This is a genomic window from Rhizobium oryzihabitans (assembly GCF_010669145.1).
In the GTDB taxonomy this organism is placed as follows: domain Bacteria; phylum Pseudomonadota; class Alphaproteobacteria; order Rhizobiales; family Rhizobiaceae; genus Agrobacterium; species Agrobacterium oryzihabitans.
Genome location: NZ_CP048632.1, coordinates 1,845,660 through 2,074,529, shown reverse-complemented (window position 1 = coordinate 2,074,529; position 228,870 = coordinate 1,845,660). Strand labels below are relative to the sequence as shown.

General features: G+C 59.2%; 205 protein-coding genes, 1 tRNA gene and 16 pseudogenes (2 of these 222 running past the window's edge). 98 read left to right on the top strand and 124 right to left on the bottom strand.

What is annotated here, in order from left to right:
- Window positions 1-1,038, top strand: the 3' portion of a protein-coding gene (deoA, locus tag G3A56_RS10830; protein WP_082183417.1) for a thymidine phosphorylase. It extends 279 nt beyond the left edge of the window; 1,038 of the gene's 1,317 nt are visible here — the last part of the coding sequence; its start codon lies off the left edge, out of view; the stop codon is at window positions 1,036-1,038.
- On the opposite strand, the gene G3A56_RS10825 is transcribed toward deoA, so the two are convergent.
- From G3A56_RS10825 to cyoA, 9 genes are all read right to left on the bottom strand, one after another.
- Window positions 1,031-1,555 carry a TIGR02281 family clan AA aspartic protease gene (locus tag G3A56_RS10825; RefSeq protein WP_082183419.1) on the bottom strand — a complete coding sequence of 175 codons (525 nt, stop codon included), beginning with the start codon at window positions 1,553-1,555 and terminating at the stop codon, window positions 1,031-1,033. The genes deoA and G3A56_RS10825 overlap by 8 nt on opposite strands.
- A gap of 135 nt (window positions 1,556-1,690) precedes the next feature.
- Window positions 1,691-2,320, bottom strand: coding sequence for a uracil phosphoribosyltransferase (upp, locus tag G3A56_RS10820; RefSeq protein WP_082183420.1), 630 nt, complete (start codon window positions 2,318-2,320; stop codon window positions 1,691-1,693).
- A gap of 97 nt (window positions 2,321-2,417) precedes the next feature.
- Entirely contained in the window at window positions 2,418-3,395 is a 978-nt protein-coding gene (locus tag G3A56_RS10815) for an adenosine deaminase (RefSeq protein WP_082183421.1), read from the bottom strand.
- Window positions 3,392-4,612, bottom strand: a complete 1,221-nt coding sequence (locus G3A56_RS10810; RefSeq protein ID WP_082183422.1) for a phosphopentomutase — start codon at window positions 4,610-4,612, stop codon at window positions 3,392-3,394. The genes G3A56_RS10815 and G3A56_RS10810 overlap by 4 nt, the downstream gene beginning before the upstream one ends.
- A gap of 113 nt (window positions 4,613-4,725) precedes the next feature.
- Complete coding sequence (locus G3A56_RS10805) at window positions 4,726-5,496, bottom strand: SURF1 family protein (RefSeq protein WP_082183423.1); 771 nt, start codon at window positions 5,494-5,496, stop codon at window positions 4,726-4,728.
- Window positions 5,497-5,661: 165 nt separating this feature from the next.
- A complete protein-coding gene (gene cyoD, locus G3A56_RS10800) occupies window positions 5,662-6,054 on the bottom strand; it encodes a cytochrome o ubiquinol oxidase subunit IV (protein ID WP_082183424.1) in 393 nt (130 codons plus the stop codon).
- Window positions 6,054-6,680, bottom strand: coding sequence for a cytochrome o ubiquinol oxidase subunit III (gene cyoC / locus G3A56_RS10795; RefSeq protein ID WP_035219604.1), 627 nt, complete (start codon window positions 6,678-6,680; stop codon window positions 6,054-6,056). Before cyoC ends, cyoD begins: the two co-directional genes overlap by 1 nt.
- A gap of 5 nt (window positions 6,681-6,685) precedes the next feature.
- Complete coding sequence (cyoB, locus tag G3A56_RS10790) at window positions 6,686-8,689, bottom strand: cytochrome o ubiquinol oxidase subunit I (protein WP_003493109.1); 2,004 nt, start codon at window positions 8,687-8,689, stop codon at window positions 6,686-6,688.
- 76 nt (window positions 8,690-8,765) lie between these two features.
- On the bottom strand, window positions 8,766-9,839 hold the full coding sequence (gene cyoA, locus G3A56_RS10785) for a ubiquinol oxidase subunit II (protein ID WP_003493111.1): 1,074 nt from the start codon (window positions 9,837-9,839) through the stop codon (window positions 8,766-8,768).
- Between the two features lie 304 nt (window positions 9,840-10,143).
- Between cyoA and G3A56_RS10780 the strand changes: the two genes are divergently transcribed.
- From G3A56_RS10780 to G3A56_RS10770, 3 genes and pseudogenes are all read left to right on the top strand, one after another.
- Complete coding sequence (locus G3A56_RS10780) at window positions 10,144-11,472, top strand: MFS transporter (RefSeq protein WP_082183426.1); 1,329 nt, start codon at window positions 10,144-10,146, stop codon at window positions 11,470-11,472.
- Window positions 11,473-11,879: 407 nt separating this feature from the next.
- Window positions 11,880-17,383, top strand: a pseudogene (locus G3A56_RS10775) (glutamate synthase-related protein).
- Window positions 17,380-19,146 carry a sulfite reductase subunit alpha gene (locus G3A56_RS10770; RefSeq protein ID WP_082183427.1) on the top strand — a complete coding sequence of 589 codons (1,767 nt, stop codon included), beginning with the start codon at window positions 17,380-17,382 and terminating at the stop codon, window positions 19,144-19,146. The pseudogene G3A56_RS10775 and the gene G3A56_RS10770 overlap by 4 nt, the downstream one beginning before the upstream one ends.
- Before the next feature lie 39 nt (window positions 19,147-19,185).
- Here the strand turns inward: G3A56_RS10770 and G3A56_RS10765 are convergent, their stop codons facing one another.
- From G3A56_RS10765 to fabA, 5 genes are all read right to left on the bottom strand, one after another.
- Window positions 19,186-19,779 carry a TadE/TadG family type IV pilus assembly protein gene (locus G3A56_RS10765; RefSeq protein ID WP_409528208.1) on the bottom strand — a complete coding sequence of 198 codons (594 nt, stop codon included), beginning with the start codon at window positions 19,777-19,779 and terminating at the stop codon, window positions 19,186-19,188.
- Window positions 19,776-20,372: a TadE/TadG family type IV pilus assembly protein gene (locus G3A56_RS10760; RefSeq protein ID WP_082183429.1), complete on the bottom strand. Its 597-nt coding sequence runs from the start codon at window positions 20,370-20,372 to the stop codon at window positions 19,776-19,778. Before G3A56_RS10760 ends, G3A56_RS10765 begins: the two co-directional genes overlap by 4 nt.
- Before the next feature lie 191 nt (window positions 20,373-20,563).
- Window positions 20,564-21,370, bottom strand: a complete 807-nt coding sequence (gene fabI, locus G3A56_RS10755) for an enoyl-ACP reductase FabI (RefSeq protein ID WP_003493126.1) — start codon at window positions 21,368-21,370, stop codon at window positions 20,564-20,566.
- Window positions 21,371-21,376: 6 nt separating this feature from the next.
- Window positions 21,377-22,600: a beta-ketoacyl-ACP synthase I gene (fabB, locus tag G3A56_RS10750; protein ID WP_003493128.1), complete on the bottom strand. Its 1,224-nt coding sequence runs from the start codon at window positions 22,598-22,600 to the stop codon at window positions 21,377-21,379.
- A 76-nt stretch (window positions 22,601-22,676) separates the two neighbouring features.
- A complete protein-coding gene (gene fabA / locus G3A56_RS10745; protein ID WP_035241402.1) occupies window positions 22,677-23,192 on the bottom strand; it encodes a 3-hydroxyacyl-[acyl-carrier-protein] dehydratase FabA in 516 nt (171 codons plus the stop codon).
- A gap of 317 nt (window positions 23,193-23,509) precedes the next feature.
- Between fabA and irrA the strand changes: the two genes are divergently transcribed.
- Window positions 23,510-23,929, top strand: a complete 420-nt coding sequence (irrA, locus tag G3A56_RS10740; protein ID WP_003493135.1) for an iron response transcriptional regulator IrrA — start codon at window positions 23,510-23,512, stop codon at window positions 23,927-23,929.
- 86 nt (window positions 23,930-24,015) lie between these two features.
- Here irrA and G3A56_RS10735 read toward each other — a convergent pair whose 3' ends face one another.
- Window positions 24,016-24,654: a trimeric intracellular cation channel family protein gene (locus tag G3A56_RS10735; RefSeq protein WP_003493136.1), complete on the bottom strand. Its 639-nt coding sequence runs from the start codon at window positions 24,652-24,654 to the stop codon at window positions 24,016-24,018.
- 76 nt (window positions 24,655-24,730) lie between these two features.
- On the opposite strand from G3A56_RS10735, the gene G3A56_RS10730 reads away from it, so the two are divergent.
- Window positions 24,731-25,249: a hypothetical protein gene (locus tag G3A56_RS10730; RefSeq protein WP_003493138.1), complete on the top strand. Its 519-nt coding sequence runs from the start codon at window positions 24,731-24,733 to the stop codon at window positions 25,247-25,249.
- A 27-nt stretch (window positions 25,250-25,276) separates the two neighbouring features.
- Here G3A56_RS10730 and G3A56_RS10725 read toward each other — a convergent pair whose 3' ends face one another.
- Entirely contained in the window at window positions 25,277-25,984 is a 708-nt protein-coding gene (locus tag G3A56_RS10725; protein WP_082183430.1) for a YoaK family protein, read from the bottom strand.
- Window positions 25,985-26,189: 205 nt separating this feature from the next.
- On the opposite strand from G3A56_RS10725, the gene G3A56_RS10720 reads away from it, so the two are divergent.
- From G3A56_RS10720 to G3A56_RS10685, 8 genes and pseudogenes are all read left to right on the top strand, one after another.
- Window positions 26,190-27,131, top strand: a complete 942-nt coding sequence (locus G3A56_RS10720) for an ABC transporter substrate-binding protein (RefSeq protein ID WP_082183431.1) — start codon at window positions 26,190-26,192, stop codon at window positions 27,129-27,131.
- Window positions 27,132-27,274: 143 nt separating this feature from the next.
- Complete coding sequence (locus G3A56_RS10715; protein ID WP_082183433.1) at window positions 27,275-28,048, top strand: ABC transporter permease; 774 nt, start codon at window positions 27,275-27,277, stop codon at window positions 28,046-28,048.
- Window positions 28,048-28,832 (top strand): annotated as a pseudogene (locus tag G3A56_RS10710) (ABC transporter ATP-binding protein). Before G3A56_RS10715 ends, G3A56_RS10710 begins: the two are co-directional and overlap by 1 nt.
- A gap of 35 nt (window positions 28,833-28,867) precedes the next feature.
- Window positions 28,868-29,605 carry a histidine utilization transcriptional repressor HutC gene (hutC, locus tag G3A56_RS10705; RefSeq protein WP_003493148.1) on the top strand — a complete coding sequence of 246 codons (738 nt, stop codon included), beginning with the start codon at window positions 28,868-28,870 and terminating at the stop codon, window positions 29,603-29,605.
- A gap of 193 nt (window positions 29,606-29,798) precedes the next feature.
- Window positions 29,799-30,974, top strand: a complete 1,176-nt coding sequence (gene exbB, locus G3A56_RS10700; RefSeq protein ID WP_164056371.1) for a tonB-system energizer ExbB — start codon at window positions 29,799-29,801, stop codon at window positions 30,972-30,974.
- A 6-nt stretch (window positions 30,975-30,980) separates the two neighbouring features.
- Window positions 30,981-31,480, top strand: a pseudogene (exbD, locus tag G3A56_RS10695) (TonB system transport protein ExbD).
- Window positions 31,477-32,402: pseudogene (locus G3A56_RS10690) on the top strand (TonB family protein). Before exbD ends, G3A56_RS10690 begins: the two co-directional pseudogenes overlap by 4 nt.
- Window positions 32,403-32,591: 189 nt before the next feature.
- On the top strand, window positions 32,592-33,581 hold the full coding sequence (locus G3A56_RS10685; RefSeq protein ID WP_082183437.1) for an Ldh family oxidoreductase: 990 nt from the start codon (window positions 32,592-32,594) through the stop codon (window positions 33,579-33,581).
- Here G3A56_RS10685 and G3A56_RS10680 read toward each other — a convergent pair.
- The 17 genes and pseudogenes from G3A56_RS10680 to phnG all read right to left on the bottom strand — a co-directional run bounded on the left by G3A56_RS10680 (window position 33,569) and on the right by phnG (window position 48,243).
- On the bottom strand, window positions 33,569-33,826 hold the full coding sequence (locus G3A56_RS10680) for a hypothetical protein (protein WP_137067566.1): 258 nt from the start codon (window positions 33,824-33,826) through the stop codon (window positions 33,569-33,571). The genes G3A56_RS10685 and G3A56_RS10680 overlap by 13 nt on opposite strands.
- A gap of 39 nt (window positions 33,827-33,865) precedes the next feature.
- On the bottom strand, window positions 33,866-34,111 hold the full coding sequence (locus tag G3A56_RS10675; protein ID WP_003493166.1) for a helix-turn-helix domain-containing protein: 246 nt from the start codon (window positions 34,109-34,111) through the stop codon (window positions 33,866-33,868).
- Window positions 34,112-34,589: 478 nt separating this feature from the next.
- A complete protein-coding gene (locus G3A56_RS10670) occupies window positions 34,590-35,630 on the bottom strand; it encodes an AraC family transcriptional regulator (RefSeq protein WP_082183440.1) in 1,041 nt (346 codons plus the stop codon).
- A gap of 87 nt (window positions 35,631-35,717) precedes the next feature.
- Window positions 35,718-36,319 (bottom strand): annotated as a pseudogene (gene phnN / locus G3A56_RS10665) (phosphonate metabolism protein/1,5-bisphosphokinase (PRPP-forming) PhnN).
- Window positions 36,316-37,452, bottom strand: coding sequence for an alpha-D-ribose 1-methylphosphonate 5-triphosphate diphosphatase (locus G3A56_RS10660; RefSeq protein ID WP_082183443.1), 1,137 nt, complete (start codon window positions 37,450-37,452; stop codon window positions 36,316-36,318). Before G3A56_RS10660 ends, phnN begins: the two are co-directional and overlap by 4 nt.
- On the bottom strand, window positions 37,449-38,138 hold the full coding sequence (locus G3A56_RS10655) for a DUF1045 domain-containing protein (RefSeq protein WP_343044285.1): 690 nt from the start codon (window positions 38,136-38,138) through the stop codon (window positions 37,449-37,451). Before G3A56_RS10655 ends, G3A56_RS10660 begins: the two co-directional genes overlap by 4 nt.
- A gap of 295 nt (window positions 38,139-38,433) precedes the next feature.
- Window positions 38,434-39,783: a phosphonate ABC transporter, permease protein PhnE gene (phnE, locus tag G3A56_RS10650; RefSeq protein WP_082183444.1), complete on the bottom strand. Its 1,350-nt coding sequence runs from the start codon at window positions 39,781-39,783 to the stop codon at window positions 38,434-38,436.
- Window positions 39,783-40,769 carry a phosphonate ABC transporter, permease protein PhnE gene (gene phnE, locus G3A56_RS10645; RefSeq protein WP_035241417.1) on the bottom strand — a complete coding sequence of 329 codons (987 nt, stop codon included), beginning with the start codon at window positions 40,767-40,769 and terminating at the stop codon, window positions 39,783-39,785. Before phnE (G3A56_RS10645) ends, phnE (G3A56_RS10650) begins: the two co-directional genes overlap by 1 nt.
- Window positions 40,770-40,840: 71 nt before the next feature.
- The gene (gene phnD / locus G3A56_RS10640; RefSeq protein ID WP_003493182.1) at window positions 40,841-41,746 is read right to left on the bottom strand and encodes a phosphonate ABC transporter substrate-binding protein; all 906 of its coding nucleotides are present in this window, start codon (window positions 41,744-41,746) and stop codon (window positions 40,841-40,843) included.
- 85 nt (window positions 41,747-41,831) lie between these two features.
- The gene (gene phnC, locus G3A56_RS10635) at window positions 41,832-42,692 is read right to left on the bottom strand and encodes a phosphonate ABC transporter ATP-binding protein (protein WP_003493184.1); all 861 of its coding nucleotides are present in this window, start codon (window positions 42,690-42,692) and stop codon (window positions 41,832-41,834) included.
- 238 nt (window positions 42,693-42,930) lie between these two features.
- Window positions 42,931-43,548 carry a transferase hexapeptide repeat family protein gene (locus G3A56_RS10630; protein WP_082183445.1) on the bottom strand — a complete coding sequence of 206 codons (618 nt, stop codon included), beginning with the start codon at window positions 43,546-43,548 and terminating at the stop codon, window positions 42,931-42,933.
- Window positions 43,545-44,252, bottom strand: coding sequence for a phosphonate C-P lyase system protein PhnL (gene phnL, locus G3A56_RS10625; RefSeq protein ID WP_003493187.1), 708 nt, complete (start codon window positions 44,250-44,252; stop codon window positions 43,545-43,547). The genes G3A56_RS10630 and phnL overlap by 4 nt, the downstream gene beginning before the upstream one ends.
- Before the next feature lie 4 nt (window positions 44,253-44,256).
- Window positions 44,257-45,033 (bottom strand): phosphonate C-P lyase system protein PhnK, encoded by a 777-nt coding sequence (gene phnK, locus G3A56_RS10620; RefSeq protein WP_003493188.1) that lies wholly within the window; start codon window positions 45,031-45,033, stop codon window positions 44,257-44,259.
- Window positions 45,030-45,932: an alpha-D-ribose 1-methylphosphonate 5-phosphate C-P-lyase PhnJ gene (locus G3A56_RS10615; RefSeq protein ID WP_003493189.1), complete on the bottom strand. Its 903-nt coding sequence runs from the start codon at window positions 45,930-45,932 to the stop codon at window positions 45,030-45,032. The genes phnK and G3A56_RS10615 overlap by 4 nt, the downstream gene beginning before the upstream one ends.
- Before the next feature lie 130 nt (window positions 45,933-46,062).
- On the bottom strand, window positions 46,063-47,172 hold the full coding sequence (locus G3A56_RS10610; protein ID WP_082183447.1) for a carbon-phosphorus lyase complex subunit: 1,110 nt from the start codon (window positions 47,170-47,172) through the stop codon (window positions 46,063-46,065).
- A 1-nt stretch (window position 47,173) separates the two neighbouring features.
- Entirely contained in the window at window positions 47,174-47,782 is a 609-nt protein-coding gene (gene phnH, locus G3A56_RS10605) for a phosphonate C-P lyase system protein PhnH (RefSeq protein WP_164056367.1), read from the bottom strand.
- Complete coding sequence (gene phnG / locus G3A56_RS10600) at window positions 47,782-48,243, bottom strand: phosphonate C-P lyase system protein PhnG (RefSeq protein WP_035241421.1); 462 nt, start codon at window positions 48,241-48,243, stop codon at window positions 47,782-47,784. The genes phnH and phnG overlap by 1 nt, the downstream gene beginning before the upstream one ends.
- 83 nt (window positions 48,244-48,326) lie before the next feature.
- Between phnG and phnF the strand changes: the two genes are divergently transcribed.
- Window positions 48,327-49,064 carry a phosphonate metabolism transcriptional regulator PhnF gene (gene phnF / locus G3A56_RS10595; RefSeq protein WP_003493193.1) on the top strand — a complete coding sequence of 246 codons (738 nt, stop codon included), beginning with the start codon at window positions 48,327-48,329 and terminating at the stop codon, window positions 49,062-49,064.
- Window positions 49,065-49,086: 22 nt separating this feature from the next.
- On the opposite strand, the gene dapB is transcribed toward phnF, so the two are convergent.
- The 4 genes from dapB to mepA all read right to left on the bottom strand — a co-directional run bounded on the left by dapB (window position 49,087) and on the right by mepA (window position 52,635).
- Window positions 49,087-49,914: a 4-hydroxy-tetrahydrodipicolinate reductase gene (gene dapB / locus G3A56_RS10590; protein ID WP_082183450.1), complete on the bottom strand. Its 828-nt coding sequence runs from the start codon at window positions 49,912-49,914 to the stop codon at window positions 49,087-49,089.
- Window positions 49,915-50,050: 136 nt separating this feature from the next.
- Window positions 50,051-51,073 (bottom strand): glucokinase, encoded by a 1,023-nt coding sequence (locus G3A56_RS10585; protein WP_035241427.1) that lies wholly within the window; start codon window positions 51,071-51,073, stop codon window positions 50,051-50,053.
- A 21-nt stretch (window positions 51,074-51,094) separates the two neighbouring features.
- On the bottom strand, window positions 51,095-51,478 hold the full coding sequence (locus tag G3A56_RS10580; RefSeq protein ID WP_003493198.1) for a methylglyoxal synthase: 384 nt from the start codon (window positions 51,476-51,478) through the stop codon (window positions 51,095-51,097).
- 101 nt (window positions 51,479-51,579) lie between these two features.
- Window positions 51,580-52,635, bottom strand: a complete 1,056-nt coding sequence (mepA, locus tag G3A56_RS10575) for a penicillin-insensitive murein endopeptidase (RefSeq protein ID WP_082183451.1) — start codon at window positions 52,633-52,635, stop codon at window positions 51,580-51,582.
- 203 nt (window positions 52,636-52,838) lie between these two features.
- On the opposite strand from mepA, the gene G3A56_RS10570 reads away from it, so the two are divergent.
- From G3A56_RS10570 to G3A56_RS10540, 7 genes are all read left to right on the top strand, one after another.
- Window positions 52,839-54,683 carry an extracellular solute-binding protein gene (locus tag G3A56_RS10570; RefSeq protein ID WP_082183453.1) on the top strand — a complete coding sequence of 615 codons (1,845 nt, stop codon included), beginning with the start codon at window positions 52,839-52,841 and terminating at the stop codon, window positions 54,681-54,683.
- 142 nt (window positions 54,684-54,825) lie between these two features.
- Window positions 54,826-55,920, top strand: a complete 1,095-nt coding sequence (locus tag G3A56_RS10565; RefSeq protein ID WP_003493203.1) for a microcin C ABC transporter permease YejB — start codon at window positions 54,826-54,828, stop codon at window positions 55,918-55,920.
- A gap of 32 nt (window positions 55,921-55,952) precedes the next feature.
- Complete coding sequence (locus tag G3A56_RS10560; RefSeq protein ID WP_409528122.1) at window positions 55,953-57,065, top strand: ABC transporter permease; 1,113 nt, start codon at window positions 55,953-55,955, stop codon at window positions 57,063-57,065.
- A 5-nt stretch (window positions 57,066-57,070) separates the two neighbouring features.
- Window positions 57,071-58,711 carry an ABC transporter ATP-binding protein gene (locus G3A56_RS10555; RefSeq protein WP_082184560.1) on the top strand — a complete coding sequence of 547 codons (1,641 nt, stop codon included), beginning with the start codon at window positions 57,071-57,073 and terminating at the stop codon, window positions 58,709-58,711.
- Between the two features lie 99 nt (window positions 58,712-58,810).
- Entirely contained in the window at window positions 58,811-60,058 is a 1,248-nt protein-coding gene (locus G3A56_RS10550; RefSeq protein WP_082183456.1) for an NAD(P)/FAD-dependent oxidoreductase, read from the top strand.
- 171 nt (window positions 60,059-60,229) lie between these two features.
- A complete protein-coding gene (locus G3A56_RS10545; RefSeq protein WP_164056365.1) occupies window positions 60,230-61,591 on the top strand; it encodes a glutamine synthetase family protein in 1,362 nt (453 codons plus the stop codon).
- 1 nt (window position 61,592) lies between these two features.
- Window positions 61,593-62,894 carry an NAD(P)/FAD-dependent oxidoreductase gene (locus tag G3A56_RS10540; RefSeq protein WP_164056364.1) on the top strand — a complete coding sequence of 434 codons (1,302 nt, stop codon included), beginning with the start codon at window positions 61,593-61,595 and terminating at the stop codon, window positions 62,892-62,894.
- Here G3A56_RS10540 and G3A56_RS10535 read toward each other — a convergent pair.
- The 7 genes and pseudogenes from G3A56_RS10535 to rirA form a co-directional block, all read right to left on the bottom strand.
- Window positions 62,891-63,379: a gluconokinase gene (locus tag G3A56_RS10535; RefSeq protein ID WP_164056659.1), complete on the bottom strand. Its 489-nt coding sequence runs from the start codon at window positions 63,377-63,379 to the stop codon at window positions 62,891-62,893. The genes G3A56_RS10540 and G3A56_RS10535 overlap by 4 nt on opposite strands.
- A gap of 108 nt (window positions 63,380-63,487) precedes the next feature.
- Window positions 63,488-64,228 carry an ABC transporter permease gene (locus G3A56_RS10530; RefSeq protein WP_082183459.1) on the bottom strand — a complete coding sequence of 247 codons (741 nt, stop codon included), beginning with the start codon at window positions 64,226-64,228 and terminating at the stop codon, window positions 63,488-63,490.
- Window positions 64,225-65,163 carry an ABC transporter ATP-binding protein gene (locus G3A56_RS10525; protein WP_082183466.1) on the bottom strand — a complete coding sequence of 313 codons (939 nt, stop codon included), beginning with the start codon at window positions 65,161-65,163 and terminating at the stop codon, window positions 64,225-64,227. The genes G3A56_RS10530 and G3A56_RS10525 overlap by 4 nt, the downstream gene beginning before the upstream one ends.
- Window positions 65,160-66,326 carry an ABC transporter permease gene (locus G3A56_RS10520; protein WP_164056363.1) on the bottom strand — a complete coding sequence of 389 codons (1,167 nt, stop codon included), beginning with the start codon at window positions 66,324-66,326 and terminating at the stop codon, window positions 65,160-65,162. The genes G3A56_RS10525 and G3A56_RS10520 overlap by 4 nt, the downstream gene beginning before the upstream one ends.
- A gap of 87 nt (window positions 66,327-66,413) precedes the next feature.
- A pseudogene (gene osmF / locus G3A56_RS10515) lies at window positions 66,414-67,324 on the bottom strand (glycine betaine ABC transporter substrate-binding protein OsmF).
- A gap of 140 nt (window positions 67,325-67,464) precedes the next feature.
- Window positions 67,465-68,511: an AbrB family transcriptional regulator gene (locus G3A56_RS10510; protein ID WP_082183468.1), complete on the bottom strand. Its 1,047-nt coding sequence runs from the start codon at window positions 68,509-68,511 to the stop codon at window positions 67,465-67,467.
- A gap of 170 nt (window positions 68,512-68,681) precedes the next feature.
- Window positions 68,682-69,152: an iron-responsive transcriptional regulator RirA gene (gene rirA, locus G3A56_RS10505; protein ID WP_003493229.1), complete on the bottom strand. Its 471-nt coding sequence runs from the start codon at window positions 69,150-69,152 to the stop codon at window positions 68,682-68,684.
- Window positions 69,153-69,325: 173 nt separating this feature from the next.
- On the opposite strand from rirA, the gene G3A56_RS10500 reads away from it, so the two are divergent.
- Window positions 69,326-70,375, top strand: coding sequence for a Fe(3+) ABC transporter substrate-binding protein (locus G3A56_RS10500; RefSeq protein ID WP_246230975.1), 1,050 nt, complete (start codon window positions 69,326-69,328; stop codon window positions 70,373-70,375).
- Between the two features lie 48 nt (window positions 70,376-70,423).
- Here G3A56_RS10500 and G3A56_RS10495 read toward each other — a convergent pair whose 3' ends face one another.
- From G3A56_RS10495 to G3A56_RS10485, 3 genes are all read right to left on the bottom strand, one after another.
- Entirely contained in the window at window positions 70,424-71,494 is a 1,071-nt protein-coding gene (locus G3A56_RS10495; RefSeq protein WP_137067568.1) for a M48 family metallopeptidase, read from the bottom strand.
- Entirely contained in the window at window positions 71,484-72,554 is a 1,071-nt protein-coding gene (locus G3A56_RS10490) for a YjgN family protein (RefSeq protein ID WP_082183470.1), read from the bottom strand. Before G3A56_RS10490 ends, G3A56_RS10495 begins: the two co-directional genes overlap by 11 nt.
- Window positions 72,555-72,784: 230 nt before the next feature.
- Window positions 72,785-74,281, bottom strand: coding sequence for a CoA-acylating methylmalonate-semialdehyde dehydrogenase (locus G3A56_RS10485; RefSeq protein ID WP_082183471.1), 1,497 nt, complete (start codon window positions 74,279-74,281; stop codon window positions 72,785-72,787).
- A 106-nt stretch (window positions 74,282-74,387) separates the two neighbouring features.
- Here G3A56_RS10485 and G3A56_RS10480 point away from each other — a divergent pair, with 106 nt between their 5' ends.
- The 7 genes from G3A56_RS10480 to pncB all read left to right on the top strand — a co-directional run bounded on the left by G3A56_RS10480 (window position 74,388) and on the right by pncB (window position 81,351).
- Entirely contained in the window at window positions 74,388-75,269 is an 882-nt protein-coding gene (locus G3A56_RS10480) for a LysR family transcriptional regulator (RefSeq protein ID WP_082183473.1), read from the top strand.
- Between the two features lie 116 nt (window positions 75,270-75,385).
- Complete coding sequence (locus tag G3A56_RS10475) at window positions 75,386-76,312, top strand: DMT family transporter (protein ID WP_175414385.1); 927 nt, start codon at window positions 75,386-75,388, stop codon at window positions 76,310-76,312.
- 292 nt (window positions 76,313-76,604) lie between these two features.
- The gene (locus G3A56_RS10470; RefSeq protein WP_082183474.1) at window positions 76,605-77,711 is read left to right on the top strand and encodes a DUF475 domain-containing protein; all 1,107 of its coding nucleotides are present in this window, start codon (window positions 76,605-76,607) and stop codon (window positions 77,709-77,711) included.
- A 509-nt stretch (window positions 77,712-78,220) separates the two neighbouring features.
- Entirely contained in the window at window positions 78,221-78,565 is a 345-nt protein-coding gene (locus G3A56_RS10465) for a MarR family winged helix-turn-helix transcriptional regulator (RefSeq protein WP_082184566.1), read from the top strand.
- Between the two features lie 17 nt (window positions 78,566-78,582).
- On the top strand, window positions 78,583-79,434 hold the full coding sequence (locus G3A56_RS10460; RefSeq protein WP_082183476.1) for a C40 family peptidase: 852 nt from the start codon (window positions 78,583-78,585) through the stop codon (window positions 79,432-79,434).
- Between the two features lie 95 nt (window positions 79,435-79,529).
- Window positions 79,530-79,889, top strand: a complete 360-nt coding sequence (locus tag G3A56_RS10455) for a hypothetical protein (RefSeq protein WP_035241962.1) — start codon at window positions 79,530-79,532, stop codon at window positions 79,887-79,889.
- A gap of 157 nt (window positions 79,890-80,046) precedes the next feature.
- The gene (pncB, locus tag G3A56_RS10450; RefSeq protein WP_003493257.1) at window positions 80,047-81,351 is read left to right on the top strand and encodes a nicotinate phosphoribosyltransferase; all 1,305 of its coding nucleotides are present in this window, start codon (window positions 80,047-80,049) and stop codon (window positions 81,349-81,351) included.
- Window positions 81,352-81,413: 62 nt separating this feature from the next.
- Here pncB and G3A56_RS10445 read toward each other — a convergent pair whose 3' ends face one another.
- A complete protein-coding gene (locus tag G3A56_RS10445; protein WP_082183477.1) occupies window positions 81,414-82,808 on the bottom strand; it encodes a leucyl aminopeptidase family protein in 1,395 nt (464 codons plus the stop codon).
- Window positions 82,809-83,064: 256 nt separating this feature from the next.
- On the opposite strand from G3A56_RS10445, the gene G3A56_RS10440 reads away from it, so the two are divergent.
- On the top strand, window positions 83,065-83,775 hold the full coding sequence (locus G3A56_RS10440) for a tetratricopeptide repeat protein (protein ID WP_003493261.1): 711 nt from the start codon (window positions 83,065-83,067) through the stop codon (window positions 83,773-83,775).
- 78 nt (window positions 83,776-83,853) lie between these two features.
- On the opposite strand, the gene G3A56_RS10435 is transcribed toward G3A56_RS10440, so the two are convergent.
- The 9 genes from G3A56_RS10435 to G3A56_RS10395 form a co-directional block, all read right to left on the bottom strand.
- Window positions 83,854-84,840 carry a type II secretion system F family protein gene (locus tag G3A56_RS10435; RefSeq protein ID WP_003493262.1) on the bottom strand — a complete coding sequence of 329 codons (987 nt, stop codon included), beginning with the start codon at window positions 84,838-84,840 and terminating at the stop codon, window positions 83,854-83,856.
- A gap of 10 nt (window positions 84,841-84,850) precedes the next feature.
- The gene (locus tag G3A56_RS10430) at window positions 84,851-85,855 is read right to left on the bottom strand and encodes a type II secretion system F family protein (protein ID WP_082183479.1); all 1,005 of its coding nucleotides are present in this window, start codon (window positions 85,853-85,855) and stop codon (window positions 84,851-84,853) included.
- A gap of 15 nt (window positions 85,856-85,870) precedes the next feature.
- Window positions 85,871-87,343, bottom strand: a complete 1,473-nt coding sequence (locus tag G3A56_RS10425; RefSeq protein ID WP_082183481.1) for a TadA family conjugal transfer-associated ATPase — start codon at window positions 87,341-87,343, stop codon at window positions 85,871-85,873.
- Window positions 87,344-87,376: 33 nt separating this feature from the next.
- Entirely contained in the window at window positions 87,377-88,657 is a 1,281-nt protein-coding gene (locus G3A56_RS10420; protein WP_082183482.1) for a CpaE/TadZ family protein, read from the bottom strand.
- Window positions 88,658-88,691: 34 nt separating this feature from the next.
- Entirely contained in the window at window positions 88,692-89,384 is a 693-nt protein-coding gene (locus tag G3A56_RS10415) for a CpaD family pilus assembly protein (protein ID WP_082183484.1), read from the bottom strand.
- 56 nt (window positions 89,385-89,440) lie between these two features.
- Window positions 89,441-91,015 carry a type II and III secretion system protein family protein gene (locus G3A56_RS10410; RefSeq protein ID WP_082183485.1) on the bottom strand — a complete coding sequence of 525 codons (1,575 nt, stop codon included), beginning with the start codon at window positions 91,013-91,015 and terminating at the stop codon, window positions 89,441-89,443.
- On the bottom strand, window positions 91,012-91,818 hold the full coding sequence (gene cpaB / locus G3A56_RS10405) for a Flp pilus assembly protein CpaB (protein WP_082183486.1): 807 nt from the start codon (window positions 91,816-91,818) through the stop codon (window positions 91,012-91,014). Before cpaB ends, G3A56_RS10410 begins: the two co-directional genes overlap by 4 nt.
- 126 nt (window positions 91,819-91,944) lie before the next feature.
- Window positions 91,945-92,457 carry an A24 family peptidase gene (locus G3A56_RS10400; protein ID WP_082183487.1) on the bottom strand — a complete coding sequence of 171 codons (513 nt, stop codon included), beginning with the start codon at window positions 92,455-92,457 and terminating at the stop codon, window positions 91,945-91,947.
- Window positions 92,458-92,573: 116 nt separating this feature from the next.
- On the bottom strand, window positions 92,574-92,759 hold the full coding sequence (locus G3A56_RS10395) for a Flp family type IVb pilin (RefSeq protein WP_082183489.1): 186 nt from the start codon (window positions 92,757-92,759) through the stop codon (window positions 92,574-92,576).
- A gap of 418 nt (window positions 92,760-93,177) precedes the next feature.
- Here G3A56_RS10395 and G3A56_RS10390 point away from each other — a divergent pair, with 418 nt between their 5' ends.
- Window positions 93,178-93,588: a pilus assembly protein N-terminal domain-containing protein gene (locus tag G3A56_RS10390; protein WP_164056362.1), complete on the top strand. Its 411-nt coding sequence runs from the start codon at window positions 93,178-93,180 to the stop codon at window positions 93,586-93,588.
- 241 nt (window positions 93,589-93,829) lie between these two features.
- Here G3A56_RS10390 and G3A56_RS10385 read toward each other — a convergent pair.
- Window positions 93,830-93,916: transfer RNA gene (locus tag G3A56_RS10385), tRNA-Leu, on the bottom strand.
- A gap of 120 nt (window positions 93,917-94,036) precedes the next feature.
- Window positions 94,037-94,342, bottom strand: a complete 306-nt coding sequence (locus tag G3A56_RS10380; RefSeq protein WP_035241964.1) for an Rdx family protein — start codon at window positions 94,340-94,342, stop codon at window positions 94,037-94,039.
- Between the two features lie 133 nt (window positions 94,343-94,475).
- Here G3A56_RS10380 and G3A56_RS10375 point away from each other — a divergent pair, with 133 nt between their 5' ends.
- The 4 genes from G3A56_RS10375 (at window position 94,476) to G3A56_RS10360 (ending at window position 97,312) form a co-directional block, all read left to right on the top strand.
- Window positions 94,476-94,961 carry a DoxX family protein gene (locus G3A56_RS10375; protein ID WP_164056361.1) on the top strand — a complete coding sequence of 162 codons (486 nt, stop codon included), beginning with the start codon at window positions 94,476-94,478 and terminating at the stop codon, window positions 94,959-94,961.
- 91 nt (window positions 94,962-95,052) lie between these two features.
- Window positions 95,053-95,751 (top strand): type 1 glutamine amidotransferase, encoded by a 699-nt coding sequence (locus tag G3A56_RS10370; RefSeq protein WP_164056360.1) that lies wholly within the window; start codon window positions 95,053-95,055, stop codon window positions 95,749-95,751.
- An 86-nt stretch (window positions 95,752-95,837) separates the two neighbouring features.
- Complete coding sequence (locus tag G3A56_RS10365) at window positions 95,838-96,026, top strand: YegP family protein (protein WP_082184568.1); 189 nt, start codon at window positions 95,838-95,840, stop codon at window positions 96,024-96,026.
- Between the two features lie 185 nt (window positions 96,027-96,211).
- On the top strand, window positions 96,212-97,312 hold the full coding sequence (locus G3A56_RS10360) for a glycoside hydrolase family 25 protein (protein ID WP_210255075.1): 1,101 nt from the start codon (window positions 96,212-96,214) through the stop codon (window positions 97,310-97,312).
- 11 nt (window positions 97,313-97,323) lie between these two features.
- On the opposite strand, the gene G3A56_RS10355 is transcribed toward G3A56_RS10360, so the two are convergent.
- Window positions 97,324-98,199: a DMT family transporter gene (locus G3A56_RS10355; RefSeq protein WP_082183493.1), complete on the bottom strand. Its 876-nt coding sequence runs from the start codon at window positions 98,197-98,199 to the stop codon at window positions 97,324-97,326.
- Between the two features lie 158 nt (window positions 98,200-98,357).
- On the opposite strand from G3A56_RS10355, the pseudogene G3A56_RS10350 reads away from it, so the two are divergent.
- Together G3A56_RS10350 and G3A56_RS10345 are read left to right on the top strand one after the other, a co-directional pair.
- A pseudogene (locus G3A56_RS10350) lies at window positions 98,358-99,727 on the top strand (aminotransferase-like domain-containing protein).
- A gap of 72 nt (window positions 99,728-99,799) precedes the next feature.
- Complete coding sequence (locus G3A56_RS10345) at window positions 99,800-100,117, top strand: hypothetical protein (RefSeq protein WP_003493304.1); 318 nt, start codon at window positions 99,800-99,802, stop codon at window positions 100,115-100,117.
- A 68-nt stretch (window positions 100,118-100,185) separates the two neighbouring features.
- Here G3A56_RS10345 and G3A56_RS10340 read toward each other — a convergent pair whose 3' ends face one another.
- Complete coding sequence (locus G3A56_RS10340) at window positions 100,186-100,644, bottom strand: Rrf2 family transcriptional regulator (protein WP_035241459.1); 459 nt, start codon at window positions 100,642-100,644, stop codon at window positions 100,186-100,188.
- A gap of 156 nt (window positions 100,645-100,800) precedes the next feature.
- On the opposite strand from G3A56_RS10340, the gene G3A56_RS10335 reads away from it, so the two are divergent.
- Entirely contained in the window at window positions 100,801-101,688 is an 888-nt protein-coding gene (locus tag G3A56_RS10335; protein WP_082183495.1) for an NAD(P)/FAD-dependent oxidoreductase, read from the top strand.
- Here the strand turns inward: G3A56_RS10335 and G3A56_RS10330 are convergent, their stop codons facing one another.
- A complete protein-coding gene (locus G3A56_RS10330) occupies window positions 101,689-102,465 on the bottom strand; it encodes an AraC family transcriptional regulator (protein ID WP_164056359.1) in 777 nt (258 codons plus the stop codon).
- 94 nt (window positions 102,466-102,559) lie between these two features.
- Here G3A56_RS10330 and G3A56_RS10325 point away from each other — a divergent pair, with 94 nt between their 5' ends.
- Window positions 102,560-102,967 carry a DUF2000 family protein gene (locus tag G3A56_RS10325; protein ID WP_082184570.1) on the top strand — a complete coding sequence of 136 codons (408 nt, stop codon included), beginning with the start codon at window positions 102,560-102,562 and terminating at the stop codon, window positions 102,965-102,967.
- A gap of 71 nt (window positions 102,968-103,038) precedes the next feature.
- On the opposite strand, the gene lepA is transcribed toward G3A56_RS10325, so the two are convergent.
- The 3 genes from lepA to G3A56_RS10310 form a co-directional block, all read right to left on the bottom strand.
- Window positions 103,039-104,877, bottom strand: coding sequence for a translation elongation factor 4 (gene lepA / locus G3A56_RS10320; protein ID WP_164056657.1), 1,839 nt, complete (start codon window positions 104,875-104,877; stop codon window positions 103,039-103,041).
- A gap of 61 nt (window positions 104,878-104,938) precedes the next feature.
- Window positions 104,939-105,808, bottom strand: coding sequence for a carbon-nitrogen hydrolase family protein (locus G3A56_RS10315; protein WP_003493316.1), 870 nt, complete (start codon window positions 105,806-105,808; stop codon window positions 104,939-104,941).
- Entirely contained in the window at window positions 105,805-106,425 is a 621-nt protein-coding gene (locus G3A56_RS10310; protein WP_164056358.1) for a GNAT family N-acetyltransferase, read from the bottom strand. Before G3A56_RS10310 ends, G3A56_RS10315 begins: the two co-directional genes overlap by 4 nt.
- 73 nt (window positions 106,426-106,498) lie before the next feature.
- On the opposite strand from G3A56_RS10310, the gene G3A56_RS10305 reads away from it, so the two are divergent.
- The 3 genes from G3A56_RS10305 (at window position 106,499) to G3A56_RS10295 (ending at window position 108,115) form a co-directional block, all read left to right on the top strand.
- Complete coding sequence (locus tag G3A56_RS10305; protein WP_003493319.1) at window positions 106,499-106,900, top strand: ketosteroid isomerase-related protein; 402 nt, start codon at window positions 106,499-106,501, stop codon at window positions 106,898-106,900.
- Window positions 106,901-106,994: 94 nt separating this feature from the next.
- Entirely contained in the window at window positions 106,995-107,576 is a 582-nt protein-coding gene (locus G3A56_RS10300; RefSeq protein WP_082183500.1) for a helix-turn-helix domain-containing protein, read from the top strand.
- 20 nt (window positions 107,577-107,596) lie between these two features.
- The gene (locus G3A56_RS10295; RefSeq protein ID WP_082183502.1) at window positions 107,597-108,115 is read left to right on the top strand and encodes a GNAT family N-acetyltransferase; all 519 of its coding nucleotides are present in this window, start codon (window positions 107,597-107,599) and stop codon (window positions 108,113-108,115) included.
- A 17-nt stretch (window positions 108,116-108,132) separates the two neighbouring features.
- Here the strand turns inward: G3A56_RS10295 and G3A56_RS10290 are convergent, their stop codons facing one another.
- A complete protein-coding gene (locus G3A56_RS10290) occupies window positions 108,133-109,206 on the bottom strand; it encodes an alpha/beta hydrolase family protein (protein ID WP_082183503.1) in 1,074 nt (357 codons plus the stop codon).
- 142 nt (window positions 109,207-109,348) lie between these two features.
- On the opposite strand from G3A56_RS10290, the gene G3A56_RS10285 reads away from it, so the two are divergent.
- Window positions 109,349-110,443, top strand: a complete 1,095-nt coding sequence (locus tag G3A56_RS10285) for a helix-turn-helix domain-containing protein (protein WP_164056357.1) — start codon at window positions 109,349-109,351, stop codon at window positions 110,441-110,443.
- A gap of 6 nt (window positions 110,444-110,449) precedes the next feature.
- Here G3A56_RS10285 and G3A56_RS10280 read toward each other — a convergent pair whose 3' ends face one another.
- Together G3A56_RS10280 and G3A56_RS10275 are read right to left on the bottom strand one after the other, a co-directional pair.
- A complete protein-coding gene (locus G3A56_RS10280; RefSeq protein ID WP_003493330.1) occupies window positions 110,450-111,553 on the bottom strand; it encodes a TRAP transporter substrate-binding protein in 1,104 nt (367 codons plus the stop codon).
- A 188-nt stretch (window positions 111,554-111,741) separates the two neighbouring features.
- Window positions 111,742-112,215, bottom strand: a complete 474-nt coding sequence (locus G3A56_RS10275; protein WP_003493332.1) for a group III truncated hemoglobin — start codon at window positions 112,213-112,215, stop codon at window positions 111,742-111,744.
- 138 nt (window positions 112,216-112,353) lie between these two features.
- On the opposite strand from G3A56_RS10275, the gene mbfA reads away from it, so the two are divergent.
- Window positions 112,354-113,337: an iron exporter MbfA gene (gene mbfA, locus G3A56_RS10270; protein ID WP_082183506.1), complete on the top strand. Its 984-nt coding sequence runs from the start codon at window positions 112,354-112,356 to the stop codon at window positions 113,335-113,337.
- Window positions 113,338-113,499: 162 nt separating this feature from the next.
- Here the strand turns inward: mbfA and G3A56_RS10265 are convergent, their stop codons facing one another.
- Together G3A56_RS10265 and G3A56_RS10260 are read right to left on the bottom strand one after the other, a co-directional pair.
- Window positions 113,500-114,114 carry a transglutaminase-like cysteine peptidase gene (locus G3A56_RS10265; RefSeq protein WP_137067569.1) on the bottom strand — a complete coding sequence of 205 codons (615 nt, stop codon included), beginning with the start codon at window positions 114,112-114,114 and terminating at the stop codon, window positions 113,500-113,502.
- A gap of 119 nt (window positions 114,115-114,233) precedes the next feature.
- Window positions 114,234-115,022 carry an alpha/beta hydrolase gene (locus G3A56_RS10260; RefSeq protein WP_082183508.1) on the bottom strand — a complete coding sequence of 263 codons (789 nt, stop codon included), beginning with the start codon at window positions 115,020-115,022 and terminating at the stop codon, window positions 114,234-114,236.
- A 187-nt stretch (window positions 115,023-115,209) separates the two neighbouring features.
- On the opposite strand from G3A56_RS10260, the gene infC reads away from it, so the two are divergent.
- The 6 genes and pseudogenes from infC to pheT all read left to right on the top strand — a co-directional run bounded on the left by infC (window position 115,210) and on the right by pheT (window position 121,163).
- The gene (gene infC / locus G3A56_RS10255) at window positions 115,210-115,746 is read left to right on the top strand and encodes a translation initiation factor IF-3 (protein ID WP_077224822.1); all 537 of its coding nucleotides are present in this window, start codon (window positions 115,210-115,212) and stop codon (window positions 115,744-115,746) included.
- A gap of 191 nt (window positions 115,747-115,937) precedes the next feature.
- Window positions 115,938-116,141, top strand: a complete 204-nt coding sequence (gene rpmI, locus G3A56_RS10250) for a 50S ribosomal protein L35 (RefSeq protein ID WP_003493355.1) — start codon at window positions 115,938-115,940, stop codon at window positions 116,139-116,141.
- 40 nt (window positions 116,142-116,181) lie between these two features.
- Complete coding sequence (gene rplT, locus G3A56_RS10245) at window positions 116,182-116,586, top strand: 50S ribosomal protein L20 (protein WP_003493358.1); 405 nt, start codon at window positions 116,182-116,184, stop codon at window positions 116,584-116,586.
- Between the two features lie 176 nt (window positions 116,587-116,762).
- A complete protein-coding gene (locus G3A56_RS10240; protein WP_082183509.1) occupies window positions 116,763-117,641 on the top strand; it encodes a BUD32 family EKC/KEOPS complex subunit in 879 nt (292 codons plus the stop codon).
- Window positions 117,634-118,716 (top strand): phenylalanine--tRNA ligase subunit alpha, encoded by a 1,083-nt coding sequence (gene pheS / locus G3A56_RS10235; protein ID WP_003493361.1) that lies wholly within the window; start codon window positions 117,634-117,636, stop codon window positions 118,714-118,716. Before G3A56_RS10240 ends, pheS begins: the two co-directional genes overlap by 8 nt.
- Before the next feature lie 24 nt (window positions 118,717-118,740).
- Window positions 118,741-121,163 (top strand): annotated as a pseudogene (pheT, locus tag G3A56_RS10230) (phenylalanine--tRNA ligase subunit beta).
- Between the two features lie 51 nt (window positions 121,164-121,214).
- Here pheT and G3A56_RS10225 read toward each other — a convergent pair.
- The gene (locus G3A56_RS10225; protein WP_082183512.1) at window positions 121,215-122,216 is read right to left on the bottom strand and encodes an aldo/keto reductase; all 1,002 of its coding nucleotides are present in this window, start codon (window positions 122,214-122,216) and stop codon (window positions 121,215-121,217) included.
- A 116-nt stretch (window positions 122,217-122,332) separates the two neighbouring features.
- Here G3A56_RS10225 and G3A56_RS10220 point away from each other — a divergent pair, with 116 nt between their 5' ends.
- Window positions 122,333-123,223, top strand: coding sequence for a LysR family transcriptional regulator (locus G3A56_RS10220; protein ID WP_082183514.1), 891 nt, complete (start codon window positions 122,333-122,335; stop codon window positions 123,221-123,223).
- On the opposite strand, the gene G3A56_RS10215 is transcribed toward G3A56_RS10220, so the two are convergent.
- The 4 genes and pseudogenes from G3A56_RS10215 to G3A56_RS10200 form a co-directional block, all read right to left on the bottom strand.
- Window positions 123,224-123,667: a GNAT family N-acetyltransferase gene (locus G3A56_RS10215; protein WP_082183515.1), complete on the bottom strand. Its 444-nt coding sequence runs from the start codon at window positions 123,665-123,667 to the stop codon at window positions 123,224-123,226.
- A gap of 1 nt (window position 123,668) precedes the next feature.
- Complete coding sequence (locus tag G3A56_RS10210; RefSeq protein WP_082183516.1) at window positions 123,669-124,619, bottom strand: aldo/keto reductase; 951 nt, start codon at window positions 124,617-124,619, stop codon at window positions 123,669-123,671.
- Window positions 124,620-124,729: 110 nt separating this feature from the next.
- A pseudogene (locus G3A56_RS10205) lies at window positions 124,730-125,712 on the bottom strand (GlxA family transcriptional regulator).
- The gene (locus G3A56_RS10200; protein ID WP_082183519.1) at window positions 125,712-126,272 is read right to left on the bottom strand and encodes a cysteine hydrolase family protein; all 561 of its coding nucleotides are present in this window, start codon (window positions 126,270-126,272) and stop codon (window positions 125,712-125,714) included. The pseudogene G3A56_RS10205 and the gene G3A56_RS10200 overlap by 1 nt, the downstream one beginning before the upstream one ends.
- 182 nt (window positions 126,273-126,454) lie before the next feature.
- Here G3A56_RS10200 and G3A56_RS10195 point away from each other — a divergent pair.
- Window positions 126,455-127,437 (top strand): annotated as a pseudogene (locus G3A56_RS10195) (Gfo/Idh/MocA family protein).
- On the opposite strand, the gene G3A56_RS10190 reads toward G3A56_RS10195, so the two are convergent.
- Both G3A56_RS10190 and G3A56_RS10185 read right to left on the bottom strand, forming a co-directional pair.
- Entirely contained in the window at window positions 127,434-127,805 is a 372-nt protein-coding gene (locus G3A56_RS10190; RefSeq protein WP_082183522.1) for a hypothetical protein, read from the bottom strand. The pseudogene G3A56_RS10195 and the gene G3A56_RS10190 sit on opposite strands and share 4 nt — an antisense overlap.
- A gap of 12 nt (window positions 127,806-127,817) precedes the next feature.
- Window positions 127,818-128,060 carry a hypothetical protein gene (locus G3A56_RS10185; RefSeq protein ID WP_035241478.1) on the bottom strand — a complete coding sequence of 81 codons (243 nt, stop codon included), beginning with the start codon at window positions 128,058-128,060 and terminating at the stop codon, window positions 127,818-127,820.
- Window positions 128,061-128,249: 189 nt separating this feature from the next.
- Here G3A56_RS10185 and xseA point away from each other — a divergent pair, with 189 nt between their 5' ends.
- Window positions 128,250-129,848 carry an exodeoxyribonuclease VII large subunit gene (xseA, locus tag G3A56_RS10180; protein ID WP_082183524.1) on the top strand — a complete coding sequence of 533 codons (1,599 nt, stop codon included), beginning with the start codon at window positions 128,250-128,252 and terminating at the stop codon, window positions 129,846-129,848.
- Here the strand turns inward: xseA and G3A56_RS10175 are convergent, their stop codons facing one another.
- The 3 genes from G3A56_RS10175 to G3A56_RS10165 form a co-directional block, all read right to left on the bottom strand.
- Window positions 129,849-131,051, bottom strand: coding sequence for a mandelate racemase/muconate lactonizing enzyme family protein (locus G3A56_RS10175; RefSeq protein WP_035219350.1), 1,203 nt, complete (start codon window positions 131,049-131,051; stop codon window positions 129,849-129,851).
- Between the two features lie 54 nt (window positions 131,052-131,105).
- Complete coding sequence (locus tag G3A56_RS10170; protein ID WP_003493388.1) at window positions 131,106-131,813, bottom strand: FadR/GntR family transcriptional regulator; 708 nt, start codon at window positions 131,811-131,813, stop codon at window positions 131,106-131,108.
- 96 nt (window positions 131,814-131,909) lie between these two features.
- Complete coding sequence (locus G3A56_RS10165) at window positions 131,910-132,410, bottom strand: MarR family winged helix-turn-helix transcriptional regulator (protein WP_082183525.1); 501 nt, start codon at window positions 132,408-132,410, stop codon at window positions 131,910-131,912.
- A gap of 81 nt (window positions 132,411-132,491) precedes the next feature.
- Here G3A56_RS10165 and pecM point away from each other — a divergent pair, with 81 nt between their 5' ends.
- Window positions 132,492-133,355: a 4-hydroxybenzaldehyde efflux transporter PecM gene (gene pecM, locus G3A56_RS10160; RefSeq protein ID WP_082183527.1), complete on the top strand. Its 864-nt coding sequence runs from the start codon at window positions 132,492-132,494 to the stop codon at window positions 133,353-133,355.
- 7 nt (window positions 133,356-133,362) lie between these two features.
- Here pecM and G3A56_RS10155 read toward each other — a convergent pair whose 3' ends face one another.
- The 3 genes and pseudogenes from G3A56_RS10155 to G3A56_RS10145 form a co-directional block, all read right to left on the bottom strand.
- Complete coding sequence (locus tag G3A56_RS10155) at window positions 133,363-134,601, bottom strand: aminopeptidase (RefSeq protein ID WP_082183528.1); 1,239 nt, start codon at window positions 134,599-134,601, stop codon at window positions 133,363-133,365.
- An 88-nt stretch (window positions 134,602-134,689) separates the two neighbouring features.
- Window positions 134,690-135,165 (bottom strand): annotated as a pseudogene (gene ybaK, locus G3A56_RS10150) (Cys-tRNA(Pro) deacylase).
- Window positions 135,166-135,177: 12 nt separating this feature from the next.
- Window positions 135,178-135,525, bottom strand: coding sequence for an ArsC family reductase (locus tag G3A56_RS10145; RefSeq protein WP_082184571.1), 348 nt, complete (start codon window positions 135,523-135,525; stop codon window positions 135,178-135,180).
- Window positions 135,526-135,736: 211 nt separating this feature from the next.
- Here G3A56_RS10145 and G3A56_RS28425 point away from each other — a divergent pair, with 211 nt between their 5' ends.
- Window positions 135,737-135,904 (top strand): hypothetical protein, encoded by a 168-nt coding sequence (locus G3A56_RS28425; protein ID WP_003503889.1) that lies wholly within the window; start codon window positions 135,737-135,739, stop codon window positions 135,902-135,904.
- A 59-nt stretch (window positions 135,905-135,963) separates the two neighbouring features.
- Here the strand turns inward: G3A56_RS28425 and G3A56_RS10140 are convergent, their stop codons facing one another.
- From G3A56_RS10140 to G3A56_RS10130, 4 genes are all read right to left on the bottom strand, one after another.
- Entirely contained in the window at window positions 135,964-136,680 is a 717-nt protein-coding gene (locus tag G3A56_RS10140; RefSeq protein WP_082183531.1) for a 2'-5' RNA ligase family protein, read from the bottom strand.
- 398 nt (window positions 136,681-137,078) lie between these two features.
- The gene (locus G3A56_RS28875; protein ID WP_246230973.1) at window positions 137,079-137,963 is read right to left on the bottom strand and encodes an argonaute/piwi family protein; all 885 of its coding nucleotides are present in this window, start codon (window positions 137,961-137,963) and stop codon (window positions 137,079-137,081) included.
- Window positions 137,954-138,532, bottom strand: coding sequence for an argonaute/piwi family protein (locus G3A56_RS28870; RefSeq protein ID WP_246230971.1), 579 nt, complete (start codon window positions 138,530-138,532; stop codon window positions 137,954-137,956). The genes G3A56_RS28875 and G3A56_RS28870 overlap by 10 nt, the downstream gene beginning before the upstream one ends.
- On the bottom strand, window positions 138,529-139,848 hold the full coding sequence (locus G3A56_RS10130; protein ID WP_164056356.1) for a DUF4365 domain-containing protein: 1,320 nt from the start codon (window positions 139,846-139,848) through the stop codon (window positions 138,529-138,531). The genes G3A56_RS28870 and G3A56_RS10130 overlap by 4 nt, the downstream gene beginning before the upstream one ends.
- Before the next feature lie 305 nt (window positions 139,849-140,153).
- On the opposite strand from G3A56_RS10130, the gene G3A56_RS10125 reads away from it, so the two are divergent.
- The 9 genes and pseudogenes from G3A56_RS10125 to G3A56_RS10085 all read left to right on the top strand — a co-directional run bounded on the left by G3A56_RS10125 (window position 140,154) and on the right by G3A56_RS10085 (window position 153,942).
- Window positions 140,154-140,981: a type IV toxin-antitoxin system AbiEi family antitoxin domain-containing protein gene (locus G3A56_RS10125; protein ID WP_164056355.1), complete on the top strand. Its 828-nt coding sequence runs from the start codon at window positions 140,154-140,156 to the stop codon at window positions 140,979-140,981.
- Window positions 140,978-141,838 (top strand): nucleotidyl transferase AbiEii/AbiGii toxin family protein, encoded by an 861-nt coding sequence (locus tag G3A56_RS10120; protein ID WP_164056354.1) that lies wholly within the window; start codon window positions 140,978-140,980, stop codon window positions 141,836-141,838. Before G3A56_RS10125 ends, G3A56_RS10120 begins: the two co-directional genes overlap by 4 nt.
- 164 nt (window positions 141,839-142,002) lie before the next feature.
- Window positions 142,003-142,293: a plasmid maintenance system killer gene (locus tag G3A56_RS10115; protein WP_164056353.1), complete on the top strand. Its 291-nt coding sequence runs from the start codon at window positions 142,003-142,005 to the stop codon at window positions 142,291-142,293.
- A gap of 18 nt (window positions 142,294-142,311) precedes the next feature.
- A complete protein-coding gene (locus tag G3A56_RS10110; protein ID WP_164056655.1) occupies window positions 142,312-142,629 on the top strand; it encodes a HigA family addiction module antitoxin in 318 nt (105 codons plus the stop codon).
- A 66-nt stretch (window positions 142,630-142,695) separates the two neighbouring features.
- Window positions 142,696-146,208 carry a helicase-related protein gene (locus G3A56_RS10105; protein WP_164056352.1) on the top strand — a complete coding sequence of 1,171 codons (3,513 nt, stop codon included), beginning with the start codon at window positions 142,696-142,698 and terminating at the stop codon, window positions 146,206-146,208.
- A complete protein-coding gene (locus G3A56_RS10100; RefSeq protein ID WP_164056351.1) occupies window positions 146,205-147,536 on the top strand; it encodes an AAA family ATPase in 1,332 nt (443 codons plus the stop codon). Before G3A56_RS10105 ends, G3A56_RS10100 begins: the two co-directional genes overlap by 4 nt.
- A gap of 1 nt (window position 147,537) precedes the next feature.
- Window positions 147,538-148,164 carry a retron system putative HNH endonuclease gene (locus G3A56_RS10095; protein WP_246230969.1) on the top strand — a complete coding sequence of 209 codons (627 nt, stop codon included), beginning with the start codon at window positions 147,538-147,540 and terminating at the stop codon, window positions 148,162-148,164.
- A gap of 16 nt (window positions 148,165-148,180) precedes the next feature.
- A pseudogene (locus tag G3A56_RS29600) lies at window positions 148,181-148,402 on the top strand (DUF1156 domain-containing protein); the annotation flags it as partial.
- A 2,705-nt stretch (window positions 148,403-151,107) separates the two neighbouring features.
- Window positions 151,108-153,942, top strand: a complete 2,835-nt coding sequence (locus tag G3A56_RS10085) for an ATP-binding protein (protein WP_164056349.1) — start codon at window positions 151,108-151,110, stop codon at window positions 153,940-153,942.
- A 104-nt stretch (window positions 153,943-154,046) separates the two neighbouring features.
- Here the strand turns inward: G3A56_RS10085 and G3A56_RS10080 are convergent, their stop codons facing one another.
- Both G3A56_RS10080 and G3A56_RS10075 read right to left on the bottom strand, forming a co-directional pair.
- On the bottom strand, window positions 154,047-154,313 hold the full coding sequence (locus tag G3A56_RS10080) for a conjugal transfer protein TraD (RefSeq protein WP_164056348.1): 267 nt from the start codon (window positions 154,311-154,313) through the stop codon (window positions 154,047-154,049).
- A gap of 1 nt (window position 154,314) precedes the next feature.
- Window positions 154,315-154,641 carry a conjugal transfer protein TraD gene (locus G3A56_RS10075; protein WP_164056347.1) on the bottom strand — a complete coding sequence of 109 codons (327 nt, stop codon included), beginning with the start codon at window positions 154,639-154,641 and terminating at the stop codon, window positions 154,315-154,317.
- A gap of 181 nt (window positions 154,642-154,822) precedes the next feature.
- Here G3A56_RS10075 and traA point away from each other — a divergent pair, with 181 nt between their 5' ends.
- Window positions 154,823-157,798, top strand: a complete 2,976-nt coding sequence (gene traA / locus G3A56_RS10070) for a Ti-type conjugative transfer relaxase TraA (RefSeq protein WP_164056346.1) — start codon at window positions 154,823-154,825, stop codon at window positions 157,796-157,798.
- 419 nt (window positions 157,799-158,217) lie between these two features.
- Window positions 158,218-158,448 (top strand): helix-turn-helix transcriptional regulator, encoded by a 231-nt coding sequence (locus tag G3A56_RS10065; RefSeq protein WP_164056345.1) that lies wholly within the window; start codon window positions 158,218-158,220, stop codon window positions 158,446-158,448.
- 1 nt (window position 158,449) lies between these two features.
- Here G3A56_RS10065 and G3A56_RS10060 read toward each other — a convergent pair whose 3' ends face one another.
- The 14 genes and pseudogenes from G3A56_RS10060 to G3A56_RS09995 all read right to left on the bottom strand — a co-directional run bounded on the left by G3A56_RS10060 (window position 158,450) and on the right by G3A56_RS09995 (window position 173,514).
- On the bottom strand, window positions 158,450-159,799 hold the full coding sequence (locus tag G3A56_RS10060; RefSeq protein WP_210255062.1) for a tyrosine-type recombinase/integrase: 1,350 nt from the start codon (window positions 159,797-159,799) through the stop codon (window positions 158,450-158,452).
- Window positions 159,800-160,020: 221 nt separating this feature from the next.
- Window positions 160,021-161,598 carry a glutamine-hydrolyzing GMP synthase gene (guaA, locus tag G3A56_RS10055; protein ID WP_082183533.1) on the bottom strand — a complete coding sequence of 526 codons (1,578 nt, stop codon included), beginning with the start codon at window positions 161,596-161,598 and terminating at the stop codon, window positions 160,021-160,023.
- A gap of 83 nt (window positions 161,599-161,681) precedes the next feature.
- Window positions 161,682-162,320: a 5'-methylthioadenosine/S-adenosylhomocysteine nucleosidase gene (locus G3A56_RS10050; protein WP_082183534.1), complete on the bottom strand. Its 639-nt coding sequence runs from the start codon at window positions 162,318-162,320 to the stop codon at window positions 161,682-161,684.
- On the bottom strand, window positions 162,317-162,766 hold the full coding sequence (locus tag G3A56_RS10045) for a PaaI family thioesterase (RefSeq protein ID WP_003493408.1): 450 nt from the start codon (window positions 162,764-162,766) through the stop codon (window positions 162,317-162,319). Before G3A56_RS10045 ends, G3A56_RS10050 begins: the two co-directional genes overlap by 4 nt.
- Window positions 162,767-162,849: 83 nt before the next feature.
- A complete protein-coding gene (locus G3A56_RS10040; protein ID WP_020011110.1) occupies window positions 162,850-163,302 on the bottom strand; it encodes a TspO/MBR family protein in 453 nt (150 codons plus the stop codon).
- A 51-nt stretch (window positions 163,303-163,353) separates the two neighbouring features.
- Entirely contained in the window at window positions 163,354-164,448 is a 1,095-nt protein-coding gene (locus G3A56_RS10035) for a DUF1513 domain-containing protein (protein WP_082183536.1), read from the bottom strand.
- Between the two features lie 3 nt (window positions 164,449-164,451).
- Window positions 164,452-165,572 (bottom strand): annotated as a pseudogene (locus G3A56_RS10030) (imelysin family protein).
- Window positions 165,572-167,094, bottom strand: a pseudogene (locus G3A56_RS10025) (di-heme oxidoreductase family protein). The pseudogenes G3A56_RS10030 and G3A56_RS10025 overlap by 1 nt, the downstream one beginning before the upstream one ends.
- Window positions 167,095-167,135: 41 nt before the next feature.
- On the bottom strand, window positions 167,136-168,413 hold the full coding sequence (locus G3A56_RS10020) for an imelysin family protein (protein WP_082183539.1): 1,278 nt from the start codon (window positions 168,411-168,413) through the stop codon (window positions 167,136-167,138).
- Window positions 168,414-168,569: 156 nt separating this feature from the next.
- Window positions 168,570-169,858 (bottom strand): annotated as a pseudogene (locus G3A56_RS10015) (RsmB/NOP family class I SAM-dependent RNA methyltransferase).
- A gap of 61 nt (window positions 169,859-169,919) precedes the next feature.
- Window positions 169,920-170,288 carry a septal ring lytic transglycosylase RlpA family protein gene (locus G3A56_RS10010; protein WP_003503862.1) on the bottom strand — a complete coding sequence of 123 codons (369 nt, stop codon included), beginning with the start codon at window positions 170,286-170,288 and terminating at the stop codon, window positions 169,920-169,922.
- Between the two features lie 427 nt (window positions 170,289-170,715).
- The gene (locus tag G3A56_RS10005) at window positions 170,716-171,588 is read right to left on the bottom strand and encodes an SDR family oxidoreductase (protein WP_082183543.1); all 873 of its coding nucleotides are present in this window, start codon (window positions 171,586-171,588) and stop codon (window positions 170,716-170,718) included.
- A 3-nt stretch (window positions 171,589-171,591) separates the two neighbouring features.
- Window positions 171,592-172,743 (bottom strand): tRNA epoxyqueuosine(34) reductase QueG, encoded by a 1,152-nt coding sequence (gene queG / locus G3A56_RS10000; RefSeq protein ID WP_082183545.1) that lies wholly within the window; start codon window positions 172,741-172,743, stop codon window positions 171,592-171,594.
- A 78-nt stretch (window positions 172,744-172,821) separates the two neighbouring features.
- On the bottom strand, window positions 172,822-173,514 hold the full coding sequence (locus G3A56_RS09995; protein ID WP_035219312.1) for a glutathione S-transferase family protein: 693 nt from the start codon (window positions 173,512-173,514) through the stop codon (window positions 172,822-172,824).
- Window positions 173,515-173,672: 158 nt separating this feature from the next.
- Here G3A56_RS09995 and G3A56_RS09990 point away from each other — a divergent pair, with 158 nt between their 5' ends.
- On the top strand, window positions 173,673-174,479 hold the full coding sequence (locus tag G3A56_RS09990; RefSeq protein WP_082183546.1) for an undecaprenyl-diphosphate phosphatase: 807 nt from the start codon (window positions 173,673-173,675) through the stop codon (window positions 174,477-174,479).
- A gap of 604 nt (window positions 174,480-175,083) precedes the next feature.
- Here the strand turns inward: G3A56_RS09990 and G3A56_RS09985 are convergent.
- The 6 genes from G3A56_RS09985 to dnaN all read right to left on the bottom strand — a co-directional run bounded on the left by G3A56_RS09985 (window position 175,084) and on the right by dnaN (window position 179,804).
- Window positions 175,084-176,064 carry a complex I NDUFA9 subunit family protein gene (locus tag G3A56_RS09985; protein WP_082183547.1) on the bottom strand — a complete coding sequence of 327 codons (981 nt, stop codon included), beginning with the start codon at window positions 176,062-176,064 and terminating at the stop codon, window positions 175,084-175,086.
- A gap of 121 nt (window positions 176,065-176,185) precedes the next feature.
- Complete coding sequence (locus G3A56_RS09980; RefSeq protein ID WP_082183548.1) at window positions 176,186-176,473, bottom strand: DUF1330 domain-containing protein; 288 nt, start codon at window positions 176,471-176,473, stop codon at window positions 176,186-176,188.
- Window positions 176,474-176,490: 17 nt separating this feature from the next.
- The gene (gene pyrF / locus G3A56_RS09975; RefSeq protein WP_082183550.1) at window positions 176,491-177,198 is read right to left on the bottom strand and encodes an orotidine-5'-phosphate decarboxylase; all 708 of its coding nucleotides are present in this window, start codon (window positions 177,196-177,198) and stop codon (window positions 176,491-176,493) included.
- Between the two features lie 4 nt (window positions 177,199-177,202).
- Window positions 177,203-177,799 (bottom strand): histidine phosphatase family protein, encoded by a 597-nt coding sequence (locus tag G3A56_RS09970; RefSeq protein ID WP_082183551.1) that lies wholly within the window; start codon window positions 177,797-177,799, stop codon window positions 177,203-177,205.
- Window positions 177,800-177,895: 96 nt separating this feature from the next.
- Window positions 177,896-178,489: a phospholipid N-methyltransferase PmtA gene (gene pmtA, locus G3A56_RS09965; protein ID WP_003493433.1), complete on the bottom strand. Its 594-nt coding sequence runs from the start codon at window positions 178,487-178,489 to the stop codon at window positions 177,896-177,898.
- A 196-nt stretch (window positions 178,490-178,685) separates the two neighbouring features.
- Window positions 178,686-179,804 (bottom strand): DNA polymerase III subunit beta, encoded by a 1,119-nt coding sequence (dnaN, locus tag G3A56_RS09960; RefSeq protein WP_035241489.1) that lies wholly within the window; start codon window positions 179,802-179,804, stop codon window positions 178,686-178,688.
- Window positions 179,805-180,069: 265 nt separating this feature from the next.
- On the opposite strand from dnaN, the gene rsmI reads away from it, so the two are divergent.
- The 10 genes from rsmI (at window position 180,070) to G3A56_RS09910 (ending at window position 189,941) form a co-directional block, all read left to right on the top strand.
- Window positions 180,070-181,011, top strand: a complete 942-nt coding sequence (gene rsmI / locus G3A56_RS09955) for a 16S rRNA (cytidine(1402)-2'-O)-methyltransferase (RefSeq protein WP_082183553.1) — start codon at window positions 180,070-180,072, stop codon at window positions 181,009-181,011.
- A complete protein-coding gene (locus G3A56_RS09950) occupies window positions 181,001-181,369 on the top strand; it encodes a YraN family protein (protein ID WP_003493443.1) in 369 nt (122 codons plus the stop codon). Before rsmI ends, G3A56_RS09950 begins: the two co-directional genes overlap by 11 nt.
- Window positions 181,370-181,383: 14 nt before the next feature.
- On the top strand, window positions 181,384-181,944 hold the full coding sequence (locus tag G3A56_RS09945; protein ID WP_082183554.1) for a sugar O-acetyltransferase: 561 nt from the start codon (window positions 181,384-181,386) through the stop codon (window positions 181,942-181,944).
- 132 nt (window positions 181,945-182,076) lie between these two features.
- On the top strand, window positions 182,077-183,375 hold the full coding sequence (locus G3A56_RS09940; RefSeq protein WP_082183556.1) for an extracellular solute-binding protein: 1,299 nt from the start codon (window positions 182,077-182,079) through the stop codon (window positions 183,373-183,375).
- Between the two features lie 83 nt (window positions 183,376-183,458).
- Window positions 183,459-184,433, top strand: coding sequence for an ABC transporter permease subunit (locus G3A56_RS09935; protein ID WP_175414386.1), 975 nt, complete (start codon window positions 183,459-183,461; stop codon window positions 184,431-184,433).
- Window positions 184,434-184,444: 11 nt separating this feature from the next.
- Entirely contained in the window at window positions 184,445-185,287 is an 843-nt protein-coding gene (gene ugpE, locus G3A56_RS09930) for a sn-glycerol-3-phosphate ABC transporter permease UgpE (protein WP_035241493.1), read from the top strand.
- Window positions 185,288-185,297: 10 nt separating this feature from the next.
- Entirely contained in the window at window positions 185,298-186,398 is a 1,101-nt protein-coding gene (locus G3A56_RS09925; protein ID WP_003493454.1) for a sn-glycerol-3-phosphate import ATP-binding protein UgpC, read from the top strand.
- Window positions 186,399-186,508: 110 nt separating this feature from the next.
- A complete protein-coding gene (locus G3A56_RS09920; RefSeq protein ID WP_003493456.1) occupies window positions 186,509-187,021 on the top strand; it encodes a cupin domain-containing protein in 513 nt (170 codons plus the stop codon).
- Window positions 187,022-187,263: 242 nt separating this feature from the next.
- Entirely contained in the window at window positions 187,264-188,223 is a 960-nt protein-coding gene (gene gshB, locus G3A56_RS09915) for a glutathione synthase (RefSeq protein ID WP_035241497.1), read from the top strand.
- 185 nt (window positions 188,224-188,408) lie between these two features.
- Window positions 188,409-189,941 carry a YifB family Mg chelatase-like AAA ATPase gene (locus G3A56_RS09910; protein ID WP_082183557.1) on the top strand — a complete coding sequence of 511 codons (1,533 nt, stop codon included), beginning with the start codon at window positions 188,409-188,411 and terminating at the stop codon, window positions 189,939-189,941.
- Window positions 189,942-190,056: 115 nt separating this feature from the next.
- On the opposite strand, the gene cysK is transcribed toward G3A56_RS09910, so the two are convergent.
- From cysK to dut, 3 genes and pseudogenes are all read right to left on the bottom strand, one after another.
- Window positions 190,057-191,025, bottom strand: a complete 969-nt coding sequence (cysK, locus tag G3A56_RS09905; protein ID WP_082183558.1) for a cysteine synthase A — start codon at window positions 191,023-191,025, stop codon at window positions 190,057-190,059.
- A 155-nt stretch (window positions 191,026-191,180) separates the two neighbouring features.
- A complete protein-coding gene (locus G3A56_RS09900; protein ID WP_003493463.1) occupies window positions 191,181-191,798 on the bottom strand; it encodes a LysE family translocator in 618 nt (205 codons plus the stop codon).
- Between the two features lie 281 nt (window positions 191,799-192,079).
- A pseudogene (gene dut / locus G3A56_RS09895) lies at window positions 192,080-192,549 on the bottom strand (dUTP diphosphatase).
- A 90-nt stretch (window positions 192,550-192,639) separates the two neighbouring features.
- Between dut and G3A56_RS09890 the strand changes: the two are divergent.
- The 3 genes from G3A56_RS09890 (at window position 192,640) to G3A56_RS09880 (ending at window position 195,969) form a co-directional block, all read left to right on the top strand.
- A complete protein-coding gene (locus G3A56_RS09890) occupies window positions 192,640-194,223 on the top strand; it encodes a peptide chain release factor 3 (protein ID WP_082183559.1) in 1,584 nt (527 codons plus the stop codon).
- A gap of 169 nt (window positions 194,224-194,392) precedes the next feature.
- Complete coding sequence (gene coaBC, locus G3A56_RS09885; RefSeq protein ID WP_082183560.1) at window positions 194,393-195,598, top strand: bifunctional phosphopantothenoylcysteine decarboxylase/phosphopantothenate--cysteine ligase CoaBC; 1,206 nt, start codon at window positions 194,393-194,395, stop codon at window positions 195,596-195,598.
- Window positions 195,595-195,969 carry an MmcQ/YjbR family DNA-binding protein gene (locus G3A56_RS09880; protein ID WP_082183562.1) on the top strand — a complete coding sequence of 125 codons (375 nt, stop codon included), beginning with the start codon at window positions 195,595-195,597 and terminating at the stop codon, window positions 195,967-195,969. Before coaBC ends, G3A56_RS09880 begins: the two co-directional genes overlap by 4 nt.
- Before the next feature lie 9 nt (window positions 195,970-195,978).
- On the opposite strand, the gene olsE is transcribed toward G3A56_RS09880, so the two are convergent.
- From olsE to ubiE, 3 genes are all read right to left on the bottom strand, one after another.
- Window positions 195,979-196,893 carry an ornithine lipid hydroxylase OlsE gene (olsE, locus tag G3A56_RS09875; RefSeq protein WP_082184572.1) on the bottom strand — a complete coding sequence of 305 codons (915 nt, stop codon included), beginning with the start codon at window positions 196,891-196,893 and terminating at the stop codon, window positions 195,979-195,981.
- A gap of 476 nt (window positions 196,894-197,369) precedes the next feature.
- A complete protein-coding gene (gene ubiB, locus G3A56_RS09870) occupies window positions 197,370-198,944 on the bottom strand; it encodes a 2-polyprenylphenol 6-hydroxylase (protein ID WP_082183564.1) in 1,575 nt (524 codons plus the stop codon).
- Between the two features lie 36 nt (window positions 198,945-198,980).
- Window positions 198,981-199,757, bottom strand: a complete 777-nt coding sequence (ubiE, locus tag G3A56_RS09865) for a bifunctional demethylmenaquinone methyltransferase/2-methoxy-6-polyprenyl-1,4-benzoquinol methylase UbiE (RefSeq protein ID WP_082183566.1) — start codon at window positions 199,755-199,757, stop codon at window positions 198,981-198,983.
- A gap of 143 nt (window positions 199,758-199,900) precedes the next feature.
- On the opposite strand from ubiE, the gene mutM reads away from it, so the two are divergent.
- From mutM to dnaA, 4 genes are all read left to right on the top strand, one after another.
- Window positions 199,901-200,803, top strand: coding sequence for a bifunctional DNA-formamidopyrimidine glycosylase/DNA-(apurinic or apyrimidinic site) lyase (mutM, locus tag G3A56_RS09860; RefSeq protein WP_082183567.1), 903 nt, complete (start codon window positions 199,901-199,903; stop codon window positions 200,801-200,803).
- A gap of 33 nt (window positions 200,804-200,836) precedes the next feature.
- Window positions 200,837-201,610, top strand: a complete 774-nt coding sequence (locus G3A56_RS09855; protein WP_003493473.1) for an enoyl-CoA hydratase — start codon at window positions 200,837-200,839, stop codon at window positions 201,608-201,610.
- 195 nt (window positions 201,611-201,805) lie between these two features.
- A complete protein-coding gene (rpsT, locus tag G3A56_RS09850) occupies window positions 201,806-202,072 on the top strand; it encodes a 30S ribosomal protein S20 (protein WP_003493474.1) in 267 nt (88 codons plus the stop codon).
- 744 nt (window positions 202,073-202,816) lie between these two features.
- Window positions 202,817-204,403 (top strand): chromosomal replication initiator protein DnaA, encoded by a 1,587-nt coding sequence (gene dnaA / locus G3A56_RS09845; protein ID WP_003493475.1) that lies wholly within the window; start codon window positions 202,817-202,819, stop codon window positions 204,401-204,403.
- Window positions 204,404-204,635: 232 nt separating this feature from the next.
- Here dnaA and hemW read toward each other — a convergent pair whose 3' ends face one another.
- Genes hemW through rph form a run of 3 tightly spaced genes read right to left on the bottom strand, consistent with a single transcriptional unit; the run spans window position 204,636 to window position 207,219 of the window.
- Window positions 204,636-205,835, bottom strand: a complete 1,200-nt coding sequence (gene hemW, locus G3A56_RS09840; protein ID WP_082184573.1) for a radical SAM family heme chaperone HemW — start codon at window positions 205,833-205,835, stop codon at window positions 204,636-204,638.
- 5 nt (window positions 205,836-205,840) lie between these two features.
- Window positions 205,841-206,485: an RdgB/HAM1 family non-canonical purine NTP pyrophosphatase gene (rdgB, locus tag G3A56_RS09835; RefSeq protein WP_082183569.1), complete on the bottom strand. Its 645-nt coding sequence runs from the start codon at window positions 206,483-206,485 to the stop codon at window positions 205,841-205,843.
- Window positions 206,486-206,502: 17 nt separating this feature from the next.
- Window positions 206,503-207,219, bottom strand: coding sequence for a ribonuclease PH (gene rph / locus G3A56_RS09830; protein ID WP_046799315.1), 717 nt, complete (start codon window positions 207,217-207,219; stop codon window positions 206,503-206,505).
- Window positions 207,220-207,355: 136 nt separating this feature from the next.
- Between rph and hrcA the strand changes: the two genes are divergently transcribed.
- Together hrcA and grpE are read left to right on the top strand one after the other, a co-directional pair.
- Window positions 207,356-208,447, top strand: a complete 1,092-nt coding sequence (gene hrcA / locus G3A56_RS09825) for a heat-inducible transcriptional repressor HrcA (protein ID WP_082183570.1) — start codon at window positions 207,356-207,358, stop codon at window positions 208,445-208,447.
- Window positions 208,448-208,560: 113 nt separating this feature from the next.
- On the top strand, window positions 208,561-209,196 hold the full coding sequence (grpE, locus tag G3A56_RS09820) for a nucleotide exchange factor GrpE (RefSeq protein WP_082183572.1): 636 nt from the start codon (window positions 208,561-208,563) through the stop codon (window positions 209,194-209,196).
- An 87-nt stretch (window positions 209,197-209,283) separates the two neighbouring features.
- On the opposite strand, the gene ptsN is transcribed toward grpE, so the two are convergent.
- From ptsN to lptC, 6 genes are all read right to left on the bottom strand, one after another.
- Window positions 209,284-209,745 (bottom strand): PTS IIA-like nitrogen regulatory protein PtsN, encoded by a 462-nt coding sequence (ptsN, locus tag G3A56_RS09815; protein WP_003493488.1) that lies wholly within the window; start codon window positions 209,743-209,745, stop codon window positions 209,284-209,286.
- A gap of 83 nt (window positions 209,746-209,828) precedes the next feature.
- Window positions 209,829-210,401 carry a ribosome hibernation-promoting factor, HPF/YfiA family gene (gene hpf, locus G3A56_RS09810; RefSeq protein WP_082183573.1) on the bottom strand — a complete coding sequence of 191 codons (573 nt, stop codon included), beginning with the start codon at window positions 210,399-210,401 and terminating at the stop codon, window positions 209,829-209,831.
- Between the two features lie 245 nt (window positions 210,402-210,646).
- On the bottom strand, window positions 210,647-212,197 hold the full coding sequence (rpoN, locus tag G3A56_RS09805) for an RNA polymerase factor sigma-54 (protein ID WP_082183574.1): 1,551 nt from the start codon (window positions 212,195-212,197) through the stop codon (window positions 210,647-210,649).
- A gap of 152 nt (window positions 212,198-212,349) precedes the next feature.
- The gene (lptB, locus tag G3A56_RS09800; protein ID WP_003493493.1) at window positions 212,350-213,159 is read right to left on the bottom strand and encodes an LPS export ABC transporter ATP-binding protein; all 810 of its coding nucleotides are present in this window, start codon (window positions 213,157-213,159) and stop codon (window positions 212,350-212,352) included.
- A gap of 9 nt (window positions 213,160-213,168) precedes the next feature.
- Window positions 213,169-213,732 (bottom strand): LptA/OstA family protein, encoded by a 564-nt coding sequence (locus G3A56_RS09795; protein WP_035241518.1) that lies wholly within the window; start codon window positions 213,730-213,732, stop codon window positions 213,169-213,171.
- Window positions 213,733-213,745: 13 nt separating this feature from the next.
- On the bottom strand, window positions 213,746-214,411 hold the full coding sequence (lptC, locus tag G3A56_RS09790) for an LPS export ABC transporter periplasmic protein LptC (RefSeq protein WP_082183576.1): 666 nt from the start codon (window positions 214,409-214,411) through the stop codon (window positions 213,746-213,748).
- Window positions 214,412-214,658: 247 nt separating this feature from the next.
- Between lptC and sppA the strand changes: the two genes are divergently transcribed.
- The 11 genes from sppA to murJ all read left to right on the top strand — a co-directional run.
- Window positions 214,659-215,612, top strand: a complete 954-nt coding sequence (sppA, locus tag G3A56_RS09785) for a signal peptide peptidase SppA (protein ID WP_082183577.1) — start codon at window positions 214,659-214,661, stop codon at window positions 215,610-215,612.
- A gap of 2 nt (window positions 215,613-215,614) precedes the next feature.
- Entirely contained in the window at window positions 215,615-215,941 is a 327-nt protein-coding gene (locus tag G3A56_RS09780; RefSeq protein WP_219256707.1) for an integration host factor subunit beta, read from the top strand.
- A gap of 65 nt (window positions 215,942-216,006) precedes the next feature.
- Entirely contained in the window at window positions 216,007-216,348 is a 342-nt protein-coding gene (locus G3A56_RS09775) for a LapA family protein (RefSeq protein WP_003493507.1), read from the top strand.
- A 92-nt stretch (window positions 216,349-216,440) separates the two neighbouring features.
- Window positions 216,441-217,574 carry a class I SAM-dependent rRNA methyltransferase gene (locus G3A56_RS09770; protein WP_137067517.1) on the top strand — a complete coding sequence of 378 codons (1,134 nt, stop codon included), beginning with the start codon at window positions 216,441-216,443 and terminating at the stop codon, window positions 217,572-217,574.
- Window positions 217,571-218,431 (top strand): TrmH family RNA methyltransferase, encoded by an 861-nt coding sequence (locus G3A56_RS09765; protein ID WP_082183579.1) that lies wholly within the window; start codon window positions 217,571-217,573, stop codon window positions 218,429-218,431. Before G3A56_RS09770 ends, G3A56_RS09765 begins: the two co-directional genes overlap by 4 nt.
- Window positions 218,431-218,919: a signal peptidase II gene (gene lspA / locus G3A56_RS09760; protein WP_082183580.1), complete on the top strand. Its 489-nt coding sequence runs from the start codon at window positions 218,431-218,433 to the stop codon at window positions 218,917-218,919. The genes G3A56_RS09765 and lspA overlap by 1 nt, the downstream gene beginning before the upstream one ends.
- 55 nt (window positions 218,920-218,974) lie before the next feature.
- A complete protein-coding gene (locus G3A56_RS09755; protein WP_082183582.1) occupies window positions 218,975-221,224 on the top strand; it encodes a hybrid sensor histidine kinase/response regulator in 2,250 nt (749 codons plus the stop codon).
- Between the two features lie 94 nt (window positions 221,225-221,318).
- Complete coding sequence (gene olsB, locus G3A56_RS09750) at window positions 221,319-222,200, top strand: l-ornithine N(alpha)-acyltransferase (RefSeq protein WP_003493518.1); 882 nt, start codon at window positions 221,319-221,321, stop codon at window positions 222,198-222,200.
- Window positions 222,201-222,391: 191 nt separating this feature from the next.
- Entirely contained in the window at window positions 222,392-225,043 is a 2,652-nt protein-coding gene (gene mutS, locus G3A56_RS09745) for a DNA mismatch repair protein MutS (RefSeq protein ID WP_082183583.1), read from the top strand.
- Window positions 225,044-225,139: 96 nt separating this feature from the next.
- A complete protein-coding gene (locus G3A56_RS09740; RefSeq protein ID WP_003493521.1) occupies window positions 225,140-227,968 on the top strand; it encodes a [protein-PII] uridylyltransferase in 2,829 nt (942 codons plus the stop codon).
- Window positions 227,969-227,972: 4 nt separating this feature from the next.
- A protein-coding gene (gene murJ, locus G3A56_RS09735; protein WP_003493523.1) for a murein biosynthesis integral membrane protein MurJ crosses the window boundary here: on the top strand, window positions 227,973-228,870 show its 5' portion. Its footprint extends 692 nt past the window's final position; the window shows 898 of its 1,590 coding nt (coding positions 1-898); the start codon lies at window positions 227,973-227,975; its stop codon lies off the right edge, out of view.

Below are 228,870 nucleotides of genomic sequence, written 5' to 3'. Positions count from 1 at the left end.
TCCCTGATGCTCGCTCCGATCGTCACCGCCTGCGGTCTTGCCGTGCCGATGATTTCCGGCAGGGGCCTTGGCCATACCGGTGGCACGCTCGACAAGCTGGAAGCGATCCCCGGTTACAACGTCATGCCGGACGAGACGCTGTTTCGCCGGACGGTGAAGACGGTCGGCTGCGCCATCATCGGCCAGACGGGCGATCTCGCACCCGCAGACAAGCGCCTTTACGCCATTCGCGACGTGACCGCGACGGTGGATTCCATTCCGCTGATCACCGCTTCCATCCTGTCGAAGAAGCTTGCGGCCGGGCTGCAGACGCTGGTTCTGGATGTGAAGGTGGGCAACGGCGCCTTCATGCAGGGTGTGGAGGATGCCCGCAATCTCGCCCGCGCACTGGCCGATGTGGCGAATGGCGCAGGCCTGCCGACAACCGCCCTGATAACCGACATGAACCAGCCGCTTGGCGATGCCGCAGGGAATGCGGTTGAAATCGTCAATTGCCTGGAGTTTCTGGCTGGCCGCAAGGCGGGGACACGTCTTGAAAAAGTGGTCCTTGCCTTTGCTGCGGAAATGCTGGTGCAGGCTGGCAAGGCCGCCACTCTGGATGACGGTCAGGCGCTGGCTGAGGCCGCTCTTTCCTCCGGTCGGGCCATGGAAGTCTTTGCGAAAATGGTGACGGCACTTGGTGGGCCCTCGGATTTCGTCGAGCATCCGTCGCACTACCTGCCGTCCGCACCGGTCATTCTCCCGGTGCTGGCGGAGCGCAGCGGCTGGCTCGCCTCCTGTGCAACGCGCGATCTCGGCATGGTCGTTGTGGAGCTTGGCGGCGGCAGAAGAAAGCCGTCGGACACGATCGATCCTTCCGTCGGTATCTCGGATATCCTGCCGCTTGGCGCAAAGGTGGGAAAAGGCGAGCCCATCGCCAGCGTCCATGCGGCGTCCAGGGACGAAGCCGAACTTGCCGTCAAAAGGATTACGGCCTGCTACGGGATTGCTGACAGAGCCCCAGAGATCGGCGCGCCCATTATCGAGCGAATTACCTGACCAGCCGCATTTCGCTACCCGATACCTTGAAAGACGATAATTGTTTCAGGAAGCTCATGCCAACAAGCATGTTGCTCAGCGCATTGTCCTTCAGCACCATGGCGTCAACATTCTGAACGCGGATCGCGCCGATTTCCACCCGGTCGAGCTTTACATAGGCTGCCATGGTCTGGCCGTTGGCGGTCGAGATCGCATATTTGTAATCGAGGCTGTTGACGCCGTAACCCAGTCGCCGGGCGATTGTCTCGTTGATGGCGACCATGGAGGCGCCGGTATCGATAAGCCCGTCGAAAGATTTGCCGTTGATGCGGAAGGCGGCGTTGAAATGGCCGCGAGCATCCGCCTTCAAATTGACGCCACCGCCGAGCGAAACGGTTTCGGGCTTCGCGGTTTCGGATTTCACTTCAGCTTTTTCAGCTTCAGCGGCCGGACGCGGCTGAAACTTTTCCACCAGCGCCGGAATTTGCGTGGCGCTGACCGAAAGGCCGATAAGCAGAAAAATTGTGCGCGTCAGCAAATCGTCGCTCCTGAAAGGGCAGGGTTATCCTTGGGCAGGATAGACGTAAAACATGCTGAAATCTTAAAAGAAAAAGCCATTCGCCGCTTGTCGGGGCGGCGAATGGCGCAAACGGTTAAACGATGATGAACGGTCTTATTTCGTGCCGTACATGCGGTCGCCCGCATCGCCGAGACCGGGAACGATATAGCCCTTTTCGTTCAGCTTCTTGTCGATCGCGGCGGTGTAGATCGGCACATCGGGATGTGCTTCACGGAAATTCTTGATGCCCTCGGGTGCGGCTAGCAGACACAGGAAGCGGATGTTCTTTGCGCCCCGCTCCTTCAGTTTTTCAACTGCAGCGATGGAGGAATTGCCGGTCGCCAGCATGGGATCGACGACGATGATGAGGCGCGCATCGAGGCTTTCCGGGGCCTTGAAGTAATATTCGACGGCCTCCAGCGTATCGTGGTCGCGATAGACACCGATATGGGCAACACGGGCAGACGGCACGAGCTCGAGCATGCCTTCCAGCAGGCCGTTTCCGGCGCGCAGGATGGAGGCGAAAACCAGCTTCTTGCCCTCAAGCACCGGAGCCTCGATGGTTTCGAGCGGCGTATCGATGGTTTCCATCGTCATTTCAAGGTCGCGCGTCACTTCATAGCAGAGCAGCGTCGAGATTTCCCTGAGCAGGCGGCGGAAGCCGGCCGTCGAGGTTTCCTTCTTGCGCATGATGGTAAGTTTGTGCCGCACCAGCGGATGTTCGATGACTGTGACGCCGTCCATGAAACTGGCCTTCCTTTTTATCTTATGCCCCTGTCATTCACCGAAAGAGCGCTTTTCGCAAGCCTTCTTCGCGGTTTTACCCATGCGAACCGCAGCGTCAGGCGCCATCGAGTTTCGCAAGCAGTCGCGAGCGTGTTTCCTTGTCCACGAAGGCGCATTCCAGTGCGGTCCGTGTCATACGGTTGATCTCGGCATCGCTGAAGCCGAATGCGTCCGTGGCCAGCGCATATTCGCGGGCAAGCGAGGTGAAGAAGAACGGCGGATCGTCGGAATTGATGCAGACGCGTACCCCTAAATCGCTGAGATTTTTCAAAGGATGGCTGGTGAAATCGGGATAGACGCCAAGCGCGATGTTCGAACCCGGGCAAACCTCCAGAACCGTTCCCGTCTCAACCAGCCGGGCAACGAGATCGGCATCTTCGATGGCGCGCACGCCGTGGCCGATCCGCGCCGGCTTGACGAGATCGAGCGCATCGGCAACGCTTTCCGGGCCGCAGACCTCACCCGCATGGATGGTCAGCCCAAGGCCCGCATCGCGGGCAACATCGAAGGCGCGGGCGTAGTCTGCAACCCGGCCCATGCGCTCTTCGCCGGCCATATTGAAGCCGGTCACCAGCGGATGCCGGGCGCGGGCCGCATATTCCGCCGCCGCGATCACCCGTTCAGGACCGAAATGCCGCTCGCCGGTTACGATGATGCGGGTTTCGATGCCGGTTTTTTCTTTCGCAACCCGGATGCCTTCGGCGATACCGGCAAGATAGGCGTCTGCGCCGAGCCCGATGCGGTCACCATGATCTGGCGAGATGATAATTTCGCTATAGATGGTATTGGCCTGCGCAAGCTCGGTCAGATAGGTTTCCGTCAGGACCGCATAATCCTCATCCGTCTTGAACACCTGCGCCACCGCGTCATAACACTGGATGAATTCGGCAAAATCCGACCAGACATATTGGCCGTCACGCAGGAAGCCGCTGGTGTCTATGCCGTATTTCTCCGCCTGTTTCTCAACGAGGGCAGGGGGTGCCGCGCCTTCGATGTGGCAGTGAATTTCCGCTTTCAGCAAATGTGATGTCAAATGAAGCTCCTGCCGTGTGAACCGGCCTCGATGCCAAGATGGTGGGCGATGCTTTCGCCGATATCGGCGTAGCTTGAACGGATGCCGACGTCGCGCGAGCGGATGCCCGGTCCGAATGCCATGATCGGCACTCGCTCGCGTGTATGGTCCGTGCCCCGCCATGTGGGGTCGCAACCGTGGTCAGCGGTAAGAATGGCAATGTCGCCCGGTTTCATCTTGCGATGGATTTCGGGAATACGGGCGTCGAAAGCCTCAAGGGCAGCGGCATAACCGGCAACGTCGCGGCGGTGGCCGTAAAGCATGTCGAAATCGACGAAATTGGTGAAGACGAGATCGCCGTTTTCGGCCTCGTCGATGGCGTGCAGCGTCGCATCCATCAGGGCGGCGTTGCCGTTTGCCTTGATGACACGCGAAACACCCTGATGGGCATAGATATCGCCGATCTTGCCGATCGCGTGCACTTTCCGGCCAGCTTCGACAAGGCGGTCGAGCAACGTCGGTTCGGGCGGCGGAACGGAAAAGTCGCGGCGGTTGCCGGTGCGCTCAAAAGTGGCGATTGTCTCGCCGATGAAGGGGCGGGCAATGACACGGCCGATATTCAGCGGATCGAGCAGTTTGCGCACTATCTCGCAGAGCGCGATAAGCCGCTGCAGCCCGAAATGGGTCTCATGTGCAGCGATCTGGAACACGGAATCGGAAGAGGTGTAGCAGATCGGCTTGCCGGTCCTGATGTGCTCTTCGCCAAACTTGGCGATGATCTCGGTGCCGGAAGCGTGGCAATTGCCGAGGATGCCGGGAATATCGGCCTCTTTGCAGATGGCTTCCACCAGTTCCGGAGAAAAGGCGTCCCCCTCGGTCGGAAAGTATCCCCAGTCGAAAGTGACGGGCGTGCCCGCGATTTCCCAATGTCCGGAGGGCGTATCCTTACCCTTGGAGATTTCACTGGCGGAGCCATGCAGACCGAAAATACGCTCCGGTCGCTCCATGCCGGCGGGAATGTCGCCGCTTGACTGGCTGGCAATCTCGAGCAGGCCAAGCGAGCACATGTTCGGCAGTTTCAGCGGACCTGACCGAAGCCCCGCTTTGTCTGCTGCACCCGCCGCGCAGAATTCGGCGATGTGGCCGAGCGTATTGGCGCCAAGATCGCCATAACGCTCCGCGTCAGGCGCGCCGCCGACGCCGAAGGAATCCAGAACGAGAAGAAATGCTCTTGCCATAACTCACCGAAACAAATTGCGCCGACGGGCAATGTCAGGCCGAACTGTCGTTATAGATCAGCAAAACGTGAAGAAGGAAGTGATTTTATGAACCATCTGGTAAAACCAGATGCTCAATCCTCGTCCCGTTTCGATTTCGGCGCGTTGAGATTGCGCAGGACGTACCAGCCGGCCGCAACCACCATGGCCGCCAGAATATACCAGGTCACGGCATAGGACAGATGGTTGTTGGGGAAGGTGAGCATGGTCTTGCCGCCGACAGGCAGCCCGCCCGGATTGGGCGTCGCATCGGCATCGACATAAAACGGCGCGACATCGGAAAGGCCGGATGCCTGCGATATCTGCGGGATGTTGCGGGAGTACCAGCGCCCATTTGCCGGATCGTTGGTTCGAAGGAAAAGCCCGCCGGTTTCCGGCGCACGCATCAATCCGACGATCTCGACATCTCCGGCGGGTTCGCCTTCCAGCCTCGAGGACGGGTCCCGTTTGTCGGAAGGCACGAAGCCGCGATTGACGATGACGCTTGAACCGTCTTCGCGTCTGAGCGGCGTCATCACCCAGTAGCCGGGGCCGAGATCGCTGACCGTATAGACCTGAACTTGTTTGTCATTAAGGAAGGTGCCGGACAGTTTTACACGGCGATATTCATAGCCCGCGGGATCGGTTAGGGCCGGCCATTCGGCAGCAGCAGGGGCTTCGACGGGGGCGGCATGGGCGCGGGCTTCGATACGCGCGATAAGGTCGAGCTTCCAGGAAAGACGTTTGACCTGCCATGTCCCGAGCGCAAGCAGAGAGCCCGTCAGGACGATGGTTAAAAACAGGACGACGATCGCCGCGGGGCGGATACGGTGCTTTTGCGGGGCGGTTGTCGATGGATCGGTCATGATTTCACAGTCCTTGCAAGGCCATGCGGCTTGCCGCGGCAGCGCTTTCGGCCGCAGGCATCCGGTCTTCCAGCAAATAACCCCATAAATCGCACCACGATTCATGGGGTTATGTGTTGGTGCGTTGGCCGGCCCGCCGGAAACCCGGCAGGCCGTTTATGCTGCTCAGGGCAGGTTCTTCACATCTTCGATGTGCAGCGGCATCATGTTCTTGTTCATGTTGTACATGACCCAGAGCGAGCCGGAGAGCGTGATCAGGAGCACCACGACGGTGAAGATCAGCGCCATGAAGGTCCAGCCGCCTTCGGACCTGGTGTCCATGTGCAGGAAGTAGATCATGTGCACGAAGATCTGGATGACGCCGAGACCCATGATCGCGATGACCAGCAGGGTCTTGTTTTCAAGAACGTCGCCCATAACCAGCCAGAAGGGGATCGCCGTCAGGATAACCGACAGGACGAAGCCGATCATGTAGCTCTTGAAGGTGCCGTGGCTCGCGCCATCATGGTGATGGTCGCCGCCATGCGCGTCGTGGTGTGCGTGTGCTTCGGAACTCATCACAGAACTCCCATGAGATAGACGAAGGAGAAGACGCCGATCCAGATGACGTCAAGGAAGTGCCAGAACATCGACAGGCACATCAGACGGCGCTTGTTGGCCGCGATCAGACCGTGCTTGGAGACCTGGAACATCAGCGTGACGAGCCAGATAATGCCGAAGGTAACGTGCAGACCGTGCGTGCCGACCAGCGCGAAGAAGGCGGAGAGGAAGGCCGAACGCTGCGGGCCTGCGCCTTCCGCGATCAGGTGATGGAACTCGTAAAGTTCCACGGCAAGGAAGGCGAGGCCGAAGAGGCCGGTCACGCCAAGCCACACCAGTGTCGACTTCACCTTCTTCTTTTCCATTTCCAGCATGGCAAAGCCATAGGTGATGGAGGAGAAGAGCAGGAAGCCGGTATTGATCGCCACCAGCTTGAGATCAAACAGGTCGGCGCCCGAAGGACCGGCCGCATAGTTGCGGCCGACAACGGCATAGGTGGCAAACAGGGTCGCGAAGATGAGGCAGTCGCTCATCAGGTAGAGCCAGAAGCCCAGCGAAGTGCCGTTCTCCGGGTGGTGGTCTTCCTTCAGGTAGAAGACCGGTGGTTCAGCGCCGTCGACGCTTTGTGCAGGTGCATGAGCCATATTCGTTACGCCTGTTCAGCAAGCAGCTTCGTACGTTCCGCCTCGACTGTCGAAACATCGGAAGCCGGAATGTAATATTCGCGGTTGTAGTTGAAGGTATGGGCGATCGAGACCGCGATGATGGCGAGCATGGACAGGGCCGCCAGCCACCAGATGTGCCACACCAACGCAAAGCCGAGCACCACGCTGATGGCGCTGATGATCACGCCTGCGCCGGTATTCTTCGGCATATGGATCGGGATGTAACCTTCAAGCGGACGAACATAACCGCGCTTCTTCATATCCGCCCAGGCGTCGACGTCATGGACGACCGGCGTGAAGGCGAAGTTGTAGGCCGGCGGCGGCGACGAGGTCGACCATTCCAGCGTACGCCCGTGATAGGGATCGCCGGTAACGTCGCGGAGCTGGTCGCGCTTGAGGAAGCTGACGATGAGCTGGATGACGAAGGAGGCGATGCCGAGCGCGATCAGGAAGGCGCCGAAGGCCGCGATCACGAACCAGATCTGAAGCGAATTGTCCTCGAACTGGCTGATACGGCGGGTCACGCCCATCAGGCCGAGAATATAGAGCGGCATGAAGGCGAAATAGAAGCCGATGAACCAGAACCAGAAGGACAGTTTGCCCCAGAAAGGATCGAGGCGGTAACCGAAGGCCTTCGGGAACCAGTAGACGATACCCGCGAGCACACCGAACACAACGCCGCCGATGATGGTGTTGTGGAAGTGGGCGATGAGGAACAGCGAGTTGTGCAGCACGAAGTCCGCCGGCGGAACGGCGAGAAGAACGCCGGTCATGCCGCCGATGACGAAGGTGATCATGAAGCCGATCGTCCACAGCATCGGGACATCGAACTTGATGCGGCCCTTATACATGGTGAAGAGCCAGTTGAAGATCTTGGCACCCGTCGGGATCGAGATGATCATCGTGGTGATGCCGAAGAACGCGTTCACGCTTGCGCCGGAACCCATGGTGAAGAAGTGGTGCAGCCACACGACATAAGCGAGGATGGTGATGACGCCCGTGGCGTAGACCATCGAGGCATAACCGAAAAGGCGCTTGTTGGAGAAGGTCGAGACGATTTCCGAGAAGACGCCGAATGCCGGCAGTACCAGAATGTAAACTTCGGGATGGCCCCAGATCCAGATGAGGTTGACATACATCATCGGGTTGCCGCCGAGATCGTTGGTGAAGAAGTTGGTGCCAACGTAGCGGTCGAGGGTGAGAAGCGCGAGCGTGCCGGTCAGGATCGGGAACGAGGCCACGATCAGGATGTTCGAACACAGCGACGTCCAGACGAAGATCGGCAGGCGCATCATGGTCATGCCAGGTGCGCGCATCTTGATGATCGTGACGATCAGGTTGATACCTGAGAGCGTCGTTCCCACACCGGCGATCTGTAGGCCCCAGATGTAATAATCCACGCCCACACCCGGACTGCCGTCAATGCCGGAAAGCGGCGGATAGGCAAGCCAGCCGGTCTGCGCATATTCACCGATGAACAGCGAGATCATGGTGATGACGGCGCCGGCCGTGGTCATCCAGAAGGAGAAGTTGTTGAGGAAGGGGAACGAAACGTCGCGTGCGCCGATCTGCAGCGGCACGACGAAGTTCATCAGACCCGTGATCATCGGCATGGCCATGAAGAAGATCATGATGACGCCATGGGCCGTGAAGATCTGGTCGTAATGGTGTGGCGGAAGGTAACCTTCCGATCCGCCGGAAGCGATCGCCTGCTGGACGCGCATCATGATGGCATCGGCGAAACCGCGCAAAAGCATGACCAGCGCCAGGATGATGTACATGATGCCGATCTTCTTGTGATCGATGCTCGTGAACCATTCATTCCAGAGATAGCCCCAGAGGCGGAAATAGGTAAGCGCGCCGACGACGGCGATACCGCCCAGAGCCACGGCCGCGAAGGTCGCGACGAGAATGGGCTCGTGAAGCGGGATGGACTCCCATGTCAGCTTCCCGAACAGGAACGACGTTTGATCGGAATTGACGATCATTTTTAGCCTCTTGCGATTCTAAGACATAAGATCGGCGCAGCCATTGGCCGCGCCGCATAATGCCGGGACGTATCCGTCAGCCAGCGACTTGTTTCGTTTCCGGCAGCGCCGCAGGCTCGAAAGTCTGACCTTCGATGGCAGCCGGAGTGGATTGAGGACCGCTGGCGACGCCATAAGGCGCAAGCGGCGTGCAGACGACGGAGTTCAGCGCCTTGGCGATGTCGATGCCTTCCTTGCCGCCGCCGCCCTTGGCGTCGATATGCATCATGTCGCGCATGCAGAGCTTGTTCGGCTCGACACAGCGGTTGAGGATGGCGCTGTAGAGTTCCGGATCGACGGAAGCGAAATACTGAACCGGCTCACGCTCCGACGGCTTGGCGAATTCGAGATATTCCTGACGGCCGAAACCCTTGCCGCCTTCCTTCGCCTTGGCCACCCACTGGTCGAAGCCCTGCTGGCTCAGGCCATGGAACTTGAAGCGCATATGGGAGAAGCCGGGACCGGAGAAGTTGGCCGAGAAGCCGTCATAGACGCCTTCCTTGTTGATGACGGCGTGCAGCTTGGTCTGCATGCCGCCCATGGCGTAGATCTGGCCTGCGAGCGCCGGAACGAAGAAGGAGTTCATCGCCGTCGTGCCGGTGATCTTGAAGTTGATCGGAACATCAACAGGAGCGGCAAATTCATTGACGCTGCCGATACCGAGTTCGGGATAGAAGAACAGCCACTTCCAGTCCATCGCCACTACCTCGACCGTGATGGGCTTGGTCTCGGCGGTGACCTGACGGTTTTCGTCGATACGCTCCAGCGGGCGGTAGGGGTCAAGACGGTGGGTGGAAATCCAGGTGACCGTGCCGAGCATCAGGATGATGGCGACCGGGGCCGACCAGATCACCATTTCAAGGCGCGTCGAGTGGTGCCACTCGGGATCGTAATCCTCCGCTTTCGCCGATTCGCGATACTTCCACGCGAAGAACAGCGTAAGCACGATGACCGGAACGATGATAAGCAGCATCAGAACCGTGGACGTGATGATGAGGTCGCGCTGCTGGATGGCGACGTCACCCGAAGGGTTCATCACCACGAGGTTGCAGCCGCTGAGCAACAGCAGTGCCGGGATTGCCAGAAGGGCGGACGGGAGTTTTTTGATCATGCGCACGTTCTTTGGACTCGTACAGTTTGGATTATGCCGCGATTAATTGCCGAACATCATTTTTGAAATGAGGTATATTGTCGCGGTGCAGCGAAACCTTCGCGATGCACCATGTGCGGGCAGAGCTGCGTTTGAAGACGGAGCGGCTGCATTATCGCATAGCGAGCTTCCTGGGCAAGCCTTCTTATCAAACTTCATTTGACCTTACGGAAGGTGCGTGTGACAATCCGTCGCATCGTAACGCAACGGAAGAGGAGCCGGCGCGTTACAGGAAATGGTTCGTCCATGACGCAGGAGGGATATTATGAGTTATAGCAATGCTGCTCCATCTTTTGGGCAGGCGCCGGAAGCCAACGGTCATGGAACCGATCCGGTCAAGGTCGATCCGGATCGCATCACAATTGCGGTCATTCTTGCGAGAATGACGGAGTTTTTCGACTTCTTTATCTACGCCATTGCCTCCGCGCTCGTTTTTCCGCATGTTTTCTTCTCCTTCGTCGATCCGCTGACGGCGACCCTTTATTCTTTTGCGGTCTTCTCTCTGGCCTTTATCGCAAGGCCGATCGGCTCGCTGATCTTCCTCCAGATCGACCGAAAGTTCGGCCGCGCCGTCAAGCTGATGGCCGCGCTGTTCACGCTCTGTGGTTCAACGATGGCGATCAGCTTCCTTCCGTCCTATGCGGAAGCCGGCATGCTCGCTCCCTGTCTTCTGGCGGTATTCCGCATCGGTCAGGGTCTCGGCCTTGGCGGCGCATGGGATGGTCTCGTCTCATTGCTCGCCATGAATGCACCGCCGAAGCAGCGCGGCTGGTACGCCATGATGCCGCAGATCGGCGCGGCGATGGGCTTCGGTCTCGCCAGCGCGTTCTTCATCGTTTTCGTCACACAGCTTTCCAATGCGGAATTCCTCGCCTGGGGCTGGCGTTTCCCGTTCTTTGTGGCGCTGGCGCTCAATGTGCTCGCGCTCTTTGCCCGCCTGCGCATGATCGTGACGCCGGAATTCCAGGCCATGCTGGAGCAGCATGAGCTGGAGCCGCGCCCCATGTTCAAAATGCTGCGCTCGCAGTTTCCAGTCGTGGTCACGGGTGCGTTCGTGCCGCTGGCAAGCTTCGCGCTCTTCCATCTGGTCACGGTTTTCCCGCTGAGCTGGGTTTCCCTCAACACCACCCAGCGCGTTTCAGACTTCCTGTTTGTGCAATTCGTCAGCGCCATCATCGCCGGCGGCATGATCGTGGTGTCTGGTGTTCTCGCTGACAGGATCGGCCGACGGAAGCTTCTAGCTTTCGCCGCAGTGCTGATCGGTCTTTTCAGCCTTGTGGCACCGCTGCTTCTGAGTTCGGGCGATATCGGTCGCTATCTTTTCGTCTTGATCGGCTTTGCGCTGCTTGGTCTGTCCTTCGGTCAGGCGGGCGGTGCGCTAGCTTCCCGCTTCAGCCGCGAGTACCGCTACACCGGCGCATCGCTCACCTCGGATATTTCCTGGCTGATCGGTGCCGGTTTCGCCCCGCTTGTCGCACTTGGATTTTCGTCCAAATTCGGACTGTTTGCGGTCGGAATTTACCTCATGTCCGGTGCGGTCTGCACGCTGGTAGCCCTCTGGTTCAGTCGAACGCTGGACATGCCGTCGGAGTGAACAGGGCAATTTAACAACCCTTGCAGCCATTGCGCCGCGGAATCCTGTCGGATTTCGCGGCGTTTTTGTTTTTTTATTGCGCCGGATCGATTTTAATCTTGACTCGGTCCTTCATGAAATATTATGTAAGCAATACTGACGTAATTCAGTGTGTCTCATTGTCGGAATTGCCGGCCATCAGGGAACGCCATGCGAACGATGACGATCATTATTTGCGAGAAAGCGGCCATTGCCGCCGCGCCGTTTGACGGCCGCAAAACGACCGTTCGCGCCATTAAACGCCGATAAGCAGAAGAATGAGGAGCAGCCAGGTCGCCTGCGGCTCCGCCCGCAGAGTGCCGGCTGATGCGCCGGGTTTCGGGAAAGAGGGCGATGCCGCGCGAAATGCGCAACGAGAGGAGAGTGCCTTGAGTGTGACGGAGCAAAAATTCGGCCTTTACGATGCGGCTTTTGAAAAAAGCAGCTGTGGCGTCGGTTTCATCACCCGCAAGGACGGCGTGCAGACGCATGATGTGCTGAAGCGCGGCCACGAGGCGCTCTGTGCCGTGCCACATCGCGGCGGCATGTCGGCGGAAGGTGTCGGCGATGGTGCCGGCGTGTCGCTGGATTTGTCGCCCTCCTTCTTTCGGGAATTGACCGGTGAGGCCGGCTTGCAGGCCGGTCGCTTCGGCGTCGGCAATTTTTTCCTGCCGCAGAATTCCGCTTTCCACGGTGAGGCGGTCGGTATCATCGCAAACGCCCTCAAGGAGCAGGGGTTTTCGGTCCTGCTTGCCCGCGATGTGCCGGTCAATGACGCGGCTATCCGCCCCGCCGCCATCCCTTACCAGTTGCCGATCCGGCAATGGGTCTTTTCGGCTCCTGCCGAATGCGCAACCCTCGCCGAATTCGACTGGCGCATCCACAAGGCGCTGCTGGCCATCGAGGCGTTTGCCTATACCGTGCCGGAACTTGCCGGCTTTTATCCGCTGTCGCTCAGCGCCCGCACGCAGGTTCTGAAAGGGCGTCTGAACTCGCATGAGGTCATGCCCTATTTCTGTGACCTTACCGATCCGCGCCATGAAGTGCATACGATGTATTTCCACACGCGGTTTTCCACCAATACCGATCCGCACCCCTCCATGGCACAGCCCTTCCGCCTGATGGCGCATAATGGCGAACTCAATACCGACAAGAAGAACCGGCTGTCGGAAGCGGCCGTGGCGCTGGCGAAGAATGCCAGCATCATCCGGCCGAAGGGCCAGTCGGATAGCTGCCGTCTGGATCAGACCCTGCAGGCACGGGTAATGGAAGACGGTCTCGACCTCGTCACCGCCGTGGTCTCGATGATGCCGCCAGCCTGGGAAAATGACGATACCCTGTCACCGGCCGTGAAGGCGATGCTGGAATATTTCTCGCTTTATGAGGAGAAGAATGACGGCCCGGCCGCGCTGATCTTCGGCGATGGCACCATCATCGGTGCGCGGCTCGATCGCCTCGGCCTGCGCCCGCTGCGCACCGTCGAGACGCAAGATTATCTCTGCGTCATGTCGGAGGCCGGGCAGATCGCGTTTCCGGCGGAAAGCGTCATCCGTCGCGGCCGCATCGAGGCGGGCGGCATGCTTTATTACGATCACGCCGAGCGTCGTGCTTTTTCCACGGTCGAGGCGCTAGAGCTTCTGGCCTCGCGCCGGGACTATCCGTCGCTATTGTCTGAAGCGCGCGTAATGCTTGAGGACCTGCCGGAAGTGCCGGCGGAAAAGCAGGGCTCGCCCCTTCGTTACAATGGCGATCTGGAACGGCATCAGCGCTACGTCGCCTATTCGCATAATCAGGAAAGCTTCAAGTTCCTGATGGACCCGATGCTGGCATCAGGCGCGGAAAAAATCTCGGCCATGGGTTATGGCAATGCCATCAACGCGCTCTCCGATCAAGAAGGCGGGGTGGCGAAGTATTTCTCGCAACGCTTCGCGCAGGTTACCAATCCGCCGCTCGACAGCATTCGCGAGGCCGATGGCATGACGTTGCGTGTGGCGCTGGGCGCGAAGCCGAACAGCGGCGCGAAGAAGGCCCGCCAGATCGTCGTGCGCTCTCCGATCCTGACCCATCTCGATATGCTGCGTATTCGCGAACAGTCGGAGACGCCCCTTCGCCGTTTTGAAATGCTCTATTCGCCGGTCTTCGATGTTGCGGAGGCCAATGAAACGGCCCTGCGGCAGGCAATTGATGACCTCTGCGATGAGGTTGTGGCTTTCGCGGCAGAGGAAGGCGGCATCGCAGTCATCACCGACCGGCACGTCTCGGTAGGCCGCGCGGCTCTACCGATGATCATGATCGTCTCCGCCATCAACCAGCGGCTGATCGAAGAAGGCCTGCGGCTGCGCGTTTCCCTGATCGTTGAAAGCGGACAGTTTTCCTCCTCGCATCACATAGCAGCCGGCCTCGGCTTCGGCGCTTCTGCCGTCTATCCGCTTGGCGTGCAGTTCCGCGCTGAGGAGAAATTCGGTGCCGATGCCGACAAGGCCTTCAAGCGTTTTGCCAAGGCGGCGGAAAAGTCGCTGATGAAGACCATGGGCAAGGTCGGCCTGTGCACGGCGGAAAGTTATATCGGCGGCGAGTTCTTCGAACCGAACTTCCTCGATACCAACGATCCGGTGCTGAAGCGCTATTTCCCGAATGTGAAGACCCCGGTCGGTGGCGTCACCTTCGCCGTTATCGCGCAGGCGGTGGCCGACTGGCATCGCAAGGCGCTGTCGGTGAAGGGCGAAAACGACATTCCGCTGCTCGGCCTCTTCAAGGAACGCGCGGAAGGCGCCGGCCATTCCTATGGCACAACGGCGGTGCGCGGTTTCGTGGACATGACGGAAGAAAAGATCGGTTTCGACAAGGGAACCGAAAACGAGGAGATGCTGCGTCTTTTGCCGCTCAACCGGTTGGAGGATGCTTTCGGTCTCAACGATGCGGCCTATTATCACAACAGCTTCGACCGGTTGACGCCTGAGGCGATCGACGCATTCGAGGTAACCCCCGGTTACCGTGCCTTCGCGCGCATGATGGCGGAAGAAAGGTCGCGCCGCCCCGCCGCCCTGCGCGATGTTCTGGAGTTGCCGGCTGATGTGACATTCGCCGGTTCCGCAGAAGAATTCCGCCGGGAAATGGGCCGTTTTTCCCGACAGGGCAATAACAGCTTCATGGTGCGCGGATTGCGTTGCGAAGAGGCGGGAGACGGCGCATTCCGGCTGCAGCTGACCGGCCCGCATGGTCATGAGCTTGCCCGCCTTGCCGCGCTCGGCCAGTCGCTGCTCGACCGTTTCGGTGCGGATATTCCCGGCCACTGGCTGGAAGGCGGCGCGCTCATGGTTCAGGCAAAGGGTGAAGCCTCCGCCTATCTCTCGCTTATCCGCACCGCGCCGGAAAGCATTCCGCTCGATGCCGTTCAGAAGGCGAGCGAGATCACCAGGACCCTAGCATCGGGCGCCATGAGCCATGGCGCGCTGGTTGCCGCGGCCCATGAGGCGGTGGCGCATGGCACCAACATGGTCGGCGGCATGTCGAATTCGGGTGAGGGCGGCGAGCATATTTCCCGTTACGGCACCATCCGCGCCTCGCGCATCAAGCAGTTCGCCTCCGGCCGTTTCGGCGTCTGGGCAGGCTATCTTGCCGATCCGATGCTGGAAGAAATAGAGATCAAGATCGGCCAGGGCGCAAAGCCCGGCGAGGGCGGGCAGTTGCCGTCTCCCAAGGTGACGGTGGAAATCGCGGCGGCACGCGGAGGCACGCCTGGCGTCGAACTCGTCTCGCCGCCACCGCATCACGACACCTATTCCATCGAGGATCTGGCCCAGCTTATCCATGACGCCAAGGCAGCGCGCGTGCGGGTCATCGTCAAGTTGGTCTCGTCGGAAGGCATCGGCACGATTGCGGTTGGCGTTGCCAAGGCGGGTGCGGATGTCATCAATGTCGCCGGCAATACCGGCGGCACGGGTGCGGCGGCCGTCACCAGCCTCAAATATACCGGCCGTGCGGCGGAAATCGGCATCGCCGAGGTGCATCAGGCGCTCTGCGCCACCGGACTTCGCGCCAAGGTACTGCTGCGTTGCTCCGGCGCGCACCAGACGGCGAGCGACGTGGTGAAATCAGCGCTTCTCGGTGGCGACAGTTTCGAGTTCGGCACGACGGCGCTGATGATGCTGAAATGCGTCATGGCGAAGAACTGCAACATCAAGTGCCCGGCCGGTCTCACCACAAACCAGGAGGCCTTCAACGGCGATCCGCGCGCGCTGGCGCAATATCTCATGAACATTGCCCATGAAACGCGCGAGATTTTGGCCGGGCTTGGGGTTGCCTCGCTGCGGGAAGCCCGTGGTCGTTCCGACCTTCTTCATCTCCTCGATCATCCGGCGAGCGTCGGCCAGCTTGACCTCCGGGCAATGCTTGCCGTGGTCGAAGAGGTGAAGATCGACAGCCCCATCTATATGGAAAAGGACTTCGCACTCGACGATGCCTTCATCGAACTCGTGCGCTCGGCTCTGATCGACAGCAAGCGGGAGAACATCGAGCTTGGCGGCAATCGTTTCCTCAACAATTGCAACAAGAGCGTCGGCGGCCAGCTCGCCGTCGATATCGAGCGCATGCTGAACCACGAGCTTTCCGACGAAGAGACCGATGCACTTCCTGCCGTAAAACGCGATAGCCGTGGCCGTCGGTTCCTGGAGGCAGGATCTGTGCGCATCGATACATCAGGTTCGGCCGGGCAGTCTTTCGGCGCCTTCTGCAATGACGGCATGGTCATGGTCCATACTGGCACCTGCAATGACGGCGTCGGCAAAAGCGCATGCGGTGGCACCATCGTCGTGCGCTCCCGGGCGGCGGTTCGGAAGAGGCGGGCGGCAATGTGCTGGTCGGCAATTTCGCGCTGTTCGGCGCCACCGGCGGCCGCACCTTCGTGGAAGGGCAGGCGGGTGACCGTTTCGCAGTGCGTAATTCCGGAGCCACTGCTGTCGTCGAAGGCGTGGGTGATTTCGCCTGCGAATACATGACCAACGGCGCGGTGCTGAACCTCGGCAGCTTCGGCAAGGGTTTCGGCAACGGCATGAGCGGCGGCTTCGTTTATCAGTATGATCCCTATGGCGATTTGCCGAAGAAGGTCAGCCATGATTCCATCCTGCTCGGCGCGATCACGGGAGAGGATGAGCAGGCCGCGATCCACAATCAGGCAGTCCACCAGCTTCTGACCTTGCATGTCGCGGAGACCGGCTCGGCCAAGGCGACATGGCTGTTGGAAAACTGGGAAAGTGAACAGCACAATTTCGTCTATGGCATGCCGCGCGCCCTGCTGCTTTATCAGGACAGCGACGAGATTCTGAAGGCGAAGCCCCGCAAGGAGCTGCTGGAAGAACTGGCATCCGCGCTTGCCGCCCACCAGCTGCGCAAGTTCAAGCTCGCCTATCGCGACCGCAAGGCCGTCCTGAACGGAACGGTGCCGGGTTATGGCGAGACCGATACGGAAGACATGTATGCACTGCTCAATAATTATACCGTGTTGAGCATGGCGCAGGCCATCGCCTTGCAGCGGCTGCCGCTGGCCTCGGGCCCTTCCGATCCCGCCATCGAAAAAGCCGTGCGTAATCTCATCCTCACGGAAGATTATGCGCTGATGCAACGGCTGCTGAAATATGCGCGCGAGGCGCTTTCGGACCATAGCGATGAACAGCTTGCGGTGATGATCGCCGCCAAGCGGCTTGACGACTACAAGCAGGCGCTGGCGCGCCGGAACATCTGGTCGGTGGACAGCCCCGGCACCTATGGCTGGATTATCCAGCAGAACCGGAAAAACATCGAGAAGATCGGCCGTCTGCCGGGCTTCGAAGAGCTTTTCGCAGCGCGCGCCATTCCAGATCTTGCCACCGCATCCAGCCACAACAGGGCAGCATGATGAAGATACCTTATATTCCGCAGGACGCACCCTTTAACGGTGATCAGCGTGCCTGGCTTTCCGGTTTTCTGGCCGGTCTTCACTCCCGTACCGCCATCGGCCTGGAGACATCGGTTGCCGCTGCCGCTCCAAAAGCAGCGGCCAGCGTCCTGAATGTCCTCGTTGGCACCCAGACCGGCAATGCCGAAGCGCTGGCGATGGATATCGCTGCTGCGGCCCGTGCACAGGGCATGCAGCCCGTAGTGACGGCGCTGGATGATGTCTCAATGGACAGTCTCGGCTCCATGAAGCGGGTCATCGTCGTAACCTCCACCTATGGCGAAGGCGAAATGCCTGATAATGCCCAGCTTTTCTGGGAGTCGCTCGCCGCTGAAAACGCCCCGCGGCTGGACGAGATGAATTTCGCCGTCCTCGCGCTGGGCGACACCGGTTATGACGGCTTCTGCCAGGCGGGCAAGCTCATCGACACGCGGTTCGAACAACTCGGCGGCAAGCGCATGAAGACGCGTATCGATTGTGATATCGACTTCGAGGATGCGGCCGCAGCATGGATCGGTGAGACCCTGCCGCTTGCACGCGCCATCGATGGCGGCAGCGCGGCGGCGGCCATGTCTGTCGTCGCCGAGCCGCCGGCACGGGCAAAACAGGGATGGAGCCGCAAGAATCCCTATTCGGCTAAGGTAAGCGTCAATCGCCTTCTTTCCGGACCTGCATCGTCGAAGGAAATTCGCCACTACGAGTTTGATCTCGGCGAAAGTGGCCTCGATTACGAGGCGGGCGATGCTCTTGGCGTCGTTCCCCTCAACGACCCAAAGTTGGTGGGTGCGCTGCTCGAACGCTTCGGAGCTGGTACAGACAGCGAAGTCGCCGGGCTGGACCGGCCGATCGGTGATGCGCTTCTGAACATGTTCGAGATTTCGACGCCCTCACGAGAGCTGGTCGCCGAAATTGGCAAGCGTGCAAGACATGAAGAACTCAGCCACATCCTTGCGAATGGAGACAGGGAACAGCTTTCCGCCTTTCTCTGGAGCAAGGATATTCTCGACCTGCTTGATCTCGGCGGAAAGTTCGTATTCGACCTTGCCGAATTCGTGACGTTCCTGAAGCCATTGCAGCATCGCGCCTATTCCATCTCTTCCAGCCCTCTGGTTGCGAAAAACGGTGTGCATCTGACCATCGCCAGCGTGCGTTATCGCGCAGAAGGCCGTGAGCGTGGTGGTGTATGCTCCACCTATCTCGCTGACCGGGTGGAGGCGGGGCAGAATGCCGGGGTTTTCGTCTCGCCGAACAAGGCGTTTCGTGTGCCGCAGGATAATGATGCGCCTATGATCATGGTGGGACCGGGCACGGGTATCGCGCCGTTCCGGGCATTTTTGCAGGAACGGCAGGCGCGGGGCGCAAAGGGCCGAAACTGGCTGTTTTTCGGCGATCAGCACCGGCAGTCAGATTTCATCTATGAAAACGAGCTCGGCGACATGAGCCGTGATGGCGTGCTCACACGTCTCGATCTCGCCTTTTCGCGCGATCAGGCGGAAAAGATCTACGTTCAGACCCGCATGCGGCAGAACGGCAAGGCGCTCTATCAATGGCTTGAAGAGGGCGGTTATTTCTACGTCTGCGGTGATGCAACCCGCATGGCGAAGGATGTCGACGACGCTCTGCACCGGATCGTTATTGAAGAAGCGGGCATCTCGGCGGAAGCTGCGAGCGACTACTTGAACCGGCTGAAGCGCGAGAAACGCTATCTGCGCGATGTTTATTAGAGATTACCGATAGCACAGGACTGCCCTGCTCCAGAAAGCTCAGCAATTGGAGCAGGTGGTTTCCGCGTCGCGTTGCTTGAAGAAATAGTCGCGCCCGATCGTGATCGACTTAACACCAGTGGAGGAGAGGTCCGTCATGAACATCAGCAATTCATGCGGGATGGAAAGCTCGACATGAATGAGAAAACTTTCCGCTACCAGCAAGCGTGTCGGAACCGCCACTGACGATCCAACGGCATAAGGCCTCTGATCTTTCTCATTCCATGACCAGGCGATTTTAGCCTGTTTCTGCTTGTCGATCGTGATACCGCTGATTGTCAGTTGCAGACCTTTCGTGCTGTAAGGCGCAAAGACAGCTGCCGCGACGTTCTGCATGTTTTTGAGATAGGCCTTGTCGACGGAGCCCGTTTTCGAGATCAGGTCGTTGATCGTGGCGGCGGCGCTCGTTGATCGCTTAAAAGTATTGTAGCCGATCGTAAGTTCGAAAGACGTCACATAAAGCGCGAGCAATATCGGGAAAAGGATTGCGAATTCTACCGCGCCAACGCCGCGGCGATCTTTTGCGAAGCGTGCAATGAGCGCGATGAGACGCAGTTTGCCGTTCATGACGGCGACCAACAACCCTGCCATTATGAGCCCCCGCTTGTGGTGTATTTCTCGTTCATGAAAGCATCGGTCGCGACAATGAGGAAATGCGAGGGCATCGATCCGTCAGCCGGACGTACTTTGGTGAGATACGGCCGGATGATATCGGCAGTAACGCGCCAGCGATAATAGACACGCAGCATGTTGATCGTCTCCGGGCCGCCCGGCTTGAAACCAAATTGTGATGTGTCGAGAACGTAATATTCGCCGGCAGGTCTCAAGGGTATCGTCGTTGGAATATCCTTGAAGGCGGTAAAGGAGCGAAGGTCGATATAGAGCTTCTGTTCCTGTTTGATCTCATCTGCCGAGCAGGTGATCATCACCGAAACTTCATTGCAGAAACTCTTGCGAAAATCCTCTTTTGAGATCGAACTGCTGATCTGCCCAGTGCGCAGACGCCGCGCCATATTCTCCGTGGCATTGGCGACGACCTGTTCCGCCATCATGGCGAGGAAGGTCTCGATGATCGCAAAAACGACGAGGAAATAGGGAATCGCGAGGATCGCGAATTCGATGGCCGCTGTCCCGTCTCGCGAGACGCCGAATTTTTCCAGCAATGGCTTCAGTCTGGCCAGTCGCATGTGGTTGTTTCGATCTCTAGAATATGCGCCAGGCGCAACCGTTGAATTTGTTGCGGACCATAACCAGCCGGTATTTACATTCAGTTACCTCGATATTTTATACTTTAGTGATTCACAAAAGTGGCACAGTCTATAAATGCAAAAGGCCCGACATATTGCCGGGCCTTTATTGAACAGGGATAAATGGCGGCTTATTCAGCGTCCGCTTTCGACAGAACCTCAAGGGTGGGCGTCGAGGTGATGTTGTAGCCGCAATCCACATAATGGCATTCGCCCGTAACGCCGCGTGACATGCCCGACAGCAGGTAAAGCGCGGATCCGCCGATATCGTCGATATCTGCCGTCCGCCGTAGCGGCGCATTTTTCTGGTTCCAGGCGTAGATCGCACGCGCATCCGAGATGCCTGCACCTGCCAGTGTGCGGACCGGGCCGGCCGAGATGGCGTTGACGCGGATGTCGCGTGGACCGTAGTCGGCGGCGAGGTAGCGAACGGACGCCTCAAGTGCCGCCTTGGCGACACCCATGACGTTATAGTTCGGAATGACCCGCTGCGAACCATTATAGGTCAGCGTCAGCATTGATCCGCCATTTGTCATCAGTTCAGCGGCGCGCTTGGCGATTTCCGTGAACGAGAAACAGGAGATGACCATGGTGCGGCTGAAATTCTCGCGGGTGGTATCGGCGTAGAAACCTTTCAACTCGTTCTTGTCGGAAAAGCCGATGGCGTGAACAACGAAATCGAGCGAGCCCCACTTTTCCCGGATCGTCGCAAACAGCGCGTCTACCGAGGCAATATCCTCGACATCGCAAGGCACGATGAAATCGGACCCGAGTTCCGCGGCGAGCGGTTTCACGCGCTTGCCGAGTGCCTCTCCCTGATAGGTGAAGGCGAGTTCCGCGCCCTGTGCTGCGAGCGCCTTGGAGATGCCCCAGGCGATCGAGTGATTGTTTGCGACGCCCATGATGAGGCCGCGTTTACCCTGCATGATGCCGTTCATGGGCAATTATCCGTTATGACGCTGGAAGACGAGCGTGGCGTTGGTGCCGCCGAAGCCGAAGGAATTGGAAAGGATGGTGTCGATCTTGGCGTTGTCGATGCGGCTGCGAACAATCGGAACGCCTGCAAATTCCGGGTCAAGCTCGGAAATATGCGCGCTTTCGCCGATGAAGCGTTCCTGCATCATCAGCAGGCCGTAGATCGATTCCTGAACGCCGGCAGCACCGAGCGAATGGCCGGTGAGCGACTTGGTCGACTGGATATGCGGGATCTTGTCGCCGAAGACTTCCCGGATCGCGCCGATTTCCTTGCTGTCACCAACCGGCGTCGAGGTGCCGTGGGTATTGATGTAGTCGATATCGCCCTTGACGGTGGAAAGGGCCTGACGCATGCAGCGGATTGCGCCCTCGCCGGAAGGAGCGACCATGTCGTAACCGTCCGAGGTCGCGCCGTAGCCGACGATCTCTGCGTAAATCTTCGCACCACGCGCCTTTGCATGTTCCAGTTCCTCGAGAACCAGAACGCCCGCACCGCCGGCGATCACGAAACCGTCGCGGTTGACGTCATAGGCGCGCGAGGCAACGCCGGGTGTTTCGTTGTATTTGGACGACATCGCGCCCATGGCGTCGAAGAGGTTGGACATCGACCAGTCCAGATCCTCATGGCCGCCTGCGAACATCACGTCCTGCTTGCCCCACTGGATCATTTCAGCGGCGTTGCCGATGCAATGCGCCGAGGTCGAGCAGGCCGACGAGATGGAATAGTTGACGCCGTGGATCTTGAACCAGGTCGCAAGCGTGGCCGAGGCGGTCGAGGACATGGCCTTTGGTACGGCGAAGGGTCCGATGCGCTTCGGGCTGTTGTTCTTCAGCGTGATATCGGCGGCTTCAACGATGGTGCGGGTGGAGGGACCACCAGAGCCCATGATGATGCCGGTGCGCTCATTGCCGCTGATGTCGCTTTCTTCCAGACCGGAATCGGCGATCGCCTGCTTCATCGCGACATGGTTCCAGGCGCCGCCCTGCGACAGGAAGCGCATGGCGCGGCGGTCGACCAGTTCTGTCGGGTCGAGAGACGGTTTGCCCCAGACCTGGCATTTGAAACCGTGTTCGGCGAAATCCGGCGAAAATGAAATGCCGGATTTGGCATCGCGCAACGATGCGGTGACTTCAGCGGCATCACCGCCGATGGAAGAAACAATACCGAGGCCGGTGACAACAACTCGTCTCATGAAAGGGACCTTTTCTTAAGATTTCGGCTGGACGACCGAAGCCGCCCGGCTTTTGCCAGGACTTATTCCGTCTGCTTCAGGCGGCCTTTTCCTTCGATAGCCCGACACGAAGGTCAGTCGCCTGATAAATGGTTTCTCCATCCGCCTTCAGCCATCCGTCGGCGGTTCCAAGCACGAGACGACCGCGCATCACGCGCTTGAAGTCAATGCCGTACTGGAGGAGCTTGGTATTCGGGCGGACCATGCCCTTGAATTTGACTTCGCCGGTCGACAGCGCCATGCCGCGGCCTTCTTCACCCAGCCAGCCGAGGAAGAAGCCGGTCAGCTGCCACATGCCGTCAAGGCCGAGGCAACCCGGCATGATCGGGTTGCCCTGGAAGTGGCAGGGGAAATACCAGTCGTCGGGGCTCACATCATATTCGGCGCGGATGAAACCCTTGTCGAACGCGCCGCCGGTTTCGGAAATTTCGGTGATGCGGTGAACCATGAGCATGGGGGGCAATGGAAGCTGGGCATTTCCCGGGCCGAACAATTCGCCGCGACCGCAGGAAAGGATCTCCTCATAATTGTAACTTGATTGCCTCGTTGCCATACCGCTTTCACTTCCCCAATTACTGGTGTTGATTGACTTCACTAGAGCAAGTTAGGTTCAAAATGAAGCGCTGCAAGGGCAGAGGCCGCTCAGCCCCCATATCTTTGTCTTCGAACCTTCTTTGCAGAAGTCATTACCTCAATATGCCGTCCGCATACAGGAACCATCCGGCAGGAACCAGAGGAAATTTGCAGGAATGGCCGGTTTGCGGCCATTTGCAGCACTGGACGGCGCTGAAACTATTGAAAGCATTCGCTGCAAAAGATATATGCTAATGCAATTGGCAAGTTTCACCCCTGTACTTGGAATGGGATTGCATGGCATTTGACGCCACACTGGATATCGGAACGAGGCTGCGGCGCTCGGGGCTGCGCCCCACGCGCCAGCGCGTGGCGCTGGGCGATCTCCTCTTCGCAAAGGGCGATCGCCACCTGACGGTTGAAGAGCTGCATGATGAGGCGGTTACCGCTGGCGTGCCGGTTTCTCTGGCAACGGTTTACAATACGCTGCATCAGTTCACCGAGGCCGGTCTCATCCGCGTTCTCGCCGTGGAGGGTGCCCGCACCTATTTTGACACCAATGTGTCCGATCACCATCACTTCTTCGTTGAGGGAGAGAACGAGGTTCTCGATATTCCCGTCAACAATCTCCAGATCGGCAATTTGCCCGAGGCGCCCGAGGGCATGGAAATCGCCCATGTGGACGTTGTCATCCGCCTTCGCCGCAAACGCGGCTGACGCTTTCGTCTGATACTGGATATGAAAATGGCGCCTGCAGGCGCCATTTCTGTTTTCAGGCGCCCTTGCGCTCATCTATCGACACATCACTTCAATATATCTTCCGGCCGTCTGCCGGGCTTGGCCTTGTAGGGTGGAAAAGTCCATCCGAAGATCAGTGCGCCCGAGCGGACGCCAAAAGCTGTCAGCACGCCAATACCTGATGCGACATAAAGCGGCGCACCGAGGAAATAGGTTCCGATGAAGATGGAAGAGCCCAAAAGGGCGCAGGTGATATAGACTTCAGGGCGCAGCAGCACGGATGGTTCGCCGGCGAGAATATCGCGCAGTACACCGCCGAACGTCGCCGTGAGAACGCCGGTGACGATGGCGACGGTTGCGGAGCCGCTGGCGGCGAGGCCCTTCGCCGCTCCCATGACGCAATACGCGGAAAGGCCAATGGCATCGAGCCAGATCAGCACCCGATAGCGGGATTCGAAAAGATGTGCGGTGAAGAAGAGCAGAACCGCGACCGATACGCAGACGAGAATATAAGTGGGGTTCACCACCCAGAACACCGGCGCCCTGCCCAGCACGAGATCGCGCACCGTGCCGCCACCGATGCCGGTCGCTGCCGCGAAAAACAGGAAGCCGATCAAATCAAGCTGCTTGCGTGAAGCTGCCAGTGCGCCGGTCGCGGCAAAGACGGCGACGCCGGCATAATCGAGAAAACCCAGCAGTGTCATGAAAAGGTTCCCCCGGAAAACTGAATGCAGGCGCGTCAGTGTCGCGCAAGCACTAAACTCTAGGCTGGCCGCCCGGATGATCGCAACATCCATAACCGAAACGGATGCAAAGGAAAATGCCGTGCGAATCGCTATCGTTGTCGCTCTTCAGGCGCTGGTCCTCTTGATGTTTCCGGCGGCGCTGTCAGCACAGCAGCAACTGGTGAACGATCCCGAGATCTATGAAAAGGATCATTTCCGCAACGAGTGCAAGGTAGCGGCCTTCGGCGATGATTTCGTCACCAGGCTGGATATCAACAATGACGGCCTGATGGATGCTGTCGTCAATCATGGTGTTCTGGATTGCGACGGCGAAAAGGGCCGCAGCTGCGATGAGGAAGGTTGCCCTTATAATTTTTACGTCCAGGTGAAAGAGGGCGGATATCTGATGATCGCGACGGCCCGGATATATGGCTACGATTTCATCAAGCGTTTCGGCAACATGGTCTTTGTACTGAAGATGCACCCGCGTTATTGCGAGCGCACCGACAAGGAACCCTGCCTGATGACGGTCAGGGTGCGCGGCACGAAGTTCGTCACCATTTCGCGCAAGTAACGGCGCAGCCTGTGACGGCAAGGGCGGTCACGGCACGATACGCCTGATTTTGACCCTCTGATTGTAGCGATGGCGTAGCGAACGCGGAATGACGAGGGTGGCAATGGCGACGGCAAAAACCGTTGCCGCCACCACCCACAGGGCATCCGACTGGAGTGTGGCACCGAGCACCGCGCCGCAGATCGCCCCGCATATCATGCCAAGCCACGGTACGATTTGAATACCCCAATCGAGGCTCCGCTCGCCCAGGAGAAAGCGGCCGATGCCGCGGCCGAAGCGGGAAAGAGCACCGGTCACATAGGTAAGGCCGATCGGTAGCCCCTCAATATGCTCGACCGCGGCATTGACCATGCCCATGGCAAAAACGACGAGATAAAACTGCGCGAGACCTGCCTCGTTCCGCAACAGTGCTGCAATTGCCATCAGCGCCCCCACGCCCGTGAGAACGGCAAAGATGCGCCGGTCGAATTTGTGTGCGACCACAATGCCCCCGGCATTGCCCGCCACGAAGGCAACGATTGCGAAAAGCAGTTTTAGCGCATGGGAATAGATGCCCGCCTCCATCGATACGGCGGCGCGGGTGGTGTTGCCGGTCATGAAGGAGACGAAATCTCCGGAAATATAAAGACCCACCGCATCCGTCATCCCGGCAATGAAGGAAATGGCGGCGACGAGCGCAATGCCGGTTCCGGTGCGCCTTGCCCTGATGATGTTTCGACGTCTTTGTCTGGTCATGAAAAGCTCGATATGAAAAACATCGGCCGATGCGCCGGGCCGTGCTATCCTATGTCTAGAATGCCGGAAGGCCCGTTTGCAATCTTTCCCGATGCGTTACCAGCCATTCCATTTTGTCTAGACAAATAGAAAATCCCTGCCTACGATGCCTCAAATAAAGCGATAAAAAATGTCGCACAAAAATAAATCAAAAGGGGTTCCGATCATGAAAAAAACGTGGGTTCTCGCCACAATCGCAGCGCTTGCTTCATCCGCTTCCGCCTATGCAGAAACATCTGTAACCATCGGCATGTCCGGCTGGACCGGCTTTGCGCCGCTGACACTTGCCAAGCAGGCGGGCATTTTCGAAAAAAATGGCCTGAAGGTCGATATCAAGAAAATTCCGCAGGCAAGCCGGCATCTGGCGCTTGCTTCCGGTGATATCCAGTGTGCCGCCACCACGGTCGAAACCTGGATCGCGTGGAATGCCAATGGTGTGAAATCCACCCAGATTTTCCAGATGGACAAGTCGCACGGTGCCGACGGCATTGCGGTGCGCAGTGACGTTTCAAAGGTCGCGGACCTCAGGGGCAAGACGGTTGCCGCTTCTGCACCGGGCACGTCCCCCTATTTCTTCCTTGCCTGGATACTCAAGGAAAACGGCCTCACCCTGAAGGACGTCAAGGTCGTCAACCTTGAGCCGGGACCGGCCGCGCAAGCATTTGTCGCCGGCCAGAACGATGCGGCCATGACCTATGAGCCCTATCTGTCCACCGTGCGCGCCGCGCCAGACAAGGGAAAAATCCTCGCCACGACGCTAGATTATCCCGCCGTCATGGATACGTTCGGCTGCACACCGGATTTCCTGAAGGACAATCCGCAGGCGGCGAAAGCCTTGGCGGACAGCTATTTCCAGGCTCTCGACCTCATCAAGTCCGACCCCGAAAAGTCCTATGAGACGATGGGAGCGGATGTGAAGCAGGCAGGAGAGGCATTCGCAGCCTCGGCAAAATTCCTGGAATGGCAGGACAAGGCCGCCAACCAGAAATTCTTCGAGGGCGAATTCAAGACATTCTCCGAAAAATCGGCTGATCTGCTTCTGGAAATCGGCGTGATAAAGGCGAAGCCCGATCTTTCGACACTCGCGGACACCTCCTTCATCAAGTAGCAGAAGCAGGCGGCTGCATTTTCCTTCGGGGATATTGCGGCCGGTCAGAAGCGTTACAGCGTCTTGTGCGTCATGGACGACGCACGGCGCTTTGATGGCGCGGCGTCAGAAGTGCCGCGCCGGTTCTCCAGACAGGCGACAGGATGCAACCTCTTCAACCCATAAAGAACAGCACGAGGATTTTTCTCGGCATTCTGTTCTTCGTGCTTTTTTTCTCCGCCTGGGGTTTTGCCACGCTGGGCGGTTTCGTATCGCCAACCTTTCTGGCCGACCCCATCACCATGCTCAAGGACGGCATCTATCTGCTGACCGATCAGGGATTTGCCGGCGATATAGGCATGACGATCTGGCGCGTGGTGGGCGGCTTCGTGCTGGCATCGCTCGTTGCCGTGCCGGTCGGCATCGCCATGGGGGCTTACAAGCCTGTCGAGGCGCTGCTTGAGCCCTTCGTATCTTTTGCGCGCTATCTTCCGGCTTCCGCCTTCGTGCCGCTGCTCATTCTATGGGCCGGCATTGGCGAGATGCAGAAATTGCTGGTGATCTTCATTGGCGCGGTTTTCCAGATCATTCTGATGGTAGCCGTGGCGGTTGCGGGGACAAGACGCGATCTGGTGGAGGCGGCCTATACGCTGGGCGCGAAGGACCGGGGCGTGGTGCGCCGCGTTCTCATTCCCGCCAATGCACCCGATATTGCTGAAATCCTCCGTCTCGTCCTCGGCTGGGCCTGGACCTACGTCATCGTTGCGGAGCTGATCGGCGCTTCCTCAGGCATTGGCTATATGATCATCAACAGCCAGGCGCTGATGGCGACCGGGCAGATCATCTTCGGCATCATCGTCATCGGTGTTATCGGACTTATTTCTGACTTCGCGTTCAAATCGCTGAACCGGAAGCTTTTCTCCTGGAGGCTTGCCTGATGAGCGAACTCGTTATCAAGGGCGTCAGCCGCACCTTTCCGGGTGTACAGGGCGGGCAGCCGACACTGGCCTTGCAGCCGACTGATCTGGATATCCCCCGCAATGATTTCGTGACCATTCTCGGCCCTTCGGGATGCGGAAAATCGACCCTGCTGCGCATTATCGCCGGTCTTGATCGCCCGACGACGGGCGAGGTCCTGCTATCCGGCAGTGCGGTTACGGGACCGGGGCGGATCGCGGCATGGTGTTCCAGTCCTACACGCTGTTTCCCTGGCTGACGATCCGCGAAAACGTCGCCTTCGGCCTGCGCGAACGCGGCGTGGCCGAGAAGGAGAAGTGGGAGATCGTCGATAGCTATATCGACAAGGTCGGCCTGCGGGGCTTCGAGAACCATTGGCCGAAACAACTGTCGGGCGGTATGCAGCAGAGAACGGCGATTGCCCGCGCCCTGGCGAACGGCCCGAAAATCCTGCTGCTCGACGAGCCTTTCGGCGCTCTCGACAACCAGACGCGCGGGCTGATGCAGGAATTGCTGCTGGGAATATGGGAGCGGGAGCAGAAGACGGTCATTTTCGTCACCCATGACATCGAGGAGGCGGTGTTCATGGCGTCGCGCGTGGTGACCATGTCCGCAAGGCCGGGGCGCATCAAGTCGATCACACCGGTCGACCTGCCGCATCCGCGCCACTACACGGTCAAGGCCAGCCCGGAATTTTCTGAGCTGCGCGCCAAGCTGACGGAGGAAATCCGCAGTGAGGCGATTGCCGCCGCTGCCCATGGATAGTTGATCCAGCGAAACGGGAGGATGGAAGCATCGGGATGAGGAGCACAGGCGCCGATCTTCAGGAAAAATCGCTGCACGAACGCATCCGCAATGATGTCGAGCGCCACATCATGTCGGGTGAGTGGCCGCCGGGGTATCGTATTCCCTTCGAACACGAGATGACCCGGCAATATGCCTGCTCGCGCATGACGGTGAACAAGGCTCTCAGCGAATTGGTGCAGCGTGGCCTGATTGAACGACGCCGCCGTCTCGGCACCTTCGTTCGCCAGCCCCATGCGCAATCGGCCGTGCTGGAAATCCACGACATCGAACGGGAAGTGCAGGCGCTCGGCCTGGTTTACAGCTACCGTCTCGACAAGCGACGCCTGCGCCCCGCGGGTGAAAAAGACGGCGCGGCCATGGCGCTTGCCGCCGGTGCCCGGGTTCTGGAACTTACCTGCACGCATTTTGCCGGCGGTGTTCCTTTTTGCCTTGAGGAACGCATCATTAATGTCACCTCTGTTCCCGATGCGGAATTTACGGATTTTTCGCAGATCGGGCCGGGAACGTGGCTGCTGAAAATGGTGCCCTGGAGTGCCGCCGAACACCGCATCAGCGCCGTTTCCGCCGACCGCAAAAATGCGGCGGCGCTGGGGATAACTTCCGGTGCGGCGTGTCTGGTCATTGACCGCCGGACCTGGCATGGAACGGACTATGTCACCCGTGTCCGCGTGACCTATCCCGGCGACCGCCACGCCCTGGTGGCGCAATTTTCGCCTTCGCAGACCAGTTAAAGGCCTTAGGCCGGTCAATTTTTTGTAAAGAAGAGTTTACGGGTCGTCTTTTGACAATATAATAGTTGTCAAAAGAACTCAGGTTTATTATCGGAACGTCAAGCTTTCACGACGGTATCCGTTAGGGCCCCGGTTTTCGTAAAACCGGTCAATCTGCGGGTGAGTTCATCGACGGAAATCCGGGATAAAAATTATGTCAGCTGTGACCTCAACTTCTTCCGCGTCCTTCACCAAGGCAAACAAAACACGGCATATCTCACTTGCCATGACGGCCGCCTTGCTGGCCGGCTTGAGTGCCGGAGCGGTTTTTGCTCAGTCGGCATCTGACACCCAGTCAGCCCCCGCAACGGAAACGGTTCAGCCCGCGCAGCAGCCGGCGGAAGCCCCGGCGACGCCGAGCGCCCCGGCGATCCAGCCGGCACCACCTTCCGCTGCCGCACCGGAACAACCGGCCGCCGCGCAGCCCGCCCCGGCCCAGTCTGCGCCTGCCGCAGGTAACCCCGCGCCGGCGGCTGAAGGTGTTGCGCCGCAGCCGACACAGATTGAACAGCCCGCGCCAACGAACACTACGGCCGCGCCGAACGAAGTCTCCACCCCGATTGAACCCGTAAGCACCGAGCCTGCTAGTGCCGAACATCGTGCGGACATTCCGCACAACCTGTCCCCCTGGGGCATGTTCATGGCGGCAGACTGGGTCGTAAAGGGTGTGATGATCGGTCTCGCCTTCGCATCGCTCGTCACTTGGACGGTCTGGGTTGCGAAATCGATCGAACTTGCCGGTGCGCGCGTGCGCGCCGGTGCGACGCTCAAGGTCATCCGCCGGGCAAAAACCCTGAACGAGGCGACCGAGGCTGTCGAGAAAAAGGGCGGACCGGTAGCCTTGATGCTGCGTATGGCAACCCACGAAATGCAGCTTTCCGATGCGGTGATCGAACACACGGACGGTGGCGGCATAAAGGAGCGTGTGTCTTCGGCCCTGTCGCGCATCGAGACCCATGCAGGTCGCCGCATGTCGCGCGGAACGGGTGTTCTGGCGACCATCGGTTCCACCGCTCCCTTCGTCGGCCTGTTTGGTACCGTCTGGGGCATCATGAACTCCTTTATCAGCATTTCGGAATCGCAGACCACCAACCTCGCCGTCGTGGCTCCCGGCATTGCCGAAGCGCTGCTTGCCACCGCCATCGGTCTCGTTGCCGCTATTCCGGCGGTGGTGATCTACAACGTCTTTGCCCGCTCCATTACCGGCTACCGCCATCTGCTGGCGGACGCAGCTGCAGGCGTGGAACGCCTCGTCAGCCGCGATCTCGATTTCCGCCGCATTCCGCCGGGCAGCACCAGCAAGCCCGCAGTGTCACTCGTCGGACGGTGATCGGTCATGGCTGGCGGTATTCGCGAAAATAGCGGAGACGATCTCTCCGAAAACCACGAGATCAACGTCACACCTTTTATCGACGTGATGCTGGTTTTGCTGATCATCTTCATGGTCGCCGCGCCATTGGCGACGGTGGATGTGAATGTCGATCTTCCCGCATCCACGGCCAAGCCGGCGGAGCGTCCGGAAGAGCCGCTTTATCTGACGGTGAAGGACGATCTGTCTCTCAATCTCGGCAATGATACGGTTTCCCGGGAGGCACTTGCAGCCTCGATCGACAGGCAGACGGGCGGCAAGAAGGATACGCGTATCTTCCTGCGCGCAGACAAGGCCGTCGACTATGGCCACTTCATGGAAATCATGAACCTGCTCAGGGACGCCGGATATCTGAAGATCGCCCTGGTGGGTCTGGAAAATGCGGCTGCGACATCGCAGCCCGCAGGTTCGGTACAGCCCTTGGCCAACCCGTAAGCCAGCCTGCAGCGCCGGGAACGGCGCCATGACTGAAAACGGCTACCCGCAGTCCCGACATTCCCGTCTGGGGAAGTGACGCTGTGGTCCGCCGCGGCGCTGCTCATGCTGGGCGTTCATGCCGGGTTTGCCTATTACCTGATGCAGGAGCCCGAGGAGCTGGATGCCGGCGGGCCGCCGCCTGCCGCGATCATGATCGAAATGGCGGCGATACCGGAAGCGGTGAACACCGAGGAAACCACGCCGGCGCAGGATGTTGAAGACGCCGAAGAGGTAAAGAGCGACAACAGCCAGCCGGTGGAGGAAGTCACCCCGGAGGAGCCGCCGCCACCTGAGCCGGTTGTGGAAACGCCGCCGCCGGAACCCGTGCAGCCGCCGGAACCTCCGGTCGAGGAGATCGTCGAACCGCAGGAAATTCCTGAACCGGTGGAGCCGATCGATCCCGTGCAGGAACAGATGATGGCGGAACTCGAAAATGTCGAGGTTCCCTTGCCCGTCATCCGGCCACCGCCGCCGCCGGTCGAAAAGAAGGTGGAAAAGAAAGAACCGGAAGACAAGAAGAAGGTCGAGCGCCAGCGCCCCAAACCGCAGCAGGCATCGGAACTGCGCGAAACGGCGAAGGCCGAGACACAGCAGTCCGATCGGACCGCGGCATCGCGCAACAATGCCGGTTTCTTCTCGTCGTCTTCCGCCTCGCCTGCAAAATGGGGATCGAAGGTTCGCTCGCATATCCAGCGGCGTAAACCCCGTTCGCTTCGCAGCGACGCGATGACAGCGACCGTCAGGTTCCGGGTTAACGATGCAGGCGCCATCAGCGGGGTCAGTGTGGTGCAGTCCACGGGTGATTCCTCGATCGACCAGCAGATCGCGGCCTGGATTCAGAGCGCATCACCGGTGCCCGCGCCGCCGCCGGACGCAAACAAGACAATCACCTTGCCGATCAGCATCCGCTAGATCGATTCCAGCAAAACCACATCACAGTTTTGCTGGAATAAGCTCCGGCCTTAAATGCCGCATTCCTGACGAGAGTGTGCATGCTTGGCCGATCTTCTCGAGAAGATATCTGTTTGGGTCTGAATTGCATTTCGCGAATGTTTTCGATGGTGTAGGTCTTGTCGACTTAACACGCAGAGGCATTCCGGAATGAAATTCTCAATCGCAGAGGCGGAGGATCTCGTATCCTCTATCTTTGAACGCAACGGCGTTCTGCCGCAAAACGCCCGCTCCGTGGCAAAAGCGCTCGTCGCATCCGAGGCGGCAGGCCAGAGCGGCCACGGTTTTCGCCGCATCCCCGTTTATGTCCGCCAGGCGCGGGTCGGAAAGGTCAATGGCAATGCCCGGCCGGTCGTGACGCGCGTCAAGCCGGGTGTTCTGTCGATCGATGCCAATCACGGCTACGCTTATCCGGCGATCGACTGCGCCCTGCAGGAACTGCCTGATATGGTTCGGCAGCAGGGCATCGCGCTCGCTGCGATCCATCGCTCCCATCATGCCGGCGTCATGGCGCTCACCGTCGAACGTCTTGCGGACATGGGTCTTGTGGCGCTGATGTTCGCCAATGCGCCGGCATCCATGGCGCCCTGGGGCGGCAGCAAACCGCTCTATGGCACCAATCCGATTGCATTCGCCACCCCGGTTGGCGGTGCCGATCCGCTGGTGATCGATCTGGCTCTGTCCAAGGTGGCGCGTGGAAAGATCATGGCAGCACGCCAGAAGGGTGAAACCATTCCGGGTGACTGGGCGCTCGATAGAAACGGCCGGCCGACGACCGATCCCGAAGAAGCCATTGAGGGAACGATGGTGCCTGCGGGCGAAGCCAAGGGCGCAGCTCTTGCGCTGATGGTGGAGATCATGGCAGCCGCAGTGACCGGCGGAAACTTCGCATTTGAAGCCTCCTCCCTTCTGGATGACAAGGGCGCTCCGCCCTCGCTGGGCCACACGATCATCGCCATAGACCCGGTGTCGTCGGGCGGCGCCGGCTTTGTCGAGCGGCTGGCGCTCATCGCCGGCGAGATAGAGAAGCAGGAGAATGTACGTTTGCCCGGCCGACGCAGCCAGGGTATCCGCCGGCAGGCGCTGGAAAGCGGCATTGTCGTCGAGAGCGATATTCTCGCCGAAATTCAGTCGCTTTGACGAATTGAAAAATAAAAACCCGGCGGATCGGATGATCCGCCGGGCAAACCGTTCATGGCTGCTTTAAACCTGCGCCGATGCAGATCGAAAATCATTTCCGACCCGCTTTTGGTCCGCCATCCTTCCATCGAAAGGGAAGGATCCTGACGCAGAAAGCCGCTCATTCGGTTTTGGCTTACGGGAAGGGGACGATTTCGCGTAAGCTTCTGGAGCAGCGTCAGCAAAAGCCTTTCTTGGTTTTGCATTCGAAGCTGCCCGGGAGAACGAATTGTTACGGGTGACGATCAGACATCCTGTTCAATCAGACCGCGCAGCAGGGCGATGCTGACGGCATTCAGCAGATTGGCGGCACCCAGCCTGTGGCGCACCCGCTCCAGCGTATCCTTCACATCGGCTTCATCCGCGCCGGTCATCAAGGCGACATGCGAGGGGTGTTTGCCCCGCGCCACCAGCCCCAGATAGTGCCGTTCACGATCCGAAAGGACGATTTCACGGGTTTGGCGATGTTCATGCGGCATTTTCGAAGACATGTTCTTTTAGCCTCAAAAGAGATCGACCTTCCCGGAGCGCGATCAGGGTCCATTATAAATTTTGATCCCTTAAACCGGCTCGCAAACCGCTGCGTTTGCTTGTGAGCAGGAACGCCAATCTCGGCCAAGAGGTTTCGTCAGGCATCAGGAATTCTGCAATAAACGGCCGCTTTCGCAGCCAGCCGGCCCCTACATGGACGTCATCCTCGGCAATGGAAGAATTGCTGCATCATCGTCTGCAGGAACCGGAATTGGTTTCTGTAGAGAACGATGCGAAAATTCAAAGCTTTGGAATGTTTGTCGTCATACCCGAAGGGACACGCGGCGCTCTATTAGGCGATATCCCGTATCAGGAGAATAACATCTCGCGCCAAGTTCTGCGTCTTTATTGTTATGTTTTGACACAGAAATGCATTGGCGCTGATATATTTTACAAATTTATTTTGTAATTGCGAAATATTGATGCCGGAAATGCGCCTTATCCGGCGGAATGATGCGCATGTTTCCTGCGAATATCGGTGGGCGTTGCCCCGAACCAGCGGGAAACGGAGCGCGAAAACGCCCCCGGTGTCGAATAGCCGAGCCTGTAACTGATGTCGGAGACGGGGAGATCGCTCTCCACCAGTAGCTTGAAGCCGGCATTCTTGCGAATGGCGTCCTTTATCTCGTTGAGATTGGTTCCAAGCTCGGCAAGCCGTCGTTGAAAACTGCGTTCCGAGAGGTTGAAATAGGGGGCGATTTCACTGAGCGAAAGTTCCGCATCCGAGAGCCGTACCTGCATGTAGCGTTTCACCTGATCGATGAAATGTGTCGCATCCGCCGATGTTTCCGGTCGCAGCATCCGGCACTGCAAATTCATCAATTCAAACAGCCGCTCATCCGCATTCGGATTGACCACATCGAGAAGCGATGCCGGCAGACGCATGGTATGGATGGGCTGGGAAAAACTGACGCGCTTGCTCATTCTTTCCTTAAATAGCTGAATATTATGCGGTTTCTGTCGCTCCAGACCTATCTCGATCTGGTTGATCCGTTCCCCGAGGATATCGCGAAGGCGCTGAATCAGAACCGCGAGCGATAGATCCACATATTGATCGCGTTTGGCGATCACCGGTGCAAAGGACCATGAAAGCGTCACCTGCGCATCATCAGCCACCATGGTGAAATTGCTGTTATTGGTCGCGTAATAAACGTGATCCTGAAGAAACCGCAGGAAAGCCCGCACCGTCGGCGCGCTGATCAGGCCATATCCGAATGCGCCGGAAGCGCCGGCTGGAAAGGTGGAAGCGCATTGCAGGCCGAAGGTATCGTCCCCGGAAATCAGCGCGCAGGTTTCGAGCAGGCGGCATAATCTGTCGAGGCTGATCCGCTCCGTCAGGCTGTCAAATGTGGCGGGATCGATGTCGAGAGCCTTGCAGATGGGGGCGATATCGATGCCCCGCGACCTCGCATAATTGCCGACGCCGGCGGCCAGACCGGCTACCACAGTTATCTCGTCGCTGAGCCTCTTGTCGGGCATCCCTCGCCTTGGCGTACCATGTTTGGAAATTGTCGCCTGATGGTAAGCCTTGCAAGACCTTTTGTCGAGCGGTCCGGCTGGGGGATTTTAGACGCGGCCGAGGCAGGCGCTCTGTTCCAGCACCTGCATGATGGTTTGGCCCGCATCCTCGATGGCGCCGCTATTATCTACCGTCGTCACGTCGAAATCTCCGGTCACCGCAAGCGAGCTACGCTCCAGCCGCCGGAGGATATCCTCCCGGCTTTCCCGCCCACGCTGCTCCAGCCGCCGTGCCAGCACCTCCGGCCGCGCAACGATATTCACGACCTTGAGACGCGAAAAGGCGGTGCCGAAATGGGGCAGGGCCGAGCGGGAACCGTTGGCGATGACCACGTCTCCCGCATCGAGATGGCGGTGGACTGCGGCAGGGATACCATATTTCAGCCCGTGCGCCTGCCAGGAGACAGCGAAAGCACCCTCGTCCTGCAGCCGGTTGAACTCGGCCATGGAGACGGCATCATGATTTTCGCCCCAGCATCACCGCTGCGGGTGATGACCCGGCGGGTGAAGTGGAAGCCCGGTCGTCCGGACAATTGCGTTGCCGCGTACTCCATAAGCGTATCCTTGCCGGCCCCGCTCGGGCCGACAATCACGATCATGGTTCCGGGTGATACGCTCTCACCCGAATTATCCCGCCCGCCATTCGTCATGCGACACGTTTGCCCTGACGCCAGACGGCACGCGCAACGGGCACGCCATCTTCGCGGTGAACCCTGACGAGGTCGGCTCGCAATCCCGCTGCGATGCGACCGCGATCAAGAAGACCCACCGTTCGTGCCGGCGTGGCGCTGACCATGCGCAGTGCTTCCGGCAGGGTGATGGCCTCCACCTGGTCGGCGAGCAGGAACGGCGCGTAAAGCAGGCTGAACGGCACGTAGTCGGAAGAAAGAACGTCCAGCACACCCAGCTCGGCAAGATCGCGGGCGGCGATATTGCCGGAGTGGGACTTGCCGCGGACGATGTTCGGCGCGCCCATCAACACGCTCATGCCGGCGCTGTGCGAGGCTTTTGCGGCTTCGACGCTGGTCGGAAACTCCGCCAGCTTCACACCATGTCCGATCGCTTCGCCCACATGCGCTTCGGTCGCGTCGTCATGGCTTGCAACGGTGATGCCACGCTCGGCGCAGCGAGCGGCAAGATAATCCCGGTGCTTGGCGGAAAACTCGGCCGACGCGGTTTGCCGCCGTCTGACGAACTCCGCGAAGGCCTCGTCGCTCAGTCCGCGCTTCTTCTGATAATAGAAGATATACTGATCCATCGACTGGAACTGACGCTGCCCCGGGGAGTGATCCATCATCGAAATCAGCCGCACGCGGGGATCGGTTTCGAAGTCTTCGAAATGCTCCAGAACATCTGATGAGGCCACTTCACAGCGCAGATGCAGCATGTGGTCTGCCCGCAGACGGTTCTGATCGGCCGCAGCTTCGATGGCATCTGCCATTTCCCGCATTTCGCCCTTCTTGAAGCCGCCATCTTCGTCGGAGCCGAGACGCAGGCAGTCGAAAACAGTGGTAATGCCTGAGGATGCGACCTGCGCGTCATGGGCCTGGATGGCCGCGATCTTGTCCCAGAGTACGCCCGGGCGCGGCGAATAATGCTGCTCCAGATGGTCGGTGTGCAGCTCTACGAGACCGGGAATGAGAAAATCGCCTTCGAGATCCTCTCCGGTCTTTGAAGCGCCTTCGCTGATATCGGCGATCTTGCCGTCACGGATCAGAACGGATCCCAGAATAATATCGTCTTCTAAAACGATGCGGGCATTGGAAAGGGCGTGCTCGGTCATGGGTCGGCATCTTTCTTTGGCTGCTGGCCAAGCGGGTGCCAGCGATGAACGGTAAAGGGTGCGCCGCGCGTTTCTTCAATGAACAATGCGAGGCCGGAAATGGTCAGAGGCTTGTCGACGAACTCGAAAAACCGCGCCGAAAGCACGTCCTGCATGGCGGGCGCGTCACTTTCGTCGATGCGGCCCGTCAGCGTCATATGAAAGCGGAAATCATCCATGACATGCGGATAACCCCAAAGCGACAGATTTTGCCGCTGGCTTTCCGTCAGGTTCTGCGGCCGGCGTCGGGCAATATCGGTCTCGGATAAAGGCGCGCGGAACCGATCGAAATGATCGACGATCTCGGCGGCAAAATCCTGCAGCGGCTGATAGGTGCGATCCGGGACGAGCGCGAAAAACGGACCAAGCGCGCCGACGACGATACGCGGAATCTCGAAGGCGGACTGGCTGGCGGCAAAGTCTTCGACGGCTGCGACAAGCTCTGCTTCGCTGTATTTTTCGGCAAGCTCGAAGGGTGCCTTCAGGGTCGCATGAAAACCGTAACGGCGAGGTTCCGCGGTCATTTCAGCATAGCCGTCGTGGTCATCATGCTGCGTGCCGGAAAATGCATTGCGCCCGAGCCAGCGCGACGCCGCTTCGGTTAGCGGATGATCTTTAGCCGGAGAAAAATAGATGGCGTAGCGCACGGCAAGCACTCTTCAGTGTCAAGGGAAACCAGGGATGAAACGCTATTTGGCGTGACTCGCCCGCTTCCCGCAAGGTCAGGAGTGCGAGGTAATGGCTTTCCGTGACAGAATGATGATGCCCGTGGAAAAAAGCGCGGTGAAATGCTGCCCTCGTCTGGAATGTGCCGAAAACGGATGCTGGCACATTGGATGTCGGCGGCAGGCTTCGCAGTAAATCCGGTTTTACGCCTGCGCCCCGAGCAGAACAGCGAACCGGGAGCGGCTTTTGGGTCAAAGCCACCCCCGGTTTTTTGACTTAATGTTGGGTTTTTCCGATCAGGCGCGAGCGCAGCGAGTTCGAGATGTGGTCGAACAGGAAGACGACGAACAGGATGAGCAGGACCATATAGGCAACCTTGTCCCAGTCGGCATTGGTGCCCATCGCCTCCAGGAGTTTTAGGCCGATACCGCCGGCGCCGACCGCACCGATGATAGTGGCGGAGCGGGTGTTGCTTTCCCAGAAATAAAGCGACTGGGAAATGAAGACCGGCAGGACCTGCGGCAACACGCCGAAACGATTGACCGCAATCGGAGACGCGCCGACCGACTTGACGCCTTCGCGCTGCTTGTCGTCCACATTCTCCAGAGCCTCGGCATAAACCTTGCCGAGCGCACCGGTATCGGTGAAAAAGATCGCGGCAATGCCGGGGATCGGCCCGGGGCCGAAGCTGCGGGTGAAGAACAGTGCCCAGATCAGCATGTCGATCGAGCGCAGGAAGTCGAACAGTCGCTTCATGCCCCAGTTGGCTGCCTTGTTGGCGGTGATATTGCGTGCAGCGATGAAGGCGAGCGGCAGGGCAACGAGCGTACCGAACAGCGTGCCCACAAAGGCCATGACCAGCGTCTGCATCAGCTTGGAGAAAATATCGGCATGCTGCCAGACGCTGTTGTCGAGGAAATCATCGGCCATATTGCCGATATTGGAGCGCTCCGGATCGAGCCTCTCCCCCCACAATGCCAGAGCGGCCAGTTCGCCGTAACCCTTGCCCCAGAATTCCGACTTGGTATCAAACAGGAAGTTGGCCCATCCGAGGAATCGCCGCTGGACATAGACCTGGCTGGTGCGGATTTCCGCCTGACCGGCGAAACCGTAATGCACGAGAACCTTGTTGCCGTCCTGCCGGATTTCTTCCGGAAGACCCTCAGGCGCACGAGCGGCGTCGCCATTGATGATGACGGGATAGTTCTTGCCGTCGACATAGACGTCCACCCGGGTCGGGGTCACATCGAGGCGATTTTCCGTACCCGCATAAATGACGCTGTAGCCGCCATCTGGCAGCGGCTGCAACCAGTCGATCTTTGCATCGGTGGGGTACTGTCCACGGCTCGACCATTGCGGATCGACCTTGCCGTCTTCAAAACGCAGACGGGGCTGCGCGCGCCAGGAATACCAGTCCTGAATATAGCTCGAAGCGCGATCCCACCGGCCCTGCATGAAGGTCGGCCCGACATTGAAGAAGAAGAAGCAGGCAGTAAGATAGACGAGGACGGCGGCAATGCCCGTCAGCAGGCCGTATCGCTGCATGAAACCGCGATTGAAAATGGCAGGATGCGCGGCCGTCAGCCTCTCGCGGTCGGCGGTGTTGAGAATGAAGCTGGACGACATCAGGCCGCTCCCCGTCCGAATTCAAAGGATTGATGGCCGATCAGCCTGCGGCGCAGCCAGCTTGAAAACTGGTCGACGGCAATGATTGTGATCAGCAGCAGGATGATGATGGCATAGGTCTTGGAGGCATGGTCGTTACCGATCGAGAGCCGGAAGACCTCGCCGATACCGCCGCCGCCGACGGCGCCGATGATGGTCGAGGCGCGCACGTTGATTTCGGCGCGCAGCAGCGCGTAGGAAACGAAATTGGGCAGAACCTGCGGCACGATGGCGAAGCGCACCCGCTCCAGCCAGTTTGCGCCGGATGCGCGAAGGCCTTCATCCGGCTTCATGTCAGCATTCTCCACCACTTCGAAGAACAGTTTGCCGAGAGCCCCGATCGTATGAATGGAAATCGCGATGATCGCCGCAATCGGCCCGATCGAGAGAATGGCCGTGAGCAAGCCGGCGACGACGATTTCGGGAAAGGCGCGCAGCACTTCCATCACCCGACGCACGATCCAGCGCACAACGCCTGAACCGACAAGATTGGTGGAGGCGAAGAAGCAGAGCACGAAGGCAAAGCTAGTGCCGATGATCGTCGAAACCAGTGCGATATTGAGGGTGATGATCAGCTGGTAGATGAAATGCGGTATGTAGAAGCTGTCGGTGACGTAAACGCGATCCGCGACATAGTTGTATTTCATCGACCCGTTGTCGTAGGGAGACGGCAGGTCGAACATCGCCCGGAAGATTTCCAGCGGACTATCCGGCACGAATGTCTTCAGGAAGTCGAAGAAATACGGCAGCCGCTCGAAGAACTTGCCCGAATTCGCCTCGTTGGCGAAATTCAGCGACGCTGCGAGAATGATCAGAAAGACCACGAGCGAGATGACGGTATAGATCCGCCGTGTCGCAAGCTGCTGTTGATAGTGACGCATGACCGTTCGGGACGATGCGCTTAATCCCTCGGGCGTGAGGGTACCAGGTTGCAGTGTGGTCGCCATGCCGCTCTTCCTTTATTGGCAAAAGCGGCGATGCCGCAAGGCACCGCCGCTTCCGGAACATGATGTCAGGATCAGCCGCCGATAACGGACTTACGGGCGTCGATGATCGTCTGGTAGAAGGACGGATCAACCTTGACGTAGCCGGTGTTCTTGCCCTGGCTGAAGCCCTGGAAGCAAGCGAGGTCCTTCTTCGGCAGTTCCATGAAGAAGGTCTCGACCTTCTGCTTCATGCTGTCGCCGATCTTGTTTGCGACCATGAGCGGACCGTTCGGGATCAGCGGGGACTTCCAGACTTCGACGATATCGTCCATGTCGAGATTGCCCTTCTTGACCATCTGGTAGAGGTTGCCGGCCGTGTAGCCTTCTTCCCACTTGCCGACGCCCGAACCGAAGGTCGTGCCAACGTCGAACTTCTTGTCGAGAACGGCGAGAACGAGGTTCTCATGACCGCCGCCGAAACCGGTTTCGGCGAAGTATTCCTTGACCGGAACGCCGGTTTCCTTCGGGATAGCAACGTTCGGGACGAGGAAGCCGGAGGTGGAGTCAGGATCGGCGAAGCCGATCTTCTTGCCCTTGGCGTCGGCCAGCGTCTTGATGCCGCTGTCCTTGCGGGCGACCATGATGGTGTAATAACCGGTCGAACCGTCAGAGCCAGCCGTGGTCAGGATCGGATCGACAGCCTTCGGATCGGCAAGAGCGATCTTGGCGTAGGAGGAAGCGCCCATGGAGGCGATGTCGATGGTGCCGCCGAGCAGGCCCTGGATAACGCCGTTATAATCCGGCGACGGGAAAACCTGAACTTCGGAAACGCCGGTCGCGGCCTTCAGGCCATCGGCAACGCACTTCGTGTTGCGGATCTGATCGGCTTCGTTTTCGGAACCGTCGAGACCGATACGCAGGACCTTGACGTCCTGAGCCATGGCGGAACCGGCCAGAACGCCAAGGGCGACTGCCGAAAGAAGGATTTTCTTCAACATGGACTTTCTCCTGTTTCCCGGCGAGCCGGAGTTTGTTGTGAAGTATCGGCCCTTGACGCGGGCACAAACGATGCTGAGCGGTTCCTCAGAGCCCGGCGAGAGCCAGCGGTTCGGGACCGGCAGATTGCTGAACCGGCCGCGAAGCAAGCTGCGCGCCGGGAATATTGATGCTGGTTGAGGTCATCGTCTCGTCGATGCCGGCGCCGTGCGAATCCGTGCCGTAGATTTCCGTGACCGCCGCCGCCGTCAGTTCGGCGGGCGTTCCGTCGAAGACGACGCGGCCCTGCGACATGCCGATGATGCGTTCGCAATAATTGCGCGCCGTATCCAGCGTGTGCAGGTTGGTCATGACGGTGATGCCTTCACGTTCGTTGATGTCGCGCAGCGCGTCCATCACGATCTTGGCGTTCAGTGGGTCGAGCGAGGCGATCGGCTCGTCGGCCAGAACCATCTTCGGCGACTGCATCAGCGCCCGGGCGATGGCGACGCGCTGCTGTTGGCCGCCGGAAAGCGTACCCGCCGCCTGCATGGCCACATGTTCGATGCCGAGCCGCTCGAGAGCGGCGATCGCCATCAGACGCTCTTCATCCGTGAAGATGTTAAAGAGGCTGAGCACCGTCGAACGGTGATTGAGGCGACCGAGCATGACATTGGTGAGCACGTCGAGGCGCGGCACCAGATTGAACTGCTGGAAGATCATGGCGCAGTCACGCTGCCAGTTGCGCAGCGCCGCACCCTTCAGCGCCGAGACTTCCGTATCGTTGAAATGGATGGAACCCGAGGAAGGGTCGACGAGGCGGTTGATCATGCGCAGCAGCGTCGATTTTCCAGCGCCCGAACGCCCGATCACGCCAACCATCTGGCCCTGCGGTATCTCGACATTCACGGAATCAACCGCAGTGTGGTTGCCGAAACGGCGCGTGACTTGCTTCAGGTGAAAGCTCATTTCCCCGTCCAATCTTCTTGTTACGGGGTTCGACCTAACAGCGGTCCGTGAAGTGTGGATGTCAGTTTCATGAATAAAATATTACAGAATTCGCCGATTGCGCGTCCGTGTATTCGCCGACAAACCTTCTGTCTGGCATTACAAGGAGTTGAAACCCCGGCCCGACAGCTTTTTTCCTTACCATTCCAGTGGCGCGGATCCCGGGATATGATGCCGGGATCCGCAATTCAGGTGGAGTTTAGCCGGCGTATTTTGTCACGAAATCTTCGGCGGCGAGGTTCCGGAAATCGTCCAATGCGATGCGTAGCGTTGCGTGATCCCAGTCCCACCATTTCAGAGCGTCCATCCGGCTTCCGAGTTCCGCCGGGAAACGTTCCCGGATCAGCCGGGCGGGTACGCCGCCGACGATGGTATAGGGCGCCACATCTTTCGAGACGACCGCACCGGCCCCGATCACCGCACCGTTTCCGACGGTGACGCCGGGCAGGATGGTCGAGCCATGGCCGATCCACACATCGTTTCCGATCACCACGCGCTTGGCGCGCCGGGCGGCGAAAAAGTCCGTTTCATCCTCCGCATCGTCCCAGTAGCTGCGGGCGCGATAGGTGAAATGATGCAGCGTTGCCCGCGACATCGGATGATTGGTGGCGTTGATACGGACGGAGGCAGCAATATTGACGAATTTGCCGATGCTCGCGCACCAGATCGCGCCATCCTGCATGACGTAGGAATAGTCGCCCATCTCGACTTCCTCGATGCGGCAGCGTTCCGAAATTTCGGTGTAGCGGCCGATCGATGAATTGGTGACGCGGGCGCTTTCATGAATGACGGGTTCGAGACCGACCTTGACGCTCATGCCGCCACCTTGCGCGGTGAAAATTGCGAGACGTCCAGAATGCGGTCGGCCACGGCTTCGCGCACTTCCTCATCATGGAAAATGCCGAGCAACGCCGTGCCCTTCGCCTTTTTCTCGAGGATCATGTCAACGACCACGCGGCGGTTGACAGCGTCCAGCGAGGCGGTCGGTTCGTCGAGGAGCAGGATAGCATGATCGGTGATGAAGCCGCGCGCGATGTTGACACGCTGCTGCTCCCCGCCCGAAAATGTTGCCGGCGGAAGCGACCACAATTCCCGTGGCAGGTTGAGTTTCGAAAGCAGCATGGCTGCCTGCTCGCGAGCCTCTTCCGCGGCAACCTTGCGGGCGAAAAGCGGCTCGGCGACGACATCGATGGCCGGAACACGCGGCACGGTGCGCAGGAACTGACTGACATAGCCAATGGTGCGGTGCCGGATTTCAAGGATCGTGCGCGGCGAGGCGTTGCCGATGTCGATGACCTGGTCCTCGTGGCGGATGAGAATCTGTCCACTGTCGATGGCATAGTTGCCATAGAGCATTTTCAGGATCGAGCTTTTGCCGATGCCGGACGGGCCGCCAAGCACGACACATTCGCCACCGGAAACGGAAAAACTGACATCGCGGACAACAGGCAGTTCGATGCCGTCGCGAAGATGCATGGTGAAGCTTTTGAAGACTTCCGAAACGATAAGAGGCGTCGGCATGGCGTCAAACCTGCAAGATGGAGGAAACAAGCAATTGCGTATAGGGCTCGCGCGGATCGTCCAGCACGCGGTCCGTCAGACCGTGTTCGATGACGTCGCCGCCCTTCATCACCATCATGCGATGGGAAAGCAGCCGTGCTACCGCGAGATCATGGGTAACGACGATGACGGCAAGGCCGAGATCGTTGACGAGGCCGCGCACGAGATCGAGCAGACGTGCCTGCACGGAGACATCAAGGCCGCCGGTCGGTTCGTCCATGAAGACAAGGCGCGGTGAGGTTACCAGGTTACGGGCGATCTGCAGACGCTGGCGCATGCCGCCTGAAAAGGCGCGCGGCTGGTCATCGATACGGTCGGTGCCGATTTCCACCCGCTCCAGCCATTCGCTGGCGGATTGCCGGATGTTGCCGTAATGCCGGTTACCAACGGCCATAAGCCGCTCGCCGACATTGGCGCCGGCCGAAACCGCCATGCGCAGGCCATCCGCCGGGTTCTGGTGCACGAAACCCCAGTCGGTCCGCATCAGGAAACGCCGTTCGGCCTCGCCCATATGATAGAGATCGCGCACCGAGCCGTCGCGCATGCGATATTCCACGCTGCCGGCCGTCGGCACGAGCCGGGTGGAAATGCAGTTGAGAAGCGTGGTCTTGCCGGAGCCGGATTCACCGACGATCGCCAGAACCTCGCCGGGAAAGAGCTCGAAGGAGACGTTGCGGCAACCGGCGCGGTCACCGTAATATTTGGAAACGTCCCTGACTTTCAAAAGCGGTGCGTCGCTCATTCTGCGGCCTCCTTCACATCCGCAAGCAGATGGCCCTTGTGGCCATGGGCGCGGCGGTCCTCGCAATGGTCGGTATCGGAGCAGACGAACATCCGCCCGCCCTTGTCGTCCAGTACCACCTCGTCCAGATAGACATTCTCGCCGCCACACAGCGCGCAGGGCTTGTCAAAGCGCTGGATCTCGAACGGATGGTCTTCGAAATCGAGGCTGACGACATCCGTATAGGGCGGCACGGCATAGATGCGCTTTTCACGCCCGGCCCCGAACAATTGCAGGGCGTCCGACAGGTGCATTTTCGGGTTGTCGAATTTCGGTGTCGGAGAGGGGTCCATCACGTAACGACCGGCAACCTTCACCGGATAGGCATAGGTGGTGGAAATCCGGCCGTTGCGGGCGATGTCCTCATATAGCTTGACGTGCATCAGGCCATATTCCTCCAGCGCGTGCATGACACGGGTCTCGGTCTCGCGCGGCTCAAGGAAACGCAAAGGCTCCGGGATCGGAACCTGATAGACGAGAACCTGCCCCGAATGCAGCTCCTCTTCGGGAATGCGGTGCCGCGTCTGGATGATGGTGGCATCCTTGGTGCGGGTGGTCACGGCCACATTCGCCACCTTCTGGAAGAAGGCGCGGATGGATACGGCGTTGGTGGTGTCGTCGGCACCCTGGTCGATAACCTTCAGCACATCGTCGGGACCGAGGATGGATGCCGTCACCTGCACGCCGCCGGTGCCCCAGCCATAGGGCATGGGCATTTCGCGGGACGCGAAGGGAACCTGATAACCGGGAATGGCGATGGCCTTCAGGATCGCCCGGCGGATCATCCGCTTGGTCTGTTCGTCCAGATAGGCGAAGTTGTAGGCAGCCAGCCCGTCGTCGAATGAAACTTCTTTAAGCATTGCGCGTTAACCTTGCGAAAAAAGGAGTACAAGCTCATGGAGATTGGAATTCTTGCAGCCGTGTTCTTTGCTGTATTCGCAGCATCGACCGTCTTTTGCGCCTATTGGTTTGGCGAGCACAGTCGCTGAGCTATTCGGCCGCATCGCCCATCCATTCCGCGCCGTTGGAATTGATCGCGTCGAAATCGGTGCGCATTTTTCTGACCAGACCGAGTTCGGCCTGAAAATCCACGTAGTGCGGTAATTTCAGATGTTCGACGAAGCCAGTCGCCTGCACGTTGTCGGCGTGTGAGATAACGAATTCCTCGTCCTGAGCAGGGGCAACCACATCCTCGCCGAACTCGCCCGCACGCAGTGCGCGGTCCACGAGAGACATGGCCATTGCCTTGCGCTCGCTCTGGCCGAATACCAGACCATAGCCGCGGGTGAATTGCGGTGGTGCCTTGGCCGAGCCCTTGAACTGGTTGACCATCTGGCATTCGGTCACCTGAATATCGCCAAGCGAGACAGCAAAACCAAGTTCGGGAACGTCGAGTTCGACTTCCACCTCGCCGATGCGGATTTCGCCGACAAAGGGATGCGTGCGGCCGTAACCGCGCTGCGTCGAATAGGCGAGCGCCAGAAGGAAGCCCTCGTCACCGCGCGCCAGCGATTGCAGGCGCAGATCACGCGGCATCGGAAATTCCATCGGTTCCCGTGTCAGATCGCCGGCAATATGATCGTCCGGCATGTCGCCGTCGCTTTCGATGAGCCCCTCTTCGGCCAGAATGTCGGAGACGCGCATGACATATTCCGGCTCTCCTTCACGTCGGACAGCGGTCTCGACAGTCTCGTCTTCAAGAAGCGAGGGATCGAGCAGGCGGTGGGTGTAATCGAAGGTTGGCCCCAGCAATTGTCCGCCCGGCAAGTCCTTGTAGGTTGCGGAAACGCGGCGCTGCACCGTCATCTTTGCGGTATCCACCGGCAGCGAATAACCGAAACGGGGCAGGGTCGTGCGGTAGGCACGCAGCAGGAATATGGCTTCGATCATGTCGCCGCGGGACTGTTTGACGGCAAGGGCCGCAAGCGACTTATCGTAAAGCGAAGCCTCCGCCATCACCCGGTCGACGGCAAGCGAAAGCTGCGAGACGATCTGCGCCACCGTCATGGCGGGCAGGTCGCGGTCTCCGCGCCGCTTATCGGCCAGAAGCCGGTGGGCGTTGGCAATGGCGGTTTCCCCGCCTTTCACGGCAACATACATCTTACGCCTCCATCTGTTGAATGCGGGTGGTGCGTGGCAGGCACACGAATTTGTCACCGGCCGTCAGAATGACGTCGACGCCGCGCGGGAAAATGGCGTTGTTCTCTGCCCATAACATCGGGAATATATCTGGCAGGCCTGAGGGGCTGATGATGTTGACGTGACGGATGCCGGGACCGGAAAGCAGCAACTCGCGCCCGCCGTCGAGATCCGGCAATTCGATGATAAGTGTCGTCGAACGGTCGGGATATTCCTGGCTTCCCTGCGCGAAAAGACCGAAGGTCGCAATTGCACTTCCCGCCTCGATGACGGCGAAATGCGCCTCGCCCTTCTCCTCTGTGGTAACCGCTCCGGTATGAAATCCGATCCAGCCCGGCACCGTCGTTTTCCGCAGCGCGCTGCTCAGCCAGACGGGCGTGTCGTGGTCGCAGAGCGCGAGAAGAACGGCGCCGGTTGCCGCGCAAAGCGGCAGGGGCGGGGCAACCGCCGTTTCGATGGCCTGCGGTGTGCCTGGCCGGGCCATGCCATCCATGAGTTTCTTGAAAACCCGTTGTGAATCGAAAACGGCGTCGGAAAAGCCGCCCGTCAATGCTTCAGCCTTGACACCCATCAATCTTCTCCTCGCACCATGGTGAAGAAATCGACCCTCGTTGCGGCGGTTTCTTTCGTTTTCCGGTCCGTCTCCTCGGTCAGCCTTTTTTCAACGGGTGAAAGAAGCTCGGTTTCGATGAAGCCGCGCGTCGGGCTTTCCTGCCAGAGCGCGTCGAAAACCGCAGCATACCAGGCCTTCTTGCGGCCGGTGCCGAGCACATGCGCATGGCCGACTGTTCCGGAGGCAAGCTTGACGGTTGCCCTTGTCACGGTCGTTTCCCCGAGATTGAAGGGCGCACCGCCGCCGCCGATACGGCCCTTGACCATGACGAGGCCGGTTTCAGGCCCCCGCACGTTTTCCGTCTGCGGGCTGGCATCCTGCCGGTTCCAGACCGCCTCAAGTTCCTGAACGGTGGCGCGGGCAAGAAGTGCTGCCACCCGTTTCCTTTCCGTATGTAAATTCGCAGCTTCGTTATTCATCGCTTGACCTCTAATGTCTATTGATATAGACAACTATACAATATAAAGCTACAATTAACGTCGATGAATGACAAGCGTGTGACATGAGCCCTTCGGCAGCAATGAAAAGAAAGAACGGCGTGGCGCTCTGGCGGCAGATCGCCGACCGGATCAGAGGCGAGATCGCAGCGGGCGATCACGACGAAACCGGCATGTTGCCGCCGGAAATGGCGCTGGCCGAAAAATTCGGCGTCAACCGTCACACCGTCAGAAGCGCTATAGCCGCCCTTGCAAGCGAAGGCATTCTTGAGCCGATGCAGGGGCGCGGCACAATGATTGCCCGCAAGGAACGCCTGAGCTTTCCGATTTCACGGCGCACGCGGTTCACGGCGGGCATCGGCGATCAGGTGAAGGAAATGGAGGCGCTGCTTCTTTCCCATATGACCGAGCCGGCAAATGCGGATCTCGCAGCGCGGCTCAAAGTGCAGCCCGGTGCGCCGCTCGTGCGTCTGGAAACCCTGCGCAAGGCCGACAACCGGCCGGTTTCCCGTTCCACCACATGGTTCCCGGCGGATCGTTTCGATGGGATCGGCGAGGCCTACCAAAAAAGCGGGTCGATCACCGCTGCCTTCGAAATGCTGGGCGTGGCGGATTATGTACGCATCTCCACCGTCATTTCCGCAAGCCATGCGGATACGCAGGATCTGTCCGATCTCGAATTGTCGCCCGGCGCAATCCTGCTCGTCACCCAGGCGCTGAACGCTGATATGGATGGCATCCCGGTGCAATACGCCATCAGCCGGTTCTCGGCCGATACGGTTGAGTTCACGGTGGAGAATTAACGCGCAAGCGTAGCCGGAAACTTTATTCCGTCTGCGAAAGTCCGAGCACATCCAGCATCGAATAGAAGCCCGGCTTCTTGTCGAGCGCCCAGACAGCCGCCGCGATCGCGCCGCGTGCGAAGATGGAGCGGTCGCCGGCATAGTGGGAAAGCTCGACGCGCTCGCCCTCTCCGGCGAAGATCACCGAATGTTCACCGATCACCGAACCGCCGCGCAGCGTGGCAAAACCGATTGTGCCCACTTCGCGCGCCCCCGTATGCCCGTCACGCACGCGAACGGAGGAGGTGGCGAGATCGACCTTGCGACCCGCTGCTGCCGCTTCGCCAAGCAAAAGCGCTGTTCCTGACGGCGCATCCACCTTGTGTTTGTGGTGCATTTCAAGGATTTCGATATCCCAGTTCTGCGCATCGAGAGCCTGGGCGGCCTGCTGCGTCAGGACGCTGAGCAGATTGACGCCGAGGCTCATATTGCCCGACTTGACGATGCGGGCATGGCGCGACGCCGCCTTGAATTTTTCCTCGTCGCCCAGTGAGCAACCCGTGGTGCCGATGACATGCACGATGCGGGCCTGCGCGGCCAACCCCGCGAAAGTGACGCTGGTTGCGGGGGAGGTGAAGTCGATCACCCCTTCCGCATGCAGGAAGGCCTGCAACGGATCGCTGGTGATTTCGACGCCAATCGGCCCGAGCCCTGCGATCTCGCCGGCATCGCGGCCGACGAAGGCTGAGCCTTCACGCGCGACGGCGGCATGCAGCGTGACACCCGGCGTCTGGTGAATGAGGCGGATCAGCGCCTGTCCCATGCGCCCGGCCGCGCCGACCACCACCAGTTTCATACCGCTGCTGCTCATGCTTTCACTCACTTTTTTATATCGGGCGGATCGAAACCCGCAGGTATCGGACGACTAACCTTTGCAGCGGCGACGTTAAAGCCCGCCTGCCTGCTGCGCAAGCATCACATGGAACATGTCGATCGCAGGAGAACGATCACGCCCTCCAGCGCCGTCCGTCAAGCGAGAGACCGAAATCGGAAGGCGTTCTCGAATAAGTTGCGAGCCCGGAAAGGGCCGCCTGCGGATGGGTGACGACGAAGGTGGGAATGGTCCGCATCAGGGCGCTGTGCGGCGCCTTGTCCTCGAACGCGGCCCGGAATTCCGGGGCCTTCAGCGCCGGAATGATCTTCTGCGAAATGCCGCCGGCCAGATAGACGCCGCCCTTGGCCATGAAGATCAGGGCAAGATCACCGGCCAGACGGCCGAGATAGGTGCTGAAAAGCGAAAGCGTTTCTTTCGCCTGTGCATTTTGGCCGGAAAGCCCCTGCGAGGTGATATCGGCAGGATCGGAAAAGATCGGCTCTATACCATCGGCAGCACAGATGGCCCGATAAAGATTGACCAGTCCGCGCCCGCACAGGATCTGCTCGCCGGCGACGCGGCCCTCGATGGTTTCGATATGCGGAAAGACCGCATAGTCGCGCGCGCTTCTGGGGCCGATATCGACATGGCCACCTTCACCCGGAACGGGGAACCACATATGGCGGGCGTAAACCAGGCCGGCGACGCCAAGGCCGGTGCCTGGCCCGAGAACCACGCGCGATGCCAGCATGTCTTTTTTGCCGGCGCCTATAGGCTCGCGATTATCGTCGTCAAGCGCGGCGATTGCCAAGGCCTGCGCCTCGAAGTCGTTGATGACGATGACATCCTTCAGGCCGAGTTTCGCCAGCATATCCTTCGGTTTGACGACCCAATGGCAGTTGGTCAGCGGAATTTCGTCGCCTTCGATGGGGCCGGCGATCGCAAGGATGGTCGAGACCGGCTGAAGCGAGGTCTTGTCCAGAACCGCCTGCTGGATGGCGTCGTCAATTGTCGGATATTCCGCTGTTTTCACGGTGGTGAGGTGCACCGGTTCCGCAAAGGAATCGATCAGAATGGAAAAGCGGGCATTGGTGCCGCCGATGTCGCCAAGAAGGATCGGAAAGGAAAGATATTCGGTATCGGACGTCTTCGGCATTACCTGTTCCATGTTGGCGCGTCATTCGGCGAGGTTGAAGTCGATCAGGTTTTCTGCGGTGGCGCGATTGAGCGCCATGGGAATATCGTAAACCGTGGCAAGCCGGGTCAGGGCCTTCACATCCACATCATGCGGCATTGCCGTCAGCGGGTCGGTGAAGAAGATCAGCATATCCACTTCGCCGGTCGCAATCATCGCGCCGATCTGCTGGTCACCGCCAAGCGGGCCGCTCTTGAGGCGAATGACATCAAGCCCCGGACAGGCTTCCTGAACACGTCCGCCGGTCGTGCCGGTGGCGACGATCTTGAATCCGGATAGCGCCTTTTGATGGTGACGCGCGAAATCCGCCATATCGTCTTTTTTCTCGTCGTGAGCGATGAGCGCGATACAGCGTTGTCCTGCCATGTCCCCAGCCTGTCCCGGTAAAGAATTAAATCGATTTGAAGCCTTCTATAACAGCTTGCCGCCATTTGAAAAGGGAAGCTGTTGAATGCCGCATTTCTGTATCAGTTCAATGTCGGACGCTGGGTCGGAAGCGGAATATCCGAAGGCGGCTGTAGGGTCGGAGCGTTCTGAATGACCTGTTCGACGCTTTGCTGGCGCACGGCCTGAACCGGCGCGGGAGAATAGGCCTGCGCAGCAATACCCTCGGGGTTGGCGGAAGGGGCGGCAGCCACGGCGGCGCAGGCGGATGGCAGGTCGGAAACCATGACGGGGCGGGGTTTCACCGGTTTGGCATTGGGGTCCTTTTTCGGCGGCGCCCATGGTTCTTTCGTAAACCACCAGGCGAGCGACTTGTCGCAGCCATCGCCCTTGCCCACGGCCGCCTGCGGTTTGCAGTTCGGCGCGCCGGGCGGGCATTCGAGGCGAATGTGGAAATGTTCGTCATGCCCATAGATCGGCCTGATCTTGCCCATGAAGGTGCGGTCGCCGGTCCATGTCTGGCAAAGCTTCTGCTTGATGGCTGGGTTGACGAAGACGCGTTCCACCTGCGGATAGCTCGCCGCCATCATCACCAGCCGGGCATTGAGCGGCGACCATTTGCGATCATCGACCGTCAAAAATTTGCTCTTGTCCAGCATGGAGATGAACGGCACCGTTTCGCGTTGCTCCACGCTCAGCCGGGGGTTAGGCATCGGCCGCCACCAGACATCCACATCGAGACCGATCTGGTGGGAGGCATGGCCGGTCAGCATCGGCCCGCCGCGCGGCTGGGAAATATCGCCGAGCAGCAATCCCGGCCAGCCGATTTTCTGGGCGTCCTGCGAAAATTGTTCGAGGAAGGAAATCAGCTGCGGCTGGCCCCAGCGCCGGTTGCGCGAAAGCCGCATTGCCTGCCAGCCGGGACCATCGGTCGGCATGGCGATCGCGCCGGACTGGCAGCCCTTGGCATAGGAGCCGATCGGCTGCGAGGTTGCGGCGGAAGGCAGAGCCATGTGGCCAAACACTTCTTTCGCGGGCCTGTCTTCGGCCGAGGCGGTTTCCGCCTGCAATTGCACCGCAGAAACGACTGAAATCGCCAGCATGGCCGCCTTGAAAACTCTGGATGATCCCGCCGTCATATCGTCGTGCCCGTCCGATCAGATGATTCTCTTCCCCTTAAGATAAACTGGAACGGGATTTTGTTGAAACCATGTTTCACCTACTGACGCCAAAGCATGCGGATAAGGACGCCGATAAAGAGCTTGTGAGGCGGAACATCTGTTTTTTGACAATCTTTGTTTTATGCTCTCTCCAACAAACACGAAAACAGGGAACTTCCCGAATGATATTGGCACCATTGAAATCCCGCCTCCTCATCGCTCTTGCGGCATCTGCCGTGCTGATACCGGTGGTGGCATCCGCCCAGTCTGCAGATGTCTGGCGAAAGGGGATTTCGACGGTCGGGGAATTGAAGCATCCCGACGGCTTTGAGCATTTCGACTATGTGAACACCAGGGCGCCGAAGGGCGGAACGCTGCGCCTGTCGACGACTGGAACCTTCGATACGCTCAATCCGCTTCTCGCCAAGGGTGAGGCTGCCACGGGTCTTTCCTTGGTTTTCGATACTTTGATGAAATCCACCGAAGAGGAACTCTCTGCTTCCTACGGTCTTCTCGCCGAGGGCGTGAGCTATCCGGACGATATCTCCAAAGCCACGTTCCGGCTGCGGGCAGAGGCCAAATGGGCAGACGGCAAGCCGGTGACGCCGGAGGATGTCGTCTTCAGCTTCGAAAAGGCCAAGGATCTCAGCCCGCAGCTTGCGACCTATTACACCCATGTCACCAAGGCGGAGGTGACGGGTGAAAGGGACATCACCTTCACTTTCGACGAAAAGAACAATCGCGAATTGCCGCAGATCGTCGGGCAATTGCTGATTGTTCCGAAGCACTGGTGGGAAGCCGCCGGTCCGGATGGCAAGCCGCGCAACATTTCACGCGGCACGCTGGAACCAGTGATGGGGTCAGGCCCTTATAAAATCGCATCCCTGTCTGCCGGCTCGACGATGACCTATGAGCGACGCGACGATTATTGGGGCAAGGACATCAATGTGAATGTCGGGCTCAATAACTTCAAAACCATCGCCTACACCTTCTTCTCCGATCAGGATGTTGAATTCCAGGCCTTCAAGTCCGGCACCGTCGATTTCCGGCAGGAAGCCTCTTCCAGCCGCTGGGTAACGGGTTACGATTTCCCGGCCGTCAAGGAAGGCCGTGTCAAGAAAGAGGAATTGCCGAACATCTATCGCTCCGTCGGCATCATGCAGGCCTTCGTGCCGAACATGCGGCGGGAAAAGTTTCAGAGTCCGAAACTGCGCAAGGCGCTCAACTACGCCTTCGATTTCGAGGAGCTGAACCGGACGCTGGCTTACGGCCAGTTCCAGCGCATCAACAGCTTTTTCATGGGCAGCGAGCTGGCTTCTTCCGGCCTGCCGACCGGTCGCGAGCTGGAACTGCTTCAGGAGCTGAAGGACCAGGTTCCGCCAGAGGTCTTCACCACCGAGTACCGCAACCCGGTCGCGGGTGAACCCGCCAAGCAGCGTGACAATCTGCGCGAGGCGGTCAAGCTCATGAAGGAGGCCGGTTACGAGCTGCGCGGCAACCGCATGGTCAATGCGGCGAGCGGGCAACCGCTTGATATGGAGTTTCTGATCGATTCCGCCGGCATGGAAAGAACCATCCTGCCCTATGTCCAGAACCTGAAGAAGATCGGCATCAACGCGACCATCCGCACGGTCGACGCCTCGCAATACACCAACCGCACCCGCAGCTTCGATTATGACGTAATCGTCAAGCTCTGGGCGACCTCGGCCAATCCCGGAAACGAGCAGGCGGATTTCTGGGGTTCGGCGGCAGCCGACCGGCAGGGGTCCAACAATCTCGCCGGCATCAAGAACCCCGCCGTCGATGCTTTGGTCAGAAAGGTCATATTTGCGCCCAACCGGGATGAGCAGGTGGCCGCCGCGCGGGCGCTCGACCGGGTGCTTCTGGCAAACAGCTATGTCATACCGCAATTTTACCGCGGCGAGATGTTCATCGCTTACTGGAACACGCTCATCCGTCCGGAAAACCTGCCGCAATATGGTGTCGGTTTTCCGGAAGCATGGTGGTCCAGCCAGGCGGCGAACTGACGCCACCCTTGCTTTCGCGCCGAAGGCTTGATTCACATAGGGCGAGACGAATCGCTCAAAGCGCGCAGGCAAGCGCTTTCAGGAAAGGACCGGGTTTGACAGAAACGAAGACCGCTGACGTATCGGCCGGGAGCAAGGGCTGATGGGCGCCTATATCCTCAGACGTCTGGCGCTGATGATCCCGACCATCATCGGCATTATGGGCATTTCGTTTCTCGTCATCCAGTTCGCGCCGGGCGGGCCGGTGGAACAGGTCGTGGCCCAGCTGACAGGGCAGGGCGACAGTGCGTCTGACCGGCTCTCTGGCGGCGGCGATCTTATGGGACAGTCGGGTGGTTTCGATGAAAGCGGCTCGAAATATCGCGGCGCTCAGGGTCTCGATCCTGAGCTGATCGCCAAGCTTGAGAAACAATTCGGTTTCGACAAGCCGCCTTTGACCCGCTTTCTCGAAATGATGTGGAATTATATCCGCTTTGATTTCGGCGACAGCTTCTTCCGCAATTCCTCGGTGATCGATCTCATCATCGACAAGCTGCCGGTTTCGGCGTCGCTCGGTTTCTGGATTTTGATCATTTCCTACATCATCTCCATTCCGCTCGGCATCAAGAAAGCCGTTTCCGACGGCTCGACCTTTGATATCTGGACATCCGGCATCATCATCATCGGTTATGCCGTGCCGAGCTTCCTGTTCGGCATTCTTCTCATCGTTCTCTTCGCTGGCGGATCGTTCTTCGACTGGTTCCCGCTGCGCGGTCTTGTGTCCGACAATTTTGCCGATCTGAACTGGTGGCAGAAGATCATCGACTATTTCTGGCACCTGACCCTGCCGCTCATCGCGCTCTCGCTTTCGGCTTTCGCAACGACGACGCTTTTGACGAAGAATTCCTTCATCGATGAGATCAAGAAGCAATATGTCATCACTGCCCGCGCCAAGGGTCTTACTGAGCGCAAGGTGCTGTATGGCCATGTCTTCCGCAACGCGATGCTTATCGTGATCGCCGGTTTCCCGGGCGCCTTCATCTCGGCCTTCTTCACCGGGTCGCTGCTGATCGAGAATATCTTCTCGCTGGATGGCCTTGGCCGCCTCGGTTACCTCTCGGTTGTCAATCGTGACTATCCGATCGTGTTCGGCACGCTCTTCATCTTCTCGCTGATGGGCCTCGTGGTCAGCCTCCTATCCGACCTCATCTACACATGGATCGATCCGCGCATCGATTTCGAGCGGAGGGACGTGTGATGACGCTCGCCCATACCGCCGCAACGGAAACAATGGTAAAGCCGAAGCGCCCATGGTTTTCGCCGACCACCAAGCGCCGCTGGCAGAATTTCAAGGCAAACCGGCGCGGTTACTGGTCGTTCTGGCTGTTCCTGATCCTGTTTTTCCTGAGCCTGATTGCAGAATTCATCGCCAATGACAAACCCATTTTCGCTTCCTACAAGGGCGAATTTCTGGTGCCGGTCATGGTCGATTATCCAGAGGAAAAATTCGGCGGCTTTCTTGCCCAGACCGACTACAAATCCTCCTTCATTCAGGACGAGATCAACGCCAATGGCTGGATGATCTGGCCGCCGATCCGTTATTCCTACCAGACGGTCAATTCCAATATTCCGCATTCCGCGCCGACTGCGCCTTTCTGGCTGATGGATGAAAAAGACCGCTGCTCCGCCTACCCGCAGGGCAATGCCGATCCCGGCTGCACGCTCGGCAATCTCAACTGGCTCGGAACCGACAATCAGGCACGCGATGTCACGGCGCGGATGATCTATGGTTTCCGTATCTCCGTTCTGTTCGGCCTGACGCTGACGATCGCGTCGGCTCTCGTCGGGGTGACTGCGGGCGCAATCCAGGGCTATTTCGGCGGCTGGACAGACCTTTTGTTGCAGCGTTTTATCGAAATCTGGTCGTCCATGCCGGTGCTTTACATCCTCCTCATCATCGCAGCCATTCTGCCGCCGGGCTTCTTCGTTCTGCTCGGCATCATGCTGCTGTTCTCATGGGTCGGCTTCGTCGGCATCGTGCGGGCGGAATTCCTGCGCGCCAGAAACTTCGAATACGTCCGTGCCGCCCGCGCCCTTGGCGTCGGCAACTGGACGATCATGTTCCGGCACCTCCTGCCCAACGCCATGGTGGCAACGCTGACTTTCCTTCCGTTCATCCTTTCCGGTTCGATCACCACCTTGACCTCGCTCGATTTCCTCGGCTTCGGCATGCCACCGGGCTCGCCGTCGCTGGGCGAGATGATCGCGCAGGGCAAGAACAATCTTCAGGCGCCCTGGCTTGGCCTCACGGCCTTCTTCACCATGTCCATCATGCTGTCTTTGCTGATCTTCGTCGGCGAGGCGGTGCGAGACGCCTTCGACCCACGCAAGACGTTCCGGTGATCGCCATGATGGAAACCAAGACCCAGCCGCTTCTCTCCGTCCGGGATCTCTCCGTCGCCTTCCATCAGGGCGGCGCGACCAGCGTCGCCGTCGATCAGGTCTCCTTCGATCTGATGCCGGGCGAGGTCGTCGCCCTTGTCGGGGAATCGGGCTCCGGCAAATCGGTGACGGCGAACTCGATCCTCAAATTGCTGCCCTATCCGGCGGCGAGCCATCCTTCGGGCAAAATCCTGTTCGACGGCAAGGATATGCTGACCCTGCCGGAACGCGCTCTGCGCGCCGTTCGCGGCAACGACATCACCATGATTTTCCAGGAGCCGATGACGTCGCTCAACCCGCTCCACACCATCGAGCGGCAGATCGGCGAAATCCTCGAGCTGCATCAGGCGATCACCGGCGCGGAGGCGCGGGCGCGCACTTTGGAACTGTTGCTGCAGGTGGGTATCCGCGAGCCGGAAAAGCGCCTGAAGGCCTATCCGCATGAATTGTCCGGCGGCCAGCGGCAGCGCGTGATGATCGCCATGGCGCTCGCCAACCGGCCAAAACTGCTGATCGCCGATGAGCCGACGACCGCGCTGGATGTGACCGTTCAGGCGCAGATCCTCGAGCTGTTGAGTGATCTCAAGACCCGTCACGGCATGTCCATGCTGTTCATCACCCACGACCTCGGCATCGTGCGCAAGTTTGCCGATCGTGTCTGCGTCATGACCAAGGGCAAGATCGTCGAGACAGGCACAGTGGAACAGGTGTTTACCGATCCGCAACACGCCTATACGCGCCATCTTCTGGCAGCCGAACCCAAGGGCGAGCCGCCGCTTTCCGACACCAGCAAACCCGTGGTCTTGCAGGGCGACGACATAAAGGTCTGGTTCCCGATCAAGGCGGGGCTGATGCGCAGGGTGGTGGACCATGTGAAGGCGGTCGACGGTATCGATATCACACTGCGCGCCGGACAGACGGTTGGCGTGGTGGGCGAATCCGGCTCCGGCAAGACGACGCTCGGTCTCGCCCTTTCGCGGCTGATCGCCTCTGAGGGACGTATCAGCTTCATCGGCCAGTCAATCGACAGCTATTCCTATGAGATGATGAAGCCGCTCAGAAACCGGCTTCAGGTGGTGTTTCAGGACCCTTACGGTTCGCTCAGCCCGCGCATGTCTGTGGGCGAAATCGTCGCCGAGGGCTTGAAGGTGCATGAGCGCTCGCTTTCCGCCGATGAGCGCGATACCCGTGTCGCCCAGGCATTGGACGAGGTTGGCCTCGACCCGGCAACGCGCTGGCGGTATCCGCATGAATTTTCCGGCGGCCAGCGCCAGCGTATCGCCATTGCCCGCGCCATGGTGTTGAAACCCCGTTTCGTCATGCTGGACGAGCCGACATCGGCGCTCGACATGAGCGTGCAGGCGCAGGTGGTCGATCTGTTGCGCGATCTTCAGGCCAAGCATGAGCTCGCCTATCTCTTCATCAGCCACGACCTGAAGGTGGTGAAGGCGCTTGCAAACGACGTGATTGTCATGCGCAACGGCAAGGTGGTGGAGAGCGGCCCGGCAGCGGAGATATTCGCTGATCCGCAACAGGAATATACCAGGGCTCTCCTGGCGGCAGCCTTCAATATCGAGGCCGTTGAGACAAAAGCGGTGAGCCAGTAGGCGTATCGCTGTTTCTATTAAGGCGATGATTTTTCTGTTGCTTTGCGCAAAATGCCGACCCATGTTGCGGGGACGAGATACGCAAACGGATTGAATGCCATGGCAGCGGATGTGATCGTTTTAGGGGCGGGGATCATCGGGGTCTCCGTCGCTTTGCAACTGGCCCGCAGGGGTAAATCGGTCGTACTGGTGGACCGGCGGGGCCCGGGTGAGGAAACCTCCTTCGGCAATGCCGGACTGATCCAGAGAGAGGGTGTCGTCCCTTACGCCTTTCCGCAGGAGGTCAGCCGGCTGCTGCGCTATTCCCTGAACAACAGCATCGATGCCCGTTATCATCTCTCGGCTTTGCCGAAGATCGCGCCTTTTCTTGGCCGCTACTGGTATAATTCTGCCGCCACGCGCCACGCAGCAATTGCCCGCGCCTATGCGCCACTGATCGAGCATTCGGTCTCCGAACACGGCATTCTTATCGATGAAGCCAAGGCCGGCGATCTGATCGTGAAAAACGGCTGGATGGAGGCCTATAGGACCGCCGAAAGGCGGGATGCAGACTTTGCTTTCGCCGAACGTCTGGCGCGCGACCACGGCATCTCCCACACGAAACTCGATGAGACGGAACTCGCCGCGGCGGAACCGCATCTCAGCCGGGATTTCGTCGGCGGCCTGAAATGGGACGATCCGTGGTCGGTGCGCGACCCGCATGCGCTGACGCTCGCCTATGTCAAACTCTTCGAAAGTCTTGGCGGAACCTTTGTGCGGGGCGATGCATCCACGCTCAGCCAGACGACAAGTGGTTGGACGGTACGTACCGAAACCGGCGCGGTGGAGGCTGAACATGCCGTTGTCGCACTGGGCCCCTGGGCGGATACGGTGACGGAAAGGCTCGGTTATCGCTTTCCGCTCGGCGTCAAACGCGGCTATCACATGCATTATGCGCCGCAGGAGGGAACGAAGCTTAACAACTGGCTGATCGATGCCGAGCGCGGTTACTTCCTCGCGCCAATGCGCAAAGGCATCCGCCTGACGACCGGCGCGGAATTCGCCGAACGCGATGCGCCGAAATCCCCCGTGCAGATCGAGCGGGCGGAACGGGTCGCCCGTACGGTCTTTCCCCTTGGCGGCAGGCTGGATGCGGAACCCTGGATGGGCGCGCGCCCCTGCACGCCGGATATGATGCCGATCATCGGCAAGGCACCGCGCCACAGGACCCTATGGTTTGCCTTCGGTCATGCCCATCACGGCCTCACACTCGGGCCCATCACCGGCCGTGTGCTGGCGGAAACCATGCTGGGAGAAACGCCTGTTATCGCGATTGATGCCTATCGCCCGGAAAGGTTCAATCCCTGATAGCCGAATCCGCTGGCCTTCCTGCAGCGGGCCACGTAACATGGGCTTATCCAAGGGGAAAAGGGCAAGCGTCATCATGACGGCGAGGTTTCTCATCTATCAGCAGCAGGACGATTTTCGTTAGCGAAGCGCTTCCGCGCGCGAAACAGAAGAGAAACGGCCTGCTGGTGCATGATGGATGATATTGAAAAAGCAAAGAAATTTTTCGACGATAACCCCGATATCGAAATTCTCGAAGCCTTTGTCATAGATGCGAACGGCGTGCCGCGCGGCAAATGGATTCCGCGCGAAAGGGCGATCGACGTTCTTGAAAAGGGAATGGCGATCCCGCGTTCGGTCTATGCGCTGGATATCTGGGGCCGCGATGTACACGCCGCAGGCCTTGCTGAAGGTACGGGCGATCCGGACGGGTTCTGCTTTCCTGTTCCCGGCACCCTGTCGCGGGTGACATGGCTTGGCCGACCGACCGCGCAAGTCCTGCTCGCGATGAAAAATCCGGACGGAACAGGGTTTTATGGCGATCCGCGCAATGTCTTGGCACGGGTGCTGGAAGCCTACAAAAAGGCTGGCCTCACACCGGTTGTGGCGACCGAACTCGAATTTTACCTGATCGACCCGGTTCGCTCTGCGCTTGATCCCGTCCGTCCGCCGCACAGCCGCGAGGGGCGATGGCACACGGGCCAGACACAGGTTCTGTCGATTTCAGAATTGCAGGATTTCGAGGATGTCTTCCATGATATCGCGACCGCCTGCCGGGCGCAGGGCGTTCTTGCCGATACGACGCTGCGGGAAAACGGACCGGGACAATATGAGATCAACCTCAATCACGTGCCGGACGCCTTGCAGGCCGCGGATTTCGCCGTCTTCCTAAAACGTATCGTCAAGGGCGTAGCGCGGCGGCATGAACTCGACGCCACCTTCATGGCCAAGCCCTACGGATTGCAGGCTGGGAACGGCATGCATGTGCATTTCTCGGTTCTCGACAGGGACGGCACCAACATCTACGCCGGGGAAAACGGTCCATCGGATGCGCTAATGCATTCGGTCGGCGGCCTTCTGGAAAACATGGGGGAAAGCATGGCGATCTTCGCGCCCCATGCCAATTCCTACCGCCGCCTGACGCCCAGCGAACATGCGCCCACCTACGCCTCCTGGGGCATCGACAACCGCTCGGCGGCAGTGCGCGTCATCACCGCCAGCAAGGCCGCAACGCGTATCGAACATCGCGTCGCCGGTGCCGACACTAATCCTTATCTCGTCGTGGCGATGATCCTGAGTGCCGCACTCGCCGGCATGAAGGAAAAACGCCAGCCCGGCGGCGCGATTTCCGGTGACAGCCACGCCATCAATCACGAACCCCTGCCCACCAACTGGGATTATGCTTTGCAGCGCTTCACGCGTTCCAGCTTCGCTTATGCGACGCTCGGCCAGCGCTATCGCACGCTGTTTTCCGCCTGCAAACAGCAGGAGCTTTCCGAATTTTCCCTGCGTGTAACCGACGTCGAATATGACGCCTATATCAGGACGGTGTGAGATGGCTGAGGTGACGACTATTCCCAATCCCGGCCACACATCCTCCTGGTACGCGGCCTCCGCCAATGTCAAATCCGTGCGGCCATCGCTTGAAGGTGCACTGGAAGCCGATGTCTGTGTCATCGGCGGCGGGTTTACCGGCATCTCCGCCGCGCTCGAACTGTCTGAGCGCGGTTATTCCGTCATTGTGCTGGAGGGCGTGCGGGTCGGCTTCGGCGCTTCGGGGCGCAATGGCGGCCAGATCGTCAATGGTTACAGCCGCGACCTTGAAACGATCGCCAGCCGTTATGGCCATGACAAAGCGGTGAAACTCGGCGAAATGTCGCTGGAAGGCAGCGCGATCATCCGCAGCCGCATCGCCAAATATGCCATCGATTGCGATCTCGTCGACGGCGGCTTCTTCGCCGCCTTCACGCCGAAACAGATCCGCGAAATGGAGGCCCACAAGGCCCATTGGGAAAAACACGGCCATGGCGGACTTGAAATGGTCGCCAAGGCCGATGTCGGAGCGTATGTGAAGACCGATCGCTATGCCGGCGGCATGATCGACCGCTTCGGTGGCCACATCCACCCGCTTAATCTGGTGCAGGGGGAAGCGGCGGCCGCCGAAAGCCTTGGTGCGCGCATATTCGAAAATTCGAGGGTCATTTCGCTGGAGCAGGGCGTAAACCCTGTCGTGCGCACGGCGACTGGCAGCGTGAGGGCGAAATATGTACTCGTTTGCGGCAACGCCTATCTCGGCAAGCTGCTGCCGGAAATCGGTGACCGCATGATGCCGGTCTCAAGCCAGGTCATGGCGACGGAGCCGCTTGATTCAGGCCTGATCGAGGAACTCCTGCCCGCCAATTATTGCGTCGAAGATGCCAATTACATTCTCGATTATTATCGCCGCACCTCCGACAACCGCCTGCTTTATGGCGGCGGTATCGGTTATGGCGGCAGCGATCCGGCGGATCTGACCGGCGTTATCCGTCCAAATATGCTGAAGACCTTCCCGCAACTGGAAAAGACGAGGATCGACTTTGCCTGGAGCGGCAATTTCGCGCTGACGCTGACGCGCATTCCGCATATGGGAAAATTGTCGGACAATGTCTATTTTTCGCATGGCGACAGCGGCCACGGCGTCACCACAACCCATCTGTTGGGCAAGATATTGGGCGAGGCCGTTGCAGGCCACGCCGAGCGTTTCGATGTCTGGAGTTCCCTGCCGAACTATCCGTTCCCGGGCGGCAAGACGTTCCGCGTGCCGCTGACCGTGCTTGGCGCATGGTGGTACGGCATGCGCGACAGGCTCGGATTTTAAAACGTCACCGCTTTCAGACCGGCAAGTGCGTTTTTCGCAATATCTTCCGGCGTGGCATCGATGCTGACGGTTACGACACCGGGTTCGCCGGTCGGCACTTCCAGCGTGGCAAGCTGGGTCTGGAGCAGCGAGAGCGGCATGAAATGGCCTTTTCGTTCGCCCATGCGCCGGCTGAGAAGCTCCAGGCTGCCGTCCAGATAGACGAAGGCGAGCGAGCCACCGGCGGCTTTGCGAAGTCGGTCACGATAGATTTTCTTGAGCGCCGAGCAGGAAACGACGACACCGTTATTTTCACGGCCCTTGTGCAATTCCGCGCCGATGAGATCGAGCCACGGCCAGCGGTCCTCGTCGGTCAGTGGAATGCCTTCCGACATTTTGTCGACATTGGATTTAGGGTGAAGCTTGTCGCCTTCAATGAAGGCAATACCCAGTTTTTCCGCCAGTTCCTCTGCGACCGTGGACTTGCCAGAGCCGCTCACTCCCATCACGACGATTGCCTGTGTCACCCGAACCTCGAATGTTTCTGTTTCGACGGTCAGCCCCTAACATGTGCGGCGAATGTCGGGAACATAAAAATGATGAGCCTGCATATGTCAGTGCCCGGTTTTGCGAGCTGCCGCCTTTTCCAGAGTGGAAAAGCCAGCGTGGATCAGGATCGCGAGCACGGCGACGATCAACCCGCCTTGAAGGATGAAGGCGAGATTGTTGGATTGCAGGCCGGCAATGATGACTTCCCCCAGCGTTCGCGCGGCGACCGTGGAACCGATGGTCGCCGTCGACAGGCTGATGACGGCCGATAGCCGGATGCCAGCGAGGATCGCCGGAAGGGCAAGGGGTAGCTCCACTTTGACAAGCCTTTGCCAGCCCGTCATGCCGCTGCCTCTGGCGGCATCCATCACGGTTGCGGGCAGGGTGGTAAGTCCAGTCAGCGTATTTTCAAAGACCGGCAAAAGCGCATAGAGAAACAGCGCGATGAGCGTGGGTTTCTCGCCAAAACCGATCATCGGCACCGCAAGCGCCAGAACCGCCACCGGCGGAAAGGTCTGGCCAATGTTGACGATGCTGCGCGATAACGGCAGAAAATCCGCTCCGAAGGGGCGGGTGACGAGAACCGCAAGCGCCCCCGCCACCAGCGTCGCCATCCCCGTCGCGATCCCGACAATGGCGAGATGCGCCAGTGTCAGCGAAAGCAGGTTGGCCTGGGTGTAGATTGCTGGCGCATTGGCCTGCACGAGAGGGCGGAACACCGGCGCGAAGACCTGCGGCGCCGCGAGGAAGACGATCAGCGCCAGCACCAGAAGGCCGGGAACGAAAAACGAGGCGGCATTTTTCATGGGGTTCCGGTGGCACGCTGGAGGAGAACATCGCGCCGCACCCGGCCCGCCGGCTGGCCATCGTCTTTCAGCACCGGCAATGCATCGCGGCCCGCCCATAACATCGCCGACAGGGCGTCGCGCTGGCTGGTGTGCTCGCTCAGCGGTTCGCCATCAGCACTTCCCGGCTCCACGGCGTCTGCAACGGACAGGACGGACAGCAGTTTCAGGGCGCGCTCATTTTCGCCGATCATGGTTCGCACGAAATCCGTCGCCGGCTTCAGCACCAGTTCGGCCGGCGGGCAGTCCTGCACGATGCGGCCCTTGTCCATGACGGCAATACGGTCCGCCAGATGGAAGGCTTCGTCCATATCATGGGTGACGAGAACGATCGTGACGCCGAGCTTCTTCTGAATATCGAGAAGATCGTTCTGGGCCTTGGCGCGGATCACCGGGTCCAGGGCGCCGAAAGGTTCGTCCATCAGGAGAATGTTCGGCTCGGCCGCAAGCGCGCGCGCCACGCCGACGCGCTGTTGCTGGCCGCCGGAAAGCTCATGCGGAAAGCGGTCGGCATAAAGCGCCGGGTCGAGCTGGAAGAGATGCATCAGCGCGTCGATTTTCGCATCGATACGCTTGCGGTCCCAGCCTATGAGCTGCGGAACCGTCGCGATATTCTCCGCCACGGTGCGATGCGGAAACAGCCCATGGCCCTGAATGGCATAGCCAATCTGACGGCGCAGCTTGTAGCCCGGCATGGTGCTCACATCGTCTCCGTCGATGCGGATCGTGCCGGAGGTCGGCTCCACCAGCCGGTTGATCATGCGCAGAAGGGTGGTTTTTCCCGACCCGGAAGTGCCGACGATGACGGTGACGGTGCGCGGCGCCACGGTCAGGGAGACCTGGTCGACCACGGCTGCATCGCCATATCGTTTCGTGATGGTGTCGATCTCGATCATGCTTTTTGCCTTCCGCCTGCGCTGAAGAGATTGCTGTCGATAAGGGCGTCGAGCGTAATCGCGGCGGCGAAGCCGAGTAGAACGGTCGGCACGGTGCCGAGCAGCACGAGGTCCATCGCGGTCTGTCCGATGCCCTGAAACACGAAAACGCCAAATCCACCGCCGCCGATCAGTGCTGCGATGGTCGCAAGACCGATATTCTGCACCAGGACAATGCGAATGCCGGTGAGAATGACCGGCATGGCCAGCGGAAATTCAACCCGCAACAGCCTTTGCAGCGGCGTCATGCCAAGCCCGCGCGCGGCTTCCCGCACGGCCTGCGAGACGCCGGAAAGACCGACAACCGTATTGGAAACGACAGGCAGCAGCGAATAGAGAAACAGCGCCACGAAGGCGGGGGCCATGCCGATGCCCGCGATGCCGATCTTCGCCGCGCCCGGCACATTGGCTGCCATCCATCCGAGCGGTGCAATCAGAAGACCGAAAAGGGCGATGGAGGGAATGGTCTGGACGATGTTGAGAGCGTTCAGCACACCGGGGCGCAAGCGCTCGACCTTGTAACAGAGAATGCCGAGCGGGATACCGGCCACGGTCGCCGCGACCAGAGAGCCGATGGCAAGCTCTACATGCCGCAGGGCTTCGGTCCAGAAAATATCGGCCCGGCCGGTATATTCCTTGATGATGGAGAGGTTATTCCAGAGGCCGCTTGTCAGCACCGCCGCAAGCGTCGCCATTGCCGCCAGCAACAGCAAAATCCGCACGGCCGGTTTCGGCTGGAGACGTGCAATGCAATCGGTTGCGAGCAGGGCAAGTGCGGCAAACATCAACCAGAAACCGCTGGCGGGCGAAACGCGGGCAAAACTGTTGCCTTCAGGCGTCAACGCGGAGGCCGCCTGCCCGACGAAGATCGCCAACGACGCAAGGCCAACCAACGCGGCTGCGAGTTTCAGGCGCGCTGGAAAGCGGAAAAAGGCGATGAAAGCGGCGACAAGAATGATGGCGGCGAGAAGGATTGCAGCAGAAACCGGAAGGGCTTCGAAGATCGTCCGCGTTTCGCCCTGAATGATCCGGTTGGCGCGGAATGTCATGAAGGGAGACGCAAAAAGCGCGTAGAGAAGCAGGCACGAAATCAACACGCCCACCTTGTCAGGCCATTTCGTCAAATTCCGCTCCCCCGGATCATAGGTTCGAGCGGGATGGCAAAAACCGCATATGGTTTCCGCTATCCCGCCCCAGCGTTTCACAGGTGATTATTTGAGGAAACCGTTCTTCGTCAGGAAGTCGGTCGCAACTGCCTTGGCCTGCTCACCACCCACCTGCACACGGGCGTTCAGCTCCTGCAGGGTCGCCAGATCCAGCTTTTCGAAAACGGGTTTCAGCAATGCCTCGATATTGGGGTTCTTTTTCAGAACCTCTTCGCGGATGATCGGCGCGGGCTGGTAGACGGGCTGCACATGCTTGTCATCCTCAAGCACCACCAGCCCGGAGGGGCAATGCCGCCATCGGTGCCATAGACCATGGCCGCATTGGCATTGTTCGTCTGGTTGGCGGCAGCCGCGATGGTGGCGGCGGTATCGCCGCCCGAAAGCGTGATCAGCTGGTCCGGTTTCATGGTGAAGCCGTAGGTGGTCTGAAACGCAGGCAGGGCGGCGGCGGAGTTGACGAATTCCGAGGATGCGGCGAGAACCACCTCACCGCCACCGGCAATGTATTTGCCGAAATCTGAAAGCGTCTTCAGATTGTTCTTGTCGGCGACATCCTTGCGCAGCGCAATCGCCCAGGTGTTGTTTGCGGGCGATGGTGTCAGCCAGACGATCTTGTTGGCGTCATAATCGAGTGTCTTGGCTTCCTGATAAGCCTTGGCGGCATCCTTCCAGAGCGGATCGTCCGCCTTGGAGAAAAAGAAGGCGGCGTTGCCGGTATATTCCGGATAGATGTCGATCTCGCCCGCCGTGATCGCCTTTCTGACAACCGGTGTGGCTCCGAGCTGGATGCGGTCCGTTGTCTCGATATTGTTCTTGTTCAGGACGGCGAGGATGATGTTGCCGAGAACGCCACCCTCCGTGTCGATTTTCGACGATACCACCACCTGTGCCTGAGCGATGGAACCATAAAGTGCAAGCGCCAGTCCGGCGCCCGTCAACATCATCAAGCGTTTCATGAAAATTCCTCCGGTGGGTCAGCCTGTCGAACACGCGAAAAATCGTCGCCGCAATTGCGGAGAAACAAGAACGGCCGGGAGAACAAATGGTTGCAACGCCATTGGCGTTTTTTGCGTGAATGCGAGGGCGCTGGTCCCGCTTAGGGTTTGTCGTCCCGCTTGCGAGCATCCTTGCCCATGACGAGCGGCATGAGAACCGACAGGAACAGAAGTCTGAGAACGTGATGCGAGCCGACATAGGCGGTATCGGCGTGCATCATCACGGCCATGGCCGCCATGGTTTCAAGGCCGCCCGGCGAATAGGCGATCATGACGGCATTGAGCGGAACGCCGGTGATGCCCGAAATCATCCAGGCGATACTTCCGGCGATCACCATCACGGCGATGGTGACGACGAAACCCGCCAGAAACCCTTTCCGCACGTCCATCAAGGATACATTCGAAAAGCGCGTGCCGATGAGACAGCCGATCAGCACATAGACCGGCAGGCTGAGCCAGGTCGGAACGCCACCCTCGGTGAGGCCGGTAATATGGGTGCCGATGGAAACGGCAACGCCGCCGAGTAGCAGGGCTGCGGGAAATTTCCATCGCAGGAAGAGCCACCCCATCGCAAGAGACGCGCCGATGGTCAGCCCAAGTGTGAATAGGCCCATCGGCGGGTTGACGATGAGCGGCTCCGTGCTGACGAGGTCGAAATATTCGACGATCAGCGGCACGGAAAGGGTTAGCGCCAACACCCGCACGCTTTGCACGATGCTGACGGTCGCAAGATCGCTTTTTGTCTCGGCGCCAAGACTGATGATGTAGCTGAGGTGTCCGGGCGAAGCGCCGAGCATCGCCGTCGTGCGGTCGTATCCGAAACCGTAATGCAGGATCCAGTAGGCGACATAAAGCATGATGACGACGGCGACGAGCACGACGACGAAGCTCAGGGGCCACGTTTTTGCGGCATCGATGACCGAAGGCGTCACGCTCGTTCCCATCGAAATGCCGACGACGACGAAACAGGCATTGCGGATGAAGGCGGGAATTCCGAGCCTCACGCCGGCCAGTCCCGTGATCGTCACGGCGAGTGCCGGGCCGGAAAGAAAGGGAGCTGGGATATTGAGGAGGCTGGCGATGAGCGCACCCATGCTGCCGACAAGCGCGGTAAGCGCAAATGTATGGAATTCAGGCTTGATGATCATTGCGACGCTGATTGGTTGCTTCAAAAAAGCTCGCGACCAAATGCGCCGCTTCGTCTTGCGACGTCAACACGCGGGATAAAAAATATTATATTTCATGCGCGTTTTATAAAAGAAAAGCCCGTGGCCTTTGGACACGGGCTATGGCGATTGCCGATTGGGCAATGGGACGATCAGGCGGCCGGAAGAGCGGCAACCTTCGGCATTTCCGTATCGATCCCGAGCAGGAAGTTGATCTGCGGCCGGGCCTTGACGAGATCGTCGATGGAATATTCCGTCAGAACATCGAAGAACGCATTGAGCGCCTTGCGAAGCGCGGAGTTCAGCCCGCAGCTGTCCACAAGCGGACATTCGACAGCGCCGTCCTCGAAGCATTCCGCCATGGCGAAGCTGTCTTCGGTAACCTTCACCACGTCGAACAGGCTGATCTTCTCGGCAGGCTTGCCAAGCCGTACACCGCCGTTGCGGCCACGCACGGTTTCCACGAGGCCAGCCTTGTTGAGCGGCTGCAGGATTTTGAAAAGGAACAGCTCGGACACGCCATAAGCCCTGGCAATCTCCGGAATGCGGCTCAGCTTGCCTTCATTCGCGGCGCAATACATCAACATGCGAACGGCATAGTTGGTCTGTTTGGTCAAACGCATGCTGGTCTCCTAACTCTCAATGTGGAGTTATATAGTCTCTTTTTCAGTTTAGAACAATTCCAGAAACTGAAAAAACTCGAACCCATCGGATATTTCTCGAACGACCTTGTTGACCGCCCCGATGATTCATGAACAAACAAGTCAAGAATCTGAATGTAATGGAGGCATTCGTAATGGCAAGCTTGAAATCGTGTTTTTCCGCTGCCGTTGTTTCGGGACTGACAATGGTTTTGGCTGCGCCTGCCGCTTTTGCGGATGGCGAGGTGAACGTCTATTCGTACCGGCAGCCTGAGTTGATCCAGCCGCTGCTCGATGCCTTCACGAAAGAAACGGGCATAGAGGCAAACGTTCTTTTCCTCGACAAAGGTCTGGTGGAACGTATTCAGGCCGAGGGCGTCAATTCGCCGGCCGATATCCTGCTGACCGTTGATATCGCCCGTCTCGTCGAGGCGAAAGAAGGCGGCGTCACGCAGCCGGTGCTGAACGATCCCATCATTGAAAAAGATATTCCGGCTAACCTTCGTGACCCTCAAGGGGAGTGGTTCGGTCTGACGACGCGCGGCCGGGTGGTTTATGCCTCGAAGGAGCGGGTGACCCAGAAGGACATCACCTATGAGGAGCTTGCCGAACCGAAATGGAAGGGCAAGATCTGCATTCGCGACGGCCAGCATTCCTACAATATCGCGCTGATCGCCTCGATGATCGCCCATCATGGTGTCGATTATACGCGCACATGGCTGACCGGCCTGAAGAACAACCTGGCGCGCAAGCCTGACGGAACCGACCGCAGCCAGGCAAAATCGATCTTTTCCGGCGAGTGCGATATTGCGCTCGGTAACACCTATTATGTCGGCCTGATGCTGACCAACGACCGCGAGCCGGAAGAAAAGGAATGGGCGGGATCGGTGCGGGTGATCTTTCCCAATGCGGATGACCGTGGCACACATGTGAATATTTCCGGCATGGCGCTTACGAAATACGCACCCAACAGGGACAATGCGCTGAAGCTTATGGAATTCCTCGCATCGCGCGAAGCACAGGAAATCTACGCCAAGCAGGTCTTCGAATATCCGGTCCTGCCCGGCGCGGAGCCTTCCGATGTGGTGAAGGGCTTCGGCCCCATTAATCCGGACAAGCTGCCGCTGACGGATATCGCCGCCCATCGCAAACAGGCATCCGAGCTGGTGGATCAGGTCGGTTTCAACGACGGCCCAACCAATTGATGTCGCTGCCAATGCCCGCGATCGGTTGTGCGTTGGGCTACCGGCGGATCAATTACCCGCCGGCTTTTCGTCCAGAGACGCATTGTAGTCGAGGATAGCCTTGCGCCTCTCCGGCGTTCCGGGATGGGTGGACACGATGCTGGTGCCGCCCTTGTCGCCCAGCTTGTCCTCAAGCAGTGCAAAGAAACGTTCGATTGCGGTGGGATCCAGCCCGGCCTTGCGCATCAGTTCCACGGAGCGCTGGTCGGCCTGACGTTCGGCATCGCGCGAATGCGACAAAGCCAGAAGACCGCCGCCCTGGGTGAGAATGTCTTCCATTGCCGAACCGACATCGCCGGCAATCAGCATGACGAGACCGGCGACCCCGGCAGCGCGGTAGAGTTGCCGCAGGCTGTGTTCATGTTCGACATGGCCGATTTCATGCGCGAGAACGCCAATGATCATCTGCCTGTCGTCGCCGGCCAGCTCCACCAACTCGTCGGTCAGCACGAGCGTCCCGTCCGGAAGCGCGAAAGCGTTGGGGCCGATATAACCGCCATTGCGAAAATTCAGCTTGTAATCTTCGGGCGAGCCCTTCGCATGGGTGACTATTCTGGCGAAGTCCGAACGGATCGCGTCCTGTTCCGCCTGTGGCAGGGTGCTCGCAGAAAACACCGTTTTGTCGAAGGCCTGCAGCGTGCTGGCCGACATGACCTGCGGCACGATCGGCGGGGTCACGGCAACCGCCACTTCCACCAGCGCCGGAAGCGCCAGTTTGTAGGTGCCGTAGGCCAGAAGAACGGCTGCTGCCGTGATGCCGACCAGCCGCGGGCGAAACTGTTCCATCCAATGCACAAAGCCGGCACGTTTCGTGATGTGCTGGCCAAGCAGCCGGTCCACACCGTCATTGTCGCGCGTTTCGAACAGCGAGCCGTCAGGAAAATGCAGTTCGCGGGGAATGGTCCCGACCCGATGGCTGATCTCGACGGTTTTTATCTCGGCCTGGGTTCTGACGTGGTTGTCCTTCGCGTCGAGCACGAGAAGGACCGTGCCGCCAAGTTTTAACCTGGCGGCGCTCGAAAGGTTGGAGCGAGCGGCATGCCACTCGCCCGAAACGGTTTCTCCGATATCAGAAACCAAATTCGAAACCTTCCATATCCATATATTCGGCGCTGACGGCAGCGCCCGTCGCCTCCATCGAGGAGAGAACCTCGCCCACATCGCCGTTGAAACGGATTGCCGTGCGCTCGACGGTGTAACGCGCTTCGCGAACCGCCGCCCATGGCCGCATCAGGCCAAAGGTGAAAACGGTGACGATCAGGTTGGAGATGACGATCCACAGATATCGGCCGCGATGAAGGTCGCTGCGCAATTCGTGCTTTCCGTCAAGCAGCATGGACGAGATGACGACGTTGCGCACGCCGGTGCGATAGACCACGCCTGCAAGGCCATAGACCAGAAACGCGCCGAAAAGGCCGATATAGAGGGAGGCAAGCGCGGTCACCATGGCAGCCGTCTCATCTTCGAGCATCGCGCTGTTGGCGGCAAAGGCGGCAATGCCGAAAAAGCCGACCACGACGCTGCCGATCACGACCATGATGGCGGGAATGATCCAGACCCGGTAAAGCGCGCCAATCTTGGGATCGGCAGTGAACGGGCGATCACCATAACGCAGATTGCTGAAAATGTATCGGTTCGCCCAGCGGCTGGCCAGAGGCGCCAGAATACCGAAGGAAAAGAGCGCAACGAGGCCGCCGAGCAGAATGGAGACGAAAGCGCCACCGGCTGTGCCGACAAAATCAAAACGCACGTTACGATAGCTCGTCACACGCGCATTGAATCGGATGCTGCGTGTAATGAGCCAGGGAAAGAAGATCATAAGCAGGATCGCCGGCACGAAGACCAGGAACGGGTGGATGAGGCCGACAAGCTGCGAGATGACGATGAAGGCAAAGGCAATAAGCCGGCCCTTGAAGATTTGTCCGCCGGTGGCGTGATAACCGAAAGCGCGGCCGGCGAGTACAGTATTTCCGTTGAAGTAACGCTTGCGGCGCACCTTTGCCCAGGCGGAATAGATGCCGATGGTGATGATCGTCAGAAGAATATTGACGATCCAGATGCCGAAATATTCCTTCGCGTTTCCGGTGAAGGAACCGCGTTCGATCGCGCGCTGATCCGCGCTGACAGAGATGTCACTCATAAATAGTCCCTCATGGCATGCCCCTCTCCGGGCAGATTGAGTTTGCAAGCTTCCCCGTTATTCATCGGTTTGGCAGCGTCCCCACGCCGCATCGGGACTCTTACGCGATAACAGCTTTAAGTGGAATTATTTTGACAGAAGAAAACTTGATTTTTCTGGTTATCTTTTAACCAAAAAGGCCCCGCCGTAAAATTGGCGGGGCCTTCTGCAAGATCGCGGGTTGTTCCGGCTTATTTCATCGTCGGCATGACGAATTCAGCGCCCGACTTGATACCGGATGGCCAGCGCGAGGTGATCGTCTTGGTCTTCGTCCAGAACTTGATCGAATCCGTGCCGTGCTGGTTGAGGTCGCCGAAGCTCGAGGCCTTCCAGCCGCCGAAGGAATGGTAGGCGAGCGGAACCGGGATCGGAACGTTGATGCCGATCATGCCGATGTTGATGCGGCTTGCGAAGTCGCGGGCGGCGTCGCCGTCACGGGTGTAGATCGCAACGCCGTTGCCATATTCATGCTTCATCGGCAGTTCGAGCGCGTCTTCGTAATTCTTGGCGCGAACGACGGAGAGAACCGGTCCGAAGATTTCCGTCTTGTAGATGTCCATATCAGGCGTCACGTGGTCGAACAGGCAGCCGCCGACGAAATAACCGTCTTCATAGCCCTGCAGCTTGAAGTCGCGGCCGTCGACTAGCAGCTTTGCGCCCTGTTCGACGCCGCTGTCGATCAGGCCCCTGACGCGCGTCTGCGCTTCCTTGGTAACCAGCGGGCCCATATCGGCCTTGTCGTCGGTATAGGGACCGATTCTCAGGCTTTCGATCTGCGGGATAAGCTTTTCAACGAGACGGTTCGCCGTCTCTTCGCCAACCGGAACCGCAACGGAAACGGCCATGCAGCGCTCGCCGGCCGAACCGTAACCCGCGCCCATCAATGCGTTCACAGCTTGGTCGAGATCGGCGTCCGGCATGATGATCATGTGGTTCTTCGCGCCGCCGAAGCACTGCGCGCGCTTGCCGTTCATGGCGGCGGTGCCGTAGACGTAGCGGGCGATCGGCGTCGAGCCGACGAAGGACACCGCGCCGATATCCGGATCGGTCAGGATGGCGTCGACAGCGCCCTTGTCGCCGTTGACGACGTTGAGGATACCAGCCGGAAGACCGGCTTCGATCATCAGTTCGGCAAGACGGATCGGCAGCGACGGGTCGCGCTCGGAAGGCTTGAGGATGAAGGCGTTGCCGCAGGCAATCGCCGGCGCAAACATCCACATCGGGATCATGCCGGGGAAGTTGAACGGCGTAATGCCTGCGCCAATGCCGACCGGCTGGCGGATCGAATACATGTCGATGGCCGGGCCGGCACCTTCGGTGAACTCACCCTTCTGCAGATGCGGAATGCCGCAGACGAATTCGCAGACTTCGAGGCCGCGCACGATATCGCCCTTGGAATCCTCGACGGTCTTGCCGTGCTCGCTGGAGAGCAGCACCGCCAGCTCGTTCATGTCGCGGTTCAGAAGTTCGACGAACTTGAAGAAAACGCGGGCGCGGCGCTGCGGGTTGGTGGCGGCCCATTTCGGCTGTGCCGCTTTGGCGCTTTCCACGGCGGCGCGCAGCTCGGCTTCGCTGGCAAGCGCAACGGTCGCCTGAACTTCGCCCGTGGCCGGGTTGTAGACATTCGATGTGCGGCCGCTGGTGCCGGGCACATGCTTGCCGTTAATGAAATGACCGATTTCCTTCATGGGTTTTCCTCCAGAATGTGATGGCGCAGCATTACCTTTCGATTTGCACAAATCAATCGCCTGAAATAAGCATCCATTGTGCAAAAATAGACATAAGGAGGGTGCCGTGAACTGGGATGATGTGCGTTTGTTTCTAAGCGTCGCGCGAAGCGGCCAGTTTCTTTCGGCAGCGAGAAAGCTCGGCGTCAACCATGCCACCCTCAGCCGGCGCATTTCCGCACTGGAAGCGGCCATCGGCACGCAGCTATTTTTGCGAAGCACCAATGGCTGCGAGCTGACGGAAGAAGGCCAGCGCCTTCTTGCCGGGGCCGAACGCATGGAAACCGAAATGCTGAACGCCCAGGCAAATCTTGGCCGCGTCGATACGGCGGTGGCGGGAACGGTGCGTATCGGCGCGCCGGATGGTCTCGGCGTGTCCTTTCTCGCGCCTCGGCTTGGCAGGCTCACGGCACGGTATCCCGATCTGAAGATCCAGCTCGTTCCGGTGCCGCGCTCATTTTCCCTGTCGCAGCGCGAGGCCGATATCGCCATCACCATCGAAAGGCCGGAGCAGGGCAGGCTGATGTTTTCGAAGCTCACCGACTATTCGCTGGGGCTGTACGCATCGGAGGCCTATCTCGCTGAGTACGGAACGCCGGCGGATGTCGACGCACTGAAGCGCCATCGCCGCATCGGTTATGTGGAGGACCTGATCTTCTCGCCCTCGCTGAACTACACCGGCGAGATCATGCGCGACTGGGATGCCGCCTTTGAAATCTCAAGCGCCACCGGCCAGACGGAGGCGGTGCGCTCCGGCGCCGGCATCGGCATCCTGCATAATTACATCGCTGGACAATATCCCGAACTTCTGCGGATCATGCCGCATCTCGGTATCGGCCGGTCCTACTGGACGGCCTATCACGAGTCCGCCCGCCAATTGGTCCGCGTCCGCACGGTGGTCGATTTTCTGCAGGAACTCGTGGCCGAAGAGCGGCGAATCTTCATCTAAAAACGACGTCATCGATCTATTAGTAATATTATTGTGCGAGTCCTCCCGCTCCGGGCTTGACAAGGCAGGGTTGGCTGAACGACCAATGCAGCCATTGGGAGAAATCGGAATCTGACATGTCGAATATGATAAGAAAGCTGTCGCCGACCGGCCTTGGCGTCGCGGTCATGCTGCTTGGAATGCTGCTTTTCGCGTTGAACGACGCCATGGGGAAATGGCTCGTCTCCACCTATAGCCAGGGCCAGGTTATCCTGATCCGAAGTGCTGCGGCCCTTGTCATCCTCGTTCCGATCGTCTGGAGAGCCGGTCTTCCCGGCCTGGTAAAAATCGAGCGGCCATTTCTGCAAGTGGCGCGCGTATTTTTCTCGACCGCCGAGCTTTTCTGTTTCTATTTCGCCGTTGCCAGCCTGCCGCTGGCCGATGTCATGACCTACTGGCTTGCAGCCCCGATTTATGTGGCGGCGCTCTCGCCCTTTCTGCTCGGAGAAAAGGTGGGCTGGCGTCGCTGGACGGCCATCGCCATCGGTTTTGTCGGCGTTCTCATCGCGCTGAAACCAAGCTCGGCGAGCCTCACCTCCGCAGCTCTGTTCTCCATTCTCGGCAGCGCCGCATTTGCCTTCATGATGTTGTCCGGACGCCAGCTGCGCAACACGCCCGATACCGTACTTGCCTTCTGGCAGATCATCGGCGCCGCCCTTGCGGGCATCGTTGCGGTGTTCGTCACGCCGTCCGGCTGGTTGCCGGTTCAGTCCGGTTTCGATCTCGCGTTCCTCGGCCTTCTCGGCGTGGTCGCCATGGCGGCGCACGTGCTCGTCAACCGGGCGCTTAAACTTGCCGATGCCGCAACCGTTGCGCCGTTGCAATATACATTGCTGCTCTGGGCGGTGATTTTCGGCTGGCTGTTCTTCGGTGATATGCCGCAGACGAGTATTGTCGTTGGAGCAGGCCTGATTGTTTTGTCCGGCCTTTATATCTTCTTCCGCGAAAATACGCTCAAACGTCGCCGCGAAACCGCCGAAGGACTGGCTGCGGAGCAGGTTTGATCTTCCTTGTCCGCCCCGGTTACAATCACGGGACTTGACGAAGGCGTGATCTTCAGGGAGTAAGAGAAGGTCCTGCGATAATATGTCTCGCAAGGGCAGAGGAAACAAAGGTGCCGGGCCCCTCTGGCGAGAGTTTTACGGCGCTCTCGCGATGTCGGTACCGCCTGCAAAAATTGGCCGGCGGATTAAAAACTATGAAAAACCTGAATGTGCTTCGCGCGCGTGCTTTCTGCGTGCGGCCCGACGTCCTGCGTCGTTCCGCAATCGCTCTCGTTACCGGAGGTAACCGGACATGAGCGCCGCCCAGAAAACCACGCTGTCCTACTTCAAGTGGGCTTTTATCGTAACCGTCGTCGGTCTGATCCTTGGCGGTTATCTCGGCTGGGAAATGACCGGAACGGTCAGCGGCACAGCGACGATCTTCTTCATTTGTGCGGTGCTTGCCGTGCTGGAAATCTCGCTTTCCTTCGACAACGCCATCGTCAACGCCAATAAGCTCAAGGAGATGACGCCGGTCTGGCAGCATCGCTTCCTGACCTGGGGTATCCTGATTGCCGTTTTCGGCATGCGTATCGTCTTCCCGCTGCTGATCGTGGTCGTCGCCGCCAATGTCGGCCCCTGGACGGCGCTCGTCATGGCCGCCACGGAGCCGGAACGTTATTCCGAGATCATGCGTGACGCCCATCTGCCGATCGCTGCTTTCGGCGGCACCTTTCTGATGATGGTTGGCCTCAACTTCTTCTTCGACCATGAAAAGGATGTGCACTGGGTACGCTGGATCGAGGAAAAGGCTGCGGTCTATTCCTCCGTGAAGGGCATCGAGATCGCCTTCGTGCTGGTTGTCATGCTGGTCTTTTCCCGCATCATCGGCGCAAGCGACAATCCGGAGCTTGGCCCGGTTGCGGCCAACACCTTCTTCCATTCGGCGATCTGGGGTCTTCTGACCTTCCTGCTGGTGGAAGTCGTCGGCGGTATTCTCGACCGTAGCCAGGAAGTGCTGGAAGGCGCTGCAAAAGGCGGCTTCGGTGCGTTTCTTTACCTCGAAGTGCTAGACGCGAGCTTCTCCTTCGATGGCGTTATCGGCGCCTTCGCGCTTACCCAGAACCTGTTCATCATCGCCATCGGCCTCGGTATCGGCGCCATGTATGTGCGTTCGATGACGATCATGCTGGTCGAAAAGGGAACGCTTGCCGAATACCGCTATCTGGAACACGGCGCTTTCTACGCGATCCTTATCCTGTCGGTCATCATGTATGTCCAGACCATGTTCCACATACCGGAGGTCATCACCGGCCTTGGTGGTGCGACCCTGATCGGCATCTCACTCTGGTCTTCGATCCGGCATAACCGGCGCGAGAGCGCCGATGCGGTTGAAGCGGCACGCGGCGCTGAAATCTGATCCGCAATGATCCTTGCCTTCCGCTGTCATGGCGGAAGGCGGTTTTTAGGCACTGAATTTCTGGGTGCCTATTTTTGTTGCTTTGTTATCAGCGCGCAAATTTTACTCAGTCTGGGGCGTGCAAGGTCAGATCGCTGATTCCGGGCGATCCGGAAAGATCTTTCCAAAACTCCACGTCATTTCGGGTTTGACCCGAGGACCCATAACCCGTTGAAATCGTGGATCCTCAGGTCAAGCCCGAGAATGACGCAGGGGAGATTGCAATCTTTTGCGATCGCCCACTTTGCTGCCCTTTGTGCGTCGCAGCAAAACTGGCACGCTTCCTGCATCTCATGTTGCAAGTCCAGAGGGGACATTGAAAGCCCGGAAAACGGGAAAATAAACACCGCCGTGCCGCGCGACCTCAGAGGTTTGCGAAGGCACGGCGGTTTTGTTTGTGCGCTAGGGTTCTTGAGTTTTGCTTTCGGTTGAATGAAAACGGTTGGATAACGACTGGAAGGTTGACCGGTTTGCCTGCAGAACTTTCGCCGACGGAAGCCTTGGGGCTTTGGCATCGCGTATCCACGGCGCAGGTAACAGCCGATGCGCCGGATTTGACCTTGCGTCAGACCGCAATCCTGCTGCAGATTTATCTTGTGCCGCCGCCGCACACCGTCCGCGGGCTCGCCGCGATGCTGGGCGTGACCAAGCCGGTCATCACCCGCGCCCTCGACAGTCTCGGGGCACTCGGCCTAGTTGACAGGGTGCGGGACGAACGGGACAAGCGCAATGTTGTGATAAAACGCACGGTGGCAGGTGCGCTCTATCTGGAAAAATTCGGCGATCTGGTTATTGATCAGGCGCGCAAGATCTAACCTCTGGATGTGAAACCATGATGCTCGACCGCCGCCTGAATGTCTTCCGCTCCGATCTGGCCGATGAGAAACTGCAAGGCGTGGTTCAGGCCGAGCGTTTCGTCAGCGGTTCGCCCGCCCAAATCGCGGTCCCGGTGATTGGCCTGCGACCGACGCCGGACCTGGTCGCCGGCATCGACACGGAGCTTCTGTCTGGCGAAACCGTGCGCGTTTTCGACCGCGCGAATGGCTGGGCTTGGGTGCAGGCGGATGCGGATGGTTATGCCGGTTATGTGCCGGAGACGGCAATAGGCGATGTCGTTGCCGTCACCCACCGGGTGGTTGCGCCGCGCACCTTCCTCTATCCGGCTGCAGAATTGCGCAAACCGCCAGTCACGGCCCTTTCCATGGGCAGCCTGATCCGGATCGTCGGTGAGGCGGAGACACGCGGCACCCGCTACCTGCTGACCGAAAAAGGCGAGGGCATCATCGCCGCCCATTGCCAGCCAGCCGATGCCGCTCTTGAAGAAGACTATGTCGCGGTGGCCCTGCGCTTTATCGAAACACCTTATCTCTGGGGCGGACGCTCCGGATTCGGCATCGATTGTTCCGGCCTTGTGCAATTGTCCATGGCCATGACGGGTCGACGGGTCCTGCGCGATACCGACATGCAGGTGAAATCGCTCGGCGTGGAAATCGAGCGTGACGAGTTGCGCCGCGGCGATCTGGTTTTCTGGAAGGGCCATGTCGGCCTCATGGAAAACGAAGATACGCTGCTGCATGCCAATGGCCACACCATGAATGTCGCGCGCGAAAATCTCGATGCGGCCATCGAGCGCATTGGCTGGCTTTATGAGCAGCCGACGGCTTTCCGGCGTCTGGAAAGCTGAGACGGCGGCTTTCACGAAATTGTGCCTGCCCCGCCCTTTGTGCGAAGGCTGCCGACAGCCTACATCGGATGAATGATGGTACGGGACCGGCATCGATGAAGACAAAAACGGCGACACGATTGGCAGCGATCCTCACGGCGATTTTGGTGAGCGCTTCCGCTGGGGCGCAGACCGTTTATCAGAACGGATTTGCCCCGGCGCCCGACGCCTATGCGAACTTGCCCGGGGTCAAGGATCCGCGGACGCTGCAACCCAAGGTCCGTTATACCTGCCACAGCGAACTTGGTACGACGGGCTATTCACGGGGTCCTCACCGGGATGTTTTCGGAAGTCGTGGGCTTCCCGTTCAGGGTTACCGCTGCACCGATGAAAACGGCATTTCCAGCTTTGGCGGCAGAAATCCCGTCTCCAAGGATTGGTATCCTGGCATCAATCCTGTCGACCCGACCTTCTGAAGTAATATGACTTAAAGCGGCGTTTGCGCCGCCCGCACTCTGGACTTGTTGTCGCTTTTTCAGATAAATCTTTGACATGACAGGTTGATAATACTGCCGAGGTGCGGGGTGACGTCGGCCCTGCCGATGTTCTGGGCCGATGCTGGGGAATGCAAGCATGACGAAGACCGATATAGCAACCCGTGTCCACAATCACACCTGGAAACTCGATCCGATCGTCCGCAGCCTGATCGATACGGATTTCTACAAGCTGCTGATGTTGCAGATGATCTGGAAACTCTATCCGGAAGTCGATGCGACATTCTCCCTGATCAACCGCACCAAGACCGTGCGGCTGGCCGAAGAGATCGACGAGATGGAACTGCGCGAGCAGCTCGATCACGCGCGTACCCTGCGTCTCTCCAAGAAGGAGAATATCTGGCTTGCGGGTAACACCTTCTATGGCCGTTCGCAAATCTTCGAGCCGGAGTTCCTCTCCTGGCTTTCCAGCTATCAATTGCCGGAATATGAGCTTTTCAAGCGGGACGGTCAGTATGAGCTGAATTTCCACGGCCGCTGGATGGACACCACGCTGTGGGAGATACCCGCGCTGGCGATCATCAACGAGCTGCGTTCACGCAGCGCCATGCGCTCGCTCGGCTATTTCACGCTTGATGTTCTCTATGCGCGTGCAAAGGCCAAGATGTGGGAAAAGGTAGAGCGGCTGCGGGAACTGCCGGGCCTGCGCATTTCCGATTTCGGCACCCGCCGCCGTCACAGCTTCCTGTGGCAGCGCTGGTGCGTCGAGGCGCTGAAGGAAGGGATCGGGCCTGCCTTTACCGGCACGAGCAATGTCCTTCTTGCGATGGATTCCGACCTCGAGGCGGTCGGCACCAATGCGCATGAACTGCCAATGGTGGTTGCGGCGCTTGCCCAGACGAACGAGGAACTGGCCGCCGCGCCCTATCAGGTCCTGAAGGACTGGAACCGGCTTTACGGCGGCAACCTGCTGATCGTGCTGCCCGATGCTTTCGGCACCGCTGCTTTTCTGCGCAATGCCCCGGAATGGGTGGCGGACTGGACGGGTTTCCGTCCCGACAGCGCGCCGCCCATCGAGGGCGGGGAAAAGATCATCGACTGGTGGCAGAAGATGGGCCGCGACCCCCGCAAGAAGATGCTGATCTTTTCCGACGGTCTCGATGTCGATGCCATCATCGACACCTACAGGCATTTCGAAGGCCGGGTCCGTATGAGCTTTGGTTGGGGCACCAATCTGACCAATGATTTTGCCGGTTGCGCACCGAAGACCATCGCCAGCCTCAAGCCGATCTCCATCGTCTGCAAGGTCAGCGATGCCAATGGCCGTCCGGCGGTGAAGCTCTCCGACAATCCGCAGAAAGCGACGGGCGAACCGGCCGAAGTGGAGCGCTACCTGAAGTTCTTCGGCGAGGAAGACCACAAGGAACAGAAGGTTCTTGTCTGATTGAGGCAGGGCGCTCCGGTGAACGAAGCGCCCTTTGGCGTCACATCATCGGTGGCGTCAGTTCACTTCGCAAACTGGTGTGCGATGTAATGGAAGAGTGCTCTGATGCCCTGCGCCTCTCCACCGATCGACGAGTGATGCCGCTCGCTGAGTGACCAGCCGTAAATATCGAAATGTGCCCAGCGCTTCGTATTGGTGACGAAACGCTTGAGGAACAGGGCGGCGGTGATCGATCCGCCCATACCGCCAGACGGTGCGTTGGTGATATCGGCTGCGCGTGAGCGGATATCCTTGTCGTATCCCATGTAAAGCGGCATCCGCCACAGCGGATCGTCAGTATCGATGCTGGCTTCCGCGATATCATGGGCCAGATCGCTGTCATCGGTGTAAAAGGGCGGCAGATCCGGGCCGAGAGCGACGCGGGCCGCACCCGTCAGCGTTGCCATGTCGATCATAAGGTCTGGCGCGTCCTCGTCGGCGAAGGCCAGCGCATCCGCCAGAACGAGGCGGCCTTCGGCATCCGTATTGTCGATCTGGACCGTCAGCCCCTTGCGGCTTTTGTAGATATCGCCGGGGCGGAAGGCGTTGGAAGAGATCGAGTTTTCGACGGCGGGCACGAGGACGCGGAGATCGACCGGCAGCTTGGCGTCCATGATCATCAGTGCGAGACCGAGAACATTGGCAGCACCACCCATGTCCTTCTTCATCAGGGCCATGGAAGCGGCAGGTTTGATATCGAGACCGCCCGTGTCGAAGCAGACGCCCTTGCCGACAAGGGTCAGGCGGGGATTGCCCTTCTTGCCCCAGTTCATCTCCAGAAGACGCGGCGCGCTTTCGCTGGCGCGGCCGACGGCGTGGATCAACGGGAAGTTCTCCTTCAGCAGATCGTCGCCGGTGGTGACATTCACCTTTGCCTTGTAATGGGCGGCAAGCGCACGGAAGGCGATCTCAAGCTCGTCCGGCCCCATGTCGTTGGCTGGAACATTGATGAGATCTCGCGCAAGGAAAACGCCGGCCAGAATGCGCTTGATTTCGCCATCCTCGGCATCCTGCGGAATGAGAAGTTTGGCTCCGCTGGTCTTGGTGGTCTTGTATTTGTCGAAGCGGTAGCTCCCGAGCCCGAAACCGAGCGCCAGGCGATTGGCCGTCAAAGGCGCGGTCTCGACATGCCATTCGCCTTCAGGCAACTCACGGGCGAGCTTTCCGGTGATGAAGGGGACTTCGGACGGATTGCCGCCAAGGCCGAGAAGGACGCCCCCCAGCGAACCATCCGAAGAGGGGACGAGCAGTATGGCGCCTGCTTCCGCCTTGAAACCCGCTTTTTTCGCCCAGTCCAGTGCGACAGGATCGATGGCGCCCTGTTCGATATGGGCGGGCGTAACGGCAAAAACCGGCAGGGTGCTACCGGCTTTTGAGCTGAAAGGGGTCGGGCGTTCGATGAACTGATAGGGCGCCATGGTCTGCTTTCGTAACTGTCGAGAATCGGTGCGATTAACGCTCTGTTAGGGTTAACAGATTATTGCTTAAGCGAAAGTTGCGTCATGTGAGTCTGTCGTATGTCGGGCGCAAGATCGATAATTCTTGGGCGGGGGCGCTGCCATGACTGCATTTTCTTTGGGCGAGACCGGTCGGGCAGGGTTGCTGCGGGGAGCATGTCTCGCAGCGCTCGTTTTAGCCATCTCCGGATGCGCGAGCACAAACAAGCCGGACCGCATGTCGACCGGTTCCATTCCCGCCGCCACACGCTCCTATGACCAGATGAACATGGATCAGCTGCGGCAGGCGGAGGCGACGGCGGGTAAAGCCTATGAGCGCAGCCCCAAGGACAAGTCCACCGGCATGAACTATGCCAATGTGTTGATGATGACCGGCAAGAACACCCAGGCGCTTGCCGTGATGCAGCAGATCACCATCGCCAATCCGTCCGACCGCGAGGTCCTTGCCGCCTACGGAAAGGCGCAGGCGGCCTCGGGCCAGCTCGAACAGGCCCTTTCGACCATCCAGAGAGCCCAGACGCCTGACCGCCCAGACTGGCGGCTTTATTCCGCTGAAGGCGCGGTGCTTGATCAGCTTGGCCGGTCGAACGAGGCCCGCGCCAGATACAGGCAGGCGCTCGATCTCAAGCCCAACGATCCAAGCGTGCTTTCAAACCTCGGCATGTCCTATGTCCTGTCGAGCGATCCCCGTACCGCCGAGACATATCTGCAATCGGCCATCGCCCAGCCGGGTGCCGACAGCCGCGTCCGCCAGAACCTTGCACTTGTGGTCGGTCTTCAGGGACGTTTCGCGGAAGCCGAGCGCATCGCGGTTCAGGAACTCTCGCCGCAGCAGGCGCAGGCAAATCTGACCTATCTGCGTGCAATGCTTTCGCAGCAGAATTCCTGGCAGCAGCTGGCGAAAAAAGACAATAAGCCAGCCGGTTGATCCGCGTTGAGACGCCTTCATCGGTCTCGGGGCCAGCAAAAGATCGCCGCTCAATCTGTTGAGCGGCGTTTTACTTTGTCAGAAGGTGTCGAGCACCCTGATAATGGCCGGGCCGAGAATGACGGCTATAAGTACCGGCAGAAAAAATACGATCATCGGCACGGTCAGTTTTGGCGGCAGAGCCGCTGCTTTCTTCTCAGCTTCATTCATGCGCTCGTCCCGGCCTTCCTGCGCCAGAACGCGCAGCGCCTGAGCTAGCGGCGTGCCGTATCGTTCCGCTTGAATGAGCGCCTGCACCACGCTTTTGACACCGTCCAGCTGCGTGCGCATGCCGAAATTTTCAAGTGCAATTCGTCTGTCCTGAAGGAAGGAAAGCTCCGCTGTCGTCAGCATCATTTCTTCTGCCAGTTCGGGTGACTGCTCGCCCATTTCTTCCGCGACACGACGCATCGCGGCCTCCATCGACACACCGGATTCGATGCAGATCAGCATCAGATCCAACGCATCCGGCCAAGCGCGCTTGATCGAGGCCTGCCGCTTGTTCATGGCGTTCGAAACGTAGATATTGGGCGCGTAAAAACCGATATAACCGAAGATCAGAACAGCCATCAGCCTGACAATAAAAGCTTTATCTGCCAGGTTTCCAAGAACGAAGACCCAGGTAAAGGCTACGGCAAGAAACGCGAATGGTAGCAAGAACCGTGCGGCAAGAAAGGTGTTAAGTGCATTCTGTGAACGAAAACCCGCTGCGCGCAGCTTGGTCATGGTGTTCGCGTCCGCGAGTGCTTCCTGGAGATTGAATTTTTCGACGATGCGGCGCGCGGATTTATTATTGCTGCCGCGCAGGGACGTTTTTCCATCTTTCGAGACGGTCGCAATGCGTTCGCGCTCCCGACTGCGAATAAAATCGCGCTCCGACGACACGGCCTTCATACGCTTGGCGAAGTCCTTCCGCTCGAAGAACGGCATGATGAGCGTGTAGAGGGTGGCGAAAACCGCAAGCATGACCAAAACAGCGATGATTGTTTGCGGATCCGTCAGGCTCGAAAGAAGTTTTCCCGTCATGCCCGCGCCCTCAAATATCGAAATTGATCATTTGGCGCATGATGAAAATCCCGATCAGCATCCAGATACCGGATGCTCCGAGAATGATGTGTCCGCGCAAGTCGGTGAAGAGTACCGACAGATAGTCGGGCGATGTGAAGTGCACCAGCAGCATGACGATGAAAGGCAGCGCGCCGATGATGACCGCCGACGCTTTCGCCTCCATCGAAAGAGCATTCACCTTGGCGCGCATCTTCTTGCGATCACGCAAAACTTTTGAAAGATTGGACAGCGCTTCCGAAAGATTACCGCCTGCCTGCGCCTGAATGTTGATGACGGTGCCAAAGAAGCTCACCTCGAAAAGGGGCATGGTCAGCATCATGCGTTCGATCGCCTGCGGAATGCTGATGCCGACCTGCTGCGCATCGACAACGCGCTGGAACTCTGTTTTCACCGGCTCCTGCCCATCTGACGCGATCAATCGCACGGCGTCGTTCAGCGGCAGGCCGGACTTGATCGAACGGCACATGACGTCCAGTGCATTTGGGAATTCCTCGAGGAATTTTTTCTGTCGGCGCTTGAGAAGAAACGCCAATCCCCATCGTGGCAGCCCTAACGCCACGACGGCCCCTATGAGCAGGCCGATGAGCGGTGACAGGCCGTAAAGAATGGCCATTAAACAGGCAAAGACCGCCGCGCCTACGCTCAGCAGGTGGAATTTCCGAACTGAAATCTGTAGGCCGGCCTGAACGAGCTTGTCGCGCAAACTGACATTCTTTGCCTTTTTTGCCTTTTCATTTTGTTTCTTTTCCATATCCCGCAGGCTGTCCTGCATGGATTTGCGGCGCTTGCCGAGCTCCTGAACGCGGTCCCGAGCAGCCTTGATGTTAGCGTGATCGGTTTCGGCGGCCTTAACCCGTTTGACGCGGCTGGTGGTCTTTTTCTCGACCTCTATCTGCTGAAAAAGAAAGGCGTAAGCCAGCGCCCCTGCCGAAATGGCGACAAGTACGGCCAGCAACACGATCGTGGGGTCCATGGCAGTCGCCTTCCCTTAGGATGTCTTTTCCATTTCATCGAGCGCGGCCGCCAGACGTTTTTCCTCACCGTAGTAGCGCGCGCGATCCCAGAAATGAGGTTTGCTGATACCCGTGGAGACGTGTTTGCCGATCAGCCTGCCTTGCGCGTCCTCACCTTCGATTTCGTATCGCATCAGGTCCTGGGTCACGATGACATCGCCTTCCATGCCGATCACTTCAGTGATCTGAGTTATCCGGCGTGAGCCATCGCGCAGGCGTGCGGCCTGAACAACAATGTCAATCGATCCCGAGATGATTTCCCGCACGGTTTTCGCCGGGAGAGTGAAGCCGCCCATGGCGATCATCGATTCGATACGGCTGAGGCATTCGCGCGGCGTATTGGCGTGGATCGTTCCCATTGAACCGTCGTGACCGGTATTCATAGCCTGCAGAAGGTCGAACACCTCCGATCCGCGCACTTCGCCGACGATGATGCGTTCGGGGCGCATACGAAGGCAGTTCTTGACCAGATCACGCATGGTGATCTCGCCTTCGCCTTCGATATTCGGCGGGCGTGTCTCGAGCCTCACCACATGCGGCTGCTGAAGCTGCAGTTCGGCTGTGTCCTCGCAGGTGATGACGCGTTCATCCTTGTCGATGAAGCTGGTCAGGCAATTGAGAAGCGTGGTTTTGCCGGAGCCAGTGCCGCCCGAGATGACAATATTGCAGCGGACGCGACCGATGATCTTGAGCAACGTCGCGCCTTCGGGCGTGATCGCGCCAAAACGCACGAGCTGGTCAAGCGTGAGCTTGTCCTTCTTGAATTTTCGGATCGTAAGCGCTGGGCCGTCGATGGCGAGAGGCGGTGCGATGACGTTGACGCGCGACCCATCCGGCAGGCGGGCGTCGCAGATCGGGCTCGATTCGTCGACACGTCGTCCAACCTGGCTGACGATGCGCTGGCAGATGGAAAGCAACTGGCTATTGTCGCGAAAGCGGATATCGGACTCGATGGTTTTGCCGCCGACTTCGATGAAGGTCTGGCCGGAGCCGTTGACCATGATATCGGCAATGTCGTCGCGTGCGAGAAGCGGTTCCAGCGGCCCGTAGCCAAGGACGTCGTTGCAGATGTCTTCGAGCAGTTCTTCCTGCTCGGCGATCGACATCGCAAAACTTTTGATCGTGATGATGTCGTTGACAATATCACGGATTTCCTCGCGCGCGCTCTCCGCATCGAGCTTGGCGAGTTGCGAAAGGTCGATTGTATCGATGAGCGCGGAAAACACCTGGCTCTTGGTGTTGTAATAATCTTCAGTGCGGGCACGTTTTTTCTGCGGCGACTGCGCAGCTGCTTGTGCCTGTCGCGTTGCTGGCGATTGGCCGGGCTCAAGAGTATCTATTGCCGACGGCCGGGGCTCGGATATGGTCGGCGCCGGCGTGGTGGCAGGTGCGACAAAATCCGGCTTTGTGACTCTGGCTGGGCCTTCGGGCCCGCGTTTTCCGAACATCGGCTTTTCCGTCTATAGGCGCGAAGAGAAGACCTATTTGCGCTTGAGAATATTCTTGAGCTTGTCCAGACCGCCACGCTTGCTTTTGCGCAGGACGGCGCGGCCGGTGATGGTATGGGCGATTTGCGAGAAAGTTTCCGCGATCTGGGATTTCTCATCCATCTCGCTGATCATGCGTCCGCTGTTGGCAGCGTTTCCGAACAGCTGGGTATCGAATGGAATGATCGCGATCGGCTCTATTTCCAGCGGGTCGAGGAAATCCGCCGGAGCGATTTCCGGACGTTTCGGCATGCCGACCTGATTGAGAACGAGATGCGGCAACTTATCGTTGGGCCTCAATTTTATCAGCGCGTCGAACAGGTTTTTCGTATTGCGCAGATTTGCGAGATCCGGAACGGCCGTAATCACGACCTCGTCAGCTTCCGCAAGAACCGCCCGTGTCCAGTCGCACCATTGATGGGGAAGGTCGAGAACCGCGACGGGGGCACTGCGCTGCAAAACCTCCAGGATCGGCAGAAAAGCCTGGCGGTCGAGATCATAGGTCCTGTCAAGGAGAGACGGTGCCGCCAGCAGCGACAGATGGTCGGAACATTTCGTCAGGAGACGGTCGAGAAACACCTCGTCCAGTCGTTCCGGCGAAAACACTGCTTCCGCCATGCCTTGGGCGGGGTCCTGATCGAAGTCGATATTGGCCGTACCATAGGCAAGATCCATGTCCGCCAGAATGGTTTCGGTGGAAAACAGGGTCGAAATGCCGAAAGCGCAATTATGCGCAATCGTCGACGATCCAACCCCACCTTTGGCGCCGATGAAAGCGATGTTGCGGCCGAGCGGCTCCGCCTCCGGATCGACAAAGATCGTTGCGATCGAGGCCAGCAGATCGGCCATATTGACCGGGGCGACAAGATATTCGGAAATGCCGTTGCGGATGAGATCGCGATAAAGCGTGATGTCATTGTGCCGGCCGACGATGATGACACGGGTGGAGGGGTCGCAAACCTCCGCCAGAGGTGCAAGATCGTCCAGCAGCGAAGCCGGTGAGCTTGTTGTTTCGAGAACGATGAGATTTGGGGTGGGAGAAGACGAAAACATCGTCGCCGCTGCGTTGATATCTCCCTTGGTTACCCGCAGGGTAACCTTGCTCATGCGCCTGTCACCGGACAATGCGTCCATGACACCCTGCATGTTTTCGCTGACGCAGAAAGCATGAACGGATATGCGGGGCAGCGGCCGCAGGCGATCCATATCCCCGGCACGGAGAGGCTGTGCTTCTGCTCCGTCGCTTGATTTTATATCGTATTCTACCGCGCTCATCGTCTTTCCTGCCGTGACAATTGTTGGAACCACATCAGTCTGCCGTCGCCGTGCTTTTGCCCTGACGATAAGTATCGATAACCACAGCGCGGCGTTCGGCATCAATCGGGCTCATGCCACGCGGACCAACGAGGTCCATGGGATTGGCCACCTGTGCCGCGAGATTGCTCTGGGAAGCGCACCCGAAGTTGTACCAGTTCTTGTTTGCGAAACTATTGTCCGAAAGGTCTTCGGGCCACTGGCCGCACTGTCCGGTCATCGCGGTGACGGCGACATAGCTTAGGCGGATCGGCGCGGCATCGCCATTTGGGGATGCCGCGTAACGCGTTTCCATAATCTTGCTCGACGGTACACCCGCACCGGAAAGCGTGGAGCGGATCTGCTTCGCCATCCTTGATGCCGATGCTGAATTGGCTGATCCTGATGGCATCTGAATATTGATGACACCCGTCGACATCGACGCATAATTCTGCGCGAAACCGCGGACATTGTCCGCCATTGCCGTGGTCAGCCGGCTGTCGCTTGCCGCAACCGGAATATCCAGCGAATGCTCCGCCTCCGACAGCGTGATCGGATGGCGGGTGCGGTAGTCATCGGGGATGGCATTGGTCGTCAACGGGTCACGCGCGCAGCCTTGCAACAGGCTGGCCGTGAGCGCCGCCATTGCGACGAAACCGGCTCGTCGGCCGGAAAACGTGAGGGAAAAAGAGGAAGAGGTTTCCTGCATGACATTTCCTGCCCGGGTAGAGCTTTTTCTGGAGAAGGGATTTGGTGCGCGTGTCGTCATTTGTAGATGAACCCCACTGATCCCTGGTATGGAGCCGCCTGAACCTGATCCTTGCGGCCATAGACCTTGTTGACGCGGTTCATGAAATACATGGCTGCATCGTTTTCCGGGTTGAAGTTGTCATCCGGCCGGGCGATCTGATTGCGGGCAATTGGCCGCACCAGATATGGCGTTGCAATGATGACCAGTTCCGTCTCGTTGCGGATAAAGTCCTTGCTACGGAAAAGCGTGCCGAAAATCGGGATCTTTGACATGCCCGGAAGTCCCGACATGGCCTGGCGTATATTGTCTTGAACCAGACCGGCGATCACGATCGAGCCGCCGGAGGGAAGCTCGACAGTTGTGGAGGTTTCGCGCTTGCGAACCGATAGATAGGTCGAACCCGGGGCGTTCCGCCCAAAGTTCCCGGTCACCATGTTGCCTTCATAGGTTGGTTCGGAAACATTTGTCTCGATCTTCAGGCTTATTCTTCCGGGTGAAAGTACGACCGGTCTGAAGTTCAACGTAATCCCATAGTCGACCGTTTCTGTTTCGCGGGTGATTTTACCTGCCATCCCCGTTAGCTTGTCGGCCTCCACCTCTTGTTCTCTGGCAATCCGGAAATCGCCTCCGACATAAAACTTCGCCTGTTCGCCGGAAATCGCTGTCAGGCTCGGCTCCGCCAGGGTGCGCATGACACCTGCCTGCTCCATGGCATTGAGATAGGAGGCGAATTTGAGCGAGCCGATTGAACCGGTGGCTATCCGCGAGGCGGTGTCGATAGCGTTTCCAAGATTGGAAGGATTTGCAAACTCGAAGCCGTTATTGCCTGAGCCGATAGAGCCACTGAAGCCAAGCTGCTTCAGCACCTGCCGGCTGACTTCGGCAACAGTCACCTTCAACGTTACCTGGTCTTCACCCTCGATCGTCAGCATGTTGACGATTTGTGACGTCTGGCGGTTTTCGGCAAAAATCGCCGCGTCGCCGCCATTGTCGCCGCCGGTGAGCGATATATTGCGGGTGGTGGCTTCGCCGCCTTTCAGAAACGCTTCGGCAAGTTGTACGGCGCGTGCCGAATCCTGTGGTGTACGTACCGTTCCGGTAAGAACGATATTGTCCGAGACGATCTCGATCTTTATGTCGGATTCAGGAATGAAACGGCGAATATTGGCTTCGAGGCCGGCAATATCCCGCTCGACCTCAAGATCAAGGCTTACGATTTCGCGACCGCCGTCGCCAAAGATGAAAATATTGGTTTGCCCAACCGTTTTCCCGAAGAGATAAATGCGTCTGGATGTGCGCGTGACGGCATCGGCAAGGCTCGGATCCGCAACGAGAATGTCATGTGCATCTTCCGGCAGATCGATGACCAGCGCCTTGTTCAGACCCAGCTTCAGGCGCTTGCGAATACCAGTTCCGCTGTCGGTGATCCGCACTATGCTGGCGCTTTGCGCTTCGGCTTCACTGACACGCAGAAATTCAGGCGACTGCTGACCTGGAATGCCGGAAAAAGCCACGCAAAATGCAAGGCCACCCGCCATAGACGAACGCAGATGTTTTTTTAGACGCTTTGTCATGGCTTCGCCGGTCATTGTGATGCTCCTTGACTGCCCTTGATGATCGAGCCGGATTTGATCACCTGAATTTCCGGTTGACCCGCGCCGCCATTGAGAAGATAGCCGGCTGAAAGCGTGTCGTTTTCCTGCGCATCGGCGACTGAGCGCAAGGCAAGGGTGAGACGGTCCGCCATCTGTTGCGCCACCGTTATGATCTTGGCTTGTTCGGGGGTCAGTTCCAGTGTCGCGGTTGCGCCGACAACGGCGGTTTTGCCGTCTTCGCCTTCCTTGATCTGTTGGTCGATCGCCAGCACGCGGACGTTATTGAGAACATTCTCCGTCAAAAAGCTGCCGGTATCGCCCTTGCGGACCATGATGACATCGACGCGATCATTCGGCAGTACGAAACCACCGGCACCCGTCGAGACGGAAATCTCGGTCGCCACTGCACGTTTTCCTGCCGGCAAAAGCGACGACATGATGCGGGTGCTGGAATCAACCACTTTTTCCGGCCGAACCGGTTCGCCCTCGAACAGCGGCAGCCGCACGACGGCACCGGAAAGCTCTGTTATGGCGTTCGGACTTTTCGCTTCTGTTATGAAACTGTCGATGACATTGCCCTGCGGCCAAGGCGTCCAGCGCACCGAACTGTCATTCAGGCGGCTGCCAACGGGCAGGTTGACCGAGGAAACGAGAACGTTCACCGTCGGCTCTTTCTGAATGATGGTTTCCGCTTTCTCGATGACCTGCTTGGTACCAGAAATTCGCATGGCGACGAGGCCGGCAAGACCGGCAGCCACCAAAGCAACGGATAGAATAACAATACGCGACGGTTTCATGCTCGATCCTTGAGGGAATCAGATTCTTCTCCCCTCAGGATAACGCGTGATTGGTATAATTATAGTTAATATTGTGCTTGGATTTGTGGTTAACGCGCCTTTAATTCCTGCCCGCGAAGTAGTTCGTCAGGAAAGACTGGCGATAGCAGCTTTTACAAGCGGTGCTTCACCATAGGTTAAAAGCCCGGCAATGGCGATGCCAATGCCATAGGGAATCCTTTTCGCCACGAGCAGGGAGTCCGGAATGGGAATGCCGATCACCATGATTTCCTGCGAGCGTGATCGCAAAAGCAGAATGCAAAGCGTCAACACACCGCCGACGAGGGTTACTGAAAGCAGAAATTCTATCAGGGAGATGTTGAAACCATACCAGACGGCTGCCGCGGTCAGCAGCTTGGCATCTCCTCCGCCCATGACATTTGCCGCAAAGAGCGCGAAACAGGCAAAAAAGACAGCGGCTGCGGCGGCAAGGCTCATTGCGAAAGTCTGCCAGTCCATGCCGGAAAAGGGTGCGACCACAAAAAAAGAGAGTAACAGGATAAGCGGTATCCGGTTGGGTATGGTCATGCTTAAGAGGTCTGTAAATGCCGCGAAAGCAAGGCAGAGCGGGAGCGTCAGGAAAATGGCAGCTATAACCATGAAGAAGACTCCGCTTTATTCGATTGGTGTCAGGCGCATTGCGCATGCATTCACTACAATACGAAAATGCCGCTCATGGATTTGAGCGGCATTCCGAGTTCAAGCATTTACAACGATTAGAACGTTGTCTGCCGAGCGGTCTGCATCGTTGTACCAATGCCGTCGAACAGCTGGTCGAGCTGTGTGCCAACCATTCCTGCGCCGCCCACGATGGCAACGGAAAGCAGGGCGGCGATCAGGCCGTATTCGATTGCAGTGGCACCGGATTCATCTTTAAAGAAACGAGCAAAAATCTTGGTCATGGGGTCTCTCCTAACTCTGTGTTTGGTTCAGCACGCCGACAACTTGTTTTCCGTTGTTCGGTTGCGATCAAACTACAGCCGAGCGATTTCCAAGCACTTAAAAAATAGGATTAATTCGAAGTAAACGGCAGGTTGAGTTTCCTTTGGTAAATAAAAATAAAAGTTATTTTATACATTTCTATATTTACCTATAAACAGATATATTCCGCCGTTGGTCGTTTCTCGTTCTTGGCCTGATAATGTCTACATGAGACACGGATGTTCAGTTTTGGCGCGGTTGGCAAAAAGCGAAAGAATGCTAGAGTATGGCGAATGGTTACTATTCGCACTATGGATTCCCGCCATTTAACACTTCATTCACTAAAACCCCGCATTCTATGGGACATTAGAGTGCGGGTAGTGAGCAGGGGCCAAACGCGTGTCATCGGGAAAACTGGCGAAAATTGTGGTCGGCGTGTCCGTCATCCTGGCAGGAGCGCTTCAGCCCGTTTTTGCTCAGGACGGCATATTGCGTGTTTCGATGAATCACGCCCGTGTCCTTCGTCTTGACCGTCCCGTGAGCAAGGTTATCGTTGGTAACTCGAAAGTCGCGGATGCCACGGTAGCGGACGCCACCACGATCGTGCTGACCGGCCGCAGCTTCGGCACGACAAATCTCGTTCTTCTCGATGCCGAAGGTAATCCGATCGTGGACGAACGCATTCTCGTTTCCATTGATGAAGGCAATACGGTTCGTGTGTTCCGCCAGACGGAGCGGACCGTGCTTTCCTGTACGCCCAATTGCGAGCAGCATTCGCAAAATAGTGGCGATAAAGACACCCAGCCGTAAAGCCGGCTTACGTCTAACTCAACACCAACAATAGAGTGCGATTCCGCATGCGAAAACAGCGAGCTTTTTGTCCAGAGTGACAAAGGCGGCTTCGTATGCGTCATGGGTATTTTGCGAGGAAAATCGGCGCTGAACTTCAGCAAAACGAAAAACCGCAACATCTTCCCCTGCGTTCTGCAGGAGGACTGAATGTTGCTGTTTTTCGTCTAAGTATTTGATCTGGCTAAGATCAAAAATGGAATGGTGCCCAGAAGAGGACTCGAACCTCCACACCCTTTCGAGTACCAGCACCTGAAGCTGGCGCGTCTACCAATTCCGCCATCTGGGCGACGGAGAGCGATGTACGAGGGCAGCCGCCCGGTGTCAACAGACTTTTTGAACTTTTATGACGATCATTGATTTTAAAGGGAAAAAACTTGGTTGAGTGCTGTTGAAACATTTTGCCGCATCAATTGTCGAGCCCTTCGTGCTTCGTCTTGTCGACGTGACCGAGGTCGCGCTCCGGGTCGATGACATCGCGGATTCTCTGTTTGAGTTCTTTTGGACCCGGAAAACCGCCATCGCGCTTGCGCTCCCATATGATCTCGCCGTTAACGGCAATCTCGAACAGGCCGCCCGTTGAGGGAACAAGGCTGACTTCGCCAATGTCGGAAGCGAAGGTTTGCAAAATCTCCTGCGCCATCCATCCGGCGCGAAGCAGCCAGTTACATTGGGTGCAGTAGCGGATGGCTATGTGAGGTTTGGTCTCGGTCATCATTATGTCTCCTTCAGCGCGCGGTCACGACAATGTCAACTATAACACTCATGTTTTTACCTGCCAGATGCTTGTTCTTATCATGCAGCTTTGCCAACAGATAAGGCATCGAAGGCTGAAACGTGGAGATCCTATGGCCCAGTTCGACAATAATCGTCAGCGTCTTTTCGTTCCGGCGGTCGCACCGCTTTATAACTCCACGCATGATCTGGTGGAGACCGTTCTGCGTGTGACGGCAGGACTTCTTCTTGTCACCCATGGCTTCGGTAAGATCCTCAACCCGTTTGGGGCGGTCGGCATGGTGGAGAGCCTTGGTTTTTACCCCGGCGTCTTCTGGTCGCCGCTGCTGGCTGCCACGGAATTTTTCGGCGGCATTCTGGTGGCTATCGGCCTGTTCACGCGGCCGGCTTCCTTCGCTGCGATGATTGTTCTTCTGGTGACGGTCTATTTTCATGGCATCGTAAAGGCGGAAGGCCTGGGCGGCGCGGAAAAGTCGATCCTCTGGGCGGCAATATTCCTGTTCTTTGCGGTTCGCGGTGGCAACCGGCATTCCGCCGACGCGAAACTGTCCGGGAGTTCTGAGGCGCAGAAGGCCGGGCTTGTTGCCCCATTGGTGTAGCGCCTCTTGAAAAACCGGTTTTCTCATGGTGAAGGTGGATTGAGGCGGCTATCTGCGCCGATTGAATCCACCTTTGTCGTCAAGAGGCCATATGCGCGTTGCAATTATCGAAAACATGGCGGGCACGCCGCATGGCCAGCTCGGCGTCGCTCTGCAAGAGGCGGGAGCAGATGTGCATGTCATCCGCGCCTATGCGGGTGAGCCACTTCCCACCGATGCGGGTGGTCATGATGCCCTTGTCGTTCTGGGCGGTGAGCAGAACGCCCTTGACGATGCGCTTTACCCCTATCTCCCAGAGCTTGCGCTTTTGATGAAAGCCTTTGGCGATGCGGATAAGGCCGTGATGGGTGTCTGCCTCGGCAGCCAGTTGCTGGCGCGCGCCTATGGTGGAGAGAATATCCTGTCCGGTCCGCCTGAATTTGGCTGGGAAGATGTTTCCCTGACGGAGGAGGGCGTGTCCGATCCCCTATTGGCCGGGCTCAGGAGGACATTCCCCATTTTCCAGTGGCACTGTGATACATTCACGCTTCCGCCCGAGGCGACGCGGCTTGCCACCAATGGCGCGACACGAAATCAGGCCTTTCGTGTGGGCCGCGCGGTCTACGGTACGCAGTTTCATTTCGAGGCATCGACCACGGTTGTCGATGGGTGGTGTCAGTCATTCCCGACCTCTATCGAAAGAATGGCGCCCGGCTGGCTGGAAAATTACCGTGACCATCGCAGCCAGCGCGCGGATATGGCCGACGTTGCGGGTCTGGAAATTGCCCGTGCCTGGGTACGTCTCATCTGATTTGAGCAATTATCGGTTGCGAATAGGACCAAGGCCGCTCAGAATTGCGACCGTTCATCACCATTCGCAAACGGGGCGCAATGATCATGTATAAATTTGAAATCTATCAGGACAAGACCGGGGAATATCGCTTCCGCTTCAAGGCATCCAACGGGGAAACGATGTTTTCGTCGGAAGGATACAAGGCGAAGGCATCTGCCATCCACGCCATCGAGTCGATCAAGAAAAACTCCCCCGGCGCCAATACCGTCGATCTGACGACAATGACCGCCTGAACAGACCCGTTCCGCGAGACCTCGATGCTTTTGGCCTGCCAGAATTGACAGGCGCATTGGCAGGTGCCGGCGTAAAGATAAGATTCAGTCTTTTTTGATAATCTTCCGTTAGCAATTGTATTTCGAGGTCTCCGGGCGGCGTCAGAGTGCCCCCGATTGTTTTGCGTACGGGTTCTCATGCGTTCATCGGCTGTGCCAGCATTTCTCTTCGGTTGCCTTCTGCTTGGGGCTGTACGTCCAGTTCCGGGCCGGAAAGCCTGGTGGCCGGCTTGCCGTCGAAGGAAACGACGAGTTCGGTCACGCCGTCTGCTCCCGTCCCGCAGGCAAGTGTCGGCACCCAGACCATAAACGCTCAGCCAAGACAGGAAGTTCTGGCATGGGGCGGCCCGGTGCCGGAAGAACCAAAGGCTTTTTCCGCCGTTACACCACGGGCGTCCCTGCCGCAGAACGCGCCTGAAATCCGCCTGCCGGTCCCGTCGCAGGCTGGCATGATACGGCCGGCGGAACGCCCCACGGATCGCCAGATGGAGCGTCCGGTGCAACTCGCCATGGCCGCCGCCCCGGCGGCGAGCGCCGGCGCTCAGGTGCGCTCGCGCATCTTCCGCTCCAGCTTCACCGATGCCAAGCCCATCAATTTCGGCAGGGTTCAGCCACGCCACTTCCAGGTCCATGGGGTGGATGTATCCCGCTGGCAGGCCAATATAAACTGGCCGCAGCTGCGCACGCGCGGTGCCAATTTCGCTTTCATCAAGGCGACGGATGGCGGCGATCATCTTGATCCGATGTTCCGCACCAACTGGCAGCGGTCGAAGGAAGCCGGTATCCGCCGTGGTGCCTACCACTTCTTCTATTGGTGCCGCTCGGCCAGTGAACAGGCGGACTGGTTCATTCGCAATGTTCCGCGTGATCCCGATGCGCTGCCGCCGGTGATCGACGTGGAGTATAACGGCGAATCAAGCTGCAAGATGCGCCATTCCCGCGAGCGCGTTCTGGAAAAGATGCGCGTATTCATGGACAAGCTCGAGCGCCATTATGGTCAGCGGCCGATCATTTACACCGCACCCGATTTTTATAAGGACAATCTGACCGGCGAATTCCAGGACTATCCCTTCTGGCTGCGTGCCGTCGCCCAGCATCCGTCCGTGGTTTATCCGGGCCGCAAGTGGCTGTTCTGGCAATATTCCGGCTCCGGCCTGTCACATGGTGTCGATGGCCGCATCGATCTCAACGTCTTCAACGGCAGCGAGGATGCCTGGCATCGCTGGGTGGACCGCCGCTCAAGCTAAAGCGGCGGGCGTCAGCGCGCAAATTTTCTGGCGCCGGCAACACACAGCACCACCACAAGCGTGATACCGATCATTGCCGGGCTGACCTCCTCGTGCAGCAGGGTTGCTGCAAGCACCAGCCCGAAGAACGGCTGCAGCAATTGCAACTGGCCCACCGCGGCGATGCCGCCGAGCGCCAGCCCGCGATACCAGAAGATGAAGCCGATCAGCATGCTGAACAGCGACACATAGGCAAGGCCGCCCCAGGCCTGCGGATCGATGCCGGCAAGGGTTTCCGGCCCTGTGAAAAAGCTGAGTGGCAGCATTACGGGCAGGGACAGAACCAGCGCCCAGGAGATAACCTGCCAGCCGCCCAGTTTGCGGGAAAGGGCTGCACCTTCGGCGTAACCAAGCCCGCAGACGATAATTGCGCCCAGCATCAGAAGATCGCCGGCAAGCGAGGCGCTGATGCCGGCAGCAAGCGAATTCCACAATGAGTAGCCAGCCACCAGGGCACTGCCGACGCAGGAAAAGAACCAGAAGGCCGCGCGAGGGCGCTCTCCGCCGCGCAGCACGGCGAAAATCGCGGTTGCGAGCGGCAGCAATCCGACGAAGACGATGGAGTGCGCCGAGGTCACGTGCCGCAGCGCCAGCGCCGTCAGAAGCGGAAAACCCACCACCACGCCGAAGGATACGATGAAAAGCGATGTCAGATCATCGCGTGCCGGGCGTTTTTGCCTGAACAGGAAAAGCAAAGCGAGGGCCAGAAGTCCGGCGATGCTGGCGCGGGCGACGGTCAGGAACACCGGGTCGAAACCCGTGACCGCAATGCGGGTGGCGGGCAGCGAACCGCTGAATATCACCACGCCGATAAGGCCGTTCAGCCAGCCGCTTGTCGTCTTGTCCATAATCGTCTCCTGTATTTTTCCCTTCTTGATCCTGAACGGCTGGCGACAACAGCGACAATCATATACAATTTCAAGAAACTGTTGTGGTTGTTTGGGCGGTACGGTTGGAGGAAAATGTGGACGGGCAGATCATTGCGGGCACGCGCATAGAAAAGGTGATGGCAAGTGTGCGGCAACGCATCGCCTCGCGCAGCCTTGTTCCAGGGGCGAGATTGCCGTCCGTCAGGGCGTTCGCAAAGGCCATGCAGGTCTCCACCTCCACCATTGTCGAGGCCTATGATCGACTGGTGGCGGATGGCACCATAAGCTCTCGCCCGGGCTCCGGATTTTTTGTGGCGGGTCCGCTTGCGCCGCTCTCTCTTGCCGATATCGAACCTCAACTGGACAGGGCGGTCGATCCGCTCTGGGTGTCGCGGCAAGCGCTGGATGAGGCGACGGCCCTTGCCAAGCCGGGTTGCGGCTGGCTTCCCGCGTCATGGATGCCCGAGCAAGCGCTGAGGCGGGCAATGAGAGGGCTTGCCCGTGCGGATACTTCCCTGCTGACGGATTATGCGAGCCCGATGGGATTGTTGCCGCTGCGCCAGCTTTTGTCGCGCAGGCTCGCAGAACATGGCGTGCAGGCGGGCGCCAGCCAGATCATGCTGACCGATTCCGGCACGCAGGCGATCGATCTGCTGTGCCGTTTCCTGCTGCAGCCGGGGATACGGTGATTGTCGATGATCCCTGCTATTTCAATTTCCATGCCCTTTTGCGGGCGCACCGGGTGAAGATTGTCGGGGTGCCCTATACGCCAACGGGACCGGACCTGCCGCTTTTCGAGCAGGCGCTGAGAGAGCACAGTCCCCGTCTTTATATTACCAATTCGGCGATCCATAATCCGACAGGCGCAAGGCTTTCCGCCGTTTCCGCCCATCGCCTGCTGATGCTGGCCGAACAGGCGGGTCTTACCATCATCGAGGACGATATTTTTGCCGATTTCGAAACCCAGGCGGCACCACGGCTGGCGGCTTTCGATGGGCTCAATCGAGTGGTCCAGATCGGCAGTTTTTCAAAAACGCTGTCCGCGTCCGTGCGGTGTGGTTTTATCGCAGCGCCTTCGGCATGGGTGGAAGCCCTGAACGATCTCAAGATCGCCACCGCTTTTGGCGGCGCGCATTTTTCGGCAGCGCTGGTCCTGTCGCTTTTGACTGACGGTAGTTACCGCAAGCATGTCGAGGCGCTTCGGCAACGTCTTGCGGCGGCGGTGCCGGAGGCGGCGGCGCGTTTGAAGGCAGTTGGATGTGTGCCGTGGATCGAGCCGCAGGCGGGCATGTTTTTATGGTGCCGCCTGCCGGAAGGCGTCGATGCCGCTGATGTGGCGCGCCGCGCGCTCTCGCAGCAGGTGGTGCTGGCCCCCGGCAATGTTTTCAGCTCCTCGCAGAACGCCTCCGGTTTCATGCGTTTCAACGTGTCGCAAATGGCCGGTCCACAGGTCATGGCGGTGCTGGCGGATGCCCTTGGGCAGAGGGCCGATCATCGCCCGTCATAGGCCGGTTGGCACGAATCGGAACAAAATCCCGTGAACACCGTTTTCTCCCCAGAGTGAAGAGGAGGAAATACCATGACATTCGATCCCAACAACCCGCGCCCGGACCGCGATCTTCGTCCGGAAGTGAATATCAACAATGACCCGCGTGTCCGCACGTCTCCGTCCTGGATGCCGTGGCTGGCGATTATCGTTGTTGTTCTGGTGGGCGTTTTCGCCTGGTCGCAGATGAGCGGCCCGACCACGGATCCGGCAACGACATCCTCAACCACGCCGCCCGCGGCAACGGATCAGGCACCGGCGCCCATGGCTCCGACGACCCCGGCAACGCCGCCCGCCAACAATACGGCACCGGCTAGCCCGAATACCGGCGGCACCCAGACCCAGCCGTAACGGTTTTAATAATCTGATAAAACCGCCTGCCTCCGGGCAGGCGGTTTTTCCTTGCGGTAAGGCCCGCTTCAGAGCTGCTCCATGGCGGAAGGGTGGTTGGAAAGCCTGGACCAGCGGGCGATCGATTCTTCCGCCAGCGCTGAAAGCGTGATGCTTCCAAAGCGGGAGAGGAGAATTTCCTCCGCTTCCTTCATGGCATCAAAGAGTGCTGCATTGACGGCCTGCTCAATGACGCAGTTCGGATTGTCACCCGCGAGCCCTATCGAGAAGAGTTCCGGTGTGCCGAGCGCGCGGTAGATATCAAGCAGCGTGATGTCGCTGAGGGGCCGCGCCAAAACCCAGCCGCCGCCATGACCCTTTTCCGAAGACACATAACCGTGCTCCCGCAGGCCCGCCATGGTTCTGCGCACCACCACAGGGTTGGTCTGAAGCATCGCCGCGATGCTCTCGGAGGTGGCTGCGCCCGCATGTTTTTCCATATGGATCAGAATATGCAGCACCCGCGAGAGGCGCGTGTCGTGTCTCATTGCTGAAGCCCGTCTATTTTTTGACGACGCTATCAGCTTCCTTCTGACGTAACAATATAAGTTGCGTGACTATTGACTCCAAAAATCACGTAACAATATAAGTATCGTGAAATCGAACGAGTGCTTCCGGCTCGGCTTCAGAACGATAGGTGCATCATGAAATACGACGTCATCATCATCGGCGGCAGTTATGCCGGCCTCTCCGCTGCCCTGCAGCTCGGCCGCGCCCGAAAAAACATCCTCGTGGTGGATGCGGGTGAGCGGAGAAACCGCTTCGCAAGCCACTCCCACGGTTTTCTCGGCCAGGACGGCAAGGCCCCGGGCGAAATCATCGCCGAGGCGCGCCGCCAAATTGAGGGCTACCCGACGATACACTGGGCAAAGGGCAGGGTAACGAATGCCGAGGGAGCTTTTGATGACTTTGTCGTCGAGATTAATGACACTCGCCGCGAAAGTGCGGCCCGGCTCATTCTGGCCATGGGTGTTGCCGATGAGCTGCCTGAAATAGCCGGGCTGAAGGAACGCTGGGGCAGCACCGTCTTCCATTGCCCCTATTGCCATGGATACGAACTGAACAAGGGCAAGATCGGCGTCATCGCGGCCTCGCCGCTGGCCATCCACCATGCGCTGATGCTGCCGGACTGGGGTGAAACCACCTTCTTCACAAACGGTATATTTGTAGCCGATGCCGAACAGAGCGCACTTCTGTCAGCCCGGGGCGTCCGTGTGGAAAAAGAGCGCATCAAGGAAATCGCGGGGCATGCGGATGTCGTTCTTGCGGACGGGCGCAGCATTGCTTTGGCCGGGCTTTTCACGCAACCGAGATTGAAGATCACCTCGGACTGGGTCGAAAAGCTCGGCTGCACCGTGGAAGAGGGGCCGATGGGATCAAGCATCGTGACGGATGCCATGAAACAGACGGCAGTGCGTGGCATCTTCGCCTGCGGCGATGTGGCCAGACCCGCCGGCTCGGTCGCTCTTTCGGTGGGCGACGGCGCCATGGCAGGGACTGCGGCTCACAGGTCGATCATGTTCCCGGAATGATCAGTGCGAAACAAGGCTCAGCCAGCGGCCCGGAGGCATGCCGAAGGCATTCTTGAAGTGGCGGGTAAAATGCGCCTGATCCGCAAAGCCGCAGGCAAACGCCGTTTCGGCAAGGCCCGCACCCGCGCGCATCATGTCCTTGCATTTTTGCAGACGCCGCATGATGAGATAACGATGCGGGCTCGTGCCGAACAGGCAGCGGAAGTGACGAAAGAGGGTGAAGCGATCGAGCCCGCTTATTTCCTCCAGCTCGTCTGAACCGACCGAAACGGCGCTGTTTTCCAGCAAATAGTCCCGGCAACGGAAAACGGCGCTCCGGTCCAGCCGCTTGATGGTTCTCTCACTTCCGTTCGAATGCTTAAAAAGCAGATCCGCCAGTCTGGATTGCCAGTCGGTCAGGAGCAGATTATCCGGCTCGCCTTCGAGATTGCCGAGCGCCTCGATCAGGCATTGCCTGAACTCCTCGTCCTCGATGACGGGATTTCTTGCGAAGGGTAGCGTGTGATAACCCGCCTCCATCGTCTTTTCCGGTGGAAGGTAGAGCATACGGTAAAGCAGACCTTCATCGGTGCCCGCGCCGCCATCGTGAACTTCGTCCGGATGCAGAACGATCACCTTTCCGGGCGTGCTGAAATGGGCTGTACCACGATAGGAAAAGGTCTGGACGCCGGAAAGCGTGACGCCCAGCGCATAGGTATCGTGGCGATGCGGCGCATAGGCGTTGCCATGAAAGCGCGCCTCGATGCGCTCGATACCCTCGCTCGAAGGTGCCTGCACAATCCCCTCGAATTTGCACGAACGTTCAAGATCGCTGACGCCCGAAGCATCTAGGATTGCTTCTCTTTCGTAACCACAGCCAGATTGAGTTCGCATGTTTGATACCAAGATCGCCGTCATCCTTCGTGATGACCTTGCCGTATGGCAAAAACTGAACGTCACCGCATTTCTCATGTCCGGGATTGTCGCCCAGACGAAAGAGATCATTGGCGAACCATACCGCGACGGGGCGGGCAACGTCTACAATCCCCTGTCCATCCAGCCGATTGTCGTGATGGCCACGGATCAGGAGGCGCTGCGCAAAATCCATCAACGATCTCTGGAGCGCGATGTGACGACATCGCTTTACATAGAAGAAATGTTCGCCACCGGCCATGACGTTGCCAACCGCCAGGTATTTTCGGAATTTTCGCCTGACAATGCAAAGGTGGTGGGCATCGCGCTGAGAGCGGATAAGAAAATCGTCGACAAGATCACCAAGGGCGCGAAGCTTCACGCCTGAGCAGGTGTCCTGAATGTAAAAAGGGAGGCGGTAAGCCTCCCTTTTAAACGCAATGACGATATGGCTGTCGCTTATTCGTCGTTCATCTTCAAAGCGGCGATGAAGGCTTCCTGCGGAATTTCCACCTTGCCGAACTGGCGCATGCGCTTTTTGCCTTCCTTCTGCTTGTCCAGAAGCTTGCGTTTGCGCGTCGCGTCGCCGCCATAGCACTTCGCCGTCACGTCCTTGCGCAGCGCGCGCACGGTTTCGCGGGCGATGACCTTGCCGCCGATGGCCGCCTGGATCGGGATCTGGAACATGTGCGGCGGAATGAGTTCCTTCAGCTTTTCGCACATGCCGCGTCCGCGCCGGTCGGCCGCCGAGCGGTGTACCAGCATGGACAGCGCATCCACCGGATCGCCGTTGACGAGGATCGACATCTTGACGAGATCGCCGGCGCGGTAGTCGATGATGTTGTAATCGAACGAGGCGTAACCCTTGGAGATGGATTTCAGCCGGTCGTAGAAATCGAACACCACTTCGTTGAGCGGGAGCTCATAGGTGATCATCGCGCGGTTGCCGACATAGGTCAGCTCGGTCTGCAGGCCGCGCCGGTCCTGACAGAGCTTCAGAATGCCACCAAGATATTCGTCAGGCGTCAGGATCGTCGCCTTGATCCACGGCTCACGGATTTCCTTGATCTTCACAACATCAGGCATGTCGGCCGGGTTGTGCAGCTCCTTCTCGGTGCCATCCGTCAGCGACATTTCATAGACAACCGAAGGCGCTGTCGCGACGAGGTCGAGATTGAACTCGCGCTCGAGACGTTCCTGAATGATTTCAAGATGCAGCAGGCCGAGGAAGCCGCAGCGGAAACCGAAACCGAGAGCGGCAGACGATTCCATTTCGAAGGAGAAGGAGGCGTCGTTGAGGCGAAGCTTGCCCACCGCTGCGCGCAGGTCTTCGAAGTCCGCTGCGTCAACCGGGAAGAGGCCACAGAACACCACGGGCTGCGCGGGCTTGAAGCCGGGCAGGGCCTGCGCCGTCGGGCGCTTGTCGTCGGTAATGGTATCGCCAACACGCGTATCGGCGACTTCCTTGATCGAGGCGGTGATGAAGCCGATCTCGCCGGGGCCGAGGCTGTCGACATTGACCATTTTCGGGGTGAGCACGCCGACGCGCTCGACGCCATATTTCGCGCCCGAACCCATCATCCGGATCTGCTGGCCCTTTGTCAGCACGCCATCAATGACGCGCACGAGAACCATGACGCCGAGATAGGTGTCGTACCAGCTGTCGACCAGCAGCGCCTTGAGCGGCCCGTTTTCGCCGACATCGCTCGTCGGCGGTGGCAGGCGGTTGACGATGGCTTCCAGAACATCGGGAATGCCAAGACCGGTTTTGGCCGAAATCATCACCGCGTCGGAAGCATCGATGCCGATCACTTCCTCGATCTGTTCCTTGATGCGGTCGGGTTCGGCCGCCGGCAGGTCGATCTTGTTGAGCACGGTGACCAGTTCATGATCGTTGTCGATCGCCTGATAGACGTTGGCCAGCGTCTGGGCTTCCACGCCCTGCGAGGCGTCCACCACCAGCAGCGAACCTTCGCAGGCCGAAAGCGAGCGGGACACTTCATAGGCAAAGTCGACGTGACCGGGCGTGTCGATGAGGTTCAGCACATAGGTTTCGCCGTTATTCGCCTTGTAGTGCAGGCGCACGGTCTGTGCCTTGATGGTGATGCCGCGCTCGCGTTCGATGTCCATCGAATCGAGAACCTGTTCCGACATATCGCGCTCGGCAAGGCCGCCTGTCGACTGGATCAACCGGTCGGCCAGCGTCGATTTGCCGTGATCGATGTGGGCAACGATCGAGAAGTTGCGGATATGGTCCAGGGGCGTGCGGGTCGAATTTGTGCTCATGCCCCGCGCTATAGCAGGGGCTTCCCGTGCCGCAAAGCGGGAATTTGGTTAAAAGCCCTTTAAAATGGGCTTTTCAGATCGCAAATTGCTCTGGCCAGTCGCGGCGGGTGGCCACCTGTCCCTCGGTTCTGAGCCTCGCCACGGCAGCAAGGTCTATATCGGCAATCAGCAGCGTACTTTGTGTCACCGTATCGCTTTCGCTTTCCGCAACGATACCGGAGGCCGGCATGCCGTAGTCGGACGGCACGTAAAGTGCGGCGCGGCCACGATTTTCATCGACAGCGGGAGACCATGGGGCCTCGCCTGCCGTGGGGGAGGAGAGAACGGCATATTGGTTTTCGAGCGCCCGGGCCTGCGCGCCGATACGCACCCGGTAGGCACCCGCCAGCGTGTCGGTACAGCTGGGGGCGAGAACCAGTTCGACGCCAAGCTCGGCCAGCTTCCGGCCAAGCATCGGGAACTCGTTATCGTAGCAGATGAGGATGCCAAGCGTGCCGATCGGCGTCTCGAAGGCTTTCAGACCCTCGATGCCGGCATGGATATTCCATTGTTCCCGCTCGAAGCGGGTCATGATCTGCTTGTCCTGATAACCGATAAGCCCCTCCGGGCCGAACAGCCACGCGCGATTGCGGAACTTGCCGTCCTTGTCTTTCACCGGCGCGCTGCCCGGTTGAAACAGGATTTGATGTTGCCGCGCCAGCTCTTCGCAAAGCTCGACCCAGGAGGGAATGAGCGGCTGTATCTCTTCGATGGAACGGTGCAGATCGCAGCGCGCGTCGGGCGGCAATTGCCCGGTCAGCGTCATGGCCGAATATTCCGGCAGCAGCAGCAGCTCTGCGCCTCTTTCTTTCGCCTCACGCACGACGCCGGAAAGATGAGCGGCATAGGCTTCCCATGTCTCGATCAGTTCGATGGCATATTGGCTGGCGGCGAGCTTCGTCATCTGCTTTCCTCTCCGGCGGCTATGGTCTTCATCCAGAAGGACAGGGGTTTCGGGCTCTCGACGCTCTCGTCGAGGTCTCGCCAGGTAAAGCTGGTACGCAGCTTGGGGTGATGGAGATAGCCGCGTTTTTCCCAGAAGGCATTCAGCGGCACGTAATCCACTGGCCGGCGCGGATGGTCTGCGGGTCGCTCGACCGCGCAGAAGGTGCAGCAGTCGAAGCCAAGCTTTCTTGCATGCGCCTCCCGCTCCTCGAAGAACCGCACGCCGACGCCATGACCGCGATATTCGGGGAGCAGCACGCTTTCACCGAAATAGAATATCCTGTCCGGATCGTAACCCGCCCTGAGGAAGGGCATCTTCACGTCGTCCGTTTCCGCCGCCATCGGCATGCCGGTGGACATGCCCACGACCTGTTCGCCTTCTTTCCCCGCGTCAAGCGCCAGCACGAAAACCGCACCTTTCGTGTCGGCATAGGTCGCCAGATATTTGCGCTCGTAGTGCAATGAGCCGTCATAGAGATAGGGAAAGGCGCGAAACACCTCGATCCGCAGGCGCGCAAGGTCATCCAGATAGGGCGTGGCGTCGATGCCGGAAAGAGACTTGATTTCGACGGTCATGGGCATTTTCACTTTCGGTTGCACTGGTTATACCGTCATGGAAAACCCGCGCAAGCATTGAACGGAGAAGACAATGACCGCCACTGAGACCATCCGCGCCTATTACGATGCCTTCAACCGTCAGGACATGGATGCCTTTCTGGCGCTTCTTCACGACGAGGTGGTGCACGACATCAATCAGGGCGAGCGCCAGACCGGAAAGGCTGCTTTTGCCTCCTTCATGGACCACATGAACCGCTGCTATAGGGAAAATCTCACCGAGATGGTCATCATGGCGAGCGAGGACGGCAAGCGCGCTTCTGCGGAATTCATAGTGAACGGGGAATATCTCGCAACCGATGAAGGTCTGCCGGAAGCGAGCGGCCAGAAATATGTCCTGCCGGCTGGCGCATTCTTCGACCTGAAGGATGGAAAAGTTAGCCGAGTAACGAACTACTATAATCTGAATGACTGGATTGCCCAGGTCGGCGCCTGAGGCATCTTTTGCCAAGCGGAACCAGCGACAAAAGGCGACCATTTTTCTATTATAATGGATGTTGACTCTATCATGCGAGAAATGCAATTCTCGCATGATGGAAAACGAAGATTTTATTCTCGAACGCTCGATCGGTGAGCGCATCAAAACGTTGCGCTCTGAAAACGGCCTGACGCTGGACCGGCTCGCCGCCGAATCCGGCGTCAGCCGCGCCATGATTTCCCGGATCGAACGTGGCGAGGCGAGCCCCACGGCGTCGCTGCTTGCCCGCATCTGCGCCGCACTTGGCCTGTCCCTGTCCGGCTTTTTCGCCGAAAACGAAGAGGCCGTTTCCCCACTGGTGAAAAAGCGCGACCAGCAGCTCTGGAAAGACCCGGAGACCGGTTATGTGCGCCGCGCCATCTCGCCTCCACGCGTCGGTTCCGATGTCGATATCGTCGAGGTCGAGTTCCCGGCGGGTGCACGCGTCGGTTTCCCGCCGCATGCGGCAAGCCGCGGCATGACGCAATATGTCTGGCTTTTCGAAGGTGTGCTTGAAATGACGAGCGGCGGAGACGTTCACCGGCTGGAACCCGGCGATTGTCTTTTCATGCCGGTTGGCGAGGGGCATGTTTTCCACAATCCTACCGAAAAACCCACCCGTTATGCCGTCGTGCTGGATCAAAGACAGCGCTGATTTTCCCGACAGGAGTTATCATGACCACCATCCGTGTGTTGAACGGGCAAGAGACCATCGACGCCTTGCCCGAACTTTGCGACGTTCTGGCCGCCTGCGTGAACGGCGGCGCATCCGTGGGTTTCATGTTGCCCTTTTCACCGCAGGATGCTGAGCCCTTCTGGCAGGCAGTTGCAGAAGCGGTAGGTGAGGGCGGTACCATTCACGTGGTGGCGGAAGTGGATGGCAAGGTGGTGGGCACCGTGCAGGTCGGCCTTGCCTCCAAACCGAACCAGCCGCATCGCGGCGATCTGATGAAGCTCCTTGTGCATCCTTCCGCGCGTGGCCTGGGGCTTGCCCGCAAGCTCATGCAAGAAGTCGAGGAGGAGGCGGCAAAACGTGGCCGCACCCTTTTGGTGCTGGATACGGCCACGGGCAGTGACGCGGAGGCGATCTATCCCCGTCTCGGCTGGGAGCGGGTCGGCGTTATTCCCGACTACGCACTGTTTCCCGACGGGCGCTTCTGCGGCACGACCCTGTTTTACAAGCGGATCGGCTAGGCCCTTCAGGCTGCCTCTTATTGTCCCGGCTTCAATGTGCGGTTGAAGGCGGCGACGATCATCGTCTCCAGCTGCGCATGAATATCCCCACGGTCGCGGGACCCGGCCGGTTCGCAGATCGGATCGCGCTCGCCGACGGATTTGAGAAATGCGCCGGCATCCGGTTTGCAAAGGGGCAGGAAGCTGAAGTGATCGGCTTCGTTCACATGTTGGTAGGTTGCGGCGGGCACCTGCGCTGCAAGCGTGTCCGCGAGCACGGCCGGCGGTATTTTGCCCTTGCTACCGAGATTGATGAAGGTCAGCGGAATATCGATCTCTCTCAGGCTGTCCGGTTTGAAGGCCAGCGCCAGGCCTGGGTCGATCAACACGGCGGAGCGAATGCGCGGATCGCGGTTTTGCTGCTCGAAACGCGCCTTGTCGATGCTGCGCAAATCTAGCTTCGGCACGCTGACCGGCTCGTTTTTGATATAGCCCCGGCCGCCGGCGAACCATTGGCAATCCATCATTGTGGAATACTCTTCGCAATAGCGGGTATAGGCGTCGAGATCGGCGCGTGCGCCCGAAATTTCCAGAGCGGCACTTCCGCCCAGCGAAAAGCCGAGAACGCCGATCCTGTCTTTCTCGATCGCTTCCTTCCATCGGCTGTCCGTCGTCAGCGCCGTGGCGATCGTCGAAAGATCGTTCGTCCGTTCCCAGATTTTCGGTGTGTCTTCGGGTGTGGAATAGCCGCTGGTCGTGCCGGGATGGTTGGTTCCGGCGACGATGAAACCTTCGCTGGCCAGTTTCACGGCGATCCACGCCATGCCGGCCATGCTTGATCCCGAACCATGCGACAGAAGCACGAGCGGCAGGCGGCCGGGTCGAATGGCCGCATCCTTCAAGGCGGGCGTCCCTTCAAAAACACGATCGTCGCTGGAAAGCGCCGTCACACCGCCTCCCTTGGCCGGATACCAGATCGTAACATTGAGATTGGTGTTTCGCGCGGAAGAAAATACCGGAATTGTGCTAGACCCGACATCCTCCGCAGCAAATGCCGGTAAGGAAAAAGCAGCACACATCAGAAGTGCAGCAAGGGTGTTTTTCAGTGTCATGAGAGCCTCTCCGTTTGACAAAATGATGCTCCCGTTTTCTCTTTTGAAGCGATAAATGCGTCCTTGATCGCGTTACAGGTCGTACCGAAACGCGATCTGGTCCATGAAAGTGCAATAAACCGTCGTTCCGGGATCTTTGTTCGTGCTTTTCATTCCCCTGCCTTTCGTCGTGGCGCTTCTGCTGATGGTCATGTTCATCGTCTTCTTTCGAAGCGGAGATGATGTGCGGACGAACCGCGCCTTTCTGGCCCTGATCGCGCTTTGCGCCGTGCAGTCGGTTCTTGTCGGCCTGCGCTGGGGTTATGGCGTGAGCGCGCTGCGTTATGTTCTGCCGGTCTTGGCCGCCTGCCTGCCGCCACTCGTCTACATCGCTTTTCGCGGGCTCATGGGGGTGGGGGAGGAGAGCAGGAGAGCGATGCTTGCCAGCCTTTTCCTGTCACCCCTGTTTATCGTCTTTCTGGAAATGGTCTTTCCGGTTGCGATCGATCTTGCGCTGATCGTCATTTTTGTCGGACACGCCGTTGCCCTGCTTCTTTTGGCAAGAAAAGGACCGGATGAGCTGGACGAGGCGCAGTTCGCCAGCGTCGCCTCGGCGCACAGGGCGCTCATCATCGCCGCCATCGCTCTTTGTGTTTCCTCGCTGTTCGATCTTCTGGTGTTTTTGGATTTTGCATGGGCGCATGGGGAAAATGTCGGGGCACTCGTCAGCAATGCCAACCTTCTCGGGCTGCTGTTGATCGGTCTCATGGCGGCTCTCGCCGGCAAAAGCAAAGCGCCGCAAATGGCTGTGGAGCCGGCTGCGGAATTGCCGCCGCCGGCGAAGCCCTCGGAGCAGGACCGGGACGTCATCGAAAGGCTCGATCGCGTGATGGAGACGCAGACGCTTTATCGCGACGAGAACCTCAACCTGTCGCGGCTTGCGAGGCGTCTGGGCTTACCGAGCCGCCAGATTTCCGGCGCGATCAATCGCGTGCTTGGCGTGAACGTCTCGCAATATGTCAACCAGCTCCGTATCCGCGAAGCCTGCCGCCTGCTGGAGGAGACGGAGCAATCGGTAACCGCGATCATGTTCTCCTCCGGTTTCCAGACCAAGTCCAACTTCAACCGGGAATTTCGCCGTGTCACCGGCATGAGCCCGGTGGACTGGCGTGAACGGCAGGTGTGGAAACTGGTTTCGCCAAACAAAACGGCCACCCGGCAGGTGCCGGATGACCGTCTGAAGATGGTCGGGAAATGATGAGGATCAGAGCGTGCCGTTGCGCTGCTGGATCATCATGTAGGTGTCATAGGTATATTCGGCGATCTGCGCCCAGAGATAGGCGTCCTTCTTGAACGCCTGCTGGCTTTCGTAGATCTTCTTGAAGCTTTCGTTCTTGGCCGAAATCTCCGCATAGGTGTCCTGCGCCGCCTTGTGGCAGACATCGAGGATCTCCTGGCTGAACGGCCGCAGGATGGCGCCCTGTGCCACGAGTTCCTTCAGCGCCTTCGGGTTGTGCGCGTCGTAACGCTCCAGCATGCTGGCGCTGCCGGCCGCACAGGCGTCTTTCAGGATGCGCTTGTAGTTCTCCGGCAGCTCGTTGAACTTCTGCAGGTTCACGAAAGCATGAACGGCCGGGCCGCCTTCCCACCATGCCGGATAGTAGTAATATTTCGCGACCTTGTAGAAGCCGAGCTTCTGGTCGTCATAGGGACCGACGAATTCGGTGGCGTCGATCGTGCCCTTTTCCAGAGCGGCATAAACATCGCCCCCGGCGATCTGCTGTGGTGTCACGCCAACCTTCTGCATCACCTGGCCGGTCAGGCCGGCAATGCGCATCTTCAGACCCTTCAGGTCGTCGATGGTGTTGATTTCCTTGCGGAACCAGCCGCCCATCTGGGCACCGGTATTGCCGAGAAGGATCGAGTAGATGTTGTGCTGGGCGAGGAACTCATTCAGCAGCTCGTTGCCGCCCGCCTGGTTGAACCAGGCATTTGTCTGGCGCGCATTGAGACCGAAGGGAACCGAAGTACCAAGCGCGAAGGTCGGGTCCTTGCCGACATAATAATAGGAGCAGGTATGCGCCATTTCGACGGTTCCGGCCGTCACCGCATCCGCCGCCTGCAACGCCGGCACGATTTCGCCACCGGCGAAATGCTGGATGACGAAGTTGCCGCCGGAGGCCTCCTTCACATGATCGGCGACGATCTGGCCCGCGCCGAAAAGAATGTCGAGGCCCTTGGTGAAGGACGACGTCATGCGCCAGGTGATTTTTGGGTTTTCCTGCGCAATGGCCGGGGCGGCCAGTGCCGTTGCGGTAACACCGGCGCCAACAGCGCCCGCCTTGCGGATAAATGATCTACGATCCATGTCGATAAGCCCTGCTATGTCTGCATATTACAGGCGAACCGCACGGTACGCCTCCCGCTGGCTACTAAACATTTATCCTTGCGGCCATCAAGAGGGAATGTTCGAAACCTGCGCGGTCTCCTGCAACACTTTTTGGTTGCTGCTTTGGCACGCGATCACGTCCCTCTTGTGGCCACTGTCCAGGCGTCCTACGGATGGCTGCGCTTTAACGCCGGGTCGTCCATCGCCGGATTGTAAAACAGCGAAAGCGTCAGGCTTCTGGCGATGCGTTGCGCCGTTTCCATGAACCAGTCATGGGCCTGTCGGCTCGGCGCGATATCGTCAAGCGTAGCGGAGAATAACGTGAGCCATTGCGGGAAAAGCTCGGCCGACATGCCATGTACGCCAAGATGCGCCTGCACCGGTTTGCCGCCATAACTGCCGTTCTTGAAGGCGACGCCACTCCAGAACTGTTTCATTCTGGCCATATGCTCTGGCCAGCGTCCGGCAAGCCGTGCGTCGAAGACAGGGCCGAGTGCGGGATGGTTGAGAACGCGGCCGTAAAATGTCTCCACCAGCAGGTCGATGAAACCGGCATCGACGCCGATCTCCGCCATGGCCTTTTCCGCCCTGTCTCGAATTTCCGCATTGTGTGCGGCTCTTGCCGTGATTGGGTCCTGCATCGTGCTTCCTTTTCAGTGAATTTACGTCGCTCTACCGCCATCCGCAATGCGACCCTTTGGCCCATTAGAATTATTCTAAAAAGCTTGATCGTGACGCGATCCAGATGTATTTAGAATTATTCTAAAAAGGTTTCAGTCATGTTCCGCAGTCTTTTTTCCCTGTCCAAACGTCCTTTTTCCTCCCTTGGTGAACAGGAAATCCTGGCGCTCGCCATTTCATCCGAAGAGGATGATTCCCGCATTTACCGCTCCTATGCCGATCATTTGCGTGCGCAATTTCCGCAATCCGCAAGGGTCTTCGACGACATGGCCGAGGTTGAGCAGCAGCATCGTAACGTGCTGATCGACATGCATCGCCGCCGCTTCGGAGAAACGATCCCGCTGATCCGGCGCGAGCATGTGCGCGGATTTTACGAGCGCACGCCGGACTGGCTCGTAAAGAACCTGTCGCTCGAGAAAATTCGCGCACAGGCCGAATTGATGGAAGCCCAGGCGATCCGTTTCTATGATGAGGCGGTGAAGCGCACCAGCGATGCTTCAACGCGCAAGCTGCTGGGCGATCTGGCTGAGGCCGAGCGTGGCCACGAAGACATCGCGCAGATGCTGGAAGAGAAACATCTCGACGAAAACGGCAAGACCGAAGAGGCGGAAACCGCAAAACGGCAATTTCTTCTGACCTATGTGCAGCCGGGCCTTGCGGGGTTGATGGATGGCTCGGTCTCCACACTGGCGCCAATCTTTGCCGCCGCCTTTGCCACGCAGGATACCTGGCAGACCTTTCTGATCGGCCTCTCCGCCTCCGTCGGTGCGGGTATTTCCATGGGTTTCACCGAGGCTGCCCATGACGATGGCAAGCTTTCCGGCCGTGGCTCTCCGGTAAAGCGCGGTTTCGCCTCGGGCATCATGACGGCCGTCGGCGGCCTTGGCCATGCGCTTCCCTATCTCATTCCGCATTTCTGGACGGCTACGGCGATTGCCGCCATCGTCGTCTTCGTGGAACTCTGGGCCATCGCCTTCATTCAGAACCGTTTCATGGAAACGCCGTTTCTGCGGGCAGTGTTTCAGGTGGTGCTTGGCGGCTCGCTGGTGCTCGCCGCCGGCATCATCATCGGCAACGGGTGAGAGCTGGAAAGGCTAAGAGAATAATGACCGAGGCTTGTCGGATCACAGCCTTGCCTAAAACGCGACGTCATTCTGGAGCTTGACCCGAGAATCCATAAGCCACTGAAATTGTGGGTCCTCGGGTCAAGCCCGAGGATGACGGAGGCGAGGTTTTCCAGCCGATCAGCGCAACGCGCCAACCAGAATGTCGCGGCCATCCTCGATGGAGACCCAGCGGCCCGTATTGAAGGACGCCTGCCGCTTCAGATAGGTGTAGTTGGTGTCGGTCCAGAGCTTCACATCGTCGGTGAGGTTGTCGAGAATGTAATCGCCATCGGTCGTGCGGAGCGTCAGCACGGCATGGCCTTCACCGTCCGGCTTGCGCACGACGGTGATCAAGAGGTCGGCAACGGAGAAACCGCGCTCGATCAGCTTCTTGCGCTTCAGCAGCACGAAATCTTCGCAGTCGCCTGCGGTCGTCGGATATTCCCACACTTCGTCCTTGCCGTAGATTTCCTGGTCGGTCATGGCGACGACGGTGGTGTTGACGGAGGTGTTGATCTCGCGAACCACACCCCAGCCATAGTCGGTAACGCGCGGCGGCGGCGTCATCTTGCTACGAATGTTGCACTCGTCCGCATATTTCTGACAGAACTCATAATGGCCGATCGGCTGGGATGTAATTCCGCCCGTCACCATGGAAGGGCTTCCCTTGGTTTCCGCCATGGCGGAAGCAGCAGTAATTAGCCCGGCGGCAACTGCAGACAGCAGCGCACGCGCCAGCGGTGCGTTCATCATGAAACCCGTCCCTTAAATTCTTAACGAAAAGTTAAGAGGGATGGGGGGCTTGAGTCAATCATTAGCAATCGGCGATGCGCAAGACTCGTTGAATATGGTTAAGAGCGTTGCGCAAATGCCTATATTGCAAGGGCTTTGACCGCGGCCAGCATCCTGTCGATATCCTGCGGCCGGGAAAGCCGGTGGTCGCCATCGCGGATCAGCGTCAGGACGACATCATCGGCGGGAAGATGTTCCATGAGCTTCAGCGCATGCTGATAGGGCACATCCGGATCGCGCATGCCCTGGAGGATGTGAACGGGGCATCCGGTGGTGATGATGCCCGTCAGAACGCGGTTCTTTTTTCCGTCTTCCATCAGCGCGCGCGTGAAGATGTTGGGCTCGGGGCTGTATTCCGAATGTTCCTCGAAGTAGCCCTTTTCCTCCAGCGACGCCTTTTCAGCATCGCTCAGGCTCGGCTCTATCAGTTCTGCAGTGAAATCGGGCGCGGGCGCAATGAGGACCAGCCCTGCGACGGAGGGCGCGCCACCCATCTTGCGCAACTCCTCGACCATGCGCAGCGCAATCCAGCCGCCCATCGAAGAGCCGATGAGAATGACGTGCGATGGCGCCTTCGCCCGCACCACAGCAATTGCTTCTTCCAGCCATCTTGAGATGGTGCCCTTCCTGAAGTCACCGCCGGAAGCGCCGTGGCCGGAATAATCGAGCCGCAGGCAGGCAAGGCCGTTTTCCGCCGCAAAGCGATCGAGTTCCACCGCCTTGGTTCCGGTCATGTCGGAACGATAGCCGCCCAGCCAGACCAGCATGGGCGTGTTCCCGCCCGAAGCCGCCGGGCGTTGGAGAAAGGCGATGTTGCGGGCATCGTCGCCCGCCCCTACGTGCAGGAATTCAGCGGCTTGTTCGGTCATGTATATGCAATTCTCCTGATTTTCGTGCAATATCGGCGGCGTATTTGCAAAAACCGTGGCAACAGGTGATCTTTTCGGGCAGATATGCTATTGACTTCGCCACGGCAATAACGACATTTCCGCCGCTTGTACCAAACAAGCTGTTTTTTGCTGACGTGATCCAGAAACAGATCAGGAGAATACGACCATTCGCAGACCTTTCAAAGCCGATGCCCCCGTCAAGGAGGGGCCGCGCTCCAACCGGGAAATTCGGGTTCCCAGAGTTCAGCTTATTGATGAAGAAGGCCAGAACCTCGGTAGCATGCCGACGGATCAGGCTTTGAAGATGGCGGAGGAGGCTGGTCTCGATCTCGTTGAGATTTCGCCGAACGCTGAACCGCCGGTATGCAAGATCCTCGATCTCGGCAAGCTGAAATACTCGACCCAGAAGAAGGCGGCCGAGGCGCGCAAGAAACAGAAGATCGTTGAGGTCAAGGAAATCAAGATGCGCCCCAACATCGACACGCATGACTATGACGTGAAGATGAAGGCGATGAACCGGTTCTTTGACGAAGGCGACAAGGTGAAGGTAACGCTGAAGTTCCGTGGCCGCGAAATGGCTCACCAGGAACTTGGCATGAAGCTTCTCCTTCAGGTGAAGGAAGACACCCAGGCAATTGCCAAGGTTGAAGCCGAGCCGAAGCTGGAAGGCCGTCAGATGATGATGGTTCTCGCCCCGAAATAATCTTTTTACGCGTTCACATCACTGGCGCGTATCCCACCGCAAGGGGAAATTCTCATTCCCCGTTGCGCTTTTAGCCGACTGCGGTTATAAGCGCGCGTCCGAACGGTCCGGCAGGGCATGCCGAGGCCGTTCCTGAATAGCTTGAAATAGGCCTCGTCTGCCTGTTTCGATACAAAAAACGGAGTAGCAAAATGCCCAAGATGAAGACGAAGTCCGCTGCAAAGAAGCGGTTCAAGATCACCGCTACCGGCAAGGTTGTTGCAGCCGCCGCCGGTAAGCGCCACGGCATGATCAAGCGTACCAACAAGTTCATTCGCGACGCGCGTGGAACCATGGTTCTCGCCGAAGCTGACGGCAAGAAGGTCGTCAAGAACTACCTGCCGAACGGTCTCTGAGACTTTTCCGCACTTTTGGACACTTTAAGGAGATCATGACATGGCACGCGTAAAACGTGGCGTAACTTCCCGCGCCAAGCACACCAAGACACTCAAGGCAGCCAAGGGCTTCTACGGCCGCCGCAAGAACACCATCCGCGCAGCAAAGGCTGCCGTGGATCGTTCCAAGCAGTACGCTTACCGCGACCGCAAGGTCAACAAGCGCAACTTCCGCGCTCTGTGGATCCAGCGTATCAACGCTGCTGTTCGCGAATTCGGCCTGACCTACGGCCGCTTCATCGATGGCCTGAACAAGGCTGGCATCGAAGTCGACCGCAAGGTTCTGTCCGACATGGCTATCCATGAGCCGGCAGCATTCGGCGCGCTCGTTGAAGCAGCGAAGAAGGCGCTTGAGTACCTCAAGGATGCTGGTACGGCCAACGAGTTTGAAACCGCTGTAAAGTAATTACGGCGCGGACAATCTGTTGTTCATTTGAAACCCGCGCCGGTTCTCCGGCGCGGGTTTTTTATTTTTGGAATCCACGGCAGTTCCGGCAGGGCGTGCAAGCACCGCGCATACAGATCAAAGAAAAAGGGTGGAGCATCTGGCCGGGTTTCGGCCGGCAAATTCCTGGGGTAAAAATGGTGGTTGCCGCAAGCGAGGCGGAAAAAGTGAAGGGTTTCCACGTTCATCTTGAAGATGGCGATATCGCGGCCCTGATGCAGGCTCTGCTCAAGAGCGAGCGACGGGTGCAGAAACTCGAGCTTTCCACAACGACCGTCTGGATCAAGCGTCAGGGCACGGAAACGCCGTCCTGGTGGATAAAGCTGCAGACATTTCTCGCCAAACTGCTGCCCTATACCTTCATGCGACCTTCTCCGCCGCTTGACGGCGCAGGCCTGATGCGCCGCGAACTTGAAACGCTTCACGTCTTCAAGGCGCGGGGTTTCCTTGTGCCTCCCGTCATCTATTCCTCGCTGACGGCGGTCGTGCTGGGAGATGTCGGCCCGACCGTGATGGAGCGCATGGACGCGATGAAGGTCGCAACACCCGTGGAGCATGACGCCTTGCTGGTGAAATCCGCCGAAGCGCTCGGCGAGTTGCATGCGGCGGGCCTTTGCCACGGACGGCCGCATGTGCGCGACTTCTTTATCCAGGATGGGCGCATAGGCTTCATGGATTTCGAGGAGCGCCCGCAGGAGGTCATGCCGCTTGAGACGGCGCAGGCGCGCGATGTCTGGCTGCTGTTTTTACAGGTCGCGACCCGGGCCTGCGATGCGCCGAAAACCTGCGATGCGGCCTTTGCCCGCTGGCGCGAAAACGCTCCGCCACGGGCGCTGGAAGAATTGTGCCGTCTGACCGGCATTCTGGGGCGTTTTTTACCGGTTGCCCGGTTGATCGGGCGCGTGCGGATGGGTAGTGATCTGCGACGCTTTATCATGGCGACCGACTATCTGATGAATGCTGTGAACCCCGAAGCCGCTGTTAAAAATACCGGCAAGGCAGGAAAAGATGACTGAACTTGATACCTTGAAATCGCAACTGATGTCGGAGATCGCCGCCGCTGCCGATGAGCCGGCTATCGAAGCCGTGCGCGTCTCCGCGCTTGGCAAGAAGGGCTCGGTTTCAGAGCTTCTGAAGACGCTGGGATCGATGACGCCGGAAGAGCGCCAGACCCGGGGCGCTGCCATCAACCAGCTGAAGACCGAAATCACCGACCTCATCGGCGAACGCAAGAACGGCCTGAAGGATGCCGCCATTGCCGCGCGCCTGAAGGCGGAAACGCTGGATGTCAGCCTGCCGGTTCGCCAGTCGCCGGCCGAGCGCGGCCGCATTCATCCCATCAGCCAGATCGTCGACGAGATCACTGCGATCTTCGCGGATATGGGCTTCTCGATCGCCGAAGGTCCGGATATCGAAACTGATTACTACAACTTCACGGCGCTGAATTTTCCCGAAGGCCATCCGGCCCGCGAGATGCACGACACGTTCTTCTTCCAGCCGGATGAAAACGGCGAGCGCAAGGTGCTGCGCACCCACACCTCGCCGGTGCAGATCCGCACCATGGAAAGCCAGAAGCCGCCGATCCGCATCGTCATTCCCGGCAAGACCTACCGTCAGGATTCCGACGCCACCCATTCGCCGATGTTCCATCAGGTCGAAGGCCTTGTCATCGACAAGAAGGCGCATGTCGGCAATCTGCGCTGGATTCTGGAAGAATTCTGCAAGACCTTCTTCGAGGTCGACAGTGTCGTCATGCGCTTCCGCCCGTCCTTCTTTCCCTTCACGGAGCCGAGCTTCGAGGTGGATATCCAGTGCGACCGTTCCGGCCCCATCGTCAAGTTCGGCGAAGGCAACGACTGGATGGAAATCCTCGGCTGCGGCATGGTGCACCCGAATGTGCTGCGCGCCGGCGGGCTGGACCCGGACGAATATCAGGGCTTTGCCTGGGGCATGGGCCTCGACCGCATCGCCATGCTGAAATACGGCATGCCGGACCTGCGGGATTTCTTCAACGCCGATGTCCGCTGGATGAACCATTACGGCTTCCGCCCGCTCGACATGCCGACGCTGTTCGGCGGTTTGAGCGTTTAATCCGGTTAGCCAAGGAGCAAAGACATGAAATTCACTCTTTCCTGGCTGAAGGAGCATCTCGAAACGGATGCGACGCTGGACGAGATTTGCGAGCGGTTGACGGCGATCGGTCTCGAGGTCGAGGATGTTGACGACAAGGCTGCCTACAAGCCTTTCGTCATCGCCAAGGTCGTTTCCGCCGAGAAACATCCCGAGGCCGACCGCCTCAAGGTGCTGATGGTGGACGCCGGCGACGGTAAGCCGGTTCAGATCGTCTGCGGCGCGCCGAATGCGCGAGCCGGCCTCGTCGGTGCGCTCGCTCGTCCCGGCATGTATGTTCCGGGCATCGATGTGACGCTGGCCGTCGGCAAGATACGCGGTGTCGAAAGCCACGGCATGATGTGCTCTGAAAAGGAGCTCAACATTTCCGACGACCACGATGGCATTATCGATCTGCCGCAGGATGCACCGGTCGGCACCTCCTTTGCCACCTATGCCGGGCTTGACGATCCGGTCATCGAGATCAATCTGACGCCCAACCGCCCGGACTGCACCTCGATCTACGGCATTGCCCGTGATCTTGCGGCTTCCGGTCTCGGCAAGCTGAAGACGAGGACTGCGCCGTCCTTCAAGGTGGAAGGCGCAACGCCCGTCGATGTGAAGCTGGAACTGGACGATGCGGCGCTCTGCCCCGGCTTTTCACTGCGCATCGTGCGTGGCGTGAAGAACGGCCCGAGCCCGAAATGGATGCAGCAGCGCCTGATGGCAATCGGCCTGCGTCCCATCAATGCACTTGTCGACATCACCAACTACATGACCTTTGATCAGGGCCGGCCGATGCACGTCTTCGACGCCGCCAAGGTCAAGGGCGATCTGACGGTTCGCCGTGCAAAAGAGGGCGAGACGATCCTCGCGCTCGACCAGCGTGAATATAAGCTCGGCCCGAACAATGTCGTCATCGCCGACGAGAAAGGCCTCGAATCCATCGGCGGCGTCATGGGTGGCGAACATTCCGGCTGCGATGAAAACACCGTCGACGTGCTGATCGAGTCCGCACTCTGGGATCCGATCAACATCGCCAAGACCGGCCGTTCACTCGGCATCATCACCGATGCGCGTTATCGTTTCGAGCGTGGCGTCGATCCGGAATATATGGTTCCGGGTCTGGAACGCACCACCGAACTGGTTCTGGAACTGTGCGGCGGCGTTGCCGGTGAAGCCAAGGTTGTCGGTTACAAGGGCCATCAAGCCAAGGTCGTTGATTTTCCGCTGGCGGAAGTGAAGCGCCTGACGGGTCTGGAAGTCTCGGCGGAAGAGAGCCTCACAATTCTCAAAGGCCTCGGTTTTGGTGTCGAGGGAACGGGCGAACGCGTATCCGTCACCGTGCCGTCGTGGCGTCCGGATGTTGATGGCAAGGCCGATCTGGTCGAAGAAGTCATGCGCATCCATGGCGTCGACAACATCAAGCCGGAACCGCTGGAAAGCTTTGGCGCGGTCAACGGCCGCATTCTGACGACGCTGCAGATCCGCACCCGAACTGCGCGCCGTGCCTTGGCAAGCCGTGGCATGCTGGAAGCCGTCACGTGGTCCTTCATCCCGGAAGCCCAGGCGAAGCTTTTCGGCGGCGGTTCCCCGCCCTGAAGCTGGCCAACCCCATCGCAGCCGATATGTCGGACATGCGTCCTTCGCTGCTGCCGGGCCTTCTGACCGCAGCACAGCGCAATGCCGACAAGGGCCATGGCGACGTGGCGATCTTCGAGGTCTCCGGCACCTATGAGGGTGATACGCCGGAAACCCAGCGCCGTGTGGCCGGCGGAGTTCGCCGTGGCACGGCCTCGCTCGCAGGCAGCGGCCGCATGTGGTCCAACACTGTCAAGGGCGGTGGCAAGCCTGTTGATGTCTATGACGCCAAGGCCGATGCGCTGGCGGTGCTGGAAGCCTGCGGCCTGCCCATGGCCAATGTGCAGATCGAAGCCGGCGGTCCCGGCTGGTATCACCCCGGCCGCTCCGGCACCATCAAGATGGGTCCGAAGGTCGTGCTCGGTTATTTCGGTGAATTCCACCCGAAGACGCTGTCAGAGCTGGATGTTTCCGGTGTCTATAGCGGTTTCGAGATCTATCTCGACGCCATGCCGGAGCCGAAGAAGAAGGCGACCCGCACCAAGCCCGCACTTGAACTCTCGCCTTTCCAGGCAGTCAAGCGCGACTTCGCCTTCGTTGTCGACAAGTCGGTCGAAGCGGGCGCCATCATCAAGGCCGCAACAAGCGCTGATCGCAAATTGATCACCGGTGTCAACGTCTTTGACGTTTTCGAAGGTGCATCGCTTGGCGAAAACCGCAAGTCCGTCGCCATCGAGGTTCAGATCCAGCCGGTCGACAAGACGCTAACGGACGAGGACTTTGAGGCGCTGACCGCCAAGATCGTTGGCAATGTCGAGAAATCGACGGGCGGCGTTCTGCGCGCCTGAAAACGGATGACGGAATAAAAAAAGCCGCGGCAACTGCCGCGGCTTTTTGTTTTATCGGTTGGCCATCCGTGACATCTGTTCTGGATAGCGTGCGCCGGCGACTTTTGCAGGCGAAAGCAGCGCCCCGAGGCTGGCGGCTTCTTCTGCTGTCAGCGACACCTCCGCTGCGGCAACGTTCTTCTCCAGATTGGCGATTTTTGTCGTGCCGGGAATAGGAACAATGAAGTCGCCCTGCGCCAAAACCCAGGCCAGCGCCAGTTGTCCGGCGGTCACGCCCTTCTCAGTCGCCATGTCCTCCAGAAGCTTGATGAGCGCCAGATTGGCGTCGAAGTTTTCGCTCTGGAAGCGCGGCAGGCCGCGGCGGAAGTCGTCGGATGCAAGGCCATCGAGCGTCTTCAATGCGCCAGTCAACGCGCCGCGTCCAAGTGGGCTGAAGGGTACGAAACCGATGCCAAGTTCGCGGCAGGTTTCCAGCACGCCGTTTTCCTCCACATCGCGGGTCCACAACGAATATTCGCTCTGTATGGCCGCGATCGGATGCGTGGAATGCGCCTTGCGAAGTGTTTCGGCACTCGCTTCCGAAAGGCCGAGGTGTTTCACCTTGCCCTGCCGGACCAGTTCCGCCATGGCGCCCACCGTATCTTCGATCGGAACGTCAGGATCGACGCGATGCTGGTAGAACAGATCGATGACATCGACGCCAAGGCGTTTGAGGGAGGCTTCGGCAACGGCGCGCACATTTTCCGGGCGGCTGTCCGTGCCCACCATCATCTGGCCTGCGGGTTTGCTGGCGTCGATTTTGAAACCGAACTTGGTGGCGATGACCACCTTGTCGCGATAGGGCTTCAAGCCTTTGCCCACGAGGATTTCATTGTTGTACGGCCCATAAACCTCTGCCGTATCGAAAAAGGTGACGCCGAGTTCGACGGCGCGGTGCAGCGTTGCTATCGCGCTGCTCTCATCGCCGGTCGGGCTATAGGCATGGGTCATGCCCATGCAGCCGAGGCCGAGCGCCGAAACGGAAAGGTTGTTTCCAAGGGTTCTTTTTTTCATCTGTTCGTCCTTCCAAAGGAACCGCCCATCGCTAAGGGCGTGATGAGAAAATAGCGTCTCATGGCGGCAAAAATAATCGCTGCAAATCCGTTTGGGTTGTTCTATCATTTAGAACAATGAACCGTGTGCAACTCTCCCAGCTGGCCGTTCTCGCCGCCGTTGCCGAAGGCCGCAGCTTCCGCAAGGCTGCGGCGGAACTGGCCATCGCACCCTCCGCCGTCAGCCATGCGGTATCGTCGCTTGAGGCAAGCCTTGGCCTGCGTCTGCTTCATCGTACCACCCGCAGCGTTTCGCCGACAGAGGAGGGAAGGCGGCTTCTCGAAACACTGGGACCGGCACTTGCGGATATCGACACGGTCATCGAGACACTTGCCGAGCATGGCGGAAGGCCCGCTGGCCCCTTGCGTATCACCCTGCCACGGCTTGCCGCCGAGGACCTCATCGTGCCCCGGCTGGGCGAGTTCCTGCGGCTCTATCCCGATATTTCACTCGAAATCTCCACGGATGATCGCTTCGAAGATATCGTCGCGAAAGGTTTCGATGCGGGCCTGCGGCTCGGGGAGCATCTCGATGCGGATATGATTGCGGTGAAAGCCAGCGGTGCATGGCGCGGCGCGATTGTTGGCGCGCCCTCCTATTTCGCAGAGAATCCACCGCCGGAGGACCCAAGGGATCTCATCCGGCATCGCTGCATTCGCCGGCGTTTCGCCAGCGGCCTTATCTATCGCTGGGAACTGGAGAAGAACGGCAAGCCACTGGTGGTGGATGTGCAGGGGCCGCTGATCCTGTCGGACCAGAGCCTCATTCGCCGGGCGGCCATCGACGGGGCAGGGCTTGCCTTCGTTTTCGAGCAGCGTGTCGAGGATGACATCAGGGAGGGCAGGCTTGTCCGTGTGCTGGAGGACTGGTGCGCGCCGTTTGACGGTTTTTACATCTATTATCCCTCGCGCCGGCAGATGAGGCCGGCGCTGAGGGCTTTCGTGGATTTCTTCCGCTTCAGGGGGTGATCAGAATTTGATGCGATAGCGGATGTGACCATCGCTTTTCACGTAGCTGTCGTAGAGCTTCTGGGCGCGGTGGTTGCTTTCGTCCGTGTTCCAGTAGAGCCGTGACCAGCCTTTTTCAGCGCAGATGGCGATGAGGTCGTCCATCAACGCGCGGCCCGTTCCCTTGCCGCGGATCGCGCCGTCCACGAACAGGTCCTCAAGGTAGCAGTCGGGCGTCTTCACCCAGGTGGAGTCGTGATAATGATGGATGGCGAAGCCCGCCATCCTGTCGCCGAGAAGAGCAACGCGCATGGAAACGCGTGACGCCGGATCGAGGATACGTGCCCACGTATGGTCCGTCACCTCCTCGGCAAGCTGCACCTCATAGAAGGCGAGATAGTCATTCCACAGGCGCAGCCATTCCGGCCGGTCAGCCGGCTGCGCATCGCGAATTGCAAGATCCATGTTACGCGCCCGCCTTGTCGAGCAGCGTCATCATCTCATCCGTCAGCTTCAGATCGACGGCGCGGTTGAAGCTTTCGAGTTGCGACAGGCTGGTGGCGCTGGCGATCGGCGCCGTCACGGCCTTCTTCCGCAGCAGCCAAGCGAGCGCGATATCGGCAAGCTTGGCCCCGGTTTCCACGGCAACCGCATCCATGGCGCCCAGAACGGCAAGGCCGCGCGTATTGACATATTCACCCACGCGGTAGCTGCGGGCCACACCTTCCGTATCGGCCTTGGCGCGATATTTCCCGGTGAGGAAGCCGGCCGCGAGGCTGTAATAATTGATGACGCCAATTTCCTGGGCGACGCAGAGATCGGCAAGCGGACCTTCGAAATCCGCGCGGTTGTAGAGATTATATTCCGGCTGCAGCACGTCATAACGGGGCAGATCGTTTTTCGCAGCCGTATCCAGTGCTTCCTGAAGCTGGCTCGCCGAATAGTTGGAGCAGCCGATGGCGCGGATTTTTCCCTGTTCCTTCAGCTTTGCGAAGGCGGCAAGCGTCTCCTCCAGCGGCACGTCCGCATCCGGCTTATGGGCGAGATAAAGGTCGATATAGTCGGTTTGCAGCCGCTTCAGCGAGGCCTCGACAGCTTCTGCGATCCATTTGGCGCTGAGGCCGGTCTTCTGGCCGCGATTGTCAAAGCCGACCTTGGTGACGATCACCGCATCTTCGCGCTTGACGCTCGACTGTTTCAGCCATTTGCCGATGATGGCCTCGGACTCGCCGCCCTCATGCCCGTCCACCCAGGCGGAATAAACGTCTGCCGTGTCGATGGCGTTGAACCCGGCATCGAAAAAGGCATCGAGCAGGGCAAAGGAAGTCTTTTCGTCCGCTGTCCAGCCGAACACGTTGCCGCCGAAGACGATGGGGGCGATGGAGAGGCCGGTGCGGCCAAGGCTTCGTTTTTCCACGGGGAATGCTCCTGTTGCTGTCGTTGTGGCAAGGTTAGCAACTGCTCATCCGCATAACCATTCAATTCCTTTGATGGCATTCATCAGGCAACGGGCGAAAGCTGGCGAGGTCAGGCCTGAAAGCCGCGATAGTGGCTGGGCGGAAGGCGATTATGCTGTTGCCACACGCGCCGCAAATGCCGAGCGGAGGCAAAGCCCGCCCTCTCGGCGATTGCTTCCATATCGAGACGGCTGTTGGCAAGAATGTCGCGCGCAAGATTGACCCGCATCAGGTTGACGTAGTCGATGACGCTGATGCCGGTATGCTCGCGAAACAGGCGGGAGAGATGCCTTTCGCTGAGTGCGGCGATACCAGCCAGCCGTTCCAGCGACCAGTCTCGAGCCGGCTCGGCCATCACCCGGTCCTGAACCCGGTGAATGGCGGGGTGAATGTGGTTGCGGCCGGTAAGCCAGGGGAGATTTGCGGATCATTGCCGCTGCGCCTGAGATAAACGACCATTGTTTTGGCAATGCGCGCCGCGACCGCCGGGGATGTCAGCCGGGAAACCACATGCAGCATGAGGTCGATGCCGGTGGAAATACCGGCACTTGAAAAGCGGTTGCCATCCTCGACGAAAAGGCGGTTTTCGGCCACCTGGGAGAGGGGCGCGATGCGGCGCAGCGCTTCGACGCAATCGGCATGCGTCGTACAGTTCCGCCCGTCGAAAAGCCCGGCCTCGCCAGCCAGCAACGCGCCGGAGCAAATGGAGACGACCGTGGTGTCGGCGCGCACCGTGCGACGCAACCATGCCGCCAGCCCTTGCCGCTCGCGGCGTGTCTCCGGCTCGTTGTCGAAGCGCGAAGTGCTGCCGGAAATCAGCAGGAACGCATTTTCCGGCAGGCTCTCGGGAAGGCTTTCCAACCCGCAAAGCCCAAGGCCTATGGAGGATTGCTGTTGATCATGCGCGGCGACGTAGCGGCAGTCGAAATGGATATTCTTCTGTTCCCCGTTGGCATAACGGATCACTTCCAGCGGACCGGCAATGTCCAGCAGCAGCGCATGCGGCGGCACAAGCGTATAAAACGGGATGATGCGTGTGCCGCCTTTCTCCATCAGGCCGCCTCTTTCACGCCTGCCAGCGCTCCATCGACGGTCGTGATCCGGGCGAAGCGGCCGGCGAGCACCAGTTCTGTCCGTTTACGGATATCGTCCGGGCTGAATAAGGTGCCGGAAGCATGCGTCATCGGAAAGGTGAGCGTCGCCTCGGTAACGTAATCGACGCTGTAGCCGAGGTCCGAAGCGTGCCGGGTGGTGGTTTCGCAGCATTGTTCGGTGCGGATGCCGGAGACGATCAGCCGGTTGATGCCCTTCTGCGTCAGCCAGATTTCGAGGCCGGTGCCGGCGAAAGCGGAATGGCGGCTCTTGTGAAAAGTGACATCAGGGCTAATTCGCACACCCTCCAGCGCGCGGATGTAACCGCTTTCCTTTGCGAAGGCCCGGTCGCCATCCACGTGGAAGATCTGCACGACGGGAATTCCCGCCGCCTTGGCGCCGTCGATCAGTGCCTGCTGCTTTTCCAGATAGGCAGCCAGTCCGCTTTCTTCGAAATAGGGCGCATGCCGGAAGGATTCCTGAACATCGATGACAAGAAGAGCTGTCTGAGAAGAGGACATTTTGTTGGTTCTCCATTGGGTTCATGCATAGCATAATTCACCCAATACAGATGGGGGAAAAGCAGGCAAACCGACAAAGGCAGGACAAATCCGGCCACCACTATTGCAGCCATGTCTCGCGTGGCTTGCCAGACTGCCCGACAATGATAAGTTTCGCAGACATTGCAGAGTGGGAGAACGGGATGCTGCGCTTCGGAATAGTTTCAACGGCGAAAATCGCTCAGGATCAGGTCATCCCGGCGATACAGGATGCGAAGAACTGCGTGGTCACGGCCGTCGCCAGTCGCGATCACGCCAAGGCCCGTGCGGTTGCCGACCGTTTTTCAGCCCCCATGCCTTCGGCTCCTATGAGGAGATGCTGGCATCGGATGTGATCGATGCCGTCTATATTCCGCTTCCCACCGCGCAACATGTGGAATGGACGATCAAGGCGGCCGATGCCGGCAAGCATGTTCTCTGTGAAAAGCCGATTGCCCTGAAGGCCGAGGAGATCGACGCCCTCATCGCCGCGCGGGATCGCAACGGCGTTGTCATATCGGAAGCCTTCATGGTCACCTACTCCCCGGTCTGGGCCAAGGTGAAGGAATTGCTGGCCTCGGGCGCGATCGGAACGCTGAAACACGTCCAAGGCGCTTTCAGCTACTTCAATCGCGATCCCGGCAATATGCGCAATATTCCCGAACTGGGCGGCGGGGCCTTGCCGGATATTGGCGTTTACCCGACCATCGTCACCCGTTTTGTCACGGGTGCCGAGCCGAAGCGCGTCCAGGCGAGCGTCGAGCGCGACAAGGATTTCGGCACGGATATCTATTCCAGCGTCAGGGCCGATTTCGGTGGTTTCGAACTGAGCTTCTATCTGGCGACCCAGCTTGCCGCCCGCCAGTTGATGGTTTTCCACGGCACTGACGGGTACATCGAGGTCAAATCGCCCTTCAACGCCAATCGCTGGGGTGCGGAAGAGATCGAATTGACCAATCAGGCCCATAACCAGTCGCAGATCTTCCGGTTTCAGGACAGCCGCCAATATAAGCTGCAAGCGGAGGCTTTCGCCCGCGCGGCGAAGGGCGAAGGCGAAGTGGTCACGCTGGAAAACTCGCGGAAGAACCAGCTTTTTATCGACGCCATCTACAGGGCGGGCGAGAAGGATGGCTGGGAAACGGTTTAGTCGCTTTCCACACGCTGCTTCTGCAGCCGCCTGTACCCGTAAAGTGCCAGCACCAATGCTGCGAGCGCCGAAAAGGCAAGCGGGAAGAGTGGCTGTACCAGCGGGTTGCGCCATTGCAGCAGTGCGAAAAGCCCGACGCTGACGATGCGGGACGTGAGTGTGACGGTATTCGTCAGAAATCCGCTCACCTTGCCGGATTGATCGCCCTTCGACCGGTTCATCTGCCAGCTCGCCGCGAGCCCCGCCGCAGCGCCGGGCAGCCGGGCGGCAAGCGGGTCGATATCGATGTAAAAAATCAGCAGAGAGGTGACGGCAAGGTCAACGGCCAGTCCGTAAGTCTCGGTCAGCGCAAAGTGGGAAAGCCTCAAGGCGGCCAGCTGTTAAAGCGTCGGCTGAGTGGAGCGGGGGCGCTGCAGCACCAGAAGGCTGATAACAACACCCACGACGCCGAAATTGTATCCGGCAAGGGCCAGCAGAAGCGACGTCAGAGGTACGGCCGTGGAAGAAATCATCATTGCGACACCATAGGCGCCAATAATCATCATGCAGATGAAGATGATGCTGAAGACCGAACGCAACGCAACTGCGGTTACGCCGAGCACTGTGGCGGTAAGAAAAATCATGATGCCGCCTCCTCTTTGGTTGCCGGGCTTGGGACAAGACCTAACGTCTTCTTCCCTAACGAACCCTTGTTTTCTCCTCCGTTCCCTATTTTCCTAACTCGTTAGTTGAGGATATGGTTTCATCGCCGTTAAAATGGGGCAGGCCGGTACCGGCATTTCCGAATCGACGGGTTTTGGTTACAAACAGCCATGAGCGATATCTTCTCCCATGCCGCATTGAGCAATCTTGCCGAGTTCTCGGTGTCCGAACTGTCGGGTTCCATCAAGCGAACGGTGGAAACGGCTTTCGATCAGGTGCGGGTGCGTGGCGAGATTTCCGGTTATCGCGGTCCCCACTCATCGGGACACGCCTATTTCTCGCTGAAGGACGATCGCGCCCGCATCGATGCGGTGATCTGGAAAGGCACGTTCTCGCGGCTGAAGTTCCGCCCGGAAGAGGGCATGGAAGTCATCGCCACCGGTAAGGTCACCACCTTTCCCGGCTCGTCGAAATATCAGATCGTCATCGAAAGCCTGGAGCCGGCCGGCGCCGGGGCGCTGATGGCGCTACTCGAAGATCGCCGCAGACGTCTGGCGGCGGAGGGACTGTTCGATCCGGAACGCAAGCGCCGTCTGCCCTTCATGCCGCATGTCATCGGTGTCGTTACCTCGCCGACGGGCGCGGTCATTCGCGATATTCTGCACCGCATTTCGGATCGTTTTCCGGTCCACGTCGTCGTCTGGCCGGTCAAGGTGCAGGGTGAAGGCTCGGGCGAGGAAGTGGCGAACGCCATTCGCGGTTTCAATGCGCTTCAGCCGGGTGGGGAAATTGCGCGGCCCGATGTGCTGATCGTCGCGCGTGGTGGCGGCAGTCTGGAGGATCTCTGGAGCTTCAACGACGAAATCGTCGTGCGCGCCGCTGCCGAAAGCGAAATCCCGCTGATTTCCGCCGTGGGGCATGAAACCGATACGACATTGATCGACTACGCCGCCGATGTGCGTGCGCCGACACCGACTGGGGCTGCCGAAATGGCCGTGCCGGTTCGTGCCGAGCTGGAAGCGCAGCTTTCCGGCCTTGCCGCACGCCTTTCGGGCTCCGTCTCGCGCCAGATGGACAATCGCCGCCAGGGCCTGCGGGCACTGGTACGGGCGCTGCCTTCACTGGACCAACTTCTGGCCCTGCCGCGTCGCCGCTTCGATGAGGCTGCAGGCGGCCTTGGTCGCGGGCTTGAAATGACGACGCTCAACAAGCGCCGCGCCTTCGAGCGTTCTGCGTCGGGTCTGAGGCCCGAAACCCTGCTGAACGGTCTCAAGCACCACAGGCAGCGCATTACCGAGCGGATGCACCGCGCCGAGACTCTGGTGGAACGTCGTCTGTTGCAGGGAAAAGGCCGCGTTGATGCCTTCGATTCCTCGCTGCGTTCGCTTCCCGCACGCCTGCTCGGCCAGCTGGAGCGGCAGAAGGAGCGGGTCGTTACCGCAACGCGCCGGGCCGATACGGCCGTGCTGCATCGCATGGCGCAGAACCGCTCGGGCCTTGCCGCGCATAATCGCGTTTTGGAATCGCTGTCCTACAAGAACGTGTTGAAACGCGGCTATGCCGTTATCCGCGACGAGGAAAACCGGCCATTGACCCGCGCCGCCGCCATTGCTTCCGGCGCTGTGGTGTCGATGGAGTTTGCCGATGGCCGGGTTTCCGCCATCACGACGGGAGAGGGCATACCGTCTACGGAAGCTGTCACCACTCAAAAAAAGAAGCCGGCAAAACCGGCTTCCTCTGGTCCGAGTGATCAGGGCGACCTGTTCTGATCAGATCGACGCCGCATCCGAAAAACGGCGGCTGACCGTGAAGCTCTTTTCGATATCGGGATGCAGCTCCATGCCGAGGCCGGCGCCCGGCGGCACGGTGATCATGCCGTTTTTCACTTCCGGCAATGCCGTGACGAGATCGCGATACCAGGTTTTGTAGAAGGCGCGCACGCTTTCCTGCACCAGTGCATTCGGTGCATTGAGCGACAGGTGCGTGGAGGCGCAGAGGACCACCGGGCCGGTGCAATCATGCGGCGCGACGGGCAGATGCCAGGCTTCCGCCATCGAGGCGATCTTGCGCGCCTCGGAGAGCCCGCCGCACCAGCTGATGTCAAGCATCACCACGCCGGCGGCACCCGTTTCCAGCAGATCGCGGAAAGCCCAGCGGGAACCCAGCGTTTCCGATGCGGAGATGGGTGCCGGCGAAACGGCGGCATACCGCGTCAGGCTGGAAAGGCTGTCCATCTTGATCGGGTCTTCATGCCAGAAGGTCTGGTAGGGGGTGAGGGCCTTGGCGATCTGCATGGCGGGCAGAAGCTGCCACATGGAGTGAAACTCCACCATGATATCCATCTTGTCACCCACGGCCTTGCGGATTTTCTCAAATGGCTCGAGCGCGCTTTTCAGGTCCGGCATCGAGATATATTGCCCGCGCGTCTTTTCCGCCGCCGCATCGAAAGGCCAGATCTTCATGGCCGTGATGCCGTCTTCCAGCAGCGAATGGGCAAGCTCGTCGGCCCGGTGCAGGAAGCCGTTCAGGTCGTCGTAGTCCTTGCCGCCGGAGAGGCCATAATTGGCCGTCTGCTGGCCGGTCGCCTTCTTGATATATTCCGTGCCCGCGCAGGTATTGTAGGTACGGATTTCCTTACGGCTGAAACCGCCGAGCAATTGGGCGATAGGCTGGTTGGTTGCCTTGCCGAAAATATCCCACAGCGCGATATCGAAGGCCGAATTGCCGCGCACTTCCGCGCCCGATGAGCGGAAGCCGAGATAGCCGACGAGGTCCTGCGCCAGAAGGTCGATCTGCAGCGGATCGCGGCCGATAACGCGGGGTGCGATATATTCATGCACATAGGTTTCCACCGTCTCGGCGCCGTAGAAGGTTTCGCCAAGCCCGGTAATGCCCTCATCGGTGTGAACCAGAACCCAGAGCAGGTTTGCCCGTTCCGCCACGCGGACGGTCTCGAGTTTCGTAATTTTCATGAAGTGTCTCCTCCAGAGGCAGGTCGTGTTCCGTCTGGAACTGCGTTGAAAAAATCAGGCGATGCCGGCGGCCAGAAGCGCATGCACGCTTTCATCGAAATGCCGCGCCATCAGTGTTGAGGCCGTTTGCGGATCGCCCGCAGCTATGGCCTGTCCGATGGCGACGTGAAGTTCACCTGCGGCATGGCGCTGCGCATCGGATGTGCGGCTCTTCCAGCCGATCGGCCATGTCTGGCGCGTCACATTCTGAAAGGCGCCGAGAATGAGCTCGAAAACCGGGTTCTTGGAGGCTCTGGCAACGGCAAGGTGAAAGGAAAGGTCATGCTCCATCACCTTGTCATTGTCGCCGAAATCCCGCTCCATATTATTGGCATGGTCGAGAATGGTGAGCGCTTCCGCATCCGTTCGCCGCAGTGCCGCGAGCGTCACGGTTCTGACTTCGATGGTCCGACGCACATCGTAAATCTGCTGGATGTTGATCTGCTCTGTGTGAATGCCATGTTCGAACATCAGCGACATGGCGCCGTGATCCAGCGTTGCCACCGTGGCGCGCTTGCCGGCGTTGACATCGATCAGCCGCATGGCCGACAGCGACCGGAAGGCCTCGCGAACGACGGTGCGCGAAACGCCAAGCTGCTGCGACAGCGAAAGTTCGCTCGGCAGTTTCGCACCGGGGGCAAGTTCATTTTCCCGGATATGACGTGTGATCGCGCCGATCGTGCTGCTGACGAGACCGGTTTCGTGGGAAATGGCGTTATACATTTTTCCTCCAACCTGTAGTACAGGTTTATGGAAAATTGCTTACAGGATTTTTTTCACGGAAACAAGCGCGATTGCGGTCCAGAACGCATTGCAAGCCTATTCTTCGAAGTCCCGCAAAAACCGCTTTAGAAGCCGGTTCAGCGTTGTTCGTTCTTCTTCGCTGAGAGGGGACACCAGCCGTTGCTGGTTTTCGACATGGGCGCTGACCGCATCCTCGATAATCGCAAATCCCCGCTCCGTCAGGGATATCAACACGCTGCGCCGGTCCTGCGGATTGTGGACGCGCTCCACCAGTCCGGCTTTTTCAAGCTGGTCGATCCGGTTGGTCATGGTGCCGGAGCTCACCATTGTCATGGCCAGCAGGTCGCCGGGAGAAAGCCGGTAGGGTGATCCCGCACGCCGCAATGTGGCCAGCACGTCGAAGGCGGAAGATGAAAGGCCGTGTTTCAGCAGCACCGCCTCCACCTCGCGACCGAGATGGGTGGTGAGCCGGTTCAGGCGCCCGAGCAGCCCCATCGGGCCGACATCGAGATCGGGTCTTTCCCTGCGCCATTGCGCCAGAATGTGATCGACGTGATCAAGCGGTTCTTTGCTCATGACAAAGGCATAGCAATTGATATCTTGACGTCAAGATAAAATCGGCTAGACTGCATTTATCTTGACGTAGAGATTCTTGAAATGAAGAAAAATACCACCTATGCAGCCGACGTGCTGGTGACTGCACTTGCCCCCGCCATCTGGGGAAGCACCTATTTCGTCACGACCGAATTCTTGCCGCATGGATATCCATTCCATGTTGCCATGCTGCGCGCATTACCGGCCGGTATCCTGCTGCTGCTTCTCGTCCGAAAGCTCCCACAGGGCGTCTGGTGGCCGCGCAGCTTCGTTCTCGGCGCGCTGAATTTCTCATTTTTCTGGGCGATGCTTTTCGTTTCTGCTTACCGGCTACCGGGTGGAGTCGCGGCGACGGTAGGCGCGGTCCAGCCTCTGATCGTGATTGGCCTCTCCCGGTTGTTTCTCACCACGCCGGTTCGACCGCTCGCCATCGCCGCCGGTCTTTTGGGCATTATGGGGGTCGCGCTTCTGGTATTGGCGCCGGGTGCAGCACTCGATAGTGTCGGCGTGGCCGCGGGTCTTGCCGGTGCCGTATCCATGGCGTTTGGAACCGTGCTGACCCGCAAATGGCGGCCGCCGGTTTCGAACCTCACCTTCACTGCCTGGCAATTGACGGCGGGTGGCATTCTGCTCCTGCCGGTCGCATATTTCCTGGAACCGGCCCTGCCTGCACCGACCACGGCCAATATTCTCGGCATGGCCTATCTGGGTCTCATCGGTGCCGCCTTGACCTATTTTCTGTGGTTTCGCGGCCTCGCCCGCATCGAGCCCTCGGCGGCCGCATCGCTCGGTTTTCTAAGTCCGGTCGTTGCAACCCTGCTCGGCTGGCTGGCGCTTGGCCAAAGCCTCACGCCAGCGCAGATCGTCGGGTTTGTTGCGGTGCTCTTCAGCATCTGGCTCAGTCAGCGCAGCCAGTTGCCGAGATAACCTTTTATCAGGCCCATTCGCCCTTGCGCATAACGGGAACCGTGGAGCCGTCCGGCTTCACGCCATCAATATCCACCTTGTCGGAACCGATCATCCAGTCGATGTGGATCAGGCTGGAATTGCCGCCCTGTGCCTTGATCTGCTCCTGAGACAGCGAAGCGCCATCGAGGAAGCATTTCGAATAGCATTGGCCGAGCGCAATGTGGCAGGAGGCGTTTTCGTCGAACAGCGTGTTGTAGAAGAGGATGCCGCTTGCCGAGATTGGCGAGGAATGCGGCACAAGCGCCACTTCACCCAGGCGGCGAGCACCCTCATCGGTATCCAGCACCTTGTTCAGCACGGCTTCGCCCTTCGAAGCCTTGGCCTCCACGATGCGGCCGGCCTCAAACTTCACCTGAATATTGTCGATCAGCGTTCCCTGATGCGACAGCGGCTTGGTGCTGGACACGTAACCATCCACGCGCAGCGCATGCGGCGTGGTGAACACTTCTTCCGTCGGGATGTTCGGGTTGCAGGTCACGCCGTTCTTGGCGGTGGAAGCGCCGCCGTGCCATTCATGGCCATCCGCCAGTCCGATTTTCACATCCGTGCCGGGGCCGGTGAAATGCAGCGATGCGAAGCGTTCGCCGTTCAGCCATGCCGAACGTTTGGCGAGATTGGCGTTATGCTCCGCCCATGCCGCGACCGGATCGGCCAGATCCACCCGCGAGGCGGCGAAGATGGCGTCGGCAAGTCTGCGCACCGCTTCGTCTTCCGTCACATCAGGAAAGACCTGCTTTGCCCAGGAGGGGTTGGGATAGGAAATGATGTTCCAGTTGATATCGAAATTGGAAATCTTCTCCAGCGCCGGCTTGTAGGCGGTAGAGTTGGCCTTGTTGGCGCGCGCCACCTTGGCGGGGTCCTGCTCGGCCAGCAGCATCGGGTTGTCGCCGGCAATCGCCAGCCGCGCTGCCCCATTGGCATAGGCCTTCGCCATGCCCTCATAAAGCCAGCCGGAAGCCCGGTCGAAATTGGTGTCACTGGCGTGGCGATAACGCGAAAGCGTGGTTTCCTCGTCGGAATAGAAGGTGGTGACCAGTCCACCGCCGGCAAGATAAGCGTGTTTTGTCAAAAGCCGAACCAGCGGCAGCGCTGCCAGCGGAGCAGTGATCACCAGATCCTGATCCTTCTGCAATTGCAGGCCGACTTTGACGGCGACTTCGGCCAGTTTTTCGAGTTTGACGGGATCGATGGGGGAAGCGGTCATGATCTGCCTTCGTATATTTCAATCGGAGGCGCCGACCATAGCCCATTCCTTTCGAAAGCCAAATGCTTTCAAAAGCCGCAGCAAAGCGTCAGTCGGCCACCAGTGGGGCAATGACGGCCCTCAGTGCCGTCTGGGCATCTCGGGGTGAAAGCCGCACCTGCAAGCCACGTTGTCCGCCATTCATATACACATAATCATGCGTCATGGCCTGCGCTTCAATGGCCGTCGGCACCTGTTTCTTCTGTCCGAAAGGGCTGATACCGCCCACGTGATAACCCGTTGCCCGCTCCGCATCGGCAGGCTTCATCATGCTGGCGGACTTTCCCCGAAAGCGGCGGCGAGCTTTTTCATGCTCACCTCGCGATCGGAGGGAACGACGACGCAGACCGGCTTGCCATCCAGCTCCGCCATCAGTGTTTTCAACACCAGATTCGGCGGCTCGCCGATAGCTTCGGCGGCCTGCAGGCCGATCCGATCGGCATTCGGGTCATAGTCATAGGTAACTGTGGTGAAGGTCACGCCGGCCTTGGTGAGCATCTGCGTAGCGCGGGTTGTTCTGGACATGGCGGGCCGGGCTCACGCAAAGAGGGTCTGATAGGTTTCCGGCTTGAAACCGACGGTAATTTTCTCCTTGGCCTCCAGCACCGGGCGCTTGATCATGGAGGGCTGTTCCAGCATCAGCCCGATGGCCTTTTCGCGGGTAAGATCGGCCTTCTGGCCATCATCCAGTTTTTTGAAGGTGGTGCCGGCCCGGTTGAGAACTGTTTCCCAACCGGCAGCATCGCACCATGTCTCGAGATGGGCCCGGTCGATACCCGCTGTCTTGTAGTCATGGAAAGAATAATCGACACCCTTGGCCTCCAGCCAGCTTCTGGCCTTTTTCATCGTGTCGCAGTTCTTGATACCATAGATCGTGACCGTCATATCATCCGCCTCTTTATCTTGGACTTTCGGCATAACAAAAAATACGCCCTGTTCAACCCGTTGCCTGAGGCAGCGAATTCAAGCCATGCAAAAATGTAGCATCTGACATTCAAACGAGCGCGAGCAAAGCTGCATGGCTTCCCTGCTACATCATGAGTTGTAGAAGAAGCCATAAATACCCATTATCTGGGCATCAAAGATGGAGAGAAAAATGCGTCAGGTTGCAAAGACATCGCGTAACTTCTTCGGCGAAACTTTCGCCGTTCTGGGTGCAGCACTTTCGGTTTCGGCCGCTGTTCGCGCACACCGTAAGCCGGCCCGCGCCGACCTCGAAGCCCTTGGCATCGACGGCAAGGCTTTCGACAAGGTTCAGCTCTAAGCTGGTTATCGTTCGCAGCGAGGCGACATCGCCTCGCTCGTGCATGGCTCCGGCGGGCATTACCGCGCAACGAGCTTTCGATTGGCCCGTTTTCTGGGACCGATCACTTTTTCAGGTAAGGGCAGCTGGCTTTCAGGCGGCTCGTAACGATCGGCTTTCGCCGAAAGCGCGAAGCGCCCGAGCGAATCGTGCCGTGTTTCGCCACTGTGGCTGAAAACCAGCTCAAAATTGCCAGCAAGCCAGCTATAGGGTTTTCCAGCCGGCATCGGCTCTATCTTCCCGCAGCCATAAATCATGGTGATATGCGGAGTAAAAGATGATGCTGGGGTATAGGGAAGATTTGCCCGCCAAAGCGCGCGCTGCAACATCTTCACCAGAGCGTCAATCTCCGGCATCTCATGGCTGCTTCGCAACACCAGGCTATTTCGATTGCCGAAAAGCGAACTTCCGTCCAGCGTAATCGGAACGGGCCGTGCCCTGACTTCCCCCAATACTGCCTTTAGCCTGTTTATCAGGCCATGAGGTACGGTGTCGAAACATCCGAGACACATCAGCGTCATATGTAAAAGCTCGGCGGGATAGGCCTCGTGTTGCGTACGTCCGGCCGCATGGTAAGCCGCGTCGGCAAAAATTCGCTCCGCCAGGGCCAGCGGCGGCTTCAACACCAGCAAAAGCTTGCTCATAAATCGCGGACTGAAGCGCCGTATCTTTTGCGGCTCCAGCCCATCAAAGTGCAGTTGCCTTAAAGCTCCTCCCTCCGCCAACTCGTAACCCATGACGCTGCTCCACAGCCTTATTCCAAGGCCGGAAACCTATCATTGCACAGTGACGAAATAAAGAACAAAAGAAGAACGAAGGGCGGATTTACGCCGCCCTTGTCTTATTCCCACTCGATGGTCAATAGGCTTGAGTTCGCATTGTAGTTGTTGGGCTTTCCCCTGCGCTCCAAGGTCGATACCAACCTCGATACCATCAAGCAACGGATTCGGGATTCGCGGATTCTACATGGCGATTCTTCCCGATATAAGCGGGCGCACATCATAAACGGGGTCCGCAAGAATGCAGATTAAAGAGTAAGCTTCGGAGGATGACACCCCCTTCGCCCTTCTCGCTGAACCAAGCCCGATAGGAGTGGCCAGATACGATCAGCATGAAACGAATTTCTAGAATTTCCCTAAATATACCTAGCGTAATCAGAGCTTACTTTTTCATCGCTGACATATTTCAAGACTTCACCCACCGCGCGCGCTGCCCTGATGGGGATAGGAAGTTTCTGGTTCATCTGCGTCGAATTCCAGTTGATTTTGGTGAGAGCCAAAACTTCACTGGCAATCTGAGAGATCGTGCTGTCGCTGCCTTTGTATGGGCAAAGGAGCAGCGGCCTCGGATCGTACATTCCAGGATAAGTCCCGTAATAGGGTATGCTTCCATTCGTGTAGAGTAGCCCTTTCCCGCCAAGCTCAACGAATGTCCCCCTCATTACGGGATAATTGCCATCCCGAAGAACCTTCACAGCGTACGATTCCTGAATCCAAACAAGGTCACGAAGCTCGGTTCCGGCCTCTTCCAGAGCCTCAAGAATGCCATCCGCTTCTTCTTCCCGGAATTGCGATGTCTTGAGGACAATGACACGCGCCGGGTAATTCTTGTGATGGTTCTTATACGCGGTGAGCGCATCCGATATGAGCTGGCGCGCATCAGCTTGCGTCATGTAGGGATGGCGGCCACGGCTTTCCGTATGGGCGCGCTTGCCTTTGAGAATAAACCCGCGCCCTCTTTCGTCGAACATCTGAGCGGCGCTGGTGAAGAGCTGCTGCCCGCCAACCTCACGATAGAAGCTGACGCCGATATAGCAGGCTGTGAACTCGCCGTCGTGAGGCATCTTGCGCCAAGGAATACGCCCGGTCCCCTTGTAGTAGAGAGTCGTCAGAAGGTTCCATGTTCGCCCGGCCTGATCCTGAATTTTCCGGGCACGGCTCTCTTTCACCTTGCGCGGGATGCTCGCCGACTCATCAAAGACATCCTCCCAAACGATCTGGATTGGAAAGCTCAGGCCCATTGCTTTTGCCTTGAGCATCCCCGGAAGTCAGGAGCGTCCGAGCCACCGCTATCGTCCTTTTCGGTCGTCGCCTTGGAATCGACCTTCGCGTTCCAGACCCTTTCAATCAGGCTCACGGGCAAAGCCACGATTGCGACATCCGGACGGTGGCTGCCTTCATCGAGTGTCTGGAGCTGCTGAACGATTTCATCGACCGCCATTTCCACGGCCTTGCCGTGATGCGGCTCTTTGCGAATCTTGTCGATCTTCGATTGCGCGATGGCTGCTGTCGCTCCGTCCGAGATCTCGAACTTGCACCGGAACGGGTTCTGGTTTCCGAGTCCCGGAAAATCCGGATGAAGATTGGGGTGCTTCTCGCTCTTTCCTGCGAAGCCGGTGGCAGCTTGGGCGAAGAATTCCTTCGCATCCTCAACGGTCTTGGAATCGCCGACGACAGCGATTTTGACGACATCGCCTAACGGGGTCTGGAGCGGACCGGCTTCGAATAGGCCCAGCCGCGGATCGGGATGGTGATGCTTGTCACCAAATTCCAGATGCGGCTCGTCGAATATTTTCGTTGCGAACTTCATCCGAACAGCCGCTCCTGTATCTCCTCGGTTTCCGCTGCCTTCTTCTGGGAACCCCAGACATCCTCCGGAACGCGCGTGGCTAGCTCTACCGTAGGCGGCTCGCCGAGTTTCAAGCGCGGCTCGGACGAGGCTTCACTGAACAGGCCCCCTTCCTCTCGATCGGACCGACTCAGAAACCGATACCACATGACAACCTGTCCTCGAAGGGACGCACTGTTGTCGAGGCGCTTCTTTCCGGCGAGCAGCGCAGCCGGATAAGAGTGCGGAATGAACCCGTTCGTCGTGAAAAAGTAAGTCGGGTTGATGACCAGATACCATTGGTCGTAAAGACGCTCGAATCGAGGGACGAAAGCGTGATGACGAACGAACTCGATGCGCGTCTTGTCGGCCTTATTCACGGCGACGTTGACGACTTCAGTAGACGCCTTTTTCTTGGAGGCTTCGTAGGTGAATGAACGCGGCGTATTCACCGCTGCCGCCCTGAAATAATACAATTTTCGCTCTTTGCTCCACGCGAGGTCCGTACGCACCTGATGGTCGAGCGTCTTCCGCAAGAGAAAGGCAAAATTGTTCAGTTCGTCCAAATCCTCATGAAAGGCGATCTCTGACGTATCGATCGCCTCGACCTGATCAAAGTCAACGATGTGCTTGCATACCGTCGCGCGCGGATCGCTGAACGACCAGAAGGTGCCCCCTTTGATCGTCCAATCGAAGCGGGCAGGCTCATCGCTATCGAGCAGAATTGAAACCGCCTTCTTTGCGGTGTGGGACGTTGAAGCGACGAATATTTCGGCGGGCAGCGTTACGGGGAGAATGTTGACCAGCGCTTCTTCGCCGCCGCCCAGTGGTGGGACATAGTAACCGAATCCGGCCTTGGGAACTGTCAGGGCCGCAAGGCGGTCTACCGCGTTCTGATCGAGAACATCACGGCTCTTGTCGAATTGGAGCTTGCGGCCCTCCCGTTCGATATCTGTGCCAACCTCTTTCCAGAAGTATGACTCATCTGACTTACGGTACAGAACGAGAATGACCGGAAGGTTCGAGCCGCGCCAATAAGCTAGGTCGTCCGCGCGAAGGAGATAGCTGAAGCCGTTGTCATCTTCGGATGTGTAGCGGGATGATTCCCTCGCCTTGACCTGTACCGCGATCATGCGAGCAAGAGGCTTTCCGTTGTCCATTACTTCCGCGATGCCATCTAGTCCCGCTTCGAGCCGGGAGCGGCCGTCGAACTGGAATCCCATGTTAAGGAAGCGAAGGCGTACCGCCGCTTCGCCTATCTCACCCAGAAGCTGGTTACTCGTGATAGTTTTGGACATTCTTTCACAATAGAACAAGCCGGGAACATTCAAAAGAGTTTTCCATGGAAATCCGCAGGATTCTTAGGAGAACGCCGGTCCAACGTCGGATCAAGCCACCCAACGACGTGGCCGGGCTTCCTAACAGGCTCCTGCCAATCATATCACTACCTCAGCTAGTGAGGTGAGGACATCGAAGCTCACACCCATGGTGAACTAAGCCAGCACAGCATCATATTGAATAATCCGCTCTAAAAGCGGACTTTTATAAACGATTTTGCAAAGTTTCATATTGAAAATTCCGCTCTTAGAGCGGATAGTGAGATATGATCCGAGTCGAACGATCAGCCCTATCCACCTACGCTTCCGGCCTGCTTGCTGCGGGCCGGGGAGTATTTTCTGCGGATGAGGCACAGAAGGAGATCGGCATTAGCCGGGGTGCATTCCTCGACGCCGCCGAGCGGTTGCAGCGCCGCGGCCAACTCATCCGACCCCGGCGAGGCTTCTATGTGGTCGTGCCACCTCAGCACGCCACGGCGGGAGCGCCGCCGCCGGAGTGGTACATCGACGCCCTGATGCGCCATGAGCAGCGGCCCTACTATGTGGGGCTGCTGTCGTCGGCGGCGGCCCACGGCGCTTCCCATCAGGCTGTCATGGCGTTTCAGGTCATCACGAACAAGCTCCTGCCCGACATTGAGGCCGGGCGGACGCGGATTGTCTTTTCCTACCGCAAGGACATGGCGGCGGTGGCGGCGGGGATCGAGGATCGCAAGACGCAATCGGGCTATATAAAGCTGTCCTCGCCGGGGCTGACGGCGCTAGACCTCGTGCGCTACCCGCAATCCGGCGCGGGTCTGGACAACATTGCGACGGTGCTTTCCGAGCTTGCCGAACGGCTGCAACCGGAAAAGCTCGCCTCGCTGTCGGGCGCTTTCGAGAAAGCGGTTGTGCAGCGCCTTGGACACCTGCTCGGAAGGCTGGGGCACCCGCAGATAACGGAAGCGATGTTCGCGGCGCTGTCGGCGCGCGGGCCGATGCCCTGGGTCGAACTCGATCCCAAACAGGCAGGCGACCCCGATTTGTCGCCACCGCCATCCGAACGCGACGCACGCTGGCGCGTAATCGTCCGTCGGCCGCCGGAGATCGACGAATGATCCCGCAGGACTACATCACCGCCTGGAGCCGTGTCGCGCCGTGGGCAAGCCAGCGGCAAATCGAGCAGGATCTCATCATCAGTCGCGCGCTTGTCGCCATCTTCTCCGATCCGTTCCTGCGGGGCGAACTGCGCTTCCGGGGCGGCACGGCGCTCAACAAACTGCATTTCCCCGCGCCACTGCGCTATTCGGAAGACATCGACCTCGTGCGGACGAGCGCCGGCCCGATTGGGCCGGTCCTCGACGGTGTTCGCGCCGTGCTGGAGCCGTGGCTTGGCAAGGCAAAGTCCGATCCAAGCCCTGTCGCTCCCAAGCTTCGCTTTCGCGTCGATGCGGAAGGCGAGCCCGCCGACGTGCGCATCAACCTCAAGATCGAAATCAACACGCGCGAGCGGGAAGCCTACGATCTGCCCATCGAGATAGCGTTCGGCATCGAAAATCCGTGGTTCACCGGCGAGACCGCAATCCCGACCTTTTCGCGGGAGGAAATGCTGGCGACCAAGTTGCGGGCGTTGCTTCAACGCAACAAAGGCCGCGACCTGTTCGACCTCGATCACGCGCTCACCGTGTTCGACGGGCTGGACACGGCCCGGATCGTCGAATGTTTCCGGCTCTACCTCGATAAGGCGGAGGTAACGATCTCCAGGGCCGAGGCGCAGCAGCGCATGTTCCAGAAGCTCGCCAATCCGACCTTCTTCACCGATATGCGCCCGTTGCTTCCGACAGATCGCGCCAAGACCCTGACCGATGAAACGCTCAAGACCACATTTGTCCGGGTGATGAAGGAACTGATCGACCGGATGCCCGGCGACGAATGGGCGAAGGCCGGAGAAATGCGGGAAAGGTTTGGAGTGTAGCCATCGTCAAATGGCAGCTTCCCTTTCGCGGTCCAGGCGGCCGTGGCTGAACCAATAGTGGTGATCACTCCCTTGACACCATAGCCACTAAATCAACATTGTGCGCTCTAAGCTAGCCGTCAAGTGTCACTTGACGCTATCCAGTCCCCCAAATAGTGTGCGGCATGAAGATTCGGAACGTGGTGCATCCGGGCTTGCGCTCTCTCATCGCACAGGACGAATCGACCGGCCCGCGAGGCATAGACGTTTCGAGGTTGCGGCGCATCCTGTCGTTCCTTCAGGACATGGCTGGGGAATCGGAGCTTCGCCGCGTCGCCGGTTGGACGGTTCAACCGCCTTCTGGTGCGGGGCTGGGGAGATGGGAGCTTCGGGCTGCGCCGGTCGGCGCACTCACGTTCGGGATCGACGCACAGAACGACGAGATCACGAACCTCGACTACGAAGGAAGCGGCTGAAACGTGGGCACCAGCGCAATGAACGGTATCCGAATGAAGGCTCCCGCCCATCCCGGCGGCTTCGTGAAGACCGAGGTGATCGAACCTCTCGGCCTGTCGGTTACGGCTGCCGCCGATGTTCTCGGCGTCACTCGCGCCGCCCTGTCCGCCCTACTCAATGAGCGGGCCGACCTGTCACCGGAAATGGCAATCCGCATCGAGAAGGCGTTCGGCGTGTCGATGGAAACCCTTATGCGGATGCAGAATAGCTTCGACATCGCGGAGGCGCGGAAGAAGGCGGAGGCGGTTAACGTCGCACCCTATTCAGGCAGGCCGCAGCGAAATCTCCCGTCATGACCAGTTCATTCTCAGCAAACTCCGGAGCGTAGGCTCGCGCACCCAAAAAAGAAAGCCGTCCACCACATGAAGCTCGAAGAAATTAAGTCTGGTCAGAGTCTATCTGGGATTGAGCCGTCCCAGGTGGTGACGGTTGTTGCCGTCGTTTCTCTCGGCGAGGGGTCTGTCCAGCTTATCTATCGGACCCCTGACGGCGGCATGAAGGAACGGCTTCTCAACAGGGGTGACGAGCCTTCTGTTGATATTGCCACAGTAGAGCGGCCGTTTTCCTTCGACGGCGACGGCGCGGCGTTCCAGCTTGCTTGCGAAGCCAAGCGGATTGACCTTGCCTTTCTGTTCGACCCGATGATGGCGGTCCATAGCTCGAATGTGGAGCCGCTGCCGCACCAGATCACCGCCGTCTATGAATCGCTTTTGCCCCGGCAGCCTTTGCGGTTCATCCTCGCGGACGATCCCGGTGCCGGTAAGACCATCATGGCGGGCCTCTACATCCGCGAACTCATCATGCGCGCGGATTCGCACCGCATCCTGATCGTCGCACCCGGCAGCCTTGTCGAGCAATGGCGGGACGAGCTTTACGAGAAATTCGGGCTGGAGTTTCACGTCTATTCGCCGCTTCTGGAGCAGACATCGCCGAGCGGAAACCCATTCGACGACTATCCACGCCTTATCGTCCGCCTCGATCAGCTCTCCCGCAACGAGGAGCTTCAGGAAAAGCTCTGCGCGCCCGGCTGGGATTTGGCCGTCTTCGACGAAGCGCACAAACTCTCCGCGCATTATTTCGGTTCCAAGTTAGAAAAGACGGGTCGCTTTCGCTTCGCCGAAAAGCTGGGCGCTCATGTCCGGCACCTGCTGTTGATGACGGCAACGCCGCACAACGGCAAGGAAGCGGACTTTCAGCTTTTCCTTTCATTGCTCGATTCCGACCGCTTCTACGGCAAGTTCCGGGACGGCGTGCATAAGGTTGATGCCTCCGACCTCATGCGTCGCATGGTCAAGGAGGAACTGGTCAAGTTCGACGGCATGCCGCTTTTTCCTGAGCGCAAGGCGTACACGGTCAACTACGAACTTTCGCAGATCGAGGCGGCCTTATACGAGGCCGTCACCCACTATGTGCAGACGGAGATGGGCAAGGCCGATCAGCTCGAAGGCGCGCGCAAGGGATCGGTCGGCTTCGCCCTTACCGCGCTGCAACGGCGTCTCGCTTCAAGCCCCGAAGCGATATTCCAATCGCTCAAGCGCCGCCGCGAGCGGCTTGAGAACCGGCTGCGCGACGAAAAGCTCGGCATCAAGGGGCGGCACGCCCTCGCCGAGACCTATGCCGGCGCGCCGGAGGACGATGACGACCTGAGCGCGGAGGAGCAGGAGACCCTTGAGGAGAACCTGATCGACGACGCCACGGCCGCCAAGACCGTTGTCGAGCTTGAGGCCGAGATCGTCATCTTGAAGGGGCTGGAGGAGCAGGCCAAGGCCGTCGTCGCCTCCGGGCAGGATCGCAAATGGGATGAGTTGTCGAGAATCCTTCAGAACCACCCTGAAACCCGCGACGCCACCGGTCGGCAGCGCAAGATCATCATCTTCTCCGAACACCGCGACACGCTGAATTACCTTCAGGCACGGATTGCCGGCGTACTTGGCAATCCCGACGCCATCGTAACCATCCACGGCGGCACGCACCGGGACGAACGTCGCCGTCTTCAGGCGCTTTTCCGCTCCGACCCTGATGTCCGCGTGCTGGTGGCGACCGATGCCGCAGGCGAAGGCGTGAACCTTCAGAACGCGAACCTCATGGTCAACTACGACCTGCCTTGGAACCCGAACCGGCTGGAACAGCGGTTTGGCCGTATCCACCGCATCGGGCAGACCGAGGTTTGTCACCTGTGGAATCTGGTCGCCAAGGAAACCCGCGAAGGCGATGTCTATCACCGCCTGCTGCTGAAGCTGGAGGTCGAGAGCCAGGCCCTTCACGGGCGCGTCTTCGACATTCTCGGCGAGGTTTTCGAGGAGACCAGCCTCAAAGACCTGCTGGTCGAGGCCATCCGCTACGGCGACCGGCCCGAAGTCCGCGCCCGCCTGACGCAGAAGATCGACAAGGCGCTTGACCACGACCACCTGAAATCCCTCTTGAACCGCAACGCCCTCGCGCAGGAGACGATGAGCGCGGATCGGCTGTTCGCCGTGAAGGAGGAGATGGAGAAGGCGGAGGCCCGGCGGCTTCAGCCATTCTTCGTCCGGGCCTTTTTCGCCAAGGCGCTCGACGCGCTTGGCGGCACCGCCCATCAGCGTGAGGCCGGGCGCTATGAGATCAGTCATATTCCGGTGGCGATCCGCGAGCGCGACCGCCGTCTGACTGGCCGGAACCGGCGCGAGCATGAGCCGGTGCTGCGGCGCTACAGCCGCATTTGCTTCGAGCGTCAGGCCATTCAGCCCCTCGACAAGCCGGGGCTGGAGCGGGCCGTCCTGATGCACCCAGGCCATCCGCTCATGCTCACCATGTCGGATATGATCCTTGAGCAGCACACCAATCTTCTCCGGCAAGGGTCGGTTCTCATCGACCCGGCCGATGAAGGGTTCGATCCCGCGCTGCTGTTTCTGCTGACGCATGAGATCAAGTCCGGTGACGGCACCGTGCTTTCCAAGCGCCTGCAATTCGTGCGCGTCGGGCCGGACGGACAGGCGACCTTCGCCGGATGGGCGCCCCATCTCGACCTTGAGCCTCTTCCCGATGCAGAGCGAGCTTTGCTCAAGGACGTGCTCGACGCGCCTTGGCTGTCTTCTGGTCAGGAGACACGCGCCCTGTCCCTCGCCGCGACGACGCTGGTGCCGGAGCACTATGGCGAGGTCGCGCAACGGCGCATCGACCATGTGGAGAAGACCCTGAACGCCGTCCATGAGCGGCTGAGCAAGGAGATCGCCTTCTGGCAGGATCGTTGGATGAAGCTGAAGGACGACGCCGAGGTCGGAAAGGACGTGCGGCTCAACCTTCAGAATGTCGAGCGCACGCTTGGCGACCTTCAGGGCCGTTTGGACAATCGGAAGAAAGAGCTTCAAGCCATGCGCCATGTCGTGAACGGAACGCCGGTCGTGCTCGGCGCGGCGCTGATCGTGCCGGCTGGCTTGATAAACAAGCTGCGTGGCGACGAGCCGGCCGATCCGGTGGCGGCAACCTTCGCGGCCGACGCGGCGGCGCGCTCGCGCATCGAACAGCTCGCCATGACGGCCGTCCGGCAGGCGGAGGAAGCGCGCGGGTGCCGTGTCGTCGATGTCTCCGCCGCAAAATGCGGCTGGGATTTGACGTCCTATCCACCGGCCGTTGACGGCAGGCAGCCCGATCCCAAGCACATCGAGGTCAAGGGGCGAGTGAAGGGCGCGAGCACCATCACGATCACCCGCAACGAAATGCTCTACGCATTCAATCAGGGCGACAAGTTCGTGCTGGCGATTGCCATCGTCGGCGAAGACGATGCCATTGACGGCCCACACTACATTCCCAGCCCGTTCGACCGCGAACCCGGCTGGGGCGTCGCGTCCATCAATTTCAGTTTGGGCGATCTGCTCGCCAAGGCAGAGGCCAGATGACCGCGCTACGTCTCGACAAACTATCACTGACGAATTTCCGCTGCTTCGCCCATTGCGAGGTCGCGTTCCACCCCAACCTGGCTGTTCTGGTCGCTGAGAACGGCAGCGGCAAAACCGCCGTGCTCGACGCCGCCGGAGCTGCGCTGTCGGTATTCGTCAACGCGCTCTATCCGCCGGAGAAGGTCCGGCGCATCGAGCGTAGCGACGTGCGCGTGATCCCCGGTCAGGAGCGTAGGATGTCCCCCTGCCTTCCGACCGAATACGAAGCGCAGGCAACCGTTCAGGGCGCGGCCGTGAGGTGGAAGAGCGCCGTCAGAACCTACGGCGAAAAGGTGCGACCGAGCACCCGGCACTTCGGCCCGCTGAAAGAGGCAGCGCAGCCATTCCTCTCCGATGCGGCGGTCCTCCCGCTCATTGCCTATTACGGGACGGGTCGCCTCTGGAGCGAGCAACGGCAGACCGAATACCGCCGTTCCTCCGTCACCAATGTCGGGGAGCGCGTCGCCGGCTATACCGATTGCCTCACGTCGTCTTCGTCCTTCAAGGGCATTTCGGCGTGGTTCGAGCATCGCTTCAGGCAGACGGCGTCGCCTTCATTCCGGGAGAGCCTGCAAACCAATCTTGCGATGATCGAAGGCGTAAAGACTGCCACCGATACGGTTCTTCAGCCGACCGGCTGGTCAGGTCTCCGCTGGGATGACGAGCTTCATACCCTGACAGCCCAGCACGAGACGCGCGGCGAGCTACCCTTGTCCATGCTGAGCGACGGAGTGCGCACCATGCTTGCGCTTGTCGCCGATGTTGCGCGCCGCTGCGCCAACCTCAATCCGCAATTGAGTGATCGGGCCGCCATCGAGACCCCCGGCGTTCTCATCGTCGATGAAGTGGACATGCACCTGCATCCCCGCTGGCAGCAGCAGGTGCTCGGCTTGCTGCAAAGTGCGTTCCCGGCTCTACAGATCATTGTCAGCACACACAGCCCGCATGTCCTTTCGACGGTCGATAAGTCGTCGATCCGCGTCCTTCATATCAGCAACGGCGATGTGGTGATCGAGACTCCCCTGATTCAGACCAGAGGCGTCGAGAGCGCGGATGTACTGGCGACTGTGATGGACGTGGACCCCGTTCCGCAGCTTAAGGAATCGACCGAGCTTAGCACCTACCGCAAGCTCATCGAGGCGGGCGAAGCCGAAGGGCAGGAAGCGTCCGACCTGCGGCAACGCCTGATCGCGCACTATGGCGAAAGCCATCCGGTCATGCTGGAGGCCGACCGTCTTATCCGCTTCCAACGGTTCCGGCTCGCCAAGAACCGGCCGGAGGGCGCGTGACATGCAGAAACTTGATCGTGCCATCTGCCCCGCGCCCGCTTGCCTTGGTGGCTATGCCCACGGCGTTCATACCTGGGACAATGTGTCTTCCGTCCACAAGGGGGAGATCAGAGCGCAGCTTGAAGCCATGCAGGGCCGCCGTTGCGCTTATTGCGAGGGCGACATCGACTCTCTCGGCCAGCACATAGAGCATTTCCGGCGAAAGAGCTTGCATCCCGCGCTCACATTCGATTGGGGCAATCTCTTCTGGTCTTGTGATCAGACGGATTCATGCGGTCACTTTAAGGATCACGGTGCCGGGCCATACAATGTCAATGACCTGATAAACCCGTGCTGCGACGATCCCGACACCTTCTTCATCTTTCAGGCAGACGGAACCATTAGCATCCGGCATGGCCTTTCGGCAGCGGAACAACATCGCGCCAGCGAGACGCTGCGTGTCTTTTCCCTTGATGCCGAGTGGGGCGGCTGCGCGTCATGCGCAAGATCGCTGTGTCTGGATATGTTGACGACGCCAATACTGCTTTCAACGAAGGTTGGCCGCCGGATGATATTCGCGCGTATTTCGCGGAGGAGCTTGAGTACGCGCGCCATCTATCATTTTACACCGCCATCCGGCATGTGCTGACGGAAAGACAATAAGAATGACTACTACCGTGAAAACCCCGAAGAAGCTGATCGAAGTCGCGCTGCCGTTGGATGCGATCAACGAAGCCTGCGCACACGAAAAGCAGCCGGGCATTGGCGCGCACCCGCGCGGATTACATCTTTGGTGGGCACGGCGCCCGCTTGCTGCGGCTCGTGCGGTGATATTCGCCCAGATGGTCAACGATCCGTCGTGGAAATGGGAGCTTGAGCATCCGGGTGTGATTCCACCGAACAACATCAAGGCAAGTTGGGCGGCGAGCCGCAATCGGCTTTTTGCCATCATCAAAGACTTGGTGAAGTGGGAGAACTCTACCAACGAAGCCGTGTTGCAGAAGGCGCGAGTCGAGATTCGTCGATCCTGGCGCGAGACCTGCGAACTCAACAAGGAGCATCCGCAAGCGGCGGAGCTGTTCGATCCTGAAAAACTGCCTGCCTTCCATGACCCCTTCGCGGGCGGTGGGGCTTTACCGCTTGAGGCACAACGTCTTGGCCTTGAGTCTTATGCTTCCGACCTCAATCCTGTTGCCGTGCTCATCAATAAAGCAATGATCGAAATTCCGCCGAAGTTCGCCGGACGGTCGCCAGTGAACCCGGAAGCACGCGCCAGCCGTGATGCGTGGAGCACACAGTGGGAGGGCGCACAGGGTCTCGCGGAGGATGTGCGCTACTACGGCCAATGGATGCGTGAACAAGCGCAAAAGCGCATCGGCCATCTCTATCCGCCGATAGAAATTACAGCAAACATGGCAAAGGATCGGCCCGACCTAAAGCCGCTTGTCGGGCAGAAACTCACGGTCTTAACTTGGATATGGGCTCGCACAGTTAAGAGCCCTAATCCCGCGTTTAGAAATGTGGATGTGCCCCTTGCCTCGACATTTATTCTGTCGAGCAAGGCCGGAAGAGAAGCATATGTCGAGCCGATGATCGAAGGTGATACCTATCGGTTCACTGTCAAGGTTGGGAAGCCGCCAGCGGGCGCAAAGGAGGGGACTACTGCGGGAAAACGGGCAGCATTTCGTTGCCTTATGTCGGGCACTCCCATTGACTACAATCATATTCGTTCCGAGGGAAAAGCCGGCCGGATCAACACCAAGTTAATGGCGATTATGGCTCAGGGAGCAAGAGGACGAATATATCTTTCTCCTACCTCTGAGCATGAGGCCACCGCGTTGCAGGTGCATCCGGAGTGGAGACCGGAGGTTACTCTTCCGGACAATCCTCGTGACTTCAAAACTCCCAATTATGGTCTCACAACCTTTGCAGACTTATTCACACCCCGTCAAATAGTGGCGTTGGCAACATTTAGCGATCTCGTGACTGAAGTGATCGACAAGATTGCTCAGGATTCGATTTCTGCCGGTCTGCACCAAGATGACACTGGACTTGATAGTGGTGGGGTAGGTGCCCGCGCCTACGGCGAGGCTGTCGGAGTTTATCTGGCATTCGCGATAGACAGGTTAGTGGACTACGGTAGTTCGATTGCGACCTGGAAGCCATCAGGCGAACAGGTAATGCAAACCTACAAGCGGCAAGCGCTGCCGATGACATGGGACTTCCCAGATTCAAATTTCTTGGGAACCAAAGCGATTTGCTGGACAAACGCTGTCAAATACACATATGAAAACTTACTTTCAACGGCAGGCTCGATGAGCACTGCAAATTCCTATGCCATTCAGGCGGATGCACAAACGCAATCCATAAGCCTGAATAAAGTAGTTTCCACGGACCCGCCATACTACGATAACATTGGTTATGCTGAGCTATCCGACTTCTTCTACGTTTGGCTCAGGCGTGCACTTAAGCCGGTGTTTCCGCCACTGTTCGCAACACTTACCGTGCCGAAGGCCGAAGAATTGGTGGCGACACCCTATCGGCATGGCGACAAAGCTAAGGCTGAGGCATTTTTTCTCGATGGTATGACGAAGGCAATGCAGCGCCTTTGTGAACACGCACATCCCTCGGCCCCCGTCACCATCTACTACGCCTTTAAGCAATCCGAGACAGAAACTGCCGAAGGTACTTCCAGCACTGGATGGGAAACGTTCTTGGATGCCGTAATCCGGTCAGGCTTTGCCCTCACCGGCACATGGCCCATGCGGACAGAGCTTGAGAATCGGATGATTGGATCCGGAACAAATGCCCTTGCATCTAGCATTGTCTTGGTTTGCCGCGCGCGCCCGGCAACAGCGGAAACCGTTTCCCGGCGAGCTTTCCTGCGAGAACTGAATCAGGTGTTGCCAGAGGCGCTTGACGAGATGACGCGCGGCTCTGGCGACGACCGCTCGCCGGTTGCGCCGGTTGACCTTTCACAGGCCATCATCGGCCCCGGCATGGCGGTGTTCTCGAAATACGCCGCCGTGCTGGAGGCGGACGGCACGCCAATGACCGTGCAGACCGCGTTGCGGCTTATCAACCGCTTCCTCGCCGAGGATGACTTCGACCACGATTCCCAATTCTGCCTGCACTGGTTTGAGCAATACGGCTGGAAGGAAGGCCGCTTCGGCGAAGCCGACACGCTTGCCCGTGCGAAGGGGACGAGCGTTGACGGCGTGAAACAGTCGGGCGTCCTCTTTGCCGCCGGAGGCATTGTCCGGCTGCTGAAATGGGCTGAATACCCGTCTGACTGGAATCCAGTGGGAGACGACCGCCTGCCGGTATGGGAGGCCCTGCATCACCTGATCCGCATCTTCAAAGCCGAGGGCGAAAGCGGCGCGGGCAAGGTGCTTGCGGCCGTCGCGGCCAAATCCGAGGCGACGCGACAGCTTGCCTATCGCCTCTATACGCTTTGCGAGCGGGCGGGCTGGGCGGAGGATGCCCGCGCCTATAACGAGATCATAACGAGCTGGAGCGCCATCGAGTCCGCCGCCGCTGCGGCGCCGAAGGCGCATCAAGGCGAGCTGTTTGGCTGAAGGGGGAGCCGACGATGAAACCTTGGAGAGAAGTGGCTGTACCCCATCAGGACGTGCTTGAAGGCACGTTCCAGCAATCGGAGTTTGCGGCCGACATCACGGCGGTCAACACTGGCAAGGCCAGCCGCGAGTATCAGGATGCCGACGCGTTCTTCGACCGCACCTTCATCACCGAGGGCATGGCGCTCCTGCTGACGCAGGTTGCGCAGCGCCTCGCCGGTAGGGGCGGTGAGCCGGTCGTTCAGCTTCAGACCGCCTTCGGCGGCGGCAAGACGCATTCCATGCTAGCCGTCTATCACCTTGCCACCCGCAAATGCGCCCTGTCCGACCTCGCCGGCATCCCCGCGCTTGTTGACCGGGCGGGCTTGATGGACGTGCCGCAGGCCCGCGTTGCGGTGCTGGACGGCACCGCGCACGCGCCGGGCCAGCCGTGGAAGCGTGGGAACCAGACGATCAAAACCCTATGGGGCGAGATCGCATGGCAGCTCGGCGGCGCGGAAGCCTTTGCGCTTGTCGCCGAGGCGGACGCCACCGGCACATCCCCAGGCAAGGATGTGCTGCGCGATCTTCTGGAGCGCCACTCCCCATGCGTTGTGCTGATCGACGAGTTGGTCGCCTATATCCGCCAGTTCCCGGAATCGCAGGCAATCAGCGGCGGCAGCTACGACTCCAACCTGTCCTTCGTGCAGGCTCTTACCGAAGCCGTGAAGCTGGTCCCGCGTGCCATCGTGCTCGCATCCTTGCCGGAATCAGACCTTGAAGCGGGTAGTCAACGCGGCGTCACGGCGCTGCGAGCCCTCGAAAAGACCTTCGGGCGCGTGCAGGCGCTTTGGAAGCCGGTTGCGACCGAGGAAGCCTTCGAGATTGTGCGCCGCCGGTTGTTCGAGCCGGTGCGCGACGAGAAGGCCCGTGAAGCCACGTGCCGCGCCTTCGCCGACGCCTATATCGCCGAAGGCGTAAAGCTCCCCGCCGATACGCAGGAACGGCATTACTATGACCGGCTCCTACACGCCTATCCGATCCACCCGGAAGTGTTCGACCGCCTCTATGAGGACTGGACGACCATCGACGGGTTTCAGCGCACGCGCGGCGTCCTGAAACTCATGGCGAAGGTCATCTACCGGCTGTGGAAGGACGACAACAAAGACCTGCTCATCATGCCCGGCAGCCTGCCGCTTCATGACGGCAGCAGCCGTAACGAGCTGACCTACTACCTGCCCGCGGGCTGGGATGCCGTGATCGAGCGCGACATCGACGGCGACCGCGCCGAGACGACCGCTCTGGAGAACAAGGAACCGCGTTTCGGCCAAGTTGGCGCGGCCCGCCGCATTGCCCGCACGGTCTTCCTCGGCAGCGCCCCGTCTTCGGTCGCGTCCAAGGTGGCCGCGCGCGGTCTCGACCGCGCGCATATTATTCTCGGATGCCTTCAGCCCGGACAGGCAGCATCTATCTATGCCGATGCACTCGGCCGGCTCGCGGACCGGCTGCACTACCTCAATTCCTCCGGCGACAAGAGCCAGGACGCAACGCGCTTCTGGTTCGACACCCGCGCCAATCTGCGGCGGGAGATGGAGGATCGGAAGCGCCGGTTCGACGACCGGACGGAAGTGCGCGGCAAGATCGCCGAGGCTTTGAAGAAGACAGTTGGCAACGCCACGTCCTTCGACGGCGTGCATATCTTCACGCCGCATGGCGACGTGCCCGACGATACCGCCCTACGCTTGCTCGTGCTGCCGCCGGAGACTTGGTACGCCCGCGAGGAAAACCGCCTCGCCTTTGAAGCAGCGCTAGAGATCATCGGCAAAAACGGCTCGAAGCCGCGCTATCGCAGCAACCGGCTGCTCTTCCTTGCTCCCGATCACGGCGCGCTTTCCCGTCTCAACGACGCAACGCGCGTCGCGCTCGCATGGGGTTCGATTGTCGAGGACGTAAAGGAAGGCCGCCTGAACATCGACCTCTTGCAGAAAAATCAGGCCGAAAAGGAGCTGAAAAGCGCCGAGGACGTGCTGCCGCGCGTGGTTCGCGAGTGCTACAAATGGCTGCTCTGCCCGATGCAGGACGCGCCGACCGATCCGAAGCCCGGCATTGAGGCGTTCGCTCTGAACACGACCGGCGGCTCTATCGGCGGCGAGATCGAGCGCGTTTGCGCTGACAACGAGTTGGTCATCACCACCTGGTCGCCGATCCACCTGCGCGCCAAGCTCAAGGAGCTTTATTGGAAGGGCGGTCAGAACGCCGCGAGTGCGGAGGGCTTCTTCGAGGACACCCTGCGCTATCTTTACCTGCCGCGCCTCAAGACGCGGGATGTTCTGGCGCAGGCGATCCGTGCCGGCGCGGCCAGCAAGGACTTTTTCGGCACCGCCTACGGTGAGGCCGATGGCAAGTTCGAGGGCTTTTCCTTCGGCGGCGGCAATGTTGTCCTCGATGACACCTTGCTCCTGATCGAGCCTCAAGCAGCTCAAGCCTATGAGGACGTAAACCGGCCAGCCCCGACTCCCGCTGCTCCAGCCGTTGTCACGACCACGGGCGGCGTAGCCGAGGGTCCTAGTGTCTATGTTCCCAGTGGCGGGAGCACGTCGCCAGGGCCAGTGACGACCGCACCTACACCGGCCACTGCGAAACCGAAAACCTTCTACGGTTCGGCCGAGGTTCCGCCTGCGACCGCAAAGATGCGCCTTGTGCAGATCGCCGAGGAGATCGTGTCCGTACTCACGTCCGACCCGAACGCGACCGTCCGCCTTGTGGTGGAAATCTCGGCCGAGTTTCCAGACGGGGCCGGAGACGGAGTGAGGCGCGCGGTTTCGGAGAACGCCCGCAGTCTTGGCCTGAAATCGGCCGATTGGGAATGATGGCTAAGGGCTTATCGAACGACCGGAGGAGGATTTGCGCGGCGTTGCCGCGTGATGGCGGGCGGCGCTGCGATATTTTAGGTCTCCGCGCCGCCCGCCATCGGTCACGCCTGATCTTGCTGCGGTTGAGTTCTCGTATCTACGCCTGCTGGACGTTCTACTGCGAACGCCTCTTTCCCCTTTTCGGCCCAGAGTTCCCGGGCCCGTTCACCGTCATCACTGTTGAGCTTGTCGGCCATCCAAAGCAACGCGCCGTAGATCATGGCGCGGTCATCGCCGGTCAGGTCCACAATGCCCGCCTTGACGACGAGGCCGCCGAGTTCGATCAGGTGGCGCGTCCGTTTGCGGCGTTCGACCTGCCATGTCCGCATGTCATGCCGCGCCCGTTGCGCCTGATGCCGGTTGCGCGCCGCCCGATTGCGCTTGAGCGCGGCCAGCGTTGCGATCAGGCGCTGATGCAGTTCGCCGCGACCGCCCCTGAAAGAACGCAGCGCCGCGCTTGGCCCACACCTCCCTCTTTTCGGCGTCCTTGGTTTCCGCCAGTGCGACGAGCGCACCGGCCAATTCGTCGGCGGTGAGACCATCGGCCCCGGTGGCGATGACCAGTTCGCCAAGCTGCTGCACCTTCCGCATCTTGAGTTCCCGCGCCTTGCCATCAAGCGCCTTCAGTTCCGCGTCATAGTCCCGTGGCTTCCGCATCCTCGTGTCCTTTCTCGGTCGCAAGTGGTTGATGCGGTAAGGATAGTTGCGTGAGATGCGGAACGCAGTATTGTTGCCGGGACGGTGTGGCACGGCCCGGTCCATCCCGAGATTTTTTCGAGGGAGGGCGCGCTTATACGTCGTTCCGACGTGGGCTTGGCCGTGCCAATGCTTGATCGCGATGGCGATCTATCATCTTCACGTCAAGGTCATCGGTCGCAAGGCCGGGTCGAGTGCGGTGGCGTCCGCCGCCTACCGCTCGGCCTCGCGGATGCGCGACGAGCGCATCGACCGCGTGCAGGACTTTTCCAGCAAGCGGGGCGTTGTCCATTCCGAGATCATGCTGCCGGAGGGAGCGCCGGAGCATCTTGGCGACCGCGAACGGCTCTGGAACGATGTGGAGGCGTTCGAGGTCAGGAAGGACGCGCAGCTCGCCCGCGAGGTCGAGTTTGCCATTCCACGCGAAATGACGCAGGCGCAGGGCATCGAGCTTGCCCGCGACTTCGCGCAGGCCGAATTTGTCGATCAGGGCATGATCGCCGACCTCAACGTGCATTCGGACATCGGCGAGGACGGGATGCCGAAGCCCCATGCCCATGTCATGCTCACCATGCGCGAAGTCGATGAAGACGGTTTCGGCAAAAAGGTTCGTGACTGGAATCGCACGGAGATGATGGAACGGTGGCGCGAACGATGGGCCGAGCATGTCAACGAGCGCCTTGCCGAACTCGACATAGATGCCCGCATCGACCATCGCAGCCTTGAGGCACAGGGCATCGGGCTTGAGCCGCAAAGCCAGATCGGCGCGCCCGCGCAGCGGATCGAAGGCGAAGGGATCGAGGCCGCCGACCGCGCGGACATGCACCGCGAGATCGCCCGCAACAACGGGGTGCGGATCATTGCCGATCCTTCCGTGGCGCTGGACGCGATCACACATCAGCAATCGACGTTCACGCGCCGGGACATGGCGAAGTTCGCGCATCGGCACAGCGACGGCATCGACCAGTTCAACGAGGTCATGGGCGCGATGCGCGGCTCGCCCGATCTGGTCGAATTGGGTCAGGACGACCGGGGAGAAGATCGTTTTACAACCCGCGACATGATCGAAGCCGAACAGCGCCTGCACCGCGCTGCCGAACTTATGGCCGAGCGCGAACACGATGAAGTGAACGACGCCGACAGAGAGGCCGCGCTTGCCCGCGCCGAACAGCGCGGTCTTGTCCTGTCCGGCGAGCAGGCCGATGCGCTGTCGCATGTCACGGACGGATGTGATCTCGGCATTGTTGTCGGCTATGCCGGGACGGGAAAGAGCGCCATGCTTGGCGTTGCGCGCGAGGCATGGGAGGCAGCGGGCTATGAGGTGCGCGGCGTTGCGCTGTCCGGCATCGCCGCCGAGAATCTGGAAAGCGGATCGGGCATTTCTTCGCGCACCATCGCCAGCATGGAACATGGCTGGGCCAATGGACGCGACATGCTCACCAGCCGCGACGTGCTTGTCATCGACGAGGCGGGCATGGTCGGCACCCGGCAGATGGAGCGCGTGCTGTCCCATGCGGCGGAAGCAGGTGCCAAGGTGGTGCTGGTCGGCGACCCGCAGCAGCTTCAATCCATCGAAGCGGGTGCGGCGTTCCGCTCGATCCATGAGCGTCATGGCGGCGTGGAAATCCACGAGGTGCGCCGCCAGCGCGAGGACTGGCAGCGTGACGCCACCCGTGATCTGGCGACCGGCAGGATCGGCGATGCGATCAGCGCCTATGACCGTCACGACATGATGCATGAATCCCAGACCCGCGAGCAAGCACGCGACGATCTGATCGATCGCTGGGACCGCGACCGGCAGGCGGCACCGGACGCGAACCGCATCATTCTCACCCATACTAATGCCGAGGTGCGCGAACTCAACGAGGCCGCCCGCGACCGAATGCGGGATGCTGGCGATCTGGGCGAGGACGTGCGCATGACAGTCGAGCGCGGAGAACGCAGCTTCGCCACCGGGGATCGCGTCATGTTCCTGCAAAACGAGCGCGGGCTTGGCGTGAAGAATGGCACGCTCGGCACCATCGAACGGGTTAGCGGACAATCCATGTCGGTTCGTGCCGATGACGGGCGCAGCGTCAGCTTCGATCTGAAGGATTACAACCGCATCGACCACGGTTATGCCGCAACGATCCATAAGGCGCAGGGCATGACGGTAGATCGAACGCATGTGCTGGCGACACCGGGCATGGATGCCCACGGCAGCTATGTCGCGCTATCCCGCCACCGCGACGGCATGGACCTGCATTATGGCCGCGACGACTTCGCCACGCAGGACAAATTGGTGAACACCCTGTCGCGCGACCGGGCAAAGGACATGGCGACGGATTACGAACCGGCGCAGGACTATGCCGAGCGGCGCGGTATTATTTCCCATGCCCATGATGCTGCCGTTGAACAGGTTCACGCCCGGAACAACGCCGTTGACCGGACCGGCGACATCATCTTCAGCGTGCGCGAATCCCGTGACGGTGCGGAGGGGCCGGCAAGGGAGACGACCGGCAAGGGTACAAGGCATGAGATCGAGGCGGTGGCACAGGACACCGGAATAGACCCGGAAGACGCCATGCGCCACGCCCGCAGAATGGCGCTCATGCGCCATGCCCATGCCGTTGGCCAAGTCTTCAACGCCGAGGATGCCGGGAGCAAGGCAAGCCCCGCACAATGGGAAGAACTGGTCGATTCCCGTAAGGCATTTGATGAGGTGCGGCCCTATGGCTGGCAGGATGCGGAAGCGGCCTATGCCAAGGATGAAAGCCTTGCCCATGAGGCGGGATCGGGCAAGGTCAATCGCGCCATCCGCGCCCTGCAACTGGAAACCGAGATTCGCACCAGCCCGGAGCGCCGAGCCGACCGCTTTGTCGAACGCTTTCGTGACCTCAAACAGACCGGCGAGCGCCAATATGCGGCGGGCAACTATTCCGGCTACAGGTCAGCGCGCGCAGAGATGGGCAACATGGCGATGAGCCTCGAACGCGATCCGCAGATGGAATCCCTGCTCGAAGGCCGCAAGAAGCAACTCGGCATCAGCATGGATTTCGACTCAGGGATGAGGCTCGGGCGGCAACTCGCCCTCAGCCACGGCCTTGGCCGAGGCCGGGACCTGGGCATCGGAATGTAGCCGCAGGCTGCTCCGGCCGCGGAATGGCGGGCTAGATCAGGATTGGAGCCGGAAGGTTCCACAGAATCCTTTGTTGCTTCCCGAGAAGGAGTCGAGCCATGAACCGGGCAAAACGTGAGCAAGCAAGTAAGGCTTGATGGGAGCGCAGGTGCTCCGCTTGCGAAGCAAGCGGCTTGGGCGTGGTCGTTTCCGTGACGGTATGATCCAGATCGAATCACCCTACCGCGTCGGCCAGAATGGGTCTTCATCAAGGAAAACTGCCTGAGCAGGGATGGAGCGGCGGATTCTATCTTTTTCCTATTTACCGCCGATTGCACGCCACAGCACGACGACGCGAAAAATCCTCTTGCGCGCGTGTAACGTCTTGCTCTCACTGGATCAGGGGCATCCAGAAACAAGCAGCAGGAGGCAAGGCTGCCATGCCCGCACCAGACCGTATCGTCCGCCTGAAAACCGTCCTCGCCCGCACCGGCCTATCCCGGTCCACCATCTATCGCAAGATCGCTGAGGGCACGTTCCCCGCCCAGCTCAAGATCAGCGTCAACGGCGCGGGCTGGCATGAATCCGACATCGACCGCTGGATCGCCGATCCCGCCGGCTGGCGGCCACCAATGACAACGGCTGACAGAATAGATGCGGACCGCATCTAATTCAGAGATCATCGTCCAGTTCGTCGTCGTGGACCTCGGCGGCACGTCGCTTCGCGTCGGCGATCAGTTCCTTGGCGGATTCTCCCCTTACCCAGGCGTCGAGCATGTCAGCCCAGCACTGAAGCATGATCTTCCTCTCGGCGAGGTAGCGGTTCACGTTGTAGATGGCCGCGATCCGGTTTCGGGGCGCGTGGGCCAAGCTCATCTCGATCCAACGATCATCGAACTTAGCGCGGTTCAGGCCGGTCGAGAACGTGCGGCGCAGGTCGTGAACACCAAAGCTCTGAAAATCAGGATCAGTTTCCCGGATGCGTTCCACGACCGTGTCGATCACGCGGTTAAGCGTGGCGTTGCTGATCGGCGTATCGCCGTCGTATCGACCGGGGTGGAGGTATCGACTGGCACCGAACATGGTGCGGAACGCCGTCAGAATGTCGAGCGCCTGATCGCTCAGCGGAACGACATGGGCCTTGCCGGCCTTCATACGCTCGGTCGGGATAGTCCACCGCGCGGCGGCGAAGTCGATTTCCTTCCATGTTGCGTCGATGAACTCCGACTTACGGACGCCAGTCAGCAGGACAAACTTCACCGCCGAACGTAGCGTGGGAGCCGCCGCCACATGATCCAAAGCCGCCAGGACCGCGCGGACCTCTGATGGGGACAGGGCGCGGTCGCGCGGCTCGAAAGTGGCGATGGCGCTGGTGCGGATCGACTCGGCCGGGTTGCTCACATCAACCCCACTTCCTTGGGCATGGCGGAACACCAGCAACACGACCTCGCGGACATGCACGGCGACGGCCGGCCCGCGCTTCTCCTTGACCTCGTCGCACAGACGTTTGAGGCGTTGCGGCGTCACCTCTCCCAGCTTGAGCTTCGACAGCTCTCCCGCGATGGCGCGATCATAGACGGATCGGCGCATCGCCAAGGTGCTGTCGGCCAGTTTCTCGGCCCCCGACTTGGGATCGGCTTTGTGTTTGAAATAGGCTTCAGCCCACCCGCCGAATGTGACCGCTGCTGCTGACGCCGTGCGCTTTTCCACCTTGGCTTTCGACGGCGACTCGCCCCGCTCGACCTGACGCCTAGCGCGCGCCAGCAGCGCTCTAGCCTCCGCAAGCGATACTTCCAGTCCGTATTCCAGCGCGTCGGGTGCCCGTGTCAGCTTGCGCGCCGCGTCGGCGCTATACCGGCCGATAGTCAAGACCTCCTGCCGCCCGTTCACCCGGTACTGATACCGGAACGAGATGACCCCGGTTGGGGTGACAGCTGCGTACATCCCGTCGCGGTCCGCCACCTTATATAGCTTGGCCCTTGGCTTCAGATTTTTCAGTTGTTTATCAGTGAGTTCGCTCATAAATCCGCATCCGGTCAGGGGGCGAACGGATACCATCAACAGGCGCTGTTGGTACCGGAAGCCCGTTTCTTGACCATCCTGCGCCATACCATCATCGATACCAACAAAGTGGCTCGGCTGGGGTGACATGCAGTGATACGGAGTGGGAAGAAAAATCCTTGCCAGTCAGAGGGTTGGTGCGATTTTCGGCACGGAGCGAGACGGTCTGAAACGACCTTAATTCACTCCCACTCGATCGTGCCGGGCGGCTTGCTCGTCACGTCGTAGACGACACGGTTGATGCCGCGTACTTCGTTGATGATGCGGGTTGCCGCACGGCCAAGGAAGTTCATGTCATAGGGATAGAAATCCGCCGTCATGCCGTCCACGGAGGTCACGGCGCGCAGCGCACAGACGAAGTCATAGGTGCGATAGTCGCCCATGACGCCCACGGTCTGTACCGGCAGCAGAACGGCGAAGGCCTGCCAGATGGTGTCATAGAGACCGGCCTTGCGGATTTCGTCGAGATAGATCGCATCCGCTTTGCGCAGAATATCGAGCTTCTCGCGGGTAATCGCGCCGGGGCAGCGGATCGCCAGACCCGGGCCGGGGAAGGGGTGGCGGCCGATGAAGCTTTCCGGCAGACCGAGTTCGCGGCCAAGCGCACGCACCTCGTCCTTGAAGAGCTCGCGCAGCGGCTCCACCAGCTGCATGTTCATGCGTTCGGGAAGACCGCCGACATTGTGGTGGCTCTTGATGGTGACGGAGGGGCCGCCGGAGAAGGAAACGCTTTCGATGACATCAGGATAAAGCGTGCCCTGCGCCAGGAAATTCGGTGCGCCCTTGCCGTCTGCGGCGATCTTGGCAGCTTCTGCCTCGAAGACCTCGATGAACAGGCGGCCGATGGTCTTGCGTTTCACTTCCGGGTCGGAAACGCCTGAGAGTTCGCCGAGGAACAGATCAGCGGCATCCACATGCACCAGCGGAATATTGTAGTGGTCTCGGAACATGCCGACGACCTGTTCGCTTTCGCCCATCCGCATCAGGCCGTGGTCCACGTAGACGCAGGTCAGCTGGTCGCCGATCGCCTCGTGGATGAGGATTGCCGCAACGGAGGAATCGACGCCGCCCGACAATGCGCAGAGCACGCGTCCCGTGCCGACCTGATCGCGGATCTTGCGGATCATTTCGGCACGATAGGCCGCCATCGTCCAGTCGGATTTGAGGCCAACGATCTTGTGCACGAAGTTGGAGAGCAGCTTGCCGCCATCAGGCGTATGCACCACTTCCGGGTGGAACATGGTGGTGTAATAGTGGCGCGTCTCGTCGGCAGCGATGGCGAAGGGCGCGTTCTCCGAGGTTGCGATGACCTCGAAACCTTCCGGCAGCTTCGTCACGCGGTCGCCGTGGCTCATCCAGACGGGATAGCTCTTGCCCTGTTCCCAGAAACCTTCGAAAAGCGGGCTTGCCTTCTTGATGTCGATATCGGCGCGGCCGAATTCAGCCGCATGGCCACCCTCGACGACGCCGCCGAGCTGGGTGCAGAGCGTCTGCTGGCCGTAGCAGATGCCGAGGATTGGAACCTTGCTGTCGAACACCGCCTGCGGCGCGCGCGGGCTTCCTTCCGCCGTCACGGATGCGGGGCCGCCGGAGAAGATCACGCCCTTGGGCTGAAGCTTCTCAAACGCCTCTGCGGCATTCTGGAACGGATGGATTTCGCAATAGACCCCGGCTTCGCGGATGCGGCGCGCAATCAGCTGCGTCACCTGGCTGCCGAAATCGATGATGAGAATGCTGTCGGGATGGGCTATCTGGGTCATGGCGAGCCTTTAAAGAAAATGGCGGCTTTAGGCAACCCGGAAGCGGGTGTCAAACAGCGGAAATTTGCGAAAATCGCAAGGTTTCAAAGGGCAATCACACCGTCTTCGATGGCGCGGCAAAGCCGGTCGACGGCGTCTGCGAGCTTTTCATCGATGATGTGCAGGTATTCCGTCCAGTCGTCCACATGGTTCACATCGGCCTTTCCATCGGAAATACCGCGCAGGCTGACGAGCGGCACGCCGAAGCGCTGGCAGGCCCGGAGCACGGCATAGGTTTCCATTTCCACCATGTCGGCGTCGATCGCCCCATAGGCCGCGCCGGAGACGACATTGGCGCCCGTGGAAAGCCGCGCCTCGGCAATATCGGGTATGCGCAGGGGCAAGGCCACCTCGGCCGGCAGATCGAGAAACGGGGTGCGGCCCTTTTCGAACCCGAAGGCGGAGGCATCCATGTCGCGATAGGAAACCGAAGTCGCCTGATAGATGCCCGTCTGGTCCAATGTTCGCGAGCCGGCGGAGCCAAGCGAAACGACAAGGTCAGGCAGATGGGCCGCCGCATCGAGCCCGGCAAGAATTGCCGTGACCGAAATCGCCGCCTCGACCGGTCCCACGCCCGTCATCAACGGCGCGATGCGCGCCTGCAGGTGGGGGCCATATTCAGCGGAGGCCGCCATGACGAAAAGAATGGATTTGTCCGCAACATGCGAAATCCGGTAGCTCATCCGGTAATATCCTCACGACCTTTCACCACCATCATCGTCCCCGTCATGGAGGCGATAAGCTTTGCCGGGCCGTCCGAAAGCGCATAGGCGCGGCCATCCGCAACGATCAGGTTGTTGCCCGGCTTGATGATTTCGCCACGAAACAGGAACCGCTCGCCGCGTCCCGGCGACATGAGGTTGACCTTGAACTCGATGGTCAGCAGCGAAGCTTCCGGTTCGATGATCGTATAGGCGGCATAGGTGCAGGCCGTGTCCAGACCGGCGGCGATGACACCGGCATGCAATATGCCGTGCTGCTGCGTTAGCTTTTCATGAAAAGGCAGCTCGATTTCCACCAGCCGGTGTTCGATGCGGCTTATCTGCGCATCGATTGCCTGCACGACACCCTGTCGCGCAAAGCTTCTTTCTATCCGCTGACGAAAATCGCCGGGATCAGTGATCTCCATGGCCTACCTGCCTGCTTTTAGTCCCCATCGCAAACTGACATGGCGCGTGGCAGCGGGCAAGGCAAGGGTTGCGCAGGCAAAATTTAGTTCAGCCAGTCGATACTCGCGTTCAGCATCGTGGCAAAGGCGACCCAAAGCGCATAGGGCACGAACAGCCACATCGATATCCTGTCACGACTATAGGTGAGCGTGATGAAGGCGATGATGCAGATCAGCATCGGAATGATGACGACAAGTGCGCCCGTCGGGCTTTGCATGCCGAAAAACATCGGCGACCACAGGAAATTCAGCACCATCTGCGTGAACCAGAGACGCATGCGCGTCCCCATCGGTTTGCGGATCCACGTCCGCGCGCCGGCGATGCCGATCATCACGTAAAGCGTCGTCCAGACCGGTCCGAAAATCCAGTTGGGCGGATTGAAGAATGGTTTCTGCAGCGATTGATACCATTCGCCCGGCACATTGTTGACGCCGATCAGCGCCCCAATGGCAACAACTGCAACCACGAAAACAATGTACACGGTAAGGTTTTTCATGACGCATCCAATGCGCCGGCCGGACTTTTGTTCCCGTGGCTTTTCAGTATTTTAGCCGGAAATTCGCACGATGTGCTGGTCCCATGCCACGTCGCTGCGAATGGCTTCGAAAAATCCGTCATAGGAAGAAACCGCAATGCCGCTCGCGGCAGGCGCGACGCCCGCTGCCTCCCGCACCGTCATCTCGGATACGACACGGCCGGTTTTTGCATCCAGGGTCACGGCGGCGTTGCCGTTGGGCGAGGTGAGGCCCACCAGACCGTCACGTCGGTTGACGGCGATGGCCCCGACATAATTGGCAAGGCGCACCGTCGTTTCCTCCGGCAGATCGACGAAGACAAGCTCCTCGCCCTTCGAGAAATGGCCGACAAGTGGCGGGAGATCGTTGCGCGGTCCCTCATATTGGCAGGCAAACCAGACGCGTCCATCGTCGCCAAGATCAACATGGCGGGTGGAGAGCTGCCGCAACCGATCCGGCATCGCGTGTTTCTGGATCAACTGGCCGCTTGCGACGTCCAGAAGTACGAGCGACGGCTGCATGCTGTCGGTATTGAGTTTGGTGCGGCCGAAATCCGGGTGGGTTTCGATGCCGCCATTGGCGATCACGATCAGCTTTCCGTCATCGCTCACAGTCATGTCATGGGTGCCGATGCCGTGCGCGTCATATTCACCGATGCGGGCAAATCCGTTGCGGGCATCGTAGAGCCCGATAACGCCGCGATTGCCATCGAAGTCGTTTTCGCTGGCGTAGAGGATCGCGCCATCGGGCGAGAATTGCCCGTGGCCGTAGAAGTGGCGGTTTTCCGGCGTGTGCATCACGACAGGCTCGCGGCGGCGCACGGGGTCGAAGGCCATGAAGAAGGTGCCGGGCCGGCGCGCAAAGGCCACCGTCATGCCGGTCGCATGGCTCGTCGCCATTCCATGGGCGCGGGCGGGAAGGGCAACGCGGTCAATGATCTCGCCGCGCTCGCTCACAGTCGCAATGCCGTAGGAACCGTTACGGGCGCGAAAGGCGGAAGCGAAGACGGCATCGGCGCGTTCCAGCGCATGCAGCGAGCCGGGAGCGAGCGTCGCAAGGAACGGAATGCCCGCCGCCTTGATGAAGCTGCGCCGGTCCATCAGCATCCGTTTTTCGCCTGTTGTCATCTGTTAGTCTCCGTCGGCGAAGGAAAAGCCGGAGCTGAGACCGATGGCGCCGCCATATTGGTCGTTGAGGCGATAGATAAGGTCCTTGCCGTTGAGCAGCAGATAATCCACCTTGGCGCGCTGCTGATCGTCGTCCAGCGCCTTTTCCACATCGGTATCGATCGTTCCCGCGATGCGGATCATCGATTTGGCGATGAAGTCGATGGAATTGACGATGGAACGCTGGTCCGGTGGCACGAGCTCGACCATATCCGCCGTGTGCAGAAGGGTCTGAACGGCCCTGATGTTTTCGGCAATGCTTTTCCAGGTCAGGCCGGACCGCCAGTAAATGGCCGTGCGGGGAAATTTCGCCTTGTCCGGCCCTTGTAGAAGGTTTCGATGCGCTGGTCGCGGATCGCTTCGGAGCCGTGGACGAGAATGCCGAGCAGGGCAACCAGCGCCTCGCGCTCGTCGCGAAAGACGGGATTGTCCGCGCCCGGCTGCGTCCAGTTTTTCTGCGCGCCGTCAGGTGCGTTCCAGCTGTCGGAAAGCTCCGCTGCCAGATTGGCGACGTTGCCGGCAATCGCTGCGCCGTAGCGGCAACGGAAATCACCCTTCTTGTCGAGAAGCTCATCGGCATCCGTGCCGTAAAGTACAAATTCCAGTGCGCCGAGGCCCTGTGCTGCGACACTCTTGCCTTTCAGGCTGTCGGCGCTGGTGACGCTCTCATCTTTCTCCGCAAGGTAACGCTGCACCTGTTTCAGGCCGAGACCCTTCTTGTCGGGGTAATAGAGCACGCGTTCGAAACGGTTATGTTCGATCACCGGGCCGACGCGCACGATCTCGATGGTGGACCAGCTGGAGACCGTATCGGCAAAGGCAGCCTTGGCCGCCTCATCCGCTGTTTTGGAAGGGGCGGCGCAGAGGGCCTTCATGCTGCCTTCCAGCTTCTCTGCCGATTGGCGAAAGCGGTCATAGCCGGGGCGGATGAAGCCGTTCACGGCTTTTTCCATCACACCCCGCACCTGCGCCGGATCAAGCGGTGGCGGCGGCATCAGTTCCACATCCTGCGCGCCCGCAGGCTGCATGGTCAAAAGCAGCAGCACGGAGAAGAGGCCGGAAATTTTTCGCATGGCATTTTTCATCAAAGGGACTCCAGAAAAGCCAGCAAAGCCTGCCGGTCGGATTTTTGCAAGGCGGCGAAGGCGTCGCGCGCTTTTTGCGCTTCGCCGCCATGCCATAATATCGCTTCCGTCAGGCTGCGCGCCCGGCCGTCATGCAGGTAAAAATTGTTGCCGTTCACCCGTTGCGTCAGGCCGATAGCCCAGAGCGGCTGGGTTCGCCATTCCTGTCCGCTTGCTTCGCCCACCTGCTGGCCGTCGGCAAGCTCCTCTCCCATGTCATGCAGCAGAAAATCCGAATAGGGCCAGATCAACTGGGAGGCATGCATAGGGTCGCTCGCATCACGGCGTGTGACGAATTTCGGGGTGTGACAGGATGCGCAGCCGGATGTGTAGAAAAGCTGCTTTCCCTGCAAAACGGTGGGATCACCCACATTACGGCGCTGCGGCACAGCGAGGTTTTCGGTGTAGAAGGTCACGAGATCAAGAACAGGGTCCGGGGCCTCCACTGGCCCGAGCCTCGGCTGTACGCCGGTCGGCATGGCAAGACAGTCCTTCTGGGCGTCGGTGCAATCGCCATAGGCGTTCGGAGCATCCGGTGTGGAAATGCCGATATCGTGGGAGAAGGCGCTGGCGCTCTGGTCTCGGACGCTCGCATTCTGGGCTTTCCAGCCAAACCGTCCCAGCTTCACCTCGCCGGTCCGGTGGTCCCGCACAAAGGCCGGGCGGCCGGAAATGCCATCGCCATTTTTGTCGTCCGGATCGGCGTTAGCCAGAATATCGGCCTCGGCAATAGCCTCGATCAACCCAAGCCCGAGGGTGGGCATGGCAATCCGCGCCGACAGAGTCGTATCGGCGCCCAGAGGGCCATAGTGCAGGCCTGCCACGACATAGTCGGGCCTGCGCAGCATCACCACCTCGCCATCGGAAAGCCGCACAGGCTTTTCGACATAGGTGACGACCGGCTTGCCTTCTGCGGCGAGGCCGGGAATGGCCAGGTTCTGAAGCTGCCGACCATAGGTCTCGTCGGGAAAATTCAGCACCTCGTGACGCGCAATCGCCGCCCGTTCCGCCTCGTTGCGGGCCGGCCGGGCCAGCCGCAGAAACAGGGAGACGGCGTCTTCCCCGGCAAGCGGTGGGCGGCCTCTGCCGTCCTTCACATGGCACGTCTGGCAGGACCGGGCATTATAAAGTGGTCCGAGCCCGTCCGAGGCCTGTGTGGAAGAGGGGAGGAGACCCAGAGCTTCTGGAACAGCGCATTGCCGAGCTTGAAATCCAGTTTCCGCTCGAACGGCATGGTGGCGGAGGGATGTGAAAACGCGCCGCTATCGGCCTTGCTGGTGCTGGTCGTCGCCCCGCCGGACATGGCCTCGAAGGGCTCCGGCGCGGTAAAATCCGTCGTCGGTGCGGTCATGATCTGGCGGCCGCTCCAGTCTTCCTCCGTCAGCTCGTCATGCGCCGGTTCGGCAAGCGTCATCGATGCCACAAGGCAGGCTGCCCCGGTGAAGAAGAACGGCTTACGGATCGGCGGCAGTAAAAATCGCATGGGCGTAACGGGCCGCAGCAATCTGCGGCCCGCCTTGGCACTTACTTGGAAACGGCTGTCGGATTGTCGAGGCTGTCGGACCCTTCAAGCTCGATCTTGCCGAGATCGAGCGCGGCGATGACACGTTCGACGGTCTTCGTCTGGTCGATGAGACCATCGATGGCCGCCTGAACCACGGCGTTGCCTTCCTTGTTGCCTTCGCCGATCATCTGGTCATAGGCCTCGACGGTCTGGCCACGCTTTTCCATTGCGTGCATGGCGTCGAGCGTCTTGTTCAGCTTCGCCGTCATTTCATCGTTCAGCGCCTTGTCCTTGGCGCCCACCAGTTCCGCAAGCGATGCACCCGTCATCTTCGTGCCGTCCACCCGGGTATAGTTGCCGGTATAGGCGGACGCGATGCCGATGGCGTCGTTGAGATGCGAATTATAGGTGTTGTCGGAAAAGCAGTCATGCTCCTCTTCCGGATCGTGCAGCAGAAGACCGAGCTTCATGCGTTCGCCGGCCAACTCACCATAGGAGAGCGAGCCCATGCCGGTGAGAATGGCAGTGAGGCCTGCTTTCGGGTCGGCTTCCACGGTTTTCGCAGCTTCGCCTTCCGGTGCCCAGGCATCCACCATCTCCTGAAGGTCCTTGATCAGCAGGGTGGAAGCGGATTTCAGATAATCGGCGCGGCGGTCGCAATTGCCGTTCGTGCATTTCGCCTTGTCATAATCGGTATAGGGGCGGTTGCCCGCGCCCGGTCCGGTGCCGTTCAGGTCCTGGCCCCAGAGCAGGAATTCGATAGCGTGGTAACCGGTGGTCACATTGGCTTCGACATCGCCCGCCTCGTGCAGGCTTTCGATCAGTTCAGGAGTGATCTTGGAGGCATCGACCTCTTCGCCGCTGATCTTGATCTTCGGATTGGCGATGATGTTGGCGACATAAAGCTCGTTCTCGTCGCTTTCCGTTCCATAGGAGGCGTCGACGTAATCGATCAGGCCTTCATCCAGCGGCCAGGCGTTGACCTTGCCTTCCCAGGCGTCAACGACAGGGTTGCCGAAACGATAGACTTCCGACTGCTGGTAAGGAACGCGCGCCTTGATCCAGGCTTCCCGGGCGGCTTTCAGCGTGTCCTCGCTCGGCGTTGCGATCAGCGCATCGATCGCCTTGTCCAGTGCCTTCGCCGTGGTGAGCGAGTCCTCGTATTTCGCGTGAGCGACATCGGCATAATGCTTGACCACAGCGGCGGCGTCGGTCGCGGCGCGAGCGGGAAGTGCTGTGAAAGCCGCCGATGCGGCCAGAAGCGCGAAAGACGCGCTGAGAATTGTTTTGCGGATCATGATCCCTCTCCTTGGGGCAGGCATGAAATGACTTCACGCCGCGGCAAGCGAGTTCTGACCCAATCACAAACTTGTGTCAAACATTCTAGTTTAGAATGCTTTGAAACAAGGCCGGTTGGTAATTTCGAAGTAAAATCAGCGCGTGCAAAACCTGTTTTACGGTTTGCGTTTCATCAAGCAGAAGAAGAAACCGTCCGTATCTGTGGTTGCAGGCGTCAGCGTCACTGTCTTTTCATCGGAGGAATGCGGTTTTCTGGCATTGTCGCCGAAAGTCGTCTGCCAGCGTTGCAACGCGGAACCGATGGAGAATTCCGTATTCTCCTCGCAGAACCGCCTGACCTGCTGTTCGTTTTCTTCGGGCAGAACCGAACAGGTGACATAAAGCAGCTCGCCGCCCGGGCGCACAAAACCCTTTGCCTGCGAAAGCGCTTCGCCCTGCTGCTGCACGCGCTCTTCAAGATTGCGCGCCGTCAACCGCCATTTGGTGTCAGGACGCCGGCGCCATGTGCCGGTACCGGTGCAGGGTGCATCCACCAGAACACGGTCGAATTTCTCATGGAAAGGGACTAAACCGGCTGCGCGGTCATGAACCTGCACATTGCGCGTGCCGGCGCGCTTCAGCCGCTCGATGATCGGCGCGAGCCGCTTGCGGTCGGCGTCGAAGGCGTGAACCTGACCCTTATTGTTCATGCTGGCGGCCATGGCCAGCGTCTTGCCCCGCCACCGGCGCAATAATCGAGGATCTGTTCGCCCTCATGGGCGCCAGCAAGATCGGCAACAATCTGCGATCCCTCGTCCTGCACCTCGAACCATCCCTTTTGAAAGGAAAGTTCGGCGGTCACATTCGGCAGACGGGAAGGGCCTTCACCGGCAGAGATACGGACACCCTGACGGGCGATCTGCGTGGCTTCCGCACCGCTTTCCTCCAGCGCCTTCAGCACCTTCTCGCGGGTCGCTTTCAGGGTGTTGGCACGGAGGTCAAGGGTCGGCCGCTCGTTCAGCGCCTGCGCCTCGGCGAGCCAGCGCTCTCCGAAGGCCGTTTCAAAGGAAGCCTGTACCCATTCGGGTATGTCGCCCTGAATATGAGCCGGTGCGTCGGAGAGAGAGCGGGAGAGAAAGGCTTGCTGCCTTTGTTCGTCTGGCGCGGCAGGGGCGAATTTGTCGCCGTCGAATTCCGCTGCCAGTTCCGAAAAGCTCTTGCCCCATTGCCGCAGCAAAACGGCATAACCAAGCGAGGCAGCGCTGTCGTCATCCATCAGCCAGGCGTGCGACAGTTTCATGCGCAGCGCGTCATAGACGATGTTGCCGATCGCGGCTCTATCACCGGACCCGGCAAAACGATGCGCAAGCCCCCAGTCCTTCAATGCATCGGCGACGGGACGCCTGCGCCCCTCAATATCCGCCAATACTTCGATCGCCCCGGCCAAACGCCCGCCCAAACGCATTGTCTACCTCATTTTGCTGATAAGCCCGGTTGGTAGACGCGAATGGCGGCGAGGGCAAGGCTCAATCGGCCTTGACGATCTCGTAGCAGACCTTGGCGGTGCCGGAGTTGATCATGCCGATGTTCTTGGCGGCCGCCTTGGAAAGATCGAGAACGCGACCCTTGATGAACGGCCCGCGGTCGTTGATGCGCACCACCACGGCCTTGCCGTTGCGGGCATTCGTCACCTTGACCTTGGTGCCGAACCGCAGCGAGCGGTGGGCTGCGGTCAGGTTGGCGGCGTTCATGCGCTCGCCAGAAGCAGTCTTGGAGGTCAACGCATACCACGATGCGCCTCCACAACCATTTGCCGCATTCGCCTGAAGAGGCGCGATGATGGAACAGGCGGCTATAGTTGCAGCGGTGAAAGTTATACGACGGATATTCAACAAACTGTGCTTCCCTGAAAATCGGCCCCGCGCCGATTGTTTGTGCCCTTGCTAAACGGCCATAAACTGGCCTGAACGCCTTTTGATGCGAGATTGTAGGGCGAGGGAAAAATGGCGAAAAAAAGCTGAGCTCAAATCACGAACTGTTACAGACTGTAATATTCGTGATCGTTAGCCGGAAAGGCGTCGCCTGTCCCCATTGTCACAATTCGGAAAAAATAATGCAGAATCAACGCTCAATCGAAATGCTATTGCAAGTCACGGCTTCGTGAATCCACTTCACGAAATGTGAGTGAAATATTTTTCTAATGACTATGATTTTAGCGATTTTTGTTTGGTTAATAAAATCCTAATTGGCTGAAATGCGACGAAAACCATCCGCAAAACCGGGTTTGGAAGGATTTTTCATCGCTTTTCGTCGGGGGATTTTTCAGCCCCGCCAGAGGCCGTTTTTCCACAATTGGGTGAGCGAGATTTTGTAGTCCGGGAAGCCGAAATCGAAGCCGAGGCGCTTGATCCTGGCGTTGGAAACGCGCTTGTTCTCGCCATAAAAGGAGCGGGCCATCGGTGTCAGATCGGCGGTCTCGAACGCCTGTTCGGGTGGAGGTTCGACGTCCATCAGGGTGGCGGCGAAGCTCACCACATCCTGCGGCGGAGCGGGTTCGTCATCCGTCACATTGAAGACGCCGCTTTCGTTTCTGAGCGCCAGGAAGGCCAGGGCCGCACCGATATCCTCGACCCGGATGCGGTTGAACACCTGATCTTTTTTTACCAGCCTTCGCGCCGTTCCTTTCTCGAAGTTCATGAAGGCATTGCGTCCGGGGCCGTAAATTCCCGAGAGACGCAAGGTGGCAAGCGGCACATCCGCCTTTTGAGCGGCGGCAGTCCAGGCGGTCTCGGCGGCAGAGCGCTCCACGGAGCGGGCGGAAACCGGGCGGCAGGGTGTATCCTCATCTACCCAGGCGCCGTCATGGTCGCCATAAACGCCGACGGTGGAAAGATAGGCCAGCCATTTCAGATTGGGCAGCAGCCTTTTCAGATCATCGCCAAGCAGTGCAAGCAGAGGGTCGCCTTCCTTGCCCGGTGCAATGGATTGCACCAGATGCGTGACATTACCCATGGCAGTGATGAGCTCGTCATTGAGATGCGCACCGTCAAAGAGAAAGGGCGTCATGCCTGCGGCGGTGAGGCTTGAGAATTTGTCTTTGCTGCGGGTGGTGCCGGCAATAGTCGAAGCTTGGGTTTTCAGCGCGTTTGAGATGGCCTTGCCTGAATATCCCGCGCCGAAAATCATCACATGCATGGTTCACGCCTCTGCCAGTTGCCATTCCATTTCCGCCTCCGGATCAGTCTCCGGTGCGCGCGTGGCAGAGTATGTACGGAACTCCTCCCTGTCCATAAGCCGCGACAAGGCCCATGCGGCCATGCCACGCACCTCCGGCGAAGGGTCTCTCTCAGAGAGCGCCTTGCATTGCTCAAGGAATTGCCGGTCGCGGGAGTTGCCCGCCGCGATCAGGACATTGCGAATAAAACGGTTGCGGCCGATACGCTTGACGGGCGAGCCGCTGAAGAAGCTGCGGAAGGCGGCATCGTCAAGCGTGAGCAGGAAGGCGATCGAGGGTTCCTTCAAATCCTCGCGCGCCTGCAATTTCATCTCTGACGCACTGGCCGCGAATTTGTTCCAGGGACAGGCGGCAAGGCAATCGTCGCAGCCATAGATGCGGTTACCGATCATCGGGCGGAATTCGTGCGGGATCGGCCCCTTGTGCTCAATGGTGAGGTAGGAAATGCAGCGGCGAGCGTCCAATTGATAGGGAGCGGGGAAGGCAGCCGTCGGACAGGCGTCCAGACAGGCACGGCAGGAACCGCAATGATCCTTCTCGGCCTCATCAAGACAGAGATCGGCGGTGGTGAACATGCTGCCGAGAAACAGCCAGGAGCCATGGGTGCGGCTCACCAGATTGGTGTGCTTGCCCTGCCAGCCGAGGCCGGCTGCTGCGGCAAGGGGCTTTTCCATGACAGGGGCAGTGTCGACGAAGACCTTCACATCCTCGCCGGCGCGCGCTGCAAACCGGGTGGCGATTTCCTTCAGCCGCCCTTTGATAACGTCATGATAGTCGCGATTGCGGGCATAGACCGAAATGGCCGCCTTGTCCGGTTTCGAAAGTACGCCGCGCGGGTCTTCCTCCGGACCGTAATTGAGCCCGAACATGACGATGGAGCGCACGTCACCCCACAGCGTTTTCGGCTCTGCCCGGCGGGCCTCGGTCTCCTCCATCCACGCCATTGTGCCGTGGTAACCCTTGTCGAGAAACTGCCTCAGCCGTTCCGGTGCAAGCGGAATGCTGTCCGGCGCCGTGATGCGGCAGAGATCAAAGCCGAGCGAAAGCGCCTCCTGACGAACGAAATCCGTCAGTTTGCGTGCGCGTATCCGCTGCTTGTCGCTGGCGACGTCGATAGCCGTTTCTCCTGCAGGTTATTCTGCGACATATATATGCCTGGTGCACGCCGCAGCAAATAACCGGAAGACCGGAACCTAGAAATCCAGATCGGCGTAGTGGGAGGAGGGGGCAAGGCGCGGAATGCGCTCGCTGAGGAACGGCCTGAAGGACGGGCGCGATTTCAGCCGCTGGTACCATTCCTTGGCAATGGGTGCTTCAAGCCAGTTGATCTCACCGAGATAATCCAGCACCGAAACGCCGGCGGCGGCGGCAAGATCGGCATAGCTCAGCCGGTCGCCGGCAAGCCAGGTGCGCGAACCCGCCAGCCATTCCAGATATTTGATGTGCTGGCGGATATTGTTGCGGGCGGTGCGCAGAAGCTTGGAATCCGGTGGTCCGCCACCCTGCGCGGCCGTCATCTGCAATTTATAAACGCGCTCCCGCACCAGCGGCCGGGTCACGTCGTTTTCCATCTTTTGCAGGAACCATTCCGTCAGGCGGCGGATTTCCGCGCGCTGAAACGGGTCTTCCGCCAGCAACCGCCTGTCGCGCTTCAAGACCCCGTGCGTTTCGTCGAGAAACTCGGCAAGCACATAAGGCCCGCTGAGGGAGCGCATATTATCATCCAGATAGACCGGCAGCGTGCCCGCCGGATTGAGCGCCAGAAACTCCCGCCGTCTTTCCCACGGCTGCTCCTCGACGAGATCGGTCTGGAACCCGTATTCCGAAAGGATCAGACGAACGAACCGGGATGCGGTCGACATCGGAGAATGATAGAGAGTTGGCATCGGTACTCAATTTTTACGATTGGTTGTCATGATCGGCATTTGCCGGAAAACTTTTTCAGTTTCGCTTCATCAAGACGCTATAAGAGCTTGGCTACTTTAAAACAAGTTTAACGCAATTGCTTTCCATTGCCGCTTCCCCCTGAAAAAAAGGATACCTCATGGGTGACCAATCGATCATCAGCGCGCTTCTGCTGGGTATTATCGAGGGTCTGACGGAGTTCATTCCCGTCTCCTCAACGGCGCATGTTCTCCTGGCCGGCCATTTCCTCGGCTTCAAATCGCCTGGAAATACCTTTGCCGTCCTCATCCAGCTCGGCGCGATCCTAGCCATCCTTCTTGTGTATTTTCAAAAGCTTGTGTCGATAGCGCTCGCCTTGCCGACAAGTACGAAGGCGCGCCGCTTCGTGCTGGCCGTCGCTCTCGCCTTCCTGCCAGCGGCGGTCATCGGGGCGCTGGCGCATGATTTCATCAAGACGGTGCTGTTCGAAACGCCAATGCTCATCTGCGTCGTCTTGATTATAGGCGGCGTCATATTGCTCGCGGTCGACCGGATGCCGCTGAAACCGAAATATACCGACATCATGGACTATCCGCCATCGCTTGCCTTCAAGATCGGCCTCTTCCAGTGCCTTGCCATGATTCCCGGCACGTCCCGGTCCGGTGCCACCATCGTCGGCTCGCTGCTGATGGGCACCGACAAGCGCTCCGCCGCCGAATTTTCGTTTTTCCTGGCGATGCCGACCATGCTCGGCGCTTTTACTCTCGATCTCTACAAGAACCGCGACGCGCTGAGTTTCGATGATGGCGCGCTGATTGCCGTCGGCTTCATCGCCGCATTCGTCTCCGGCCTCTTTGTCGTTCGCTCGTTGCTGGACTTCGTCTCGCGAAGGGGTTTTGCGCCTTTTGCCTGGTGGCGCATCGTCATCGGCTCGCTTGGCCTGGTGGCACTTCTGGTCTTTGGTTGAGCCGATTTAGAAATAGCCGTTCATTTCAATGGTCGGCTGAAAACGAAAAAGCGCCCCGGAGAACCGGAGGCGCTTTTTCTTTGAAACTTCTAAAGGCCGATCAGTTCGTGCTGATCGAAGCCGTTGCGCAGGGGTCGACGCCGTAAGCGGGAGCGCAACCGCTCTTGCCCGCTGCAACCGTGCCCGGCGCCATGAAAGAACCCGCCAGAACCACCAAAGCCGCACACGCAAAAAAGAGTGCGATAGATCTGCCCATTTTATTATTGCCTTTCAGACGTTCGTTCGCGCGGATTACGCCGCCGTGTGTGAAGTGAGGGTTCTGGATATGTTTGGAATGTGGCCATTATCAATAAAGCGGCTTGCTGAATACCGGGTTAATGCGAAGTCTTTTCCACAGTTGCGCTTGTGCCACGCTTGCTTGTGGAGGCCAGATGGCCGTTAACTTTTACCCGGCTTCTGAAAACATCTTTAGTCGATGGTGCACCTCCCCTGCAGTTGAGGGGGAAATGCGCCAATAGCGGTTTGGTTGCGATTGAATTGCGCAAAAACAAAAAGCGGGAATGGTTCCCGCTTTCGTTTCGATCGTTAAGGCCAACGGCAGGCTTCAGGCCGCTTTTCCCGCATTGGAGAACTGGCCGTGCGTGCGATATTGCACCATGTAGGACGGCAGGACGGAAGCGACGCGAACGGGGGTAATGCCGATACCTTCCAGCGTCAGGCCGTTCTTTTCCGCATCAGCGGAAACAACATTGTCCTTTTTCAGCATGGTCACCTGGTCGACCGTCAGCGGCGGTGTGATGAGCGGTATCATTGAGGTGATCTTGGCGATCATCGAGGCGATGCCGAACGGCAGGTCGACGAAAGGACGCTGACGGTAGGTTGCGGCAAGAACTGCCTCGAGACAGTCGCGGAACGTCATCACGTCCTGACCACCGAGTTCATAGATGGCGCCGGGCTTCAGCTTGCCATCCACGCTGCGGGCGACAGCCTCGGCGACATCTTCGACATAGACCGGCTGGAACTTCGTTTTTCCGCCGCCGATCAGCGGCAGGAAGGGCAGGCCGCGCGCCATCTTGGCGAATTTGTTGAAGAAATCGTCTTCCGGTCCAAAAATGATCGACGGACGCAGGATAACCGCGCCGGGCAGGACGGAATGGATGGCGGCTTCGGCGCGACCCTTGGTGCGGCCGTAACCGGTCGGCGAACCCGCTTCCGCACCGATGGCGGAGATATGCGTCAGCGTGGCGCCTGCATCGCGGGCGGCTTCGGCAATGGCCTTCGCACCGAATTCCTGCACGGCGTCAAAGGTGTTGCGGCCGCTTTCAGTCAGAATGCCGACGCAATTGACCACATGGTCGGCGTCTTCAACGGCTTTGATGATGGAATCGCGATAACGCAGGTTTGCCTGGGCAAAGGAAATCTGACCGACATTGCCGAGCGGCTGTAGGAAGCCGGCAAGATCGGGACGGCGCACGGCCACGCGGATGCGGTAACCGCGCCTGGCGAGCATTCTCACGACATGCCGGCCGACAAAACCCGAACCGCCGAAAACGGTGACGAGGGGTGGAAGGTTGGCCAAGGTCATGGGAGGCTCCTCAGAAGCTGTCGATAAAGCGTTTTTCAGTCTCTTAGCCCAAAGCCGCGCGCGCGGGAAGAGATGTTGTCGCGGGGCCCGAGGCTAGTTTTGGAAATGCGGTTGACGTCTGTCAGATTCCCTCGACGATCATCATCTCCGCATCCGCGACTTCCTGACGGATTTTGGCCGCGGCCTGGTATTCGGGGGAGTTGTAGCAATCGATGGCGTGCTGCACCGAGGGAAACTCGATGATGACGTTGCGCCCACGCGCCTTACCTTCCAGCTCGGTCAAAGCGCCGCCACGGGCGAGAAAATTGGCGCCGAACCGCTCGAAAGCCGGCTTTGCCGTCGTGACATAGTCCTTGTAGCGCTCACTATCGCGCACATCGACACGGGCGATCCAGTATCCCTTTGCCATTTCGTTTTCTCCTGTCCTTACTGATTGGCCGGAAAGCTGGCGCGCAGCATGTCGTCAAGAATGGCGCGGGCCGCCGCCTTCGGGTCCTCCGCCCTGACGATCGGGCGGGCGACGACCAGATGGCTCGAACCGGCCCTGATGGCGTCGAAAGGCGTCATCACACGCTTCTGATCGCCGGCCTCGGAACCGGCCGGTCGGATACCCGGTGTGACGACGGCAAGGTCGGGGCCCAGAATTTCACGCACCGCCGTCGATTCCTCCGCCGAACAGACGATGCCGCCCATGCCCGCCTCGCGTGCCTGTTCCGCACGGCGCAGTACGAGCGAACGGGCATCCGAGGCGTAACCGGCCTCGGCAAGATCGGTGTCGTCCATCGAGGTCAGCACGGTGACACCCAAAAGGCAGAGGCCGGAGCCTTCGGCAGCCTTGACTGCGGCGCGCATGGCTTTCGGATAAGCGTGCAGGGTCAGCATTGACATGCCCATGCGGGCGATGTTTTCGACGCCGGAGGCGACGGTGTTGTCGATATCGAGCAGCTTCATGTCTAGAAAGACCTTCTTGCCGCTCTGGACAAGGTCACGCGCGAATTCGAGACCGCCTGCGAAAACCAGCTGATAACCGATCTTGTAGAACAGAACCTCGTCGCCGATTTTCGAAACGATGTCTTCGGCCTGCTGCACAGTCGGAACATCGAGCCCGACGATGAGTTTTTCGCGCGCGGTCATTGTCTTATCCCTGCCATGTTTCCATTGCCGTCCAGTCGCATGTGGGGGACGCGGCTGCAAGAGAAAAGTCGGCGATGGAAAAGCGGAAAAGATTGCCGCCGCCGGGCGGCTGGTCCTTGCTACGGCTGATGCCGCGGCCTTCGATATGGCATTTCAAAAGTGTTCCGACGCCGCCGTGACCGACAAAGGCGATCGGCTGCCGGGGATCGTGCCGGTCGAGAACGGCCTTGACGGCGCTGACGATCCGCGCTTGCGCATCTATTGCCTTTTCCCAGCCGTGAAAACTCTCCTGAGGATGGGCGAAGAACCAGTCCGCTGCCTTTTCGAATTCCGGTGGCGGCAGGAAGCCGGTGGCCGACCGGTCGTTTTCATGCATCGCCTCGACGATCTCTATCTCAGCACCGGATGTTTCGGCAAGGATGCGGGCGGTCTCTATCGCCTTGGTTTCGGCACTGGAAACGATGCGCCGCAATGCATGCGCCCAGGGCAGCCGGCTCGCCTCGCGTGCCCGCTGGGCGCCCGTTTCCGACAGTCCCCATTCGGGAACCGGAACCGTCGGATCGATCCTGACCTGGGGATGGGTGATGTAGAGCGCATGCATTAAAATCGGTCCTCAATGGCGATGGAAAGGGTAAATCAAGAACCTAACCATCCGTCACGACCGGGAAATGACGGCCTTGCCCATTCTGCCGTGTGATCAGGCCCGCGTATAGGTCCACAATTGCGCTGGGGGAATATTGCGCACGATGAAATCGAAATGGCGGATATGATAGAGATGCGGCTGCGCGACGATCGGGGAAATGGGACCGTATGAAATCTGCACGACGGGGCGGCCGTGCGGCACGCGTTTCAGCAATTCGTCGAGAAGCTTGATGCGGGCGGCCATGGGGAAATTCAGCATCGGCACGGCGGAAATGACGCTGTCGAACATCTGGCCCTTGTGTTCGCCGAGCGTCGCATCGAGATCGAAGGCGTCGCCATTGACGAAATTGACGCCCGGATAGCTTCTGAGAAGCTGATTGTAGAAATCCGTCGAATATTCGATGGCAGTCAGGTTTTCCGGCTTGATGCCGCGCGCCAGAATGGCCTTGGTGATGACGCCGGTGCCAGGCCCGAGCTCAAGAACTGGAAGACCGGAATGGGGATTGATGACACTCGCCATTTTTTTCGCCGTGATGGATGATGTCGGGACGATGGCTCCGACTTTCTTTGGCTGGCTGACCATGCCCTTGAAAAAACGGATTTCTTCCTCGAATTTCTGTTCAAGGCGTTGCTTCAGGTTAAGTGCCATAATTCCCCTCGGATACATTTTGGTCATTGTCAAAAAACGGTTACGTACTGTTGATCCCATTTGGCGCAAAAACAAGGCAAAATGTCGTAATTGGAAAAATTCACATTCGGCTCGAAAGTCGTCTGCACAGAATCAAAAAACGCCGATGAAGCGATCCACCGGCGTTTTTGATTGGATTGAAGAAAATCGAGGCGCTTTAAACGCGCATCGGCATCAGAACGTAAAGCGCATCGTCACCGGCGGTGTCGCGAACCAGCGTCGGCGAGCCAGCATCCGCCAGAAGGAAAATCGCGTCGTCGCCGGAAAGCTGCGAGGTGATGTCGAGGAGATATTTGGCATTGAAGCCGATTTCCATCGAATCATTGTCGTAACCGACAGCCACTTCTTCCGTCGCACTTCCCGAGTCCGGATTGTTGACCGTCAGTGTCAGCTGGCCATCTGTCAGCGCCAGCTTCACGGCGCGGCCTCGCTCGGAAGAGATGGTCGACACACGGTCGACGGCCCGTGCGAAGGTCTGGCAATCGACGCGCATTTCCTTGTCGTTGCCGGTGGGGATGACGCGCTGGTAGTCGGGGAAGGTGCCGTCGATCAGCTTCGAGGTCAAAACGACCGAGCCGATGGTCAGGCGGATTTTCGCATCCGAGACCTCCACGGTGACTTCCAGTTCAGGATTGTCCATCAGCTTCTGCAATTCGCCGACGGTCTTGCGCGGAATGATGATGCCCGGCATGCCTTCGGAACCGGAGGGCGCATCCACATCGGCGCGCGCCAGGCGGTGGCCGTCCGTCGCAACCGCGCGCAGCTTCAGCTCGCCATTGCTTTCGATGGTGTGGAAGAAAATGCCGTTCAGGTAATAACGCGTCTCTTCGGTCGAAATCGCAAATTGCGTCCGGTCGATCAGCATCTTCAGATCGGTCGCCTTCAGTTTGAAAGTGTGGCTGAAGGTGCCGGCGGTCAGATCCGGGAAATCGGTTTCCGGCAGGCATTGCAGCGAGAATTTCGAACGGCCGGAGGCAACCGTCATCGTCGAGCCATCAGGGTTGGTGGCCAGAAGCACTTCGGAACCATCCGGCAGCTTGCGCACGATTTCATAAAGCAGATGCGCCGGCACGGTGGTGGCGCCTGCCTGCTCCACCATGGCCGGTGTCGCTTCGGTGATTTCGAGATCGAGGTCGGTTGCCTTCATGTCCAGATTGGCGCCGGAAGCGCGCAAGAGGACGTTGGACAGGATCGGGATCGTGTTGCGACGCTCGACAACCCTGTGAACGTGGTTCAGCGATTTAAGAAGGTTCGACCGCTCAAGAGTAATACGCATGGACGCTACCGCTTTCAACCGTTGCGAACCGGCCACCGCCGGATCGATAAGAAGAGTCTTGACCGGCCCAAAAGCCGGATAATGTGGACGGGCAAAATGGCAGAGTTATTGCAGAAAATGCAAGAGCCGAGTGCATCTGCCGCCGGTCATTTTGCTGCTATACAGCATGATCCACAGGCTATGGCCGCCCGTGGACCTTGTTCGCCGCTTTTCTATTGCCCATAAAGGGGCAAAATGGAGCGATGGCCGGGAATGATCGGCCGGAATGATTGGAAGCCGTGTGACGGAAGAAACAACGAACAGCGACGCAGGACAGGCAATAAAGGGCTTCAGGATCGGCACTGCCTCTATTCCGGCACGGCCGCTGGAACCGGCGCTTTATCTCGTCGCCACACCCATCGGCAATCTGGGTGACATCACCATCAGGGCCCTGGAAACACTGGCATCCGCCGATGTTCTCGCCTGCGAGGATACCCGCGTCACCCGCATCCTGCTCGAACGTTACGGCATTCGCACGCGCCCGCTCGCCTATCACGAGCATAATGCAAACGAGGCTGGTCCCAAGCTCATCGCGGCGCTTGAGGCTGGAAAGTCCGTGGCGCTGGTGTCGGATGCCGGAACGCCGCTTGTCTCCGATCCCGGTTATCGCCTGGGTCAGCTTGCGCTTGAGGCCGGCCATCGCGTCGTTCCTGTGCCGGGCGCGTCGGCACCGCTTGCCGCCCTTGTCGGGTCGGGCATGCCGAGCGACGCCTTTCTGTTCGCGGGCTTCCTGCCGGTGAAGGATCGCGGCAAGCGCGACCGTTTTGCCGAACTTGCGAAAATCCCGGCCACCCTGATCTTCTTTGAATCGCCGCGCCGCATCGGCACCTCTTTGAAGGTGGCGTCGGAAGTGCTCGGCCGCGACCGTCGCGCCGTGGTTTGCCGCGAGCTGACCAAGACTTTCGAGGAGTTCCGTCGCGGCACGCTGGGCGAACTTGCGGATTATTACGATGGCGACCGCGTGGTGAAGGGCGAGATCGTGCTTCTGGTGGAGCCCCCCTCCTATGATGAAATTCCCGATATCGAGGACGTCGAGAAGCTGTTGAAGGATCTCGTCACGACGATGCCTGCTGCCAAGGCCGCTGCAGAGGCGTCGAAACTGACAGGCCTGCCGCGCAAGGAGCTTTATCAGCGGCTGCTGGATATGAAGGACGCGGATGGCCGCTGACGGGCGAAACAACAAGAGACGAAAGGCCGAGCGACGCGGCCATGCTGCGGAATATTGGGCCGCGCTCTATCTGCTGTTGAGAGGCTATCGCATCCTCGCCATTCGATACCGTACCCGGCTCGGAGAAATCGATCTCATCGCCCGCAAGAGGGATGTCATCGCCATCGTCGAGGTCAAGGCACGATCATCAGGCGAAGGCGCCGTCGACGCCGTCGGCTGGCGTTCGCAGCAGCGCATCCGGGCGGCGGCCGATCTCTGGCTGTCCCGGCGCAGGGATGCAGGGCGATTTTCGCTGCGTTTCGATATCGTCGCCGTTCTGCCGCGACGCCTGCCTAAGCATTTCATCGACGCATTTTGAAGGGGAGAAACACTATGCCGACCGAGCGGGAAAAAATGGCCGCAGGCGAATGGTACAGCTGCATGGATGCCGAGCTGGATGTGCTGCGTTCCCGTGCCCGGCGTGCGGTTCACCAGCATAATACCATGCCGCCGGATGAGCGCGGAGCCATGGCGCCATTGCTTGGGGCGCTTTTCGTCGCCAGCGGGGAAGGGGTATTTATTGAAGCGCCTTTTCATTGTGCCTACGGCTTCAACATCACCCTTGGTAAAAACGTCTATCTCAATACCGGCTGCACGATCCTGGATTCCGCAAAGGTGTCGATAGGCGATGGCTCGATGCTGGGACCCGCCGTGCAGATCTATTGCGCCGAGCACCATCTGGACTCGGTTCCGCGTTCGCAGGGCATTGAAATCGCAAAGCCGGTGACGATCGGCCGTGATGTCTGGATCGGCGGTGCGGCGATCCTTCTGGCCGGTATCACCATTGGCGATGGTGCGATCGTCGGCGCGGGTTCGGTGGTAACCAGGGATGTGCTGCCGGGCACGACCGTGCTGGGAAATCCGGCCCGTCCGATAAAGCGCAGGGACCCGTGAGGCATGCGTTTTTGAGGGAGCGGCCTCCATTCGCAGGCGCTGTAACAAATCTGACATCAAACTGTTAAAGAGGCGTCATGGAACGTCTCTATTCGCATCCTCACCCCACTAACTGGCGGAGAGGACAAAATTATGTTGAAGAAGATTTCCATGGCCGCGGTGGCCGTCAGCATTTCGGCTACATCTTCCATGGCGGCGACCAACATCACCTGGTGGCACGGCATGGGCGGCCGCAACGGCGAAGTCATCAACGAAGTTGCCCAGAAGTTCAACGAAGCCCAGAAGGAATGCGCGCTGACGCCAGTTTCCAAGGGCTCCTACGAAGAAGCGCTGGCAAGCGGCATTGCCGCCTTCCGTTCGGGCGAACAGCCGAACATCCTCCAGGTTTTCGATGCTGGCGCTGCCACCATCATCAACGCCAAGGGCGCTGTCATTCCTGCTGAAGACCTCATCAACAAGGCCGGTTACAAGTTCGACCGTGACGCCTTCATCAACGGTGTGCGTTATTTCTACGCTGCCGCTGACGGCAAGTTCGTCGGCATGCCGTTCAACTCTTCCGCGCCGATCATGTACGTTAACGACGAAGCCCTGAAAAAGGCCGGCGTCGAGGCTCCGAAGACCTGGGAAGAATTCGAGCAGGTTGCGCCGAAGCTGAAGGAAGCCGGTTACATCCCGCTCGTCCAGTCGCAGCTCACCTGGCAGTTCACGGAGAACTTCTTCTCCCGCAACAACATCCAGTTCGCAACCAACAATAACGGTTACGACAGCGTTGCCGACACCAAGCTCAAGGTCACCGACCCGAACCTCGTCATGATGTTCGACAAGCTGAAGGACTGGAAGGACAAGGGCCTGTTCGCTTATTACGGCGCCGGCTGGAACGACAACCAGAAGCCCTTCGAAGAAGGCAAGGTTGCTTTCTGGATCGGTTCTTCGGGTTCGTTCGGCGGCCTGCAGAAGACGGCGACCATGCCGTTCTCGGCAACCTTCCTTCCCTACTGGGGCTCCATCAAGGGTGCCGGCACCAACTCGTTCATCGGCGGTGCAGCTCTCTTCGCAATGTCGGGCAAGTCTGAAGCCGAAAACAAGTGCGTGGCTGACTTCTTCCAGTTCCTGACCTCGCCGGAAATCCAGGTCTTCTACCACAAGGCAACCGGTTACGTCGCCATCACCAAGGCCGCTTACGAAAAGGCCAAGGCTGAAGGTTTCTACAAGGAAAAGCCGATTGCCGAAGTTGGTATCCAGCAGCTGTCGCTGCCGGGCGGCGAATGGTCCAAGGGTTACCGTCTCGGTTTCTACCCGCAGATCCGCGCCATTATGGAACGTGAATACAACCGCATCTTCTCCGGCGAAGTCACGCCGAAGGACGCCTTCGACATCATCGAGAAGGAAGGCAATGACCTTCTGGCCCGTTTCGCCAAGACGGCCGGCTGATCGATCTTTTCGAAACCAATGATCGTTGTCGAGCCTCCTTTCCAACGGAAGGGAGGCTCGCTTCTGGATAAGGAGGCGCAAGCGTGGCCTATACATCGTCTCAACCGCGTCTGGCCCGGTTTTTGTCCGGCCGGTCCGCAAAGGCTGGAAAACCCGTCAGCGCCGCCGAAGCCGGCATGAAGCGCGTGCAGTTCTCCTCGTCCTTCGTGCCCTATCTGTTTCTGGCGCCGCAACTGGCGGTGATTTTCATCTTCTTTTACTGGCCTTCCGTTCAGGCCGTGCATTCATCGTTCTATATTGAAGACCCCTTCGGCTTCGGCGCCTCTTTTGTCGGGTTCGCCAATTATTCGGACGCGATATTCAATCCGGAATATCTCAGCATCGCCAAGTTCACGGTCATCTTCACCGTGCTGGTGACCTTCTTCTCGCTGGCGCTTGGCCTGCTGCTCGCCGTCAAGGCCGATGCCGTCATTCGCGGCAGTTCGACCTACAAGACGGTGCTTATTTCCGTCTATGCCATCGCACCGCCGGTCGCTGGCCTCATCGGCATGATGTTCTTCGACCAGCACATCGGACCTTTCGTCAAGATGGCCGCGATGCTCGGTTGGGACATGAAAGTCGGACTCAATTATTTCGATACGGCTTTCGCTATGGTGGTCGTCGCTGTCTGGAAGCAGATTCCTTACAATTTCATCTTCTTCCTGTCCGGCTTGCAGGGTGTCTCCGTCGCCGTGCGTGAAGCCGCCGCCATCGACTGCCGCTCGGGTTTTCGCCGGTTCTGGACGGTCATCATGCCGTTGCTGGCACCCACAGCCTTCTTCCTGCTCATCATCAACATCACCTATTCCCTGTTCGATACGTTCGGTGTCATCGACGTGATGGTAAAGGATAAGGCGGCCAACAACCCGATCACCCTGGTCTACAAGGTGTTTCTCGACGGTTTCCGCGGCAATGACATCGGCGGTTCGTCGGCCCAGTCCGTCATCCTGATGCTGGTCGTCTTCGTCCTCACCATCATCCAGTTCCGCTTCATCGAGAAGCGCATCCATTACAATTGAGGGAAAAGACGATGTACAAGACAAAACCCCTCGATCATCTGGTGCTGATCATCGGCGCGCTGTTCCTGATCTTGCCGGTCGTCGTGGCATTCATGACGTCAACCCACACCGCTGCGGAAATTCACCGCAGCGGTCTGGCAATCCTTCCCGGCGATAATTTCGTTGAAACCTATGAGAAGGTTCTGACGCAGAAGGGCGGTTTCACCGGGCAGATCACCGGCCTCAACATGGTGCTCAATTCGCTGATCCTCGGTATCGGTTTTGCCGTCGGCAAGATCGTCCTGTCGATGACGGCGGCCTATGCGATCGTCTACTTCCGCTTCCGGTTTGCGACGCTCGCCTTCTGGATCATTTTCACCACGCTGCTTCTGCCGCTCGAAGTGCGCATCATGCCGTCCTACGAGGTGATGAGCAAACTCGGGCTCCTGAACTCCTATACCGGGCTCATCGTACCGCTTCTGGCGTCTGCGACAGGCACCTTCTATTTCAGGCAGTTCTTCAAATCCATCCCGGAGGAATTGCTGGAGGCGGCCCGCATAGACGGCGCGGGTCCGGTGAAATTCTTCATCGATGTGATCATCCCGCTTTCCCGCACCATGATGGCGGCGATCTTCATCATCATGTTCGTTTACGGCTGGAACCAGTATCTCTGGCCCATGCTGATGACGACGGATGAGAGTTTCTTCACCCTGATGCGTGGCATCAAGTCGATCCTGCAGGTCTGGGTCGGTTCACAAATTCCCGATTATAACGAAGCTTTCGCGCTTGCCGTTCTGGCCATGCTGCCGCCTGTGTTGATCGTCGTGATCTTCCAGCGCTGGTTCATCAAGGGCCTCACCGAGAGCGACAAATAAGGAGACCGAAATGGCCGCGATAGAAATCAGTCAGGTCTGCAAGGATTATCATGGCGGCGTGCGCGCCGTGCATCACGTCGATATCGACATCAGGGACGGTGAATTCATCGTGCTCGTCGGCCCCTCCGGCTGCGGCAAGTCCACGCTGCTGCGCATGGTTGCCGGCCTTGAGGACATCTCCGAAGGCACGGTGAAGATCGGTGACCGCCTGGTCAACCAGGTCGATCCGGCTGACCGGGATATCGCCATGGTGTTCCAGAACTATGCGCTTTATCCGCATATGTCGGTGCGGCAGAACCTGGAATACGGGTTGAAGAACCGCAAGACGCCAAAGGCGGAGATCGATGCGCGCGTGGCGGAGGCTGCCCGCATGCTGCAGCTCGAACCCTATCTGGAGCGCAAGCCGCGTGCTCTGTCCGGTGGTCAGCGGCAGCGTGTGGCCATGGGCCGCGCCATCGTGCGCAAACCGGCGGCCTTCCTGTTCGACGAGCCCCTGTCCAACCTTGACGCCAAGCTGCGCGTTTCCATGCGCGGCGAGATCAAGCGCCTGCAGAAGCGTCTTGGTACGACCTCCATCTATGTCACCCACGACCAGCTGGAGGCCATGACCCTGGCTGATCGCCTGGTGGTGCTGAATGGTGGCCGCATCGAACAGATCGGCGCGCCGCTCGAGGTCTATCACACTCCTGCCTCCACCTTCGTCGCGAGCTTCATCGGCTCTCCCGCCATGAACCTGCTGAACGGCGAACTGCACGGGGATGGCCTCGCCATCGGGCCGTCGCTGGTCTCGCTTGGCGGTTTCGCGCCGACCTCCGGTCCGGTCACGGTCGGCATGCGGGCGGAAGATTTCCGCCTGGCCGCAGAAGGCGAGCAGGGCTTCGTGCTGCGCGTCGATTACATCGAGGAGCTCGGCTCCCAGCGTCTCATCCACGGTATGATCGGCGATCAGAACCTCACTGTGGCGTTTTCGCCCGAGGTTGAGGTTCCGGCTACCCTGTCGGTCGCCATATCCCCGGACAAGCTGCATTTCTTCTCCAGCGAGACCGGCAAGCGGATTTCCGGCAAGGTGGAGCAGTCCGTGATGCAGGCGTCCGAACTGGCGACCGCCTGAGTATTGCGAACGAAATCGGCGCGATGATTAAAATTGCGCCGATTGTCCAAACCGGTTTGTTAGGATCCCGGTGATAGAAGACCTCCAATATCTCACGGGGGTTTTCTGGCATGTCCTTCAAAATGATGTTCGCGACGGCGGCAACCATGGCGATCCGCTCGGTGCCGATATTGCCGGCCTCCTTGCGCCGGGCAAAAGACGAGAGTGTCGTCAGCGCATCGTGCACGGATCTGCGGCTTCAGCCGGCCCCCATCAATCCTGACTGGATCATTTCTGGTAATCCCCAGGCGCGTGCGGCGGACCATTCCAGAAGCGGTGACCGCGCCTCCAGCACCGCCATGTGGGATTGCACGGCGGGTGAATTCCGCTGGTTCTTCGGTTGGGACGAGACCGTTTATATTCTCGAAGGCGAAGTGCATGTGACGGCGGAAGACGGCTCGATCAGCATCCTGCGGGTCGGCGATGTCGCATATTTCCGTGCGGGAACGTGGGCCACCTGGCGGGTGGATGAATATGTCCGCAAGGTCGCCTTCATGCGCCGCCCGTTCCCCACGGCGTTGGCTCTGGCGTATCGGGTCAAGAACAAGCTGTTTGCCGGTCGCTCCTACAAGCTTGCGGCCTGAAACGATAAAACCTTCCAGCCGATAGGCCCATCAGGCTCCGTCGGCTGAATTATGAAGGTTCAATAAAACTCACAAAAAGCACCCCTCGCAGCAGTTGCGTTTGAATGGTCGCTGCCCTACATCTTCAGGGTTTTCTGAAGCATTTCCGGGTCTCCTCCGGTCCTGCCGGGAATCGGGAAAAGACGAGGCAATGGGCAGAGCGGACCGGCAAGGCGTCCGCATGCTGCAAGAGGAACATGCGCATGGCGAAGATCAAAAACGTCGCGATCCAGATGGATCATGTCTCCGGCATCAACATTGCCGGTGACTCCACCTTCGCCATGAGCCTTGAGGCGCAGGCCCGCGGTTACCGGCTGTTCCATTACACCCCCGACCGTCTCTCCATGCGCGATGGCAAGATTTACGCCACCGTCGAACAGATGGAACTGCGCGATATCAAGGGCGACCATTTCTCGCTGTCCGAGCCCGAGCGGGTCGACCTCTCGACCATGGATGTCATCCATCTGCGCCAGGATCCGCCATTCGACATGGCCTATATAACTTCAACCCACTTGCTGGAGCGCATTCATCCCAGAACGCTGGTGGTCAATGATCCCGCCTGGGTCCGCAACTCGCCGGAAAAGATTTTCGTCACCGAATTCGCCGATCTGATGCCGAAGACGCTGATCACCAAGGACGTGGCCGAGATCGCCCGGTTCCGCAATGAGATGGGCGATATCATCCTCAAGCCGCTATATGGTAATGGCGGCGCCGGCGTTTTCCATTCGACGCGGGACGACCGCAATTTCTCCTCGCTGCTCGAAATGTTCGGCCAGATGTTCCGCGAGCCATATATCGCCCAGCAATATCTTCCGGATGTCCGCAAGGGCGACAAGCGTATCCTCCTGGTGGATGGCGAGCCGGTGGGCGCGATCAACCGCGTGCCGGCGGAAAACGATGCCCGCTCCAACATGCATGCCGGAGGCCGGCCGGAACCGACGGAACTGACAGCGCGCGAAAAGGAAATCTGCCGCCGCATCGGTCCCGCCCTGCGCGAGCGTGGGTTTCTGTTCGTCGGCATTGATGTGATCGGTGATTATATGACCGAAATCAACGTCACCTCACCGACAGGTATTCGCGAAGTGCAGAAATTCGGCGGCGCCGATGTTGCGAGCCTGCTTTGGGACGCCATCGAGAAAAAACGCGAAGCGCAGGATATCTGAGGCGATTTCCCAGCCGTCTCCGGTTTGTTCCACGCATACAACTCGATACAACTAAAATACATCGCCTGCGAGAAATTGTTCGCTGTATGTTCTTGTTTTATTCTTTGCGCTGTGGCACGTTGCTTGCGGGTGGCCGCCATGGGGCATGAAGCTCCGATGGTGCGGCCGGTTTGCGGGGGCAGGCCATGGTGGCGCGGGTCAATACGGTTGCATTTCAGGGCATAGAAGGTGTGCCGGTCGAGGTGCAGGTCATGGTCGCACCCGGAAGGGTCGGCATCCAGATCGTTGGCCTGCCGGACAAGGCGGTGGCCGAAAGCCGGGAGCGAGTGCAGGCCGCCCTGCATGCCTCGGGTCTGGCGCTGCCGGCAAAAAAAGTTACGGTCAACCTGGCCCCTGCCGACTTGCCGAAGGAGGGGTCGCATTTCGATCTTCCCATCGCTTTGGGTCTCATGGCCGCTTTAGGGGCCATTCCGGCGGAAGCACTGGCAAAATATGTGGTTCTCGGCGAACTCAATCTTGATGGCACCATCGGAATGGTTTCGGGCGCTCTGCCCGCGGCCATCGGCGCCAATGCACTTGGCAAGGGACTGATCTGCCCGGCCGAAAGCGGGCCGGAGGCAGCCTGGGCCGGAGCCGGTATCGATATCCTCGCCCCGCGCAGCCTCATTGCGCTCGCCAATCATTTTCGCGGCACCCAGCTTCTTTCCCGCCCGACGCCGGCCATCCGGGCCAATCCCGTCAATCTGCCTGATCTTGCCGATATCAAGGGGCAGGAGAGTGCGAGGCGCGCGCTGGAGGTAGCGGCGGCCGGCGGCCATAATCTGCTCATGGTCGGTCCGCCGGGCTCGGGCAAATCCATGCTCGCCGCGCGCCTGCCGTCAATACTGCCGCCGCTGGAGGCGGCGGAGTTGCTGGAAGTGTCCATGGTTCATTCCATCGCCGGCCAATTATCCGGTGGCAAACTGTCGGATCGTAGACCCTTTCGCACACCGCACCATTCCGCCACCATGGCGGCGCTGATCGGTGGAGGCTTGCGTGCCAAACCGGGCGAGGCCTCTCTTGCCCATCACGGCGTTCTTTTTCTCGACGAATTTCCGGAGTTTGCGCCGCAGGTGCTGGATGCGTTGCGCCAGCCGCTGGAGACGGGTGAATGCATCATTGCCCGTGCCAATCACCGCGTTACCTATCCGGCGGAAATCCAGCTTGTCGCGGCGATGAACCCTTGTAAATGTGGAATGGCGGGAGAACCGGGTTTCACCTGCGCCCGAGGTCCGCGCTGCATGACCGATTATCAGGGCCGCATTTCCGGCCCGCTGATGGACCGTATCGATATCCGCATCGACGTTCCCGCCGTCTCTGCCGTCGATCTCATCCGCCCCGTGGCTGCAGAGCCGAGTGCGGTGGTCGCTGCCCGTGTCGCTGGGGCTCGCCTCGCCCAGCAGGAGCGTTACGCGGCGGCCAGCTTTTCCGCCATCCGCACCAATGCCCGCTGCAGCACAACGCTGATCGAAAAATATGCCGAGCCGGATGCTTCCGGGCTGCAATTGCTGCGTGATGCGGCCGAGCGGCTGAAGTTCTCTGCTCGTGGTTATCACCGCATCCTCAAGGTCGCCCGGACGCTGGCAGATCTGGAGGGCAGGCAGACGGTCGGGCGTATCCACGTGGCGGAAGCCATTTCTTATCGTATAGCCGGCGAAAGGCTGACGGCGGCGGCGTAAGAAATTGCCCCCGCCCTTTGCCGGCTGAACGAAAATGCCGCCGGCTTGTGGGCGGCGGCATCGTCGTAATATCTAACGCTTCAGCGGTGTCGCCGCCGTGCCTGAAGAGGACGACTTAGAGTCCAAGGCCTTCGAAAAGCGCTGTCGAAAGATAACGTTCCGCAAAGGAAGGAATGATGACGACGATGTTCTTGCCGGTATTTTCCTCACGCGCGCCGACTTTGATTGCCGCTGCCAGTGCCGCACCTGAGGAGATGCCGACGGGTACGCCTTCCAGCTTCGCCACCAGACGGGCAATTTCGAAAGCCTCGTCATTGGTGACGGTGACGATCTCGTCATAAATGCCGGTGTCGAGGATCGCGGGGGCAAAGCCTGCGCCGATGCCCTGGATCTTGTGGGGGCCGGGGTTGCCGCCGGAAAGCACAGGGCTGTCGGCGGGTTCGACCGCAATGACCTTTACTTCCGGCTTGCGGGATTTCAACACTTGGCCCGTGCCGGTGATCGTGCCGCCCGTACCGATGCCGGAGACGAGAATATCGACCGAGCCATCGGTATCGTTCCAGATTTCCTCGGCCGTCGTCCTGCGGTGAATATCCGGATTGGCGGGGTTTTCAAACTGCTGGGGAATGACGGCGTCGGGCAGGGTTTCGGCCAGTTCCTGCGCCTTGGCGATTGCGCCCTTCATGCCCTTCGGTCCTTCGGTCAGCACCAGTTCGGCGCCCAGCAGGGCGAGCATTTTCCGGCGTTCAACCGACATGGTTTCCGGCATGGTCAGGATCAGGTGGTAGCCCTTGGCTGCGGCGGCAAAGGCAAGCGCGATGCCGGTATTGCCGGAGGTTGGTTCCACCAGCGTCGTCTTGCCGGGGGTGATCTTACCCTGCGCTTCCAGCGCGTCGATCATGGCGACGCCGATGCGATCCTTCACGGAAGCGATGGGGTTGAAAAACTCCAGCTTGGCGAGAAGGTTGGCCTTCACACCCTTTTCTTTCGCCAGCTTGTCCAGCCGCACGATCGGCGTGTCACCGATCGTTTCCGTGATGGAGGAATAGACGCGTCCGCGTCCGGGCTTTCTGGCTTCGGGCATGATGCTCTCCTGTATGAAGGCCACGCGACGGTGACCGCAAGATTTGAGCGGCAGAATAGGAGCAATCGCCGCGTCAAGCTAGCGAACGTTCATCCTTATGTGGCCGGTTTACCGGAAAAATTTCACGATAAAGCAGTCAAATGCATGATTTTATTTCACGTGCTGCGGATCGCGATCATGGTTGCCGTTCCGGCCAGAATGCCCGCCGCCGTGCGGTTGAGGATCGTCAGGGCGCTCGGCCGTTTAAGCAGGTTACGTGCCTTGGCTGCAAGCAGAATGTAAGGCAGCAGAACCGCCATCAGGACGAGGAAAGTAAGCGCCAGAAGTGTCGCATATTCCGAAGGGCCGATCATGCGAATGTCGATCAACGTCGGCACCAGCGCCACGTAGAACAGCATGGTTTTCGGATTGCCGAGCGTGATCAAAAGGCCGGACAGGAACGACATGGGTATGCTGGTGCTTTTTTTCGCCTTCAGGTCCTGCGGCAAAAGGCCGGCGGTCCAGAGCTTCCAGGCGATGTAAAGCAGATAGGCCGCGCCAGCAAATTTCAGGATCATGAAGGCTTCCTGAAAGGTCTGCGCCACAAAGGCGAGGCCCAATATCACGCCGGTCAGGTAGATCATGTCGCCCAGCACCAGCCCGAGGCCCATGAAGAAGGTTTCCCGGAAGCCCGATCCCAGCGCCCGCGCCACGATTGCCGTCATGCCGGGACCAGGAATGGCGGCGGCGATGAAGAGGGCGGTGGCATAGGCAAGCAGGGTCGTCAGCGTCATGATCGTCTTTCCCGGAAATCCGCTAGATCAATAGCGAAATTGCCGGGTGAAAACAATCGCATCATGCGGGAGCATCGGTTGAAGCAGGGTGGACGAGACAAGATTTCATCTGCCTGAGCTCCATCAGCCCTCATTCCTGTGCTTGTCACAGGAATCCAGCCGACGCGTGTCTGCGCGGCGCGTAAGACTCGTTTCAGCCCAAGGACTTGGGCTGGCTAGATTCCTGTGACAAGCACAGGAATGAGGGTGGCGATGAGCCGATTCTTACTGCGCCTGTGGTCTCATAGACCTGTCGAACCAAAACCGCCGGCACCGCGTGCAGTCTCGGAGGTTTCAGTCACTTCACTGACGACAACCTGCGTTACGGGAGCGATCACCATCTGCGCGATGCGCATGCCGCGTTCGATCACGAAATCGTCCTGCCCAGATTGGCGAGAATAACCTTCACCTCGCCGCGATAGTCGCTGTCCACCGTGCCGGGGGAGTTGAGGCAGGTAATACCGTTCTTGATGGCGAGGCCGGAGCGCGGACGGATCTGCGCCTCATAGCCTTGAGGAACCTCGAAGATGAAACCCGTTGGCACCAGCGCGCGCTCGCCCGGTCGCAAGGTCAGCGGTTCACCTGCTGGCACGGCGGCGCGCAGGTCCATGCCGGCGGCGCCACGGGTTTCATAGGAGGGCAATTCGAGGTCTGCGCCATTGGCGAGACGGACGAGCCGGAGGAGGGGGCGATTGTCATTTTGAACGGTCATCCGGCATTAGTTTGCCGAGATCGCGGCAAGGTCAATTGCAAAAGCGGGCCTGAAACGCTAGATACCCCGCAATTCCACAGGATTTGTCAGATGGCCGAAACACTTGCCGAGGCGGTCTCCCGCCGCCGCACCTTTGCTATTATTGCGCACCCGGACGCGGGTAAGACCACGCTTACGGAAAAACTGCTGCTGTTCGGCGGAGCGATCCAGCTTGCCGGTGAGGTGAAGGCGAAGAAGGATCGCATCCAGACCCGTTCGGACTGGATGAAGATCGAGCGTGAGCGCGGCATTTCGGTCGTCACCTCGGTCATGACCTTCGAATATAACGACCGCGTCTTCAACATTCTCGATACGCCCGGCCACGAGGACTTCGCCGACGACACCTACCGCACCCTGACGGCGGTGGATGCGGCGATCATGGTCATCGATGCCGCCAAGGGTATCGAGCCGCGGACGCTGAAGCTCTTCGAAGTCTGCCGCATGCGCGATATTCCGATCATCACCTTCATCAACAAGATGGACCGCGAAAGCCGCGATCCCTTCGAGATTCTGGATGAGGTGGAAGAGAAGCTGGCGCTGGATACTGCGCCGATCACCTGGCCGGTCGGGCGGGCGAAAAGCTTTTGTGGCGCTTACAATCTTGCTGAAAACACCTTTCGTGGCAACGACACGCAGGTGGATGGCCTGGCGGTCAACGGCCCTCAGGCTGTTGCCGATCGTCTGCCGGAAAACGAACGCAAGGTATTTGTCGAGGAAACCGAACTGGCGCTGGAAGCCTGCCGCCCCTTCGACCGTCAGGCATTTCTCGAAGGTCACATGACGCCGGTTTTTTTCGGCTCGGCGCTGCGCAATTTCGGCGTGCGCGACCTCATCAACGCGCTTGGTGATTTCGCCCCTCCGCCGCGCGATCAGGTGGCGGATACCCGCACCGTGCATGCGGCGGAAGACAAGATGACGGCCTTCGTCTTCAAGATTCAGGCCAATATGGACCCCAACCACCGCGACCGCATCGCCTTTGCCCGCATCTGCTCCGGCAAGCTGGAGCGCGGCATGAAGGCGAGGTTGTCCCGCACCGGCAAGCAGATGGGGCTCACCGCGCCGCAATTCTTCTTCGCCTCGCAGCGCCAGCTGGCCGATACGGCCTTTGCGGGCGACGTGGTCGGCATTCCCAACCATGGCACGCTGCGCATCGGCGATACGCTGACCGAGGGTGAAAACCTCGTCTTCCAGGGCGTACCGAACTTCTCGCCGGAAATCCTGCGGCGTGTGCGTCTCGAAGACGCCATGAAGGCCAAGAAGCTGAAGGAAGCCCTGCAGCAGATGGCGGAAGAGGGCGTCGTGCAGCTCTTCTCGCCGGAAGACGGCTCGCCTGCCATCGTCGGCGTTGTCGGCGCGCTGCAGCTCGACGTGTTGAAGGAGCGTCTGATGGGCGAATATGGCCTGCCGGTCTCCTTCGAAATGTCGCGCTTTTCCGTCTGCCGCTGGATTTCCTCCGATCAGCCGGCGGAAATGGACAAGTTCCTCAATGTCAAACGCGGCGATATCGCCCGCGATCTGGATGGCGATCCGGTGTTTCTGGCGCAGGATGCTTTCTCGCTCCGCTATGAGTCCGAGCGTTTTCCGGCGATCAAGATGGTCGCGATCAAGGAATATCACGTCGCCAAGGCGGCGTGATATCAGCCGGATTGCACTTTGAATGCCAAGGGCCTGAAGCATTTTCAGGAAAAGTGCGCAGCGGTTTTCCGTCCGGAAATGCGGAAAAACAAAGAGATAGAGCATTGAAGGTGATTCTTCACCGGAAATGCTCTAGTTTCCCCGTTAAACGGGAAACTGGTCCGGCATCATGACGCTTTCAGGCAAACATATTCTTCTCATCATCTCCGGCGGCATCGCGGCCTATAAGAGCCTTGATCTCATCCGCCGCCTGAAAGAGCGCGGCGCGAAGGTGACGCCTGTGATGACGAAGGGCGCACAGGAATTCGTCACGTCGCTTGCGGTCGGCGCACTGTCCGCCACCCATGTTTTCACCGAGCTTTTTTCCCGGCAGGACGAGCAGGATGTCGGGCATATCCGGCTTGCGCGCGACTGCGACCTCGTGCTGGTAGCACCCGCCACTGCCGATCTGATGGCGAAGATGGCGCATGGGCTGGCTGACGATCTTGCCTCCACGATCCTTCTGGCGACTGATCGCAAGGTGCTGATCGCACCCGCAATGAACCCGAAAATGTGGTCTGCCAGGCCGACAGCGCGCAATGTCGAAACGCTGAAGAAAGACGGCTTGTTTTTCATCGGCCCCATGGCGGGTGAGATGGCGGAAAAGGGCGAGGCGGGTCTTGGCCGCATGGCGGAGCCGTTGCAGATTGTCGAAGCCGTGGCGGCGCTGCTGGATGGCGGCCCGAAGCCTCTGAAGGGCAGAACCGCCATCGTCACCTCCGGCCCCACCCATGAACCGATCGATCCGGTGCGTTACATCGCCAACCGCTCCTCCGGCAAGCAGGGCCACGCCATCGCGGCGGCTCTAGCGGAGCTTGGGGCGGAGGTCACGTTGGTTTCGGGGCCTGTCACCATTGCCGATCCGGCCGGGGTCACGACGATCCATGTCGAGCGTGCTGAAGAAATGCGCGATGCGGTGATTTCGAGGCTGCCGGCAGATATTGCCGTCATGGTCGCCGCCGTCGCCGACTGGCGGGTGGCAGGCGCGTCGGAACAGAAGATCAAGAAACAGCCGGGTGATGCCCCACCGGCGCTGCAACTGACGGAAAACCCCGATATTCTCAAAACCGTTGGCCACCATGAAAAGCGCCCAAAGCTTGTGGTGGGTTTCGCCGCCGAAACGCAGGATGTCGAGAAGAACGGTCGAGCCAAGCTGGAACGTAAGGGGGCGGATTATATCGTCGCCAACGATGTATCCGCCGAAACCGGCATCATGGGCGGAGACCGTAACAGCGTGAAGATCATTTCGGCCGCGGGTGTTGAGGCGTGGCCGGATCTGGACAAGGTCGAGGTTGCAAAACGTCTTGCGGCCCTCATCGCGGAGAAACTGGCATGAGCCTGTTCGATCAAAAGACCTTCGACCGGGTGCTCGGCGAATGGCCGGGCGTGCGTTTTGTCGATCAATGGGATTCCCATGTCGCCAAGGTCGGAGACAAGGTCTTTGCGGTGCTGGGAGAGCGTGTAGACTGGCGGCTTGTGGTGAAATGTTCGGAGGAAAGCTTCGAAATCCTCACCTCACTGGAAGGCATCGGTCAGGCGCCCTATTTCGCCAAACGCAAATGGGTGTCGATTGCCGACCATTCGCCGCTGGAGCGGGAAGAGCTGGAGCATTATATACGCCGCTCCTACGAACTTGTCGCAGCCGGCCTGACGAAGAAGCTGCGGGGCGAGCTGGGCATAGTGATCGACACTGCGCCCACGATATAGTTTTTCGTTTCAGTTGACCTTCTTGTCCTTGCCGATGATCTGGCGGACGCCTTCCTTGGTGAAGGGTTGCAAAAGCTGCGGCACAAACCCCTTCGCGATCTCACCCTTGATGCCGATATCGGTGGAAGAGGGCCGATCCGGATTGTGGTAGGAGCCGAAGATCACATCGAAAATGACGAGATTCTCGCCGTAATTGGTGTTGCCTTCCGGAAGCTGCTTTGAATGGTGCCACCGGTGCAGCCGCGGCGTGCTGAACACGTAGTCGAGCAGGCCGGTTTTCATATCGACATTGCAATGGGTCAGAATGCCGATGAAGGCGGTAACGGCCCCAAGCCACCAGAAAACCTGCAAAGGTGCGCCCATGAAATAGAGCGGTATCTGGCTGAGCGCGATTTTGAAAAGCGAGTCCGCCACATGAAAGCGGCCCGTATTGACCACCCACAGCCGCACAACGCTGTGGTGCAGGGCATGGAAACGCCAGAAGAACACGGTTTCATGCGCGATGCGGTGAGCCCAGTAGAGGCCGAATTCGGCGATGGTGACCGCAAGCGCGACCTGAACCACCATCGGCAGATCGGACGGCCACATGTCGAACCGCATGGCTGCAAGCGGTTGCAGCACATTGGCGGTAACCATTGGAAAGATCGCCCCCGCAACGGCGGCAAGCTGGACAAGACCCTTGGTCAAAAGTGTGTGGCCAATGCTGGTTGCGGTCTCACCGTCACCCTCAAGCCATTCGACCTCATAAGGGATGTAGCGTTCAAGAAGAAACAGGGCCGTGACCGCACAGGCGTAGACGACGAGGAACCCCGTTATCGGATGGTTGCTGGTGAAGGCGAAATAGGAGCCGGCGAGGCCGGAGAAAAACACCATCGGCCACGAAGCGTAGGTAAGGGCCTGTTTCATTGCCTGAGTTTTTGCCATGAATCTCAATTCCCGTCCGGCAATCATCTAACATCCAACCAGCGGCGCAGCTCCTCGCAGGATCGCGGTTGCCCGTCGCTGAAGCGCCCGTCCGTGCATGGATCGATGCGCTCTGGCCGCATCGGCCGATAATATTCCCACTCCCTGCGCCCGTACCTGTCGCTGCGCCGCAGTTCCCGTTTCAACTCGCTGCAGCTGCGTGGCTTCCCATCGCTTATGCTGCCGTCCGTGCAGGGATCGTAAACCCTGTGTTCCGCCACTGCCTCCGGCACCAGGGCCGGCTGAAGACTGAAGAATAGCGAACCGATCAGAAATGTGAGCAATCGCATCAGTCACCTGTTTCGTTTAAAGGATCAGGCCACTATTCCTCATTAGATTGCATGAACATGGCATGCGGTCGTCTCATCGGCTTGCCAGGCGGTTCCCGGCCGGTGATGTGCCCACCGCAAACCGGCATTTCCAAACTCCCATATGTCTTAACTGATTCGGATGGCAATATAGAGAAGCGTCAGGGCTATCACCCAGAGTGCTGCGCGGCCCCATTTTGTATGGCGCGCTTCCGCCTTGCCGATTGCTTCCGCCGTCTGGGCGTCGAAACGCAGGCCATTCTCGCTCATATACATCAGATCGGAATGCAGCTTCTCCGTCTTGGCCGCGATCTCGGGTGCCGCCTCGGCAAGCTTGAGAGCCGCCTTCACGCCGTCCTTCAGATCGGTGACGATGCGTTTCGGGCCGAGATTGTCCCTGATCCAGCCGCTGACGACCGGATCGGCCGCCTTCCACATGTTGAAACGCGGATTGAGCATGCGGGACACGCCTTCCACCACCACCATGGTCTTTTGCAGCATCACCAGTTCCGGGCGCGTTTCCATGTCGAAGAGTTCGGTTACTTCGAACAGCAGCGTCAAAAGCTTGCCCATGGAGATCGTCTCGGCCGGCTGGCCGTGGATCGGCTCGCCAATGGCGCGGATCGCCTGGGCGAAGCTGGCTTTATCGTGATGACCCGGCACATAACCGGCCTCGAAATGCACTTCCGCCACGCGCATGTAATCGCGGGTGATGAAGCCGTAGAGGATTTCGGCGAGGAAGCGGCGTTCCTTTTTGCCGAGGCGTCCGGCAATGCCCATGTCTACGGCGACGATCTCGCCCTGCGCATCGACGAAAAGATTACCGGGATGCATGTCGGCGTGGAAAAAACCGTCGCGCAGCGTGTGGCGCAGGAAAGACTGGATCAGCGTATCGGCAAGCTGGTTCAGGTCGTGACCGGCGGCCTTCAGCCCCTCGATGTCAGACATTTTGACGCCGTCGATCCATTCCATGGTGACGACATCGCGGCCGGTGCGTTCCCAGTCGACCTCGGGAACGCGGAACCCGGGATCGTCCCTGGTGTTTTCCGCAAGTTCCGAAAGCGCGGCGGCCTCAAGCCGCAGATCCATCTCGATCTTGGTGGTCTGTTCCAGCGTGCGCGTGACTTCAACCGGGCGCAGGCGACGGGCGGAGCGCACGAAACGCTGTTGCAGGTCGGCGATCAGATACATCGCCTCGAGATCGTTCTGGAAACGCTGGCGCACACCGGGGCGTATGACCTTGACGGCGACCTTGCGCGGCCCTTTCGGCGTATCCACCATGGCCGGGTGAACCTGGGCGATGGAAGCGGCGGCGATCGGATCGCCGAATTCCTTGTAGAGCTCTGAAACCGGGCGTCCGAGCGAACCTTCGATATTGGCCTTCGCCGCGGCTGCGGGGAAAAATGCCATGCGGTCCTGAAGGCTTGCGAGGTCGTCGGCAAAGTCGGCGCCGACGACATCCGGCCGTGTCGCCAGAAACTGTCCCATCTTCACATAGGACGGGCCAAGCCGCTCGACAGCCGTGGCCAGCCGGTCGCTGCGCTGCGCCCGCTTGGCCTTACTGCGGGCGAAGGGTTTCAGCAGCGCTTTCAGCACCTGTGCGGAAGCAGGCAGGTCATCGGAGGGCAAGGCCAGCACGACGCCTTCGCGCACGAGAACCCAGCCAACCCTTGCGAGGCGGAAATATGCGCCCAAAGTGCTCATGCTTATGCCTGTCTCCTGCTCTTGCCGGCCATGGTCTTAAAGCTTCCAGCCGGAATGCAGGGCGGCGATGCCGCCGGTGTAATTCGTATAGGTCACGCGGGAAAAACCGGCGGTGCGGATCATCGTCGCGAAATCCTCCTGATTGGGGAATTTGCGGATCGACTCGACCAGATATTGATAGGGCTCGGCATCGCCGGTGATCATCTTGCCGAATTGCGGAATGGCGTTGAACGACCACGCATCATAAACGCGGTCGAGCAGCGGCATTTCCACTTCGGAAAACTCCAGCACCAGCAGCCGCCCGCCACGCTTGAGCACACGGTGAGCCTCTTTCAGCGCCACATCGATGCGCGGCACGTTACGAATGCCGAATGCGACCGTATAGGCATCGAATGTGTTTGCCTCGAAGGGCAGCTCCTCGGCATTGGCCTCAACGAAGGTCAGATTGTCGGAAAGCTTTCGTTTCGCCGCACGCTCCTCGCCAACGGCCAGCATCGAGCCGTTAATGTCGAGAACGGTGGCATGCGCCAGACGATTGGAGGCTTCGACGATGCGGAAGGCGATATCGCCGGTGCCGCCCGCCACGTCCAGAACCTTGTAGGAGGCATCCTTGCGCGGCGAAAGCGAGGAGACCATGGCGTCCTTCCACAGCCGGTGCAGACCGGCCGACATCACGTCGTTCATGATGTCGTAGCGCTTGGCGACCTTATGGAAGACGTCGTTGACCAGCCCCTGCTTTTTGCCTTCGTCCACCTTGTGGAAGCCATAGGACGTTTCCATGCCGCCTTGGGCAGTGGTACGGGCGTCGGTCATAGTCTGTCTCCATATTAATTGCGTGGCGGACCATAGCGGAAACGCCATGGCGACGCTATCTGTTGCCGCATCGCCTGGGCGCGACATTTCGCGTGCATTGTATAGACCACATGGTCCTAACGATAAACTGCCGGATAAGCCAGATGCCAGAATTGCCAGAAGTCGAAACCGTCAGACGCGGCCTTGCACCCGCCATGGAAGGTGCAAGCATCCGCAGGCTCCATCTCGGCCGTCCCGATTTGCGCTTTCCATTTCCGGAGGATTTCGCGGCACTGATCGAAGGCAAGACAATCGTATCGCTCGGGCGCCGGGCGAAATATCTTTTGATCGAACTGGAGGACGGGCTGACCATCGTCGCTCATCTGGGTATGTCCGGCTCATTTCGTATTGAGCCGGAGGTCGATGGGGTCGGTGACAGGGACGCGCCCGGCGCGTTTCATTATGCCCGTTCGAAAGACGGCAAGCATGACCATGTCGTCTTTCATCTCGACAAGGGAGAAGCGCGCGTCTGCGTCATCTATAACGATCCGCGCCGCTTCGGTTTCATGCATCTTGTCGAGCGCAACAAGCTCGACCTTTACCCGGCCTTTGCGGAGCTCGGCCCGGAGCCGACAGGCAACGCACTGAGCGCCGATTATCTGGCGAGCCGGTTTGAGGGCAAAAGCCAGCCTTTGAAGAGCGCGCTGCTGGATCAGAAGATCATTGCCGGCCTCGGCAATATCTATGTCTGCGAGGCGCTGTGGCGCGCCCACCTCTCACCTTTGCGAGCGGCAGGAACGCTGGTGACGAAAACCGGCAAGCCGAAACCGCAGCTTATCGATCTCACTGAGAAAATCCGCGATGTTATTGCGGATGCGATTGCCGCCGGCGGCTCTTCCCTGCGCGACCATATACAGACGGACGGAACGCTCGGTTATTTCCAGCATTCCTTTTCGGTCTACGATCAGGAAGGCCAGCCTTGCCGGACACCCGGCTGCGGGGGTACGGTTGAAAGAGTGGTACAGGCCGGTCGTTCCACCTTTTATTGCGCCGCCTGCCAGAAATGACGGAGCCGGAATAACGGAGAGAGGGAGACTGCCGTGGACTATGAAACGATACTGGTGGAGAAACGCGATGAGGTGGGCATCATCACGCTCAACCGCCCCAAGGCGCTCAACGCTCTCAATTCGGTGCTTCTGAAAGAACTGCGGCACATTCTTTCCTCTTTTTCCGCTGACGATTCCATCGGTGCGATCATCATCACCGGATCGGAAAAGGCATTTGCCGCCGGCGCCGACATCAAGGAAATGCAGGGGCTGGATTTTGTCGATGCCTATGTCGGCGACTTCCTTGGCGGCTGGGAAGAGGTCGCATCGACCCGCAAGCCGGTCATCGCAGCAGTCTCCGGCTTTGCGCTCGGCGGCGGCTGCGAGCTGGCAATGATGTGCGATTTCATCATTGCTTCGGACACGGCGAAATTCGGCCAGCCGGAAATCACGCTCGGCGTCATTCCCGGCATGGGCGGCTCGCAGCGGCTGACGAGGGCCGTGGGCAAGGCGAAGGCCATGGATCTGGTTCTGACCGGCCGCATGATGGATGCGGCGGAGGCGGAGCGCGCCGGTCTCGTATCGCGGATCGTGCCGGCCGCAAATCTCATGGATGAGGCGGTGGAGGCTGCGACACGCATCGCCTCGCTGTCGCGCGCTTCCGTCCTCATGGCCAAGGAAAGCGTCAATCGGTCCTTCGAGGTCCCTCTGGCGGAGGGGCTCAGATATGAAAGACGATCCTTCCAGTCGCTCTTTGCAACGGCGGATCAGAAGGAGGGCATGGCGGCCTTCGTCGAAAAGCGCAAACCCGCTTTCCGGAATCGCTAAGGATTCGGAATATCGGCGCTTTTAAGCGTTTTGCGCGTTGACGGGCGTAAGCTTTAGCGGTATATGCCCGCCCACGGTTAAGGAAAGCCATCCGGCTTGTCCGAAATTACTCCCGCATTCTTGGGTTACGTGAGGTCGTCGAACGACCCGATCCTCTGGTTGCGGAATTTGGTTTGAATTCGAAGAGAGGCATACATGGCCAATACAACTTCGGCGAAAAAGGCGACCCGCAAGATCGCTCGCCGTACCGCAGTCAACAAGGCTCGCCGTTCGCGCGTTCGCGGCTTCATCCGCAAGGTCGAGGAAGCGATTGCTTCGGGCGATCTGGCAGTAGCCACCGAAGCTCTGAAGGCAGCTCAGCCCGAGATCCAGCGCGCCGCCACCCGTGGCGTTCTGCATGGCAACACCGCATCTCGCAAGGTGTCGCGTCTCGCACAGCGCGTTAAGGCCCTTTCCGCCTAATCCGGCTAATCACAAATAATTATTCTAAAAGCCTGGTCTTCTGACCGGGCTTTTTGTGATTCTAACCGCCTGTTAATCATTCCTGCCGTAACGTGACAAACGCGTGTCAGATGGACGACAGGAAATATTTAGCAAAAACAATGGCTTGCTGGAGGTATCTCCGGAAATGGGAAGCTTTCTCTACGGAAGTCCCGACGAGTTTTGAGTCAAGAAGATTTTTATTTTTTTGCCAAAATCGCCTCTCAAAAAATGCCAAAATTGAATCTCATTGATTCATAAGCGATTCTGCTTCGGACCTTGCCGGTGATGCAAAACGGCCTATGCGAGTCAATGGCCGATCTGAGTTTTTGCAGAAAAAACGCCATTGATCTCTCCCCACGATCCTGCCTAAATGCATTTCAACAAGGGGTGCGGATCTCAGTCCACAGATTATCGTGATGATCACATCGACGGTATTCACCTTCTTGCTGGCGGGTCTTTCGAGGTCCGTTTTCTCAGGTCATGGAGCTTTTTGTGCCGTTTCGGTCTCGGAACGGGCGGGAGCTTTTTGTCCTCAAGAGTGCGCCTTTAGGTTGTAGCGAAAGGAGCGTCTTTAGCGTGTCGCAGGCCTCTCCATGAGGGGGAGGGAAATGGGATAACCGGCTCGCAAACGAGTAGAAGCCTTTGACGTTCTTTCGAGGGGAGCGCTGGAGGCAAGAATAATACGAGGGGGATCTCTGGCGATCGATTTCTGGTCGTCAGGCTATGATTGGCAATTTGAAAGGCGGCAATATGCAATTGAATTTGGCGATGGGTGCGGTGGCTGATGGGGACCGCGCACCGAAGGGTCGTGATGCAGCTTGCTCAGATGCGGCAGGGGACAAATCGGCAATGAAGCACGATGCGCTGTTTGAACGTTTTAGCGCGCGGCTTAAGGCACAGGTTGGTCCCGAGGTCTATGCAAGTTGGTTTGCAAGGCTCAAACTCCATTCCGTTTCGAAAAGCGTCGTCCGTTTTACCGTTCCGACGACCTTTCTGAAGTCCTGGATCAACAACCGTTATATGGATCTGATCACCAACCTCGTGCAGAGCGAGGACCCGGATGTGCTGAAGGTGGAAATTCTTGTCCGCTCCGCCAGCCGCCCGGTCCGTCCCGCGCAGGTCGAGGAGAGGGCGCAGCCCGTGCAGGACGTAGGCACGGTTCGCAATAAGTCCTTCATTCCGTCGCAGCCCGCGACAACGCCGTCCGCACAGCCTGCGGCGGCCCAGACAACCCTGCGTCAGGGAAGCTCCGGTCCGCTGTTCGGTTCGCCGCTTGATACACGCTTCACCTTCGACACCTTTGTCGAAGGCTCGTCCAACCGGGTAGCCCTTGCGGCGGCAAAGACGATCGCGGAAGCGGGTGCCGGTGCCGTGCGCTTCAATCCGCTGTTCATCCATGCGGGCGTCGGCCTTGGCAAGACGCACCTTCTGCAGGCGATTGCGAACGCCGCCATCGACAGCCCGCGCAACCCGCGCGTGGTCTATCTGACGGCCGAATATTTCATGTGGCGTTTCGCAACCGCGATCCGCGATAATGATGCGCTGACGCTGAAGGACACGCTGCGCAATATCGACCTGCTCGTCATCGACGACATGCAGTTCCTGCAGGGCAAGATGATCCAGCACGAATTCTGCCACCTGCTGAACATGCTGCTCGACAGCGCCAAGCAGGTCGTGGTGGCGGCTGACCGTGCACCGTGGGAGCTGGAATCGCTCGATCCGCGTGTCCGTTCGCGTCTTCAGGGCGGCATGGCGATCGAGATCGAAGGTCCCGATTACGACATGCGCTACGAAATGCTCAACCGTCGCATGGGTTCGGCGCGTCAGGACGATCCGTCTTTCGAGATTTCGGACGAAATCCTGACCCACGTTGCCAAAAGCGTGACGGCAAGCGGGCGTGAGCTTGAAGGCGCCTTCAACCAGCTGATGTTCCGTCGCTCATTCGAGCCGAACCTCTCGGTTGACCGTGTCGATGAACTGCTGTCGCACCTCGTTGGAAGCGGTGAGGCCAAACGCGTGCGTATTGAGGATATTCAGCGCATCGTCGCGAAGCACTATAATGTGTCGCGGCAGGAACTGGTGTCCAACCGTCGTACCCGCGTCATCGTCAAGCCGCGCCAGATCGCCATGTATCTGGCCAAGATGCTGACGCCGCGTTCTTTCCCCGAGATCGGTCGCCGTTTCGGCGGTCGCGACCACACCACGGTTCTCCACGCGGTGCGCAAGATCGAGGAATTGATTTCCGGCGACACCAAGCTCGGCCATGAGGTTGAGTTGCTGAAGCGCCTGATCAACGAGAACAACGCATAATAAAAGCGGCCTTCGGGCCGCTTCAATCCGTTGGCCATCATCCCGCAATAGGCGACGTCATCCTCGGGCTCATCCCGAGGATCCAGCCACGTTTCGGAAAGTCATGCGGCTGCGGATGCTCGGGACAAGCCGAGCATGACGCATAGAAGGTTTTCGGATTTTGTTATGCCCTCAAGCGGCCCGCTGGGCCGCTTTTTTTTAATTGGCTTTTCGGGTCGCTCAATGCCGCCAATCAGCAGGCGAGGTCGGCCACCACTGCATCCAGAATGAGCATGCCGGAAGGCGTGCAGCGCAGGCGGGAATTGCCGAGCCTTTCCACGAAACCGTGTTGCAGAAGGAATTCTTCCTTTTCCGGGTCGAGGTCGCGGCCAGACAGATCGCTCCAGCGGGCGAGATCGATACCCTCGCGCAGGCGAAGGCCCATCAGCAGCAATTCGTCGGCCTGCTCATCTACGCCGAGCATTTCCTGATCGACCATGCCGTGGCCTTCCCGCTCGACGGTCTCGAGCCAGGTTTCCGGGTGGCGCTCGGTGGCGGTCGCGAGCTTGGAGGCACCCTTGGTCAGGCGGCCATGGGCGCCGGGGCCGATGCCGGCATAATCGCCATAACGCCAATAGGTGAGGTTATGGCGGCTTTCCGCGCCGGGCCGGGCATGGTTGGAAACCTCATAGGCCGGCATGCCGTAACGCTCGGTGATTTCCTGCGTCGCTTCATAAAGCACGGCCGACTGTTCGCCATCCGGCACGATGAGCTTGCCAGCCTTGTGCAGCCCGTAAAAGGGCGTGCCTTCCTCAATGGTCAGCTGGTAGAGCGACAGATGGTCGACGGCATAGGAGACAGCCTCCTTCAATTCGGCGTCCCATTCGGCCACCGTCTGGTTCGGACGGGCATAGATGAGATCAAAGGACATGCGCGGGAAGATTTCCCGTGCCAGCCGGATGGCTTTCAGCGCATCGGCAACATCATGCAGACGGCCGAGGAATTTCAGATCCCGATCGTTCAGCGCCTGCACACCAAGCGAGACGCGATTGACGCCCGCCGCCCGGTAACCGCGAAAACGTTCCGCCTCGACGCTTGAAGGGTTGGCCTCCATGGTGATCTCGATACCATCCGGCACATGCCAGAAGCGCGAGACGCCATCAAGAACTGCGCCCACCGTCTGTGGATCCATCAGCGATGGCGTGCCGCCTCCCATGAAGATGCTGGTGACCACGCGCGGGCCGCTGAGCGCCCGCATATGTTCCATTTCACGCAGAAAGGCAGCCGTAAACCGTTCCTGATCCACCGGACGGTGGCGGACATGGCTGTTGAAATCGCAATAGGGACACTTGGCCGCACAGAAGGGCCAGTGCAGATAGATCCCGAAACCGGGATCGCCCGTGTCCGGCAGAAGCGATGCGCCGGGGGCAGAAAAATGATGCTCCCCGACCATCGGGTTCATGCCTCCAGGCAGGTTTCTACGAATTTTTTAAAGGCGCGGGCACGGTGTGACAGCGCTACCGCGTCACCCGGCTTCCAGCCATGTTTTTCGTCCGCCGTCATCTCACCGAATGTAGTGTCATAGCCTTCAGGTTTGAAGACGGGGTCATAACCGAAACCGCTCGTACCGCGCGGCGGCCACACCACATTGCCTTCAACCTCGCCGCGAAAATATTCGACATGCCCGTCGGGCCAGGCAAGGCACAACACGCTGACGAAGCGGCCTGTGCGATCTTCCGGGTTGGATGCGCCGCGTTCGGCAAGCGCATCCTCGACCTTCCGCATGGCCATGGCGAAGTCGCGCGTGCCGTCGGCCGTCTCCGCCCAGTTGGCGGTATAGACGCCGGGCGCGCCATCCAGCGCATCGATCACCAGACCGGAATCGTCGGAAAGAGCAGGCAGGCCGGACGCCTTTGCGGAGGCAAGCGCCTTGATGGCGGCATTTTCCTCAAAGGTGGTGCCCGTCTCGTCCGGCTCTTCGAAATTCAGCTCGGCAGCCGATTTGGCGGAAAAGCCGAAAGGTCCGATGAGATCGGCAATTTCGGCGATCTTGCCCTTGTTGTGGCTGGCGACGACGATCGTTCTAGTATCGAGCTTGCGCATGACGTTTTCCTGTCGGCTCAGGCAATCGCCTGTTTCTGAAGGGCGACCAGCTCGCTGCAGCCTGCCTTTGCAAGGCCGAGCAGCGTCAGGAATTCCTCTTCGGAGAAAGGTGCGCCTTCCGCCGTTCCCTGAACCTCGACGATGCCGCCGGAGCCGGTGATGACGAAATTCGCGTCGGTCTCGGCGGAGGAGTCTTCCAGATAATCGAGATCGATGACGGGTTGTTTTGCGAAGATACCGCAGGAGATCGCCGCGATGTGATCCTTGAGGACCTTTTCGACCTTGATCATGTTGCGGGTTTCCATCCACTTCAGGCAGTCGTGGAGAGCAATCCATGCGCCGGTGATCGAGGCGGTGCGTGTGCCGCCATCGGCCTGAATGACGTCGCAGTCGATGCTGATCTGGCGCTCCCCGAGCGCCTGCAGATCAACGACGGCGCGGAGCGAGCGGCCGATGAGGCGCTGGATTTCCTGCGTGCGCCCACCCTGCTTGCCGGCGGCGGCTTCGCGCTTCATGCGTTCATGGGTGGAACGCGGCAGCATGCCGTATTCGGCGGTGACCCAGCCCTTGCCGCTGTTGCGCAGCCACGGCGGCGTCTTTTCCTCAAGGCTTGCGGTGACGAGCACATGCGTGTCACCGAACTTGACCAGACAGGAGCCTTCCGCATGTTTCGAGAAATTACGCTCGAAGGAAACCTTGCGCATCTGATCGGTTTTTCTGCCTGAAGGCCGCATATGATCCACTCTCCATGTTGGTTCCTGCCTTCTAAGGCGAGGCCCGGGCATTTGCAAAGCCAATTTCCATTTTGTCCCAGCGGTGCGACGCATTATATTGATGCAAACAGGATTTGGATGACAAAGAACGGACGAGATGGGCTTTTCAGCACCGCTTTCAAAAGATCAGGCATCGCTGCTGGATGAACGGTCGCGGGAGATTTTCCGGCGCATCGTCGAAGGCTATCTCGACACCGGCGAACCTTTGGGATCGCGCAGCCTGTCGCGGCTGCTGCCGATGTCGCTTTCACCCGCCTCCGTCCGCAACGTCATGAGCGACCTTGAGGAACTCGGCCTCATTTATTCGCCGCATATCAGCGCCGGGCGCCTGCCCACCCAGACGGGGCTGCGTTTCTTCGTCGACGCCTTCATGCAGGTGGGCGATCTGCCTGCTGAGGAGCGGGCGAACATCGACCGGCAGATCGGCCCGGTCGCCGGCCACGAGCAATCTCTGGAAGGGTTGCTCACGGAGGCGAGCCGCATGCTATCAGGCATGTCGCGCGGTGCGGGCCTCGTGCTGACAGCCAAGAACGACGTCATCCTCAAACATGTGGAATTCATCCGGCTGGAGCCCACCAAGGCGCTCGCCGTGCTGGTCGGCGATCACAACCAGGTCGAAAACCGCATCATCGAATTGCCCGCCGGCATTTCGTCATCACAATTGATCGAGGCGGCGAATTTCATCAATGCCCATCTGTCCGGCCAGACGCTGCAGGAGCTGCGAGCCCAGTTCCAGAGGCAGCAGGCGGAATTGCAATCGGAATTGGGCACGCTGGCGCAGGATCTGATCGAGCGCGGCCTGGCCGTCTGGGCGGGGGACAATGAGGATGGCAAACTTGGCCGCCTCATTGTTCGCGGGCGCTCCAACCTGCTCGAAGGTCTCGCCGGTGAGGAAGACATTGATCGCGTGCGCCTGCTGTTCGACGATCTCGAGCGCAAGGAAAACCTCATCGAGATCCTAAATCTTGCGGAAAGCGGCTCTGGGGTCAGGATTTTCATCGGTTCGGAAAACAAGCTCTTTTCATTGTCCGGTTCATCGCTGATCGTCGCGCCCTACCGCGATGAGGAAAACCGTGTCGTGGGTGCGGTCGGCGTCATCGGTCCCACCAGGCTCAATTACGCCCGTATCGTACCTATGGTGGACTATACAGCGCAGATCATGGCCCGCCTTTCCCGCAAGCAGAGATAGGACAAAGCCGCAAGGTCAGAGAATGCGGCAAGCTTTTCGCCGCAAGCCTTGATTTTTGCCCGTCAAAGCTCGATATCGGGCGCAACCAACAACATTCAAATCTGGAGAACGTCATGACCGACGATACAAAAAAGCCCGGACCTGACGCTGATGTCGCCGAAGAGTTTGTCGAACCCGCGCTTGCCGGGGAAGAACCTGCCGAAGCCGCCGAACCCGATCCGGTCGAACTGCTCAAGGCCGAAAATGCCGATCTGCGCGACAAGTTCCTGCGTCTCGCAGCGGAAATGGACAATCTTCGCCGCCGTACCGAACGCGACGTCAAGGATGCCAAGTCCTATTCGCTCGCTGGTTTCGCACGCGACATGCTAGCCGTTTCCGACAATCTTCGCCGCGCTCTCGAGGCCATTCCGGATGAACTCAAGACCAATGGCGAAGCCGGCCTCAACGGTCTGATCGAAGGCGTGGAGATGACCGAGCGCTCGATGTTGTCGACGCTGGAGCGCCACGGCGTGAAGAAGATCGATGCCGAGGGTCAGAAATTCGACCCGAATTTCCACCAGGCCATGTTCGAAATCCCCAACACAGCGGTTCCGAACAACACGGTCCTTCAGGTGGTTCAGGCCGGCTTTACCATCGGTGATCGCGTGCTGCGTCCCGCCATGGTTGGCGTCGCCAAGGGCGGCCCGAAAGTTGAGATATCCGCATCGGCTGAGCCGGGCACCTCTTCTCTCAATGAAAAGGATGCCTGAGGCATTCTCTTCTTACCCCAATAAAAAACGCGCCTTCAGGGCGCGTTTTTTATGTCATGAAAACTGAGGCCAGCAGAAAAGTGGCTATCAGGCCGCCGTCGCCTGCTCCTGATTGAGGAAGGCGTAGATTGCCGTGTCGGAATCGGTGGCGCGCAGCTTGGCTACCAGTTCGGGGTCGCGCAGGGCGCGCGCAATTCTGGAAAGCGCCTTCAGGTGATCCGCGCCGGCGCCCTCGGGCGCGAGCAACAGGAAAACCAGATCAACCGGCTGATCGTCCAGCGCTTCGAAATCGACCGGGGTTTCAAGGCGTGCGAAAACGCCCGTGATCTGGTGAATGCTGCTGAGCTTGCCATGCGGAATGGCAATGCCGTGCCCGACGCCGGTGGAGCCGAGTTTTTCACGCTGGAGGATGACGTCGAAAACTTCCCGTTCCGAGACTCCGGTAATTCTGGCTGCCTTTGCGGCCAGCTCCTGAAGCAATTGCTTTTTGGAATTCACCTTGAGGGCGGGAATAATCGCATCTTGTTGCAGCAAATCTGCCAACGCCATTCTCTTTTTCCTTCATGCCATCGAGACGATGTGGGAGGCAGATACGCTTTCGCGCCCCGCCTCCCACAGTCCTGTCAGACTGTTCAGCTCTTGATCGTTTCCGCGTCGATCCAGCCGATATTGCCGTCATGACGTCGGTAGACGATGTTGAGATATTCCTTGCCCGGGCTGCGGAAGAGCAGAACCGGTTCGTCCGTCATGTCGAGCGCCATCACGGCGCTGGCAACGGACATTGTCTTTATCTGTTTCGAACTCTCTGCCACGATGGTGGGTGCGTAATCTTCAGGGACCTCGTGATCCTCATCGGGAATAGCATCCATCACCGTATAGGCGATTTCCGGCATCGCGCCATTTGCGCCGCTATGATGGTCTTTCAGCTTGCGCTTGTAGCGACGCAGGCGCTTTTCGATCCGCTCTGCGGCTGCATCGAAACTCGCTTGCGGATCATTTGCCTGACCCGCCGCATGCAATACAACGCCCGTATCGAGATGCAGCTTGCAATCGGCGGCAAAACGCGATCCCGACTTCTCGACGGTCACTTGGCCTGAATACCCCCCATCGAAGTATTTGGTAACTGCCAGACCTATATTGTCCTCAATCCGCTGACGGAAAGATTCACCGATCTCCATATGTTTACCAGATACACGCACACTCATGGAAATTTTCCTTTTTGTAGTGATTTGCGAGTACCAGCTTACGTCAAGCCGAGCGCGCATCCAAGCGTTTCGAAGACCTTAAAAAGCCCCCATTCGAATTTTACGCCCATGGACGGTGGAGATGAATCCGTTACAAATGACCTTGCTTACGTGTGCGGCGGGCTTCTAGCCCCTGGCGTGACAAGAGTCAATGGTGCAGCCGGGGTGCGGCAGCCAAGCCCTGAAAACGTGATCGTTTTCGCTGCTCAGTAGGCGGAAGCTCTTGCCTGCGCCTTCTTTTCCCGACGCCTCTGCACGGAGGAGGGGATGTTCATCGCCTCGCGATATTTGGCGACGGTGCGGCGGGCGAGATCGATGCCGCTCTTTTTCAGATTGTCGACGATATCGTCGTCGGAAAGCACCGCGTCGGCGGCCTCCTGCGCGATCATGCCCTTGATGCGGTGGCGCACCGCCTCCGCCGAATGGCTGTCGCCGCCTTCCACGGAGCTGATCGATACGCTGAAGAAATATTTCAGCTCGAACAGCCCGCGCGGCGTCAGCATGTATTTTTTCGACGTCACGCGGCTGACGGTGGATTCATGCATCTTGATGGCGTCGGCCACGGTCTTGAGGTTCAGCGGTCGCAGGTGATCCACGCCGTTGACAAGAAAGGCGTCCTGCTGGCGAACGATTTCGGTGGCCACCTTCATGATTGTGCGGGCACGCTGGTCGAGGCTGCGGGTCAGCCAGTGGGCCGTCTGCATGCACTCAGCCAGAAAATCCTGATCCTCACCCTGACGGGCCTTGTGTCGCGAGACCTCGGCGAAATAGGTCTGGTTGATGAGTACGCGGGGCAGGGTCTCGGGATTGATCTCGACAAGCCAGCCGCCTGCTGATGAGGGGCGAACGATGATATCAGGGACGATTGTCTCCGAGACCATCGAATCGTAGCCGGCACCTGGGCGCGGATTGAGCGTGCGGATTTCCGCCAGCATGTCGAGAAGGTCCTCTTCATCGACGCCACAGATTTTTTTCAGGGCCGCGAAATCCCGTTTGGCCAGGAGCTCCAGATTGTCGACAAGCGCCCGCATGGCCGGATCGAGGCGGTCCTTCTGGGCAAGCTGGATCGCCAGACACTCGCTCAGCGAACGGGAAAACACGCCCGGAGGGTCGAAACCCTGAAGGGTCTTCAAAACCTGCTGCACTGCCGAAGGAGTAGCTCCCAGTCGTTCCGCGACATCATCGACGGCATCCGTCGCGATATATCCTGTTTCGTCGAGCTGGCCGATCAGCGCATCGGCTATCATCCTGTCCTCCGGGGAGGATATGGCAAGCGGCAATTGTTGATTGAGATGGTCACCGAGGCTTTGTCTCGCGGCAACGAAATCGTCGAGATCGTAACTTTCGCCGGACTCCTGCCCGGGCATGGATTTCCATTGGCTTGCCAGCTCGGGGGCATCGGCCTTTCGGGGTTCGCCATCGTCGGGAAAGACGTTTTCGAAGCTGGTATCGAGCTGTTCGCCAAGATTGGCGGCGCGCTCGCCATACCAGTCGTCGCTATCGGCCGTTACCGTTGCGGATTTGTCGGAGGCCTCGCTGTCGGCATCGCCGAAATTCTCTGCATCCGCAGGGCTGTCGCCGCCCAAATCGCCATCGTTTGCCGCAATTTCGAGCAGCGGATTGCGTTCAACCTCCTGCGCGATAAACTGCGTCAGTTCGAAATGCGTCATCTGAAGCAGCTGGATGGACTGCATCAGTTGCGGTGTCATCACGAGAGACTGGTTTTGACGCAGCAAAAGGCTGGCAGATAATGCCATGGCGGACGCGAAACTCCCCTTACAGCTTCTCCATTGCCACAGTTTTCATAAATTTTGCGAGGGCAAGAGAACTTGGCCCAAAAATTGCTTTTTTATTATGTTTGGTCAAGCGTCAGGGCGGGGCGCGATGAAGAATCTTTCGCGCCCGAAGCTTACAGGCTAAAATTATTGCCGAGATAGAGCCGACGCACGTCCGGATTGTTGACGATATCGTCTGCGCGGCCATGGGTCAGAACCTCACCGGCATGGATGATGTAGGCGCGGTCGATGAGGCCGAGCGTTTCGCGAACATTGTGGTCCGTAATGAGAACGCCGATCCCGCGTGCGGTCAAATGCCGGACGAGATTCTGGATGTCGCTGACGGAAATCGGATCGACGCCCGCAAAGGGTTCGTCCAGAAGCATGAAGGTCGGATCAGTCGCCAGAGCGCGGGCGATTTCCAGACGGCGGCGTTCACCACCCGACAGCGCGACAGCGGGCGACTTGCGCAGCTGCGCAATGTGGAACTCTTCCAGCAGTTCATCAAGCTTGCGGTTGCGCTTGGCGCTGTCAGGCTCGTGTACTTCCAGTACGGCGCGGATGTTTTCCTCGACCGTCAGTCCACGGAAGATAGAGGCTTCCTGCGGCAGATAACCGACGCCGAGGCGCGCGCGCCTGTACATCGGCATGCCGGTCACATCGTTACCATTGATGGCGATCTTGCCGGAATCCACCGGCACGAGGCCTGTGATCATGTAAAAACAGGTGGTTTTGCCCGCGCCGTTCGGACCGAGCAGCCCAACTGCCTCGCCGCGGCGCACGACCAATGACACGCCATTGACGACCCGGCGCGTATTGTAGGTCTTGGTCAGACCATGCGCGATGAGCGTGCCTTCATAGCGAGCCTTGTCGGCCGGTGAGGGCGCGTCCGCGGACCGGTCGCGTCCACCGCCAAATATTTTTGAGATCGAGGGTATCTTCACGAGGTGAGACTACTGTTTTTTCTGCGATTTTGGATCGAGCATGATCCGGACGGGGCCGCCGCAGCTTTCGAGCTTGGCCTGTCCCGTATTCATCAACACAGTCAGCTTGCAGCCGGTGAACACATTCGTGCCCTCGGACAGCACGACCTGCTTGCCCGTGAGGATGAAGGTCTGCGCCGCCATGTCGAACTCGCCGTGATCGGCCGTGGCCTTCTGGGTTTCGGACGTCAGATAGACGTTATTGTCCACGAAGATTTTTTCGATGTTGGCATCACCGCTGGTGAGCGACGAACCTTGCCCCTTGTAGTTCACGGTCATCTTGCCGGCCTGAAGGGTGGTCGTGCCCTGCACCACTTTCACATTGCCGGTGAAATAGGCCTTGCGCTCCTGATCCCGGATTTCGAGCTGATCGCTTTCAATCGCGATCGGCTGATCGCCGGAAAGCTTCACGCCCTGCATGTTGCTGGTGGTGTTCTGGGCAAAAGCCACAGTTGCAAGGCACGAGAAAAAAAGACCAGCAGCTGTAAGGCCGGCGGATCTGCCAATGGAAACGGGACGGGAAATTTGCATCATCTGGACCGGGCTCTCACTTGCCTTCATTTTTGATATTGGATGCAGCGATACGTGCCCGTACCTGCCCCGAAAATGTAATCGTCTTGCCATTATCGGCGATATCAATCGATTGCGCAACAATCGAGCCGTCGTTTGTTTTGATTGAAACGGGCTCCCGGCTGCTCATTTTTCCGGCTTTCAGATCGACGTCCGCAGACTGGAACTTCGCTTGTATGCCATTGCTGAGATTGATGTCAAAAGGTGCGGTCATCTTCAGCTTATTGGTGGCCCGGTCGAAGATGCCTTCCTGGGCGATCACCTGGGCGATACCATCGTTCACCGGCACGGCGGCCAGAACCTTCTCAAGCGTCATCAGGTTGGGGTTGGCGATGTCCTGCAACGCACGGTCGGCGTTCATGGAATAGTCGATCCCCTTCTCGTTGCGGCCCGCAACGGCGGGTTTTTCCATTACGATCTTGCCGTCTTCGATCCTTGCGCTTTCCAGCGAAACCTCGTCGGGCGCCCAGGTTCGGATCAGCGAAACAGCGATGAAGGCAAGCGAAATGACCGCTGCGCCGAGCGGCAGGATAATTTTCAGCCGTTTCACGCGCGCAGAATGCCTGAGCGCGCGCTCGTAAGCGCCGTTCTGGTCATTGGGCAGCGGAAATGCTGGCGCTGGTTCGCGGAGTCTTTCAAGCATAAGAGTGGATCCGGAAAACTTCCTGGGCACCATTTTAGCGCGCAACTGAAGCTTATATGTTTATCTTAATGTCTTTGGCATGAGTGCTTTGTCCTGCCAATATGGTTTTTGTCTGGAAACGTGCAAGGGAAATGCGAATTTTATCGTAATTCTGGTTTCCTTATTGTTTCCTTGCGGCTTCGCGTTAGAAGAACCATATGGCCGTGATGCTTATGTCGCTTCAAAGGCCGGATGGCAGAGGTTCACGATGGATAATATGGCGATAGCGGATCGCAGGCGTTTGCGCCGCAAGCTGACTTTCTGGCGGATTGCCGCTGTTCTCCTGCTCGTCGCCGGCATTTTCAGCCTTTACCGGTTTTTATGGACCGAGCCGCAGCAAAGCGCCAAGCCCCATATTGCCCGCGTCGAGATTTCCGGTCTGATCCAGGACAATACCGAACTTCTGGAGCGGCTCGACAAGATTGCCAAGAGCGATAATGTCAAAGGCCTGATCGTTTCTATTTCCTCGCCCGGCGGCACCACCTATGGCGGCGAGCGCATCTTCAAGGCCATTCGCGGCGTTGCGGAAAAGAAGCCGGTCGTGTCAGATGTCCGCACGCTGGCGGCTTCCGCCGGATATATGATCGCGTCGGCCGGCGATACCATCGTCGCCGGGGAAACCTCGATCACCGGCTCGATCGGCGTGATCTTTCAATATCCGCAGGTTGGCCAGTTGATGGAAAAGCTGGGCGTCTCGCTGGAGGAAATCAAGTCTTCTCCATTGAAGGCCGAACCTTCGCCCTTCCATGAGGCGCCCGAAGAGGCAAAGACGATGATCCGCGCCATGGTGATGGACAGCTATGGCTGGTTCGTCGACCTTGTGGCCGATCGTCGCAAGCTGCCGCGCGAGGATGTGCTGAAACTCGCGGACGGATCGATTTTCACCGGCAGGCAGGCGCTCGCCAACAAGCTGGTCGACACGCTGGGTGGCGAGAAGGAAATTCGCGGCTATTTCGAAACACGCGGCGTCGCCAAGGATCTGCCGATCGTCGAATGGCGCGCGCCATCGTCCCGTTCGCCTTTTTCGCTTTTCAGTGTTGCGCAAATAGCGAAGTTTCTGGGATATGACGATTTAATTCCCTTTGCGGGCTCCGGCCAGCTCGGTGCGGACAAGTTGTTTCTTGACGGTCTTGTTTCCGTTTGGCAGGTTGATCCGCGTTAAAAATCCAATTCTTTCAGGGGGCAACCGTGATCAAGTCTGAACTGGTGCAGATCGTTGCTGCGCGTAACCCGCACCTTTATCACCGTGACGTGGAAAACATCGTCAATGCGGTGCTGGATGAAATCACCGATGCCCTGGCGGCAGGAAATCGTGTCGAGCTTCGTGGTTTCGGCGCATTTTCGGTGAAAAACCGTCCTTCGCGATCCGGCCGGAACCCACGCACGGGTGAGTCGGTTTTCGTCGAGGAAAAATGGGTGCCTTTCTTCAAGACGGGCAAGGAACTGCGCGAGCGCCTGAACCCTGGAATGGGTGACGAAGAGGACGATTGATCGTTCTTGCCGTTTGGCGACGGAAACGGAGCCGGCGGAACCCCGCAGCGATGGAGTATTCTCGGATGTCGAAAAAAATCATCAACCTCATCATCCTGCTTCCGCTGGCGATTATCCTCGTCATCCTGTGCGTGGCCAATCGTCAGGCCGTGACGTTGGCGCTCAATCCGTTCAGGCCCGAAGACGGTGTTCTGTCCTTCACCGCGCCGTTTTTCGTATTCCTGTTTCTGGCGGTCATTTTCGGCGTGCTTCTGGGATCTTCGGCCACGTGGTTTGCGCAGGGCAAGCACCGCAAGCGCGCCCGTATCGAGGCGAAAGAGGCCGTTCGCTGGCATGACGAGGCGAACCGGCAGAAAGCCGCCGCGACCGGACATGTTCCAAATGCGGGCCAACTCCCGGCAAAGTGATGTAGCCGACATTCGTTCCGGCTCTAGGCGAGCGGCGTGTGGAATGCTATTTGCTGCGCGATAAGACGCGGGCAGAAGCGGAAAGATTTCCATTGAAGAAAAAAGACAGCCGGCCGGGCAATCGCGTGCGTGCCGGGAGCGAAAAAAAACAGGTTCATGCCGCAAAGCCGGCACGGCGGGCGGATACGGCACCGAAAAAGCGCGAGCCGGATGCGGTGCGCAGCGTGCCGAAACCTGCGCCGAAGGAAAAGGCCATTCCGGCGACAGCCGTTGAGCAGGCGCCCGCGCGGCCTCTCAAGCCCCGCACCGGCGAACGTCCCGCAGAACAGGTTCCGGTCATTCTGGAATCGAGTGGTGCCGGCGATTTTCACCTGATCGACAGCGGCAACGGCCTGAAGCTCGAACAATATGGAGACTATCGCGTCGTCCGTCCCGAGGCGCAGGCCCTGTGGCAACCGTCGGTTCCCGATCGTGTATGGCAGAATGCCGACGCCATTTTCACCGGCGATACCGATGAGGACGGCATGGGCCGCTGGCGTTTTCCAAAGGAAGCGCTTGGCGAAACCTGGCCACTCTCCCTGCTCGGGGTCGATTTTCTTGGTCGTTTCACGGCCTTCCGTCACGTCGGTGTATTCCCGGAACAGATCGTCCATTGGGAATGGCTGAAAAATGCCGTCGAGAGCGCCGACCGGCCGCTGAAGGTGCTGAACCTGTTTGGTTACACCGGCGTCGCCTCCTTGGTTGCGGCGGCTGCGGGGGCTGAAGTCACCCATGTCGACGCCTCCAAGAAGGCGATCGGCTGGGCGAAGGAGAACCAGGCGCTTGCCGGGCTCGAACAGGCGCCGATCCGCTGGATTTGCGAAGACGCGATGAAATTCATCCAGCGTGAGGAGCGCCGCGGCAGCACCTACGACATCATCCTCACCGACCCGCCGAAATTCGGCCGCGGCACCCATGGTGAGGTCTGGCAATTGTTCGATCATCTGCCGCTGATGCTGGATATCTGCCGCGAAATCCTGTCGCCCAGGGCGCTCGGCCTGGTGCTGACGGCCTATTCCATCCGTGCAAGCTTCTATTCGATGCATGAGTTGATGCGCGAAACCATGCGTGGCGCCGGTGGCGTCGTGGCATCCGGCGAACTCGTCATTCGCGAGGCCGGGCTTGACGGCAAGACGCCGGGACGGGTGCTTTCCACATCGCTGTTCAGCCGCTGGGAGCCGAAATGACGAACGACATGCGCGAAAACACCACGCGCCGGGTTGGCCAGGTCAAGGAAGTGACCAGCCTTGCCAATCCCATCATCAAGGATATCAAGGCGCTCACCCAGAAAAAGGGCAGGGAAGAGACCGGCACCTTCATGGCGGAAGGCTTAAAGCTGGTCATCGACGCGCTTGAACTGGGCTGGACGATCAAGACGCTGGTTTATGCCAAGGCCGCCAAAGGCAAGCCGCTGGTGGAGCAGGCGGCGGTGAAGACGGTCGCCTCTGGCGGTTTGGTGCTGGAAGTCAGCGAAAAGGTTATCGCCTCGATCACCCGCCGCGACAATCCGCAGATGGTTGTCGGCATTTTCGAGCAGAAATGGAAACCGCTGAAGGATATCCGCCCGGAAAAGGGCGAGACCTATATCGCGCTCGACCGGGTGCGTGATCCCGGCAATCTCGGCACCATCATCCGCACCGCGGATGCGGCGGGCGCTTCAGGCGTCATTCTCGTCGGCGATTGCACCGATCCCTTTTCGTTGGAAACGGTTCGCGCCACCATGGGTTCGGTTTTCGCCACGCCTGTTGCCCGCGCTTCGGTCGAGGAATTCCTCTCCTGGAAAAAATCGGCCAATGTCAGCGTCGTCGCCACCCATCTCGCCGGCTCGGTCGATTATCGAAAGATCGACTATGCCGGAAAGCCGGTCGTGCTTTTGATGGGCAACGAACAGTCTGGCCTGCCGCCGGAACTGGCAGGCAAGGCCGATCAGCTCGCCCGTATTCCCCAGCAGGGACGCGCCGACAGCCTCAATCTCGCCATCGCAACCGCCGTCATGCTTTTCGAGGCGCGGCGACATCTCCTCGAACTGACACCGGTGAAGTAATGGCCAAAGCGGCGTTGTTTTCGAAATTTGGTCCGGCTTTCGCGCTGATCGTTGCTGCCCTTGTGCTGGACCAGATCGTCAAGCAACTGGTCGAAGCCTATCTGCCGCTGCAGGAAATGGTGCCGGTCATTCCGTTTCTGGCGCTTTACCGCACCTATAATCTCGGCGTGGCATTTTCGATGCTGTCGGACATGCACGGCTGGTTCATCGTCAGCATGCGGCTCGTCATTGTGGTCTTCGTCCTGTGGCTCTGGCGCAAGACGGCAGCGGACCGAACCTTCGCCCATCTCGGCTTCGCCTTCATCATCGCGGGCGCGGCCGGCAATCTTCTCGACCGCTTTTTCTACGGTCACGTCATCGACTATATCCTGTTTCACACAGACACATGGTCCTTCGCGGTCTTCAATCTGGCCGACACTTTCATAACCATCGGCGCGGGCTGCGTCATTCTCGATGAGTTTTTACACGCTCGGGCAGCTAAAAAGTAAAATTTTAGGGTTTCAACAAAACATATCAAAACCGCTGCCGTGGTAGCGGTTGTCTATGAGCGAACCGGCAAGACTTCGGGAAAGAGTTTCAGATGGCCTCGGCCTGGCTGCCCCGGCAGCGCAGCCGGCGGATCGTGCCGACACCACATCTCACAAAGCCATTGAGCGCCATGAGGTCGACGCCAGGTCGATCGCCCTCCATGTCGCCGTTTCATTGTCGGTGGGTGCGTTCTCTGCGGCCCTGATTGCGCTTGCGGTGCCCTATGCGGTCACTGTCGCGCTGGCATCCTTCTTCGCCGCCGTGCTCGTCGGTCTTCTGTTCTACGCGCTGTTCAGCAAATCTTCACCTCTTCCCGACGAACTGCCAGCCGATTTCTCGGATGTCCGTCTGCGGCAAACGCAGAACCGTTCGCTGATTGCCGGGATGCAGGAAGCCATGGGCGATATAGTCGTGATCCGCAATATGGACCGGCGTATCGTCGAGGCGAACACCGTCTTTCGCGAAATGACGGGGTGTTTTGCTCCCGAAGGGCTGAGCTGCGAGGAGATAGGCATCGCTTTCCGGCCGGGCGGCAAGGCTCACGTTTATGACGTGGAAATCGCGACCCCTTTCGGGCAGCGCATTTTCTCCTGGCATGATGCGGTGACCCGCGATCTCGCAAGCAGCCGTCTTCTTATCAGCAGCATCGCAAGGGACGTGACCGAAGAGCGTCTGGCGCTTGGCGAAAGGGAGGACGCCCGGTTGCGCGCCGAAAAGGCCGATGCCGAAAAAGCGCGGCTGCTGGCCACCGTAAGCCACGAAATCCGCCTGCCGCTGTCAGGCATGCTTGGCATGAACCATCTTCTGTCGCAGACGAAGCTCAACCAGGAACAACGGAATTATCTCGATGGCATGAAGCAGTCCGGCCAGTCGCTTGTGCAGCTGGTCGAGGACCTGCTGGACTATTCGACCATGGAGGCGGGCCGTTTCAAGCTCAATCCGCGTGCGGAAAACCTGCGGCGGCTGATCGAGAGCATCGTGGAAATGCTGGCGCATCGCGCCCATGAAAAAGGCATCGAAATCACCTCTTTCGTCACGCCCGATGTGCCAGATTATCTGGATTTCGATCCGGCAAGGCTGCGCCAGGTCCTGTTCAACCTCCTCGGAAACGCCGTCAAATTCACCCGGGAAGGTGGAGTGGTCATCCGGGCGCATATGGTCGAGGGTGAATTGCTGATCACCGTCGAAGATACCGGCCCCGGTATGAGTGCGGCGGAACAGGCCCGTATTTTCGGTGAGTTCGAGCAGGCAGGCCCGATGTCTCAGAGAAGTGCAGGCACCGGGCTCGGTCTTGCCATTTCAGCCCGCATCGTGCGGGAATTCGGCGGCAGCCTCACCGTGTCGAGCCGCAAGGGCAAGGGCAGCACCTTCACGCTCGCCTTCCGCCCCGGCAGCGCGCCTGCCGGGATGCCGGACCAAGGCCGGCGTCATTGCCTTCAGCATACGAATGTCCTGCTGGTTGCCCCCAGGGGTGTGGCGGCAGCGGTGACGATGGAGGCGATAGAGGCTTTCGGCGGCAAATGTATTCTCATCCATCAGCCGGAGGATCTGGAAAGGCTGAAGGACAAGACGGGTGGCGTGGCCGCCAGCCTCACCGATATCATCGTCGATCAACGTATTTCCGCTCTCTTCAGGGACGATCTGAAGGAGTGGCCAAAACAGAATGTTCGCCGCACGCTGCTGGTCAGTCCCGAAGAGCGGCCTTCGACGATGCATGTATCCTTCGATGCGTGGCTGATCCGGCCGCTGCGCGAAAAATCCCTGATCGACGTCCTGTGCGGCCGCCTGCGTGGAATAGAACGGCGCGACGCCATCAACGACAATCACCCGGATGTGGGGTTTTCGTCGCGGGTGAGCGAAGGCGCAAGCGGCATCGAGATCCTCGTGGCCGAGGACGACGCCGTCAATGCCCGCATCATTCGCGCCGTGCTCGAAAAAAGCGGCTTTATTGTCCGCACCGTTGACGATTTTCACGCCTTGCAGCAGTCGGTGGCGCTGGGCGCCTCTCGATTGCCGCACCTCATCATTTCCGATCTCAATATGCCGGGTGGTGAGGGGCTGGAGGTGTTACCCGACCTTCTCCTGACGCTGAAGGGCGAGGCAAATATTCCCGTTATCGTGCTGAGCGGCGATGCGAGTGCCGCGACCGCTGAAATCTTGCTGGAGGCCGGTGCGGCCAAGGTTTTGACCAAGCCTGCCGACCCGAGGCGGCTGGTCGAGGAAATTCGCCGCCTGCTGGAGGCGAAACGTGTGTCGCCATCATAATTTAACAGACTCGATCTGGCTGCATTTTGTCACTATTCTGTCGTCAATTAGTGATTTATGACAGGAAAATTCTTTGGTGGCGGAGCGATTCCCCATGGTTGCCGAAATACTCAATCACGACATTTGTGAAAACAATGTTGTCATTCACCCCCGTCCTGAGACTGTGCAGGATAATGAGGGTCTTTTCGGTCGTATCGGCACACTTGAAACACGGCTCGCAAGAAATGAGCGTGAGATCGATGCCGCACAATCCGTGCGTTACCGGGTCTTTGTCGAGGAAATGAAGGCGCGCCTTCCGGCGGAAGCGATGCGCCGCAAGCGCGATATCGATGCCTGGGACAGTGTCTGCGACCATCTGCTCGTGCTCGACAAGGCGATTGAAGGCGACAGCGAAGACCAGATCGTCGGCACCTACCGTCTGCTGCGTCAGGAAACGGCACTCGCCAATAACGGTTTTTATTCCGCAAGCGAATTTGATATCGCCGGACTGGTCGCACGCCATCCGGGCAAGCGTTTCATGGAGCTTGGCCGCTCCTGCGTGCTGCCGGAATATCGCACCAAGCGCACGGTCGAGCTTCTGTGGCAGGGCAACTGGGCCTATGCCGTGAAACACCGCATGGACGCGATGATCGGTTGCGCCTCCTTCCCCGGCGTGCAGCCCGAAGCCCACGCGCTTGCGCTGTCCTTCCTGCATCATAATTGCGTCGCGAAGGGCGAGTGGGCGGCGTCTGCGCTTCCCGAGCTTTACCATGAGATGGACCTCGTGCCGGCCGAGGCGCTGAACGCCCGCAAGGCGCTGAATGCCATGCCGCCACTGATCAAGGGCTATATGCGTCTCGGCGCCATGTTCGGTTCCGGCGCGGTTGTGGATCATGCCTTCAACACCACCGACGTCCTGGTGGTCCTGCCGGTATCGTCCATCGCCGGCCGTTACATCAGCTATTATGGCGGCGAGCCCGAGCGCATCAACGGCTGACCGGATTTTGACGCGGGCGGGGCGGGATGTTCCTGTGGGCAGCGGTCCCGCGCGTGTTGTGTCGGGGCTGCCATTACCGCTAGTGTCGGCGCTCCTTTTTCGCAACACGACATGACATCGGCAAGCCATTGACGGACGTTTTGACCACCGCTTCCCTGATTACGGAGGAGAGCCGCGCTTCGGCCACTCCGATGATGGAGCAATATATCGAGATCAAGGCGAACAATCCCGGTTCGCTGCTGTTCTACCGCATGGGCGATTTTTACGAATTGTTCTTTGACGATGCGGTCGAAGCCTCCCGTTCACTGGGCATCACGCTGACGAAACGCGGCCAGCATATGGGGCACGATATCCCGATGTGCGGTGTTCCGGTTCATGCGGCCGATGATTATTTGCAGAAGCTCATCCTGCGCGGTTATCGCGTCGCTGTCTGCGAGCAGGTGGAAGACCCCGCCGAGGCAAAGAAGCGCGGATCGAAATCCGTGGTCAGGCGTGATGTGGTGCGGCTTGTCACGCCCGGCACCCTGACCGAAGAAAAACTGCTCTCACCGACGGAATCCAACTATCTGATGGCGCTCGCCCGTATCCGCGGCAGCGCCGAGGCGCAGTTCGCGCTGGCCTGGATCGATATTTCCACCGGTGTCTTCCGTCTGGCGGAGACAACGCTGACACGGCTTCTCGCCGACATCTGGCGTATCGACCCGCGCGAACTGATCGTTGCCGACAGCCTGTTTCACGACGAAGAGTTGAGGCCAGTCTTCGACGTGCTGGGCCGTGTGGCCGTGCCGCAACCGGCCATCCTCTTTGACAGCGCCACGGCGGAAGGGCGCATCGCGCGTTATTTCAACGTCTCGACGCTGGATGGTTTCGGCACGTTTTCACGCGTGGAAATGGCGGCTGCCGCTGCGGCCGTGGCCTATGTCGAAAAGACCCAGATCGCCGAGCGCCCGCCTCTCGGCGCACCGGAGCGTGAAAGTGCGGCTTCGACCCTTTTCATCGATCCCGCCACCCGCGCCAATCTTGAACTGGTGAAGACGCTATCAGGCGAAAGAGACGGATCGCTGCTGCATGCCCTCAACCGCACTGTAACAGGCGGCGGCGCGCGACTTCTGGCCGAGCGGCTGATGTCGCCCTTGACCGACCCGGAAAAGATCAATGCCCGTCTCGATGCCGTGGCCTATCTCATCGATGACGTCTCCCTCTGCGATGGCCTGCGCGACGCCCTGAAACATGTCGCGGATATGCCGCGCGCACTTTCCCGCCTTGCGCTGGAACGCGGTGGCCCGCGTGATCTCGGCGCTATCCGGCAGGGGCTGGTTTCGGCCGAAAAAATTGCGGCCATTCTTGATGATGGGCTGCTGCCAGATGAGTTGGCGATGGCTCTCAAGGATTTGAAAGCCCTGCCGGGCGCTCTTGAGGCGATGCTCGGCTCGATGCTGGCTGACGATCTGCCGCTTCTGAAGCGCGATGGCGGTTTTCTGCGCGAAGGCGCCAACCCTGAACTCGACGAGGTGCGGGCGCTACGCGACCAGTCGCGTCGTGTGATCGCCGGTCTGCAATTGAAATACGCCGATGAGACCGGCATTAAGTCGCTGAAGATCAAGCACAACAACGTGCTGGGTTATTTCATCGAGGTGACGGCGGGCAATGCCGATGTGATGATGGCGACGGACGAGGCCAAGGCGCGTTTCATCCACCGCCAGACCATGGCAGGCGCCATGCGCTTCACCACCACCGAGCTTGCCGATCTCGAAAGCCGCATCGCCAATGCCGCCGCACATGCTTTGACGATGGAGCTGGAGGCCTTCGCGCGCATGGTCGAGGCCGTGGTGCAGCAGGCGGAAGCGATCAAGGCCGGCGCGGCGGCACTTGCCACCATCGATGTCGCCTCCAGCCTTGCCTATCTGGCGACGGAGCAGGCTTATTGCCGACCGATCGTCGATGCCTCGATGACCTTTGCGATCCGCGGCGGGCGTCATCCGGTGGTTGAACAGGCCCTGCGACGCCAGTCGGCGGGACCGTTCATCGCCAATAATTGCGATCTGTCGGCTACCGAGGGCGGCAAAAACGGCGCGATCTGGTTGCTTACCGGCCCGAACATGGGCGGTAAATCGACATTCCTGCGCCAGAATGCGCTGATCGCCATCCTTGCGCAGATCGGCTCCTTCGTCCCGGCAGAAGCCGCGCATATCGGTGTCGTCGACCGGCTGTTTTCCCGTGTTGGCGCATCGGACGATCTGGCGCGCGGTCGCTCGACCTTCATGGTGGAAATGGTGGAAACCGCCGCCATTCTCAATCAGGCGACGGATCGCTCGCTGGTCATTCTGGATGAGATCGGCCGTGGCACGGCGACGTTTGACGGTCTTTCCATCGCCTGGGCGGCGGTCGAGCATCTCCATGAGGCCAATCGTTGCCGTGGCCTCTTCGCCACCCATTTCCACGAGCTCACCGTGCTGTCGGAAAAACTCGGCCGCCTCTCCAATGCCACGATGCGGGTGAAGGAGTGGGAAGGCGACGTCATTTTCCTGCACGAGGTCGGACCGGGTGCTGCGGACCGCTCTTACGGCATCCAGGTGGCACGGCTTGCGGGCTTGCCGGCATCGGTGGTCGAGCGCGCCCGCGAAGTGCTGACGAAGCTCGAAGATGCCGACCGCAAGAACCCGGCCAGCCAGCTGATCGACGATCTTCCGCTGTTCCAGATCGCGGTTCGCCGTGAGGAAACCCGCAAGGCTGGACCATCGAAGGTGGAAGAAGCTTTGAAGGGGTTCAACCCGGACGAAATGACGCCGCGTGAGGCATTGGACGCGCTCTATGCGTTAAAGAAAGAACTTGGCAAGGCTTAAGAGGATAGACTGCCTGTCCATCGCCTTTAAAACTCGCTATAGGACACTCCCATCGCAAGCGGTGGGATTTCCCACAGGACATGGATACCGGCATAGATGGCCATCAAGGACCTGGATTTTTCCGCAATTCTCGATGTATCGGCGCTGAAGCGCGAATGCGACATCATCTTCAAGGAAGACGGCAAGCGCATCGCCGATGTCAGATCCGATCTGCTGCCGATCTTTCGCAAGGCCAGCACGGAAGGCCGGGAAAAAGCACGCGAGCTGCTGAAATCCGAGGGTGGCGGCATCGATTGCGCCAGACGCATCTCCTGGCTTCAGGACCGGCTGATCGAGACGCTTTATGATCTGACCTGCCAATATGTCTATCCGAAAGACGCGCCGCAGATCGCTGTTGCGGCGGTCGGCGGTTATGGTCGTGGCACGCTGGCGCCGGGATCGGATATCGACCTCCTGTTCCTGCTGCCGGCCAAGAATACGCCGGATATGCACAAGGCCGTGGAGTTCGTGCTTTATCTCCTCTGGGATCTCGGCTTCAAGGTCGGCCATGCCACCCGCACGGTGGATGAGTCTATCCGCCTGTCCAAATCCGATATGACGATCCGCACCGCCATTCTGGAAGTGAGGGCGATCTGCGGCAAGAAATCTCTGACCGACGATCTCGAGAAACGTTTCGAGTCGGAAGTCGTCACCGGCACCGGCCCGGAATTCATCGCCGCCAAGCTCGCCGAGCGTGACCAGCGCCACCGCAAGGCGGGCGATACGCGCTATCTGGTGGAGCCGAACGTCAAGGAAGGCAAGGGTGGTCTGCGCGACCTGCACACGCTGTTCTGGATCGCCAAATATTATTACCACGTCCGCGATACCGCCGATCTCGTCAAGCTTGGCGTCCTGTCGCGGCGTGAACTCAGGCTGTTCGAAAAGGCCGATGATTTTCTCTGGGCCGTACGCTGCCAGATGCATTTCATCACCGGCAAGGCGGAGGAACGTCTTTCCTTCGACATCCAGCGTGAGATTGCCGATGCCCTGAATTATCAGCCGCGCCCGGGCCTTTCCGCCGTCGAGCGTTTCATGAAGCACTATTTCCTCGTGGCGAAGGATGTGGGTGACCTGACGCGCATCGTCTGCGCCGCGCTGGAAGATCGGCAGGCGAAGGACGTGCCGGGCCTGTCGGGGGTTCTCAGCCGCTTCGCCCATCGCGTCCGCAAGATTCCAGGTTCGGTGGAATTCGTGGAAGATCGGGGGCGCATTGCGCTTGCCAAGCCGGATGTGTTCAAGAACGATCCGGTCAACCTGATCCGACTTTTCCATATCGCGGATATCAACAATCTCGAACTGCATCCGGATGCGTTGCGTGTGGTCACCCGCTCTCTGTCGCTCATCAATGACGAGCTACGCGAAAACGATGAGGCGAACCGGCTTTTCCTGTCGATCCTCACGTCGCGGCGCGACCCGGCCTTGACGCTGAGACGCATGAACGAGGCCGGTGTGCTCGGCAAGTTCATCCCCGAATTCGGCAAGATCGTCGCGATGATGCAGTTCAACATGTATCATCACTATACGGTGGATGAGCATCTGATCCGCTCCGTCGGCGTGCTCTCGGAAGTGGACAAGGGAACGGCTGTCGATGCCCATCCGCTCGCCAACCAGCTGATGCCGAGCGTTGAGGAGCGCGAGGCGCTTTATGTCGCCGTCCTGTTGCACGACGTTGCCAAGGGCAGGCAGGAAGACCACTCGATTGCCGGCGCGCGCGTGGCCCGCAAGCTCTGCCAGCGCTTCCGCCTCACCGGCAAGCAGACAGAAACGGTGGTCTGGCTGATCGAGCAGCATCTTCTGATGTCCATGGTCGCCCAGACGCGCGATCTGCATGACCGCAAGACCATCACCGATTTCGCCGACAAGGTGCAGTCCATGGAGCGGCTGAAGATGCTGCTGATCCTCACGGTCTGCGATATCCGCGCGGTTGGTCCGGGCGTCTGGAACGGCTGGAAGGGGCAGCTGCTGCGTTCGCTTTATTACGAGACCGAGCTGCTGCTGTCAGGCGGTTTTTCGGAAGTCTCCCGCAAGGAGCGCGCGCAGATTGCCCGCCAAGCGCTTTACGATGCGCTCGACGACTGGGGTCAGAAGGCGCGGCGCAAATACACCAAGCTGCATTATGAGCCCTATCTGCTGACGGTCGCGCTGGAAGATCAGGTGCGCCACACCCGCTTCATCCGCGAGGCCGACAAGCAGGAAAAGGCGCTGTCGACCATGGTGCGCACGCATTCCTTTCACGCCATCACCGAAATCACCGTGCTGGCGCCAGACCATCCGCGCCTGCTCTCGATCATCACTGGCGCTTGTGCGGCGGCCGGCGCCAACATCGCCGACGCGCAGATATTCACCACATCCGACGGGCGTGCATTGGATACGATCCTGATCAACCGCGAGTTCCCGATCGACGAGGATGAGACACGACGCGGCAACAATGTCGGCAAGCTCATCGAGGAGGTTCTGTCCGGCAAGCAGCGCCTGCCGGAAATGATCGCTACCCGCACCAAGAGCCGCAGGAAGAAAAGCGCCTTCACCATTCCGCCCTCCGTCATCATTTCCAACGGGCTTTCGAACAAGTTCACCGTCATAGAGGTCGAGTGCCTCGACCGGCCCGGACTTCTTGCGGATATGACGGCAGTGATCGCCGATCTGTCGCTGGATATTCATTCCGCCCGCATCACCACCTTCGGCGAAAAGGTCATCGACACCTTCTATGTGACGGATCTCTTCGGCCAGAAGGTGACGAACGACAACCGGCAGGCCAGCATTGCCACGCGCCTCAAGGCCGTGATGAGCGAGCAGGAAGACGAATTGCGCGACCGCATGCCGAACGGCATCATCGCCCACCCAGACGTGGCGGCGCTGCCGGCTGCGCGCACGGCAAAGGCTTGAGATCATGAGCCTGATCGGCAAGTTCGCCACCGTCGGCACGGCCACGCTCGGCAGCCGCATCTTCGGTTTTGTCCGCGAGACCCTGATGGCGGCCGCCGTTGGCACAGGCCCGGTGGCCGATGCCTTCAACGCCGCCTTCCGTTTCCCGAACACCTTCCGGCGTCTCTTTGCCGAAGGCGCGTTCAACTCGGCCTTCGTGCCGCTTTTCGCCAAGGAAATCGAGGCGAATGGCATGGAAGGCGCAAGACGCTTTTCCGAAGAGGTTTTCGGCGTTCTCTTTACCGTGCTTCTGGCCCTGACGATCCTGATGGAACTGTCGATGCCGTTCATCGTACGTACCGTGATTGCGCCGGGCTTTCTGGAAGACCCGGTGAAGTTCGACAACACCGTCCGTCTCGCCACCATCATGTTCCCCTATCTCGCCTGCATGTCGCTGGCGGCGATGATGGGCGGCATGCTGAATTCGCTGCACCGTTATTTCGCAGCGGCTATCGCGCCGGTTTTCCTCAACATCATCCTCATCGGCGTGCTCGCCTTGGCATGGTGGAAGAACTACGACCCTCTGCAGGTGGGCTTTGCCCTGTCCTGGGGAGTGATGGTTGCGGGTCTGGTGCAGCTTGCCATCGTCTGGATCGCGGTGCGCAATGCCGGCATGCGGATCGGTTTGCGCAGGCCCAGGCTGACGAAGAACGTCCAGCGGCTTCTGGTCCTCGCCCTGCCGGCGGCGATAACCGGCGGCATCACCCAGATCAATCTCCTGATCAACACCAATATCGCCTCTGCCGGCGAAGGTGTGATCTCCTCGCTCGCCTATGCGGACCGGATTTACCAGCTACCGCTCGGTGTCGTCGGCATCGCCGTCGCTACCGTGCTTCTGCCGGAACTGGCGCGGGCTTTGCGCG

Bases quoted from the DNA above. Each gene is read 5' to 3' on its own strand.
- G3A56_RS10500 (WP_246230975.1), top strand. From the start codon at position 69,326: ATGGCAAGCTTGAAATCGTGTTTTTCCGCTGCCGTTGTTTCGGGACTG.
- G3A56_RS10810 (WP_082183422.1), bottom strand. From the start codon at position 4,612: ATGGCAAGAGCATTTCTTCTCGTTCTGGATTCCTTCGGCGTCGGCGGC.
- G3A56_RS10200 (WP_082183519.1), bottom strand. From the start codon at position 126,272: ATGTCCTCTTCTCAGACAGCTCTTCTTGTCATCGATGTTCAGGAATCC.
- G3A56_RS10325 (WP_082184570.1), top strand. From the start codon at position 102,560: ATGTTTGATACCAAGATCGCCGTCATCCTTCGTGATGACCTTGCCGTA.
- cpaB (WP_082183486.1), bottom strand. From the start codon at position 91,818: ATGAAACCGTCGCGTATTGTTATTCTATCCGTTGCTTTGGTGGCTGCC.
- traA (WP_164056346.1), top strand. From the start codon at position 154,823: ATGGCGATCTATCATCTTCACGTCAAGGTCATCGGTCGCAAGGCCGGG.
- G3A56_RS10395 (WP_082183489.1), bottom strand. From the start codon at position 92,759: ATGACCAAGATTTTTGCTCGTTTCTTTAAAGATGAATCCGGTGCCACT.
- G3A56_RS10240 (WP_082183509.1), top strand. From the start codon at position 116,763: ATGGTGGTTGCCGCAAGCGAGGCGGAAAAAGTGAAGGGTTTCCACGTT.
- G3A56_RS10720 (WP_082183431.1), top strand. From the start codon at position 26,190: ATGAAAAAAACGTGGGTTCTCGCCACAATCGCAGCGCTTGCTTCATCC.
- G3A56_RS10305 (WP_003493319.1), top strand. From the start codon at position 106,499: ATGACCGCCACTGAGACCATCCGCGCCTATTACGATGCCTTCAACCGT.
- G3A56_RS10265 (WP_137067569.1), bottom strand. From the start codon at position 114,114: ATGATGAACGCACCGCTGGCGCGTGCGCTGCTGTCTGCAGTTGCCGCC.
- G3A56_RS10035 (WP_082183536.1), bottom strand. From the start codon at position 164,448: ATGACAACAGGCGAAAAACGGATGCTGATGGACCGGCGCAGCTTCATC.
- G3A56_RS10630 (WP_082183445.1), bottom strand. From the start codon at position 43,548: ATGAGCGTCAAGGTCGGTCTCGAACCCGTCATTCATGAAAGCGCCCGC.
- phnC (WP_003493184.1), bottom strand. From the start codon at position 42,692: ATGAGCTTTCACCTGAAGCAAGTCACGCGCCGTTTCGGCAACCACACT.
- G3A56_RS10295 (WP_082183502.1), top strand. From the start codon at position 107,597: ATGACCACCATCCGTGTGTTGAACGGGCAAGAGACCATCGACGCCTTG.
- G3A56_RS10280 (WP_003493330.1), bottom strand. From the start codon at position 111,553: ATGGATCGTAGATCATTTATCCGCAAGGCGGGCGCTGTTGGCGCCGGT.
- G3A56_RS10730 (WP_003493138.1), top strand. From the start codon at position 24,731: ATGATCGCAACATCCATAACCGAAACGGATGCAAAGGAAAATGCCGTG.
- G3A56_RS10555 (WP_082184560.1), top strand. From the start codon at position 57,071: ATGATGGAAACCAAGACCCAGCCGCTTCTCTCCGTCCGGGATCTCTCC.
- grpE (WP_082183572.1), top strand. From the start codon at position 208,561: ATGACCGACGATACAAAAAAGCCCGGACCTGACGCTGATGTCGCCGAA.
- mutS (WP_082183583.1), top strand. From the start codon at position 222,392: ATGATGGAGCAATATATCGAGATCAAGGCGAACAATCCCGGTTCGCTG.
- G3A56_RS28875 (WP_246230973.1), bottom strand. From the start codon at position 137,963: ATGGGCCTGAGCTTTCCAATCCAGATCGTTTGGGAGGATGTCTTTGAT.
- G3A56_RS28870 (WP_246230971.1), bottom strand. From the start codon at position 138,532: ATGAAGTTCGCAACGAAAATATTCGACGAGCCGCATCTGGAATTTGGT.
- G3A56_RS09950 (WP_003493443.1), top strand. From the start codon at position 181,001: ATGGCCGCTGACGGGCGAAACAACAAGAGACGAAAGGCCGAGCGACGC.
- G3A56_RS10215 (WP_082183515.1), bottom strand. From the start codon at position 123,667: ATGGATCTTGCAATTCGCGATGCGCAGCCGGCTGACCGGCCGGAATGG.
- G3A56_RS10275 (WP_003493332.1), bottom strand. From the start codon at position 112,215: ATGCAGGACCCAATCACGGCAAGAGCCGCACACAATGCGGAAATTCGA.
- G3A56_RS10020 (WP_082183539.1), bottom strand. From the start codon at position 168,413: ATGATCCGCAAAACAATTCTCAGCGCGTCTTTCGCGCTTCTGGCCGCA.
- G3A56_RS10130 (WP_164056356.1), bottom strand. From the start codon at position 139,848: ATGTCCAAAACTATCACGAGTAACCAGCTTCTGGGTGAGATAGGCGAA.
- G3A56_RS10380 (WP_035241964.1), bottom strand. From the start codon at position 94,342: ATGACCGAGACCAAACCTCACATAGCCATCCGCTACTGCACCCAATGT.
- G3A56_RS10680 (WP_137067566.1), bottom strand. From the start codon at position 33,826: ATGCAAAACCAAGAAAGGCTTTTGCTGACGCTGCTCCAGAAGCTTACG.
- G3A56_RS10525 (WP_082183466.1), bottom strand. From the start codon at position 65,163: ATGATCGAGATCGACACCATCACGAAACGATATGGCGATGCAGCCGTG.
- G3A56_RS10410 (WP_082183485.1), bottom strand. From the start codon at position 91,015: ATGACCGGCGAAGCCATGACAAAGCGTCTAAAAAAACATCTGCGTTCG.
- G3A56_RS10050 (WP_082183534.1), bottom strand. From the start codon at position 162,320: ATGAGCTACCGGATTTCGCATGTTGCGGACAAATCCATTCTTTTCGTC.
- G3A56_RS10175 (WP_035219350.1), bottom strand. From the start codon at position 131,051: ATGAAAATTACGAAACTCGAGACCGTCCGCGTGGCGGAACGGGCAAAC.
- fabA (WP_035241402.1), bottom strand. From the start codon at position 23,192: ATGGCAACGAGGCAATCAAGTTACAATTATGAGGAGATCCTTTCCTGC.
- G3A56_RS10475 (WP_175414385.1), top strand. From the start codon at position 75,386: ATGTCGAATATGATAAGAAAGCTGTCGCCGACCGGCCTTGGCGTCGCG.
- G3A56_RS09740 (WP_003493521.1), top strand. From the start codon at position 225,140: ATGGCCATCAAGGACCTGGATTTTTCCGCAATTCTCGATGTATCGGCG.
- G3A56_RS10490 (WP_082183470.1), bottom strand. From the start codon at position 72,554: ATGAGTGACATCTCTGTCAGCGCGGATCAGCGCGCGATCGAACGCGGT.
- ubiE (WP_082183566.1), bottom strand. From the start codon at position 199,757: ATGACCGACGCCCGTACCACTGCCCAAGGCGGCATGGAAACGTCCTAT.
- G3A56_RS09990 (WP_082183546.1), top strand. From the start codon at position 173,673: ATGGGTGACCAATCGATCATCAGCGCGCTTCTGCTGGGTATTATCGAG.
- G3A56_RS10145 (WP_082184571.1), bottom strand. From the start codon at position 135,525: ATGACGGTCACGATCTATGGTATCAAGAACTGCGACACGATGAAAAAG.
- G3A56_RS10080 (WP_164056348.1), bottom strand. From the start codon at position 154,313: ATGCGGACATGGCAGGTCGAACGCCGCAAACGGACGCGCCACCTGATC.
- rpoN (WP_082183574.1), bottom strand. From the start codon at position 212,197: ATGGCATTATCTGCCAGCCTTTTGCTGCGTCAAAACCAGTCTCTCGTG.
- lspA (WP_082183580.1), top strand. From the start codon at position 218,431: ATGGCCAAAGCGGCGTTGTTTTCGAAATTTGGTCCGGCTTTCGCGCTG.
- G3A56_RS10440 (WP_003493261.1), top strand. From the start codon at position 83,065: ATGTCGACCGGTTCCATTCCCGCCGCCACACGCTCCTATGACCAGATG.
- G3A56_RS09925 (WP_003493454.1), top strand. From the start codon at position 185,298: ATGGCCGCGATAGAAATCAGTCAGGTCTGCAAGGATTATCATGGCGGC.
- G3A56_RS10335 (WP_082183495.1), top strand. From the start codon at position 100,801: ATGAAATACGACGTCATCATCATCGGCGGCAGTTATGCCGGCCTCTCC.
- G3A56_RS09900 (WP_003493463.1), bottom strand. From the start codon at position 191,798: ATGACGCTGACGACCCTGCTTGCCTATGCCACCGCCCTCTTCATCGCC.
- G3A56_RS10570 (WP_082183453.1), top strand. From the start codon at position 52,839: ATGATATTGGCACCATTGAAATCCCGCCTCCTCATCGCTCTTGCGGCA.
- hemW (WP_082184573.1), bottom strand. From the start codon at position 205,835: ATGGTCGGGGAGCATCATTTTTCTGCCCCCGGCGCATCGCTTCTGCCG.
- G3A56_RS10540 (WP_164056364.1), top strand. From the start codon at position 61,593: ATGGCTGAGGTGACGACTATTCCCAATCCCGGCCACACATCCTCCTGG.
- pecM (WP_082183527.1), top strand. From the start codon at position 132,492: ATGAAGAAAAATACCACCTATGCAGCCGACGTGCTGGTGACTGCACTT.
- ugpE (WP_035241493.1), top strand. From the start codon at position 184,445: ATGTACAAGACAAAACCCCTCGATCATCTGGTGCTGATCATCGGCGCG.
- cyoB (WP_003493109.1), bottom strand. From the start codon at position 8,689: ATGATCGTCAATTCCGATCAAACGTCGTTCCTGTTCGGGAAGCTGACA.
- G3A56_RS10420 (WP_082183482.1), bottom strand. From the start codon at position 88,657: ATGAGCGCGGTAGAATACGATATAAAATCAAGCGACGGAGCAGAAGCA.
- phnL (WP_003493187.1), bottom strand. From the start codon at position 44,252: ATGCCGACGCCTCTTATCGTTTCGGAAGTCTTCAAAAGCTTCACCATG.
- G3A56_RS10110 (WP_164056655.1), top strand. From the start codon at position 142,312: ATGAACGGTATCCGAATGAAGGCTCCCGCCCATCCCGGCGGCTTCGTG.
- G3A56_RS10425 (WP_082183481.1), bottom strand. From the start codon at position 87,343: ATGTTCGGAAAACGCGGGCCCGAAGGCCCAGCCAGAGTCACAAAGCCG.
- G3A56_RS10060 (WP_210255062.1), bottom strand. From the start codon at position 159,799: ATGAGCGAACTCACTGATAAACAACTGAAAAATCTGAAGCCAAGGGCC.
- olsB (WP_003493518.1), top strand. From the start codon at position 221,319: ATGGTTGCCGAAATACTCAATCACGACATTTGTGAAAACAATGTTGTC.
- G3A56_RS10430 (WP_082183479.1), bottom strand. From the start codon at position 85,855: ATGGACCCCACGATCGTGTTGCTGGCCGTACTTGTCGCCATTTCGGCA.
- G3A56_RS10435 (WP_003493262.1), bottom strand. From the start codon at position 84,840: ATGACGGGAAAACTTCTTTCGAGCCTGACGGATCCGCAAACAATCATC.
- G3A56_RS10095 (WP_246230969.1), top strand. From the start codon at position 147,538: ATGCAGAAACTTGATCGTGCCATCTGCCCCGCGCCCGCTTGCCTTGGT.
- G3A56_RS10565 (WP_003493203.1), top strand. From the start codon at position 54,826: ATGGGCGCCTATATCCTCAGACGTCTGGCGCTGATGATCCCGACCATC.
- cyoA (WP_003493111.1), bottom strand. From the start codon at position 9,839: ATGATCAAAAAACTCCCGTCCGCCCTTCTGGCAATCCCGGCACTGCTG.
- G3A56_RS09945 (WP_082183554.1), top strand. From the start codon at position 181,384: ATGCCGACCGAGCGGGAAAAAATGGCCGCAGGCGAATGGTACAGCTGC.
- G3A56_RS09920 (WP_003493456.1), top strand. From the start codon at position 186,509: ATGTCCTTCAAAATGATGTTCGCGACGGCGGCAACCATGGCGATCCGC.
- G3A56_RS10485 (WP_082183471.1), bottom strand. From the start codon at position 74,281: ATGAAGGAAATCGGTCATTTCATTAACGGCAAGCATGTGCCCGGCACC.
- G3A56_RS10120 (WP_164056354.1), top strand. From the start codon at position 140,978: ATGATCCCGCAGGACTACATCACCGCCTGGAGCCGTGTCGCGCCGTGG.
- phnF (WP_003493193.1), top strand. From the start codon at position 48,327: ATGAGCCCTTCGGCAGCAATGAAAAGAAAGAACGGCGTGGCGCTCTGG.
- G3A56_RS10445 (WP_082183477.1), bottom strand. From the start codon at position 82,808: ATGGCGCCCTATCAGTTCATCGAACGCCCGACCCCTTTCAGCTCAAAA.
- G3A56_RS09940 (WP_082183556.1), top strand. From the start codon at position 182,077: ATGTTGAAGAAGATTTCCATGGCCGCGGTGGCCGTCAGCATTTCGGCT.
- G3A56_RS10260 (WP_082183508.1), bottom strand. From the start codon at position 115,022: ATGACCGAACAAGCCGCTGAATTCCTGCACGTAGGGGCGGGCGACGAT.
- lptC (WP_082183576.1), bottom strand. From the start codon at position 214,411: ATGCTTGAAAGACTCCGCGAACCAGCGCCAGCATTTCCGCTGCCCAAT.
- G3A56_RS10340 (WP_035241459.1), bottom strand. From the start codon at position 100,644: ATGAGACACGACACGCGCCTCTCGCGGGTGCTGCATATTCTGATCCAT.
- G3A56_RS09765 (WP_082183579.1), top strand. From the start codon at position 217,571: ATGACGAACGACATGCGCGAAAACACCACGCGCCGGGTTGGCCAGGTC.
- G3A56_RS10510 (WP_082183468.1), bottom strand. From the start codon at position 68,511: ATGATCATCAAGCCTGAATTCCATACATTTGCGCTTACCGCGCTTGTC.
- ubiB (WP_082183564.1), bottom strand. From the start codon at position 198,944: ATGAGCACTTTGGGCGCATATTTCCGCCTCGCAAGGGTTGGCTGGGTT.
- mbfA (WP_082183506.1), top strand. From the start codon at position 112,354: ATGTTCCGCAGTCTTTTTTCCCTGTCCAAACGTCCTTTTTCCTCCCTT.
- G3A56_RS28425 (WP_003503889.1), top strand. From the start codon at position 135,737: ATGCGTCAGGTTGCAAAGACATCGCGTAACTTCTTCGGCGAAACTTTC.
- G3A56_RS10805 (WP_082183423.1), bottom strand. From the start codon at position 5,496: ATGACCGATCCATCGACAACCGCCCCGCAAAAGCACCGTATCCGCCCC.
- phnK (WP_003493188.1), bottom strand. From the start codon at position 45,033: ATGAGCGACGCACCGCTTTTGAAAGTCAGGGACGTTTCCAAATATTAC.
- G3A56_RS10585 (WP_035241427.1), bottom strand. From the start codon at position 51,073: ATGCCGAAGACGTCCGATACCGAATATCTTTCCTTTCCGATCCTTCTT.
- G3A56_RS09970 (WP_082183551.1), bottom strand. From the start codon at position 177,799: ATGCATGCGCTCTACATCACCCATCCCCAGGTCAGGATCGATCCGACG.
- G3A56_RS10155 (WP_082183528.1), bottom strand. From the start codon at position 134,601: ATGACCGCTTCCCCCATCGATCCCGTCAAACTCGAAAAACTGGCCGAA.
- phnE (WP_035241417.1), bottom strand. From the start codon at position 40,769: ATGGCGACCACACTGCAACCTGGTACCCTCACGCCCGAGGGATTAAGC.
- G3A56_RS10735 (WP_003493136.1), bottom strand. From the start codon at position 24,654: ATGACACTGCTGGGTTTTCTCGATTATGCCGGCGTCGCCGTCTTTGCC.
- rsmI (WP_082183553.1), top strand. From the start codon at position 180,070: ATGATTGGAAGCCGTGTGACGGAAGAAACAACGAACAGCGACGCAGGA.
- G3A56_RS10165 (WP_082183525.1), bottom strand. From the start codon at position 132,410: ATGAGCAAAGAACCGCTTGATCACGTCGATCACATTCTGGCGCAATGG.
- G3A56_RS10345 (WP_003493304.1), top strand. From the start codon at position 99,800: ATGACATTCGATCCCAACAACCCGCGCCCGGACCGCGATCTTCGTCCG.
- G3A56_RS10100 (WP_164056351.1), top strand. From the start codon at position 146,205: ATGACCGCGCTACGTCTCGACAAACTATCACTGACGAATTTCCGCTGC.
- G3A56_RS09755 (WP_082183582.1), top strand. From the start codon at position 218,975: ATGAGCGAACCGGCAAGACTTCGGGAAAGAGTTTCAGATGGCCTCGGC.
- fabI (WP_003493126.1), bottom strand. From the start codon at position 21,370: ATGAACGGCATCATGCAGGGTAAACGCGGCCTCATCATGGGCGTCGCA.
- G3A56_RS10375 (WP_164056361.1), top strand. From the start codon at position 94,476: ATGGCCCAGTTCGACAATAATCGTCAGCGTCTTTTCGTTCCGGCGGTC.
- G3A56_RS10780 (WP_082183426.1), top strand. From the start codon at position 10,144: ATGAGTTATAGCAATGCTGCTCCATCTTTTGGGCAGGCGCCGGAAGCC.
- fabB (WP_003493128.1), bottom strand. From the start codon at position 22,600: ATGAGACGAGTTGTTGTCACCGGCCTCGGTATTGTTTCTTCCATCGGC.
- phnG (WP_035241421.1), bottom strand. From the start codon at position 48,243: ATGAATAACGAAGCTGCGAATTTACATACGGAAAGGAAACGGGTGGCA.
- G3A56_RS10005 (WP_082183543.1), bottom strand. From the start codon at position 171,588: ATGCATGTGATGATTTTCGGCGCGGGATATTCAGGCAAGGCCATCTCA.
- G3A56_RS10125 (WP_164056355.1), top strand. From the start codon at position 140,154: ATGATCCGAGTCGAACGATCAGCCCTATCCACCTACGCTTCCGGCCTG.
- guaA (WP_082183533.1), bottom strand. From the start codon at position 161,598: ATGACCCAGATAGCCCATCCCGACAGCATTCTCATCATCGATTTCGGC.
- hrcA (WP_082183570.1), top strand. From the start codon at position 207,356: ATGGGCTTTTCAGCACCGCTTTCAAAAGATCAGGCATCGCTGCTGGAT.
- gshB (WP_035241497.1), top strand. From the start codon at position 187,264: ATGGCGAAGATCAAAAACGTCGCGATCCAGATGGATCATGTCTCCGGC.
- G3A56_RS10770 (WP_082183427.1), top strand. From the start codon at position 17,380: ATGATGAAGATACCTTATATTCCGCAGGACGCACCCTTTAACGGTGAT.
- cyoD (WP_082183424.1), bottom strand. From the start codon at position 6,054: ATGAGTTCCGAAGCACACGCACACCACGACGCGCATGGCGGCGACCAT.
- G3A56_RS10225 (WP_082183512.1), bottom strand. From the start codon at position 122,216: ATGAAAAAAAGAACCCTTGGAAACAACCTTTCCGTTTCGGCGCTCGGC.
- G3A56_RS10460 (WP_082183476.1), top strand. From the start codon at position 78,583: ATGATGCTCGACCGCCGCCTGAATGTCTTCCGCTCCGATCTGGCCGAT.
- cyoC (WP_035219604.1), bottom strand. From the start codon at position 6,680: ATGGCTCATGCACCTGCACAAAGCGTCGACGGCGCTGAACCACCGGTC.
- G3A56_RS10355 (WP_082183493.1), bottom strand. From the start codon at position 98,199: ATGGACAAGACGACAAGCGGCTGGCTGAACGGCCTTATCGGCGTGGTG.
- G3A56_RS10550 (WP_082183456.1), top strand. From the start codon at position 58,811: ATGGCAGCGGATGTGATCGTTTTAGGGGCGGGGATCATCGGGGTCTCC.
- phnD (WP_003493182.1), bottom strand. From the start codon at position 41,746: ATGTTGAAGAAAATCCTTCTTTCGGCAGTCGCCCTTGGCGTTCTGGCC.
- G3A56_RS10560 (WP_409528122.1), top strand. From the start codon at position 55,953: ATGGTAAAGCCGAAGCGCCCATGGTTTTCGCCGACCACCAAGCGCCGC.
- irrA (WP_003493135.1), top strand. From the start codon at position 23,510: ATGGCATTTGACGCCACACTGGATATCGGAACGAGGCTGCGGCGCTCG.
- mepA (WP_082183451.1), bottom strand. From the start codon at position 52,635: ATGACGGCGGGATCATCCAGAGTTTTCAAGGCGGCCATGCTGGCGATT.
- dnaN (WP_035241489.1), bottom strand. From the start codon at position 179,804: ATGCGTATTACTCTTGAGCGGTCGAACCTTCTTAAATCGCTGAACCAC.
- dnaA (WP_003493475.1), top strand. From the start codon at position 202,817: ATGATTGGCAATTTGAAAGGCGGCAATATGCAATTGAATTTGGCGATG.
- G3A56_RS10140 (WP_082183531.1), bottom strand. From the start codon at position 136,680: ATGGGTTACGAGTTGGCGGAGGGAGGAGCTTTAAGGCAACTGCACTTT.
- ptsN (WP_003493488.1), bottom strand. From the start codon at position 209,745: ATGGCGTTGGCAGATTTGCTGCAACAAGATGCGATTATTCCCGCCCTC.
- G3A56_RS10170 (WP_003493388.1), bottom strand. From the start codon at position 131,813: ATGTATAACGCCATTTCCCACGAAACCGGTCTCGTCAGCAGCACGATC.
- mutM (WP_082183567.1), top strand. From the start codon at position 199,901: ATGCCAGAATTGCCAGAAGTCGAAACCGTCAGACGCGGCCTTGCACCC.
- rirA (WP_003493229.1), bottom strand. From the start codon at position 69,152: ATGCGTTTGACCAAACAGACCAACTATGCCGTTCGCATGTTGATGTAT.
- coaBC (WP_082183560.1), top strand. From the start codon at position 194,393: ATGACGCTTTCAGGCAAACATATTCTTCTCATCATCTCCGGCGGCATC.
- G3A56_RS10580 (WP_003493198.1), bottom strand. From the start codon at position 51,478: ATGGCAGGACAACGCTGTATCGCGCTCATCGCTCACGACGAGAAAAAA.
- G3A56_RS10725 (WP_082183430.1), bottom strand. From the start codon at position 25,984: ATGACCAGACAAAGACGTCGAAACATCATCAGGGCAAGGCGCACCGGA.
- G3A56_RS10545 (WP_164056365.1), top strand. From the start codon at position 60,230: ATGATGGATGATATTGAAAAAGCAAAGAAATTTTTCGACGATAACCCC.
- G3A56_RS10290 (WP_082183503.1), bottom strand. From the start codon at position 109,206: ATGACACTGAAAAACACCCTTGCTGCACTTCTGATGTGTGCTGCTTTT.
- dapB (WP_082183450.1), bottom strand. From the start codon at position 49,914: ATGAGCAGCAGCGGTATGAAACTGGTGGTGGTCGGCGCGGCCGGGCGC.
- G3A56_RS10470 (WP_082183474.1), top strand. From the start codon at position 76,605: ATGAGCGCCGCCCAGAAAACCACGCTGTCCTACTTCAAGTGGGCTTTT.
- G3A56_RS10085 (WP_164056349.1), top strand. From the start codon at position 151,108: ATGAAACCTTGGAGAGAAGTGGCTGTACCCCATCAGGACGTGCTTGAA.
- G3A56_RS10040 (WP_020011110.1), bottom strand. From the start codon at position 163,302: ATGAAAAACCTTACCGTGTACATTGTTTTCGTGGTTGCAGTTGTTGCC.
- rplT (WP_003493358.1), top strand. From the start codon at position 116,182: ATGGCACGCGTAAAACGTGGCGTAACTTCCCGCGCCAAGCACACCAAG.
- G3A56_RS10315 (WP_003493316.1), bottom strand. From the start codon at position 105,808: ATGACGAAGCTCGCCGCCAGCCAATATGCCATCGAACTGATCGAGACA.
- G3A56_RS10045 (WP_003493408.1), bottom strand. From the start codon at position 162,766: ATGGAGATCACTGATCCCGGCGATTTTCGTCAGCGGATAGAAAGAAGC.
- hpf (WP_082183573.1), bottom strand. From the start codon at position 210,401: ATGAGTGTGCGTGTATCTGGTAAACATATGGAGATCGGTGAATCTTTC.
- pmtA (WP_003493433.1), bottom strand. From the start codon at position 178,489: ATGGCACTTAACCTGAAGCAACGCCTTGAACAGAAATTCGAGGAAGAA.
- G3A56_RS09775 (WP_003493507.1), top strand. From the start codon at position 216,007: ATGTCGAAAAAAATCATCAACCTCATCATCCTGCTTCCGCTGGCGATT.
- G3A56_RS10300 (WP_082183500.1), top strand. From the start codon at position 106,995: ATGATGGAAAACGAAGATTTTATTCTCGAACGCTCGATCGGTGAGCGC.
- G3A56_RS09980 (WP_082183548.1), bottom strand. From the start codon at position 176,473: ATGGCAAAGGGATACTGGATCGCCCGTGTCGATGTGCGCGATAGTGAG.
- G3A56_RS10105 (WP_164056352.1), top strand. From the start codon at position 142,696: ATGAAGCTCGAAGAAATTAAGTCTGGTCAGAGTCTATCTGGGATTGAG.
- G3A56_RS10400 (WP_082183487.1), bottom strand. From the start codon at position 92,457: ATGGTTATAGCTGCCATTTTCCTGACGCTCCCGCTCTGCCTTGCTTTC.
- G3A56_RS10670 (WP_082183440.1), bottom strand. From the start codon at position 35,630: ATGCCCGACAAGAGGCTCAGCGACGAGATAACTGTGGTAGCCGGTCTG.
- G3A56_RS10075 (WP_164056347.1), bottom strand. From the start codon at position 154,641: ATGCGGAAGCCACGGGACTATGACGCGGAACTGAAGGCGCTTGATGGC.
- rpmI (WP_003493355.1), top strand. From the start codon at position 115,938: ATGCCCAAGATGAAGACGAAGTCCGCTGCAAAGAAGCGGTTCAAGATC.
- G3A56_RS10530 (WP_082183459.1), bottom strand. From the start codon at position 64,228: ATGAAAAATGCCGCCTCGTTTTTCGTTCCCGGCCTTCTGGTGCTGGCG.
- rph (WP_046799315.1), bottom strand. From the start codon at position 207,219: ATGCGGCCTTCAGGCAGAAAAACCGATCAGATGCGCAAGGTTTCCTTC.
- G3A56_RS09995 (WP_035219312.1), bottom strand. From the start codon at position 173,514: ATGCCAACTCTCTATCATTCTCCGATGTCGACCGCATCCCGGTTCGTT.
- G3A56_RS10065 (WP_164056345.1), top strand. From the start codon at position 158,218: ATGCCCGCACCAGACCGTATCGTCCGCCTGAAAACCGTCCTCGCCCGC.
- G3A56_RS10185 (WP_035241478.1), bottom strand. From the start codon at position 128,060: ATGATTTTTCTTACCGCCACAGTGCTCGGCGTAACCGCAGTTGCGTTG.
- exbB (WP_164056371.1), top strand. From the start codon at position 29,799: ATGTCAGCTGTGACCTCAACTTCTTCCGCGTCCTTCACCAAGGCAAAC.
- G3A56_RS10660 (WP_082183443.1), bottom strand. From the start codon at position 37,452: ATGACCGAGCACGCCCTTTCCAATGCCCGCATCGTTTTAGAAGACGAT.
- G3A56_RS09910 (WP_082183557.1), top strand. From the start codon at position 188,409: ATGGTGGCGCGGGTCAATACGGTTGCATTTCAGGGCATAGAAGGTGTG.
- pheS (WP_003493361.1), top strand. From the start codon at position 117,634: ATGACTGAACTTGATACCTTGAAATCGCAACTGATGTCGGAGATCGCC.
- rpsT (WP_003493474.1), top strand. From the start codon at position 201,806: ATGGCCAATACAACTTCGGCGAAAAAGGCGACCCGCAAGATCGCTCGC.
- G3A56_RS10535 (WP_164056659.1), bottom strand. From the start codon at position 63,379: ATGGGAGTGAGCGGCTCTGGCAAGTCCACGGTCGCAGAGGAACTGGCG.
- G3A56_RS10115 (WP_164056353.1), top strand. From the start codon at position 142,003: ATGAAGATTCGGAACGTGGTGCATCCGGGCTTGCGCTCTCTCATCGCA.
- xseA (WP_082183524.1), top strand. From the start codon at position 128,250: ATGAGCGATATCTTCTCCCATGCCGCATTGAGCAATCTTGCCGAGTTC.
- G3A56_RS10715 (WP_082183433.1), top strand. From the start codon at position 27,275: ATGCAACCTCTTCAACCCATAAAGAACAGCACGAGGATTTTTCTCGGC.
- G3A56_RS10365 (WP_082184568.1), top strand. From the start codon at position 95,838: ATGTATAAATTTGAAATCTATCAGGACAAGACCGGGGAATATCGCTTC.
- phnE (WP_082183444.1), bottom strand. From the start codon at position 39,783: ATGTCGTCCAGCTTCATTCTCAACACCGCCGACCGCGAGAGGCTGACG.
- hutC (WP_003493148.1), top strand. From the start codon at position 28,868: ATGAGGAGCACAGGCGCCGATCTTCAGGAAAAATCGCTGCACGAACGC.
- G3A56_RS10455 (WP_035241962.1), top strand. From the start codon at position 79,530: ATGAAGACAAAAACGGCGACACGATTGGCAGCGATCCTCACGGCGATT.
- sppA (WP_082183577.1), top strand. From the start codon at position 214,659: ATGGATAATATGGCGATAGCGGATCGCAGGCGTTTGCGCCGCAAGCTG.
- G3A56_RS09795 (WP_035241518.1), bottom strand. From the start codon at position 213,732: ATGATGCAAATTTCCCGTCCCGTTTCCATTGGCAGATCCGCCGGCCTT.
- G3A56_RS10220 (WP_082183514.1), top strand. From the start codon at position 122,333: ATGAACCGTGTGCAACTCTCCCAGCTGGCCGTTCTCGCCGCCGTTGCC.
- upp (WP_082183420.1), bottom strand. From the start codon at position 2,320: ATGGACGGCGTCACAGTCATCGAACATCCGCTGGTGCGGCACAAACTT.
- pncB (WP_003493257.1), top strand. From the start codon at position 80,047: ATGACGAAGACCGATATAGCAACCCGTGTCCACAATCACACCTGGAAA.
- G3A56_RS10675 (WP_003493166.1), bottom strand. From the start codon at position 34,111: ATGTCTTCGAAAATGCCGCATGAACATCGCCAAACCCGTGAAATCGTC.
- G3A56_RS10415 (WP_082183484.1), bottom strand. From the start codon at position 89,384: ATGCAGGAAACCTCTTCCTCTTTTTCCCTCACGTTTTCCGGCCGACGA.
- G3A56_RS09890 (WP_082183559.1), top strand. From the start codon at position 192,640: ATGGCCGAAACACTTGCCGAGGCGGTCTCCCGCCGCCGCACCTTTGCT.
- G3A56_RS10685 (WP_082183437.1), top strand. From the start codon at position 32,592: ATGAAATTCTCAATCGCAGAGGCGGAGGATCTCGTATCCTCTATCTTT.
- G3A56_RS10310 (WP_164056358.1), bottom strand. From the start codon at position 106,425: ATGACCGTCGAAATCAAGTCTCTTTCCGGCATCGACGCCACGCCCTAT.
- pyrF (WP_082183550.1), bottom strand. From the start codon at position 177,198: ATGACCGCGCGCGAAAAACTCATCGTCGGGCTCGATGTTCCGACTGTG.
- G3A56_RS10610 (WP_082183447.1), bottom strand. From the start codon at position 47,172: ATGTATGTTGCCGTGAAAGGCGGGGAAACCGCCATTGCCAACGCCCAC.
- rdgB (WP_082183569.1), bottom strand. From the start codon at position 206,485: ATGCGCAAGCTCGATACTAGAACGATCGTCGTCGCCAGCCACAACAAG.
- G3A56_RS09985 (WP_082183547.1), bottom strand. From the start codon at position 176,064: ATGACCTTGGCCAACCTTCCACCCCTCGTCACCGTTTTCGGCGGTTCG.
- G3A56_RS10760 (WP_082183429.1), bottom strand. From the start codon at position 20,372: ATGCGACTGGCCAGACTGAAGCCATTGCTGGAAAAATTCGGCGTCTCG.
- G3A56_RS10615 (WP_003493189.1), bottom strand. From the start codon at position 45,932: ATGCTTAAAGAAGTTTCATTCGACGACGGGCTGGCTGCCTACAACTTC.
- olsE (WP_082184572.1), bottom strand. From the start codon at position 196,893: ATGGCAAAAACTCAGGCAATGAAACAGGCCCTTACCTACGCTTCGTGG.
- G3A56_RS10370 (WP_164056360.1), top strand. From the start codon at position 95,053: ATGCGCGTTGCAATTATCGAAAACATGGCGGGCACGCCGCATGGCCAG.
- phnH (WP_164056367.1), bottom strand. From the start codon at position 47,782: ATGGGTGTCAAGGCTGAAGCATTGACGGGCGGCTTTTCCGACGCCGTT.
- G3A56_RS09880 (WP_082183562.1), top strand. From the start codon at position 195,595: ATGAGCCTGTTCGATCAAAAGACCTTCGACCGGGTGCTCGGCGAATGG.
- cysK (WP_082183558.1), bottom strand. From the start codon at position 191,025: ATGCCCGAAGCCAGAAAGCCCGGACGCGGACGCGTCTATTCCTCCATC.